Raw genomic sequence first — 218,565 nt, forward strand, 5'->3', positions numbered from 1 at the left:
CGCGTCGACATCGAAGTCATCGGCACCAAGTAATTCGCCGACGCTTCAGCGAAAAGCCCCGCCCAGCGGGGCTTTTTTTTGCCATTCAAGGGGTTTTCATGCGCACCACTTCCTCTCTGCTTCGTTCACTGATGCTGGCCGCACTGGCCATCACCTGTAGTGTTCAGGCGGCCGAGCCACCGGGCCGGCCGCGTATCGGCCTGGTGCTGGGCGGTGGCGGCGCGCGTGGGGCGGCGCATATCGGTGTGCTGGAAGTGCTGGAAAAAATGCGGGTGCCGGTCGATTGCATTGCCGGGACCAGCATGGGCGCCCTGGTCGCCGGTTCCTATGCGGCCGGCCTGTCGCCGGCCGTGATGCGCGAGCAGCTGGCGAAAGCGGACTGGAACGACATGTTCATCGACAATCCGGATTATTCGGAGATGAGCTTTCGCAACAAGACGATGCTGCGCAATTACCTGCCGGGTTCGGAAACCGGCATTACCCCGGAGGGGGCGCGCTATCAGCCGGGTGTCGTCTCCGGCCAGAAGATCAAGCTCTTCTTCAACCAGTTGGTACGCGCCAACCAGGGCGAACGCAATATCGAGGATCTGCCGCTACCGCTGTCGATCATCGCCACCGACATCGGCAACGGCGATCGGGTCGTTTTCCGCGATGGCAGCCTGACCAAGGCGATGCGGGCGAGCATGTCGGTGCCCGGCCTGCTGGCCCCGGTCGATCATCAGGGGCGCAAGCTGGTCGATGGCGGCCTGGTCGATAACGTGCCGATCAGCGAGGTCAAGGAGCGCTGCAAGGCCGATGTGGTGATCGCCGTCAATGTCGGCTCGCCCTTGCTCAAGCCTGAAGAGGTCGGTTCGCTGCTCAGCGTCTCGGCGCAGATGGTCAATATCCTGACCGAGCAGAACGTGACGCGTTCGCTGGCCCAGCTGACGCCGCAAGATGTTTACATCAAGCCGGATCTGAACGGCATCAGCGCCGGCGATTTCCCGCGCCATGCCGAAACCGCTGATCGCGGTCGGGTTGCGGCCGAGGCCATGATTCCCCAACTGCAGAAACTGAGTCAGCCGGAGGCCGTTTATCTGGCCTGGTGGCAGGGCATCGAGGGCAAGTCGGGTGTCTTCCCGGTCATTGACGAGGTCGAGGTGGCTGGACTGAAGCGGGTCAACCCGGCCATGGTCCAGCGCTATCTGACACTCGGCAACGGGACCAAGGTTCAGCCCAGCGAAATCAATCGCGATCTGCTCCGCATGTATGGCGACGGTTACTACGAGGCGGTCGATTACAGCGTATTGACCCAGCGTGACCGCAACATCCTGCGCGTCATGCCACTGGAGAAAAGCTGGGGGCCGGATTATCTGCGTTTTGCGATGCATCTCGAGGCCGATGCGTCGAAGGGTTCTACTTTTGGCCTGCGTGCTGCCTATCACAAGACCCTGATCAACCAGTTGGGTGGCGAACTGATCGCCTCGGTCGATGTCGGTAACGTCAACCGGCTGGCCGGCGACTATTACCAGCCACTCGATGCGGCGCAGCGCTATTTCTTCGAAACTGCGGCCTTTACCGAGCAAACGCGGACCACGGTGTTCCAGAACGACCAGCGGATCGCCCAGTACAACGTCTATCAGTCGGGGCTCGGGGTCTATGGCGGGATCAACGTCGGCCTGCTCGGTCAGATCCGGATGGGCTGGCTGGAACGCAAGCGCCGGGCCGAGCTGGATACCGGTATTCCCTCGCTGCCGAATGGCGATGCCACCTTTGGCGGGGTCCGTCTGGCACTCGATTTCGACCAGATGAACCGGATGTATTTCCCGACCGACGGCTGGTCGGCGCGCTTCATCTACTTCGACTCGCAGCAGTCCGGTTATTCCCGAGTCGATGCTCAATTGCAGGGCGCCATGTCGTGGGGCAACACCGTGTTCAATACACGGCTCGCCTACTCCGGGTCGCCGCGCGGCCAGTTGCCGATCTACGATGCGGCCAGCCTGGGCGGTGTCCAGAACCTGAGTGCTTATGCCCAGGGCCAGATTCTCGGTGACGACATCGCCTATGTCGGCGTGCGCGCCGAGCAGATCATCGGTCGCCTGCCGCTTGGCCTGCGCGGCGACATGCGTCTGGGCATTTCGCTGGAAGCGGCGCGGGCCGGCTATCGCTATACTGAAACGCAGCGTGACGGCCTACTCGACTCGCTGGGCGTCTATCTTGGCGGCGAAACCCCGCTCGGGCCGGTTTATTTGGGCATGGGCTATTCGAGCAGTGGCGTTTCCAACTTCTTCCTGTCGATTGGCGTGAGGTGATTGGCCGTCCGTTTCCGCTCTGTGTATCCGTGGAGAAATCATGAAGAGACTATGCCTCGTCATCGCCGGCTGGTTGCTCGGCATCGGACTGGCCATCGGCCAGGTCAATATCAATACGGCCGGCCAGGATGAGCTGGATGGCTTGAAGGGCATCGGGCCGAGCAAGGCCAAGGCGATTGTCGATTACCGACGCAAGAACGGACCCTTCAAGTCAATCGATGAGTTGGAGAAGGTGCCGGGTATCGGGCCGGCCACGCTGCAGGAATTGCGCGCCGATGTTACGGTCGGCGGCGCCTCGCGTTCCCGGAATGCTGCCTCCACCGGCCCGGTCGAGACGACAGTACCGGCTCGACCTAGCGCCAAGCCAGTGGTCCAGGCACCAGCGTCGGGCGTCCCTGACTCCACAGCGAAACCGGCCGCCCCGGCCCGGCCGGCACTACCGGGTAAACCGCCCGTTGCCGGGCAAGCGGCTGCGCCTGCCGCAGTTCCCGCTGCGCCGGCGGCTCCGGCCCGCCCGGCCATGCCCGCCAAGCCCTCCACGGATGCCAAGCCTGCATCGGCGAAGCCGGCCGCACCGGCGGTGCCATCATCGGCGAGCAAGCCGGCGACCCCGGCTGTGCCAGTCAGCAAGCCTGCCATGCCGGCTGCTCCGGCCAAACCGGCGCAGCCGGCACGTCCGGCTGCGGTCAACTGACTATTTCGGCCATTTTTCCGGAGCTGTTGTGAGCGAGCCTTTGTTTCTTTGCGCCACGACCCGCCTTGCCCAGACCTTGCGTGGCGAGGTGCCGGGCGGGCTGGCGGTGTGGCGGACCCGGCCGGCGTTGACGCTCGGCCAGTGGCTGGCGACGCTGGCCGACGAGGCGCAACTGACCGGCATCGCCGAGTTGCCGGTCGCCCTCGATGCCTTTGCCGAGAAGCTGCTCTGGGAAAAGGTCATTGCCGCTTCGCTGACCGAGGCGGCACCGCTCTTCGATATCCAGGGCATGGCCGCCTCGGCGGCCGAAGCGCACGCCCTGAGCCAGGTCTGGAATATTCAGCCGGCGGAAAGTGCGCTCTCCGATGAAGCCCGGCTTTTCATCGGCTGGCAGGCGGAATTCGATAAGCGCTGCCGGGCCGCCGGCTGGATCGATGCGGCCGGGCTGCAGCGGCGCCTGATCGAACTGATCGAGGCCGGTCATTTCACCTTGCCGGCAGCCATCACCGTGACCGGCTTCGACCGCCATACACCGCTTGAACTACGCCTGCTGGCGGCCTTGCAAGGGCGTGGCGTAAGCCTTGAAAATGGGCAAAAAACGACGGTCAACCGCAGCACTGAGGATGGCGCAGTGGCCGGCCGCCAGCGGCGCAGCCTGGCCTGCGCCGATGTCGATGCCGAGTGCATGGCTGTCGCCGCCTGGGCCGCGGCCCAACTGCGGGCCAAGCCGGCGGCCCGGCTCGGCATCGTCGCGCCCGATCTGGCCGGCGTGCGCGATCGGCTGGAATTCCTGCTCGACGATGCCTTGCATCCGGCGCTGATTCGCCCCGATGCGGCGGAAGTGCAGCGCAGCTTCAATTTCTCGCTCGGTCGGGCGCTGGCCGATCTGCCGCTGATCCGCGTTGCCCTCGACCTGCTGGCCCTCGGCGGCAGTCGGGCCAAGCTTGAGCAGAGCCGCTTTTCCGCCTTGCTGTTGAGCAGCGGCTGGTCGGCGAGCGATGCCGAGGCCGATGGCCGGGCCCGGCTCGACGTCGCCTTGCGCCGCGATTTGCCCTATTTCACCACCTTGCCGGCCCTGATCCGGCTGGCCGGCCGCCTGGCCGACGACGAGCCGCCACTCTGCCCGCAGACGATGGCGGCATTGGAAGGCATGCTCGAAGTCGCCGGCGGCGCACCGCGCAAGTTGTTGCCCGGGCAGTGGGCCGGCGTTTTTCGCCAGTGCCTGAAAGCCGCCGGCTGGCCCGGCGATCGCGAACTGTCCAGCCATGAATTCCAGGCCCGCCTGGCCTTTGCCGAGGTGCTCGACGGCTTTGGCCGTTTCGATGGCCTGCTTGGGGCGCTGGCTTTTACCGAAGCGGTCCACCGCTTGTCGCAACTCTGCCGCCAGCGCATCTTCCAGCCGGAAACGCGCGGCCGGCCGGCGATCCAGGTACTGGGCGTGCTCGAAAGCGCCGGTCTCGAATTCGACGCGCTGTGGGTGATGGGCATGAACGACGACCTCTGGCCGCCGCCGCCGCGCCCCAATCCGCTGTTGCCGGCCGAGGCCCTGCGTGCGGCCGGGGCGGCGCATGCCAGCGCCGAAGTCGAGCTTGATTTTGCCCGGCGCGTTCATGCCCGGCTGTTGCTGGCAGCGCCGACGGTGACCTTTTCCTGGGGGCAGGCCGACGGCAACCGCGTGCTGCGGCCCAGTCCGCTGATTGCCGGTATTCCAGCCAGCAGCGAGCCGGCCGGTGCGTTTAGCAGCCTGGCCCGGCAACTGGCCGCCGTCGCCGGGACGGCCTGCGAACAACTGGCGGACGCTGTGGCCCCGCCGGTGGCTGACGGCGAAAAGGTCTCCGGCGGCAGTTGGCTGCTGCGTGCCCAGGCGATTTGCCCGGCCTGGGCCTATTACCAGTTCCGGCTGGGCGGCGAGGCGATGGACGAGCCGGTCGAAGGGCTCGACCCGGCGGCGCGCGGCACCTTGGTCCATGAAGCGCTGGAAGCCTTCTGGACGGCGGTACGCTCCTCGGCGGCGCTGGCCGGGCTCGGCGAGGCGGGCCGCCGGCAGGCGATCGCCGAGTCTGTCGACCAGGCGCTGCAGAACTTCGAACTGGATCGCCGCCTGACGCTGCCAGCCCGTTTCCGTTTGCTGGAGGCGGCGCGCCTGGCCCGCCTGCTCGATGTCTGGCTGCAGGTCGAAAGCCGACGCGAGCAGCCGTTTGACGTGCTCGCCTGCGAACAGGCGGCCGAGGTCGAGATCGAGGAAATCAAGGTCAAAATGGTCGTCGACCGCATCGATCAGCTGGCCGACGGCCGGCAGGTGATCATCGACTACAAGACCGGCGCCAGCATCGACACCAAGAACTGGGCGGCGCTGCGCATCACCGAGCCGCAGTTGCCGATCTACGCCGCGCTGGTCAATGAGGACGTGGCGGCCGTCGTCTTCGCCAAGGTACTGCTCGACAAGCCGGCTTTTGCCGGCGTCGCCGACGAAAAGGACATCCTGCCCGGCGTCCAGGGCATCGGCGACGACAAGCAGAAAATTTTCGACCCGGCCGAGTTCCCCGACTGGGTCGCCGTCATCACCCACTGGCGCGAACGGCTGCATGCGGTGGCGAAGGAGGTCAGGCAAGGGCAGGCCGGGGTGATGTTCGCCGACGAAAAGGCCTTGCAGTATTGCGAGGTCCTGCCCCTGCTCCGCTTGCCGGAACGCCGACGGCTGCTGGCGATGGCGCTGCAACCGGCGGATGACTGAACTTTTTTCGCGCCGGCCTGCGGATTAGTACCATCGATTTTCACATTGTGTCGCAGTAATGGTACTTTTCGCCTTTCGAACGTCATTAATTAACCGTTTTCCGAGCAACCATCCATCATGTGTTCTCCCGACCATTTTGCCGCCCGCCTACGCGAGCTGGAAGCCGACAAGCAGCGCCTGCAGGCTGAAGTGGACCGACTCACGGCCCTGCTTGAGCCAGCCGAGGGGGGCGGGCCGGTTGCCACGGCGGATCGTCACGGTGCCCAGGCGGCGCATTGCCTGCCGCTGAGCATTCTCGACAACATGCCGGCGATGATCGGTTACTGGGACACAGAGTTGCATAACTGTTTCTGCAACCAGGCCTATTCGACCTGGTTCGGTCTCGAACCGGCCCAGATCACCGGCCGCCATATTCGCGAAGTGATTGGCGAGGAGCGCTACCAGCTCAACCTGCCGTACATCCAGGCTGCTCTGCGCGGCGAAGCGCAGTCCTTTGAGCGGGCCATTCCGTCGCCGGATGGCAAGGTCGTCCGCAATGCGCTGGCGGAATATGTGCCGGATGTGGTGGACGGCTGCGTGCGCGGTTTTTTCGTTCAGGTGTCCGACATCAGTTCGGTCAAGCAGGCCCAGCTCAATCTGCGCGCCAACGAGGAAAAGTTGCGCGGCCTGTTCGAACTGTCGCCGCTCGGTATTGCCTTGACGGATATGAACGGGCGATTTCTCGAATTCAACGAGGCCTTCCGGAAACTTTGCGGTTATGACGCCGATCAGCTCAAGGGGCTCGACTATTGGCAGCTGACCCCGGAGAAATATGCGGCGGAGGAGGCCCGGCAACTCGATGCGCTGGCTCGTAGCGGCCGCTACGGCCCTTACGAGAAGGAATATCGGCGCCACGATGGCAGCCTGGTGCCCGTCCGCCTGAACGGTGTTCAGGTCGTCGGCGCCGATGGCGAGCGCTACATCTGGTCGATCGTCGAAGACATCAGCGAGTCGCGCCGGATCGAGGCGGACCGGCGGGTGGCGGCCAGTGCTTTCGAGGCACAGGTCGGCATCATGGTCACCGATAGCGAGGGGCGGATCGTCAAAGTAAACCGGGCGCTGCTCGAGGCCAGCGGCTATGCCATGGATGAACTGCTCGGCCAGACGCCGCGGCTGTTCAAGTCCGGCCGACACGATGCCGCCTTTTATGTGGCGATGTGGCAGAGTCTGCGCCAAGCCGGGGTCTGGCAGGGAGAACTTTGGGATCGACGCAAGGATGGTGAGGTCTATCCCAAGTGGGTGACCATCACCGCCGTCAAGGGCGAGTCGGGCGAGACGACGCATTTCGTCTCGACCCAGATCGATATCAGCGAACGCAAGGCTGCGGAGCAGGAAATCGAGAATCTGGCCTTCTACGATCCGCTCACCGCCTTGCCCAACCGGCGCCTGCTGCGCGACCGCCTGCAGCATGCGCTGGCGGTCAGCGTCCGTGGTCAGCGCTATGGTGCACTGCTTTTCATCGACCTCGACAATTTCAAGACCCTCAACGACACGCTCGGCCACCCGGCCGGTGATTCTTTGTTGCAGGAAGTCGCCTGCCGTCTGGCCAGTTGCGTGCGCGAAGGGGATACGGTGGCCCGCCTCGGTGGCGATGAATTTGTCGTGATGCTCGAAGGTTTGGCCATGCATCTCGACGAAGCGGCCGATCAGGCGAAAGGGGTTGGCGACAAGATCCTTGCTGCCCTCAAGGAACCCTACCAACTGGGCGAGCACAAGTGCCATAGCACGTCGAGTATCGGCGTTGCACTGTTCGGCAATCAGCGCGACAGCATGGACGAAGTGCTCAAGCAGGCCGATATGGCGATGTACAAGGCCAAGGCAGCGGGGCGCGATGCGCTGTGTTTCTTCGACCCGGCGATGGAGGCCAGCCTGCTCAAGCGGGCGCTGCTTGAAACTGATCTGCGCCGGGCCCTGGAGGAGAAGCAGTTCCTGCTCCACTACCAGGCGCAGATTTCCGGAGCCGACCGATTGACCGGGGCCGAAGTCCTGCTCCGCTGGCAGCACCCCGTGCATGGCATGGTATCGCCGGCCGACTTTATTCCGCTGGCCGAGGAAACGCGCCTGATCGTGCCGCTCGGCCAGTGGGTGCTGGAAACGGCATGCCGGCAGCTGGCCGCCTGGGCGAGTCGGCTCGAGATGGCGCATCTGACGATCGCCGTCAACGTCAGCGCCCATCAATTGCGCCTGCCCGACTTCGTGGCCCGGGTGCTGGCTGTGATCGAGCAGACCGGGGCTAATCCGCTGCGCCTGAAACTGGAACTGACCGAGAGCTTGCTCGTCCATAACGTCGAGGAAGTGATCGGCAAAATGTCCGAACTGAAAGCGGCCGGCGTCGGGTTTTCGCTCGACGATTTCGGCACCGGCTATTCCTCGCTGACCTACCTGAAGCGCCTGCCGCTCGACGAATTGAAGATCGACCAGTCCTTCGTGCGCGATGTGCTGGTCGACCCGAATGACGCCGCGATCGCCCGGACAGTCGTCGCCCTGGCCCGCAGCTTGGGCCTCGGTGTCATCGCCGAAGGGGTGGAAACCGCGGCGCAACGCGATTTTCTCGCCGCTTCCGGCTGCCATGCCTACCAGGGCTATTTCTTCAGCCGGCCGCTGCCGGTCGAGCAGTTCGTCACCTTCGCCGAGAAATTTGCCGCTGAACTTGAGGAGTCCGGCTCCTGATGACTGATTCCGCCACCATGCCGGCGACCATAGAATCAACGGCTGGTCCTAGGGTCGACCGCCTGGAAGAGGACAAAGCCGCCCGCCTGCGGGCGCTCGAAATTGCCTCCTTCATCGTCGAGGCGCCGGCCGGGGCCGGCAAGACCGAACTGCTGACGCAACGCTACCTGCGCCTGCTCGCCGTCGTCGATCACCCGGAAGAAGTGCTGGCCCTGACCTTCACCAACAAGGCGGCGACCGAGATGCGCGACCGCATCCTCGGTAGCTTGGAGCGTGCGGCAAGCGGCGAGCTGCCGGAGCAGGCGCACAAGCAGCTGACCTTCAATCTGGCGCAAAAAGTTCTCGCCCACGATGCCCGGCTCGGCTGGAGCCTGCTCGGCCACCCCGGCCGCCTGCGCATCACGACGCTCGATGCGCTGTGCGCCAGCCTGGCCCGGCAGATGCCTTACCTCAGCCGTTTCGGCAGCCAGCCCGGGGTCAGCGAGGATGTCGCGGCGCATTACGCGACGGCGGCACGGCGCACACTGGAAATGGTCGAGGGCGACGGGGCCGATGCCGAGGTGGTGGCCGAGGCACTGGCTTTCATGGACAACAACGCCGGCCGCCTGGAAAAGCTGCTGGTCAGCATGCTCGGCCGGCGCGACCAGTGGGTGCAGCACGCGACGCGGATCGAAAGCGGCGCCATGCAGGCCGAAGTCGAGGCCGGCTTCGCGGCGCTGATCGAGCGCGATCTGGCGCAGGTCGCGAACTTGCTGGACAGTGGCTGGCAGCAGCGCCTGATGCCGCTGGCCCGCTTCGCCGCCGCCAATGTGCCGGATGTGCTGGAGCCGCTTTTGGACTGGTCGACGCCGTTGACCGCAGCCATCGACGATCTGCCGCGCTGGCAGGGGCTGGCCAGCCTGCTGCTGACCGCGACCGGTACGCTGCGCAAGGCGTTGAACAAAAACATCGGCTTCCCGGCCGGCAAGGAAGCGGCGGCGCAAAAGGAGGCGATGGGCGAACTGCTCGCCGACCTGGCTGGCTTGCCCGGCATCGAAGACAAACTCGGCGTCCTCGGCAAGCTGCCGCAGCCGGAACTGAGCGCCGCCGAATGGGCCACCGTCGAATGCTTCTCGCGCCTGCTCCGGCTCGCTGCTGGCCAGTTGTGGCTGGCCTTTCAGGAAGCCGGCGAGGTCGATTTCATCGAAATCGCCGCCCGCGCTGGCCTGGCCCTCGGCGACGACGAGGCGCCGACCGATCTGGCGCAAGCCCTCGATTACCGCATTCGCCACTTGCTGGTCGACGAATTCCAGGACACCAGCCCGAGCCAGGTCGGCCTGATCGAGAAACTGACCCGCGGCTGGATGCCGGACGATGGCCGGACGCTGTTCGTGGTCGGCGACCCGATGCAGTCGATCTACCGCTTTCGCAAGGCCGACGTCGGCCTCTTCCTGCGCTGCCGCGAGCGCGGCATCGGCGACATCCGGCTCGGCCACCTGCGCTTGTTCCGCAACAACCGCTCCTATCCGGGCATCGTCGATTGGGTGAATACGGCCTTCCCGGGCATCTTCCCGGCCGACGACAGCCCCGAGGCCGGCGCCGTGCGCTATGCCGAATCGGCGGCGACCCGGCCGCCACGGGCCGACAGCGGGGTGATCGTGCATCCGGTGATCGAGCGCGATGGCTCGGATGCCATCGCCGAGGAAGCCCGCCAGGTGCTGGGCATCATCCGGCAGGCGCGGCGCGAGGCGCCGGAGGAACGGATCGCCGTGCTGGTTCGCGCCCGCAGCCACCTCGATGCGCTGGTCGGCGAAATCCGCCGCAGTGCGCCGGAACTGCGCTTCCAGGCGGTCGATATCGAAGGCCTGGACGGTCGCCAGCATGTCCAGGATCTGCTGACCCTGTTCCGCGCCCTGCAGCATCGCGCCGACCGCGTCCATTGGCTGGCCCTGCTGCGCGCCCCGTGGTGCGGCCTGCAACTGGCCGACCTGCACGCGCTGGCCGCCGACGACAAGAAGCGGACGATCTGGCAGCTGATGCAGGACGAATCTCGCCTCGCCCGGCTTTCCGACGACGGTCAACAGCGCCTGCGGCATGTGCGCGCGGTGCTCGATCTGGCTTTTGCCGGCCGTGCCCGGCAGCATCCGCGGCGCTGGCTGGAAGGCGTCTGGCTGATGCTCGGCGGGCCACGCTGCCTGGAGGCACCGGAAGCCTTGAACGATGTGGCCGCTTTCTTCGCACTGCTCGACAAGCTGGTCGCCGCGCGCAATCTGAGCGCCGAAACGCTGGCCGTGCATGCCGCCGAGCTTTATGCCCCGTCCGACCCACTCGGCGATGCGGTGCAGATGATGACGGTGCACAAGTCGAAGGGCCTCGAGTTCGATACCGTGATCCTGCCCGGCCTGCACCGCGAGACCGGCGGCAACGAAAGTAGCCTGCTGCTCTGGGACGAAGTGGCCGGGGCCGACGGCGCCGAGCATCTGCTGGTCGCGCCGATCAAGGCCAAGGGGGCGGGCAGTGAGCCGACGGCCTACGACTACCTGAAGAAACTGGAAGCCGAATGCGCGGCGCACGAAGATGAGCGTTTGCTCTACGTCGCCGCCACCCGCGCCATCCGCCGCCTGCATCTGGTCGGCATCGCAGTTGCCGACGCCAACAAGGACGATGGTCTGAAACCGCCGGCCGCCGGTACGCTGCTCAAGCTGCTGTGGCCGGGTGTCGCCCAGCCGGTCTTCGCCGCGGCACTGGCCGGGCTGGCCACGGCCAGCGAGGCCGCCAGCAGCATCGATCCGGCCAGTTTCGTGCCGCCGCTGGTCCGCCTGCGCGACATCGAGCTGGCCGACGGCCTGCGCCAGATTCCCGGCGGCCTGCGGCCGGCCGGCAACCCGGTCGATCTCGACGCGGCGGAAAGCGGCCTGTCGCTGGAAGCCTCGGTCGGTACGCTGGTGCACCGCTGCCTCGAACTGATCGCGAAAAATGGCCTGGAAAGCTGGTCGACCGCAAGGGTCGCCAGCTTGCAGCCGGCCTACCGGCGCTGGCTAATGGCACAGGGCCACGGCGAGGCCGAGGCGGCAAGCGGGGCGGGGGAGGTGGTCGCCGCGCTGAGCCAGACGCTGGTCGGCAACAGCGGCCGCTGGTTGCTCGCCGACCACCCGCAGGCGGCGGCCGAAGAGGCCTGGAGCAGCAGCGAGGGCGGGGCGCCGGTCAACCACATCATCGACCGTATTTTCGTCGCCGACGGCTGCCGCTGGATCATCGACTACAAGACGGTGCGCCTGCCGGATGACGAACTGGCGCAGCGGGCCGATACTTACCGGCCGCAACTGGCGCGTTATGCCGGCCTGTTTGCCGGCGATACGCTGCCGCTGCGCCTGGCGATCTATTTCCCGTTGCAGGGGCGGTTGATCGAACTGGCCGGCTGAAAATTCTGCAAAATATGAAAAATTGCACGCAATCTGAAAAAATGGCTGCTTATACTTTGCTCATGATCGTAGAGGCTTGACCTGGGCGAACTTGGACAATTCTCCGCTGGCATCCTGTTCCGGGCTGATGGCCGGCCAGTGAAGCCGGCGCGCCGTATCAAACAGCAAGAACAAATTGACGCGGCGCTTGAGCGTATCCGGCGCAATGGGACGTATGATCGTATCCAATCCCAATTTCTGTCTTTTCGAGTGAATTGATGCGGTTTCTGGCGTTTTTCCTGCTCTGCTTCAGTTTTTGCCTGCCGCTCGCCCATGCGTTGGAGTTGCGTGTCGCGCTAGGGGTGCAGGATTTGGTCCCGAACGCCGCCGGGAAACCTGGCGAAACCGGCGGCTTGGTCGCGTTCAACGAAGATCTGGCGCGCGAAATCTGTCGCCGGATGAATGCCCATTGCCGCTTCAGTTACGGCATCTTTGCCAGCATCCTGCCCGACGTCGAGGCGCACCGCGCCGATCTCGGTTTCGGCAATTTCCTGCGTACGCCGGAGCGCGAGCGGCGAGTCGATTTCAGCGACTCGATCTGGCGCTCGTCGTCGCGCCTGCTGGCGACGGCGGCCACCGCCCGCCGTTATGCCGACCACCCCGAGGGCGAAATGACGCTCGACAAATTGCGCGGCGTGCGGGTCGCCGTCATTGCCGACACGCAGCAGGCGATCTATCTGCGTAGCGTTGCCGCCGAGCAGCAACTGAGTTTGGTCGAGGCCAAGACCATGGCCGATACCTTGCGTCTGTTGCGCGACGGCAAGGCCGATTTTTCGCTGCTGACGATGCTCAGTGCCTTCGTCATGTTGAGCCGGGAAACTCCTGGCGCTTTCGAGTTCGTCGGTCCGGCGATTGCCGAACGCGACCTCGGCGGTACGGTGCATATTGCGCTGACCAAGGGCAACGCCGCCTTGCGTCCGGCAGTCAACCGGGCGATTGCGGCGATGCGGGCGGACGGCACCTGGTTGCGCATCGTTCGCCGGCATTTCCCCTTCAATCTGGATTGAGATGGCGCAGCTCAACTTCATCCCTCGCCTTTCCGGTCTGCGCGCCGGTCATGCCTTCGGTTTTCTGGGGGCGGCCTTCATCCTGGCTTTCGGCATCATGGTGGCGCTGGTGGCGCTCGACCAGCAACGGGTGCTCGAAGCGACGGCCCGCCTGCAGGAACAGACAGTGCCGGAAATCATCCGCTACCAGCGTCTGGCACGCAATCTGGAGCAGTTGCGCCAGGAGGGCGAGCGCGTTTTCTCGGCCGGTACGCCGCAGGCCCGGCAACAGGCGATGTTTGTCGTCACCTTGGTCGCCAGCCATCCGAGCGTGCTGGAGCACAAGGAAGCGGCCGACCTGGCGCGGCAGACCGAACGCTTCCTGATCGATGTCGTGCGGCACTCGGCGCGCGATGCGCAAGCCTTTGCCGCCAGCTACGACGAATGGCAGCGTCTGGCCGGCCGCCTCGGTATCCTTGTCGATGACGTATCGATCCAGGGCATCAATCTGGCAACCGCCGACCTGACCGATGTTTCGGGCGCCATGCGCCTGGCGCGCTACAAGCTGACGGCAGCCTTGCTGGTGGTCAGCCTGTTTCTTGTCGTTTTCCTGTTCCTGGTCCGGGTGCACCTGATCCATCCCTTGCAGCGCATCGACCGGGCGCTGTCCAGCCTCAGCGTTGACCGTCCGGCGCCCGAATTCAGGCCGTCGGCGATGGTCGAGATCCAGGTTGTCGAAGAGGCGATCGGCGAACTGCACGCCTCCCTGCTGGAAAACGAGGCAGCGCGCCATGCGCTGGAAAAACTAGCCAACAAGGACGGCCTGACCGGGCTGATGAACCGCCGTCATTTTCTGCAGACGGCCGACACCGAGTTGCAGCGCGCCCAGCGCTACCAACGGCCGGTCACCGTCGGCATGGCCGACCTCGATTTCTTCAAGAAACTCAACGACACCTACGGCCATGCCGCCGGCGATGCCGTCTTGCGCGCCTTTGCAGAATTGGCCAACGAAATGTTGCGTCAGTCCGATTTCGTGTGCCGTTACGGCGGCGAGGAATTCGCCTTCCTCTTTCCGGAAAGCACGCTGGTCGAGGCCGAGAAACTGGCCGAGCGTTTCCGGGCGCGCTGTGCCGACTACGATATCCGCATTCCCGACGGTCGCCTGGTCCGGGTCACCCTGAGCATGGGCCTGGCCGATGCCAGCGCCTGCCCGATCGAGGTCGCGCTACGGCGGGCCGACGAGGCGCTGTACATGGCCAAGCGCCAGGGACGCAACCGGATCGTACTGGCCGACGCCAGCGGTAGCCTTGCCTGATGCACGTCCTGATTGTCGAGGATGACCCGCTGATTGCCGAGAATCTCTATGATTTTCTCGAAGCGCGCGGCCACCAGTGCGATTTCGCGACGACGCTGGCAGCGGCCCGGCAACTGCTGGCCGGGGCGACGATCGATGCGCTGATCCTCGACCGCAACTTGCCGGACGGCGATGGCGCGACGCTGGCCCGCAGCCTGCGCAGCGCCGGCAAAATGCTGCCGATTCTGATGTTGACCGCAAGGGACGGGCTCGACGACAAGCTGGCCGGCTTCGATGCCGGGGCCGACGATTACCTGGCCAAGCCCTTTGCGCTGAAGGAGGTCGAGGTCCGCTTGCTCGCCCTGCAACGCCGTTGCGCTAGCCGGCTCGGCGAGGGGCCGGTGCGGCTCGGCCTGCTCGCCTATGACCCGTCGGCGCAGGAAATTCGTTGCGATGGAGAACTGCTCGTCCTGCCGCCGAAGGCGATCCGCCTGCTGGCTGTGATGCTGCCCCACCCCGGCCGGCTGTTTGCCCGCCGCGAACTGGAAATCGCCATCTGGGGCCACGAGCAGGAGTCGAGCGACAACCTGCGCAGCGTACTGCATACCGTGCGCAAGGCACTGGGTAGCGGTGCCGTCGAAATCCAGAACGTGCATGGTCTCGGCTACAAGCTCGTCGCCGCCTGAACGGGCGCCCAGCATGCGCCTGCGCATCGCGCTGTCGCTGGCGGCGCTGGTCTTCCTGGTCATCCTGACCCTGTCGTTGTCGCTGGTCTTTCTGCTGCACCAGAAGGAAGAAGAGTTCATCGACAACCAGTTGGCCGACCAGATTGAATACAGCATGGCGATCTGGCGCAAGTCGCCCGAGGCGGCCTTTCCGAACACGCCGTCGATGTGGCTGTACCGGGTGGGCAAGGGCGAGACGGCCGGCCAGGCCGGGAGCGATGTGCCACCGGTATTCCGCGAGTTGACTGTGGGCAACCACGAAGCCTACCTCGGCAGCAAGGAATACCACGTCGCGGTGCGCGAGGACGACAGTGGGCGCTACATCCTGGCCTACGATGTCGCAGACCACGAATCGCGCCTGAACAGCCTGGTCTGGATTACCGTCTGCGCTTCGCTGCTGCTCTGCACGTTGACCCTGCTTGCTGGTTACTGGTTGGCCGGGCGCCTGAGTCGGCGGCTGGAGCGACTGGCCGAGCGGGTTGAGCAGGATAGCCCCGGCCCGTTGGCCGAACCCGGCATGGACCACGAACTGCAGGCCGTCGCCGCTGCCCTCGATCATTCCCGGGCCCGGCAGCGCGCCGTTCTCGAACGCGAACGTGCCTTTGCCGCCAACCTGTCGCACGAGTTGCGCACACCGCTGACCGGCATCCGTACCGACGCCGAAATGCTCGCCGCCTTGCCGGATCTGCCCGAAGCCGTGGCCCGGCGGGGAAATCGCATCGTCAGCAGCGTTGACCGCATCAATGGCCTGGCCAGCAGCCTGCTCCTGCTGGCCCGGGAGGCCAAGGTCGGCCAGTTGGAGGAAATCCGCCTGCGCCCGGCCATCGTTGCGGTCTGGGAGTCGCTGCTCCTGGCCACGCCGAAGGCGGTCGGCCTCAGCCTCGATGTCCCGGCCGACTGCACGCTGGTCGCCGATCCTCGGTTGTTCGACCTGGTCATGCGCAATGTCCTCGACAACGCGCTGCGCTACAGCGAAACGGGCGACATCATCTGTTCGCTGAGCGGCCAGCAGCTCAGCGTGCGCGATAGCGGCCCCGGCTTTGCCGAAGAGGATCTGGCGCGGGTCTTCGATCGTTTCTTCATCGGCCCGCGCGGCGCCCACGGGCTTGGCCTGGCCCTCGTCCGCCATGTCTGCGCGGCCAGTGGCTGGCAGGTTAGTGCCCGTAATGCGCCGGCCGGGGGCGGCGAGATCACGCTCGACTTCGGCGGCAGCCGGCTCAGTTGAGCCCCGCGGCTCGGCCGGCCAGGCCGGGTGGTATGCTGGCGCCCTCACTCAACGAGAACGATCGATGGCGACTTTCCTGGCTTTCCTGGCGCTGGCATTGCTGACCGGTGCCTGCTATTTCATTTATCGCCGCTCGATGGCATCGACCGAAGCGACCGATGAAAACGATCTGCAGCGTTTCATGGTGGCCAATCGGGAACTGCACCTGCAACGCATCGATCATGCACTGTGGGATACCGCGATGCAGATCGCCAACGGCGATGAAGGCGTGGCCAGAGCCCGTTATATTGAACTTCGGGTCAAACAGATGAAGAGCGAAGCCGCCGTCGAGGCTGCCCGGTAAACGGCGCTGTCAGGCTAACTGGCTAGCCTCACAATTCCCTCACAACTCGCTCACTAAAGCCTCACGCGCGGTCGACTAAATTCACGAGCACTTTTTGTCTCGTGGTCGACTTATGAAGCGCTTTTCCGGATTGAACGGCAATGCCTTGCGTGTCTGGGGCCTGACGGCTCTGCTGGCGCTTGGCGTCTTTTTCGTGACCCGCCTGGTGCTGCTGGCCCATGCCGTGGTTTTCAGCGAGCAGCCGGCGGGCGGCCTGCTCGGCGCCGTCGCGCTCGGCCTGCTGCGCGACCTGCCGGCGGCGGCGGTGGTCGCTTCGCCCTGGGCGCTCTTCGAATTGCTCGGCAAGCCAAGCTGGCGAGCCCGGCTGCGCTGGCCGCTGTTGGCGATCTATGTCTTCACACTGTGCTTCGTCGCCGTTTCGGAGACCATCTTCTGGGATGAGTTCAGCGTCCGCTTCAACTTCATCGCCCTCGATTACCTGGTGTTCACCACCGAAGTCATCGGCAATATCCGCGAGTCCTACCCGGTCGGCCAGATCGTCGGTGCCCTCGCCCTGCTTAGCGCGTTGCTCGTCTGGCTGCTCAAGCGGCCGCTGCATTCGGCCGTCACCCGCAGCGTGCCGCGCCGCAGCCAGCTCGGCTGGGTGCTCAGCCTCGTCGTGCTGGTCTGGGTCGTCGCCTACAAGATGGCGCCGCCCGAATTTTCCAGCAGCAATTTCGCCAACGAACTGGCCGACAACGGCTGGCGCAGCTTCCTGTGGGCGGCTCGCCAGAACAAGCTGGACTATCGCCAGTTCTACGCTACCCGCCCGGATGCCGAGGTGATCAGCGATCTGCAGCGCCTGTCCGGTCACGCCCGGGTTTCGGCGACGCACGATGCGGTGCAGAAGGTGGCCTACAAGTCGGGCTTCCCCGGTGGCAAGCAGCCGAATGTCGTCGTCGTCATGATGGAAAGCATGTCGGCCGAATACATGGCGACCTTCGGCAATAACGAGAACCTGACGCCGAGCCTGGACAAGCTGGCCGGTGAGGGCATGCTGTTCACCCACCTCTATGCCGCCGGCACGCGTACCGTGCGCGGCCTGGAAGCACTGTCGGCGGCGCTGCCGCCGCTGCCCGGCAAGTCGGTCGTGCGCTGGCCGGACATCACCAACCTGAACACGCTCGGCGCTTCGCTGGCCGAGCGCGGCTGGGCGCCGCATTTCCTCTATGGCGGCTATGGCATGTTCGACAACATGAACGGCTATTTCGGCGCCCAGGGCTACAAGGTCACCGACCGCACCGGCTTCAAGGACGGCCTGGTCGAGTTCGAGAATGTCTGGGGCGTCGCCGACGAGCATCTGTTCGACCAGGTGCTGCTTGAAATCGACCGGGAAACGGCCACCGGCAAGCCCTTCTTCGGCCACGTCATGACCGCCTCCAACCACGTGCCCTTCACTTACCCGTCCGGCCGCATCGACATCCCGTCGCCGGGCAAGCGGGCCGGCGGCGTCAAGTACGCCGACTACGCAGTCGGTCGTTTCATCGAGATGGCCAAGCAGAAGCCGTGGTTCGACAACACCATTTTCGTCTTCGTTGCCGACCACTGCGCGAGCAGCGCCGGCAAGGCCAAGATCCCGGTCCATCGCTATCACATCCCGGCCATCGTCTATGCGCCGAAAATGATCTCGCCGCAGCGCGTCGATACGCTGGCCAGCCAGATCGACCTGGTGCCGACCCTGCTCGCCATGCTCGGTCTGGAAAAAGACGATCATTTCGTCGGCCGCAATATTCTGCAGGTGCGGCCGGAAGAGGGCCGTGCCCTGCTCTCGACCTACCAGAACCTCGGCTATCTGAAGGGCGATGTGATGACGGTACTGCAACCCCGCCGCAAGATCGAGACCTTCCGGATCAGCGCCGACGGCAAGGAGGCGCAGCCGATGGCGACCGATCCGAAACTGGCTGAGGAAGCGATTGCCTACTTCCAGGGAGCGGCACTGCTGATGGAGCAGCACGGCAACGACGGCCGCCACTAGGCCCGGTCGGCCGCTGCCGCACTAGGCGGCAGTGGTCGGGCGCTGGGCGGGAAAGCTGGCCAGCAGGCAGGCACCGCCCAGTTTTTCCGAGGCTTGGGCGATGACGTTGCCGCCATGCTGGCGGGCGATTTCGCGGACGATGGCGAGGCCGAGGCCGTTGCCGTCGCTCAGGCTGCCCGGTGCCTGGTAGAAGCGTTCGAAGACCTTGTCGCGTTCGCCGGCCGCAATCCCCTTGCCGCTATCCTCGACGCTGAGCCAGGCCCGGCCATCTTCTGCGCCGCAACTGACGGTGACTGTGCCGCCTTCCGGGGTGTAGCGCAGCGCGTTGTTGAGCAGGTTGCCGAGCAGCTCCTCCAGCAGCAGGCTATTGCCGTGCATGAAGGCCGGCGCCAGGTCGAAGCCGAGGTCGATCTGCCGGCTGAAGGCCAACGGCAGCCAGCTTTCGGCCACTTTCTGGACCACTGCTGCCAGCGAAACCTCGGGCTGCGTCTGGGCGGGCGAGGGTTCGGCCCGGGCCAGTGACAGCATCTGGGCGACCAGGTGCGACAGACGCTGGGCGGCGGTCAGCACGCCCTCCAGTTTTTGCCGGGTGTCCGGCGCCGACTCGTTGCACGCCGCCTCGACCTGGGCCTGTAGCGCGGCAATCGGGGTCCGCAACTGGTGGGCTGCATCGGAGACGAAATTGCGCTGGCTGGCCAGCGAGCGTTGCAGGCGTTGCAGCAGTTCGTTGATCTCGGTGACGACCGGTTCGATTTCTTCGGGGACGGTGACCTGGACCGGGCTGAGATCGCTCTGCGAGCGTCCGGCCAGTTCCTGACGCAAGGCGGACAGCGGGCGCAGGCCGGAGCGGACGCCGAACCAGACGACGCCGAGGCTGACCAGGATCAGCAGCAACTCCGGAAGCAGCATGCCGAGAATGATTTCGCGGACTAAGGCATTGCGCTTGACCAGTGTTTCGCCGGCCAGGACGGTCACCATCGATCCGGCCAACTCCTTTTGCAGCACGGCAACGCGGATCGGCTGCCCCTTCAGCCAGTCGTCGAAGTAGTAGCGGCCTTCGTTGTTGACGATTCTCGGCTGTGCCGAGGCCGGCATCGACAAGCCGACTTCGCCATCCAGCACTTCGCCGTCCGGGCCGCGCACCGCGTAGAAAATTTCGTCGAACTTGTCGGTTAGCAGTACGGCCCGGGCCTGCGGCGTCAAGGGCAGTTGCGGTTTTTCGTCGACGATGCGCAACTGGTCGGCAATGGCCAGCGTCGTATCGAACAGTGCGCGGTCATAGGCCTTGGTGGCGCTGCGCCAGGCGACCCAGTAAGCGGTGGCGGCGCCGGCCAGCAGCAGTGCCAGCATCGCCGGCAGCAACTGGCGGAGCAGCAGGAAGCGCAGGCTAGCCTGCTTCATGGGCGTCCTGATCCGGTTTTTCCAGGTAGTAGCCGAGGCCGCGCACGGTGCGGATGGTGATGCCGGCCGGTTCGAGTTTGTTGCGCAGGCGGGAGATGAATTTCTCGATGGCGTTGGGGGTGATTTCCTCATCCCAGCGATAGAGCGCCTGCATGATCTGTTCTTTATTGACAATGCGATTGACCCGGCTGGCGAGAAATTCCAGCGCGGCCCATTCGCGGGCGCTCAGCTCCAGTGCCTTGCCGTCCAGCCAGGCCCGCTTGCCGACGGTGTCGAGTTCCAGCCGGCCGAGGCGGATGGTCGGTTCGGCGGCGCCGGCGCCGCGCCGGATCAGGGCACGGACGCGGGCTTCCAGTTCGACCAGGGCGACCGGCTTGACGACGTAATCGTCGGCCCCGAGGTCAAGCAGGCGAACCCGCTCCTCAATCGCCATCCGGGCCGACAGGATCAGTACCGGCGTGCGTTGCTTGCGGGCACGCAGGCGTTGCAGCACCGTGCTGCCATCCAGACCGGGCAGGCCGAGATCGAGAATGGTCAGGTCAAAGCTCTCGTTTTCGAGCCAGCGATCGGCGGTCAGGCCGTCGGCGGCGACTTCAACGAGATAGCCGGATTGACCCAGCGAGCGGGCCAGACCGTCGGCCAGCAGGGCGTCGTCCTCGACAAGAAGTATGCGCATCAGGTGTCAGAAATTGGTCAGCGGAGCGCCATACGATACCACTCCGCTTTCCTTGTCCAAGCAATGAGATCCTTATTGTTTTTCCTGATCTTGCCGGCGCTGGCCATGGCGCAGGGTACTTCTTCTCTGACCCTGCAGGAGGCCGAACGGCTCTGGCAGGAACACAGCCGCGAACTTCGCCTGGGGCAGGCCGCCGTTGCCGGTGCCGCCGCCGATGTGACGGCAGCCGGGCAAATCCCCAATCCCGATGTCTCGCTGAATATGCTGTCGATCAGCCCGTGGTCGGGCTACGGGGCCGGTCCGTGGAAAGACAAGAAAATGGATACCCAGCTCCGCCTCGATCAGCTGATCGAGCGCGGCAGCAAGCGCGAATTGCGGGTCAAGAGCGCCGCAGCCCGCCTCGATGCGGCGCGTTTCGATCTCGATGACGCGGCCCGCCAGCAACTGGGCATGCTGCGCTACGCCTACTACAACCTGCGCCTGGCCCAGGAACGGTTGGTCCTGGCGCAGGAAACCGCGGCGCTTTATGGCAAGAGCGCCGAGGCCGGCAAGTTGCGGAAAAAGGCTGGTGACATCGCGCCGGTCGACCTCTCCCGCCTGCAGATTGACCAGGGGCGGGCCGACAGCGATGCTCGGCAGGCGCTGACCGACCTGCAACAGGCCCGGCAAGCGCTGGCCTACCTGATCGGTCGCGATGCCGAGGCCGAGTCACTGGTCGCCGCCGACAACTGGCCGGTGCTGGAAGCGCTGGCCCTGGCCCAGGCCCCGCTCGAGCAGCGGCCGGATCTGGCGGCGGCCAGCCGCCGCCTGCAGGCGGCCGAGGCCGAGCGCGATCTGGCGCGGGCCAAGAAGAGCCGCGACGTCACCCTTGGCGTCCAGTACGAACACAACATGCAGAACGCGCCGACCAACAGCTACGGCTTCGGGGTCAGCGTGCCGCTCTTCATCTGGCACGAGTACGAAGGCGAAATCGCTCGTTCCGAAGCCGACCTCGATGTTGCCCGCCGGCAACTGGAGCAGTTGCAGGCGCAGGCCACCGGCCAGGTGGCGCAGGCGCGCAATGCGCTGCTTTCGGCACGGGATCGCTACCAGCGGCTTGAAGGCGGCTTGCTGGCCGATGCAGAGCGGGTCGCCAAGGCCGCCGAGTTTGCCTACAGCAAGGGAGCGATGGGGCTGATGGACCTGCTCGACGCCCGCCGTACGTTGCGCCAGATCCAGATCGAAGCGGCTAGCGCGCGCGCCGATTACGCCAAAGCATTATCGGACTGGCAGATCCAGGCCGAATTCAGGAAATCGAAATGAAGTTGACGCCCATCCTCCTCTCACTGTCGCTGGCCCTGGCCGGTTGCTCTGCCGAACCCGAAGCGAAAAAGCAGGCGGCCTTCAAGGTCGACGGCGAGCGCATCACGCTGAGCGAGCCGGACAAGGCGACGTTCCTCAAGCTGGCGACGGTCGAGCGCGACCCGGGCGGCGTGCTGCGCCTGCCCGGCCGATTGGTCTGGAACGAGGAAAAGACGGTGCGCGTTTTCCCGCAACTGGGCGGCCGGGTGCAGAGTCTGGCGGTCGACGTCGGCGATACGGTAAAAACCGGCCAGGCACTGGCCGTGCTCAATTCGCCGGATTATGGCCAGGCCTTGGCCGACGTGCGCAAGGCGAGGGCCGAGGCGCAGGTCGCGGCTCAGGCACTGGACCGCAGCCGCCAGTTGCGTGAAGCTGGCGTCATTGCCGAAAAGGACTGGCAACAGGCCGAGGCGGCCGCCGTCGCGGCCAAGGCCGAAGGCGAACGGGCCGCCCGCCGGCTGGCCGGGCTGGGCGGCGAGGCCGACGGTTCCTACGTGCTGCGCAGCCCGCTGGCCGGCGTCGTCGTCGAGCGTAACCTGAACCCGGGCATGGAGTTCCGCCCCGAGCAGGCGACCACGCCGCTGTTCGTGGTCACCGATCCGGCCAGCCTGTGGATCCAGATCGATGCCGGCGAGGCGGACCTGGCCCATTTGCAGAAGGGCGAGCCGCTGCTCATCGAATCGCGGCAGTATCCCGGCGAACGTTTCAAGGGCGTCATCCGCCACGTCGCCGATTTCGTCGACCCGACGACGCGGACGATCAAGGTGCGCGGCGAGGTGCCGAATGCCGAGCGCCGCCTGAAAGGCGAAATGTTCGTCAATGCGCTGGTCGAACTGCCGGCGATGCAGGCCTTGCGGGCACCGGCAACGGCGGTCTTCCTGTCCGGCGACAAGCGCTATGTCTTCATCGAGGAAGCGGTTGGCAGCTACCGGCGGCAGCCGGTTCGTTGCGGCACCGAACGCGACGGCTGGATCGAGCTCGAGGGCGTCAAACAGGGTGACAAGGTCGTCGTCGAAGGCAACCTGCACCTGCTGAGGTTTTTCAAGCCGCAGGCCGCCGACAAGCAGGCGGCGAAATGATCAAGCGCATCGTTCATTTCGCGCTCAACCAGCCGCTGTTCATCATTCTCGGCCTGGTGCTGTTCATCGGCATCGGGGTGACCGCCTTCAAGAACCTGCCGATCGAGGCTTTTCCCGATGTCACCGATACCCAGGTCACGGTGATTTCCCTTTATCCGGGCCGGGCGCCGGAAGAGGTCGAGAAGCAGGTGACCATTCCGTTGGAGATTGCGCTGTCCGGCGTGCCGAACTCGATCCGCATGTTCTCGCACACGCAGTTCGGCCTCTCCTTCATCGTCGTCACTTTCGACGAAAAGCCCAGCCTGTTCATGGCTCGCCAACTGGTCGAGGAACGCCTGCGTGGCCTCGACCTGCCGGTTGGCGTCGAGCCGGAACTGGCGCCGCCGGCGACGGCGACCGGCGAAATCTTCCGTTACCGACTCGATGCACCCGGCTTGAAACCGAGCGAAGTACGCGCCATCCAGGACTGGACGGTGGCCCGCCAGATCAAGCAGGTGCCCGGCATCGCCGATGTCGTTTCGCTCGGCGGCCCGATCCGCCAGTACGAAGTGCGGCCGAACCTGGCCAAGCTGCGCGACTACAAGATCACCATCGGCCAGTTGTTCAATGCATTGCAGCGGGCCAACGCCAATGCCGGCGGCGGTTCGGTGGCGCAGGGCCGGCAGCAGTTCCTGATCCGTTCGCTTGGTCTGCTCCATTCGTCGGCCGATATCGGCCAGGTGGTGGTCGCCGAAAACAGCGGCACGCCGGTGCTGGTCTGCGACATTGCCGAAGTCGTCGAGTCGCGGGTGCCGGAGCAGGGCATCGTCGGTATCAGCGACGCCAGCGGCGACCAGGATGACGTGGTGTCGGGCATCGTGCTGCTGCGCAAGGACGAAAATCCATCGATGGTGCTCGACGCCCTGAAGGCCAAGGTCGATGCGCTGAATGCCGGCGGCTTGCCGCCCGGCGTGCAGATCGTGCCGTTCTACGACCGTTCCTGGCTGATCAGCAAGACGCTGAAAACCGTTTTCATGAACCTGCTCGAAGGCGCGCTGCTCGTTACGCTGGTTCTCTACCTGTTCCTGGCCGACCTGCGGGCGGCGGCGATCGTCGCCTCGATCATCCCGCTCGCCCTGCTCGGCACCTTCATCGGCCTGTCGGCGGTCGGCATCCCGGCCAACCTGCTGTCGCTGGGGGCGATGGACTTCGGCATCATCGTCGATGGCGCGGTCATCGTCATCGAAAACATCTTCCGCCGCCTCGGCGAAGCCAATCGCGACGACGATCACCGGCCGCATACGCGGACGATCCAGGAGGCGGTGGTCGAAATCGGCCGGCCGACGGTGTTCTCGATGGTCATCATCATGGTCGCCCACCTGCCGATCTTCACGATGCAGCGCCACGAAGGCAAGATTTTCGCGCCGATGGCCTACTCGGTGGTGGCGGCGCTGATCACCTCGCTGATCCTGTCGCTGACGCTGGTGCCGTTCCTGAGCAAGATCGCTTTCCGGAAAAACGTGCCGCACGAAGAAACGAAGCTGATGCACTGGTTCATGAACCGCTACGAACCGGCGCTGCAGTGGGTGCTGGCCAATACCCGGCGGGTCCTGCTCATCGCCCTCGGCGCCCTGGCCATCACGGCGGCGCTGGTACCGCAACTGGGCACCGAGTTCCTGCCCGAATTGAACGAAGGCTCGATCTGGATCAACATCACCTTGCCGACCTCGGTTTCGGTCGACGAGGCGAAGGGCGAGTTGCGCAAGTTGCGCCGGATCATTGCCGACTTCCCCGAGGTCAATGCGGTGATTTCCAAGGGGGGGCGGCCGGAAGACGGCACCGATCCGAAGAACATCAACATGACCGAGATGCTGGTCGACCTGAAGCCGGACAAGCTGTGGCGCAAGGGCATCAGCAAGGACGAACTGGTCCGCGAGATGGAGGACAAGCTGAACGACATGCCGGGCATCGAGCCGACCTTCAGCCAGCCGGTGCGCGACCAGATTCTCGAGTCGATCTCGCAGATCGACGGGCAGATCGTCGTCAAGCTGTTCGGCGACGATACGGCAACCCTGAAGCTGCACGCCAACCAGCTGCTCGAGCGGATCGGCAAGGTGCCGGGCGTCGTCCGCGCCCTCATTGACCGCGACGGCGACCTGCCGCAATACCGGCTGGAGATCGACCGGGCGGCGGCGGCCCGCTACGGACTCAACGTCATGGACGTCCAGGATGTCGTCGAAACGGCGCTGGCCGGCAAGGCGGCGACCGAACTCTGGGAAGGTGATCGCCATTTCAGCGTCGTCGTCCGTCTCGACGAAGCGTCGCGCCAGCTCGACCGCCTGAAAGAGGTACTGGTACCGACCCCGTCCGGGGCGCAGGTGCCGCTGTCGGCGCTGGTCGATTTCAAGATGGGCAGCGGGGCGATGAACATCGCCCGCGAATCCGGCCAGCGCGTCGTCGCCATCGGCGTCTTCATCCGCGACCGCGACATGGGCAGCGTCGTTGCCGACATGCAGACCCAGGCCAAGGACATCAAGCTGCCGCAAGGCTACTCGATCACCTGGTCGGGCGAGTTCGAGAATCAGGAACGGGCGATGAAGCGGCTGATGCTGGTCGTGCCGCTGTCGATTTTGATGATCTTCGTGCTGCTCTTCGACGCCTTCGAATCCTTCAAGGATGCGCTGATCATCATCTGCAACATTCCGTTCGCGTTGATCGGTGGCATTTTCGCCTTGCTCATTTCCGGCATCCCGCTCTCGGTCTCGGCGGCGATCGGCTTCATTGCACTGTTCGGGCAGGCGGTGCTGAACGGGGTGGTGATGGTCAGCTACTTCAACCAGCTGAAGCTGCAGAAGCTCGATACTTATCAGGTGGTTTTCCAGGGCGCGCTGTCCAGGCTGCGCACCGTGCTGATGACCGCCTTGCTGGCCATGCTCGGCCTGCTGCCGATGGCGCTGTCGCACGGCATCGGTTCCGAAACCCAGCGCCCGCTGGCACTGGTCGTCATCGGCGGTCTGATCTCGGCGACCCTGCTTACCCTGTTCGTGCTGCCGGCGCTCTACTACTACGTGGCGACCCATCCCCGGTTGGCCAAGGCGTTGCATTGACCGTGGTAGCGGCCATGCGCGGCATCCTTCTCCCGCTGCTCTGGATATTGTGCCTGGTTGGCGCGGCGGCCGCCGATGGACCGCCGGCGCTCGCCGACGAGGATGTTACGGTCGACTATCGGGCCGGCACCTATTTCGCCAGCCTCAGCCTGCGCGTCGCCGTGACGCCGGCCGTGGCGCTCGAGGTGCTGACCGACTTCGAGCACATGACCGCTTTCATGCCCAACCTGACGAGCAGCCGCCTCGTCTCGCGCAGCGCCAACGTCTATCGGGTCATGCAGCACGGCAAGGCGGATTTCGGGCCATTTTCCTTCCCCTTTGAATCGGAGCGCCGGATCGAGCTGATGCCGGATGGCCGGATTCTGGCTCAGGCCTTGTCTGGCTCGACCAAGTCGATGCGCAGCGAACTGCACTATCAGGCGGCCGGCGGCGGGACGCGCATTGATTACAAGCTTGAAGTGGAGCCCGAGCGCTGGCTACCCTCGGTGTTGGGCGTCAATCTGATGCGCCATGAACTGGCCGAGCAGTTTTCGGCACTGGCCCGCGAGATGCTGCGGCGTCAGGCAAGCCGGCAAAAATAACCCGCCGGGTGGCGGGTCAAGGTATGTCTAGGAGGAGTTGCCGGGCCATCATGCCGGCAAAGCCTGACCGGAATCTGACTGACATAAATTTCGGCTCACGGCCAGAAGAGCACGCAGGCCCAGACTGCGGCGGCGTTGATCAGGCTCAAGAGTACCGCGGCGCTGCCCATGTCCTTGGCGCGCTTGGCCAGTTCGTGCTTTTCCGGCGAGGCCTTGTCGACCACCGCCTCGACCGCCGAATTGAGGATCTCGACGATCAGGACCAGGATGATGCTGCCGACCAGCAAGGCGCGGTCGCCGCCGCTCCGGCCGAGGTAAAGGGCGAGCGGAATGGCGACGATGGCGAGCAGCACTTCCTCGCGAAAGGCGGCTTCGTTTTTCCAGGCGGCGCCGATGCCGTCGCGCGAATAGCCGAGCGCGTTCCACAGCCGAACGAGGCCGCTCTTGCCCTTGAACTCGGCGCTGCTCATGCCTCGTTGGCGAACCAGGCTGTGTTCGGCGGGTAGAGGACGGCGATGCCGAAGCGGGCGCGGGTCATCGCGGCCGGGTTGATCAGGCCGATGCCCGGTTGCAGCGGCCGGTAGGGCACGACCGCCTGCTCGAACAGGTGGGTGGCGCGTGCCTTGCGTTCGGCGGCGCTGCCCGGGTCCTTGTTGTCGAGCCAGACCGGCAGCGTGTCGCCGCCTTCGAAGAAGAAATCGATCCGCATCCGCATCGAGTCCTCATCAACTTGGCCGGCCGGTGTCTCGGCGTCGGCGGCGAGCGCCTGCATGGCATCGGGCTTCCAGCCGGAGGGCAGGTAAGGCGTCAGGTCCATCGCCGTTTCGAACTCGACGCGGGCAATCGACGCCGGGTTGAAGACTTCGGTCGACTCGTGGCCGACGATGATCAGGTTCGATTGCTTGAACCATTGGCCGGCGCGTTTCAGGCTGTCGAGGATGTCGCCGATCTGGGTCGGGTCGGTCTGGACGAAGCGGCGTTTGCGGTTGGCGGTCGTGACGATGGTGATGGCGAGCGACATGGCGGTCTCCCCGGTGGGTTATGACTTCAGCAAGGGTTTCAGGAAGCGTCCAGTATGACTGCTTTTGCACTTGGCGACCATTTCCGGCGTACCGGCGACCAGGATACGGCCTCCGCCGTCGCCGCCTTCCGGGCCGAGGTCGACGATCCAGTCGGCGGTCTTGATGACGTCGAGGTTGTGCTCGATGACGACGATGGTGTTGCCGTTGGCGGCCAGCCGCTGCAGCACGCTGAGCAGCATTTCGATGTCCTGGAAATGCAGGCCGGTGGTCGGTTCGTCGAGGATGTACAGGGTGCGGCCGGTGTCGCGCTTGGAGAGTTCGAGCGCCAGCTTGACGCGTTGCGCCTCGCCACCGGACAGCGTGGTCGCACTCTGGCCGAGGGTGATGTAGCTGAGGCCGACATCGACCAGCGTTTGCAGCTTGCGGGCGACGACCGGCACGGCGTCGTAGAACTCGCGGGCCTGCTCGACGGTCATGCCGAGGATGTCGTGGATGGTCTTGCCCTTGTAGTGGATCTCCAGCGTCTCGCGGTTGTAGCGCTTGCCGTGACAGACGTCGCAGGGGACGTAGATGTCGGGCAGGAAGTGCATTTCGACCTTGATCATGCCGTCGCCCTGGCAGGCTTCGCAGCGACCGCCCTTGACGTTGAAGCTGAAGCGGCCCGGGCCGTAGCCGCGGGCGCGCGATTCCGGCACCTGGGCGAACAGTTCGCGGATCGGCGTCAGCAGACCGGTGTAGGTCGCCGGGTTGGAGCGCGGCGTGCGGCCGATCGGCGCCTGGTCGACGTTGATCACCTTGTCGAACAGGTCGAGGCCGACGATCTCCTTGTGCGGCGCCGGTTCGGTGGTCGAGCCGTAGAGGTGGCGGGCGGCGGCGGCATAGAGCGTGTCGTTGATCAGCGTCGACTTGCCGGAACCGGAGACGCCGGTGATGCAGGTGAGCAGGCCGCCGGGGATTTCGAGCGTGACGTCCTTCAGGTTGTTGCCGTAGGCGCCGACGACTTTGAGCTGTTTGTTGGGGTCCGGCGGTCGACGTTGCTTGGGGGGCAAAATTGCCCGCCGCCCGGACAGGTAATCGCCGGTCATCGACAGCGGGTTGGCCGTCACTTCGGCCGGCGTGCCCTGGGCGACAATCGAGCCGCCATGGACGCCGGCGCCGGGGCCGATGTCGACGACGTAGTCGGCGGCCCGGATGGCGTCTTCGTCATGCTCGACGACCAGCACGGTATTGCCCATGTCGCGCAGGTTCTTCAGGGTTTCGAGGAGGCGGTCGTTGTCACGTTGGTGCAGGCCGATCGACGGTTCGTCCAGCACATACATGACGCCGGTCAGGCCGGAGCCGATCTGCGAGGCCAGTCGGATGCGCTGCGCTTCGCCGCCGGACAGTGTTTCGGCCGAGCGTTCGAGGCACAGGTAGTCGAGGCCGACGTTGATCAGGAAGCTCAGCCGGGCGGTGATTTCCTTCAATATCTTGTCGGCGACCTGCGCCTTGTGGCCGCTCAGGGTCAGGCAGTTGAAATAGTTACGGGCCTCGCCGAGCGGCAGGCGGCTGATTTCGTGCAGCGTCTTGTCGCCGACCCGAACATGCCGGGCCTCGATGCGCAGACGGGTGCCGGCGCAACTCGGGCAAGCCGAACTGCTGACGTATTTCGACAACTCCTCGCGCACGGCATTGGAGTCGCTGCCCCGGTAGCGCCGTTCGAGATTGGGGATGATCCCTTCGAAGGTGTGGCTGCGGTCGAAGCGCGTGCCCTTTTCGTTCAGGTAGCGGAAATTGACTTCGGTGCGCCCTGAGCCGTAGAGAATCAGCTGGCGGATGTCGTCCGGCAACTCGTCCCACGGCGTATCGACCGAGAAATCGTAATGCGCCGCGATCGACTCGATGATCTGGAAATAGAACTGGTTCTTCTTGTCCCAGCCGCGAATGGCGCCGTTGGCCAGCGAGGCGGCCGGGTTGGTGACGACGCGCTTGGGGTCGAAGAACTGGATGACGCCGAGGCCGTCGCACTTCGGGCAGGCGCCCATCGGGTTGTTGAAGGAAAAGAGGCGCGGTTCGAGTTCCTGCAGCGCATAGGAGCAGACCGGGCAGGCGAACTTGGCCGAGAACAGGTGCTCGACGTTGCTGTCCATTTCGAGCGCCATGGCCCGCCCTTCGGCGTGGCGGAGCGCGGTTTCGAAAGATTCGGCCAGGCGCTGGCGCATGTCATCGCGCACCTTCAGGCGGTCGACGACGACATCGACGTTGTGCTTGTGCGTCTTGGCCAGCTTCGGCACCTCGTCGATTTCATAGACGGTGCCATCGACGCGGACGCGGGCGAAGCCCTGGGCGCGCAGTTCGGCAAAGAGGTCGAGCTGTTCGCCCTTGCGGTTGGCCACCACCGGCGCCAAGATCATCAGCTTGGTTTCGGCCGGCAGGGCGAGCACGGTATCGACCATCTGCGACACGGTTTGCGCTTCGAGCGCCTGGTTGTGGTCCGGGCAATAGGGCGTGCCGGCACGGGCGTAGAGCAGGCGCAGGTAGTCGTGGATTTCGGTGACGGTGCCGACGGTGGAGCGCGGGTTGTGCGAGGTCGCCTTCTGCTCGATGGAAATGGCCGGACTCAAGCCTTCGATCAGGTCGACATCCGGCTTTTCCATCAACTGCAGGAACTGCCGGGCATAGGCCGACAGCGATTCGACATAGCGCCGCTGGCCCTCGGCGTACAGCGTGTCGAAAGCCAGCGAGGACTTGCCGGAGCCGGACAGCCCGGTAATCACAATCAGTTGATCGCGCGGCAGATCGAGGTTGATGTTCTTCAGATTGTGCGTGCGCGCGCCACGAATGCGGATGGTTTCCATCGCTGTTCTGCTAGGGATTGGGAGAAGGGAACTATACGCAAAATAGCTGGATTTTGCACTGAAGACTGTATGTCCATACAGTTTTTATGGCGGCGCTCGGCCACGGTCGATTTTTTGCCCGTTCGCCCTGATTGCTGCGGTGAACCCGCGAAAAAAGGCAAAAACCGGAACGGCTAGATTTACCGCTGTATTTGTTCTCTCGCTGCCGGCCGGCGGTTAGCATAGCGCCCTGTTTCTTTTCTACCCCGCCATGCCATCATCCTCATCCTGTCGTACCGAATTCCTCGGTGGCGTTCGCGCCGAATTGCCGCTGCTGCTCGGCGTCGTGCCCTTCGGCCTGATCTTCGGCGTGCTCGGGCTGGCCGCTGGCTTGCCGGGCTGGGCCGTGGTGCTCAGTTCGTCGCTGATTTTCGGCGGCTCATCGCAGATCGTCTTTGCCCAGTTGTTCGGCGCGGCGGCGCCGGGGGCGGTGATCGTGGCCACGGTGGGCGTCGTCAATCTGCGCCATGCCTTGTACAGCGCGGCGATCGCCGCCTATCTGAAGGCGCTGCCCTGGCGCTGGAAGTTGCTGTTGGCTTATCTGTTGACCGATGAGGCTTTTGCCGCGGGGATCGGCCGCCTGCGTGACGGGCCGGCGACAGCACAGCGTCACTGGTTCCTGTTCGGCGCCGGGTTTACGCTGTGGGCAGGCTGGCAATTGTCGACGCTGGCCGGCGTGCTGGTCGGGGCAGCGATACCGGCCGGCTGGTCGCTCGATTTCTCGGTGGCGCTGACCTTCATCGCCCTGTTGGTGTTGGGCGTCCATCGCCGCAGCGATGCCTGGGCGGCATTGGCAGCAGCGGCCACCGCCTTGCTGGCGCTCGGTCTGCCGCACAAGCTGGGGCTGCTGCTGGCGGCGGCGGTGGGCGTCGCCTGCGGCGTCTTGCTGCGCCGTTTCGATAAGGGGGCGGCATGAGTACGGGCGGTTTGTTGCTGACCATGGCGGCCTGCGGCCTGGTCACTTTCCTGATCCGCTTCTCCTTCATCGCGGGCGGCCAGCGCCTGCCGGCCAGTCCGGCTTTTTCGCTATTCCTGCGTTACGTGCCGCCGGCCATTCTCGGGGCCTTGATCGCGCCGGAAATTTTCCCCGGCGGGCCGGTGCTGGTCGAAATCCCGGGCAATCCGCGCTGGTGGGCGACGCTGGTCGCCCTGGCCGTGGCGGCGGCCACGCGCAGCGTGCTGGCGACCATCGCGGCCGGCATGCTGGCGCTGTGGGGCGCCCAGGCCTGGCTGGCTTGAGGGGCGGAGAGGGCGAGGAGGGCGGGGCAAACCTGCTAATATTCTCGCCTTCGCTGCGATGCAACAAACACCAAACATAATGTCTGCCCCAACCGATCGCATGAGTCCCGAGGAACGCCGCGCCGGCGCCTCGCTGGCCTCCATCTTCGCCCTGCGCATGCTCGGGCTGTTCCTGATCCTGCCGGTGTTTTCTGTTTACGCGAAAACCCTGCCCGGAGGCGACAACCTGGCGCTGGTCGGTTTCGCGCTCGGTGCCTACGGCCTGACCCAGGCCGTTTTCCAGATCCCCTACGGCATCGCCTCCGACATCTGGGGGCGCAAGCCGGTCATCGTCATCGGCCTGCTGATCTTTGCCTTCGGCAGCTTTGTCGCCGCCTGGGCGCCGGACATGAACTGGATCATCGTCGGCCGCGTGCTGCAGGGCGCCGGTGCCATTTCCGCCGCGGTCACCGCGCTTGCCGCCGACCTGACGCGCGAGGAACATCGGACCAAGGTGATGGCGATGATCGGTTCCTCGATCGGCCTCGTCTTTGCGCTGTCGCTGGTCGGCGCGCCGCTGCTCTATGGCTGGATCGGCATGGGTGGCCTGTTCTGTCTGACCGGTGGCCTGGCCCTGGCTGCCATCGGGCTGCTGCTCAAGGCCGTGCCGGCGGCGCCGGGGCCGCAGGGCCACGCCAAGCTGCCTTTGCGCCAGGTGCTGTTCGACGCCAACTTGCTACGCCTGAATCTCGGTATCTTCGTGCTGCACATGGTGCAGATGGCGATGTTCGTCGTGCTGCCGCACGCCCTGGTCAGTCATGGCGGGCTGGCCGCGGCGGAGCACTGGAAGGTCTATCTGCCGGCGGTACTCGTCTCCTTCGCAGTGATGGTGCCGGCGATCATCGCCGCCGAGCGCAAGGACAAGATGCGGCCGATCTTCCTCGCCGCCGTCGCCCTGCTGATCGCCGTCCAGGTTGGGCTGTTTTTCTTCAGCGCCAGCTTGTGGACGCTGGCGCTGTGGCTGCTGCTTTTCTTCGTTGCCTTCAACGTGCTCGAAGCGACGCTGCCGTCGCTGGTTTCGCGGACCGCGCCGCCCGCCGCCAAGGGTGCGGCGCTCGGGGTTTACAACACGACGCAGGCAATCGGACTCTTTATTGGTGGTGCGGTCGGTGGCTATGTGGCGCAAAATTTCGGCGATAATGCCGTTTTTGCTGCCTGCGCCGGGCTGGCTTTGCTCTGGCTGGCGGTAGCGAACTCGATGAATTTTCCGCAACGGCGCCAGACCGCCGCTGCGACTCAAACAGCTTAGGAGAGATAGGGTATGGCATCGGTAAACAAGGTGATTCTCGTCGGCAATCTGGGCCGCGACCCGGAAGTGCGCTACACCGCCAGCGGCGATGCGATGTGCAACCTGAGCGTGGCGACGACCGACAACTGGCGCGACAAGGCCAGCGGCGAGCGCAAGGAAGTGACCGAATGGCACCGCGTTTCCTTCTTCGGCAAGACCGCCGAAGTCTGTGGCCAGTACCTGAAGAAAGGCTCGCAGATCTACGTCGAAGGCAGCCTGCGGACCCGCAAATGGACGGACAAGGACGGCGTTGAGAAATACACCACCGAAATCCGCGGCGACGCCATGCAGATGCTGGGCGGCCGTCAGGGCATGGGTGCCCCGGCGGGCGGCGGCGGTGGTGGTGGCGGTTACGACAACGAGCCGACCGATTACGCGCCGGCGCCGGCCAAGAACAAGCCGAAGCCTTCGTTCGACGATCTGGGCGACGATATCCCGTTCTAAGCCGATGCGGCTTGGCCAAGTCTGACAAGAACGCCCTGTAAAACAGGGCGTTTTTCATTGTGCCGGCTGCTTGCCTAGCGGCTCCCGGCGCTGACGGCCAGATAGATCTCGCGGAGCAGTAGCGACAGCGCGGCGATCATCGAGGTCATGGCGAAGATGAAGAAAGTGGCGACCAGGCGAGCCAGGTCCATCGCCATCAGCGCCCCGAGGAAGGCGCCGCCGACCACCAGGCAGACGGCCAGCGCCGCGATTACCGCAAAGAGGATGGCCAGATAGATCAGGTGGCGGCGGCGGGCCAGTTGCTGGAGTTCTTCGAGATCCTCGGCCGCCTTGTTGCCCCGGTTGTTCCGTTCGCCGAGTACGCGCCGCCGGTCGACAATGCGCCCGAGGCGGGCATTCATCGCACCGATCAGCGTCGAGATGGCCGTCAGCAGGAAAACCGGGGCGACGGACAACTGGATGACGTGCGTAATGTCGGTGAGATGGGATTCCATGCGTTGAATTTTCCAGTGCTGAATGGGTGAGGGAGTGGCCGGTCTGGGTCGGACCGGTCGACTCTGCTAAAGTCTTGGCCTCATTTTAGGATTACTCGCGATGAAGCAAGCAAAAAAGAGAACAACTTACCCGAACGCCTCGATGTCTCCGGAAACCGACGCCATCATTGATGCCGAGATCGAGCAGCAGGGTTACAGCAACAACCCGCAGGCGATGAAGGAATTCGGGGACTACCTGACCCGGGCCCTGAACTTCGAGCGCAAGCGTCGGCACGGCAAATAAGCCTTGCCGGCGCGGCCGGGACAACTGCTCGAACCCGGCCGGCATTTGCGTTTATTTACGCCACCCGGGGCAGCTTTCGCTGAGCATCACGCTGAGGTCCGCTTAGAATTCCGCCGATGCCGATTGCTCAAACCTCGCCCGAGCAGCGCGCCCTGAACTGGGCGCTGGCTGCCTCGCTGGCGATCCACCTGCTGATCCTGTTCGTTCCCCGGCACGAGCCGTCCGCCCAGCCGGCGGCAGCGTCGCGTCTGGAAGCGCGCCTCGGGCCGGTGCGCCAGCCAACGGCAGAAACGCCGGCGCCGCCGGTGCCGGCCAACCTCCAGCCGAGGTCGGCGAGCAAGGCCGCCAAGCCGGCTCCGCGGCCACGCATGATGACCGTCGACAAGTCGCGTGGGCCGGCGGTGGCGGCAGCGCCGAAATGGACGGCGGCACAGAAGGCGGAGATGGATGGCTTTCTCAACGAGCTGGCCGGTCAGGCTCAAGCCACCCCGAAGCCGACGCTGGCCCAGCGCTCGCTGGCCATGGCGCGCGAGCAGGGCCGGCAGATGGCGGCACAGGACGAGGCCGGCGAGGCGATGCTGGAGCGGCGTCCGAACGGCCCGCCGCCCGACCCCTTCAGCCTGGAAATGTACATGGACGGCCTGGTCCGCCGCCTCAACCGGAGCGCCGCTTTCGTCAAGAACGATCCGCGCAGCAAGGGCGTTCGCTCGGCGGCGGTGCAGTTCAGGCTCAATCCGGATGGTTCGCTGAAATCCTTCGTCGTGCTGAATGCTGGCGATCAGGCCGAGGAAATCGCTTTCATCAAGTCGGTGATCGAGCGTTCGCTGCCGTTCTCACCCTTCCCGCCGGATATCGACAAGGCCGCCCGCTCGCTGGGGGTGACCATCTGCATCCAGCCGGGCAGCGGCGGTGGCAGCGGCCTCGGCTTTTCCCGGATGAGCGGCAGCCGCTGCCGCTAAGCGGGTCTATTCCTTGAAGGCCTTGTGGCAGGTACGGCAACTGTCATGCACCGCTTCGTAGGCCGCCTTGACCTCCTTCTCGTCGCGGCGCTCGGCGGCTTGCAGCAATTTGTCGGTGGCCTTTAAAAAGGCCTGGCGATCGGCTTCGAAACGTTCCGGCTCGCTCCAGACGCGGGCCGTGGCATGGGTCGGCGGGTAGTTGGTATCGGCGCCGAAATATTGCCAGGGGCCATCCTTGGCCGCGGCCAGCGCCTTGGCATGGGTGAGGAACTTGTCGGCCTCGTAGCGATCGTCGCGCAACTGCTTGCCCATCGGTTCGAAGGCTTTCAGGATGGTCGCAAAGGCGGCGCGCCGATGTTTGACCGGCTGCCCGGGGCGGGTGTCTTCGGGCTCGCCGCAGGCGGCCAGGGCAAGCGGGAGAAGGGCGGCAATCAGCAGGGGCAGGCGGCGCATCGGGCAGTCCGGAAATTCGAGAGCGTCGATTATCGGCCATCTTGGCGGCGGCCGGCAGCTTGTCTGCACGACAGCCGCACGTCCTGGGGCGGGCTGGTTGTAAAATAAGCTCGTTTTGTTTGCGGCGTGCCGTGCCCTGCCCGGTAGACCGCTTTTGCGACGATATTTCCGGCCTTGCTGCACTGCTGCAGCCGACCAAGGATAAAAGCATGTCCAATGCCATCACCTTCAAGATTCTCGAAGACATTGCCAAGGATCTTTCCGGCGACGAGATTACTTTTCCGACCTTCCTCGACATCACCTTCCAGGTGCGTTCGGCGCTCAAGGATCCGAATCTGAGCATCGAGCAACTGGCCAAGCTGGTCGGGGCCGAGCCGCTAATGAGCGCCAAGATCATCCGGATGTCCAATTCGGTGGCGTTGAATCCGTCCGGTCGCGAGATTGCCGACGTCAAGAACGCGATTGTCCGGGTCGGCATGGAAGCGGTACGCACGGTGTCCTTTGCCGTGGCCATGGAACAACTGCTGAAGTCGAAGCAGATGCATGCTTTCGAAGGCATTTCGAAGAAGCTGTGGGAGCACACCTCGCATGTCGCCGCGCTGTGCCGCGTGCTGGCCCGCAAGGTTGCCAAGATCAACGGTGACGAGGCGATGTTCGCCGGCCTGGTGCATGATCTCGGCGTTTTCTACCTGATGTCGCGCGCCGCCAATTTCCCTGAACTGGTCAATGACAAGGTCGAACTGCACGCCTTGCTCGTTGACTGGCACGACAACATCGGCCATGCGCTGCTCTCGGCGCTCGGCCAGCCGGAATCGGTGCTGAAGGCAGTGCAGGAACACGAGACCGACCGCGAGATCGGCGAAATCAAGTCGCTGTCCGACGTCCTTTACGTCGCCAACAAGATTGCCAACCGTTCGGCGAGCTGGCGCGATCCGGAACTCGATGGCGCGGTCGACACCTCGATACTCGATGAAATCTTCGACGCCGAAACGCTGGCCGAGATCATCGAGGAATCCGAAGAAGAAGTGCAGTCGCTGAAGTCAGCGCTGGGTGGCTGATGGCTGGGGGGCCGTCAGCCGATTGGCGGCAGCAGCAGATACGATTTCCAGAGCGGTTTTCAAGCCGCCGGGGTTTCAGGGGTAAGCATGAGTAACAGTCACACAACGGCCGGGGATATCTCCGGCAAGCGTCTTGCCGTCCTGGCGCTGGCCGCCCTCGGGGTGGTCTATGGCGACATCGGGACCAGTCCGCTGTATGCGGTCAAGGAAGTCTTCGCCGGCAACCATCCGATTCCGGTCACCGAGGCCAACATCTTCGGCAGCCTGTCGCTGTTTTTCTGGGCGCTGATTATCATCGTCTCGATCAAATACGTGATCTTCATCATGCGCGCCGACAACCGCGGTGAAGGCGGTGTCATGGCGATGATCGCATTGGCCCTGCATGAGGCGCAGGGCAGCCCGAAGCAGATGAAGGCGATCATGATCGTCGGCATCCTCGGCGCCGCGATGTTCTACGGCGACGGCATGGTGACGCCGGCGATGTCGGTGCTGTCAGCGGTCGAGGGGCTGGAAGTGGCGACGCCGGCCTTCAAGCCCTTCGTCATCCCGATCACGATGCTGGTGCTGTTCGGCCTCTTTTTCGTGCAGCGCAGGGGCACGGCAGTGGTCGGCGCCTTCTTCGGCCCGGTCATGGTCCTCTGGTTCAGTACCCTGGCCCTGCTCGGCATTGCCAGCATCGTCGACCACCCGGCCATCCTGAGCGCGCTCAATCCGGCCTATGGCCTCGACTTTCTGCTGGCCAACAAGGCGATGGCGCTGGTCGCCATGGGTAACGTCGTGCTCGCCGTGACCGGGGCCGAGGCGCTCTATGCCGACATGGGGCATTTCGGCCGCAAGCCCATCCAGCGCGCCTGGTTCTTCTTTGTGCTGCCGGCCCTCGTTCTCAATTACTTCGGCCAGGGCGCGCTGATCCTGGCCGAGCCGGAGGCGGCGGCCAGTCCCTTCTTCCATCTGGCACCGGACTGGGCGCTCTACCCGCTGGTCGGGCTGGCCACGCTGTCGACGGTGATCGCCTGTCAGGCGGTGATTTCCGGCGCCTTCTCGGTGACCCGCCAGGCCATGCAGCTCGGCTTCATGCCGCGCATGGAAGTGCAGCACACCTCGGACAAGGAAGCCGGCCAGATCTACCTGCCGGCGGTGAACTGGGGCCTGATGCTGGCCGTGATGATCCTCGTTCTCGGCTTCAAGTCCTCGAACAACCTGGCCGCCGCCTACGGTATCGCGGTGACCGGCGACATGGTGATCACCTCGCTGCTCGCCACCTTCGTCGTCGCCCGCACCTGGAAATGGGGCTGGACACGGGCCGTGCTGCTCTTCTCCTGCTTCCTCGCCGTCGAACTCGTCTTCCTCGCCGCCAATATCCTGAAAATCCCGGATGGCGGCTGGTTCCCGCTGATCGCCGGGATGGTCGTCTTCATCCTGATGACGACCTGGAAGCGTGGCCGCCAGCTGCTGTCGGAACGCCTGCAGGGCGAGCGCCTGGAGCTGTCGCTGTTCCTCGAGTCGCTGGCCTCGTCGATGCCGACCCGGGTCTCCGGCACTTCAGTCTTCCTGAATGCCGACCCCAAGGGCGTGCCGCATGCACTGCTGCACAACCTGATGCACAACAAGGTGCTGCACGAGCGCGTCGTGCTGGTTTCGGTGCAGTTCTACGACGTGCCCTATGTGCCGGATATCGACCGCGTCGAAGTGCGGCAACTGAAGGAGAATTTCTGGAGCGTCGTCATCCAGTACGGTTTCAAGGACGAGCCGGACATCCCGGCAGCCCTCCAACTGTGCGCCGATTCCGGTCTCGAATTCAGCTCGCTGGAAACCTCCTACTTCATCGGCCGCGAAACGCTGATCCCCCGCCTCAATTCAGACATGGCCTTCTGGCGCGAAAAGATCTTCATTGCCATGTTCCGCAATGCCGGTTCGGCAACGGCCTTCTTCAAGATTCCGAGTAACCGCGTCGTCGAACTGGGCACGCAGGTCGTCTTGTAACGGCCTTCCCCCAAAGAACAAAGGCGCCCGCGGGCGCCTTTTTCATTACAGCTTGCGAATCTTTTCGAGCAGGGCGGTTGTCGATTTCTGGTGAATGAAGGGAATCGAATGTACCGTGCCGCCCCAGCCGCGCACTTCGTTGCAGCCGACGATTTTTTCCACCGGCCAGTCGCCACCCTTGACCAGGATTTCCGGCCGGCAGTCGAGAATGCGCTGCAGCGGCGTGTCTTCGTCGAACCAGGTGACCAGCGCCACGCAGCCGAGCGACGCCATCACGGCCAGCCGGTCTTCCAGTGCGTTGACCGGGCGGTCGTCGCCCTTGCCGAGGCGCTTCACGGAAGCATCGCTATTCAACGCCACGACCATGCTGGCCCCCAGCGCTGCCGCCTGTGCCAGGTAGGTGACGTGGCCGCGATGCAGGATGTCGAAGCAACCATTGGTGAATACCAGCGGTCGGGCGATCTGGGCGGCTCTTGCGGTCAACTGCTCCGGCGGGCAGATTTTCGATTCAAAACTGGGGGCGGCGTAGGTCATGGCTGGCTTCAATGAGGAAACAGGCGCTCATTTTAGTGCGCCCCCGCCAGGAGGGACAGCTTGTTACCTTGCGACCCGGTTTGAGTTGCCTGGCTGACCCCGATCTGCCGTTGCCCCATTACTGGGCGGCTTGTATCAGCAAGTCCAGTGCGCGCTTCACTTCGGCATCGGATAGTTCTGTAGCGCCACATTTGGGCGCCATTGTCGGCGTGCCCTGCAGCAGGTTTTTGTACAGCGTGGCCGGCCCTTGTGCCAAGAGAGGTGCCCAGGCTTCCTTGTCACCGATTTTAGGTGCGCCATTGATACCGGCGCGATGACAGCCGGCACATGCTTCATTCAGCCCCGTTAGTTTTGTTGATGGGGTGTTGGCGGAGGTCGATGTATTTGCCAAATCTGGTTTTTCAGTCCGATTCCCGGTGGTGGCTGCCAGGTGACTCAATTCTGCTGCCTTGGCTTTGTTCTTTGGAACATCCAACCCGCTTGCATGTTTGACGGCCAGCGCATACAGGGCCTCGACATTGCCCTGTTCGGCAGAGAGGGTGTACCACATCAGAGCCTTGTCGTGATCTCGCCGAACTCCATTGCCATGCTCATAAAGATAGGCCAAGTAAAACTGCGCTCGTGCATCGCCCTTCTTTGCAAGGGTTTGCCATTCCCGGAAAGAAGTGGCGAAGTCGCCTCGGTTGTAGGCTTTGATGCCTTCGTTTACCCCGGCAAGACTGCTCAATGAGACGCTGCAGCCGAACAAAATAGCAAACCAGATTTTTCTCACGCGACTCTCTCTAAATTATTCTTATCCAATTGCGGATGAAATTAATATTTATGTCAAAGAGCGAGATTTTTTCATCGGATATATCAAGAGCATAGGAATTAATTCACATAAAGAGGACTTCGCCCCGTAAGAGAGGCTGCCCGGGGCAGCCTGCGGCTCAGTTGGCGACGGTTTCCGATAGCTCCTGGATCACTTCGACGACCCGCGTCGCGCCGTTGCGTATCTGCTGGATCGAGGTTCCGGCCTCGTTCGCCAGATCGACCCCGGAGGCGACCTCGCTCAGGCCGCGGCTCATGCTGTTGCCGACCGATGCGGTTTCCGCCTGGATGCCCTGAATCATCTGGCTGATCTCGCCTGTCGATTTGCCGGTGCGCTCGGCCAGCTTTCTCACTTCGTCGGCGACCACGGCAAAACCCCGGCCGCTTTCGCCGGCCCGGGCGGCTTCGATGGCTGCGTTGAGGGCGAGCAGGTTGGTCTGGTCGGCAATTTCCTTAATGGTATTGACGATGGACGTGATGCGGGTGGTCTGGGCACCGAGCGCATCGACCAGATTGGCGGATTGTTCGACGATTGCGGTGATCGATTGCATCTTGGCAATGGTGGCGAGAATGATGTTTTCACCGTTTTGGGAAATTTGCCGGGTTTCCTGCGCCACCTCATAGGCCGTTCCCACACTCTGTTTTTCAGCCTGATGACGCTGGATCTGGGCGGTGATGTCGGTGGCGAATTTGACGACTTTTGTAACTTTTCCGTCCGGACCGAACACCGGGTTGTAGCTGGCTTCCAGCCAGACTTCCCGGCCCTGGCGGTCGAGTCGGGAAAACTGCCCGGCGTTGATTTCGCCACGCCCGAGTGCGGCCCAGAAATTGGCGTATGCGCTGCTCGCGGCATAGTCGGCTGGGCAAAAAATACGGTGATGCCGACCAATCACTTCCTGCTGCGAATAGCCCATGGTCCGCAGGAAATTGTCGTTGGCACGCAATACCACACCATCCAGGCTGAACTCGATCAGCGCCATCGAACGTTCGATCGCCTGCACCATGGCTTGCATGCGCGAAGCCTCTTCGACCTGCCGGGTGACATCGGTGGCTAATTTGACCACCATCTTCACCTGGCCACGCTCATCGAGGACGGGGTTGTAACTTGCCTCGAGCCAGACCTCCCGGCCGCTCTTGTGGCGACGCTTGATCGTGCCGCGGAAATAATCCCCGGCTCGCAGGCGGGTCCATAGATCGGCATATTCACGGCTGCCGGCAAAGGCCTCGTCACAGAGCATGCGGTGATGCTGGCCGGTGAGTTCGGCCGGCGTATAGCCCATCGTCGAACAGAAATTGTCGTTGGCCCGGATGATGCTGCCATCGAGTGCCAGTTCGATTACGGCCGTCGAGCGATCGAGTGCGTGCTGCTGGGCCTGGGCGTCGCTCAGTTGGCGTTCCAGCTCGGTAATTTTTTGCAGGTGTTTGCGGCAAAACATCGGGCACTCCTGAGGTCATCTCATGAAAAACGGCGTAAAGAAGCTCAAGGCTCGACTTTGCTACAAGGCGCCAAGCCTGTTGCTTTTACTTTGAAGCCAGCGCTCTGCCGCGGGCCAGGAAGGGGGCTATTGCGTCGTCCGGCTGCTTTCAGGGTGGCGCCGCATGCCAGTCGTGCAAGGCCCGCAGGGCGTCGTCCAGCGTGACCAGCAGATGCACACCGTCTGTTTTTGCGACCCGGGCGACGCCGCCGCCGCCGGCCCAGAGCGCGATTTCCGGTGCCAGGACGAGGCGCAATTGCTGCAACAGGCCGGGAATCTGCCGCTGTGGGAAGGCGACCGAAAAGGAGAGGGCGACGATGTCGGCGCGGTGAGCGCTGGCGGCGCGGCCGATTTCGAGCAGCGGCATCTGGGTGCCGAGCGGGATGCACTCGGCGCCTTCCAGCGCGAACAGCGCTTCGACCATCAGCAGGCCGAGGACGTGCTGTTCTTCCGGCACGCTGGTGAGCAGGATGCGCGGCCGGCGCGGGCCGCCGGGCAGGGCGGCGATGGCCTGGCGGAGCAGGCGCTTGGTCAGTTCGGTGAACAGGTGTTCCTCGAACACTTCGAAGCTGCCGTCTTCCCAGGCCTCGCCGACGCGCCGGGTAAGCGGCGCGACGGTGTCCTGGACAAAACGCTGCAAGCCCTGGCGGGCCAGGCGCTGCAGCATGGCCTGCTGGTAGCCGGCGGCATCGTGCTGCTTGATCAGCGCCAGCAGTTCGCCGAGGTCTTCGGCCGTGGCGGCGTCGTGGCTGTCGCGGGGGGCTGAACGACGCGGCGCCAGCGCGGTCAGTTCTTCGGCGGGGGTGGCGATCAGCTTGCCGGGGCGATGTCCCTGATCCATCAGGCGTTTGATCAGGCGCAGGCGTTCGACCTGCTCGGCCGGGTAGCAGCGTTCCCCGTTGGCGTCACGGTCCGGTACGGGAAATCCGTAGCGGCGTTCCCACATGCGCAGGACATCCTTGGAGAGGCCGGTATCCCGTTCGACGGCGGCAATGTTGAAGCTTGGGGTATTCATATTTGTCCTGAACAATTGTTAGACAAACCGTTGACAAACGAATCTTTGCTGACTATCTTACGAACAAACGTCCTGGTTGTCTAGGACAAAACGAACAAGGAGTTGAACATGATTAACAAGCTCAAACGTTGGCTCGGCATTGCCACCTTGCTGTCGGCCGGTGTCGTCCCTGCTGCGGCGGCCGGTGAATGCCCGCCCCTGCTCAATCACACTTTCGCCAGCCTGCAGGACGGCAAGCCGATGCCGCTCTGCCAGTATGCCGGCAAGGTGATCCTGGTCGTCAATACGGCGAGCTACTGCGGTTTCACCTCGCAGTACGACGGGCTGGAAAAGCTCTATGCCCGCCTCAAGGACAAGGGGCTGGTGGTTATCGGCTTTCCGTCCAACGATTTTGGCGAGCAGGAGCCGGGCACGGAAAAGGAAATCGCCGACTTCTGCCGCATGACCTATGGCGTCGAGTTTCCGATGGTCGGCAAGAGCGTGGTCAAGGGCAAGAACGCCAATCCCTTCTACCTGAAGCTGGCCGAGATCACCGACAGCCGTCCGAAGTGGAATTTCCACAAATACCTGATCAACCGCGAGGCGACGCAGGTGCTCTCCTTCAGCAGCCTGACCAAGCCGGACGACAAGGATCTGCTGAAGAAAATCGACGAATTCCTCAAGTAAGCCGCGACCAGGAGCCTTGCCATGAATGCCCCAGAAAACATTTTCCTACCTGACGTGCAGTCCACCGCCGACACCCGTCGCCTGGCGATCCAGAACGTCGGCGTCAAAGGCCTGCGCTATCCCTTGCAACTGGCTGCCGCCAACGGCGAACTGCTCAATACCGTGGCGACGCTGGCGATGACGGTCGGTCTGCCGCCCGAGGTCAAGGGCACGCACATGTCGCGGTTCGTCGAACTGCTCGAAGCCCGGCGCGGCGCACTGAGCCAGGATGGCCTGTTTCGCATGTTCGAGGAAATGCTGTTGCGGCTGGAGGCGCGCAGCGGCCGCATCGAGCTGGCTTTCCCCTATTTCATTCGCAAGGCGGCGCCGGTGTCCGGCGTCGAGAGCCTGCTCGACTACGACGCAACACTGATCATCGACCAGCCGGAAGGCCAGGTCGCCAGCCTGACGCTGCGCGTCGTCGCCGCGGTGACCAGCCTGTGCCCGTGCTCGAAGAAGATTTCCGACTACGGCGCCCACAACCAGCGCTCGCACATCACCCTCGAAGCGAAGTTGCGTACGACGATGAGCATCGAGGAGCTGGTCCGCATCGCCGAGGAGGAGGCTTCCTGCGAAGTGTTCGGCCTGCTCAAGCGGCCGGACGAGAAGTGGGTCACCGAGCGCGCCTACGACAACCCGAAGTTCGTCGAGGATCTGGTCCGCGACATCGCGCTGCGCCTGATGAACGAACCGCGCATCGCCGAGTGGAAGGTGGCTTCGGAGAACTTCGAGTCGATCCACAACCATTCCGCCTTTGCCGAACTGTTCGGCGTCAACGCCTGAGGAGCGCAGCATGCAGAGAAAGCAACGTATCGCCGTCGTCGGTGCCGGCATTTCCGGCCTGGCCAGCGCCTGGCTGCTGAGCCGGACGCATGACGTGACGCTGTTCGAGGCCGGCGCCTACCTCGGCGGCCACACCAATACGGTGGACGTGACGCTGGAGGGCAAAACGCATCCAGTCGATACGGGCTTTCTCGTCTTCAACGAAAAGACCTACCCCAACCTGATCGCCATGTTCGCGCTGCTCGGCGTCGATAGCGTCGAGACTGAAATGTCCTTTGCCGTCAGCCTGGAGCAGCCCGATCTCGAATGGGCTGGCAGCAATCTGGCGACGGTGTTCGGCCAGAAGCGCAACCTGATCCGGCCGCAGTTCTGGTCGATGCTCTCCGACATCCTGCGCTTCAATCGCGAAAGCACGGCCTGGCTGCTCAGCCACCCGGACAACCGGCGCAGCCTGCGCGACTTCCTGGTCGAGGGGCGCTATTCGGCGGCCTTCGCCGACTGGTACCTGCTGCCGATGGCGGCCGCCATCTGGTCCTGCCCGACCGGCCAGATGCTCGACATGCCGCTCGCCACCTTCATCCGCTTCTGCCAGAACCACGGCCTGCTGCAGGTTTTCGACCGGCCCATGTGGCGTACCGTGCGGGGCGGCGGCCGCCAGTACGTGCAGAAGATTGCCGCCCACCTCGACGATATCCGCCTCGCCTGTCCGGTCAAGGCGGTGAGCCGCGAGGCCGATGGCCTGCGCGTCACCCATGCCGAGGGCAGCGAGCATTTCGACCAGGTGGTGATGGCCTGCCACAGCGACCAGACCCTGGCCATCCTCGGCTTTACGGCGAGCGATGCGCAACGCGCCGTTTTGTCGGCCATCCGCTACCAGCCGAACCGCGCCGTGCTGCATACCGACCGCGCCCTGCTGCCGCGCGACGAAAAACTGTGGTCGGCCTGGAACTACTTTGCCGCACAGGGCGCCCCCGGCGCGGAGGCCAATGACCAGCCGGTCGGCGTTTCCTACCTGATCAACAAGCTGCAACCGCTGCCGTTCACGACGCCGGTGGTGGTCACCCTGAACCCGGCTCGCGAACCGGACCCGGCCCAGGTGATTGCCGAGTTCGACTACGCCCATCCGATTTTCGACGGCCCGGCCATCGCCGCCCAGCACAAGCTGGCCGAGATCCAGGGCGAAAACGGCATCTGGCTGGCCGGCGCCTGGGGCAGCTACGGCTTCCACGAGGACGGCCTGAAATCGGCGCTGCGCGTCGTCAACGGCCTGGGCGTCAAGGCGCCGTGGCAGGGTGGCGTTACCGAACCGCAGCCGGCGATGGAAACCGTCTGAGGTCGCCATGAATCCCCGTCCGCAACTCTTCCTCGGCCATGTCATGCACTGGCGCCTGCGCCCGGTGGTCAATGCCTTCGTCTATCCGGTGTTCTACGTGCAACTACCGGTGCGCAATCTGGCGGCGGGAAATTGCGGAATTTTCGGGGTCGACCGCAGCAATCTGCTCAGTTTCCGCAGTCGCGACCACGGCGCCCGCGACGGCAGCCCGTTGCTGCCCTGGATCCAGGCGCTGCTCCGCGAACACGGCCTGGCGGACGACGGCGAGATCATGCTGCAGACCTTCCCGCGCGTCTGCGGCCTGCTCTTCAACCCGGTTAGCTTTTGGTTCTGCCACAACCGGGCCGGTGAACTGATCGCCGTGCTGGCCGAGGTGAACAATACCTTCGGCGGCCACCACAACTACCTGCTGCACCGGGCCGGCGCCGCGCTGCGCGACGGTGAGGAACTGCGCGCCGACAAGCTGTTCCATGTCTCGCCGTTCAACGAGATCGAAGGCGGCTACCGCTTCCGTTTTCACCTGGCGCGGCCGATCCCGCTCGCCCGCATCGACTACGACGATGCCGACGGCGAATTGCTGCTCACCGCCATTTCCGGCAAGGCGCAGGCGTGGACCGCAAGGGCGCTGCTCGGCGCCTTCCTGCGCATGCCGCTGCTCTCCGCCGGCGTGGTTTTCCGCATCCACTGGCAGGCGCTGAAACTCTGGCTGAAAGGGGTGCCCTTCCGTGGCGCCCACGTCTCTCAACCCCTTCGGGAATCGACAAAATGAACAATACCCTGGTCCTGCGCGGCAGCGAGCAAGTCGCCCGTGATACCCGCCTCGTCTTCGAACTGCTTGAAAAACTGCACGGCGGCCTGCTCGAAGTGCGCCTGCCGGGCGGCTTCAGCGCCTTGTTCGGCGACGGCGAGGCGTGCGTCACGCTGCAGGTGCACGACGAGGCGATGTTCGGCATGGTGCTGGCCCGCGGCGATATCGGCCTGGCCGAAGCCTACCTCGACGGTCATTGGGATTCGCCCGACATCAGCGGCCTGCTCGCCCTGCTGGCGCGCAACCGCGCGGTGCTGAAAAAGGCCGTCTATGGTTCCTGGCGCAACCTGCTGGCGGCCCGCGTCCGACATTGGCTGAACCGCAACAGCCGGGCCGGCAGCAAGCGCAACATCATGGCCCACTACGATCTGGGCAACGATTTCTATGAGCAGTGGCTCGACCCGAGCATGAGCTATTCGTCAGCCATCTACCGTGCCGTGGATGACGGTTCGCTGGTCAGCGCCCAGCACGCCAAGTACCGCCGCATCCTGCGCCGCCTGAAGGCCGGGCCGGGGCAGCGGGTGCTCGAAATCGGCTGTGGCTGGGGCGGCTTCGCCGAACTGGCGGTGCAGGATGGCTTGCAGGTGACCGGCCTGACCCTGTCGCCGGCCCAGCTCGCCTGGGCGCAAAAGCGCGTGCCGCAGGCCGACCTGCGCCTGCAGGATTACCGCGATACCGAGGAGCGGTTCGATCACGTCGTTTCCATCGAAATGTTCGAGGCCGTCGGCGAGCGCTTCTGGCCGGACTATTTCAGGACCGTCGCCAAAGCGCTGCAGCCGGGCGGCAAGGCGGTGATCCAGAGCATCACCATTCGCGACGACCTGTTCGCCAGCTATCGCAAGGGCACCGACTTCATCCAGCAGTACGTCTTCCCGGGCGGCATGCTGCCGTCGCGCACCGCCTTCCGCGAAGCCGCCGCCCGCCAGGGGCTGGCCGTGCGCAACGAATACGCCTTCGGCCTCGACTACGCCCGCACGCTGGTCGAATGGCGGCTGGCCTTCGAGCGGCGCTGGCCGGAAATCCAGAAACTCGGTTTCGACGAGCATTTCCGCCGCTTGTGGCGTCTCTATCTTTGCTACTGCGAGGCCGGCTTCCTGGCCGGAAACATCGATGTCGTCCAGTTCGAACTCACCCATGCTTGAGCCGGCACCAGCCGAGTCCGCCGGTCGACGGCCGGAAAAGGGCAAAAAGCCGCTGAGCGCCACCCGGCGCGCCGTGCTGCTGGCGCTGGTGGCGGCACCCTTCGCCGCCTTGGCGAACAGCGACCCGACAGCCAGCCTGCAACGCTGGGGCAGCGGCGAATTCCGCCGCTTCGGCTTCCTCGTGTACGAAGCGACGCTGTGGGCAACCGACGACCCGCAACGACCGCCGCTGGCGCTGAAGCTGACCTACAAGCGCAGCCTTGCCGGGCAGGCGATTGCCGAGGCCAGCGTCAAGGAAATCCGCAATCTGGGGCGAACTGACGAGGCCAGCCTGCAACGCTGGGGGGCGGCGATGGCGCGGCTGTTTCCCGACGTCAAAGCGGGTGATCACATCATCGGCCAATACACCCCCGAGGCGGCTCGCTTCTACTTCAACGGCCGCCTGCTGGGCAGTATCGACGAGCCGGCTTTCGCGCAGGCGTTCTTTGCCATCTGGCTCGACCCGAAGACCAGTGCGCCCGAACTCAGGGCGGCTTTGCTGCAGCGGGTGGGGTGATGCCAGCGCTGCGGCCGGCCGCGCCTGGCGCCACCATGACCACCGCCCGCGTCCTCGCCTACGGCCTGCTCGGCCTGCCGCTCGCCTTCGCCGCCTTGCCGATCTACGTCCATGTGCCGCGCTATTACGCCGAAACGGCGGGCATGGAGCTGGCGCTGCTCGGTTTCATCCTGCTCGGCGCCCGCCTGCTCGATGCCGGCATCGATCCCTGGCTGGGCTGGCTGGCCGACCGGGTCTCGCGGCGGCGCATGGTGGGGCTGGCCTTGCTGCCCTTCGGGCTCGGTTTCGTTGCCTTGCTCAACCCGCCGGCCGGGCAGGCCGGGCCGTGGTTGCTCGCTTCGCTGGCCCTGACTTATCTCGGCTTCTCCGCCGCTACCGTTGCCTATCAGGCCTGGGGGGCGGATGTCGGAGTCGATTCGGCGCTGCGCACCCGCCTGACCGCCGCCCGCGAAGGTTTCGGGCTGCTCGGCGTGGTCCTTGCCGCCGCCTTGCCGACATTGCTGGCCGGTACGTTGAACGAAGGCATTGCCCGGCTCAGCTGGATCTTGCCGCCCCTGTTGCTGATCGCTGCGGCGACCACCTTTTCGCGGGTCGGCGTCGGCCGGCCGCTGGCGGCATCCGGGGAGCGGCTGTTGCCCAGCCTGCGCCGGGTTGTGGCCGATATCGCCTTTCGCCGGCTGTTGCTGGTCTTTGTCGCCAACGGCATCGCCGCGGCGCTGCCGGCCACGCTGTTCCTGTTTTTCGTCGCCGATGTGCTGCAGCTGGAAAAGGCGAGCGGGCCGCTGCTGGCTGTGTATTTCGTCGCCGGCGCCGCCTCCTTGCCGCTCTGGGTCCGGCTGGCCGGGCGTTACGGCCGGGTCGCCGCCTGGTTGGCGGCGATGCTCCTTTCCATCCTGGCCTTTGCCGGTGCCAGCCAGCTCGGCAGCGGCGACCTGTGGCCGTTCGCCGCCATCTGCATCGCTTCCGGCCTGGCGCTGGGGGCGGATCTCGCCTTGCCGGCGGCGATTGCCGCCGATCTCGGCGAGCGGCAGGGGCAGGCGGGCGCCTGCTTCGGGGTCTGGAATTTCATTGCCAAACTCAATCTGGCGCTTGCCGCCGGGCTTGCCCTGCCGCTGCTCGGCGGCCTCGGCTATGTGCCGGGCAGCGGCAGCGGCCTGGGCGCGCTGACTTTCGCCTACGCCTTGCTGCCGCTCGCCTTCAAGGCGCTGGCCGGTGTGCTGCTTTGGCGCTGGCGCCATTCCCTGGAGCTTCAATCATGAAACTGTTCGCTGCTGTGCTGTTTTCCCTCGGCCTGACTGCCTGTGCTTCGACCGGCGTCGAGCAATACCGGGCCGAACAACCGGCCCTCGACCTGAAGACCTACCTGAACGGCCGGCTGGAGGCCTGGGGCATGTTCCAGGGCCGCTCCGGCGAGGTCAAGAAGCGTTTCCATGTCGTGATCGATGCTAAGTGGCAAGGCGATACCGGCGTTCTCGACGAAAACTTCAAGTGGTCGGACGGCTCGACCTCGCGCCGGGTGTGGACCCTGACCAAGCAAGCCGATGGCAGCTTCCGCGGTACGGCCGACGACGTGGTCGGCGAGGCGATCGGCGAAGTCTCCGGCAACGCGCTGCGCTGGCGCTACGTGCTGGCCCTGCCGGTGGACGGCAAGGTCTACAACGTCGATTTCGACGACTGGATGTTCCTGATCGACGACAAGGTGATGCTGAACCGCTCCTACATGTCGAAATGGGGCTTCAGTCTTGGCGAAGTGACGTTGAGCTTCATCAAGCGATGAACCCGACTATCACCGATTGGCGCGGCAAGCGTGTCTGGCTGGTCGGCGCCTCGTCCGGCATCGGCGCCGCCATCGCCCGCGAACTGGCCGGGCGCGGCGCGCGGCTGGCGCTCTCGGCACGTCGGGCCGACAAGCTGCAGGCGCTGGGGCTGGCCGACGCCTTGCTGCTGCCCTGCGACGCCACCGACAGCGCCAGCCTGGCCGCTGCCCGTAAAGGCCTGCTGGCGGCCTGGGGCGGCGTCGATCTGGTGATCTACCTGGCCGGCGACTATGTGCCGATGGGCGCCGACAACTTCGATCTGGCGCTCGCCGAGCAGGTGCTGGCGGTCAATTTCAATGGCGCCTTGCGCCTCGCCGCGACCGTGTTGCCGGATCTCCTGGCTGGTGGCGGCATTGCGTTCGTGGCTAGCGTCGCCGGCTATCGCGGCCTGCCCAAGGCGCTGTGCTACGGGCCGGGCAAGGCGGCGCTGATCCATTTTGCCGAAGTGCTGCACCTCGATCTGGCCCCGAAGGGAATCGGTGTCTGGGTGATCAACCCCGGCTTCGTCGCCACCCAGCTGACGGCGAAGAACGATTTTGCGATGCCGGCGCTGCTGACGCCGGAACAGGCGGCGATTGCTGCGGTCGACGGCTTCAAATCGGCAAATTTCGAAATCCATTTTCCGAAGCGTTTCAGCCGCCTGCTGAAGCTGTTGGCGCTGCTGCCCTACCGCTGGTATTTCCCGCTGATTCGCCGCTTGACCGGAGGCTGAGATGAACCTCGACCCATTGATCCGTTTCTATCACGAGCTTTCCCCGGAAAGTGTCGCCCGTTTTCCCGAGTTCTACAGCGCCAACGCCTACTTCAAGGACCCGTTCAACGAGGTGCGCGGTATCGGTGCCATCCAGGGCATCTTCAGTCACATGTTTCAGCAGGTCGCCGAGCCGCGTTTCGTGGTCGTCGAACGGATGGTCGATGCCAGTGGTGCCATGCTGGTCTGGGAGTTCTTCTATCGGGTCCGGCTGTGGGGCAAGGGCCAGGCCCAGGTCATGCGCGGTGTCTCGCACCTGAAATTCGATGCCGACGGCAAGGTCTGCTACCACCGCGACTACTGGGATACCGCCGAAGAGCTCTATATGAAGCTGCCCGCTCTCGGCATGCTGATGCGCGGTCTGCGCCGGGTGCTGGCGGCCTGAGACTTCGGATTATCCGTATTGCGTTGGCTCGGGCTTGGCCCTACAGTGGCCGTGCCGTCCGGCACAAAAATATAATGCGACGTCTCCTCCACCAGCGAGGGCGCGATCGCTCCAGTGGAGCGCGAGACAATAATGGGTTTTCTGAATTTCGGCAGTTTGAAAGGGCGCCTGACCTTGTCGGTGCTTGTCGCATTAATCGGGTTGATCCTGCTCGGCACTTTCCAGGCCGTGCACCTGCGCAGCCAGTTGCTGACCGACCGCAAGGCGACGCTGCAGGCGGCGGTCGATATTGCGCTGAGTGCGGTCAAGGATTTGCAGGCGCAGGAAGCGAAGGGCGAACTGACCCGGGAGCAGGCCCAGAAGCATGCCAAGGACGTGCTGCGCAGCATGCGCTACGCCGGCAGCGAATATTTCTACGTCTATGACAGCAAGGGCATGGGCGTCATGCACCCGGTGCGCCCCGAGTACGAAGGCAAGAGCCACTGGGACCGCCAGGACAAGAGCGGCGCCTACACGGTACGCAACCTGGTCAAGACGGCACTCGACAAGACGGTGCATGTCCAGACGATGACGGCCAAGCCGGGCAGCGAGGTGCAGGTGCCGAAGCTGCAGAACCTGGTGCATTTCGAACCCTGGGACTGGGTGATCGGGACCGGACTCTATATCGACGACCTCGATGCCATTTTCTACCAGCAGTTGCGCGAAGTGGCGCTGGTCATTGCCCTGCTGCTGCTCTCGGTCGGTGCCGTTGCCTGGTGGATGGCGCGCGCCATCCTGGCCCAGATCGGCGGCGAGCCGGCCGATGCCGTGGCGACCATGAGCAAGGTGGCGGCGGGCGACCTGACGGTGTCGCTGAACACCGCCAACCCGAAGAGCCTGCTCGGTGAACTCGATCACCTGGTGCAGGCCTTGCGCCAGATGATGCAGGAAATCAGCCGCAACGCCGGCCAGGTCACCCGCTCGGCGCAGGAGATTGCCGAGACCTCGGCCAAGGTCGCCGACTCGGCTTCGGCGCAGACCGAAGCGACGCAGACGATGGCGGCGGCGATGGAGGAGCTGACGGTATCGATCAACCACGTCTCGGACAATGCGGGCGAAACCGAACGCTTCGCCAGCAGCGCCGCCGAACTGGCGATTCAGGGCGAGCGCAGCGTCGAGGTGGTGGCCGGTAACATCGCTACGATGGCCGGCCGGGTCGGCGATGCGGCGCAGCAGGTGCGCAGCCTGTCGGCCAACACCCAGGAAGTGGCGCGGATGGCGGCGGTGATCAAGGACATTGCCGGGCAGACCAATCTGTTGGCCCTCAACGCGGCGATCGAAGCGGCGCGGGCCGGCGAGCAGGGCCGCGGCTTTGCCGTGGTGGCCGACGAGGTGCGCGTGCTGGCCGAGCGTACCGAAAAGGCGACGCAGGAAATCGCCGGCGTCGTCGACCGCATCCAGAACGAAACCGTCAATGCCGCCAAGGTCATGGACGACGCGCTGCCGGCTGCCGAAAAGGCCCGGACGACGGCTGGCGAAACCAGCGAACTGCTGCATCGCATCGCCGAGGGCTCGCGCTCGGCGCAGAACCTGGTCCGCGACGTCGCCGCTTCGACGCGCGAACAGAGCGAAGCCAGCACCTCGCTGGCCCAGGAAGTGGAGCATATTGCCAATCAGGTCGAAGCGACCGGGGTCAGCATGAACATCACCGCCGAGGCGGCCCGTTCGCTGCTCGCCACCGCCCAGTCGCTGAAGACGGCGACCGAACGTTTCCGGGTCTAGGCGGCGGCTGCTCCGAACCAAAAGATGGGCGCCGTGGGGCGCCCATCTTTTTCATGACTCACGCATCTGACTTCGCTGGACCACGCCAAGATTCGATACGGCAGGTTTATCAATAGCCGAGGCGCGTTCATCATATTCAAGGAGGTGTGCGCCAAGTTCGTGGGCGACCATTCCAGGGAACGCAACAAGCCCAGCAAGCAGCACTGCTACCAAGCGTGAGCGACCCAACATCGACCCGATCCAGGGGGGATCAAGGTTCAAGACGTGATTTGCCTCGACATCGTGGCGCTGATGAAAAAGCTGATTGTCGGGATCTCGGGCATGACGAAGCGCCGGCATGCACGCAAATAAAGCCAGGTTGCCATACGGAACATGAAAACACCGACTATCGGTTGCGCTGGCAGAAGTTGGAGCAAGAGTGCGGCCCGAGCGATGAACGGTCCGATTGTTCTTGACGCTCCAGAGGCCACATCGTATATTTAAAGGAACGATCATTCCAATTCGATGGGTGCCATGCGTACCAAAACGTTCGAGCCTGACGAGATTGCCGATGCTGCCATGAAGGTCTTCTGGCAGCGTGGCTATGCTGCGACCTCGGTTCAGAATCTTGTAGAAGGCACTGGCCTGTCGCGCAGCAGCCTCTACAGCACCTTTGAGAACAAGCAGGGGCTTTATCAGCAGGCGCTACGCCGCTATCAGGCGGTGACCGCGTCCAATGTGGAGTTGCTGGCTAGCTCGGGTTCCGCCAAGGATCTGATCCGGCGGTTGCTGATGCGTATCGTCGAGGATGAACTGAACGATACGCATCGTCGTGGTTGCCTGGTCGCCAATGCCACACTGGAATTGGCAGGCCAGGATGAAGCGGTAGCCGAACTGGTGGCCCACAACTTCCAGCGCTTGCAAAAGGCATTGGAAAAATTGATTCAGCGGGGGCAGGAATCGGGAGAGGTTGCCGCCAAAAAGAGTCCGCGGGCGCTGGCCCGGTTTTTCGTCAACACCATGCAGGGGCTGCGGGTGTTGGGTAAAGGGAGTCCCCCACAGCAACGTCAACAGTGCCTGACGGAGGTTGTTGACGTGGCGCTCGATACCCTGTAGCCGTTCCTCCGCCCGTCGTCCTGGCACATCGTGCGTCGGGATGCCGGGCTTTTATTTGGCCCAAAACGGAACGATCGTTCCTGTTTTGTTTTTCACCATTAAAGGAGTTCGCATGAGTACAAACCGAAACATCACCATCGCCGTTCTTGGCACTGGCCTGATCGGCGCCCCGGTCGCACGTAATCTTCACAAGCAGGGGTTCAAGGTGCATGCTTGGAATCGCACCGCTGCCAAGGCTCTGGCGCTGGTCGCGGACGGTATCCTGGCATTCGACAATCCAGCCGATGCGGTGGATGGTGCCGACATCATCGTGACCGTGCTCAAGGACGGCCCCAGCGTCGAGCAGGCGATGCGGGCGGCTGCGCCGGCCTTGGGCAAGGGGGCCATCTGGTTGCAATTGAGTACGGTGGGCATCGAGGGCATTGACGCCCTGGCAGCATTGGCCGCAGAGCAAGGGCTGGTGTTCTACGACGCGCCGGTGCAGGGTACCCGCCAACCTGCTGAACTGGCGCAACTTATCATCCTGGCATCTGGACCGGTCGAGCAGCGCGAAGCCGCCCAGGCTGCCTTCGATGCTATTGGCAGGCGGACCTTGTGGGTGTCGGCACAAACAGGCGCCAGCAGTCGCCTCAAGCTCGCACTCAACAACTGGGCCTTTGCGCTGACCCATGGTCTGGCTGAAAGCCTAGTGCTGGCTAAGGGGCTGGGTATCGATCCCGCACTAGTCGTGGATGTAGTCACGGGGGGACCGATGGACAGCGGCTATTTCCAGGTCAAGGCTGCCGCGATCCTGGCCGAGAACTACGCCGCCAGCTTCTCTATCGCCAATGCAGTAAAAGATGCTCGGCTGGTGGTCGATGCCGCCAGCCATGTTGGTGTGCATATGGATGCGGCACAGGCTGGCCTCCGGCGCTTTGAGCGCGCTCTGGAAGCGGGACACGGCGACAAGGACATGGCGGCGTCCTATCTCGCCTGAGCCGATGAACGCAATATGAGCATCCTGAATTCTGAAAAGCCTGTGCAAGCGTCGGTTGCTAGCGCCGAGGGGCTGCCTATTGGAAACCTGCTGGCGTTCACGATGGCGGGTTTTCTCGCCATCATGACCGAGACTATGCCCGCCGGCCTGTTGCCACAGATTGGCCAGGGGCTGGGCGTGTCCGAAGCCTTCGCAGGCCAATTGGTCACACTTTATGCGCTCGGGTCGGTGCTGGCGGCCATCCCGGTTGTTGCCGCCACCCGCAGTTGGAACCGCAGGTCGCTGTTCCTGTTGGCGATCGGCGGCCTGTTGGTGTTCAACACCATCACGGCCTTGTCTACAAGCTACGGTTTGACCTTAGCCGCACGCTTTATCGCGGGCATGGCGGCAGGTGTCGTGTGGGGTTTGCTTGCCGGTTATGTGCGGCGCATGGTGCCGGAGTGTCTACTGGGGCGTGCGTTGGCGGTGGCCGGTGTCGGTCAGCCCATCGCTTTGTCCATCGGCGTACCATTGGGAACGTGGCTGGGCAGTTTGTTCGACTGGCGTAGCGTGTTCTGGATCACCTCGGCGCTGTCGCTGTTGCTGTTCTTCTGGGTCCGGCTGGCGGTGCCGGATTTTGCCGGCCAGTCAGCCAAGCAGAAGATCCCGATCAGGCGCATCTTCCTGATGCCCGGCATTCGTCCTGTACTGCTGGCATTATTCGCCTGGATACTGGCGCACAACATTCTCTACACATATATCGCGCCCTTCCTCGTATCTGTCGGCCTGGGACAACGGGTGGATGCCGTGCTGTTGCTGTTTGGCGTATCGTCCATCGCGGGGATCTGGATCACCGGCCTGCTGGTGGATCGCTGGCTGCGTACGCTGACGCTGTTGAGTCTGGCTGTATTCACCGTGGCTGCACTGGCGCTTGGCTTCTTCGGTGCGGCGCCATGGATCGTGCTTCTTGGGGTGGCGACGTGGGGAGGGACCTTCGGGGGGGCGCCGACCTTGCTACAAACCGCTCTGGCAGATACGGCGGGTGACGATGCCGATGTGGCGCAGTCCATGCTGGTGACGATCTTCAATCTCGCCGTGGCGGGTGGTGGTGTGCTGGGCGGGGTGCTACTGGAGGCCCTGGGCCCGGCGTCATTCCCTTGGACGATGGCTGTGCTGGCACTGTTGGGCTTATCCGTCGTCTGGTCGGCCAATCGGCATGGCTTCAGGCCGGGCCGTCGCGTCGTCGTGTCCTGACCGGGTGAATCGATGACCAGAGCTGCGATGAACACCAGCCGCGATGTGGCATTGACTGCGCTTGCTCCAGTGATCTGGGGATCGACCTATCTGGTGACATCGGAATGGTTGCCTCCAGATCGGCCTTTTACTACGGCATTCTTGCGCGTGCTGCCGGCGGGGGTACTGCTGACTCTTTTTACCAGGCATCTGCCCGCACGAGCTGATCGCTGGCGTTTGGGTGTGCTGGCGGCCTTGAACATCTGGCTGTTTCAGGCATTGCTGTTCGTCGCCGCCTACCGCCTTCCGGGGGGGCTCGCGGCGGTACTGGGTGCCATCCAGCCATTGCTGGTGATGTTGCTGGCGTGGGGCGTCGATCGCCACGCGCCATCACCTTACTCGGTCGGGGCATGCGTGCTTGGCGTGGTAGGCATGGCCGTTTTGCTATTGTCACCGCAAACCGTCTGGGAGCCGTTAGGTATTGCCGCTGCCATTGCTGGTGCCGCTTGCATGGCAGCCGGTACCTATTTCGGGTGCCGGTGGCGGATGGATATGCCGGTGCTGGCGCTCACGGGGTGGCAATTGCTCATCGGCGGGGCCATGCTCGCGCCGGTCGCGTGGCTGGTCGATACCCCGCTTCCGAAGCTGACAGTGTTGCAAGTTTCTGCCTACGCCTACCTGTCACTGGCCGGCGCGCTGCTGGCCTATGCCTCGTGGTTCCGTGGCATTACCCGCCTGCCGCCGGTTGCCGTGGCTTCGCTGGGGCTGCTCAGTCCGCTCACTGCTCTGCTTCTGGGGTGGATTGTGCTCGGCCAATCCATGTCCAGCACGGCAATGGTCGGGCTGGTTCTCGTGCTGGCTAGCATCCTTGCTTTGCAGTTGACGGCGACGAGGGGGCGCTAGCAATAGCCTATTTTCTTTCCCAACTTTTTTCTCATCGGGTAATTACATGATTAGTACAATTCAGCACATCATTGAATCTCGCACTTCCGTTAATCACTTTCAGCCGAATCGACGCTTGGGTGATGAGGTGATTGAATCCTTGGTCAGTCAAGCGACCAAATCCCCATCAGCCTACAATATGCAGAACTGGCGATTCATCGTCGTGCAGTCCGATTCTGCCAAAGGCCGCCTGAAATCAGCAGCCTACGAACAACAGAAGATCGTCGACGCCTCTGTCGCTTTCATCGTCTGCGGCACCCTGGCAGCACATGTGCAGTTGGCCGCAGCTCTGCAGCCCTGTGTGGAAGCGAACATCATGGAGCAGCAAATGGTTGATGGATGGGTTGCGCTGGCAAGCTCATCCCATGTCGGAGATCCTGCCTTGCAACGTGATGAGGCTATCCGCTCGGCATCCCTGGCTGCCATGACGCTGATGTTGGCAGCGCAGGGAATGGGTTTGGGTTCATGTGCTATGAGCGGGTTCGATGCAATGCAGGTTGTTCGGGAGTTTGGACTCTCCGCGACCGAATTGCCGGTGATGATCATCGTGGTGGGTTATCCAGCAGCAGGAAATTGGCCACAGAAGCCACGGAAAGCGCTATCGGAAGTTATTTCCGTAGTTTGAGGGCGCCGCAATCCGCCTGCGCTTGCGGCGTTTTTACCGGATTCTCGGTGGCCCACAACCCGTTGTTAGAAGTGCGGTACGGCGCGCATGAGATGCGCGATGTGCAGAACATCGCCGATATCCTGGTCGATCCGAAGGGCGCTCTGCTCTATCGTCGCAAGCGCACCTGCGCGGAGCCGGCGAATCCGCCGAACTCTACAACGTGGATCGCTTCGTGTTCCCCGAAAGGGCTCGACCAGCTTCCGGCCGACTACCCATCTGCTGGCTTTACCCGGCACCGCCTGAAAAAGCTCGTATTTTGCCGGTCGACCGCCGGACTCCGGAAAGTCGGTTTCAGGCGGCCTTGCCGAGGCGGGCGGTGAACCAGAAGGTGCTGCCGACGCCCGGCTGGCTGTCCAGGCCGACCTCGCCGCCCATCAGGCGGGCGAGCAGGCGGTTGATGCCGAGGCCAAGGCCATTGCCGCCAAAGTTGCGGGTGCTGGAGCCATCGACCTGCTCGAAGGCGAGGAAGATGCGTTGCTGGTTCTCTGCGGCGATGCCGATGCCGGTGTCGCTGACTGCGAAGCGGACGAGAAAATCGTTCTCGCCATCGTCGATGATGCTGGCCGTCAGGCCGATGCCGCCGGCACTGGTGAACTTCAGCGCATTGCCCAGATAGTTGAGCAGCATCTGGCTGAGCCGTTCTAGATCGCCGTGCATGCGCTCGGGCAGCGCCGCCAGTTCGAGTGTTAAGGCTAGTCCCTTGCGGCGAATGCTGTCGGCGATCGCCTCATCGATCCTGGCGGCGAGGTCGGCGCGCGTGAAGTCGGCGGCAACGATGGCGAGGCGATTGGCTTCGAGGCGGGCCAGGGTCAGCAGGTCGCGCAGGATCAGGTGCAAATTGTTGGCGGCGGCCAGGATCTTGCCCAGTTTGTCCTGTTGCTGCGGATCGCTGCTCTTGCGCTGGAGGAGATCGGTGAAGCTGATGATGGCGTTGAGCGGCGTATTGATCTCGTGGCTCATGTTGGCCAGGAAAATGCTCTTCGCCCGGTTCGCCGTTTCGGCCACCTCCTTGGCCAGCGCCAGTTCGCCGGTGCGCAGGGCGACCTCTTCGGCAAGGTGCTGGCGGTGCATCTCCAGTTCCTGCAGCATGTGGGTGCGTTCGCTCTGGTCGAAGAACTGGACCAGCAGATGCGGTTCGTTACGCAGGGTGAGGGGAAGGAGCAGGCAGTCGGCCCAGATTTCCCGGCCGAACAGCGTCACGTAATGCACCGAATGCTTTTTCAGCTCCCCGTCGGCGAGCGCCGCCAGGCATTGGTCGAGCAGGCCGGACTGGCGCCAGGTACTGAGTTCGCGGAAGTTGAAGCCCATCAGTTGCTGAGGCGTGCAACCGATCAGCGCGGCGTAGTTTTCGTTGCCCAGCACGTACTGGCCATCGGCACGATAGACGGCGATGGCGACCGGCGAGGCGAGCAAAATCGATTCGGTGGTTAGCGCCATTTCGCGCAGTTGGGCTTCGGCATGCCCGCGCTCTTCGGCTTCGGCTTGCAGCTGCCGGTTGCTGTCAGCCAGTTCGACAGTGCGGGCGATGACCCGTCGTTCGAGCGTTGCCCGTTCGGCATCCAGCGCCTGCAAGGCCTGGCGCCGCTGGCGGTTGACCCGGAGCAGGGCGAGAATGAGCAGGCTCTCGACGGCGAACAGCAACAGGCTGCCGATAATCTGCCAGCGATAGTCCTGCCACAGGCTGTGCGGCTGGTTGATCAGCTGGCTGCCGGGCGGCAGGTCGCTCCGCTCCAGGCCGAACTGCTGCATCACGGCATAGTCGAAGAGCGGGCTGGTCGGCGAGGTCATCACCACCGGCAAATTGTCGGCCCGCGTCCCGTCGAGAATCCGCAAGGCCTGTTCGGCAGCGGCCAGGCCCTGATCGCGGGCGGTCAGCAACTGGCCGCCGATGATCCCGGTGCCCAGGTGGAAGTCCCAGAAGGAATAGACCGGGAGCGGGCTGATCGCGCTGATCAGGCGGCCATTCTCGACCGGGGTCAGGGCCCGGCCGTTACCGGTATCGCGGGTCTGACCGCTGAGAAAGACCAGGCTGTCCTGGCCCTGCTTGCCGAGTGCGGCCTGGATTTCGGGGAGTGAAGCATCGTGCAGTTCGAGCAGTTTGAACCTGTCACGGTATTTCGGGAAAACCGTGCTTTCGGCGATCTGCCGGATGCGCTGGCTGCTGGCGTCGCCGCTCGAGGTGATGAAAACCAGGGTCCGGGTCTGCGGGAACTGTTGGATCGCCAGTTCGACGGTACCGGTCAGTTCGACCTCTTCATTGACGCCGGTGATGTTGCGGATGCCGTCGAGCAAGGCTGGCCGGAAGCTGTTGTAGCCGCAGAAAACGATGGGAATGTCGGGGAACAGCCGGGCCCGGTGCTTGAGCGCGAAATGGAAGGCATCGTTGTCGGACAGCATCACCAGGTCGGGCTTGTAGGCCGCGTATTTGCCGGCGAGCAGCGTTGCCTGCTGGTCGCGCAGTGCTGCGTCGGGAAAGCGGCGGCTGTCGAGATATTCGGTCGATACTTCGATCGGCCGGCCGGCGGCGGCCAGGCGCTCGCGGATGGCTTGCTCAATGCCGTCGCTCCAGGCGTAGCCCGGATGGTAGGAGTTGATATACAGCACCCGGCTGGTCGTGGTCGCGACCTGTGCCCAACTCAGGCCGCTGAGCAGCGCCAGGCCGAGGCCGAACAGGAGGCTGAACAATTGGCCAGGATGCTTGGCGCAAGCAGACGTTGTCAGGGGCACGAGAAAATTGGTCAAAGTGTTATGCGCCTCAAATCCTACTGCAGAACGCCCGCTGCCTGCCGGAAAATGGCGCTAAGTTGATTTGGTGCCGGACAGCCGTTGCCACAGCCAACTACCGCTGCTTTCCCGGCCGCTCAGCACGTAGTCGAGCTCATTGGCGTTTTGCAGGGTCAATTCAAGGTTGCGGCGGGCATCGAGCGGGCTGGCCAACAGTAGCTGGTCGCCGGCGAGCAGTTTGAACTCGGCGTCGGGCAGCAGGTGACAAGCCTCGTTGCGTTCGATGAGCAGCACCACCGCGGCGAGCGGCCGGCTGCGCTCGGTACCGTCGCGCAGGAGGTCGCCGAGCCGGATCGTCCGCTCGTGCATCAGCGCCTGCCAGGCGGCCGGAGCCTCCGAGGCATTCAGGCGGGAGCCCCAGAGTGTCGGTGTGCGGCCATCGCACAATGCCTGCAGTCGTTCGACCAGGGCCCGGCTCCAGCTTTCGTCCTGGCTGTCCAGGGCGGCCAGAAAGCGGGCGAGCAGCGGTGTGGTCAGGATGGCGATCGCTTCCTGGGCGACGATACGGCTCGGCACCATCGTGAAATCAGCGCCGTAGGCCTGGAACAGCGCGCTGTTGGCGGCGTGGTTCTGGCGCGTGACGACGAACAGCGACGGCTTCAGTTCGCTTGCGGTGACGGCAATCGACAGATTGTTCACGTCGTTGTCGCTGCCGGCGATGATGCCTGAAGCGGTGGCGATGCCGGCCTGGCGCAGGGTGCTCGCCTCGGTGCCATCGCCGACGATGCTGCAGTCGGCATCCGGGGCACCCGGGTCGATGATGGTCAGGCGGATGCCGGTTTGTTGCAGGCGCTCGGCCAGCGCATGGCCGAAGCGGCCGTAGCCGCACAGGATCCAGTGACCGGCCGGTGGCCGGTGCGGTTCGGGAATCGGCGTTTCCGGCAGGCTGGTCAGTAGTTCGATCAGCCGGAAACGTTCCGGTGCGGTCACCGCCAACGCCAGTTGTTCGGCGAAACGTTCATAAGGGCTGATGATGTGATCGGTGCCGAACGAAGCCATATTGGCCTTGACCGAGGGTGTGCGGGCACGGGCGATGACCGGGATGGCCGGGTTGAGCAGGCGGACGGCGATTGCGATGGCGAGATTGGCTTCCTCGTCATTGGTCACGGCCAGTACGCCGCGGCATTTCGGATGCGTCAGCCCGGCCAGCAGCAGGTTGTCCGGTTGGCGGGCGTCGGCGGCGAGGGCCGGGGTGTCGGTCTTGAAATCCTGGAGGTCGAGTTCCTGGACGCGCAGTTCATCCTTTTCGAGGACGACGAAGGCCTGGCCGATATGGTCGAAACTGCGGCAGATCAGGTTGCCGGTCTCGCCGCAGCCGCTGATCAGGTAGAACGGCTCCTTCAGGCGACGGACGCGGCGGGCAAAGCGGTTGGTGGTCAGCGTGTTCTGGAAGCCCTTGTCCTGGAGCAGTGCGATCAGCGTCACCACCGAGTACGACCAGCCGACGACGGTCAGGTAGATGCAGATCGTCACCCATAGCCGCTGGGCATCGGAAAAGGCGTTGGGGATTTCGCCGAAGCCGATGGTGGTCGCCGTGTAGCTGATGAAATAGAAGGCGTGGAAGAAGCTGAGCGGGGCGGCCGGCTTGCCGTCGGCATCGACCCCGGGAACCAGGGTCAGGCCGATGACCGCGATGCCATAGATGACGATGAGCAGGATGATCGGCGCCCGCATGCGCCGGAGGACGAGGAAGAAGGCGCTGTTCACGCGCAGCTCCTAGCGGCGCAGCATCACGGTTTCGACAATGAGGATGATGACCGAGACGACGTTGGCGAAGAGGGCGCCGCCTGACAGCGAAACGACGCTGGAGGTGACATGGGCGGTCATGCCGACGCCGGTGACGTGTTCGGCAATGCCCCAGGTGAGGGCGGCGGCGATCAGTTGCAGGTCGGCGACCAGGCTGGTCGACAGGTGGATGGCGCCGATCTGGGTGCGGTCACCGAACTTGAGGGCAGTGGCGATCAGGCTGACGATCAGCGCGGCGGCCAGTTCGTAAACGTTGTGCAGTTCCGGTCGCTCGATGTCGCCGATGAAGAAGCCGAAATTGAGGGTGGCGGCGAGGACGATGAAAAAACCAAAAATGACCTTTTCCAGATTCATGGTCCTCTCCCCCGGTTACATGGTGTTAGCGGCTCAGCGGTTTTCTACCGGCGCCGTTGCCGGCGGCGGCGTCCGCGCCCCGAGCGCCTGGTTGTCGATGCGGCGGATATCGGCGTCGGGCAGCACTTCCATCACATTGACCACCTTGCGCACGCCGTCGGTGGTACGGGCTACGGCGACGGCGACCTTGGCTTCGCGTTCGCTGACGATGCCCATCAGATGGGTGACGGCCTTTTCGGTGACGACCTTGATGTGGTTGGCCGAAATCTGGTTCGAATCGACCAGGCGTGCCTTGACCTTGGAATCGATGTAGGAGTCGGTGCTGCGCGAGCCGAGCGAGGACAGCGGGCCGATCGTCGTTTCGTTATGGACCAGGCGGACGCCTTCGATCTTGCCGACGGCTTCGCCGATCGCCTGTTTCGCCTCTTCGCTCGGCACTTCGCCGGTAATCAGCACGATGTGGTTGTAGGAGGTGAAGTTGAGGTGCGAAACGTCCTTGTACTGCGCCGGGACGCGCGAGGCGGCCTTCCATTCGGTCGACTCGTCGTCGGTCTGGGTACCGGTCGAGCGGCGGTCGTGGGCGCTCATCACGCCGACTGCCGCACCGCCGACGATGACGGCCGGGACGCAGCCCTGCAGCATGGGCAGGGCGATGACCAGGGCGGCAGCGCCAAGGCTCAGCTTGAATTTGTGCATCATTCGACTCCCAATAAAAGCGCGTCGATGCCATCGCACAGGCAATGGATGACGAGCAGGTGGGTTTCCTGAATTCGCGCCGTCCGGTCGGCCGGCACGCAAAGATGAATGTCGTCGTCGAGCAGCATTTCGCCGATCATGCCGCCACCCTTGCCGGTCAGCGCGACGACGCGCATGTCGGCTTCGTGGGCGGCCTTGATCGCCTCGATGACGTTGGCCGAATTGCCGGAGGTCGAAATGGCCAGCAGTACGTCGCCGGCGTGGCCGAGGCCGCGGACCTGCTTCGAGAAGATCTGGTTGAACGAGTAATCGTTGCCGACCGCGGTCAGGATCGAGCTGTCGGTGGTCAGCGCGATGGCAGCCAGTTCCTGGCGCTCGGCTTCGAAACGGCCGATCAGTTCGGCTGCGAAATGCTGCGAATCGCCGGCCGAGCCGCCATTGCCGCAGGCGAGTACCTTGCCGCCGTTGATCAGGCTGTTGGTCAGGGTTTCGATGGCGGCGGCAATCGGTGCCGCCATCATCTCGACGGCGTTCAGCTTGGTTTGGGCGCTATCTTCGAAATGCTTGGCGACGCGGGCGATCAGATCCATATTTTTCAGCAGGTTGGGGCCAGTAATTAAAGCATTCTACATCACAGCTCGATGAAGACCTCGAACTCCACCCGGCGCCAGGGATTCGGGTGTTCGGTCAGTCTGGCGATGCGGGCGACGGGTCGCTCACCCTGGTCCATGGCGGCGGCAACGCTGCGGTTTTCGCTACGCGGGACGTAGCCCAGCTTATGGCCACGCCACTCGACACGGATGGCATGGCGGTCGTGTCGATTGTCCGGTTCGCGGACCAGCGTCAGTGCGTCGCCGACCTGCAGTTGCCGCCAGAATTCGCCGACCGCGTAATACTGGCTGCCGGCCAGCGGCGAACTCTGCACCAGCAGGCGCACGCTCTCGGCCTGGGCCGCCGTTAGCCACATACCCAGCCACAGGGCGAGGCTAATCGTCAGCAGCAAACGCATCGCGGAGCCATTCCAGTTGGCCGTTGTCGATCAGCACGCAATCGAAACGGCAGTCGCATTCCGGCTTGCCGAGCAGGTAATGGCGGGCGGCGAGGATGATGCGGCGACGCTTGCCGGCGGTGATGCTGGCGCCGGCCCCGCCGAAATCGCTGCGGCTGCGCTGGCGGACTTCGACGAAGACCAGCACCTTGCCGTCGCGGCAGATCAAGTCGATTTCACCGCCGCGCACCCGGAAATTGCGCTCGACGAGGCGTAGACCGCAGCCCTCCAGATGGCGCGCGGCGAGCGCCTCGGCTTCGCGGCCACGGGCGGTGGTGGTATCGTTGGTCTTTGTCTGCATACCCGAAAAAATGACGGAAGAATCCGCTGCATTGTATGTTGTCCCGACGCCGCTCGGGAACATGGCCGACCTGACCCGGCGGGCCGAAGAAATCCTGCGCCGTGTCCCCTGGGTCGCCGCCGAAGATACCCGGCACAGCGGTCCGCTGCTCAAGCAACTCGGCTCGTCGGCGCGGACGCTGCCGGCACACCAGCACAACGAACATGAGGCGGCCGCCCGCATCGTCGAGCGTCTGCGGGCCGGCGAGGCGGTGGCGCTGATTTCCGATGCCGGCACGCCGGGCATTTCCGATCCCGGCGCCCGGGTTGTCGCCGCCGTGCGCGCCGCCGGCTGCAAGGTGGTGCCCTTGCCCGGCCCCTGCGCGGCGACGACGGCACTGTCCGGTTCCGGCCTGCTCGACGAACATTTCCTGTTCTACGGTTTTCTGCCGAGCAAGGGCGGCCAGCGCCGGCAGGTGCTCGAAGGCCTGCGCGAACATCCCTATGCCCTGGTTTTTTACGAGGCACCGCATCGCGTGCTGGAAACGGTGGCCGATCTCGCCACGGTCTTCGGTGAGCGGACACTGGTCATCGGTCGCGAACTGACCAAGATGTTCGAGTCGATCCACAGTTGTCCGCTCGGTGAGGCGCTCGACTGGCTGAAGGGCGATCCGAATCGCCAGCGCGGCGAATTCGTGCTGATGGTGTCCGGGGCGCCGGCCGATGCCGACGATGGCGAAGGCGAGCGCGTCCTGAAGCTGCTGCTGGCCGACGGCCTGCCGGTCAAGCAGGCCGCCAAGCTGGCGGCGGCGATTAGCGGCGCGGCGAAAAATGCGCTCTACGAGCGGGCGCTGGCGCTGAAAAACGAATAATTCAGAGGTCTACCGGGCGAGCGCCAGGCCTGGGACTCACTGGCCTTGTGTTTTGCGCGGTGCTTCGGTGTCGGCAATCGAATGGCCTTCTTCCGAGGCGGCTTGCAGCAGCCAGCACAGGTCACTGCCTTGCACCGGCATCGGGACCATCTGGTTCCAACTCCAGCGAAAGACCGGGCCGTAGGGCACGTAGCGCGCCAGCACGTCGCCTTGCGGGCTGACGCCGAAAAAGGGCCAGGGCGATGTGATCGCGGTTTTCAGTTGGGCTTCGGTCATGGGTAGCCTCCTTGTTGCGGGCAGTGTCGAAATTTCAGTCTGCGCGCGAACGGGTTGCCAAGCAATGACCTGGATCAGGTAGCAGGCAGCCTGGGCTGGGTGCCATTTTTTGCCGCTTTGTCAGGTCGCCGGACGGGCAATCCGCCGAGCTGAATCGGCAGCCTGCTAAAATTGGCGAAATTACCCAGAGAAACAAGCATGCAACTGACCATTACCCGCCCCGATGACTGGCATCTCCATCTGCGCGATGGCGAAGCGCTGGCCGCTGTTGTCGCGCACACTGCCGCCCAGTTCGGTCGTGCCATCGTCATGCCCAACCTGAAGCCGCCGGTGACCACCGTCGACCAGGCCGCCGCCTATCGTGACCGCATCGTTGCAGCGCTGCCGGCCGGCGCCTCGTTCGAGCCGCTGATGACGCTTTACCTGACCGACAACACGCCGGCCAGCGAGGTAGCCAAGGCGGCCGCCTCCGGTTTCGTCAAGGCGGTCAAGCTCTATCCGGCCGGGGCAACGACCAATTCCGATGCCGGCCTGACCGATATCGCCAAGGCTTACGACACGCTGGCTGAAATGGAGCGTGTCGGCCTGCCGCTGCTGGTCCATGGCGAAGTGACCGATCCGGCGGTCGACCTCTTCGATCGCGAAAAAGTCTTCATCGACACCGTGCTGCTGCCGCTGACCCAGCGTTTCCCGAAACTGAAAGTGGTGATGGAGCACATCACGACCAAGGATGCGGCGGAATTTGTCGCTGCGGCGCCGTCGACCGTAGGCGCGACCATCACCGCCCACCATCTGCTCTACAACCGCAACGCCATCTTCCTCGGCGGCGTGCGGCCGCACTGGTATTGCCTGCCGGTGCTGAAGCGCGAGACGCACCGCGAGGCGCTGGTCGCCGCCGCGGTGTCCGGCAATCCGAAGTTCTTCCTCGGCACCGATTCGGCGCCGCATGCCAAGGGCGCCAAGGAAGCAGCCTGCGGCTGCGCCGGCTGCTACACGGCCTATGCCGCGATCGAACTGTACGCCGAAGCCTTCGAACAGGCCGGGGCGCTCGACAAGCTGGAGGCCTTCGCCAGCTTCCATGGTCCGGACTGGTACGGCCTGCCGCGCAACAGCGGTACGCTGACGCTGGTCAAGGAAAACTGGACGGTACCGGCTGATTACCCGTACATCAGCACCGACACCATCGTGCCGCTGCGCGCCGGCGAAACGCTGTCCTGGAAAATGCGTTAAGGAAAAAATCATGCGTCTGCGTCACCTGATCCTGCCGCTGCTGGCTGCGCCGCTGCTCACCGCCTGTATCAACGATGGCGCGACGTATGAAATCGACAATACCCGCGAGCATGTGCTGTCGCTGATCCGTGAACAGCCGTACTTCTGGGACAGCAAGGTCAATCTCTACCTCGTCGTGTCGCGGATGCCGGCCTGCCTGCGCCGGCACAACCTGGGTGTCGGTACCGAAAAGACCAAGGTCGAGATCTACCAGGTGCCGTCCGGTGCTTTCATCGTCAAGAGCGGCAAGCGCATGTTCGCCACCGAAACGCAGACCTGCGAGAGCTTCGCCAAGATGGACGGAGAGCCGGCCGAGGGGATGGGCAAGTTGATGGGCACTTTCCGCGTCAAGAACGGGGAGCTGGTCTTCGTCAGGGAAGAGAGCGAAGAAGCGAAATCGGCTGACAATTGAGCCCGCTTTCGCCTTACGCGCTGCCGCTGTTCGATCCGCTACGGCCGTGGCTGGAACTGTTGCCAAGCTCTCCTGATGCCGCTGCCGTGGCAGCGCTGGCCAGCGAGCAGCCGATTCTGACCGAGAACGGCCAGCGCATCCGCTTCGTGCCGCCGCAGCCTGACGGCCTGGCTTATGAATGTCGAATCTGGGAAAGCGGCGAAGTGGAAACCCGGCCGGGCAACTGGCATGACTTCTTCAACGCGGTGGTCTGGTTTGCCTTTCCGCGCACCAAGGTGGCGGTCAGTGCGCGCCACGTGCGGGCGATGGCGCCGGCCGGCGAACAGCGCGGCACGGTCCGCGATGCGCTGACCCATTTCGACGAATGCGGCATCGCTGTGCTCTCCAGTCAGCCTGAATTGCTGGAAATGCTGCGCAATTTCGAGTGGAAGCGGCTGTTCGTCGAGCATCGTGCCGAAGTCAGGCAAAGCATGCGCTTCCTCGTTTTCGGCCATGCGACCTACGAGGCTTTGCTCAAGCCGTTTCGCGGCCTGACGGCCAAGGCCATCCTTTACGACATCGACTCAGATGGCTTGCAGCAGTCACCGGCGGCACTGCGTGCGGCGGTCGACGCGCGTCTGGCAGCCGATCTGGCCAGCGGCCGGTATGCCCGGCCGCGCGATTTTCAGCCCTTGCCTCTGCTGGGCATTCCGGGGGTGGTCCCGGACAGCGAAGATCCGGCGTATTACGACGATACCTATCAGTTTCGTCCAGGACGCCGGTCGCGCACCTAGAAACAGCGTTTAGAAACGACGACGACGCGGCGGTGCGGAGGTGCCGGTGCGGGTTTCGATGTGACGGAAGGTGATGCGGCCCTTGGACAGATCGTAGGGCGAGAGTTCCAGCGTGACCTTGTCGCCGACCAGGATGCGGATGTGGTTCTTCTTCATCTTGCCGGAGGTGTAGGCGATCAGTTCGTGGCCGTTTTCCAGCGTGACGCGAAAGCGGGTATCGGGGAGGACGTCATTCACGACGCCTTGCATTTCAAGTAGTTCTTCTTTTGCCAAGGGTAATTCTCCTGTAAATGGAATTCGGGGTTCAGGCCTTGTCGACCGTAGCATCGGTCGATAAGGCTTCCGGCCGGTGGCGGGGTGTTTCCCACGGACGGCCGGCTTCGGTAAGGGCGCTGACCGAGATCAGCGGTGGCGGTGAAACAACGCCGCCAAAAATGGTGGCGAAGGAGACATCGGCCGCATCGCGCCCGGTGCCGAGACGGACGAAGCCCATCGGAATGGCGGTGCCCGAAGGGTCGAACAGATACCAGCGCTGGTCGAGATAGACCTCGACATAGGCGTGGAAATCGGTCGGCCCGAGCGCCGGGTCGGCGCCGTAGTCGATGCCGGTGGTGAAGCGGGCCGGAATGCTCAGGGCGCGGCAGATGGCGATCATCAAATGCGCGAAATCGCGGCAGACGCCGACGCGGTCGGTCAGCGTGTCGAGCGCCGAGGTTGTCGAACTGCTGGTCGCACCGCGGAAGGTGACTTGCCGGCGCACCCAGTTCTGGATCGCTTCGACCCGGCGGTAGCCCTTGGGCAGATTGCCGAACTCGGTCATCGCCAGCATGGCGAGGCGGTCGGACTGGCAGTAGCGGCTCGGATAGATGTAGGTCAGCGCCGATAGCGGCAACTGGGCAACCGGGGTTTCGTTGATCGCGTCTGGGTTGCCGATGTGGTGGTCGATATCGACCGTTGCCTGATAGGTGACGTGGAGCGGGCCGGGGGCGGCGGTCAGGCGCAGGTAGCGGGCATGGGTGACCGGGTCGGTCTGGATCGTGCTCGGCACCTGCTGGCTGATCTGCAGGTTTTCGGCAACGATGGACTGGCTGGCGGTCTTCGCGGCGTGGATATTGAAGACGAAATCGGCGCCTGGATAGTTCAGTTCATAATGAAGATCGATTGCGAACTGGATGCGAACCATGAATTCCCTGAGGTAAGGCTACCTGCTGCTCCAGGCAAACCCTGGGCGCGGTCAGGCGACCATTGAAACGGCGTTTGCGACGGGAAATGATTAGTTCAGCGTGCCGGCAGGCCAGAAACGATGGCGCGGCAGAGGGACAGCATTTACGCGGGGCAGAACGGTGAGGCCGGGTACAGTGACCCAAGGCTGGGCTGCATCTTACGCCGGACCACCCAGGCTGGCAAGAAAAAATGCCGAAAATGACAGGATATTCAATCCCTTGCCGTTGTTCCGGCAAGGGATTGTCGGTGTCTTACGCGGCCTGCTGGCGTTCTTCGCGCATCTGCCCGGCGCCGAGGCGATTGACGCCGCTGAGCAAGGCCTTGATCGAGGCGGTGACGATGTTGCTGTCGACGCCGACGCCGTAGCATTCACCGCTCCGGCGGCCGGCGATTTCCATGAAGGCACAGGCCCTGGCGTTACCGTCCTCGCCCATCGGCACCATCGAGCGCTCTTCGTAGCTGCGCACCTGGATCTGGATGCCGGCACTCTGCAGGGCGTGTACCGCGGCGTTGATCGGGCCATTGCCTTCGCCGGTGAGAATGTGCGGCGTGCCGTCGATCTCGATGTTCAGGCGGATGCCCTGGGCGCTGCCGTGTTCGTAGAGATGGTGCTCGCGGTAACGGACCGGCGTTTCGGTATCGAGGTAGGTCTGGGCGAACAGGTTCCAGATGTCGTCGGCGCTGACTTCACCACCGTGGGTGTCGGTGTGCTGCTGGACGACGCCGGAGAATTCGACCTGGAGGCGGCGCGGCATGACGACGCCGTGCTCGGTTTCCATCAGGTAGGCGATGCCGCCCTTGCCCGACTGGCTGTTGACGCGGATCACCGAGTCGTAACTGCGGCCGACGTCGGCCGGGTCAATCGGGAGATAGGGCACCGACCATTGCTCATCCGCCTTTTGAGCGGCAAACCCCTTCTTGATGGCGTCCTGGTGGGAGCCGGAGAAGGCCGTGAAAACGAGATCCCCAACGTATGGGTGGCGCGGGTGGATCGGGAGCTGGGTACAGTGTTCGAAAGTGCGGGCGACGGCGTTGATGTCGGAGAAGTCGAGCTGCGGATCGACGCCTTGCGTGTGCATGTTGAGGGCGAGGGTGACGAGATCGACATTGCCGGTCCGTTCGCCATTGCCGAAAAGGCAACCTTCGACGCGGTCGGCGCCGGCCATCAGGCCGAGTTCGGCGGCAGCGACGGCGGTGCCGCGGTCGTTGTGCGGGTGGAGGCTGATGATGACACTGTCGCGGCGGGCGAGGTGGCGGTGCATCCACTCGATCTGGTCGGCGTAGATGTTCGGCGTCGCGATCTCGACCGTGGTCGGGAGATTGAGGATGACCTTGCGCTCCGGCGTCGCACCCCAGGCAGCGGTGACGGCGTCGCAGACTTCGAGGGCGAAATCGAGTTCGGTGGCGGTAAAGAGTTCCGGGCTGTATTCGAGGGTGATCTTCGTTTCCGGTATTTCCTCGGCGAGCGTGCGGATGAGGCGGACGGCATCGACCGCCATGGCGACGACTTCCGCCTTGCTCATGCCGAAGACGTTGTCGCGGAAAGTCTTGCAGGTGGCGTTATAGACGTGGACGATGGCCTGCTTGGCACCCTTGAGCGATTCGAACGTACGGCGGATGAGGTGTTCGCGGGCCTGGGTGAGGACTTCGATGGTGACATCGTCGGGAATGTGGCCACCCTCGATGAGGCCGCGCACGAAACCGAATTCGGTTTCCGAGGCGGACGGGAAGGCGATTTCGATTTCCTTGAAGCCGATGGCGCAGAGCGTCTTGAACATGCGCATCTTCTTTTCGCCATTCATCGGCTCGAAAAGCGCCTGGTTGCCGTCACGGAGGTCGGTACTCATCCAGATCGGCGCTTTGTCGATGACGTGGTTCGGCCATTGGCGGTCGGCAAGCTGGACCGGCGGAAAGGCTGAGTATTTGGCGGCGGATTTCTTGTTCATGGTGCTGCTCCGGCAATCAATTTCGATGGGCAAATATTATGTGAATTTAGGTGGCAGGTGCTTGCGTATTGGGCTATCAAAAAGCACGAATTTGGCAGAAAATTGCGTTAATAAAATAATTTGAGCAAGCATATGGAAATCGATCGTTACGACCGGCAAATTCTCGCCATCCTGCAGGCCGATGGCCGGATCAGCAACCAGGATCTGGCCGACCGCATCGGCCTGTCGCCCTCACCCTGCCTGCGCCGGGTACGGGCGCTGGAAGAGTCGGGGTTGATTACCGGCTACCGTGCGCTGCTCGATGCCAAGAAACTCGGCCTGAGCCTGATGGCGCTGATCGGTATCTCGATGGATCAGCACACGCCGGAACGCTTTGCCAACCTCGAAGCCGCCATCAACGACATTCCGGAGGTGCTGGAATGTCTGCTGATCACCGGTCAGCAATCCGACTACCAGTTAAAAGTCGTCATCCGCGACATGGATGCCTATCAGGAACTGCTGCTCAACAAGATCACCCGCATCCAGGGCGTGACCGGCGTGCACACCAGTTTTGTGCTCAGAAAAGTGGTTGACCGCAGCAGTCTGCCGTTATGAAACGGCGGCGCGAGTATTTACTTGTATAAACTGTTTATCGCTTACCCATCGTGAAGGTGTTTCCCATGAAAGTCTTTCTTACGCTCTGTGCGACCGTCGTCTTGCTGAGCGGCTGCGCTGTTTACACGCCGGCCGGCAGTGTGGTCGTCGACCCGCATGGTCCGCCGAGTGGCGGGGGCGGCTTCTGTCCGCCGGGACAAGCCAAGAAGGGCAACTGCTAAAACGGTAAAGGCGTCGGCAAAGCCTGGCTGGGGCGTATAATCCGCCCCGGAAAGTCGGCCAGGCAATCGCTGGATACGCAAGTATCGGGAGGAAAGTCCGGGCTCCATTGGGCAGGATGCCAGCTAACGGCTGGGTGCTATACGGTCGCAAGACGAAAGTTGAACGACTCAAGGCAACGGAAAGTGCAACAGAAAATAAACCGCCGATGGCCCCGCAAGGGGATCAGGTAAGGGCGAAACGGCGAGGTAAGAGCTCACCGCGCTGGCGGTAACGTTCAGCGGCATGGCAAACCCCATCCGGAGCAAGACCAAATAGGGAAGCTGAGGCGTGGCCCGCGCTGCTTCCGGGTAGGTTGCTTGAGCCTGTCGGTAACGGCAGGCCTAGAGGAATGATTGCCGAACCTCGCAAGAGGGGAACAGAACCCGGCTTATCGGCCGGCTTTCCACCAGATTCTGTTTATTTCGCCAGGCTGCGCATGGCCCGTTCGAGGCCGTCGATGGTCAGCGGGAACATCCGCTCGCCGAGTAGCTGGCGGATCATCGTGATCGATGGCGTGTAGCCCCAGTGGGCTTCCGGCAATGGGTTGAGCCAGACGGCCCGCGACCAGGTGTTGAGCAGGCGTTCCAGCCAGACGGCGCCGGCTTCCTCGTTCCAGTGTTCGACGCTGCCGCCGGGGCGGGCGACTTCGTAAGGGCTCATGCTGGCATCGCCGACGAAAACCAGCTTGTAGTCCGGGCCGTAGGTGTGGATGACGTCCCAGGTCGACAGCTTTTCGCCATGGCGCCGGCGATTGTCCTTCCACACCCCTTCATAGACACAGTTGTGGAAATAGAAGTGCTCAAGGTGCTTGAGCTCGGCGCGGGCGGCGGAAAACAGCTCCTCGCAGGCCTGGATGTGATCGTCCATCGAGCCGCCGATGTCGAGAAAGAGCAGCACCTTGATCGCATTATGGCGTTCCGGCCGCAACTGCAGGTCGAGCCAGCCGCCGTTGCGGGCCGTGCCGGCGATGGTGCCGTCGAGATCGAGTTCGGTCGCCGCGCCCTGGCGGGCAAAGCGACGCAGCCGACGCAGCGCGACCTTGATGTTGCGCACCCCAAGCTCTAGCGAGTCGTCGAGATTGCGGAATTCGCGCTGCTCCCAGACCTTGATCGCCGTCCGGTTGCCGACCGATTCGCCGCCGATGCGGACACCTTCCGGGTTGTAGCCGCCGTGGCCGAAGGGCGAGGTGCCGGCGGTGCCGATCCACTTGTTGCCGCCGGCATGGCGTTCCTTCTGCTCGGCGAGCCGTTCCTTCAGTTGCTCGAAGACCTTCTCGTAGCCGAGTTTCTGCAGCCGGGCCCGGTCGGCTTCCGACAGATGGCGGCGGGCCGCCAGTTCCAGCCATTCCTCCGGCACCATGGCGTCGAAACCGGGCAGCGCCTCGATACCCTTGAAGTATTCGCCGAAGGCGCGGTCGAAACGGTCGTACAGGGCCTCGTCCTTGACCAGCAGGGCGCGCGCCAGCAGGTAGAAATCGTCGAGGCTGCCACTGACCAGTCGGGCCTGCAGCGCTTCGAGCAGGGCCAGCAGCTCGTTGGTCGACACCGGCAACTGACGCGCCTTCAGGTGCAGGAAGAAATCGACCAGCACTGGTTCAGCTCTTGCGGTGGGCCATGAAGGCGAGGCGTTCGAACAGATGCACGTCCTGCTCGTTCTTGAGCAGCGCCCCGTGCAGTGGTGGAATGGCGTCTTTCGCCTCCTTGGCGCGCAGCGCTTCCGGCGGGATATCCTCGGCCAGCAGCAGCTTCAGCCAGTCGATCAGTTCGCTGGTGGACGGCTTCTTCTTCAGGCCGGGCACTTCGCGCAGGTCGAAGAAGACTTCCAGCGCTTCCTTCAGCAGATCATGCTTGAGGACCGGGAAATGGACGCCGACGATGCGCTGCATCGTTTCCTTGTCGGGGAACTTGATGTAGTGGAAGAAGCAGCGGCGCAGGAAGGCGTCGGGCAGTTCCTTCTCGTTGTTCGAGGTGATGATGATCAGCGGCCGGTGTTTCGCCTTGATCGTCCGGTGCAGCTCGTAGCAGTGGAATTCCATGCGGTCGAGTTCGCGCAGCAGGTCGTTGGGGAACTCGATGTCGGCCTTGTCGATTTCGTCGATCAGTACCACCGACGGTTCGTCGCACTCGAAGGCCTGCCACAGCACGCCATGCCCGATGTAGTGGCTGATGTCCTCGACGCGCGGATCGCCCAGTTGCGAGTCGCGCAGCCGCGACACGGCGTCGTATTCGTAGAGGCCCTGCTGCGCCTTGGTGGTCGATTTGATATGCCACTGGAAGAGCGGCATGTTCAGCGCCCGCGCCACTTCCTCGGCCAACAGCGTCTTGCCGGTGCCGGGTTCGCCTTTGATGAGCAGCGGCCGTTGCAGGGCGATGGCGGCGTTGACCGCCAGGGTCAGGTCGCAGGTGGCGACGTAGCTTTCGGTACCTTCGAATTTCATGGTCTGGATGTCCGGTGGAGGCGTCTCGGTGGGCCGATTGTAAAGGCAAAGCGCCGGCTGAAAACGCCGCCGGCCAGTCTTGGCAGCCGGGCTTCTAGCCTACAATGCCGCATGAACTCGACTGCATCCCCCCTCATTAGCTGGCAGGAAGCTGGCCTCGACCACGCGGCCCGCTGGCGCTCCGAAGCCGGCCTGCCGCCGCCCGCCAATGTCGTTATCGCCGATGACACGCTAAAGGCCGATGCCGCCTACCGCCTGGCGGCGCAAGGCACTGCGCTACTCTGGCGCGGCGACTACCAGAATGCCCGCAATCTGCTGCAGGCCATGGCCCGGCGGGCCGAGCGCAAGCCGCGGGCGGGCGCCGAGCAGAAGCCGGCGACGCCGGCCGAAGCTTTCCAGATGCATCGCGCCGCCCAAGGTCGGCGGGCGGCCATTCTCGGCAGCCTGCTGGTGCCGCTGACCGCCGATTACCGCGTGCCGCTGCGTCGCGGCCAGGACGTGGCCGAGGCCTGCCGGGCGGCGCTGGGGCCGGGTGCAGAGGATTCGGTGATTTCGCTGCGCGGCCTGCTCGCCTTGGTCAGCGCCTACGAATGGCGCAAGAAAGGGGCGCTGGTACCGGCGCTGGGAGCGCGTATCCACCCGCATTTCGGCGTCTTTTCGCCGGTCCGCGGCGAATATGTCGATCTGGTCGCCAAGGCGCCGTTGCCGGCCAACTGCAATCTGGCCTTCGATATCGGCACCGGTTCCGGCGTGCTGGCGGCGGTGCTGGCCAAGCGCGGCATCCCGCGCGTCGTGGCGACCGACATGGACTCGCGTGCCCTGGCCTGTGCCGCGGAAAATGCCCAAAATCTCGGGTTGACCGCCGGCATCGAGGTGGTCCGGGCCGATCTCTTTCCGGAAGGCCGGGCCCCGCTCGTCGTCTGCAATCCGCCGTGGCTGCCGGCGCAGCCGAGTTCGCCGGTCGAATATGCGATCTACGATCCGGATTCGCAGATGCTGCGCGGTTTCCTGAGCGGCCTGGCGGCGCATCTGGCGCCGGGTGGCGAGGGCTGGTTGATCATTTCCGACCTCGCCGAACATCTCGGCCTGCGTTCGCGCGCCGAATTGCTCGGCTGGATCGTGGCGGCTGGTCTGAAAGTGCTCGGCCGGCTCGATACCCGGCCGAAACATCCGAAGGCCCAGGATGCCAGCGACCCGCTGCATGCGGCGCGAGCGGCGGAAGTGACCTCGCTGTGGCGATTGGGGGCGGCCTGATTTTTTTGCCGGACAGGGAATAAAGCAGGGGCGTTTGTCGTTCATCTCGGTGCAGCACCTATAACCTGACGGAGACGACCATGAAAACGAACAAACTGATGCTCACCCTGGCCCTGACGGCCGTACTGGCTGCCTGCTCGACAGCCGAAACCCGGCCGGCCATGACGTCCGGTAGCATGCTGACCGGCAGCAACGGCATGACCCTCTATGTTTTCGATAAGGACGAAGCTGGCAGCGGCCAGAGCTGGTGCACCGGGGCGTGCGCCACCAACTGGCCGCCGCTGTTTGCCCCACATGAGGCCATGGCGAGCGGCGATTACAGCGTCATCAAGCGGGGCGACGGCAACAAGCAATGGGCCTACAAGGGCAAGCCGCTGTATTTCTGGAGCAAGGATCAGAAGGTCGGCGATACCACCGGCGACGGCTTCAACAACCTCTGGCACGTCGCCAAGCCCTGATCGCATCAAGTGGATAGCCGCGCGATCCTCGCCGAAATACCGCGCCTGCGCCGCTACGCGCGGGCGATGCTCGGCGACCGCGCAGCGGCGGACGATCTCGTGCAGGACACGCTCGAACGGGCCTGGTGCCGGCTGGCCCAGTGGCGGGTCGGCAGCGATTTGCGGGCCTGGCTGTTCAGCATCATGCACAACCTGCACGTCGATCAGTTGCGCCGGCCATCGCTGCCGACGCATTCGCTGGACGACGCCGGCGACGATGCACCCATCCGGCCGATGCAGAGCGACCAGTTGGAACTGCTTGATCTCGAAGCCGCGTTGAGCCAGTTGCCGGATGAACAGCGCGCCGTGCTGCTGCTCGTCGCGGTCGAAGAGATGAGTTATGCCGAAGTCGCTGCCGCGCTGGAAATTCCGCTGGGCACCGTGATGTCCCGGCTGTCGCGTGGCCGCGAGCGGCTGCGCCAGATCATGGAAGGTCGCCAGCCGGCCGCCAATTTGCGAGTCGTGCGATGAGTCAAGTGTCCGAAACCGATCTCCAGGCCTGGGTCGATGCCCGGCTGGCGCCGCCCCGGCAGCATGAAATCGATGCCTACCTGGCCGAGCATCCCGACCAGGCCGAACGGCTGCGCGCCTATCAGGCGCAGAAGCGGGCCATTAAGGCACTGTTCGATCCGGTGCTCAACGAGGCGCTTCCGGAAAATCTGCACCGCCTGACCGATGCGCCGGCGAGGCCGGCGGTCGACCGCCCGCCAGCGGCATTTTTCAGCCGCTGGTCGCTGCAGCGTCTGGCAGCCGGCGTGCTGGTCGCCCTGCTTGGCGGGGCCGCCGGCTGGCTCGGCCATGCCCAGTACCAGGCAAGCGACCGGCTGGCCCGGCTGGCGCCGCTGCCGCATCAGGCGGCCGTCGCCCACGTCGTCTACAGTCCGGACGTCCGGCGCCCGGTCGAAGTGACGGCTGATCAGGAGGAGCAACTGGTCAAGTGGCTGTCGAAGCGCCTCGGCACACCGGTCAGTCCGCCCAAGCTGGGCGCCGTCGGCTACGAGCTGGTCGGCGGTCGGCTGCTGCCCGGCAACAGCGGGCCGGTCGCTCAGTTCATGTATCAGGACGCCAGCGGCCAGCGCCTGACGCTCTACCTGAGCACCGAGAACGGCGGCAAGGCGGAAACCGGCTTCCGTTTCGCCCGCGAAGGCCAGATCAATGTCTTCTACTGGGTCGAAGGCAAGTTCGGCTATGCGCTGTCGGCCGGCATCGACAAGAATGAACTGGCCAAGGTCGCCACCGCCGTTTACGATCAGCTGGATCGAGCCAAATAGACCGGCCAGCGCCGGCTGCGAAAGAAATCATCATGCCGGGCCTTGTCCTCAACGAAAACGAAGTCGAATTCATCGCCATCCGCGCTCAGGGCGCCGGCGGGCAGAACATCAACAAGGTCTCGAACGCGGTACATCTGCGTTTCGATGTCGCCGCCTCCAGCCTGCCGGAAGAGATCAAGGGCAAGTTGCTGGCGCTGCGCGACCAGCGCATCAGCAGCGACGGCATCGTCGTCATCAAGGCGCAGAAGCACCGCAGCCTGGAGCGGAATCGCGAAGACGGCCTGGTTCGCCTGCGCGAACTGATTGCCAGCGCCGCCTTCGTGGCGCCGCCGCGCCGGCCGACCAAGCCGACGCGCAACTCGCAGCGCAAGCGCGTCGACAGCAAGATCAAGCGCGGGCAGGTCAAGCTGCAGCGCGGCCGGGTCTGCGAATAGCCGGGGCGGGGCGGTGCTGCCTTACTTGCTGATCGGGGCGTCGCGACCGGAGTACTGGTCGCTCATCCGGTAGGGCGCGTCGATGAAGCGAGCTGTCGGTTTGTCGCGACAGAAACGCTCGATGTAAAGCTCGACCGTGCCGCTCGACAAATCGGTCACCTGCTGGGATTGATTGGCATAGTTGTGGCCGCTGAGAAAGCCGCGCGCCCAGGCAACGTATTGCTTGCGCTGTTCCGGATCGTCCTTCGATTTGAACCAGGCCTGGCATGAACTGTCGTCAAAACCGAGTATTTTGAGTGGTGCACCGGCGGCAACACCGCTAGCCAGCAGGCCCAGCAAGATGGTCGCCCCGGCGGCGAGGCATTTTCGCAACATCTGATTCCCCTGTTTGATGCGGGCAGTGATCGGCGCTACGGAGAACGGGCGCCTTCAGCTGCCTGCTTAAGTATAGCGCCGCAAATGCCCGGCCTTGTCGGGCGTCAGCAGAAGGCGATGGCCAACAGGGCGGGATCGTCGAGCAGGTTGAGCAGGGCGTAGGCGGCCAGCCGATTGCCGACGAACCAGACCTGTTCCGAGAGGCTCGCCAGCCGGTTGAGCAGTGGTAGGGCGATGCTCATCAGGGATCGGGCAAAAGAAAGGGCCCCGAAGGGCCCCTTGACCTAGCTCTTGACGCCTGGCTTGCGGCCTGGCGCGGCAGAAGGCATGTAACCCGCGACGCGGCAGAAGATGCCTTCGATCGGGGTGCCGTTCTTGAAGGTGGTCATGCTGCACATGGAGATGGCCTTTTGCGCGGATAGCTCCTGCAGCGAGGCGCGAACCTCGGTCAGGTCAATGCCGGTGCCCTTGGCGATATCCGCGTCGAGCAATTGACCGTGTTTTTTCAGGTGCGAAAGGATGGAGTCTGTGTGCATGTCGAGAGCCTTTAATAAAGATGCCAAATTAGAACTGTCTACCTCGAGTGGTGAAGAGTGTTTCGAAGTGCTCAGATTAAGAAATAAAGCAAAAGGCCAACCCCGGGGGATTGGCCGCAGTGCTTGATTTACTGGTGGGCCCGCACGGACTTGAACCGTGGACCAAAGGATTATGAGTCCTCTGCTCTAACCAACTGAGCTACAGGCCCGGAAAACTTAATTACCGTTAGTGTCGATGAAACTGCGCAATTTGTCGGAACGACTCGGGTGACGCAGCTTGCGCAGCGCCTTCGCTTCGATCTGACGGATGCGTTCGCGGGTGACGTCGAATTGCTTTCCGACTTCTTCCAGCGTGTGATCGGTGTTCATTTCAATACCAAAACGCATGCGCAGGACCTTGGCTTCCCGCGTCGTCAGCGTGTCGAGGATTTCCTTGGTGACGCCGCGCAGGCTGGAGTACATCGCCGCATCGGCCGGCGCCAGCGTCGAGGAATCCTCGATGAAGTCGCCCAGATGCGAGTCGTCGTCGTCGCCGATCGGGGTTTCCATGGAGATCGGCTCCTTGGAAATCTTCATGATCTTGCGGATCTTCTCTTCCGGCATGTCCATCTTCTTGGCCAGCGTTGCCGGATCCGGTTCGGCACCGGTTTCCTGCAGAATCTGGCGGCTGATCCGGTTCATCTTGTTGATCGTTTCGATCATGTGCACCGGGATGCGGATGGTCCGTGCCTGGTCGGCGATGGAGCGGGTGATGGCCTGACGGATCCACCACGTGGCATAGGTCGAGAATTTGTAGCCGCGACGGTATTCGAACTTGTCCACGGCCTTCATCAGGCCGATGTTGCCTTCCTGGATCAGGTCGAGGAACTGCAGGCCGCGGTTGGTGTATTTCTTGGCGATCGAGATGACCAGGCGCAGGTTGGCTTCGGTCATTTCGCGCTTGGCGCGACGGGCCTTGGCTTCGCCGGTGGACATCTGCTTGTTGATGTCCTTGAGGTCCTTCAGCGAGATGCCGATGCGATCCTGCAGGGCGAGCAGCTTCTTCTGCTCTTCCTTGATAGCCGGGCCGTTGCGGGTCAGGATGGCGACGTAGGTCTTGGGGGCGGCGGCGATTTCGCTGTCGGCCCAGTCGAGATTGACTTCGTTGCCCGGGAAGGACTGGATGAAGTGCGGGCGCGGCATCTTGACGCGGTCGACGCAGATCTGCTGGATCTTGCGTTCACAACCGCGCACCTGATCGACCATGCCGCGCACGCTGTCACACAGGCGCTCGATCGAGCGCGAGGTGAAGCGGATGTTCATCAGTTCGTCGGAAATCTCGGCCTGCATCTTGAGGTAGGCCTTGTCGTGCGGGCCCTTGCTGCCGAGCGCCTTCTGCATTTTGACGTGCAGGGCGCGGATGGTCTTGAAGCGCTCCAGCGCGTCGGCCTTCAGTTGCAGCAGGGAAGCGGAAACGGCGCCGGGGCCGCCTTCCTCTTCTTCGGCTTCGTCGGCTTCTTCGTCTTCGTCGGCTTCTTCCGGCAGTTCGGCGGCCGGCGCCTGTTCAACGGCGTTCGGGTCGATCAGGCCATCGACCAGTTCGTCGATGCGCATTTCCTCGTTTTCGACCTTGGTCGCCATTTCGAGGATGTCGTCGATCGTGGTCGGACAGGCGGAAATCGCCTGGACCATGTGTTTGAGGCCTTCTTCGATACGCTTGGCGATCTCGATTTCGCCTTCGCGGGTCAGCAGTTCAACCGTGCCCATTTCGCGCATGTACATGCGGACCGGGTCGGTGGTGCGGCCGAATTCGGAGTCGACGGTGGACAGCGCCTGTTCGGCCTGCGCTTCGACTTCTTCGTCGTCGGTCGCGGCTGCGGCAGTGTCGGACATCAGCAGATCTTCGGCGGCCGGGGCTTCGTCGAAGACCTGGATGCTCATTTCGCTGAAGGTTGAAATGATCGCTTCGATACTTTCCGCATCGACCACGTCGTCCGGCAGGTGGTCGTTGATTTCGGCGTAGGTCAGGTAACCGCGTTCCTTGCCGAGCTTGATCAGGGCTTTCAGGCGTGTCTTGCGCGCTTCGGCGTCAAGCGGTTCCGGAGTTTCTGCTATTGCGCCTTCGAGCAGCGCCTTTTCGGCAGCCTTCTCCTTGGCTTTGCTGGTGCGAGCCTTGGGGGCTTCCTTAGCAGTATCTTTTGCCTTGGCCATGAACACGATCCCTTGAATTGCGGAAAACCTCAAATTCTACCATAACTTAGCTTCGGTTTCCCCGGTTGGTGAGCAGCTGTATGTAGGCCTGCTTTTCGGCGGCGCTCAGTCCGGCGACGCCAAATTGTTGTGCCTTGGCCTGTAGTTCGGCGAAGGCTCTCTTCTGGCCGCCTTCCTGCAGTTTTTCCAGCGTGTCGCGAAACTCGGCCTCAGCCCCTTCTTCGTCAAACGGCAGGGCGAGAAGTTCCGAGGCGGCGTTTTCGATGATGCCTTCTTCCGGCAGGCCGCGCAGTTGTTCGCGCAGCGCGGCGTAACTGCTGGCTTCCTGGCTGGCGCCGACGACCAGGTCGTGCAGGCGGATCAAGGCCGGGCGTTCCGGCGTGTCGGGCAGCAGGTCGATCGGTAGCTGGGCGGCCAGTTTCGGTTTGTGCAGCACGATGCGCAGCAGGTTGCGGGTCAGCGATGGTGCCGTGCGCTTGGCTTTGGGCGGGGCGGCCGGGGCGTAGGATTTCAGTTCGCACAGGCGTTCGACTTCGCTTTGCACGAAACCGCTGGCTTCGGCCAGGCGCTTGACCAGTTGCAGGCGCAACAGCGGCGTCGGCAGTTTGAGTAGCAGCGGCTTGGCTTCGTAGATCAGTTGCGCCTTGCCTTCCGAGCTGGTCAGGTCGCAGCGCTGGGCCAGTTCGCGCAGCAGGAAATCGGACAGCGGCATGGCCTGGGTGACTTGGCGATCGAACTGTTCCTTGCCGAATTCGCGGATGTAACTGTCGGGGTCGTGTTCCTGTGGCAGGAAGATGAAGGCGAGTCGCTTGTTGTCGGCCAGCGCTTCCAGCGAATTTTCCAGGGCGCGCCAGGCGGCCTTGCGGCCGGCGTTGTCGCCGTCGAAGCAGAAGACGACGCGGTCGACCTGGCGCAGCAGTTTGGTGACGTGGGTCGCCGTGGTCGCCGTGCCGAGCGTCGCGACGGCGTTGCCGACCCCGTTCTGGGCCAGCGCGATGACGTCCATGTAGCCTTCAGTGACGATGGCGGTGTCGGTTTCGCGCAAGGCCTGGCGGGCCTGCGGTAGACCGAACAATTCGCGGCCTTTTTCGAACAGCGGCGTTTCCGGCGAATTCAGGTATTTCGGCTCGCCCTGGTCGATGATCCGGCCGCCGAAGGCGATGATGTCGCCTTTCGGGTTGATGATCGGGATCATCAGCCGGTCGCGGAAGCGGTCGTAGCGGCGGCCGGCCTCGTTTTCGATGACCAGGCCGGCGGCCTTCAGTTCGTCGGCGTTGTAATTCGGAAAGACTTCCTGCAGGTTCTGCCAGCCCTCCGGCGCATAACCCATGCCGTAGCGGGCGGCGATTTCGCCGGAGAGGCCACGCTTCTTGCAATACTCGATGGCCTTCGGTGAACGCTTCAGCTGGTCCTTGTAGTACTGCGCGGCGCGCGCCATGACTTCGATCAGTGTTCGCGTCTGGCCCTGTTTTTCATCGTTGAAGCTGCGCCCTTCGCTTTCCGGCACTTGCATGCCGGCGCGAGTGGCCAAGTCCTTGACGGCATCGACAAAACCCAGGCCCTGATATTCCATGACGAAGCTGATCGCCGTGCCATGGGCGCCGCAGCCGAAGCAGTGGTAGAACTGCTTGGTCGGGCTGACCGTGAAGGACGGCGACTTCTCGTTATGGAAGGGGCAGCAGGCGGCGTAGTTGGCGCCGGCCTTCTTCAGCGGCACGTAGCCGTCCACCAGGTCGACGATATCGACCCGGGCTAGCAAATCCTGGATGAACGAATCCGGAATCATCTGGCCGCCATTGCGATACTTTGTCGACTGCGCCTTGCCGTGCTAACGCACTGTCTGCGGCTTGTCTTCGCGTCTCGCAATGTCTTCATGGGTTAACCGGCAAGCGCTGCCTTGACCAGCTTGGAGACTTCCGCCATGTCGGCCTTGCCGGCCAGCGCCGGCTTGAGGACGGCCATCAGCTTGCCCATGTCGGCAGGGCCCTTGGCGCCGGTTTCGGCGACCGCGGCGGCAACGGCAGCGGCGATTTCGTCATTGCCCATTTTTTCCGGCAGGTAGGCGGCGAGGATGGCGATTTCGGCCTTCTCGACGTCGGCCAGGTCCTGGCGGTTGGCGGCTTCGTATTGGGTGACGCTGTCCTTGCGCTGCTTGACCAGCTTTTCGATGACGGCGCCGACGGCGGCATCGTCGAGTTCGACGCGCTCATCGACTTCCTTCTGCTTGACGGCAGCGAGCAGCAGGCGAATGGCGGCCAGCTTGCCGGCTTCCTTGGCCTTCATGGCCGTTTTCATGTCTTCGGTGATGCGTGCTTTGAGGCTCATGGACGTTCTTTTCGAAAATTCAAAGAAAAAAGCCGCCGGCTGTTGAAGGCTGGCGGCTCTTTTGTGCGGCGAAATGTACTGGATTAGTACAGTTTCGGCGGCAGGGTCAGGCTACGGAGGCGCTTGTGCTGGCGTTTGACGGCAGCGGCAGCCTTGCGCTTGCGTTCGGTCGTGGGCTTTTCGTAAAACTCACGGGCACGCAGCTCGGTCAGGAGACCAGTCTTTTCAACCGTGCGCTTGAAGCGGCGGATAGCAACTTCGAACGGCTCATTTTCCTTGACACGAATGTTCGGCATATAAATCACCCCCTTCCGTAAGGCGCCTGCCAGGTCAAGTAAAAGGCAGTGCGCGCAAAATTTTTGTCCGCATGTTTGCGGAGAGCCGAACAGTATATTGCAAAAAACCTTTTTGCCTCAAGTGTTAAAATGCGATCCATGCTGATCCTTGGTATCGAATCTTCCTGCGACGAAACCGGCATTGCGCTCTACGACAGCGAAGCCGGGCTTTTGTCGCACGCTCTCCACTCCCAGGTCGCGATGCACGCCGAGTACGGCGGCGTCGTCCCGGAACTGGCTTCCCGCGACCATATCCGGCGGGTCGTGCCGCTGTTGCGCGAGGCGCTGGGGCAGTCCGGCAAGTCGCTTGACGACGTCGATGCCGTCGCCTACACGCGCGGTCCGGGTTTGTCCGGCGCGCTGCTGGTCGGCTGTGCCTTTGCCGAGGCGCTAGCCCTGGCCATCGACAAGCCGACCATTCCGGTACACCACCTCGAAGGGCATCTGCTGTCGCCGCTGCTGTCGCGCGACCCGCCGACCTTCCCGTTCGTCGCGCTGCTGGTTTCCGGCGGCCATACGCAATTGATGAAGGTGACCGGCGTCGGCGAATACGAACTGCTCGGCGAAACGCTGGACGACGCGGCCGGCGAGGCGTTCGACAAGAGCGCCAAGCTGCTCGGCCTGCCTTATCCGGGCGGCGCCTTGCTGTCGAAGCTGGCCGAAGCGGGCACCCCTGGGGTGTACGAACTACCGCGGCCGATGCTGCATTCCGGCGACCTCAACTTCAGTTTTTCCGGTCTGAAGACGGCGGTGCTGACGCTGGTCCGCGAGCATGCCGACGCCATGACCGACGAATTCAAGGCCAATGCGGCCCGCGCCTTCCAGGAGGCGATGGTCGATGTCCTGCTGAAAAAGGCGCTGAAGGCGATGAAGCAGACCGGCCTGCAGCAACTGGTGGTGGCCGGCGGGGTGGGCGCCAACAAACAGCTGCGGTCGACCCTCGATCTCGAGGCAAAACGCAAACGTTTCCGCGTTTACTACCCGGAGCTGGAGTTCTGTACCGACAACGGCGCGATGATCGCCCTCGCCGGTTGCCTGCGCTTGCAGGCCGGGACGCCGGCCAAGGAAGCCGGCGTCTTTTCCGTGCAGCCGCGCTGGCCCTTGATGGAAATGTCGGTCAGCGGCACCAAGTAGCCCAGAGCGGTACCGCGTTCGAGCGGGCCGTTCGCCTTCTTGCGGCGTTTCGGACAGTTCTTGCACGGCGGTTTGCTGTGGCAGCATTTCTTGCCCATCGCGACTCCTGGATGATGGTGCCTGAGTTCAGAAGTTGTCCGGCAGCGTAGCCAGGATGTCGACATAAGCTTCCCATGGCGCAAGCTCGTCGAACCAGCGATCTATGAAACGCGAAATCATGGTGGCCTCCTGGTTTAAGGCAGGTCGTCCTGACCTGATGACTGCAGTCTAGAGAGCGGTCGACGATTGTTCAAATTGATTGAACAAATACGGCATATCATTTTTGGCTATCGTTCGCCGCGCCTGTGCTGTCACGTTTTGATGACGATATTTGTTACGCCAAATGGCTTTCTTGTCGCTGGTCAAGTTCGCGCCGACGCCCAAGCCGCCTGGCTTCTCGCTCCTTCTCATGCTTGATTTCGATCAAAGCGCAAATCCCCCCGCTTGCGAAAGTGCGCCGCCGTATCAATTTTCAGAGAGGATAAGGGACTCATGATTTCAAGGAATTTCAAGCGTTACCGCCTGGCGGCGCTACCGGCACTGGCCGTGCTTTGCCAGCTGGCTTTTGCCCAGGCGCCGGCCGCGCACAGCGATGGCACGATGCGCGACTATCAGACGGCCGGCGGTTCACCGCTGGCCAACGTCAAGATGCACCAGGACATCAACCCGCTGGCCCCGAAGATGACCGAGGCCGAGTTCGACAAGGCCAAGCGCATCTTCTTCGAGCGCTGCGCCGGCTGTCACGGCGTGCTGCGCAAGGGGGCGACCGGCAAGGCGCTGACCCCGGACATCACGCTCGACAAGGGCCTCGATTACCTGAAGGTCTTCATCAAGTACGGCTCGGCCGGCGGCATGCCGAACTGGGGTACCTCCGGCGTGCTGAGCGACGATGAAGTCGACCTGATGGCCCGCTACATCCAGCAGACGCCGCCGGCGCCGCCGGAGTACGGCCTGAAGGAAATGGAAGCGTCGTGGAAGGTGATCGTGCCGGTCGACCAGCGTCCGAAGAAGAAAATGAACAATCTCAACCTGGAGAACCTGTTCTCGGTGACGCTGCGCGATGCCGGCGAGATTGCGCTGATCGACGGCGACAGCAAGAAGATCGTCAGCATCCTGAACACCGGTTACGCCGTGCATATTTCGCGGATGTCGGCCTCGGGTCGCTACCTGTTCGTGATCGGCCGCGATGCCAAGATCAACCTGATCGACTTGTGGATGGAAAAGCCGGACACCGTCGCCGAAATCAAGGTCGGCATGGAAGCGCGTTCGGTCGAAAGCTCGAAGGCCAAGGGTTACGAGGACAAGTACGCGATCGCAGGCACCTACTGGCCGCCGCAGTTCGTGATCATGGACGGCGACACGCTGAAGCCGCGCAAGATCGTGTCGACCCGCGGCATGACTGTCGGCACGCAGGATTACCATCCGGAACCGCGCGTCGCGGCCATCGTTTCCTCGCACTTCAACCCGGAATTCTTCGTCAATGTGAAGGAAACCGGCATGGTCTATTCGGTCGACTATCGCGACCTGAGCAACCTGAAGATCAAGATGATCGAGGCGGCCCCCTTCCTGCATGACGGTGGTTTCGAATCGTCGCATCGCTATTTCATGGATGCGGCCAATGCCTCGAACAAGATTGCCGTCATCGACACCAAGGACGGCAAGCTGACCAAGTTGGTCGATGTCGGCAAGACGCCGCACCCGGGGCGTGGCGCCAACTTTGTCGATCCCAAGTTCGGCCCGGTCTGGGCGACCGGCCACCTCGGCGACGAGAGCATTTCGCTGATCGGCACCGATCCGAAGAAGCACCCGGACAATGCCTGGAAGGTTGTGCGCACGCTGAAGGGCCTGGGCGGCGGTTCGCTGTTCCTGAAAACGCATCCGAAGTCGAAGAACCTGTGGGTCGATACGACGCTCAATCCGGAACCGGGTGTCAGCCAATCGGTTGCCGTCTGGGACATCAACAACCTGGAGAAGGGCAGCGAGCTGATCCCGATCGGCGAATGGTCCGGCATCAAGGCCGGGCCGAAACGCGTCGTCCAGCCGGAGTACAACAAGGCCGGTGACGAAGTCTGGTTCTCGGTGTGGAACGGCAAGGACCAGGAGTCGGCCATCGTCGTCGTCGATGACAAGACGCGCAAGCTGAAGGCCGTCATCCGCGATCCGAAGCTGGTCACGCCGACCGGCAAGTTCAACGTTTTCAACACGCAGCACGACGTCTACTAAGCCCCGTCCGGGTGCTTAGGCAAAAAGAAGGGGGTTCTGCCCCCTTCTTTTATTGCTTAGCATGTGGTTTTGCCCGAAGTGTCGCGAGGTTGTGCGAAAGTGAACGTCCCGTTAAGAAAGCCCAACTGGGCGCAGCGCGAGTTGTTGTCGCACAGCCCGCTGTTTGCCGGCCTGGCGCCGAAGCTGCTCGATGAACTGAGCCGCGCCAGCCGCCTGCTGGAAGTACCGGCGCAGAGCGTGCTGTTCGAAGCCGGTGACCCGGTCCGCGAAGCCTACGTATTGGTCAGCGGTACGCTGAAACGGTCGACGATCCTGGCCGGCGAGACCAAGAAGGTCATCGAACTGGCCCAGTCGCAGCAACTGCTCGGCCTCGGGGAGGCCTTCAGCGCCAGCCGCTACGCTTCCTCCGGCAAGACGATCACGCCGTGCATCGTCGTCGCCATCGACATCCACAAGCTGCGCGCCATCGTCCGCCAGGATCTCGACCTGAGTTGGCGAATCATCCAGGCGATGGCCGAGCGGCAATGTGCCGTCGAATTCGATGTCACCGGTTATCACTACGGTTTGACCGGCACCCAGCGCCTGCTCGACTATCTGATCGAACTGGCCGGCGGCCATCCCGGCCTGGCCGGCGAAACCACGGTGACGCTGAAGACCAGCAAGAAAATCATTGCAGCCCGCATCGGCATGACGCCGGAGAGCCTGTCGCGCAGTCTGCGCCTACTGAGCGAGAGCGGCGTCATCGTCGTCGACGGGCGCAACGTCCATATCCAGAATGCCGCGCTGTTGAATACGGAAGTCGGCAATACCAAGCAGCGGGTGAATTTTTCCCGGAAGTCGAAAAAGGCCGCGGCGGGTCTGGCCAAATCCTTGTCACCTGGCGTCCTGATCAATCTCTGCGGTCGGCCGCGCCTGTTGTCGCAGCGCATGGCGGCTGCCTGGGCGTTGATCGGCCAGAACATCAGCCCGGCCAAGGCGGCGGTCAGGCTGCGCCAGCTCCATGCGCAGATGGAGCGGACGCTGGCGCGCCTGGAGAGTCTGGGTTTGCCGGGCGACTTGGCCGAGCAGCTACAGGCGGTGCAGGCGATCTGGCCGCGCTACTGGGCGGCGCTGAGCGAGGTCGAGCCGGCTCTGGAGAATGCGTCGGCAGTGCTTGAACTGAGCGAGGAAATGCTCGAGGCGATCGACCTGTTGGCCCGCCAGGCGGCAGTGCACGTCGCCCTGCCGGCGGCGCACTACGTCAATATTGCCGGCCGCAATCGCATGCTGTCGCAACGAATCGGCAAACTGTTCCTGTTTCGCGAATGGGGGTTGAGCGACGAGGCGACGCTGCAGCGTCTCGGCGCATCCTGCTGCGAATTCGAGAGCAATCTGGCGGAATTGAAGCGGAGCGGTGTCGGTGTGCCGGAACTGGTGGCGCAACTAAGCGAGGTCACCGAGCAGTGGCAAAGGTTTGAAAGCGTGCTGCTACCGAGTCTGCAGCATGCCAGCAAAAGCCGGCATGCGCTGGCCGCGCTGGCCGAAGGCGAACGCCTGCTGCGCCACGTCGATACGACGGTCAAGCTCTACGAGCGACTGGCCAAATAGCTTATTTCTTCTTGCTGCCGATTTTCGATTCCTGACCGGCCATCAGGCGCTGCAGGTTCTGCCAGTGCTTGCCGATCAGGGCGAGGGAGAGCACGCCGACGACCAGCGTCTGGCCATTGGCACCGTGCATCATGACCTGGAAGACCGGGGCGAGGGTAGCGGCGAGGACGGCGGCGAGCGAGGAATAGCGGAAGGCGAAGGCGACGAAGATCCAGGTGCCAAGCACGGCCAGGCCGAGCAGCGGATCGAGCGCGAGCAGCACGCCGGCGGCGGTGGCGACGCCCTTGCCGCCCTTGAATTTGAGGAAGACCGGAAACAGGTGGCCGGCGAAGACGGCGAGCGCGACGAGGCCGACGGCGAGGTCGCTGAAGCCGGCCTGCTGGGCCAGAAAGACGGCGAGCCAGCCCTTCAGCGCATCGCCGAGCAGCGTGAACAGGGCCGCCTTCTTGTTGCCGCTGCGCAGCACGTTGGTCGCCCCCGGGTTGCCCGAGCCGTAAGTGCGCGGATCAGCCAGGCCGAAGACTTTCGAGGAGATCATTGCGAAGGGAACGGAGCCGAGCAGGTAGGCGGCGATCAGGGCCAGGGGGATGGCGAGGGCGGTTTGCATGGGTTGCTTGGGTCGCTGAGGTACAATCGCGGCGAATTTTACACCCCTCACTGCGGTCGACCGCCCTATGGACATCATTTTCATCGAAGAACTGCGCGCCGAAACGTGGATAGGCATCTATCCGCGCGAGAAAGCCATGTCGCAGACGGTCGAGATCTCTCTGCATATCGGAGTGTCGACCGCATCGGCCGGCGCCAGCGATGACATCCGCGACACCGTGGACTACGCGGTGGTCGTCGAGCGTTTGCGCGCCGATCTGTCGGGCAGCCATTTCAACCTGCTGGAAAAGCTGACCGAGCATATCGCCACCTGGCTGCTGGAAAACTTCGCCGCCCAATGGGTGCGGGTGTCAGTCGCCAAGCTGGGCATGATGCCCGGCGTCAAGCGGGTCGGCGTCATCATCGAGCGCTCGGTTTAAGCATCAATCAGGAAAAAGCCCCCGGTCGGCGTCGACCGGGGGCTTTTGCTTTGGTGCTTCAGAAAGCGGTGGCGAGCACCGTCATCACCGCAAAACCGGTGGCCAGGCCGGCCGTGCCGGCGGCCTCGCGACCGGGTTGGTGCGAGGCCGGGATCAACTCGTGGCTGACTGCCCAGAGCATGGCGCCGGCGGCGGCAGCGAGGGCGAGCGGCAAGGCGCTGCCAGCCAGGCTGCTGGCGATGACCCCGAACAAGCCGCCGACCGGTTCGACCAGACCGGTCGCCAGGGCGATCAAGGCGGCGCGCAACGGCGCGGCGCCGAGGGCGATCATCGCGCTGGCGACGATCCAGCCTTCAGGAATATTCTGGATCGCGATGCCGAGCGTCATGCCGTGGTCGGCGCCGGCGGCGGCCGAGATGCCGACGGCAAGGCCTTCCGGCACGTTGTGCAAGGCGATGGCGGCGATCACCAGGCCGACCTGCGGCATCGCCTGGCCGGCTTCGATCGATTCGACATGGGCGTGCGCCGTCCGACTATCCATCTGCTGCATCAGCCCGACGCCGGCCATCAAGGCGGCGGCAGTGACGATGCCGAGCGGCCACGGAGCACCGCTGGCGGCGACGTTCTGCACGGCCGGAACGAGCAGCGAGAAGAGGCTGGCGGCGAGCATCATGCCGCCGGCGAGGCCGAGCATCGGCGCCATCAGGCGTTCCTGCGGTCGACGCATGAAAAGTACCGGAATTGCCCCGAGGCCGGTGGCGAGGCCGGCCAGCAAGCTGGCTTCAAGGCCGCGCGCCGCCATCGGGTGGGCGGCCAGCCAGTGCATGGACTGTTCGGCGGCAAAGGCGAGGGCAACGACGGCCATCGCCAGGCCGGTCCACAAGTGGCGGCGGGCGGTGGGCCGGGTGTAATGCCGGATGACGAGTTGGCTCATGGTGGCGCTCCTTCTTTGATGAGTGCCACTTTACGGAGCGTTCTGCTATAGCTCCAATCGATTGATTAAATACTGTCGATTTGTAATGGCAATCATCCCTTCAGCGCCGCCTCGACCGGCTTCGGATTCAGTGCACGCAGGATGTCGTGTGGATGGACACCGACCAGATAGCCGCGCCGGCCGCCGTTGATGTAGATCAGCGGCAAGTCGAGGATGCTTTTTTCGAGATAGATCGGCATCGCCTTCTTGGTACCGAACGGGCTGGTGCCGCCGACCAGGTAGCCGGTGTGGCGGTTGGCGACTTCCGGCTTGCATGGCTCGACCTTCTTGCAGCCGATCTGGCGGGCCAGTTCCTTGGTCGACACCTTGCAGTCGCCATGCATCAACACGACCAGCGGCTTGGCGTTCTCGTCCTCGAAGATCAGCGTCTTGACCACGGCGTGCTCGTCAACATTCAGTTCGCGGGCAGAGACCTTGGTCCCGCCATGTTCCTCATAGGCGTAGAGGTGGCTGGAGAAGGCGATTTTCTGTGCCTTGAGGAACTTGGTGGCCTGCGTCTCGGGGGCGTGTTCGTGCTTGCTCATGCGTGGCTGTCGGTGGGTGGTCGGCGCCTGATTTTACCGCGTGCCCGGCTCAGAAATAATACTGGACGCCGGCCGCCAAGCCGTTCGCCGTGTCGCCGGGATTGACCGTGTAGTAGCCGTTGGCGGCGGTGCCGGAAGGCGCGAAGGCGACGCCTTCTTCGTTGAGGTGGCGCGACCAGACAAGATAGGCCTTGAACTGCTGGTTGATGCTTTCCATCCAGGCGGCCGAGAAGACGCGGCCGCGGTCCTTGATGGTGGCGCCCGGGGTGTGCCCTTCGCCGTAGTTCAGGCGCAACTGGCCGGTGGCAGTGACGTCGATCCGCGAGCCGAAGAACCAGCTCCGCCACTCGCTGTCGATCCCGCTGTCGTAACGGGTATCGACGCCGGCCAGGCCGCCCATCAGGCGGACGCTGCCGATCTGGTAGCTGGCGCCGGCGAAGGCATGCCGGCTGCTGCGGTCGGTATAGGTATTGTGGTTGTCGTATTGGTAAGCGAGGCCGAGGCCGAGCGGGCCCTTGGCGTAATCGAGGGTGAGGCCGAGGGTGCTTTGTTCGACGCCGCCGTTCTCGCCGCCGAGCGAAGCGAAGGTGCTGCTGGCCAGGCCGTGATAGCGCGGGCTGCTGTAGACGATGGAATTGTCGTAGCGGGTTGGCCCCGGCTTGACGTTGCCGTCGTTGGTCGGCGAGCCGTAGCCGTTGTCGAAGGCGTCGTACACCATCATTTCAAGGAAGAAGGGCGAGTATTGGCGGCCGACGGTCAGCTTGCCGAGGCGGCCTTCGAGGCCGACGTAGAGCTGGCGCCCGAAGATGCGGGTATGCGTGCTGTCGGTCTGGCCCAGCTTGCCGTCGTTGGCGAAGAAACCGGTTTCCAGCTGGTAGATGAAGTTGGTCTCGGGGCTGAGCGCCTTGCCGCCCTTGAGGCCGACCCGGCTGCCGGTCATGCCGCCGGATTCGATGGCCAGCCGGTTGCCGGTCGAGCCGCCCCAGTTCGCTTCGCCGAAGATGTCGAGGCGACCATAGAAGGTGGCGAACGGCATGTCGGGCTGGCTCGGCTCGGTGGCGTTTGGTTGGGTCGATGAAGGAATGCTGTTTGGGCTGCTGCCGGCGGTCGAAGCCATGACGATCCGGGGGGCGGCGTTCGGGCGGGCAGCGGGCAGCGGAGTGCTGGCTGCGGTCGGAGCGGCGCTTTCCGGGGCGCTGCGCGTGGCGGCCTGTTTTTCCAGTTGTTCGATGCGGGCTTGTTGTTGCTGCAGCGTCTTTTGCATCTGGCCGAGCAGGACGCGGATGTCTTCCAGTTCGCCGGCCTGCGAGGGTCCCGAGAAGAGCAGGGCGGTGAGGAAGATGGTCGATAAAGCTAGGCGCATCCTGGGCATGGCGAGTCTCCGGTCTTTCGCTGAAGGCTGGGGCACGGCTGGCTAGCCGCGCGGGTGGTGGGTGGCGTGCAGGCTCTTCAGCCGTTCGCGCGCGACATGGGTGTAAATCTGGGTGGTCGAGATGTCGGCATGGCCGAGCAGCAACTGGACGACGCGCAGGTCGGCGCCGTGGTTGAGCAGGTGCGTCGCAAAAGCGTGGCGCAGTACGTGTGGCGACAGCTTGTCGGGCGCGATGCCGGCCCGCGCCGCATAACGCTTGATCAACTGCCAGAAAGCCTGGCGGGTCATCGCGCCGCCGCGCGCGGTAACGAACAGCGCCTCGCTGAGCTGGCCCTTGAGAATCTCCGGCCGGGCTTCCTGCAGATAACGGCCCAGCCAGTCGATGGCCTGCTCGCCGAGCGGAACCAGGCGTTCCTTGCTGCCCTTGCCGAGAACACGGACGACACCTTCGTTGAAGCCGATTTCATGCAGTTGCAGATTGACCAGTTCGGAGACGCGCAGGCCGCTGGCGTAGAGCGTTTCGAGCATGGCGCGGTCGCGCAGGCCGAGTGGCGTCTCGAGGTCGGGGGCGTTGAGCAGGCCGTCGACCTGCTTTTCCGACATCACTTTCGGCAGCCGCGACGGGCGGCTCGGATTAGCCAGCTTCAGCGTTGGGTCGACGAAGATACGGCCGCGGCCGAGTTGCCAGCGGTAAAAGCGGCGCAGCGTCGACAGGTAGCGTGCCTGCGAGGTGGCGCGGGTCAGGCGCGACAGATGGGCGATGAAGGCGGCGAGGGTCGTTTCGCGCAGGTCGAGCAGCGGTTCGTGGCCGTGTTCGGCCAGCCAGCCGGCCAGCCGGCCGAGGTCGGAGCGGTAGCTGTCGAGCGTCGCCTTGGCCAGTCCGTCTTCCAGCCACAGCGCATCGCAGAAGTTGTCGATCTCGGCGAGATCAGCCGCGCGTGGGGGCGAACTCGCTGTTTTCATGGCGCAGCAGCCAGCGTTTGACATCGAGCAGGAAGCCGCCGCCGTGCCGGTTGAAACCGCCCAGCCCGCCGCCGGCGGCAATCACTCGGTGGCAGGGGACAACCAGCGGGTAGGGGTTAGCACCGCAGGCTTGGCCGACGGCGCGCGGGGCGTTGTTCAGGTTTTTGGCGACCTCGCCGTAGGTCAGCGTCCGGCCGAGCGGAATGGCACTGATCTGCGCCCAGACGCGGCGCTGGAAGTGGGTGCCGGCCGGGCGTAGCGGCAGGCCGAAGACAAAGGCCGGGTCGGCCAGATAGGCTTCGAGCTGGCGCACCGCCTCGGCGGCCAGCGCGGTACGCGGCGGCAGTGCCGGCTGGGGTTCGAGGAATTCGATGGTGGTGATTTCGTCGTCGCTGCATTCGATGCCGAGTGCGAAGCCGGGGGCGGCGACGATGGCCTGGTAAATTGCTTCGCTCATGTGCCCCTCCCAAGGCATTCCTGCGGTCGACGCCCGAAAACGGGCAAAAATCAGAAAGCGGACAGCCCGGTCTGGGCGCGGCCGAGAATCAGCGCATGAACGTCGTGCGTGCCCTCGTAGGTATTGACCACTTCCAGATTGACCAGATGACGGATGACGCCGAACTCGTCCGAAATGCCGTTGCCGCCCAGCATGTCGCGGGCGAGGCGGGCGATGTCGAGGGCTTTGCCGCAACTGTTGCGCTTCATCATCGAGACGATCTCCGGCGTCGCGCTGCCGTCGTCCATCATCCGGCCGAGGCGCAGCACGCCCTGGATGCCAAGCGTGATTTCGGTCTGCATGTCGGCCAGCTTCTTTTGCACCAGCTGGTTGGCGGCCAGCGGGCGATCAAACTGCTGGCGGTCCAGGGTGTATTGGCGGGCCGTGTGCCAGCAGAACTCGGCGGCGCCCAGCGCTCCCCAAGAAATGCCGTAGCGGGCCGAGTTCAGGCAGGTGAACGGGCCTTTCAGGCCGCTGACCTTGGGCAGCAGGTTCTCGGTCGGCACGAAGACTTCGTCCATGACGATCTCGCCGGTGATCGAGGCGCGCAGCCCGACCTTGCCGTGGATGACCGGCGCCGACAGCCCGGCCATGCCCTTGTCGAGGATGAAGCCGCGGATGGCGTCTTCATCGTCCTTGGCCCAAACGATGAAAACATCGGCGATCGGCGCGTTGGAAATCCAGTTCTTGCTGCCCGACAGCTTCCAGCCGCCGGGCACGGCACGGGCACGGGTGGCCAGGCTGCCGGGGTCGGAACCGGAGTTCGGTTCGGTCAGCCCGAAACAGCCGATCAGCTCGCCCTTGCCCAGCTTCGGCAGGTATTTCTCTTTCTGTTCCTCTGAGCCGAACGTGAAGATCGGCAGCATGACCAGCGAGGACTGGACGCTGAGCATGGTCCGGTAGGCCGAATCGACGCGTTCGATTTCGCGGGCGACCAGGCCGTAGGAGACGTAGTTCAGGCCGGCGCCGCCGTATTGCGGCGGCAGGGTGCAGCCGAGCAGGCCCATGTCACCCATCTCGCGGAAGATCGCCGTGTCTACCAACTCGTGCCGGAAGGCGTCGCGGATGCGCGGCTGTAGCGCCTTCTGCGCGAAGCTGCGGGCGGCGTTGCGTACCTGGCGCTCGTCGGCCGCCAACTGGCTGTCGAGCAGGAGTGGGTCTTCCCAGTTGAAAGTGGCCTTGGCCATGGGTCTACTCCAGTGTATTTGTCGTTCCCGCGAAGGCGGGAACCCAGGAAAGTCGCTGGATTCCCGCCTTCGCGGGAATGACGAAAATTATCCGCGCACGTGCCCGTCGCCGAGAACCACCCACTTCTGGCTGGTCAGCCCTTCCAGGCCGACCGGTCCGCGGGCGTGGATCTTGTCGGTCGAGATGCCGATTTCGGCGCCCAGGCCATACTCAAAACCATCGGCGAAGCGCGTCGAGGCATTGATCATGACCGACGCCGAATCGACTTCGCGCAGGAAGCGCATCGCCTTCGGGTGGTTGTCGGTGACGATGGACTCGGTGTGGTGCGAGGAATACTGGTTGATGTGGGCGATCGCCTCGTCGAGGCCACCCACCACTTTGACCGAAATGATCGGCGCCAAGTATTCGGTGTAGTAATCCTCTTCCGTGGCGGCGACGGCGTTCGGCACGATGGCCTGCGTCTCGGCACAGCCGCGGATTTCGACGCCCTTGCCGGTCAGCATGGCGGCGATCGGCGGCAACAGCAGGCCGGCGACGCTGCGGTCGACGAGCAGCGATTCGGCGGTATTGCAGGTGCCGTAGCGCTGGGTCTTCGAATTTTCGACGATCTTCAGCGCCTTGGCCGGGTCGGCTTCTTCTTCGAGATAGACGTGGCAGTTGCCGTCCAGATGCTGGATCATCGGCACGCGCGATTCGGCCAGCAGGCGGGCGATCAGGCCCTTGCCGCCACGCGGCACGATGACGTCGACGAATTCGCGCATGGTGATCAGTTCGCCGACCGCGGCGCGATCGGTGGTGTCGATGACCTGCACCGATTCGGCGGGCAGTCCGGCGGCCTGCAGGCCTTCCTGGACCAGCGCGGCGATGGCGCGGTTGGAGCGGATGGCTTCCGAGCCGCCGCGCAGGATGGCTGCATTGCCGGATTTTAGGCAGAGCGCCGCGGCGTCGGCGGTAACGTTCGGACGAGCTTCGTAAATAATGCCGATGACGCCGAGCGGGACGCGCATCTTGCCGACCTGGATGCCGGACGGGCGGTACTTGATGTCGCTCATCTCGCCGATCGGATCGGCCAGCGTGGCGACCTGTTCGACGCCTTCGGCCATGTTGTCGACGCCTTTGTCGGACAGCGTCAGGCGGTCCAACATGGCGGTTTCCAGGCCGGCCGCGCGGGCGGCGGCGAGGTCTTCGGCATTGGCGGCGAGCAGCGCAGCCTTTTCGCGGCGAATGGCGGCGGCGATGTGGCGCAGGGCGGCGTTCTTCTCGGCAGTCGTCGCTCCGGCCAGCCGGCGAGAGGCGGCCCGCGCCTGGCGGCCGACGGTCTGCATGTATTCCTTGATGTCCATGATGTTCCGGATGCTGGGCAAAGGAACATTATAGCCAGCAAATTTAGGGGGAACTTCCAGAACCGGGTAAACTCTTATCCGCAACGACAACAGGGCTTTCCATCGAGGATAAGATGGCCGAAAAATTGATTTTGCCGACCGAGGTCAAGGTCTGTGCAACGTGCAGCTACTGGGACGGCGAACGCCAGGTAGATGCTGACGTAAAAGTGGTGGTGGTTTCCGGCGAGTGCCATGGCGAATGCCTGGTGCAGGAAGAGCAGAAACACGCCTTACAGGATGTTCGCCAGGAGCGCTCCTGCATCTGGGAAGATCTGGAGCCTGATCAGGCCGCAGACAAAGCGGCCGGCTGATTCACTCCCCCGTTTTAGCCAAGTTTCAGTCGGTGCGCTGCCGCCAGAAGGCACGGTTTCGGCCGTCTGCCTTGGCCGCGTAGAGCGCATCGTCGGCAATCTGGAAGAATAGCGGCGCGACCTGGCCGCCGTTCGGAATCAGTGTCGTGCCGCCCAAGCTGATCGTAATGTAGTTGCTGACCGGCGAATTTGGATGAGCCAGGTGCAGGTTTTCGATGCTGGCGCGGATTTCCTCGCCGATTTCGGCCGCCGCGTGGGCATCGGTCTCGGGAAGGAGCAGGACGAACTCCTCGCCGCCGTAACGGGCGACCAGGTCGCCGGGGCGGCGCACGAAGGCGCTCAGGGCGCGGGCGATCCGGCGCAGTACATGGTCGCCCTCGGCATGGCCGAGGCGGTCGTTGTAAGCCTTGAAGTGATCGACGTCGATGATGGCCAGTGAAAGCGGGCTGCCGTTGCGGGCGCCGCGCCGCCATTCGTGTTCCAGTGCCTCGTCGTAGCGCCGCCGATTGGCGATCTCGGTCAGACTGTCGATCATTGCCAGGTTTTCCAGCAGATGCCGGTGGTGTACCGATTGCAGATGGTTGCGTACCCGCTTGCGGACGATCGACGGATGAAACGGCTTGGTGATGTAGTCGACCGCACCAAGGTCGAGGCCGCGCTCCTCGTCGGCCGGCGAATCGAGCGCCGAGATGAAGATGACCGGAATCTGCCGTGTCGTGTCGTCGTTCTTCAGGGCCTGGATGACCTGGTAGCCGTTCATGTCCGGCATCATCACGTCGAGCAGGATCAGGTCCGGCTGCAATTCGTGCGCCCGGTCCAGCGCCTGATTGCCGTTGCCGGCCAGGGCAACGCGGCAGTCGTCCTTGAGCAGTTCGGCGAGCAGGGTCCGGTTCTGCTTTTCGTCATCGACCACGAGCACGGTTTGCCGTTGGTTCATGCTTTGTCGGCTTTCAGGATGCGTTGCATTTCATGCAGTTTTTCCAGAGCGGCTTCATATTCGACATCGTCAATCAACTCGCCAAGTCTGGCGAGCGTTCTTTCCAGTTCATGATGCAAGGGCGCCGCCTCGGCCAGCGCGGCCTTCAGCCGGTCTAGCTGGGCTTCGCTCTCGGCGTCGGCATCGCGCAGGTTCTGCTCAAGTTGCCCGATGATCGACGCCAGATCGTCGCGCTTGGCTTTGTTTATGCAGTTGGGGTTGGAGCTTAGCGGAGGCAGCGCGGCAAGTCCATCCCTGATGCTGGCTGCCTCATCGTTCAGGCGGTCGACCAGGGGTGTCATTTGGCTGGTCGGCTGTTCGCCGGCCAGTGCCTGCTCTACGGCGCGGGCCGCTTCGCTCAGCGCGCCGGCGCCGAGCGAGCCGGCTACCGACTTCAGCGAGTGGGCCAGGCGACGGGCTTCCAGCGTGTTCGCGGTGTCCAGCTGTTCGCGGATGCGCTGGCCGATATCGGAAAAGTCCTGGCGGAAAGCGTGCAGCGAACGGAGGTAGAGGTCGGGGCGGTGCATGTGCAAGGCCAGGCCATGGTTCTGGTCGATGCCCGGCAAGACGAGGTCGGGCAGTTTCCCGGCTGGTCGTTCGCTCTCGGTCGCTGCGGCCTCCTCGCCGGCGCAGGGCGGCAGCCAGCGGCTGAGCGCCGCGTAGAGCAGTTGCGGCACGATCGGCTTGACCAGGTGTTCGTTCATGCCGGCCTGGCGCGTCTGTTCCTGGTCCTCGCTCGTCGCGTGGGCGGTCATCGCGATCACCGGCAGCGCCTGCAGGTGAGGGTTGGCGCGAATCAGCCGGGTCGCGGTCAGGCCGTCCATCACCGGCATCTGGATATCCATCAGGACCAGGCTGAACGTCTCCCTGGCCAGCAGGTCGAGGGCTTCCTGGCCGTTGCTGGCGACGCCGACGTTGAGACCGACCCGTTGCAGCAGGGCGATGGCGATGGTCCGGTTGATCGCGATGTCTTCGACAAGGAGGATGCGTTCGCCGGCCCAGCGCGGCAAATTTGCCGTTTTTTTGCCGTTGACCGCCGGCATGGTCGTTTTGCTGCTGTCGTCGGCTAGCTTGAGGCTGATCGTGAAGCGGAAGGTGCTGCCCTGGCCGGGCGTACTTTCCAGCGAAATATGGCCGCCCATCAGTTCGACCAGTTGGTGGCAGATGGTCAGGCCGAGGCCGGTGCCGCCGAAGCGCCGGGTGATGCTGCTGTCGGCCTGGGTGAAAGGGGCGAACAGATGCTCGTGCTGGTCGGCCGGGATGCCGATACCGGTGTCGCGCACCGCAAAGGCCAGGCTGATGCCGTGCTCGGGCAGCCGTTTGGCGACCTGGACGCTGACTTCGACGCTGCCTCGGCTGGTGAACTTGACGGCATTGCCGACCAGGTTGATCAGAATCTGGCCGAGGCGCAGCGCGTCGCCGAGTAGCGGGCGGGGCACTTCGCCGGCCCCGACGAAGCTCAGTTTCAGGCCCTGGGCCTGGGCCTGCGCGGCGAACAGGCTGCCGACCGACTGAAAGACCTGTTCGATGTCGAAGGGCATGCTTTCCAGGCGCAGGCCGCCGGCCTCGATCTTCGAGTAGTCGAGAATGTCGTTGATGATGCCGAGCAGGGCGTCGGAGGACTGCAGGACCTGTTCCAGATGTTCGCGTTGTTGCGGGGCGAGCGGTGTTTCGAGCACCATCCGGCAGAGGCCGGTAATCGCATTCATCGGCGTCCGCACTTCGTGGCTCATGCGGGCGAGAAAATCGGACTTGCCGCGGTTGGCCTGCCGTACTTCGGCGATCGCTTCCTGCAGCGCGGCGGTCCGCTCATCGACCATTTGCTCGAGCGACACCCGGTAGGTGTCGAGTTCCTGGTCCCGCGTCTGCAGCGTGTCGAGCATCTGGTTGAAGCCCTGGCCGAGACGGCCGATTTCATCGGCCCGGTTGATGCTGACCCGTTCGTCGAAGCGGGCGCTGGAGGAAATCCGTTTGACCAGGCCGTCCAGCTTTTCCAGCGGCGCGGTCAGGCGGTCGACGATCATTCGGGTGAGCAAGGTCAGGATGCTGAGCGCGACGAAAAGGAGGAGCAGCGTCTCGCCGATCGTCTGGCGCATGCTCTGGTGGTATTGGTCGAGCGAGACCAGCAGTTCGATCCGGCCGGCCGCCTGGGCCTGGTCGGTGAGGTGGATGGGCTGGCGGATGACCAGATGATCGTCGAGAAACCGTGTGCTCTCGTTGCCGGGCGGGATGGTCAGGCCAAGATCGGCGTCGCGCTCGAATTTGGCCAGCACGCTGCCGTCGGTCAGCACCGCATAGCCGACATCGACGGCCGGATTGACGGACAGCGAGGAGAGCAGGCGGTCGGCTTCGCGGCGGTCGAGAAAGGCGATGGCCGCCTGGGTGTTGGTAGCGAGCAGCCGGGCCTGGGCGCTCATCGACTCGGCGAGCTGGGTCTGCAGCAACTGCTTCTGCTGGTGGTACACGAGCAGGAAGACGAGCAGTACGGTGACAAGCAGGAAAGAGACGGAGAGCAGGATCAGCTTGTTGCGGATGCTCGGGTCGGGCAGCAACAGGTGGCGCAGGTGTTTGCTCAGGCGCTTCATGGTTCGATGACCCGGGCCAGGCGCAAAAGCTGGGCATTGAATTCGAAGCCCTTCTTCTGCGCCGTCTTGCGATTGATCACGATGCCGACCCGCTCGCCTTCGAGCGGCAGTTCGATCATGCCGCCAGCGCGGGCGAAGCCGGCGATGTCGGAGACGGTGACGATACGCCGGCCTTCGGTGCGGCTCAGCCAGCTCTCCAGGTTGCCGCTTTCCGAGCGGCTGATGAAGAGCAGGTGGCAGGCATTCGGATCGCTCGGCGCGATGCGCACGTCAATGCCGCTGACCCCCTGGTTCAGTTGTGCGATGCTGGCCCCGAACGGGTTCTTGCCGACGATGCAGAGGATCAGCGGGGTCGGTGTTTTCTCGTCGCTCGGCCAGTAGACGAACTGCGACAGCCGGTAGAAGAGCACCGCCTTCATGCCGTATTCCGAAATCGCCTGGGCATGGGCCTGCGGAGTCAGCGGCAGGCTCAGGCCGAGCCAGCAGGCCAGGGCGAGTGCCAGTCGGCGACGGAGGGTGGAAAAAGTGTGCACGCGGCCGGCTCAGAAGCGGTATTCGAGCGTGCCCATGAACGTTCGGGGCTGCTGTGGCACGGCCTGCAGCACCGAGCTCGAGGACGAGGTGTTGGCCGCGTAGTAGCGCTCGTCGAACAGGTTGTAGATATCGAAATAGAGCGACAGGTGCTCGCCGGCCAGCTTGTGGGCGCCGATGTGCAGGCTGGCCACGGTGTAAGGCTCAGTCAGCTTGACCCGGTCGTTCTGGGTGCGATTGATGGCGCCGGTCGTCGTTTCGTCGATCCATTGCAGGCGCGGCGTAATGGTCAGCCAGTCCTGGTAGCGCAGCGTGACGCCGAACTTGAGCTTGTGGGCAGCGATATTGACTTGCTGCAGTTCGGGGCCGTTGTCGGTTTCGCGAATCCAGCCCTTGACGTAGCTGTAGCTGCCCCAGAAATCGGCATTCCACGGCCCACCCAGATGGACCTGCCATTGCGGGATGAAGTCGATGCCGTGGTATTGATCACGGCCGCTGTTCTGTTTCGACTCGGTCTGGGTCAGTGTGGCGCCCGGAATGTACTGTACCGGCACCGGATCGGCCCGGGTGATGATGATGTGCTCGACCTTGGTCAGGTAGGCATTGGTGATCAGGTTGAATTTGTTGGTCGGTCGCCAGTCCCAGGTCAGCGACAGGGTTTTCGACTTTTCGGGTTCCAGGCTCGAATTGGGGGCGCGGAACAGGCCGCTCGGCTTGCCGCTGGCGTTGAAACTGCCGAAGGCGCTGTAACTTTCTTCCGGCGACGGGGCGCGGAAGGCCTCGCCGTAGAGCAGCTTCAGGTAGTTGCCGGCCGCCGGCTGCCAGACCACGCCGAGCCGCGGATTGAGGCTGGAGCCATAGGTCGAGAACCAGTCCTCGCGGGCGCCGAGCATCGTCGATAGGCTTGGCGTCCATTGTGCCTGCCATTGCATGTAGGCCGACCAGCTATCGTAGCGGCTGTCGAAGACCTGCAGGGGCAGGTTGGTGTTTGGATAGACCATGCCCTGGCCCTGAGCCCCTTTCGATGTGTCGTAGGGGTGGGGCAGGTCGGGGGTCTCGATGGCGTAGTAATCCTTGTAGCCGAGGCCGGCCTGGATCACATGGTCGTCGCTGGCCTGCCAGTTGAAATTTTGCTCGATGCCGCGCCGGCGGGCGTAGGAATAGTCGTAGCCGTGGTTCTGGAAGTTGGTGACCGAGTTGATGTAACGGGAGCGAGGATCGACCTCGTAGGTCGAATGGTCGAGGATCAGTTCGCCTTTCAGGGTTGGCGTCAGATCGAAGCGGTATTTGCCTTGCCAGGTCTCGATCGTCGTGTCCCAGAACGCATCACTCAGATAGAAGACGCTGTTTGGCCGGTCGCCGGTGCTGCTCAGGCTGCGGAAATTGTTGCGGTAGAAGCCGACGGTCAGTGCGTCGCCGGCGTCGAGCCGGAAGTATTGGCTCTGGCTGCTGATGTTGCCGACGTAATCCTCGCGCTGGGCGGCCGGCACGCCGCCGGCCGCGACCTTGCGGTAGGTGTCGGGGTAGTACTTGTCGAGCGGGGCGCGGTCGCTTTCCTGATAGTGGGCGCCGACGGTCAAGGCAATGGTTTCGCCGAGCTTGCCGCCGACCAGGAAATTACCTTCCAGCGAACCGTAGCTGCCGACCCCGGCCGAGACCTTCCCACCCGGCGTATCGCTGGCCTTTTCGGTGATGATGTTGATGACGCCGGCAAAAGCGTCGGCGCCGTAGAGCGCGGCGGCCGGGCCGTAGAGCACTTCGACCTGCTTGGCGAAATAGAGCGAGAAGTTCTCGGCAATCGGAATCTTGCCGCCAGCCGGGTGGTCGATGCGGACGCCGTCGAGCAGGATGAGTAGCTTGTTGTTGCTGACATGGCCCTGGAAGACGAAGTTGTTGTACTGCGTGGACCGGGTGCCGCGCTGGAAATCGACGCCGGGCAAATCCTCCAACAGATCGGCCAGGCTCTTGTAGCGCCGGTCGCGCATCTGTTCGCGGGTGATCACCATGATGTGGGCCGGCGTCTGCTCGCGCCCCTGCTGGCGGCGGGAGGCGGTGACGACCGGGGTGGCGATCAGTTCTTCGAGCGACAGGGGAAGCAGGGCGGCGACGCTGTCGGCTGCGACGGCAGCGAAGGGCGTGGCGCTCAGGCTGAGCGCCAGCAGGCTGCGGCAAACGTTTTTCATCACTCCCCCCCGGGTTGTTTTTGCGCGGCGCGGGCGCCGTGCCCTTCTATTTTTGATTGGTCATGCAGAGACGCAGGCCGAGACGCAGGAACTCTTCCCAGACATTACCCTGGCCGATGCCCTTGACCAGGCGGTCGATCTTGCCGGCATGTTGCAACGCCGCTTCGAGGGCTGCGGTAGACAGTCGCTGCAGGGCCTTTTTCACCGGCGTCGCCCGCGGTCCCCAGACCTTGGCATCCTTGAGCAACTGGTCGAGCGGCCGGCCGGCATCCATGCCGGCGCGAATGACGGTCAGTGCCCGCACTTCCTCGCTCATTGCCCACAGCACCAGCGGCGGGGCTTCGCCTTCCTGCATCAGGCCGTCCAGCGTCCGCGTCAGGCGGGCGATGTCGCCGGCGAGCAGGGCTTCGCGCAGACCGTCGATGTCGTAACGGGCGACGTTGAGCACGGCATCGCGAATCTGTGCTGCGCTCAGTTGGCCGGCCGGGTAGAGCAGGCCGAGCTTCTGGATTTCCTGGTGGGCGGCGAGCAGGTTGCCTTCGACGCGTTCAGCGACGAATTTCAGGCTGTCCAGATCGGCGCTCTGCTGCTGGCGGCGCAGGCGGCCGGCGATCCAGCCTGGCAGTTCGGCCAGTGGCGGGGCCATCAGCTTGATGGCGACGCCGGCATTGACCAGCGCGGTGAACCAGGCGGCCTTTTCCTCGCGCCAGTCGAGTTCGGGCAGCGTGATCAGCAGCAGGTTGTCGGGGGAGAGGTTCTGGCACCACTGCTGCAACGCGGCACTGCCTTCCTTGCCCGGCTTGCCGGTCGGAATGCGCAGGTCGATCAGTTTTTTATCGCCGAACAGGGACATATTGCCGCCGGCGGCGAGCAAGCCGCCCCAGTCGAATTGCGGCAACACGGTCAGTACTTCGCGCTCGCTGTAGCCCTGTTGCCGCGCCTTGGCGCGGATGGCGTCGGCCGCTTCGATGACCAGCAGCGGCTCGTCGCCGTAGAGCACGTAAAGCGGGCGCAGCTCGCGTTCGAGATGCGCCGCCAGCTGTTCGCCCTTGAGCAGCATCAGTCGTCTTCTTGCTGATTGGGGTTTTTCGGCTTGGTCAGGCTCAGCCGGCGCATGATCTGGTTGACCAGGTCGTTGTTCATGTCGCGCCAGAGCAGGCCTTCTTCCAGATCCTTGGCCAGCACGTTGGAATCGTCGAAGGTGATGTCGCGGCTCAGGCTGACCTCATTCGGCGGCACCAGCACCTGCCCCTTCGGGTTGGTGACCTGGAAGCGGTAATTCAGTTGCAGGCGATATTCACGGACCCGACCCTGGGCATTGACGCTGAGAATGGTTTTCTGCCGGCTGTCGCTCAGTTGCTGGAAGATTGCTTCGGCGCCGGTCGGCTCGTCGAGAATCTCGGTGCTGCCGCTGGCCTTGATGTAGCGCTGCAGCCAGATATTGACGTCGGCCGTTTCCGGCAGCGCGATGTACATCGTCTTGTAAGGCAGGTTGCCGCTGAGCGTCCCGCGCAGCTGGAAGCCGCAGCCGGCCACCAGGGCGGCGAAAAGCACGGCGAGCAAAAGCCGGAACGGGACACGCATGGCGAAATTTCCTTAAACGACGATGTTGACCAGACGGCCGGGGACGACGACAACCTTCTTCGGCGCCTTGCCTTCCATGAACTTGACGGCATCCGCGTTGGCCAGCGCGGCCGCTTCGATGCTTGCCTTGTCGGCTGCGGCGGCAACGCGGATGGCGCCGCGCAGCTTGCCGTTCACCTGGATCATCAGTTCGATCTCGTCCTGCTTCAAGGCGGCCGGATCGGCTTTCGGGAAGGCCTGGTTGCCGGCATCCTGGCCCGGCTTCAGCTCGGCGAACAGCGCCTGGCCGATGTGCGGCACGATCGGGAAGAGCAGCAGGGCGATGCTTTCCAGGGTTTCCTGGGCGAGCGCACGGCCAGCGGCATCCTTCAGGTCGCACTTGTCGTAGGCGTTCAACAGTTCCATGACGGCGGCGATCGCCGTGTTGAACTGCTTGCGGCGGCCATAGTCATCGGCGACCTTGCCCATCGTCTGGTGCAGCTTGCGACGGAGGTCGGCCTGGGCGGAGCTCAGGCCGTCGTTACCGGTGCAGGCTTCGACCAATCCGGCCTGGACGTGGTCGTAGGTGGTCTTCCACAGGCGACGCAGGAAGCGGTAGGCGCCTTCGACGCCGGCGTCGGACCATTCCAGGGACTGGTCGGGCGGCGAGGCGAACATGATGAACAGGCGGGCGGTGTCGGCGCCGTACTGGTCGATCAGGGCCTGCGGGTCGACGCCGTTGTTCTTCGACTTCGACATTTTCTCGGTGCCGCCGATCACTACCGGCAGGCCGTCGGCCTTCAGCGTGGCGCCGGTCGGGCGACCCTTTTCGTCGGTGACGACATCGACGTCGGCCGGGTTGAGCCACTGCTTCTTGCCACCGTCGAGCTCGCGGTAGAAAGTCGGGGCAACGACCATGCCCTGGGTCAGCAGGTTGGCGAAGGGTTCGCCAAGATCGCCGATCAGGCCGACATCGCGCATCAGCTTGGTGAAGAAGCGCGAATACAGCAGGTGGAGGATGGCGTGCTCGATGCCGCCGATGTACTGGTCGATGCCGCCCTTGCACCAGTAGGCGACGCGTTCGTCGACCATGGCTGTGGTGTTGTCCGGGCAGGCGTAGCGCAGGAAGTACCAGGACGACTCAAAGAAGGTGTCCATGGTGTCGGTTTCACGCTTCGCGTCGCCGCCGCACTTCGGGCACTTGCACTCGTAGAACTCGGGCATCCTGGCCAGCGGCGAGCCGGCGCCAGTGATCTCGACGTTTTCCGGCAGCACGACCGGCAACTGGTCGTCGGGCACCGGCACGTCGCCGCAAGAGGCGCAGTGGATGATCGGGATCGGGCAGCCCCAGTAGCGCTGGCGGGAAATACCCCAGTCGCGCAGGCGGAACTGCACTTTCTTGTCGCCCAGTTGCTTGGCGGCAAGGTCGGCGGCAATGGCATCGACGGCGGCTTCGTAGCCGAGGCCGTCGTACTTGCCGGAATTGACCAGCTTGCCCTTGACCTTGTCGGCGTAGGACTCGGCCCAGGCCTGGTCGCTGAAGGATTCACCTTCGACAGCGACGACCTGCTTGATCGGCAAGTTGTACTTGAGGGCAAACGCGAAATCGCGTTCGTCGTGTGCCGGCACGGCCATCACGGCACCGTCGCCGTAGCTCATCAGTACGTAGTTGCCGACCCAGACTTCGACCTGTTCGCCGGTCAGCGGGTGGGTGACGTAGATGCCGGTCGGCATCCCCTTCTTTTCCATCGTCGCGATGTCGGCTTCGGCGACGCCACCCTTCTTGCACTCCTCGATGAAAGCGGCGAGTTCCGGGTTGTTGGCGGCGGCGCGGGTAGCCAGCGGGTGCTCGGCGGCGACGGCAACGAAGGTGACGCCCATGATGGTGTCGGCGCGGGTGGTGAATACCCACAGCTTTTCATCGGCATTGTCGGCCAGCGGGAAGGCGAAGCGGACGCCGGTGCTCTTGCCGATCCAGTTTTTCTGCATCAGGCGGACCTGCTCCGGCCAGCCCGGCAGGTTGTCCAGTTCGCTCAACAACTCTTCAGCGTAGGCGGTGATCTTCATGTAGTACATGGGGATCTCGCGCTTCTCGATCAGCGCGCCGGAACGCCAGCCGCGGCCGTCGATGACCTGCTCGTTGGCGAGCACGGTGTGATCGACCGGGTCCCAGTTCACGGTACCGAGCTTCTTGTACACCAGGCCCTTTTCGTAGAGGCGGGTGAACAGCCACTGTTCCCAGCGGTAGTACTCGGGCGTGCAGGTCGCGAATTCGCGTTCCCAGTCGATGGCGAAGCCGAGCGACTTCAACTGCGTCCGCATGTAGTCGATGTTGGAATAGGTCCACCCGGCCGGCGGCACGTTGTTCTGCAGCGCGGCGTTCTCGGCCGGCATGCCGAAGGCGTCCCAGCCCATTGGCTGCAGCACGTTGTAGCCCTGCATCTTGTGGAAGCGGGAGAGCACATCGCCGATGGTGTAGTTTCTGACATGCCCCATGTGCAGCTTGCCCGACGGGTACGGGAACATGGACAGGCAATAGTATTTCGGCTTGGTGGCGTCTTCGACGGCGCGCGCGGCACCGGTCTTGTCCCAGTGGCTCTGGGCGGCGCGTTCGATGTCGGCGGGGGCGTATTTGTCCTGCATGGCTCTCTGCTGAAAAATCGTTGTCAAGCGCGGAATTATACCGGTTGAACCTGATTGGAGAGGCGATGCGGGTGATGCCGGGAAGAGTCGTGGCGGTTTTGGGCCATTTTTGGCCGTTGACCGCCGGTGCCGTGTCGAATGCGCTGGTCGATACGCCAACCAGCGACCTGGTGGCCGCTGGTTTTCCTCGTCTTGATCCGGATGGGGGTTGGCCCTGCACGACCAACCATCTGCTGCCGGCTTGGCCGGTCGAATCAGAGCGATCCGGGTTTTACGAGGTTATCTGTAAGAATAACCGGGGAGCGCGTCCGCTCAGGCGGCGCGTTTTTGCCCGTACATGCCTTCCCAGGTGTTCTGCCAGTAACGGTAGGCATTCTGGGCGGCCATTAGCGAGAGCAGCGACATCCGGCTCTGGTGGTGCCACATCCAGGACAGGCGCGGGGCCGGAGTCAGGGTATATTCCGGCGTGTCGCCGACTTCGTCTTCGACGATGCCGAGGAAACGTTCGACGGCGAGGCCCCAGTACTCGGCACCTTCCGAGTTGCCGGTCAAATATTCGGCCTCGGAAACGGCGCGACGCCACAGCTTGAGCGCCAGTTCGTCACTGATGCCGGCTTTCTTGGCAATCCAGGGCAGGATTTTGGGTGCGTTCATGTTATTCATGCTGTTACTCCTTGTACTGCGTGGTGGTGACCACTTATTTGTATGACGGCCTTGTGGGCTTAAAGTTTTGTGCACTGCAATATATATGTAGGCAAGTATACTTGCCCCGTTTTTGCTGTGTGTAACGAATTGTTGTGAGCTATATGCTGCGTTGCACAATTACAACAGATTGGTAAGACCAATTTTCCGGCGCTGAATTATTGGGCGCATTCTACGCCTTTAGTAATAGTTTGGATTGATCCATGTCAGACCTTCTTGCCAACCTGAATCCTCCGCAACTCCAGGCCGTCACCCTGCCGCCTGTGCACGGGCTGATCCTCGCCGGGGCGGGCAGCGGCAAGACCCGGGTGCTGACGACGCGCATCGCCTGGCTGATGTCGACCGGCCAGGTCGGGCCGCACGGTATCCTGGCTGTGACCTTCACCAACAAGGCGGCCAAGGAAATGACGGCGCGCCTCTCGTCGCTGGTCCCGATCAATACGCGCGGCATGTGGATCGGCACTTTCCACGGCCTGTGCAACCGGCTGTTGCGCGCCCATTACCGCGAGGCCGGCCTGCCGCAGACTTTTCAGATTCTCGATACGGCCGACCAGTTGGCAATGGTCAAGCGCCTGCTGAAGAACCTGAATATCGACGACGAAAAATATCCGCCGCGCGAGTTGTGCCATTTCATCAATGCCCACAAGGAGCAGGGCGTCCGCGCCGCGCAGGCCGAGGCCTACGACCACTACACGCAGAAACGCGTCGACTTCTACGCCGAGTATGAAAACCAGTGCAACCGCGAAGGGGTGGTCGATTTCGCCGAACTGCTGCTCCGTTGTTACGAACTGCTGCAACGTAACGAACCGTTGCGCCGGCATTACCAGGAGCGTTTCCGCTACATCCTGGTCGATGAGTTCCAGGACACCAACAAGCTCCAATACGCCTGGCTGCAACTGCTCGCCGGCGGCGGCGCCAAGGTTTTTGCGGTCGGCGACGACGACCAGAGCATCTATGCCTTCCGCGGTGCCGAAGTCGGCAACATGCGCGACTTCGAGCGCGACTACGCCGGCAACAACATCATCCGGCTGGAACAGAACTACCGCTCGCACGGCAACATCCTGGCTGCCGCCAATGCGCTGATCAAGAATAACCGCGAACGCCTCGGCAAGAATCTGTGGACCGATGCCGGCGAAGGCGAGCCGATCCGCGCCTTCGAGGGCTATTCCGACCTCGACGAGGCGCGCTTCATCGTCGAGGAAATCCGCGAGCTGGTCCGCGAAGGCGTCTCGCCGACGCAGATCGCCTTGCTCTACCGCTCCAATGCCCAGTCGCGCGTGCTGGAAAACGAGTTGTTCACCAAGAACGTGCCGTACAAGGTCTATGGCGGCCTGCGCTTCTTCGAACGCCAGGAAATCAAGCACGCGCTGGCCTACTTGCGTCTGCTCGGCAATCCGGATGACGACACGGCCTTCCTGCGCGTCGTAAATTTCCCGACCCGCGGTATCGGCGCGCGTTCGCTGGAGAACCTGCAGGCGACCGCCCACCAGATGAATTCCAGCCTGTACAACGCCGCCGCCTCGCTGACCGGCAAGGCCGGCCAGACGGTCGGGGCCTTCATCCGGCTGATCGAAAGCCTGCGCCAGGAAACCGAAGGCCTGCCGCTGCCTGAAATGGTCGAGCACATTATCGAAAAGAGTGGCCTGGCCCAGCATTACCGGACCGAGAAGGAAGGCCAGGACCGGCTGGAGAATCTGGACGAACTGATCAACGCCGCCGCCACCTTCATCGACGACGAAGGGGCGATCGGCGAAGGCGGCGCACTGGTTTCCTTCCTCACCCTGGCCTCGCTGGAGGCCGGCGAGCACCAGGCCGGCGAGGGCCAGGAAGCGGTCCAGCTGATGTCGGTCCACGCCGCCAAGGGCCTCGAATTCGACGTCGTCTTCATCACCGGTCTTGAACAGGGGCTGTTCCCGCACGAAAACTCGGTCAACCAGGGCCGCGACGGGCTGGAGGAGGAGCGCCGGCTGATGTACGTCGCCGTCACTCGCGCCCGCCAACGCCTGTATGTGACCTGTGCCCAGACCCGGATGCTGCATGGTCAGACACGCTACTGCGTGCCGTCGAGCTTCCTCGAGGAAATCCCGGAAAACCTGCTGAAGAAACTGAACAAGAAGGCGGAGTCGGCCGTGCCGACTTTCGGTTCGTTCGGCGGCGGCTATGCCGAACCGGTGCAGGGTGGCCTGCGCATCGGCATGACGGTGGAGCACGCCAAGTTCGGAGTCGGGGTCATCGTATCGACCGAAGGGCGCGGCGCCGATGCCCGCGTCCAGGTCAATTTCGGTGGCAGCGGCATGAAGTGGCTGGCGCTCGAATACGCCAAGCTGACGCCGGTTTGAGGCGGTTGTCCGCGATCTGATTAGCTGGTGCTGCGCCGATAGGTGTTCTGCACGAAACCAAAGGCAAATGACCGGCTGGCCTGGAGCCGGAAAGGTATGTCCGTGCTCAGTGGCCCGAACAGCGGGCGCCCGCTGCCGAGCAGGATCGGGATGCTGGTGATGGTCAGTTCATCGACCAGGCCTTCGCGCAGAAAACCTTGAATCGTCAAGCCGCCATCGAGATAGACATGCCGGCAGCCTTCGGCGTGGAGCCGGGCCAGCAGTTGCCGGGGCGACTCGTTTGACGACTCGACGACCTCGGGGTAAGGGGCTGGCCGCACCTGTTTGCGGCTGGACAGCACAATGACGCGCTTGCCGGCATAGGGCCACTCGCCAAAGCTCAAGACTTTCTCGTAGGTGAGCCGGCCCATGACCAGCACGTCTACCGACGCCATGAACGCCTGGTAGCCGCAATCTTCCCCGGGCGGCACGTCGGCATTGGCCCGCTCCAGCCAGTCGAGCCCGCCGTCTGGGCGGGCGATGAAGCCATCCAGGCTGGTGGCGATGAAGACCGATACGTGCGGTTTGCCGGTGGGCATGTCGTTACGCCGGTACCGGTGATGGGGTCTTGGCCTCGACCGAGGCGCGCAGGAAGTAGTGCATCGCCTGTTCGCGCAGTCGGGCCTGCAGTTCGGTTTCGCTGGCTGCTCCGATGCGGGCATGCAGGCTGCCGGCAATGGCGAGGAAATGCTCGACCAAGTACGGATCGAAATGCGTGCCGGCATCCTTCTGAATGATGCCGAGCGCCTCCTCGAGCGGTAGCGGCGCCTTGTAGGGGCGGCGTGAGGTCAGCGCGTCGAAGACGTCGACAATCGAGAAGATCCGCGCATTGAGCGGAATGTCATTGCCGCTCAGGCCGCGTAGATAGCCCGAACCGTCGAACTTTTCGTGATGGCCTTCGATGACAGCACGCGCCCCCTGCAGCCAGTCCGATTGCTCGACGATGTCGACGCCGAGCGCGACATGGGTGCGCATGATGGTGAATTCCTCGTCGCTTAGTTTGCCCGGCTTGAGCAGGATGTTGTCGCTGATGCCGATCTTGCCGACGTCGTGCAGGAAGGCGCCGAGGATCAGTTGGCGCATTTCGCCGGCCGCCAGGCCAACCGCTTCGCCCAGTTCGATGGCGTACAGCGTGACGCGATAATTGTGGTCGCCGGTGTCCGAGTCGCGCTTGGCGATGGCGGCGCCGAGCACCGAGGCCATTTCCAGGTTGCCCTTGAGAACTTCCTGCGAGAAGCGGATGACGTCGCGGTTGAGGGCGATGATCACCGGGTAGAGCAGTACGGTAGTTGCCAGCACGGCGAATAGCACGGTGGCCAGCGTGCGCCACAGGCGGTCGCGAAACTCGCGCAGGGTCGCCCGGTCGACGACGAAAACGCCCTCGAAAAAGCCGGCATTGCCGCCGTTCTTGCTGGGCAGCGGGACCAGGACCTGGACGACCGTGTCGTCGCCGATGACAAACTTCTGGTAATGGCTGTGGGTGTCGTGCGGAAAGCTGTGCTTGAAGCGCTTCAGTTCCGCCTCGATGTGCGCGTACTGTGGATTGACCGCCTCCAGGATGCGTTGCTCCTGGCGGTCGTAGACCTCGATGACGACGAAGTTGCGTTTGACGAACTCGCCGGCCCGCTGTTCCAGGATGCGCAGTTCCTCGGCAGTGTGGGTGCCGGTCTTCAGGCCTTCCGGCGCGAAATGGGTCGATTGGCTGGCGGCGAGAGCGACGACCGCATCGTCGATCTGTTCGAGTTCAAAATAGTAGGTCAGTCCGCCGACCAGCAGCGAGACGGCAACCCAAGCCAGCAGCAGCCGGCGCAGTACGATGCGGTGGATTGAAATCATGCCCTAATGATACGCTCAGCACTTTCCGGAAGATTATTACAGCCTTAACAGGAGACGATGATGACCCACGCCATTCGCATACACCAGACCGGCGGCCCGGACGTGCTGCGCTGGGAAGAAGTCGAGCTGCCCGCCCCGGCTCCGGGCGAGGCAACGGTCCGCCATCACGCGGTCGGCCTCAATTTCATCGATACCTATCATCGAAGCGGCCTCTACCCCTTGCCATTGCCGGCCGGGCTCGGCCTTGAAGGCGCCGGTGTCATCGAAGCGGTTGGCGAGGGCGTCAGCGAGGTTAAGGTCGGCGACCGCGTCGCCTATGCCGGCGGCCCGGTCGGCGCCTATGCCGAGGTGCGCAATATCCCGGCGCATCGCCTGCTCAAGCTGCCGGACAGCATTACCTTCGAGACGGCGGCGGCGATGATGCTGCAGGGCCTGACCGCCGCCTACCTGCTGCGCCGCACCTACCGCGTGCAGGCCGGCGATAGTGTGCTGATCCATGCCGCGGCCGGCGGGGTCGGCCTGATCGCCTGCCAGTGGGCCAAGGCGCTGGGGGCGACGGTGATCGGCACCGTCGGTTCGGCCGCCAAGGGCGAACTGGCCCGGGCGCATGGCTGCGACCATGTGATCAATTATTCGAGCGAGAACTTCACCCAGCGCGTTCGCGAAATTACCGGCGGCGAAGGGGTGCCGGTGGTTTATGACGGCGTCGGCAAGGATACCTTCATGGGGTCGCTCGACTGCCTGCGGCCGCAGGGCATGATGGTCAGCTACGGCAATGCCTCCGGCCCGGTGCCGCCGGTCGACCTGCTGCTGCTGTCGCAAAAGGGTTCGCTGTTCATTACCCGGCCGACCTTGATGAGCTATACCGCCAAGCGTGAGGACTTGCTGGCGCTGGGCGCCGAACTGTTCGCCGTGTTAGCGAGCGGCCAGGTGAAAGTCGAGGTCAATCAGCGCTATGCCCTGAAGGATGCGGCCCAGGCGCAGCGCGATCTGGAAGCACGCAAGACGACCGGTTCGACCATCCTGCTGCCGTGATGGCGAAGATCAAGGCTGGCCTGCTTTCGCTGCGCGACCTGTTCGCCACCGCCTGGTGGATCTTCCTGATCGTCGGCATCGGCTTCGTCGTTGCCTACCAGTTCGTCCAGCCGGCACCGCCGAGCCGCATTGTCATCACCACCGGCGGCGGGAGCGGCGCCTACTACCAGTTCGCCCAGCGTTACGCGGCGATCCTCGCCCGCGACGGCATCACCCTTGAGGTCAAGACCTCGGCCGGTTCGTTGGAAAATATCGAACGCCTGCAAAAGGACGAGGCGCAGATCGGTTTCGTCCAGGGCGGCGTCATTACCCCGCAGGACGACGCGGAGGACGAGGACAGCGGCCTGCGCTCGCTCGGCAGCGTGTTCTACGAGCCGGTCTGGGTCTTTTATCGCGGCGACAAGCCGCTGACCCGGCTGACCGAATTGCGCGGCAAGCGTATCGCCATCGGCCAGGAAGGCTCCGGCGTGCGGCAACTGGCGCAGCAACTGCTGGCCGCCAACGAAATTCCGGCCGGCGAGCGCCTGGTGCCCCTGGCCGGTCTGGCGGCGGCCGAGGAGCTGCAGCAGGGACGGATCGACGCCGCTTTCATCATCGCCGCCGAAAAGGCGCCGGTCGTCCAGGTGCTGCTCCGTTCGCCCGGCATCAAGGTGATGAGCTTCGCCCAGGCCGGCGCCTACCAGCGCCGCTTTCCCTTCCTGACCAAGCTGACCTTTCCGCACGGCGTCGCCGACCTGGTCCGCGATTTTCCGCCGGAGGACATCAAGGTGCTGGCGCCGACCGCCAACCTGATCGTCCGTGACGATCTGCATCCGGCCCTGCAAAGCCTGCTGCTGCAGGCGGCCAGCGAAGTGCATGGCAAGTCCGGCTTTTTCCAGGATGCTGGCGAATTCCCGGCCTACAAGGACCAGATGCTGCCGCTGTCGCCCGATGCGGCGCGCTACTACAAGTCCGGTCCCTCCTTCCTGCAGCGCTACCTGCCATTCTGGCTGGCCGTGCTGGTCGACCGGCTGATCGTGCTGCTGGTACCGATCGTCGCTCTGCTCATTCCGCTGCTCAGGATCGCCCCGGCCATCTACACCTGGCGGGTCCGTTCCAAGGTCTTCCGCTGCTACGGCGAACTGAAATTCCTCGAAGAAGACCTCAAGCATCATTTCGATGCCGCCAAGCTGGCCGAATACCGCAGCCGGCTCGATACGCTCGACGACGAAGCCAGTCAGCTCCACGTGCCACTCGGTTTCACCGATCTCGTCTATACGCTGCGCGAACACGTCAATCTAGTGCGGCACATCCTCGACAAACGGGAGTTGCAGGCATGAAAGCCTTTCTCGTCGCCAATCCCAAGGGCGGCTCCGGCAAAAGCACGCTGGCCACCAACCTGGCCGGCTATTTCGCCTCGAAGCGGCATGAGGTGATGCTCGGCGACATCGACCGCCAGCAATCGTCGCGCGAATGGCTGGCCATCCGGCCTTTCGCGCTGCCCAGCATCGACACCTGGGAAATCGGCGCCGACAACATCTCGCGACCGCCGAAAGGCACCACCCACGTCGTCCTCGACACGCCGGCCGGCCTGCACGGCAAGATGCTCGACAAGGTGCTCAAGTTGTCGACCCGGGTTATCGTGCCGGTCCAGCCGTCGATGTTCGACATGCTGGCGACCCGCCATTTCCTGACCGAACTGCTCTCCGAAAAGGCCGTGCGCAAGGGACGGGCCGATGTCGCGGTGATCGGCATGCGGGTCGATGCGCGGACGCGTGCCGCCGGCGAGCTGGAAAAGTTTTTCGCTACGTTCGACCTGCCGGTGCTCGCCTATCTGCGCGATACCCAGGTCTATGTCCAGGCCACCGGTGCCGGCATGACCATTTTCGACCTGCCGCCGTCCCGCGCCGAGCGCGATCTCGAGCAATGGCGGGCGATCATCGAGTGGGCGGAGGCCGAATAGACCGTTTGCGGCGCCTGGCGGGCGATGCCTGCGGTCGACCTGCCAGTTTGGTCAATTTTCACGCAGCCGCTGCGAGCGGCCGAAAGTCATGGATACCCTTTCCCGATTGCGCGCCGGCCAACTGACCGGCATCCGGCGGCTCGACCTGAGCTGCGGTCTGACTGAATTTCCGGCCGAGATTTTCGAGCTGGCCGATTCGCTGGAGATTCTCAACCTCTCCGGCAACGCGCTGAGCAGCCTGCCCGACGATCTGCCGCGACTGCACAAGCTGCGCATCATTTTCTGCTCCGACAACCACTTCACCCGGCTACCGGAGGTGCTCGGTGCCTGCCCGCAACTGAGCATGATCGGCTTCCGGGCCAACCGGATTGCCGAGGTGCCGGCCGCCGCCCTGCCGCCGAACTTGCGCTGGCTGGTGCTGACCGACAACCGGATCGAAGAACTGCCGGCCGCGATCGGGCGCTGTAAATCGCTGCAGAAACTGATGCTGGCCGGCAACCGGCTGCAGCATTTGCCCGCGGCCTTGGCCGAGTGCCGCAATCTGGAACTGCTGCGGATTGCCGCCAACCGGCTGGAAGCCTTGCCGGACTGGCTGCTGACGCTGCCTCGGCTCGCCTGGCTGGCCTATTCCGGCAACCCGTTCAGCGACCGCTCGGAGGCCGCGGTGCTGGCCCGTCACCCGATTGGCGAGATCGACTGGGCGACGCTGAGCCTGGCCGAGAAACTGGGCGAGGGCGCTTCCGGCGAAATTTTCCGGGCCACCGATGGGGCGGGCGAGGTTGCCGTCAAGCTGTTCAAGGGGGCGCTGACCAGCGATGGCCTACCGCACAGCGAAATGGATGCCTGCATCGCCGCCGGTACCCATCCCAACCTGATTCCGGTGCTCGGCAAAGTGACCGGCCATCCGCAGGCGGCCGATGGCCTGGTGATGGCGCTGATCGCGACCGATTACCTCAATCTGGCCGGCCCGCCCAGCCTCGACTCCTGCACCCGCGACGTCTACCCGGCGGGCGCCGGCTTGCCGCTGCCGACCGTGCTCGGCATTGCCCGCGGCATCGCTTCGGCGGCCCGCCATCTGCACCGCCAGGGCATCCTGCATGGCGATCTCTACGCCCACAACATCCTCTACCACGCGGCCGGCGATTGCCTGCTCGGCGACTTCGGCGCCGCATCCTTCTTCGAGCCGGAGGCGACGGTCCGGGCGCAAGCCCTGCAACGCATCGAGGTGCGCGCCTTCGCCTGCCTGCTCGACGAACTGCTCGATCTTTGCCCGGCCGGCGAGCCGGAAACCGTGAGTGCCCTGCGGGCCTTGGCGGAGCGTTGCCATGACCCGATGGTCGGGCGCCGTCCCTTGTTCACTGAGATTGCCGAGCACCTGGCAAGATTTGGCTAGGCGACCGGCGAGTGCGGTTGACTGCTAAAAAAACTAAAAATACGAAATCTGTCGGCTACCCGGTAGCGGCTAGATGTTGCGGAAGCCCATGACGTTGCTCAGCAGGTGCAGTTTGGGCTGGCTGTCCAGCCAGTCCCGGGCCTCGGTCAGGCTGGGGCAGATCTCGGTCTGGTAGGAGGACATGTTGGAGGCGATGAGAACCTGTCTGACCCGTTCCTTCAGGCTTTCGTCGGTCGTCACATAGACAATCCGGCAGTTCGGATTACTGGCGTGGGCGCCGTAATTGATCGCCGAAATCTGGGTCAAGGTTTCTTCCGACAAGCTGTGGCCGCTGACTTCCGAAAAGTCATTGATGACGTAGTGCGCCTCGTCGAAGCGAGGATCTGCCTGCGTCTGTTCGACTACCTGGATGAACTCCCGGCCACTGACAAAACCGGAAAAACGCTTGAGGAGTCCTTCCGGTTCCCATTCAACTTCGTATGCCATAGGTCACCTTTCTCGACAGGGTTCCGCTGCAACGCTATCCGTCAATGACCAATGCATTCCAGTCTGCGGCGTAAGGCTCAGGCTTGCTTGAAATAATGGTAGCAATTGTAAATTCTAAAAAAATACCTTGTTCCAAGTAAGGGACTTGGTTTTTTGGTAATGGTTCCGGCAACTTGGCAGAATCGGGCGGGAAGCCTTGTCGGGCCGAGTTGTCGGTGATTATGCCGTGGGAATTGACTGGATATGGTGAATGGATGGTAATCCTGAGCCATCAGAGTCCTGCGGTCAACGCCTCGATTTCCTCATTTTTCGCCAGTTCGGCGAGAAACCAGGCCAGAGCCTTGCCTGGCTGCCGGCTGCGCCAGGCCAGGTGCAGCGGCATGGCCGGGCGCGGGTCGCTGACTGCCTTCTCGACCAGGCGGCCAGCGGCGATTTCCGGAGCGGCCAGCCAGCGCGGCAGGTGGCCGATGCCGAGGCCGGCGACCTGGGCGCTGGCCTTGCTGCGGATGTCGGGGACGCGCAAGGCGGGCTGCCCCTCGATCAGGCCGATGCTGCGCGCGTCGAGTTCCTGCGAGGTATCGGCGACGACGATGGCGCGATGGCGCAGCAGTTCGCTGTTCGGGATGACGCCCGGCCAGGCGGCCAGTGGGTGAGTGGGGGCGACGGCAAAGACGAAATCGCTGTGCGCGCACATCAGCCGGGTCGCCATGCCGCTGCGCGCCGGCATGTCGCCGGGGGCGCCGATCACCAGGTCGGCCCGGCCGGTGGCCAGCGCATCCCAGCAGCCGCCGAGCACTTCGTAGGAGAGCCGGATCTGCGTGCCGTGGCCGGCGCCATAGAAGCGTTCGAGCAGCGGATAGAGGCGTTCGAGCGGAATGATGGCGTCGATCGCGATGCGCAATTCGGCCTCCCAGCCGGTGGCGATGCGCTGGACGCGGCGTTCCAGTTCGCCGGCGGCGCGCAGCAGGTGGCGGCCATCGTCGAGCAGGGTGCGGCCGGCTTCGTTCAGCGTCGCCTTGCGGCCGCTGCGGCTGAAGAGCTGGGCGTTCAGTTCGCTTTCCAGCTTGGCGACGGCATGCGACAAGGCCGAGGGGACGCGATGCAGCGCGTTGGCGGCGGCGGTGAAGCTGCCGTGGCGCTCGATGGCATCGAGAATCTGCAACAGGTCGAGGCTGATTTTCATGTGAATTTAATTGAACGATATGCCCGGAATAATTCGCTGGTTAGCGCTGAACTCTACGCCTACCATCGCAACTAAGCTATATCGATAATTCACAAGGAGTTGCCATGATCACCCTTCGCCCTTCGGCTGAACGCGGCCTGGCCGACCATGGCTGGCTGCTGGCCCGGCACAGTTTCTCCTTCGGTGAATATTACGATGCGGCCGAAATGGGCTGGGGCGCGCTGCGCGTCATCAACGAAGACCGCGTCGCACCCGGCACCGGCTTCGGCCGGCACGGCCATCGCGACATGGAAATCGTCACCTACATCCTGTCCGGCGCGCTGGAGCACAAGGACAGCCTGGGCAACGGCGACGTCATCCGGCGTGGCGAAGTGCAGCGGATGAGTGCCGGCACCGGCATCCTGCACAGCGAGTTCAATCCCTCGCCCGACGAGGCCACCCACCTGCTGCAGATCTGGATTGAACCGGCCGTCCACGGCCGGCCGGCCAGCTACGAGCAGCAGGCGCTGGGCATCGGCGAGATGCGCGGTCACTGGCACCTGGTCGCCTCACCAGATGGCGCCGAGGGCAGCACGACCATCGGCCAGGATGCCCGGCTGTGGGCCAGCCTGCTCGGCGCTGGCGAAGCCTTGTCCTACACGCTGGCGGCGGGCCGGTTGGCCTATGTCCATGTCGTCCGCGGTCGACTGGCCCTGAATGGCCAAAACCTGGCGACCGGCGACGGCGCCAAGATTGCCGATGAAAGTGCCCTGCAATTCCTGGCCGGCGAAGAGACGGAATTCCTGCTCTTCGACCTGCCGCCCGTTTGAGTATTCATAAATCAATCCCTTCAGGAGAACTCCATGAGTAAAGTCGTCATCGTCTATCACTCCGGCTACGGCCATACCCAGCGCGTCGCCCAGCATGTCGCCGAAGGCGCCCAGGGCGAACTGCTCGCCATCGACGCCGAAGGCAATCTGCCGGAAAACGCCTGGGACAAGCTGAACGCCGCCGATGCCATCATCTTCGGTACGCCGACCTACATGGGTGGCCCGAGCTGGCAGTTCAAGAAATTCGCCGATGCCTCGTCCAAGGCCTGGTTCACCCGTGCCTGGCAGGACAAGGTCTTTGGCGCCTTCACCAACAGCGCCAGCCCGGTCGGCGACAAGGGCGCGACGCTGATCAGCCTGCAGACGCTGGCCTCGCAGCACGGCGGCATCTGGGTCAGCCTCGGCCTGTTGCCGAGCAACAAGAAGGAATCCACTCGCCAGGACGTCAACAGCCTGGGCGGCTCGGTCGGCCTCCTCGTGCAATCCCCGTCCGATGCCAGCGTGGATGAAATCCCGCAGGGTGACCTCGATACCGCCAAGCGTTACGGCCAGCGCGTCGCCGAAGTCGCCGCCCGCGTCCGCGGCTGATCGTCGCCGGTAGTTCGTCCCAATGCCGTACCGGCCTTGCCCGGTGCGGCATTTTTTTGCCTGCATGCCGGACCTCGTGAAATGGCGCGCACTGCTATAGTGCAGCCATTCCCCCGCTTTCCGGAGTGACTGCATGGCATTGACCACCTCGCTGGCTGACCTGTCCGTTCTACTGGTCGAACCTTCACACATGCAGGCCAATCTGGTGACGCGCATGCTGCAACACCAGGGCGTGCGGCAGATCAAGGTGGTCGATACCGCCGAGGCGGCCCTCGCCGCGCTGACCGAGGGGGCGGCGGCCGGCTGGGTGGTGATCAGCAGCCTCTACCTGCCGGACATGGCGGGCACCGAGCTGGTCATGGCGATGCGCGCCGACGAGGAGCTGGAAAGCATTCCCTTCATCCTGGTCTCCAGCGAAACCCGGCCACAGGTGCTGGAGCCGGTTCGCCAGTCGGGCGCCTGCAGCATTGTCGCCAAGCCGTTCAGCGAGCAGCAGTTGTCGCGGGCGCTGTTCGCCGCCGCCGACTACCTGAACCCGCCGGAAGACCTCGATGTCGCCGAAATCGAAAGCCTGCGCGTCCTGCTCGTTGATGACAGCCTGGCCTCGCGCCGCCATTTGCGCCGCCTGCTTGAGGAGCTCGGCATCGAGCGCATCACCGAGGCAGTCAACGGCAAGGAAGCGGTGGATCTGTTGCAGGAAACGATGGTCGATCTGGTCATCACCGACTACAACATGCCGGAAATGGATGGCCGCGAGTTGACCGAATACATCCGCACGCAAAGCTGGCAGAACTCGGTGCCGGTGCTGATGGTGACCAGCGAGCAGAACATGGGCCGGCTGGCGGCGGTCGAGCGGGCCGGCGTATCGGCGATCTGCGACAAGCCCTTCGAGGCCGGCAATATCCGCAAGCTGATCAGCGAGTCCTTGACGCGATAAGGCGGATGACGCCGCGACGGCCGACGATGACCAGCGCCAGCAGCACCAGCAGCGGGTCGAACAGCACATCCCACAGATTGGCGAAAAGACCGCTGGCGTAGCCGGCGAGGTCGATGGCGAGGATCAGCAGCCAGCTGTCCTGGCGCCGCCACCATAGCGCCGCGGCGACCGGCAGCAAGGCGACGAGTAGTGCCCATGGCTGGTAACCCAGGGCATAGGGGTCGAATGCCCCCCAGCCCAGTGCCGCCGGATAAAACAAGGCAACGAAGCCGAGCAGGCCGAGGGCCGGCGCGAAGCTCAACGGCGACGGCTGGCGGTTGGCCAGGTGCAGGATGGCCAGTTGCAGCAAGGTCAGCGATGGCGTGCCGAAGGTGCCGTGCATGACCGGGGCGATGCCGACCAGCAAGGCGAGCGTCGTCGCCGCCAGCGCGACGCGGGCGCGCAGTTCGCCGAGCGGCAGCAAGGTGGCGAGGGCGCCAAAAATCAGCCCGTGGGCGAGTAGACCGTAGGCGGCCAGTGCATTCATGGTGTTTCCCCGTCCAGCCAGGCTTCGCTGAAGGTGGCGTGCTTGATGCCCTGGCGGCGCCAGGTATATGTCAGGTGGATACGGCTGTCGCGGCCGAGCAGCAAGGCCGGGTAGGAGAATTCGGCGCCGCCGTCGGGAGCGCTCTCGACGGTGCGGCTCGGCTGCCAGGTCTTGCCTTCGTCGGCCGACAGCCACAACAGCATGGCTTCGCGGCTGTCCTGCGGATTGCCGGCTAGCAGCAGGCGGCCGCTCTTCAGGCGGAGCAGGGCGACCGAGGCATTCGGGTTGGGCACCGCCAGCGCGGCGCCTTCTTCCCAGCGCTGGCCGCCGTTTTGCGTCAGCGATAGCTGTACCTTGCCCGGCCCGGGGCCGGCATCGCGCAGCAAGGCGATGGCGCGCTGCTCGTCGAGGGCGACGACTGCCGGTTGCAGCGTGCGCACCGGGTGCGGCATGCGGACCTTGTCGAGAATCTGCCCTGTCGGCGCCAGGCGCAGCCATTCGCCGTGCTTGGCGATGAACTCGTGATAGACCGGCAGGCCGAGGCCGCCATCGGCCAGCGGCAGCGGTGGCGTGCGGACCAGCGTGCTGATGTTGGCGAAGGGCGAGGTCTGCAGCTTGCTTGGCTTGCTCCAGGTCTTGCCGCCATCGGTCGATACGCTGTGATTGATCGAGCTGCCGGCCCAGCCGCCAACGGCGACACTGACGTACCACAGGTGCAACCAGCTGCCTTCGGTGTAGAGCACCGGGTTGCCGAGTTTGCGGACATGGGCGAAGGTGCCGCCCGCCGTGCTTTCCCGGTTGGCGATCGGCTGCGCTTCGTTCCAGCCGTCGCGGCCGAGCACGCTGAACCAGATGGCGACATCGTCGGCTCCGTCTTTCGACCCGGCAAACCAGGCCGCGGCGATGCGACCGTCGGCCAGTTGGGTCAGGCTGGCGGCATGCGCCGAGGCGGCGACCCGGGGTAGCATTTCGGCAGCAAAGACGGCGGGCAGGGGCGACGGGGCGGCGACGGGCGGCGGCACGAAGGCCGCTGCTTCCGGGCTCGGGGCGCGCCAGAAGGCACCGGCCAGGGCGGCGGCAAAGAGCAGCGGGGCCAGCCAGCGCGGCAGTTTTTCGGGCATTTGTATCATTGGGCTTTGATCTCGAACCAGCGCACGGTGGTCAGCAGTGGCGCCAGCGAACGGCTGGCCAATGCCGCCTGCCAGTCGGCCGTTTTTGCGCCGACGCGGGCGAAACGCAGGCCCGAGCCGTGCGAGGCCAGGGTCTGGTAGCTGCCGAGTTCGCTGGCGGTATAGCCGGCGGCGCTCAAGCTCTGCTGGAAGCGGGCAAGGTCTTTGTCTTCAAGGAAAACCGGGGTCCGGCTGGCCGCCAGTTCGCTCAGGTCGAACTGGTCGAGCCCGGCGTAATGGCGTTGGGCCTGGCCGCTCAAGATCGGCAGCATGGCCGGTTGCGGCCCGTCGAACATGGCAACCGGCTGCTGGCGAGCCAGTTCGACAACGCGGTCCGGCACAGCATTGACGCCGATGGCCGGGAAAACGCCCCAGAGCAGCGCACTCCAGAACAGGGCTGGGGCGGCCAGCGTATGGCCGAGGCTGCGTGCTTGCCACCAGGCCCAGCCGAGATAGGCGGCGGGCAGGATCAGCCAGTACCAGCCGCCCAGCCCGAACCAGGCGGTGAAGCCAGCCAGCGCCGCGCCGAGCAGCAGGGCGAGCAGGGCGCCGAGGCGGAACGGCCAGCGCGCCTGAAGCTGGGGCAGGGTCAGTGCCAGAAAGATGGCGAAGGGGACCAGCGAGCCGATCAGGTAGCGGTCGAAGCTCTTGATGAACAGGAAGGGCAGGAAAGTGGCAAGGAACCAGACGAGGGCCAGCCGGGCCGTTGCCGAGGCACGCCGCTGTTGCCAGACGGCGAGCGCGAAGACGAAGACCCAGGGCAGGGCGACGTTGAGCAGGCCGAGCAGGATGCCGGGCGAGAGGTTGAAGAACTGGCGGGATTCCAGTTCGTCGGCCAGCACCAGGTCGACCGCTTCCGGGTAAAGCAGGCGGACGACGAAGAACCAGGGCAGGGCCAGCACCGCCCACAGCACGCCGTGCACCACCAGGCTGCCGAGCTGCGGCCGGAGATTGCCGAAACGCAGGCGGCGACCGAAGAGCAGCGCCAGGCAGCCGCCGCCGAAGACGAGGGCGACGATCGGCCCCTTGGTCAGGAAACCGGCGGCCAGGAGCAGGGTGGCTGCGGTCAACCACCAGAAACGGCGTAAATCCAGCCAGATCAGAAAGGCCCAGAAGGCCGTGGCCGAGAGCGCGGCGACCGGTACGTCGAGCATGAAACGACGACCTTCGCTGGCGATGCCAAGGCAGCCGAGCAGGATGCAGCCGGCCAGCCAGCCGGTTTCGGCCTTGCCGGACAAGCGGCGGGCGATGCCGGCGGTGGCAACAATGAGTAAGGCTGTAAAAAGCACGCCAACGAAGCGAGCGCTCACTAATGAGATGCCGAAGGTTTCGAAACTGACGCGGCCCAGCCAGTAGAGCAGGGGCGGTTTGCGAATGCGCGGTGCGTGGTCGAGGAAAGGCACCAGCCAGTGATTGCCTTCGATCATTTCGATCGGCGTACGCAGGCCGAGGAAGAACTCATCCTTGCCGGTCAGCCCGGTCGCTTCCCAGATGCCGGGCAGCAGCACGGCGAGGGCAAGCAGGAACAGCAGCAGGGTCTGGCGGGTAGGAGAAAGGGCGAACATGGGGCGGGATTTTACCCCGCCTTCCGCCGCGCCGCGGGCTGCGGTTTTCCCGGCTTGCCTGCTGCGGCTTCCTTCGCCGGTGAAATCAGGGATAATCCCGCGCAGGGAGAATTATAAATAATGCGTATAAGATATTTTGTCTTTGGCGCCTCGGCCATTGTCGCCGTGCTTTTCTTTGGCGGCGCCTACTGGTCGCTCGACCGGGTGTTCGATCACGTCGTTCGCGCCAATGCGACGCGGACTTCGGAGGCGACCACCCGCATTGCCTTCGCCTCGATGTACCAGTTGATGAGTCAGGGTTGGCGGCGCAGCCAGGCCGATGCTTTCCTGCGCGCGATGGCCGAATCCGGCAAGGACAGCGGCCTGACGGTACAGATCTATCGCAGCCAGGTGGTCGTCGATCTGTACGACGAAATCGAGCAGCCGCCGCTCGATGACGACTTGAAGAGCGTCATGGCCAGCGGTCAGACGGTCCGCCGCGGCACGCACGACTATGCCCGCCACATCTACCCGCTGATCGCCCAGGAGCGTTGCCTGCGTTGCCACCGCAATGCCGAGGTCGGCGCCGTGCTCGGTGCCGTCGAGGTGCGCCAGGAATACGCCAGCCTGCTGGCCGATGCCCGGCGCGAACTGCTGCTCGCCTTTGCCGTCCTGCTGCCGCTCGCCTTCCTGCTCGCGGCCGGAGCCGTCTGGTGGGTCAGCCGGCGCATCGAAGGTTCGGTCGAGCAATTGCAGGCCGACTTCGACCAGGTCAATGCAGTCGGCGACCTGCGCAATATCACCATCGCCAAGCACGACCTCGGTTTTGTCGAACTGAACCAACTGGTCGGTGCGCTCGGTCGCCTGCTCGACAAGCTGCGGACGATTGCCGTCGACAAGGATATCCTGACCTTCGAAATCGGGCTGCTCGAAAAATTCGTCATTACCTCCGATGTCGTGCGCGACTGGCGCGACTACGTCGGCCGCCTGCTGACCGATATCAACAGCGTGCTGCCGGCCCATACCCTGTTCTCGATTTTCAAGATCGACGACGAACTGTTCGATCTCGAAATCTTCTGGCGCGGCCCGGTCACCGGCCAGACCCGCGCCATGATGGAGCGTTACATCCGCCAGGAACTGAGCGGCTTGGCAGCCTTCTCCGATTTCGGTTCATGCAACATCTACCACCATGTCGCCAACCCGCAGGGCGCCTCGATCGAACTCACCGAAGAGGAGGTCGCGCTGCACGTCAAATCCTTCTTCGTCGACAAGCCGAAGATCGGCGGTATTGTCGGTATCGGCGTCCATGCCGGTGTGCTGGAAGACGAAACCCGCTATCTGGTCATGGAAGGCGTGTTGTCCACGCTGCTCAACGTCGTCGGCTCGGTCAAGGCGATCTACAAGTACACCCGCGACCTCGAGTATTACGCCACCCGCGATCCGTTGACCGATCTCTTCAACCAGCGCGTCTTCTGGGAGCTGAGTTCCTACGAAGTCGGCCGCGCCCAGCGCCACAACTACAGCTTCGGCCTGCTGCTGATCGATCTCGACAACTTCAAGCTGATCAACGACAACTACGGCCACACGGTGGGCGACAGCTACCTGCAGCACTTTGCCCGCCAGGTCCAGAGTGCCCTGCGCGACGGCGATATTCTGGCCCGCTACGGTGGCGACGAATTCGTCGCCCTGCTGCCGGAAGCGCAGGCCGACGCGGTGGCGATGGTTGCCGAGCGGATTCGGCGGGCCATCGAGACGATCGAGATCCAGACGCCGGAGGGGATTACCATCCGCGGCACGGCCTCGATCGGACTCGCTGTTTATCCTGACCATGCCGACAACCCCAAGGATCTGCTGCTCTTTGCCGACAACATGATGTATCGCGCCAAGGCGGCTGGCAAAGACCAGGTCGCGGTACCGACCGAAGAGGACGTGGTGGCGATATTCCGGGACATCTCCCAGAAAAGCGTCATGGTCCTCGAGGCGCTCGAGGCACGGCGCATCGTCCCCTTCTTCCAGCCGATTCTCGATGTCGCCAGCAAGCGCATCGTCGCCTACGAAATCCTGTCGCGCATCGAACTCGACGGCGAGATCATCCGGGCCGACGAATTCGTCGAAATCGCCGAGAAGATGGGGGTCATTCACCGCCTCGACATGCTGGTGCTCGAGCAGGCGCTGGCCATTCTGGCCGCCCAGGGGCACGAGGGTGAAATTTTCGTCAATCTGTCGCCCCGCTCACTGGTCTTCAACGAATTTGCCCGTGATTTGCGTCGCATCGTCGCGCAGAGTGGCATTTCGCCGCAACACATCGTCTTCGAGATCACCGAGCGCGACACGGTGAAGAACCTCGGGCTGCTCGAACGTTTCCTCAACGACCTGAAGGCGGACGGTTTCAAGCTGGCGATCGACGACTTCGGTTCCGGCTTCTCGTCCTTCCACTACCTGCGGCGCTTCCCGATCGACTATCTGAAAATCGAGGGCGATTTCATCGCCAACATGCTCAATAGCGACAAGGACCACACCTTCGTCACCAGCATCCGTTCGCTGGCGCGCGAAATGGGTATCACCGTGGTCGCCGAGTATGTCGAATCGGCCGAAGTCCTCGGCGAACTGGAGCGGCTGGAAGTGCACCGCGCCCAGGGCTATTACATCGGCCGGCCGGCCCGCAATCTGTTGCCGATCGACTGGCAGCCGGCCGAGTAATCAGCAGCCCTTGTAGGCTGGCTGCCGTTTCTGCATGAAAGCGTCGATGCCTTCGCCGGCATCGTCGCTCATCATGTTGCAGGCCATTACTTCACCGGCGTAGTCGTACGCTTCAGCAAGCCCCATTTCGAGCTGCTTGTAGAACATGCCCTTGCCCATGCGGATGGCGACGGCGCTCTTGCCGAGGATGCTGCCGGCCAGCCGTTCGATTTCGGCGTCCAGCGCATCGGCTGGCACGACGCGGTTGACCAGGCCCTTGGCCTTGGCTTCCATGGCATCGATGAATTCGCCGGTGAGCAGCATTTCGAGCGCCGCCTTGCGGCCGAGGTTGCGCGCCAGCCCGACGGCGGGTGTCGAGCAGAAAAGCCCGACGTTGATCCCGGAAACGGCGAACTTGGCGACATCGGCGGCCACCGCCAGGTCGCACATCGACACCAACTGACAGCCGGCGGCGGTGGCGATGCCGTGCACGCGGGCGATCACCGGTTGCGGCATGCGCGTGATGGTGAGCATCAGTTCGCCGCACTGGCGGAACAGCGCCTGCATGAATTCCTTGCTGTGGTTGGCGCGCATTTCCTTGAGGTCGTGGCCGGCACAGAAGGCCTTGCCGGCCCCGGCGATGACGACAACACGAATGGCCGGGTTGCCGGCGATGGCATCGAGTTCGGCCTTGACCGCGGTCAACATCTCCTTGGACAGCGAATTGAACTGGCCCGGACGGTTCAAGGTCAGCGTGCTCAGGCCGTCGGCGCGGTCGTTGCGCAGGACGAGCGGGGCATTTTCGGTGGTGCTGGCTACAGTCATCTTTGGTCTCCGGAAGCGGTCTTATTAGAAGGCGTTAATGTAGCCCGGCCAGCAGCGCGGCGGGAAGCGGCTTCAGCTTTCGCCGATCTTGAACGGCGCATTGAGCGGCAGGCGCAGGGTGTAACGGACGCCCTGGCCGGGCGCGGTGTCGAGTTGCAGCTTGCCGCCCAGCACGTCATTAGCCAGGTTGTGGGTGATGTACAGGCCGAGGCCGCTGCCGCCATTGCCGAGCCGGGTCGTGAAAAACGGATCGAAGGCGCGGGAGGCTTCGGCCGTATCCATGCCACGCCCGTTATCGCGGTACTCGAGTACCGCTTCGTCGCCTTCCCGGTGGGCGCTCAGCGCGATTTCACCGACCATTTCCGCTGTAAAGGCATGGGTCAGCGAATTGAGTACCAGGTTGGCGACGATCTGTTCGAGTGGCCCGGGGTAGCTGTCGAAGACGATACCCGCGGGAATCTCGACTTTTAGCTGGTGGACCGTCCGTTTCAGGCGTGGCCGGAGGGTGGCGAGCATTTCTTCCATGGCCTGGGCGAGATCGAAGCGGCGGCGCCGGATGCTGGTCTGGTCGACTGCGACCTGTTTGAAGCTGCTGATCAGTTCGGCCGCCCGTTCGATGTTGCGCTCGATCAGCGCGCTGGCCTGGCTGATGTCGCTCATGAAGCCGAGCAGGGCGGATTTGCTCAGGGCGCCGGCATCGAGGCTGCCCTTGAGTTCCTTGATCCGGCCGCGCAAGGTGCTGGCCACGGTATTGGCATTGCCAAGCGGCGTGTTCAGCTCGTGGGCGACGCCGGCCACCAGGCTGCCCAGCGCGGCCAGGCGCTCGGCCTGGGCCAGTTGCGTCATCGCCGCCTTGATTTCGGCATTGGCCTTGACCAGCGCCGCGGTCCGTTCGGCGACGCGGTGTTCGAGGTCTTCATTGAGTTGAAGGACGGCTTTTTCGGCGGCGATACGTGCCGAAATGTCCTCGACGATGCCGATGCCGCCGATCAGTTCGCCTTGGGCGCTGATCGCCGGGGCGGTACGGAACGAGACCCAGGTCCGGTGGCCGGACAGCGTGCTCTGGTATTCGCCCTGGAAGTAGCCCGGCGTACCCTCGGTGGCCTGCCGGCAGGCCGGGATCGGCGATTGGTCGCGCAGGCGGGTCAGGTCGATGCCGATCAGTTTGTCGCGCGGCGCCTGCAGGATTTCGGCGAAGCGGTCGTTGGCATAGGTGATCTTCATGTCGAGATCGAAATGCACGATGCCGACTGGCGAGTGGCGGAGCAGCAGGCGGTAGCGTTCTTCGCTGGCGCGCAGGGCCGACTCCGTCTGCTTGCGCTGTTCGATATCGCGGACGGCGGCGACCAGGCGCGGCTGGCCGCCGATTTCGGCCGGGCGCAGCGCCACTTCCACCCAGAACAGTTGGCCGTTCTGGTGCCGGGCATGCCATTCGAAGACCTGGACGCCATCTTGCTGTGCCTGAGTAAGGCGCTGGAGGGCCTCGCTCTGTGTGAATGGCGGCTGGTTGCTGCTCAGTTCGGCGAGGCTGAGGTGGCGCGCGTCAGCGGTCGAATGGCCGTAAAGGCGACTGAAGCTTTCGTTGGCCTCGACGATCTCGCCGCTCGGTGTCTGGATGATGATCGCCTCGTTGGTCGCCGCGAGAATTTCCCGGTAGTTGCGCTCGCTGCTGGCCAGCGTGCGCTGGGCGCGTTGCGAACGGCGCATGAGGACCGCCAGCAGCAGTGCGATGAGGCCGAGACTGCTGATCAGGGCCAGGCTCAGCCAGAATTCACGCGGGTACGTCTGGCGCAGCGATGGCGGGCGGTTGCGGATTTCCGCGTTGGCTGGCAGCAGGTCCGGGTCGATGCCAAAGCGGGCGAGTTGCTGATAGTCGAAGATCGCCTCGCTCCAGCCTCGGCTCAGGGGCATGGTTTCGGGATCTTCGCCGGCCAGGATGCGGCTGGCCAACTGGGCGGCCTGCAGCCCCTGGCGGTGGCTACTGACGACCAGTCCGCCGAGGACGCTGGGGACCAGCATGCCGTCTTCCTTGGCGATCAGCGGTACCTGGGCTGCGGAAGCCCACAGTTGCGAGGCTTCGGCATGCGAAAACTGGCGTCCCTCGCTGTCGCGGTTGAAGGTCAGCATGATGACGGCGCTGTTGGCGTCGAGTTCGGCCAGCCTGGCCTGGATCGTCCTGGCCGGCAGGGCGCTGAGAAACTCGAAGCGCAGTTCCGGATGTTCGGCGCCCAGCGCGGCGGCACCGGCCGCCTGGGCCAGTCCGGTACGGCTCTGGTCGTGGATGAAGAGCAGGCGCTGTAGCGTCGGCCGCAGTTTCTTCAGCAGGATGATGTTGCTGTCGATGTCGGCATCGTCGAAAACGCCGGTCAGGGCAGGCTCGCTTTCCAGTGCCGCGGTGCGCCGGCCGGCTACGCCGCTGAAGACGATCGGGACGGTGCCGGGCAACGCGCCAGTCTGGCGCTGGTGCAGCGCGAAATCGAGCGCATCGTCGTCCTGGGTGATGACCAGGTCGATTTTCTGGGAGCGGTATTTTTCATCCAGCAGGCGAGCGTTGTGCGCGAAATATTCCGGCGTCGGACTGAAACGCTTGGTGTCGAGAAATTCGATATGCAGTTCGACCGGGCGGCCGGCTGCGGCAAAACCTTCCTGCAATCCGGCCAGTTGGCCGTCGGTCCACGGCAGGCCGGCATGGTAGGCGCTGATGACCAGTACGTGCTGACGCTCAACCGGGGTGGCGAGGGCCGGTCGCAGGATGCCGGTCAGGAGCAGCAGCATGGCAAACAGCAGAGTCGGCCAGCCTGCTGTCGCCGGCGCCGAACGATTGCCCGTCATCGCTGCTAGCCTGGCGTGCAGCCGCATTCTTTGCCCCCCCGTTATCGTTTGGCGGCTAGATTAGCGCGCTGGCCGGCCTTTGTCTAAAAGCAGCATGCCCTCTGCCGCTGCCGGCCAAGCGGGGTGGAGTGGCAAGCGGTAAAATTGCGCCCATGAATTCCCCGCGCTACATACACCTCCGTCTCCATTCCGAATATTCCGTGACCGATGGCATCGTCCGCATCGGCGATGCCGTCAAGCGCGCCGCCGGCGATGGCATGCCGGCCATGGCGCTGACCGATCTCGGCAACCTCTTCGGCCTCGTCAAGTTCTACTCCGGGGCGCGCGGCAAGGGCGTCAAGCCGATTGCCGGCGCCGATGTCTGGATCACCAATCCCGAGTCGCCGGACGACGCCTATCGCTTGCTGCTGCTCGCCCGCAACCGGGCCGGTTACCAGCAGTTGTGCGAGTTGCTGTCCAAGGCCTATCTGGTCGAAGGGCGGCGCGACCGGGCCGAGATTCGCCGCGAATGGTTCGGCGAAATCGGCTGCGACGGCCTGATCGCGCTGTCCGGCGCCCATCTCGGCGACGTCGGCGAAGCCCTGATCAACGGCAATTTCGATCTGGCCGGCGAACGGGCCAAGGCCTGGGAGGCGATTTTTTCCGGTGCCTTCTACCTGGAGGTGCAGCGCTACGGTCAACCGCAGCAGGAGGCAATTGTTCAGCAGACGGCCGATCTGGCCGGCGAAACGGGTATTCCGCTGGTCGCGACGCATCCCATCCAGTTCATGAACCGCGACGACTTCCGGGCGCACGAGGCGCGCGTCTGCATCGCCGAAGGTTATGTGCTGGGCGACACCCGGCGGCCGAAAATCTATACCGAGGAACAGTATTTCAAGACGCAGGATGAAATGGCCGAGCTATTCGCCGACCTGCCGGAAGCGCTGGAAAACTCGCTGGAAATCGCCAAGCGCTGCAATATCGAACTGACGCTGGGCAAGAACTTCCTGCCCAATTTCCCGATTCCGGAAGGCATGACCATCGACGAGTTTCTGGTCGATGAAGCGAAGAAGGGCCTGGAGCTGCGTCTGGCACAGCTCTACCCGGACCCGGAAGAGCGCCTGAAACGCCGGCCGGAATACGACGAGCGGCTGGTTTTCGAGTGCAACACCATCGTCCAGATGGGCTTTCCCGGCTACTTCCTGATCGTTGCCGACTTCATCAAGTGGGCCAAGGCGAACGGCGTGCCGGTCGGACCGGGGCGGGGCTCCGGTGCTGGCTCGCTGGTCGCCTACAGCCTGCTGATTACCGATATCGACCCGCTGGCCTATGCCCTGCTGTTCGAGCGCTTCCTGAACCCGGAACGGGTCTCGATGCCCGACTTCGACGTCGACTTCTGCCAGGATAACCGCTGGCGCGTCATCGAATACGTCCGCCAGCACTACGGTGAGGACGCGGTCAGCCAGATCGCCACCTTCGGTACGATGTCCTCGAAGGCGGTGATCCGCGACGTCGGCCGGGTGTTCGGCCTGCCCTACTCGATGTGCGACCGCATTTCCAAGCTGATCCCGATCGTCCAGAACAAGCCGGTATCGCTGGCCGAGGCGCTTGAGCAGGAGCCGCAGCTCAAGGAAATGATGGAAGGCGACGGCGACGGTGAAACCATCCGCGAACTGTTCGACCTGGCCGGCCGTTTGGAAGACTTGACGCGTAACGTCGGCATGCACGCCGGCGGCGTGCTGATCGCGCCCGGCAAGATCACCGAGTTTTGCCCGATCTACCAGGCGACCGGTGCCGATGCATCGTCGGTTTCGCAGTTCGACAAGGACGACGTCGAGAAGGTCGGCCTGGTCAAGTTCGACTTTCTGGGTCTGCGAAATCTGACCATTATCGAGCTGGCCGTCGAGTACATCCGCCGGATGACCGGCGAGAAGCTCGACCTGATGGCGCTCGGCTTCAACGACCCGGGGGCCTACCAGATCCTCAAGGACGCCAATACGACGGCGATCTTCCAGGTCGAATCGGAGGGCATGAAGAAGCTGCTGAAGAAGCTGGCGCCCGACCGTTTCGAAGACATCATCGCTGTGCTGGCGCTTTATCGTCCCGGCCCGCTCGGCTCCGGGATGGTGGATGACTTCATCCTGCGTAAAAAAGGCCAGCAGGCCATCGACTATTTCCACCCCGACTTGACCGCCTGCCTGTCGCCGACCTACGGCGTCATCGTGTACCAGGAACAGGTGATGCAGATTTCGCAGATCATCGGCGGCTACACGCTGGGTGGTGCCGACATGCTGCGCCGGGCGATGGGCAAGAAAAAGCCCGAGGAAATGGCCAAGCACCGCGAGACCATCGCCGAGGGTGCCAAGAAGCTGGGCTACGACCCGGCGCTGGCCGAACAGTTGTTCGACCTGATGACCAAGTTCGCGGAGTACGGCTTCAACAAGTCGCACACCGCCGCCTACGCCGTCGTCACCTACCATACCGCCTGGCTGAAGCGTTACCACTGCGCCGCCTTCATGGCGGCGACCATGTCGTCCGACATGGACAACACCGACTCGGTCAAGATCTTCTATGAAGATGCCGTGGGGCCTGCCAACAAGCTCAAGATGCTCGGGCCGGACATCAACGCTTCAAATTACCGTTTTGAGCCGGTCGACCGCAGCACTATCCGCTACGGCCTGGGCGCGGTGAAGGGTACCGGCGAGCAGGCGGTCAACGACATCCTGCGCGCGCGCGAGGCGGGCGGGCCGTTCAAGGACCTGTTCGATTTCTGCCAGCGCTGCGACAAGCGCATGGTCAACCGTCGCACCACCGAGGCGCTGATCAAGGCCGGCGCCTTCGACAGTATCGACAGCGATCGCTACAAGCTGCTCGCTTCGGTCGGCGTGGCGATGGAGTTTGCCGATCAGGCCGAACGCAATGCGATGCAGACCAGCCTGTTCGACATCGGCAATGTCGCCGAGGAGCATGCGCCGCAATACGTCAACGTCAAGCCGTGGGACGAAAAGGAAAAGCTGATGCAGGAGAAGACCGCGCTCGGCTTCTTCTTCTCCGGCCATCCGTACAACACCTGCAAGAAAGAGCTGTCGCGCTTCATCCGCCGGCCACTCAACAAGCTTGAGCCGTCCAAGGAATTGACCATGCTGGCTGGCGTGGTGGTTGGCGTCCGGACCCAGATGACCCGGCGCGGCAAGATGCTCTTCGTGCAGCTCGACGACGGCACCGGCATGATCGAGGTGACGGTCTTCAACGAACTGTTCGAAGCCGAGCGGGCCAAAATCGTCACCGACGAGGTGCTGATTATCGAAGGCAAGGTCAGGTTCGACGAGTTTTCCGGCAGTAACAGCGTGACCGCCGACAAGCTGATGACCGTCGGCGAAGCGCGCGCCCGCTTTGCCAAGTACCTGCTGTTGCGCATGAACGGCAATACCGATGCGCGCAAGCTGAAAACCCTGCTCATGCCCTTTGCCCCGGGGCCGGCCGCCGTTCGTCTGCGTTATGCCAACGCCGCTGCCGAGTGCGAAATGATCCTCGGCGAGAATGCCCGGGTCCGCCTCGACGACCTGTTGCTCGAAGCGCTGGGCGACTGGCTGAAACCGGAAAACGTCGAGATCGTTTACCAATGAGCACACTGATCGATCAGCAGTTGCTGACGGCGGTCAGCGACGAGGCCCGGCTGGCCTCGCGCCGCCGCAAAAACCGCAATTTCCATCCAGCTGACGATTATCCGGGGCATCGCTTGCTCAACGGCATCGAGCCGGATTCCTACGTGATGCCGCATTGCCATTTCGATCCGCACAAGGATGAAAGCATCCTTTGCCTGCGCGGCCGCTTGGGTGTCGTCCTTTTTTGCCCTTCCGGCGCGGTCGACCGCAGCATTGTGCTGGAGCCGGCCGGCGAGGTGGTCGGTATCGATATTCCGCATGGCGTTTTCCATACGGTGCTGGCCCTGGTCAGCGGCACGGTGTTTTTCGAAGCCAAGGCCGGCCCCTATGTGCCGCTGAGCATTGAGGAAAGGGCGGCGTGGGCCCCGGCCGAGGGCACGCCGGAGGCGGCGGCTTACCTGGCCGTATTGCACCGCCTGTTCGCGTGAACTAGCGCCGCGTTTCCAGCCAGTGCAGCAGTAGTTTGTAGAGTTGCCCCGGGTCGACCGGCTTGCCGATGTGGTCGCTCATGCCGGCCTTCAGGCACAGCTGGCGATCTTCCTCAAAGGCATTGGCCGTCATCGCGATGATCGGCGTCCGGGCATGTGCCGGCAATTGCCGGATCAGCCGGGTGGCTTCAATGCCATCCATGGTCGGCATCTGCATGTCCATCAAGATCAGGTCATAAGCATTGCGAGCGGCCAGGTCGAGGGCTTCCCGGCCGTTGTCGGCGGTATCGATAGCCCAGCCGATGTCATGCAGGATGGCCAGCGCCACTTCCATGTTGATCGGGTTGTCTTCGGCAATCAGCAAGCGGGCGTTGGCAAAGCGCTGGCGCAGGGCCTGCTCGGCGGCTTGCGATCCGGTGCCGGCGGTTTGCCGGGCGTCGGCATCCTTGATCGGCAACAGCGGAATCGCGCACCAGAAGCGGCTGCCCTGGCCCAATTCGCTGTCGACCCCGATCTGGCCGCCCATCAGTTCGCTGAGGCGCCGGCAGATGGCGAGCCCGAGCCCGGTCCCGCCGAACTGGCGTGTCGTCGACATGTCGGCCTGTTCAAAGGCTTGGAACAGGCGAACCCGGCTCTCCGGCGAGATGCCGATGCCGGTGTCGATGACTTCCAGACGCAGCCAGGTAATGGCCGGGCTTTCCTCACTGATTTCGGCGCGGACCGTAATGCTGCCCGACTTGGTGAACTTGATCGCATTGCTCAACAGGTTGAGGGCGATCTGCTTGAGCTGCAAGGGCGCACCGAGGAACAGGTGATCAAGGCCGGGGGCGATTTCGCAGTGTAGCTTGAGCTTTTTGGCCTGCCATTTGTCGGCCAGCGACTGGATGGCATCTTCGAGCAGTCGTTTGGCGTTGAACTCGCGTTGCTCGATCTGCAGCTTGCCGGATTCGATTTTCGAGATGTCGAGAATATTGTTGATGATGTCGAGCAGATGGTCGGCCGAATGCGTGATCTGCGCCAACTGATGCTGCGTCTCGCTGTCGCTGGCGTGTTTGCGGAGCTGATGCGTGAAGCCGATGATGGCATTCATCGGCGTGCGGATTTCGTGGCTCATGTTGGCGACGAAGGCACTCTTCGCCCGACTGGCCTGTTCCGCTTCATTCTTGGCGCTGACCAGCTCCGAGGTGCGCTCGGCCACCCGGCGTTCGAGCAGGGCGCGCTCCGCTTCCAGTTCGGCGGCGTTGCGCTGCAATTCCCTGACCACATCGCTCAGGCTGCGGTCGCGCTCCTCGATGGTCCCGGCCATCTGGTTGAACGATCGGGCCAGCGTGCCTATTTCGTCGCTGGCCTGCTCGTCGCTGCGGGCCTTGAAGTTGCCGGCGGCAAAATCGCCGGCCTTGGCTTCCAGGTTGGCCAGGCGCCGGGCAACCTGGCGGGAGATCAGCCAGCCGAGGGCCAGAAAGACGATGCCGAACCCGAGCATCTGGTTTAACAGGTTGCCGAGCCAGAGTTGCTGCGTGCGTTCCCGGACATCGCGCAAGGGAATCTTGATGCTCATCACGCCGCGCAGGTCGCCCAGCTTGTAGTCATAGGCCTTGTCGTACTGGCGGCGGATCGGTTCCGGGGCGCTCTCGCGGCTGCCGTGGCATTGCAGGCAGTAAGCCTCAACCCAGATCGGGCTGGTGAAGTGGAAGTAGCGCTCGCCCTGGGCGCCGCCGATTTCCTGCTTGAACTCACTGTCCTTGGGATGGCTGCGAAACCATTCGATGGCCCGCATTTCATCGGCATCGGCCTGGTTGGCCGGGTTGCGCGGCGTATCCGAGACATTGTTGAAAATCAGGCCGCCTTTCGACCAGTTGTGCAGATCGGCTGATATGCGCGACATGGCGTGGGCCGGCAGAAAACCGAGCGTCTTGTCGGTCAGCTCGATGCCGCTGTCGATGAACTGATGGTGATAGACGCGGCGCACCGCCATCAGCGTGGCGCGCAGGTTGAGAGCTTCCTGATAGGCACTCTGCTCGACGTAGCGTTCGAGCTTGTAATAGTTGAGGGCGAGGCTCAAGGCCAGCGAGGCAAGCATCAGCCCCCCCATCCAGAGCCAGATTTTGGCCCGGAGCTTCATGCCGTCCTGTGGCAGGGGGAGGGGGGGAGTATTGCTTCTGGCATCAGCGCATTGTCATATGCCAGGAAGTTATGTTGTTTGATTAATATCAAACCCAATGTGGAAGTCGTTGATTTCAAACGACCATGTCGGATTTGAAGCCGATACGGACCGCGCCCCAGTGCCGGCCGTTGATGACAATCGGCATCGAGAGGTCGTTGAGGATTTCGCCGGTGTCGCGGACATAGGTCTGGAACAACGAGGATTTCTGGTTGCGGGCCAGTTTGATGCCGACCGGGTCGTTGAAGATGCGCTTGTGCCGGCATTTGGTCAGGTCGATGGCCGGGTCGCCGCTCGGGGCATTCGAGAAGATGCCGTTGTGGGCCGGGGCGTAGCCGTTGCTGTCGACGGCCAGCGAGTAGGTCAGCCCGGGAATGTCGCGCAGCGTGTCGTCGTACAGACGGGTCAGTTCGCTGTCGCACTGGCCGTCGTATGCCGTCGTGAAGCGTTTTGGGTTGGAGCCGGGGATGTCCTTGTAGGCCTGGTCGAAAACATTGACGCCGCGTTCGGACAGGCGTTGCAGGATGGTGGCCACGTTGTCGCGGAAGGCGGCGCACTTGTCGTGCAGCGTATCGAATTTGCTGTTGCCGGTGCGGAAATCGGCCAGCGTGCATTGCAGGTCTTCGGTCGATTCGCGCAGGGTTTTCGCCGAATCGAGACACTGCTTCATGCGGCCCGAGATATCGAGCGAATGATTGCGGATTTCCTCGACTTCGCCGTGAATCGTCTGGTTGCTTTCGCGCAGGTTGTAAATGGCGGAAGAAATCGTCGACAACTGTTCGGTTGTCCGCCGGAAATCGCCAACCATCGTGGTCAGGTCGCTGGCCGAGGTTTCGATGTATTCGTTGGCGCGGGTGACCTCGCCGACGATGGTCTGCGTCTTGGCCGAAGTGTCGGAAACGAGGTTGATCATCGACTGGGTATTCTGGCCAATGACCTGGGTTGCCGTCTTGACCTTTTCCGCCAGTTTTCGCACTTCGTCGGCGACCACGGCAAAGCCGCGACCGGCTTCTCCGGCCCGGGCCGCCTCGATCGCCGCATTGAGGGCGAGCAGGTTGGTCTGGTCGGAAATATCGTTGATCAGCGAGACGATTTCGTTGATTTTCATCGAACTGGTGTGCAGTTCGCCAACCGTGGACGAGAAGTGCTCGATATGCTGGTTGGTCGAGCGCATCGTGCTTGCCACGGTTTCCATCTGGGTCAGCGAGCGTTGTGCGAGGTCGAGGTTGTTCTTGGTCGAGGCCTGGATTGCATCGGAGTTGCTGGCGACTTCGCCGACCGCCATATTGACCCGGTTGCTCGATTCAAAAACGGCACTGGCCAGCGCTTCCTGGCGCCGTACCGCGTCGTCGGTCAGTTGGACCAGGTGGTTCATGCGGGCGGCGTCGGCGGCAATGCTGACGCTGCGTTCGCGGGCGTGGGAGATCAGGCCGCGGACGCGGCTGAAAAAGCGGTTGATATTGGCCGAAATTCGCCCTTCGGCATCGTGGCCCGTCGTTCCGACGGTCAGCGAGAGATCGGCGCTACCTTCGGCAATGGCGGCCAGGTCACGGTCGATCTTGTTGAGCGAAGCACTTTTTCCAAACAACCCCATGAATGTCTCCTGCGTATATTTTTTTTGAAGCCGGCCCAACTGGCGGCAAAGAGGGGCGGCTGAATGGCAAAACAGCACCTGAATGAGGTGCTGTTCGTTCGATCAGTAGGGGCGCTGGCGGGCGGCCAGTCGGCCGAGCAGGAAGCCCTTGATTTCGTGGAATGGAATCGGTTTGCCGAAGATGGTGACATCGCCTGGCACGCCCTTTTGCAGGATTTCCTCTCGGTCGATGGCGCTGACGACGATGATGTCCATCCTGGCGAGGTCCGGGTTGGCCCTCAGATGGCGGATCATTTCGAAACCGTCCATGCCCGGCATCATCAGGTCGGCAATCAGGATGTCGGGGGCGTTCTGGCCGACCTGCATCAGTCCTTCGAAACCGTTATTGACCAGGCGCAGCTTGATCGGCAGGTTCCAGTGTTCGAAGGTGGCACGGTACAGCGCCTGCAGCGTCGGGTCGTCTTCGGCAATCAGGACGTCCAGTTGTCCGCCGGCTTCCTGGGCGCTCGGGGTCAGTGTCCGGCGTCGAGCCAGCATGGCCTCGACCGAGGCGGTCGGGATACGGCGATGGCCGCCCGCTGTCTTCCAGGCTTCCAGCGCGCCACTCTCCACCATGTTCTGCACAGTGCCCAGAGAAACACCAAGGCGCAGTGCCGCCTGGCGGGTGCTGAGAAATTCCGAGTCGGCCATCATTTTTCCAGAATTGCAAAAGTGCTAAATTCTAGCCCCTTCCGGCTTGTTTTTGTAGCGTAAAAAAACCCCGATCACCAAGCGGTAATCGGGGTTGGCAGAAAGCGTACCGTCCAGCAGTACGTTTTCTGGGTCGCTTACAGTTTGCGAGCGTTCTTCGCCAGGTAGGCGGCGACGCCTTCGGTCGAGGCGACCATGCCGGGTTTGCCCTTGTTCCAGCCGGCCGGGCAGACTTCGCCATGCTCTTCGAAGAATTGCAGGGCATCGACCATGCGCAGCATTTCGTCGATGTTGCGGCCGAGCGGCAGCATGTTGACGACCTGGTGCATGACGACACCATTCTTGTCGATCAGGAAGGAGCCGCGCAGCGCAACGCCGGCTTCTTCGAGTTCGACGTCGTAGGCGCGGCAGATGTCGTGCTTGATGTCGGCGACCAGCGGATAGCCGACCTGGCCGATGCCGCCGTCCTTGACTGCGGTGTTCTTCCAGGCCAGGTGGGTGAACTGGGAATCGATGGAAACGCCGATCACTTCGACGCCGCGCTGCTTGAATTCTTCCAGGCGGTGATCGAAGGCGATCAGTTCGGATGGGCAGACGAAGGTGAAGTCGAGCGGGTAGAAGAACAGGACAACCGGCTTGCCCTTGAAGTGGGAGAGCGTCAGGTCCTTGATTTCATTGTTGCCGTAGACGGCAGTGGCGGTGAAATCGGGGGCTGGCTTGCCAACGAGAACGGCCATGGTGATCTCCTTATGATGATTTGATCTGGGGTTGGGGTAAGCGGCGAATTTAGCGAAGGCCCGTTTTGCTGTCAAACCGGCCGGGCTTGCCAGCAAGCGCGTTGGCACTGGCATAATCACAAAATCAAAATAATGACGGTTGCCAAAACCGGTGGAGGGGTGGGGCGTGTTGAAGGTGCTGGTTTTCATGCCGGTGCTGGGGGCGGCGGCGGTGGCTGTGCTGCCGGCCCGGCGCGCCTTGCCGTTGTGGCAGTTGACGATGCTGTTCGCGCTGGCGGCGCTGGCCTATGTCGGCTGGCTGGCGGCACGCTTCGACCCGGCCGGTGCGGCGATCCAGATGTTCGACAGCCGGGCCTGGAATGCCCGGCTCGGTACCTACTTCGCCCTCGGCGTCGATGGCATTTCGCTGGCCATGCTGCTGTTGACCGCCTTGCTCAGCCTGGTCGCCGTGCTTGTGTCGCGGCGGATGGAGGCGGGGGCGCGGCTCTATTTCGTGCTCGTCCTGCTCCTCGAGTCGGCGATGTTCGGCGTGTTCACCGCTCGCGACTGGTCGCTGTTCTATGTCTTCTGGGAGGCGACGCTGTTGCCGCTGTTCTTCCTGATCGACCGCCTGGGCGGCCCGAACCGGCAGAAGGCGGCGCTCAATTTCTTTCTGTACACGCTGGGCGGTTCGGTCTTCATGCTGGTCGCGCTGCTCTTTCTCTACGACGCAGCGCCCGGCCACAGCTTTGCGATGGCCGACATGGCCGAGGGCGGGCGAGGCCTGCCGCTGCCGACGCAATTGCTGATCTTCGCCGGCCTGTTCATCGGCTTCGGCGTCAAGATGCCGGTTTTTCCGCTGCACGGCTGGTTGCCGCTGGCCCACGTCGAGGCGCCGAGCCCGGTCTCCATCCTGCTCTCCGGCGTGCTGCTGAAAATGGGCGCCTACGGCCTGATCCGCGCCGCGGAAACGCTGCCTGCCGCCTTGCTGGCGACGCAGGACTGGTTGGCCATCCTGGCCTTGATCAGCCTGCTCTACGGTGGCATCCTCGCCTGGCGGCAGCAGGACTTGAAGGCGATGGTCGCCTACTCGTCGATCTCGCATATGGGCGTCGTCCTGCTCGGCATCGCCACGCTGAACGTCACCGGCCTGACCGGCGCGGTGTTCCAGATGGTGGCTCACGGGTTGAGCGCCGGCACCCTGTTCCTGATCGTCGGCCTGCTTTACCAGCGCACGCACAGCCGCGATCTGGCCGACTACAACTCGCTGCTCGGCAGGGCGCCGCGCTTTGCCTTCTTCATCGCTTTTGCGCTGCTCGCCGCGATTGGCCTGCCGGGCAGTGCCGGCTTCATCGCCGAACTGCATGCGCTGCTCGGTGGCTTCGTGCGCTGGGGTGGCTGGGTGCTGCTGCTCGGTCTGGCGATGCTGATCGGTGCCGCTTACAGCCTGCGCGTCATCGGTCGGCTGTGCCTGCCGGGCCCGGCAATGGTGCTGGCCGACATGACGCGGACCGAGACGAGCGCCGCCGCCATTCTCTGCGCCGCGCTGCTGCTGCTCGGCCTGTGGCCGGCGCCGCTGCTCGATCTGGTGGCGGGCAGCGTCGGCCAGCTCAGCCGTTTGTTCGGGAGTTGAGATGGCGGGCGACCTGGACGATCTGCCGATCCGCGAGCGCCTGCAGCACTGGGTTGAGCACCTCTGCCACATCCTGCCGGCGCAAGCGCCGATCCGCGATTTCGTCCATCACAACACGCTGCACGGCTTCCAGCACCTGCCTTTCCCCGAAGCCCTGGCCGCTGCCCGACGCCTGAGCGGCGCCCAGGTCTATTGGTCGGAGGCCAATTTTCAGGCGGCCTATGCCGCCGGCCGGATCGGCCCGGCGGATCTGCAGGCCGCGCTCGACGATGCCGGCCTGGCCGGGCTCGATACGGAAGTGATCCGCGGCCTGCACCGGCGGGACATCCTGGCCGCCAGTCTGCTCGAGCCGCTGACCCCGCCGACGGCGAACCGCGAAGCCTGGGCGGAACGCGAAACGGGCGGCTTGCCCGACCCCATTTTTGCCATTTCCAGCACGTTGACCGCAGGAATTGCCCAGGATGTGCCCACCAGTTGGGAAGTGGCCGCGCTGGCCCGCTGGAATGCGCTCTGCGGGCGAGTCGGCCGGGATTGGACGCTGCGCAGCCTGCTCGAATACCTGAGCGGCGAGGATGTGCTGGAAAAAGTGCGTAGCAGCTTGCAGCGCCATCTCGCCGCCCATCTCGATCTCGGCGTCGCCGCCTGGCGCAACCCGGCTCAAGGGCAGGGCTTCTTCGCCGCCTGGCGGGCCAGCGCCGGGCAAGACCTGGCCTGGGAAATCGACGATCTGCACAGCGTCCGCGAAGAGATCGTCCATCTGCCTGAACAGGCGATCGACGTGTTGGTCGATGAACTGGGCCGCCTGCTGCCCGACCAGCAACTGTGGCCGGGCTACCTCGAACGGCTGGCGCTGGAGCAGCCGGGCTGGGCCGGCATGTTCCTGTGGCGCGACCGCCATCCGGAAGGCGGCGATGGCACCAACGTCGCGATGCTCGACTACCTGGCCGTGCGCGTACTGCTCGAACGCCTGCTCTGCGAAGACCTGATCCGTCGGCTGACTGGGGTAGCGATGGGCTTCGACGAATTGCGCGGCTATTTCACCAGCGAGCTGGCCGAGTTCGCGGTTCGCGACGCGCTGCGCCGGGGCGAGCTGAACGAAGAGTTGCAGCACCGCGCCGCCCGCCTGCTTGAGCCGGACGAACATGCTCCAGTGGACGACGCGGCCTGGGCAGCGCTGGCCGCCAGCATCGCCGCCAGCCGCCAGGCGACGGCGCCGGCCGTGGCGGCCCGTCGGCTGGCCGGCCTGCTCGGGCAACTGGCGCTGACCCCGGCCGAAGCGGCCGGCCTGAGCCCCGACGATGCCGTGGTCTTGCTCGCCGTCGCCGACAGCCTGGACGAACTAGCCCGCGGCCAGGTCTGGCTGTTGGCTTACGAACGCCATTACCGCGAACAGCTGTTCGCCGCGCTGACCGCCAACCAGTCGCGCCAGTACAGCCCGCCGATACCGTCGGCCCAGATCATCATGTGCATGGACGACCGTGAGGAAGGGACGCGCCGGCATATCGAAGAGATCGCGCCGGATATCGCGACTTACGGCGCCGCCGGCTTTTTCGGCGTGCCGATCTACTGGCAGGGGCTGGACGATGCCGACAAGACGGCGCTCTGTCCGGTCGTCGTCCAGCCGACCCATCTGGTCCGCGAAACGGCGGCGCCCGGCGCCGAAGCGGCGCTGGCCAGCCATGCTGCCCGCCGCGAAAAACGGCTGCGCTGGCGCGAGCGGCTCTATCAGTCGACACGCCGCAGCGCGCTCGGCGGGCCGCTGCTGAGCAGTCTGGCTGCCGTGCCGGCGCTGGCTGCGCTGACCGCGACGACGCTCGCCCCCGGCTGGTTCGGCGAGGCACTGCAGCGCTGGCGGCGCGGCTACGAAGGGCCGGTGGCCAGCCGGCTGGCGCTCAATGCGGCAAGCGGCGAAGCCGGCACGCCGAGCGCGCCGCAAGCCGGTTTTAGCGATGCCGAGCAGGTCGACCGGGTCGCCGCCTTCCTGCGCATGATCGGTTTGCGCGGCGGCTTCGCGCCACTCGTTTTGCTGCTCGGCCACGGCTCCGGCAGCCGCAACAATCCGCACCTTTCGGCCTACGATTGCGGTGCCTGTTCCGGCCGGCACGGCGGGCCGAACGCCCGCGTCTTCGCGACGATGGCCAACCGCCCCGAGGTCCGGCGCGGCCTGGCCGAACGCGGCTTGTGCATCCCCGAGAACACCTGGTTTGTCGCCGCCGAACACAATACCTGCGACGACACGATTGCCTGGTACGACCTCGACGGCGTGCCCGAGCCTTTGCAGGCGGCGCTCGACAAACTGCTGCAGCAGTTGAGCGAAGCCTGCCGGGCGCATGCCGCCGAGCGCTGTCGCCGGCTGGCCTCGGCCCCGTTCAAGCCGTCGCCGTGGCAGGCCCGGCAGCATGTCGTCGGGCGCGGCCACGATATTTCGCAGGCCCGGCCCGAACTCGGCCATGCGACCAATGCCGCCGCCTTCATCGGCCGTCGCCAGATGAGCCGCGGCCTCTTTCTCGACCGCCGCGTCTTCCTGATCTCCTATGATCCGACCCGCGACGACGACGGGGGCATCGTCGAAAACATCCTGCTGGCCGCCGGCCCGGTCGGCGCCGGCATTGCCCTCGAATACTATTTCTCGACGGTCGATAACGAGCGTTTCGGCTGCGGTTCGAAAATCACCCACAACATCACCGGCCTGTTCGGTGTCATGGAAGGCGCCGATTCCGATCTGCGTACCGGTCTGCCCTGGCAGATGGTCGAGATTCACGAGCCGATGCGTCTGCTCGTCGTCGTCGAACAGACGCCGGCGGTGCTGACGGCGATTCTCCAGCGCCAGCCGCCGCTGCAGGAGCTGATCGACAACGCCTGGATCGTTTTGGCTTCTAAATGCCCGTTTACCGCAGGCATCGCGCTGTATTGCCCGCGCCGCGGCTGGTTGCCCTGGTCCGGGTCGGCCGTGCTGCCGCAGGTGGCACAGTCGGCCGCCTGGTTTGCCGGCGAATCGGGGCCGCTGCCGCCGGCCGTCATCCTGGGGGCGCACGCATGAATCCGCTGTTGCACAGTCTGTCCGACGCCATCTGGCTGGTCCCGGCCCTGCCGCTGCTCGCCGTCGTCGTCACCGCCGCCCGCGTCCTGCTTGGGCGGGCGGTCGGCGATGCGGCCGAGCCGCTCACCGCCCACCTCGCCTCGCTCGCCGCCTTCGCCGGTCTCGTCTTGCTGCTGGCGATCGATGGCCTGGCGCTGGCGCACGGTGCGCCAGGCCATCGCCGCCTCGGCCACTGGTTCGGCAGTGGCAACTGGGAGGCGACCTTCTCCTTCCTGCTCGACCCGCTGTCGCTGAGCATCAGTACGCTGACGGCGCTGATCGGCTGGCTGGTCATCCGTTTTTCGGCCAATTACCTGCATCGTGAGGCCGGTTTTCACCGTTTCTTCATCGCGCTCTCCTTCTTCCTGGCCGGCATCCAGCTCGTACTGCTCGCCGGCAACGGCTTGCTCGCCTTCGTCGGCTGGGAGATGTGCGGTGTTTCCTCCTTCCTGCTCATCGGCTACGCCTGGCAGCGCCCGGTGGCGACCGGCAATGCGCTGTTCGCCTTCATCACCAATCGCGGTGGCGATGCCGGCTTTTTGCTGGCGCTCGGGCTGGCCGCCGCCTGGTTGGGCGGTTTCGAATGGACGGCGCTGTCCAGGGCTTCGCAGATCAGCGTGGTGAACGACCGTTTGCTGGTCATCGGCTTTGTCATCGCGGCCCTCGCCAAGTCGGCGCAACTGCCGTTCACGCCGTGGATTACCCGGGCGCTGGAAGGGCCGACGCCGTCCTCGGCCATTTTCTACGGCGCGGTGATGGTCCATGCCGGGGTTTATCTGCTGCTCCGCCTGGAGCCGCTGTTGCTGCAGGTGCCCGACGTGATGTTCGGGCTGGTCCTGGCCGGGGCGCTGACCGCGCTCTACGCCTGGCTGTGCGGCCTGGTGCAGAGCGACGTCAAGTCGGCGCTGGTCTTCGCCACAGTGTTCCAGGTGGCGCTGATGTTCGTCGAAATCGGCCTCGGCTGGACGACGCTGGCCCTCGTCCATCTCTGCCTGCATGCCGCCTGGCGGGCCTGGCACTTCCTGCTCGCGCCGTCCTGGCTGGTGCTGACCCGGCAGCGGCCGCCGCCACCGCCGGCCTGGCTGTGCCGCAGCCAGTTGTTGTACACGGCGGCGCTGCAGCGATTCTGGCTCGACAAGCTGAGCGAGATCCTGCTCGTCAAGCCGACCGTCTCCTTCGCCCGCGACGTGCGGGGCCTGGAGGAGCATTTCATCGACCATGCCATCGGCCAGCCGGGGCAGGGCCAGGCGGTCCATGCCGAGCGGCCGCTGGTGCTTGCCGACGGCTTGCCGGGCCGGGCGCTGGCCGCCGTCTCGGACGCCCTGCAGCGGATCGAGAACCGCCTGCTGCTGCGCGGCCGCGGCGGTACGGCGGAAAAGCTGCTGCACCGGCTGGGCAGCTATCTGCGCACGCTGGAAGGCCTGCTCGAACAGCCGCGCTATTTGATGATGGCGGTGATGGCGACTTTTGTGGTGATCCTGTGATGAACGGCACGCTCGGCAGCCTCAGCGAAGTTTTCTGGTACGAACAGGCCGGCCTGCCCTTGCTGCTGCTCCTGCAATTGCTGCCGCTGTTCGGCGCCGCCGTGGTTTTTGCCTTCAAGGAGCGGTCGACCGCAGTCCTCGCCGGCAAGCTCTTCGCGCTGGCCGAACTGCTGCTCGCCATTGTCGTCGTCAGCCGTCTCCAGCCGACCAGTGCCGCCCTGCAACTGGCCGAGCGCTTCGCACCGCTGGCCTACCATGTCGGGGTCGATGGGGTCAGCCTGATCTTCGTGCTGGTTGCCGCCTTGCTGACGTTCCTGATGACGCTGTACGGCATGAGCCGCGGCATGATCTCGCCGGGCCGGCTGTTCGCCGTGCTGCTGCTGGCCGAGGCCGGCCTGGTCGGGATGCTGGTGACGCTCAATGTCGCCTGGTTTGCCGCCTTTTCGGCGCTGGAATTGTGGGCGGTCGTCTATCTGCTCCGGCGCTGGGCCTCGTCGCATGCCGAAACCCAGGCCCTGGCGCGCTTCGTTCAGTACCAGGCTTTCGGCTGGGGGCTGTTTGCCGCCGGCTGCGTCGTGCTCGGCTGGGGGCATGCCGAAGCGCATGCCGGACGCTGGAGTTTCGACCTGTTCGATCTGATCGGCGCGGTGCCGGTCGGCAAGTTCCAGACGGCGGCCTTCTACCTGCTGTTTTACGGGCTGGCCGTGCGCACGCCGCTCTTTCCGCTGCACGGCTGGCTGCCGAACATGGCGCAGCACGGCCTGATCGCCGTCGCCCCGGCGCTGATGGTCGGCGTCAAGGTCGGCATCTACGGCATGTTCCGCTTCGTGCTTCCGCTGACCCCGGTCGCCGTCGAGTACTGGCAGCCTTACGTCGTCGGCTTTGCCGGGGCCGGTGTTTTCTTCACCGCGGCGCTTGCTTTCCAGCAGACCAACCTGCGCCGCCTGCTTGCCTTTGCCGTGGTCAGCCACACCAGCCTGCTGGTGATTGGCGTGTTCAGTCTGCACGAAGCCGGCATTCAGGGGGCGATGTTGCTCGCTGCCAATTTTGGCTTGGCGGCGACCGGCATGTGGTTCATCGTTGGCTTCGTTTTCCGCCGTACCGGGACGACCGAGTTGCACGAACTGTCCGGCCTCTTCGAGCGCATTCCCTTCCTCGCCATCGCCTTTCTCGGCTTTGGCCTGGCCATTGTCGGCATGCCCGGCACGCCGGGTTTCGACGCTGCCCATCTGATCCTTGAGGCGGCCATCGACCAGTTCGGCGCCCTGCTCACGGTGGCGACCGCGCTCGGCAACGTTGCCGCCGCCGGCTTCCTGCTCTGGGCCTTCCAGCGGGCCTTCCTGTCGCAGGCAAAAAGCGGTGCCTACGATGTGGACCGCACGCTGCCCATGGAATATGTCGTCTGCGGTATCGCGCTGGCCGCCATGCTGGCCATCGGCTTCTTCACCGAACCCTGGCTGCATCTGACCGAAAGCGCCAGCCAGGCGGCGGCCGCGAGGTTTGTCCGATGAAACTGCCGCTGCTCTCGCTGCTCGTTTTCCTGCCCCTGTTTGGCGCCGGCCTGCTCTGGTTGCTGCCGGCCCGCGCCGCCCGCTGGCTGACGGCGGCGAGCATGCTGGCGACGCTGGCGCTCGGCGTGGCGGCGCTGGTCGCCTACCAACCGGCCGGGGCGCGCTTCCAGTTGCTCGAACAGGCGAGTTGGATTGCCAGCCTGAACGTGCATTACCGGCTCGGCGTCGATGGCCTGTCCATCCTCTTCCTGCCGGCCACCGCCTTGCTCTTCCTCGGTTCGCTGGTCGCCTGCTGGAATGTCGTGCAGACCTCGGCCCGGCTGCATTACAGCCTGTTGCTGCTGTTGCAGACGGCGATGCTCGGCATCTTTTGCGCCCTCGACACCGTGCTTTTCTTCGTCTTCTGGGAACTGACGCTGGTGCCGCTCTACTTCCTGCTCGGCCGCTGGGGTGTCAGTAGCAGCAGCCCGCAGGCAGCGGCGCGCTATTTCCTGCTCATGCTGGCCGGCGGCATCCCGCTGCTGCTCGCTTTCGTCCTGCTCGCCGCCAGCCAGCCTGTGCCGACCTTCGACCTGACCGTGCTGCTCGACGCCCAGCTGCCGCGCTCCACGCAGACGGCGGTATTCCTGCTCTGCCTGCTCGGTTTCGGCATCAAGGTGCCGCTGGTGCCGATGCATACCTGGTTGCCGCAGTTCGCGCTGGCCGCGCCGGGCTCGCTGACTGCCCTGCTGCTCGGCCTCAAGCTCGGTGCTTTCGGCCTGATCCGCTTTGCCGTGCCACTGGCTCCGGCCGCGGCGCAGGACATGCACTGGCTGCTGGCCGGCCTCGGCACCGTCGCCATCCTCTACGGCGCGGTCGGCATGCTGGCCCAGACCAATCTGCGGGTCGGCCTGGCCTACGCCAGCATCTGCCACGTCGGCCTGGCCGTGCTCGGCCTGGCGTCCTTCACGGCGCAGGGTACGCAGGGCGCGGTGTCGCTGCTGCTCAGTTTTTCGGTGGCGACCGGCGGCGCTTTCCTGCTTCTCGAATTCCTCCGTCAGCGGACCGGTTCGACCGACATCCATGCCCTGGGCGGCGCCGCCAAAACCATGCCGCTGCTTGCCACCGGCTTCCTGATCTGCGGCCTGGCCGGGGTCGGCATGCCGGGGACCAGCAGTTTTCCCGGCGAGTTCCTGTTGATCATCGCCGCGCTGCACAGCCATACCGGGGCCGGCATGGCGGCGCTGTTTGGCCTGTCGATCGCGGCCGGCGGCTTCCTGGCACTTTATCGCAAGGCCTTCTTCGGTCCGGTGACGCGGCCGGAAGTGAGCCAGGCGCAGGATCTGCGGCCGCGCGAATGGGCCGTGCTGGTGGCGCTGATCGTGATGATCGTGGCGATCGGCATTTACCCGGGGCCGTGGATCGAGATCGTCCGCCCGGCCGCCGAGGCCTGGGCGGCCGGGCTGGGGCGTTGAGACGGCGGGGCGTCGCCCGCCGCGGGTTGTTGCTGCTTTAGACCTTCTTGACGAATTCCGTCTTCAACTGCATGGCGCCGATGCCGTCGATCTTGCAGTCGATGTCGTGATCGCCGTCGATCAGGCGGATGTTCTTGACCTTGGTGCCGACCTTGACGACCGACGACGAGCCCTTGATCTTCAGGTCCTTGATCACGGTGACGGTGTCGCCGTCCTGCAGCACATTGCCGTTGGCGTCCTTCCACACCTTGGCCTGCTCGGCGCTCTCGGCGCCGGCTTCCTTGCTCCATTCGTGGGCGCACTCCGGGCAGACGTACATGCTGCCGTCTTCGTAGGTGAATTCAGAACTGCACTGCGGGCATTTCGGCAAATCGCTCATGGTTTTTCCTAGTTAGTAATCTTCTTCGCTGCCGCCCATCAGGTTGGGCAGCAGGATGTAGGCGCGCTGCAGGGCGGCCGCGAGGTCGGTGCAGACGTTGTCGTCGCCGAGGTGGTCGATGAAGCCGGAGCGGTAGAGCAGCGAGCCGGGTTGTGAGTTGAGGCCGCAGACGAGCAGCGTGCAGCCGCGCTTCTTCAATTTGTCGAGCAGGTTTTCCAGGCCTTCGAGGCCGGTGGTGTCGAGCTGGATCAGTTGCGTCATGTCGAGGATGACGACTTCCGGATGGCCGGCCGCCGGGTCGAGCAGCGCTTCCAGCTTATTGACGGCGCCGAAGAACAGCGAGCCGAACAGTTGCCAGGCGGCGACGCGCATCGAGCCGTCTGGGTAGAGGAATTGCGGTTCGCTGGCTTCTTCGCGCAAGTGGCGGCGCTCGACGCGGGTCAGTTCCGACATCCGGTAGATGAAGAACAGGCAGGCCAGCACCATGCCGAGCTCGACGGCGATGGTCAGGTCGAAGACGACGGTGACGAAGAATGTGGCGAGCAGGATGACCCGGTAGTTGTAGGAGTAGCGGCGCAGTTCCTTGAATTCGTGCCATTCGCCCATGTTGACCGCAACCACCATGACAATTGCCGACAAGGTGGCGAGCGGCACGTAGGCAGCAAGCGGCGCGGCGACCAGCACGATGCCGAGCAGGACCAGGGCGTGGATGATGCCGGCAATCGGCGTCCGGCCACCGGTCTTGACGTTGGTCGTGGTGCGGGCAATGGCGCCGGTCGCCGCGAAGCCGCCGAAGAGCGGGGCGACGATGTTGGCCAGGCCCTGGGCGATCAATTCCTGGTTGGGGTCGTGGCGGTCGTCGATCTGGCTGTCGGCGACGCGGGCCGAGAGCAGCGATTCGATGGCACCGAGCAGGGCGATGGTGATGGCCGGCGAAATCAGCTTGCCGAAATCGTGGATCGACAGGCTGGGCAAGCCGATGTCGGGTAGTTCCTGCGGAATGCCATTGAAGCGGCTGCCGATGGTTTCGACCGGCAGATCGAACAGGTAAGCGACCAGCGTGCCGACGACCAGTACGGCGAGCGGCCCCGGGGCTCGGCGCAGCACGCCAACGTACTGGGCCAGCTTGTTGTAGAAAATCAGGAAGACGAAGCAGGCGCTGGCCAGGCCGAGCGTCGGCAGGTCCACGGTATGGGCGTGGGCGGCCAGCGTCTTGATGCGGAGAAAGAACTCGGCCGGCAGGTTGTCGATCTTCAGGCCGAAGAAATCCTTGAGCTGGGCGAGAAAAATGACGACGGCGATGCCGTTGGTGAAGCCGATGACGACGGTGACCGGGATGAAGCGGATCAGCTGCCCCATGCGGGCGAAGCCCATGGCGAGCAGGAAGAGGCCGGCCAGGATGGTCGCCCCCATCAGGTTGGCGAAGCCGTGCATGGCGACGATGCCGTAGATGATGGGAATGAAGGCGCCGGTCGGGCCGCCGATCTGCACCCGCGAGCCGCCGAACAGCGAGGTGATCAGGCCGGCGACGATCGCCGTCCAGATGCCGGCCGTCGGCGAGCAGCCGGAGGCGATGGCGAAGGCCATGGCCAAGGGCAGGGCGAGTACGCCAACCGTGATGCCCGCCGCGAGATCCTTGCCGAACTGCGCGCGGTCGTAGCTTGGCAGGCAATCCAGCAGCTTGGGGCGGAAGGCGATTTTCATGGCGCACGCTCTCGGGAGAAGCGTTGGATTATATGAGCAGGCGATTATTCGTCAATGTTAATCATATGTTAACATGATGCAATCCGACTGATTGGAGGCCGCGATGGAAAAGCGTACCGCCCGCCTGACTCTTTTGATTGACCCGCAGAAAAAACAGATTTTCGAAGAAATTTGCGCGGCGCAGGACCTGACGCCGTCGCAGGTCGTGCGCAAGCTGATTCGTCAGTACATCATCGACAATGCCGGCAGCCGCGAGCTGCCGGAGTGGCTGAAGGCAGCCGGCAAGGCCGGCGACTGACTAGCTTTCGTCCGGCTCGGCCGGGGGCTTGGGGCGCACCTTGTCGGGGTGGTGGATGGCTATGTATTGGTCGTAGCGGGCCTGCATTTCCGGGCCCTGCTTGTGGATCTCGCGCAGGATGCGGGTGACCGCCCAGATCATGACGACGACACCGCCGGCGGTGCAGGCCACGGCTTCGGCGGTCGACGTCGGAAAATTGGCAAAAATGGCGCCTTTCTGGGCGGGGAACCAGCTGGCCCCGACACCGACGCAGGACAGACCGAAGACGTCGGCCATCGCGTAGAGAAATATCGGGCCGGTCAGGCGCGGGCGGGGCGGGCGAATCGGGTTATTGAGCATGGGCGGTGGCTATAATGCGAGAAATTCCTATTTTGCCCGAAGAAGGTGCCGTCGTATGCTGAGGTTTCCCCGTATATCGCTGATTGCCGCTTTGCTGATGGCGAGCGGTCTGGTTCACGCCGACATCAAGGTCGGCATCATTGCCTCCTCGACCGGGCCGACCGCCGTGGTCGGCATTCCGCAAAAGAACACGGCGGCCCTGCTGCCGACCGAAATCGCCGGCCAGAAGGTCGAATACATCGTGCTCGACGATGCCTCCGACCCGACCAATGCGGTGACCGGCGTCAAGAAGCTGATCGGCGAGCAGAAGGTCGATGCACTGATCGGACCGACGACGACACCGGCCGCGCTGGCCATGCTCGATTTCGTTGCCGAATCGAAGACGCCGCTGCTGACCACGGTCGGTTCCTCGGCCGTCGTCCTGCCGATGGATGAGCGCAAGAAATGGGTCTTCAAGACGACGCAGAACGACGACCTGATCGCCGAGGCGGTGCTCGCCCACATGACGGCGAACGGTGTCAAGACGCTCGGTTTCATCGGCTTCAACGATCCCTATGGCGAGAACTGGTACAAGGTATTTGGCGGCATGGCCGACAAGGCTGGTATCCAGATCATCGCCAACGAGCGCTTCAACCGCACCGATCAGTCGGTCACCGGCCAGGTGCTCAAGGTCATGTCGGCCAAGCCGGATGCCGTCTTCATCGCCGCCACCGGCGGCCCGGCCGTGCTGCCGCAGGCCGGCCTGCAGGAAAAGGGCTACAAGGGCCGCATCTACCAGACGCACGGCGTGGCGACCAACGATTTCATCCGCCTCGGTGGCAAGACGGTCGAAGGCACGCTGATGGCCGGCGGCCCGCTGCTCGCCGCCGACGACCTGGCGGCTGCCAACCCGATCAAGGCGGTGGCGCAGGGCTATATCAGGCTGTACGAGGGCAAGCATGGCGCCGGCAGCATGTCCACCTTCGGGGCCAATACCTGGGATGCCGGCCTGCTGCTGCAGAAGGCGATTCCCGAGGCGCTGAAGAAGGCCAAGCCGGGCACGCCGGAGTTTCGCGCCGCGCTGCGTGACGCGCTGGAGCGCTCGAAGGAAGTGGTCGGGGCGCAGGGCGTTTTCAACATGACGGCGCAGAACCATAACGGCATGGATGCCCGGGCCCGGGTCATGATGACGGTCAAGGGTGGTAAATGGGTCTTGCTCAAGGAATGATGATGCTCAAGCGATTATTGGTTGCCGGCTGGCTGGCCCTGGCTGGAATGACGGTGGTGGCGGATGAGGCGACCAAGCCGCTGGTCGAAATCTACATGCCGTCGCCGTGCCTGGCCTGCATTGACTGGGGGGCCTATCTGGCCGACAACGGCTTCAAGGTGAGCTACAAGGAGACGGCCGACATGGCGGCCGTCAAGAAGCGGCTGAAGGTGCCGAAAGAGGTCGAATCGGTGCATACCGCCGTCGTTGGCCGCTATTTTGTCGAAGGCCACGTGTACGCCGAGGATATCCACGAACTGCTGCGGGACAAACCCAAGGCCCGCGGCATCGCGGCGCCCGGGCTGCCGCGCGGCGCGCCGGGCCGGGAGTATTCCAACCCGACCTGCGAAACAGCCTGTACGACGCTCGATCTGACCAGCGGCGAGCGCGAGGTCCAGCGCGACCTGTTCAATACCCTGCTGGTCAAGCCGGATGGCTCGACCAGCATCTGGGCGCGCCACTGAAACGCTGTCTGCGTTCCGGCTGAACCCCGCTGCGGCGGGGTGTCAAAAACCGAGGGCGGCGAACATGCTCGTCGCCCACCGGACATCTTCATTGTCGGGCTGCGGGTTGTAGGTCTGGCGGACGCTCTGCTGGATCAGGCCGTCGCCGCGGAAGCGGTAGGCGGTTTCGAGGCGCGCCATTTCCATCGGCTCGATCCGGTTCAGTACATAGCAGGTGCTGTCCGGCAACAGCTTTTCCGGTACCTTGCCGGCCGCCCGCGCCGCGATCTGCTGCGCCGCGATCTGCCCGAGGCGGGCCGCCATCTGGCCGGTCTTCGGGTAATGGCCGAATAGCGGCGAGGCCTTGTCGATCTGGTCGCCGACCAGGAAAACGCGCTCATCGCCAACGGCATGCAGATGCACCGGGTCGATCGCCGCCCAGCCGCTTGGTTTGCCGTCGCTGCCCTGGCCGATCAGGCCGGCCTGCCAGACGATATCGGCGGCCTGCTGCGGCGGCATCAGGATGGCATCGTCGAAATCGATGGTGTCGAAATCGGTGCTCAGCTGTTTCTTGTAAGGGTCGATCGATTTGACCCGGGCCTGCGGCAGGTAAGTGATCTGGTCGCGGTAGCTGTCGCGAAAGACCCGATCGAAGCTGAGTGCCGGCTGATTCGGATCGAGCACGATCAGCCGACCCTTGATGCCGCGCTGTTTCATCCACCAGGCAATCATCCCGGCACGCTCGTAGGGGGCTGGCGGGCAGCGGTAAGGCATCGGCGGCACCGTCATCACCAGGTCGCCGCCGGTGAATTTTTCCAGTTTTGCCTTCAGGCGCAGGTGGCCATCGCTGTCGGCAAAGGCGCTCGGGAAATTCAGGCGGCTGTGTTCGGCAGCACTGCGGTCGACCCCGTACCACGGCGAAAAATCCTCGCGGATGCCGGCCGCGATGATCAGCCAGTCGTAATCGAGTTCTTCGGTCGGGCAGACGACCTTGCGCCGGGCCCGGTCAATCGCCGTGACTTCGGCCTGCAGGAAACGATAGCCGTGACGCTGGGCCGCCTGCCGGTAGTCGTGCTGCAGCGCCTTGCCATCGGCCAGGCCGACCAGCCAGCGGTTGGAGAGCGGGCGCGACCAGAAGGCGGCATTCTTCTCGACCAGAACGACTTCCAGCGCCGGCGCCAGGCTGCGTAGCTGACGCGCTGCGGCGAGGCCGCCCCATCCCCCGCCGACAATGACGACTCGGCCATTGCTGGCACGGGCGGCAGGCAGAAATGCTGCAGCGGCTAATCCGAAAGTGGCGCTTAGAAGGGTTCGGCGTTTCATGGTTCAATCTTGTTTGATAAAAGCCTTGACAAAGTGATTGTCAATACCTGACTTATGCACAGTGAAGAATCTTTTTTCGTTGGCCGGCAATTAAACAGCGTTTAAAGACTTGACTTGCATCCGTATTTAAAATAATCAATAAAAACAATGACTTGAAACTTCGCCCAAGTTTCGGGCAGGGTAAGAAAAACCCTTGTGGAACGGTGACTTAGCGAATCCGCCCACGATTCATTCACAGACTTATCCACAGATTTTGTGGATAGTTCGAAAAGCCTAAACCCTATACCTAGATTGGCTCCTGAACTTAAAGTACTACATTAGGTTTTGGGCATTGTTTGCTGCGCTGCAATAAGACAACGGCCTGCGAGGCAGGCCGTTGTCGATGCTGCAGATTATTTCACTCGCATGCCGGGTTGGGCGCCGGCATCCGGCGACAGCAGGAAGATTCCCGGCGTTTTGCCGTCGCTGTCCGAGGCGGCCATCACCATGCCTTCCGAGAGCCCGAACTTCATCTTGCGCGGCGCCAGGTTGGCGACCATCACGGTCAGCCGGCCGATCAGTTGCGCCGGATCGTAGGCGGCCTTGATGCCGGCGAAGACGTTGCGCGTCTTTTCCTCGCCGATGTCGAGCGTCAGGCGGACCAGCTTGTCGGCCCCGTCGACGTGTTCGGCGTTGGCGATCAGCGCAATGCGCAGATCCACCTTCATGAAGTCGTCGATGGTGCACAGATTGTCGCTGCCGGCCTCGGCCTTGATTTCCTTCTGCTGATGCTCGGCATGGCGCTGCTGCGATTGCGCTTCCGGCGCTGGAGCCAGCGACTCGCGGTTGGCCTCGACCAGTTTTTCGATCAGCTTGGGATCGACCCGGGTCATCAGGTGCTCGTAGGCATTGATGCCGTGGCCGGCGGCGAGCAGGCTCCCGGTGTCGGTCCAGGCCAGCGGCGCGATGTTGAGGAATTTCTCGACCTTGCCGGCGACGACCGGCAGGATCGGCTTCAACAGTACGGTGAGCAGACGGAACAGGTTCAGCGCGTTGCTGCAGGCGGCGTGTAGTTCGACTTCCTTGCCTTCCTGCTTGGCCAGTTCCCAGGGCTTGACGCTATCGACGTACTGATTGGCGGCATCGGTCAGCGCCATGATCTCGCGCATCGCCTTGCCGAATTCGCGGGCTTCGTAGAGTTCGGCGATGCGGCCGGCCGCTTCCTGGATGGCCTTGATCGCCGGCAGGTCGGCGGCGGCCGGCGCCAGTTGGCCGTTGAAGCGCTTGGTGATGAAGCCGGCCGAGCGGCTGGCGATATTGACGTACTTGCCGACCAGGTCGGAATTGACGCGGGCGCAGAAGTCTTCGAGGTTGAGGTCGATGTCTTCCATGCTCGCCGACAGCTTGGCGGCATAGTAATAGCGCAGCCATTCCGGATTGAGGCCGGTATCGATGAAGCTCTGGGCGGTGATGAAGGTGCCGCGCGATTTCGACATCTTGGCGCCGTCGACCGTCAGGAAGCCGTGCGCGAAGATCTTGGTCGGCGTCCGGTAGCCGGCGTGGGCCAGTTCGGCCGGCCAGAACAGGGCGTGGAAGTAGAGGATGTCCTTGCCGATGAAATGGTAGAGCTCGGTCGTCGAATCCGGCTTGAAGTATTCGTTGAAGTCGAGGCCGTTCTTGCCGCACAGGTTCTTGAAGGAACCCATGTAGCCGATCGGGGCGTCGAGCCAGACGTAGAAATACTTGCCCGGTGCGTCGGGAATCTCGAAGCCGAAGTAGGGCGCATCGCGCGAAATGTCCCAGTCGGTCAGCTTGTTGTCGCCGGGGGCACCCAGCCATTCCTGCATCTTGTTGGCGGCTTCGTTCTGCAGCACGCCGTTGTCGCGGCTGGTGTACTGGCGCAGGAAGGCTTCGCAGCGCGGGTCGGAGAGCTTGAAGAAGTAATGCTCGGAAGTGCGCAGTTCCGGCTTGGCGCCGGAGACGGCGGAGAACGGCTCGATCAGATCGGTCGGCGCATAGGCGGCGCCGCAGACTTCGCAGTTGTCACCGTACTGGTCCTTGGCGTGGCACTTCGGGCACTCGCCCTTGATGAAGCGGTCGGGCAGGAACAATTGCTTGACCGGGTCGTAGTACTGCTCGATGGTTCGCGTCTCGATCAGGCCGGCCGCCTTCAGCTTGCCGTAGATGTCGTTGGCGCATTCCCGGGTCTCGTCGGAGTGGGTGCTGTAATAGTTGTCGAAACCGACGTGAAAACCGGAAAAGTCGCGGTAATGTTCGCCATGAACGCGGGCGATCAGTTGCTCGGGCGTGATGCCTTCCTTCTCGGCGCGCAGCATGATCGGCGTGCCGTGCGTGTCGTCGGCGCAGACATACCAGCATTCGTTGCCGGACATCTTCTGGTAGCGGACCCAGATGTCGGTCTGGATGTATTCAACCAGGTGGCCGAGGTGAATGGCGCCGTTGGCGTAGGGCAGGGCGGAGGTGACGAGGATTTTGCGCGGCATCGGGAGCGTCAGGCAGAAAAATAAAGCGTGATTTTACCGCGAGCGGCTGCGGCGCGCCGTTTATAGCAAGTCCGCTGCCGCGGCTGCCGATTGTTGCAATCGGTAAACGATTGTAATGGCTTGGTAAATTTAGCCGAATGGATTATTGCTGAAGACAGGTGATGGCGGCAGAATTGACATATTAGGGAGATCTCATGAATTTTGCCGTAGTGGAAGACAGCCGCAGCCAGGCTGAAGTGCTCAAGGCCTTGTTGAAGAGCGAAGGCCATCAGGTTGAGGTCTTTGCCGAAGGCAAGGCTTGCCTGGAGGCCCTGAAAACGCGCTCCTTCGATTTTTTTGTCATCGACTGGACGCTGCCGGACATTGGCGGTGACGAGGTGCTCAAGCACATCCGGGAGCAGTGCGGCTGGGAGGTGCCGGTCGTTTTCTGCACGGCACGCACCGAGGAGGAGAGTGCTGCCGATATCCTGCGCCTCGGTGCCGATGACTACATTCCCAAGCCGATCCGTTACATGGAGTTCATGGCGCGCATCCAGTCGCTGCTGCGCCGCCGCCAGCATGTCCGGCCCAGCGCCTTGCGCGTCGGCGGCATCGAAGTCGATCTCGATGGCCGGCGTATTCGTCTGGGCGGCGCCGACGTCGACCTGACGCAGCGCGAATTCGATCTGGCGGTGATCTTCCTGCGCAATATCGGCCGGGTCCTGCCGCGTGAAGAACTGCTGGCCAACGTCTGGGTCAAGGAAAGCGAGGTCGATACGCGGACCGTCGATACCCATGCCAGCCGTTTGCGCAAGAAGCTCGGCTTGGCCGGCGAAAGCGGCCTGATGCTGACCTCGGTCTATGGTCAGGGCTACCGCCTGGATACCGTCCAGCAAGGCTGATTCGACGCTCCGCTTTGCGGTATACTGGACCAAATTGCTCGGGTATTGCCCGGCCGTTAACCCCAACCCGGAGTTTCCATGAGTCTTACAGAACAGCAGATCAAGACCGCCCTGAGTGCTGCGGTCGACCCCAATACCGGCAAGGATTTCGTTGCCGGCAAGGCCGTCAAGAACATCAAGATCGACGGTGACGATGTCGCCTTCGATATCGAGCTCGGGTACCCCGCCAAGACCCAGATCGACCTCGTCCGCAAGCAGGTGATCGCCGCCGTGCGCACTGTGCCCGGGGTCGGCAACATTTCGGCCAACGTCTTCAGCAAGATCGTCGCCCACTCGGTTCAACTGGGCGTCAAGCTGCTGCCGGGCGTCAAGAACATCATTGCCGTCGCCTCCGGCAAGGGCGGCGTCGGCAAGAGCACGACCGCGGTGAACCTGGCCCTGGCCCTGGCCCAGGAAGGCGCCAGCGTCGGTATTCTCGATGCCGACATCTACGGTCCGTCGCAACCGCAGATGCTCGGCCTGGCCGGTCAGCAGCCTGAATCGAAGGACGGCAGCAGCATGGAGCCGCTCGAAGCCTACGGCTTGCAGGCGATGTCGATCGGCTTCATGGTCGATGTCGAAACGCCGATGGTCTGGCGCGGCCCGATGGTTGCGCAAGCGCTCGATCAACTGCTCGGCCAGACCAACTGGCGCGACCTCGACTATCTGATCGTCGATATGCCGCCGGGCACCGGCGACATCCAGCTCTCGCTGACCCAGAAGGTGCCGGTGACCGGTGCGGTGATCGTCACCACGCCGCAGGACATCGCGCTGATCGACGCACGCAAGGGGCTGAAGATGTTCGAGAAGGTGAATGTCCCGATTCTCGGCATCATCGAGAACATGAGCATCCATATCTGCTCGAAGTGCGGCCACGAAGAGCATATCTTCGGTGAAGGCGGCGGCGAGAAGATGTGCCGGGACTACGATGTTGAATTTCTCGGCAGCCTGCCCCTGGAAATGGCGATCCGCGAGATGGCCGATGGCGGCAAGCCGACCGTGGTCGGTGCGCCGGATTCGCGGACGGCCGAGATCTATCGCGGTATTGCCCGCCGGGTTGCGATCAAGATCGCCGAGAAGGCCAAGGACATGACCTCGAAGTTCCCGAATATCGTCGTTCAAAACACTTAATTTGTAGACAATTTGGCCAACAAAGGCGGGTAAAATCCCGCCTTTGTTTTTTGTCGACCGGAACCGAGAAAATGGCCATCAAATCAGACAAATGGATACGCCGCATGGCGGCCGAGCACGGCATGATCGAGCCGTTCGAGCCGGAACTGGTGCGTGAGGCGAATGGCCAGAAGATCGTCTCCTACGGCACCTCCAGCTACGGCTACGATATCCGCTGCGCCCGCGAATTCAAGGTGTTCACCAACATCAATTCGACGGTGGTCGATCCGAAGAACTTCGATCCGAAATCTTTCGTCGAGATCGAATCCGACGTCTGCATCATTCCGCCGAACTCCTTCGCATTGGCCCGGACCATGGAATATTTCCGTATTCCGCGCTCGGTGCTGACCGTCTGCCTCGGCAAATCGACCTATGCCCGCTGCGGCATCATCGTCAATGTCACCCCGTTCGAGCCCGAGTGGGAAGGCTACGTGACGCTGGAGTTCTCCAACACGACGCCGCTGCCGGCCAAGATCTATGCCGGCGAAGGCTGCGCCCAGGTGCTGTTCTTCGAGTCCGACGAAATCTGCGAAACCTCGTACAAGGATAGGGGCGGCAAGTATCAGGGGCAGGTGGGCGTCACGCTGCCCAAGATCTGACCCGGGCCTGTAAAGAAAACGTCTTATTCTGTGACCCGCTGCGGCGGGTCGCCGCTTTTCAAGGATTCAACATGCGCTTCCACTTTCCCGTCATCATCATCGACGAAGACTTTCGCTCCGAGAATACCTCCGGCCTCGGTATTCGCGCCCTGGCCGAAGCGCTTGAAAAGGAAGGGCTGGAAGTGCTGGGCGTCACCAGCTACGGCGACCTGACTTCGTTCGCCCAACAGCAATCGCGGGCCAGTGCCTTCATTCTGTCGATCGATGACGAGGAACTGGCGCTGGAGCCGGAAGAAACCCTGGCCGAACTGCGCGCCTTCGTGACCGAGATTCGCAACCGCAATCTGGAAATTCCGATTTTCCTGCACGGCGAGACGCGTACCTCGCGCCATATTCCGAACGACGTGCTGCGCGAACTGCACGGCTTCATCCACATGTTCGAGGACACGCCGGAGTTCATCGCCCGCAACGTCAAGCGCGAAGCCAAGGCCTACCTGCAGTCGCTGCCGCCGCCGTTCTTCCGCGCCCTGACCCACTATGCCGCCGACGGTTCCTACTCCTGGCACTGCCCCGGTCACTCGGGCGGTGTCGCCTTCCTGAAGTCGCCGGTCGGCCAGATGTTCCACCAGTTCTTCGGCGAGAACATGCTGCGCGCCGACGTCTGCAACGCGGTCGAAGAACTCGGCCAACTGCTCGATCACACTGGCCCGGTCGCCGCTTCCGAGCGCAACGCAGCGCGCATCTTCAATTCCGATCACCTGTACTTCGTGACCAACGGCACGTCCACGTCGAACAAGATCGTCTGGCACTCGACGGTGGCGCCGGGCGACATCGTCGTCGTCGACCGCAACTGCCACAAGTCCATCCTGCATGCCATCATGATGACCGGGGCGATTCCTGTCTTCCTGATGCCGACCCGCAACAACTTCGGCATCATCGGGCCGATCCCGAAGAGCGAATTCGCTTGGGAAAGCATCCAGAAAAAGATCGCCGCCAACCCGTTCATCACCGACAAGACGGCCAAGCCGCGCGTGCTGACCATCACCCAGTCGACCTACGACGGCATCCTCTACAACGTTGAGGACATCAAGGAAGAACTGGACGGCAAGATCGACACCCTGCATTTCGACGAAGCCTGGCTGCCGCATGCCGCTTTCCACGATTTCTACGGCGATTACCATGCCATCGGTGCCGACCGGCCGCGCTGCAAGGAGTCGATGGTCTTCTCGACGCAATCGACGCACAAGCTGCTGGCCGGGCTGAGCCAGGCCTCGCAGATCCTGGTCCAGGATGCCGAGAACAACAAGCTCGACCGCGACATCTTCAACGAGGCCTACCTGATGCATACCTCGACCTCGCCGCAGTACTCGATCATTGCCTCGTGCGATGTAGCGGCGGCGATGATGGAAGCGCCGGGCGGCACGGCACTGGTCGAGGAATCGATCGCCGAAGCCCTCGACTTCCGTCGCGCCATGCGCAAGGTCGATGAGGAGTGGGGCGTCGACTGGTGGTTCAAGGTCTGGGGGCCGGACGATCTGTCGGAAGAGGGCATCGAGGAACGCGACGCCTGGATGCTGAAGCCCGGTGAACGCTGGCACGGTTTCAACAACCTGGCCGACGGCTTCAATATGCTCGACCCGATCAAGGCAACCATCATCACGCCGGGCCTCGACGTCGATGGCGATTTCGCCGACGAGTTCGGCATCCCGGCCGCCATCGTCACCAAGTACTTGGCCGAGCACGGGGTGATCGTCGAGAAGTGCGGCCTGTACAGTTTCTTCATCATGTTCACCATCGGCATTACCAAGGGCCGCTGGAACACGCTGGTGACCGCGCTGCAGCAGTTCAAGGACGACTACGACAAGAACCAGCCGCTATGGCGCGTGCTGCCCGAGTTCGTGCAGAAAAATCCGCGCTACGAGCGGGTTGGGTTGCGCGACTTGTGTACGCAGATTCACAGCGTCTACAAGCACAACGACGTCGCCCGCCTGACCACCGAGATGTATCTGTCGGACATGGTGCCGGCGATGCGTCCGGCCGATGCCTTTGCCAAGATGGCGCACCGCGAGATCGAGCGGGTGCCGGTCGACGAGCTCGAAGGCCGGGTCACCGCCGTGCTGCTGACGCCTTACCCGCCGGGTATTCCGCTCCTGATTCCGGGCGAGCGCTTCAACCGGACGATCTGCAACTACCTGAAATTCGCACGCGAATTCAACGCCGCCTTCCCCGGCTTCGAGACCGACGTGCACGGTCTGGTCAAGGGCGCCGACGGCCGTTACTACGTCGATTGCGTGCGCTGAACCGGTCCTGAAAACCGCCGCTACTTGCGGCGGTAGGTGACAAAGGAAAACCCCGTTCCGCTCTGGCTGGACGGGGTGTTTTTTTGTACTTCCCGCCAGTCGACCGCCGGAATTTCCGGGAACCAGGCATCGCCTTCCGGTTCGAGGGCGACTTCGGTGATTTCCAGGCGGTCGGCGACGGCCATCGCCTGCCGGTAGATCTGTTCGCCGCCGATGACGAAGACGGTGCCGGCGGTCGACGCCAGTTGCAGTCCGTTTTCCAGCGAATCGGCGACTTCGGCACCGGGCGCGGCGTAATTTGCCTGCCGGCTGATCACGATGTTGCGCCGTCCCGGCAGCGGGCGAAAGCGCGGCGGTAGCGATTCCCAGGTCTTGCGCCCCATCAGGACGCAATGGCCGGCGGTCAGCGCCTTGAAGTGCGCCATGTCCTCCGGAATGTTCCAGATCAGTTGATTGTCGCGACCGATGACGCGGTTGCTGGCCACGGCGGCGATGAGGACGATTTCGGACATGGTGGAGCCTTTCATGGACGGCGCAGCGCCGCGATCAGACCGCGGGTCGATGCATCGAAGCCGTGCGCATCGCCATCGCCCTCGAGCAGCGGCGTCAGCTGGCTGGCCAGTTGCTTGCCGAGCTCGACGCCCCACTGATCGAAGGAGTTGATGTTCCACAGCACGCCGAGGCAGAAAACCTTGTGCTCGAACAGGGCGAGCAACTGGCCCAGCGTATAGGGCGTCAGCGCTGGCAGAACGAAGGTGGTAGATGGCTGGTTGCCGGGGAAGATCTTGTACGGCGCGAGTGCTTCCGGCACGCCGGCGGCCCGCACTTCGTCGGCGGTCTGGCCGAAGGCGAGTGCCGCGGATTGGGCGAGGCAGTTGGCGAGCAGCGAGACATGGTGGCCGGGTAGCGGGAAGTCGGAGGTCCGCAAGACGATGAAGTCGCTGGGAATGATCCGGCCGCCTTGGTGGAACAGTTGATAGAACGAGTGCTGGCCATTGGTGCCGGCTTCGCCCCAGAGGATCGGGCTGGTCGCGACGCTGAGTGGCTGGCCGTCGCGATCGGTCTGCTTGCCGTTGCTTTCCATTTCCAGTTGTTGCAGATAGGCCGGCAACAGCGCAAACGATTGGGCGTAGGGCAGGACGGCGGCGGTTGACGCGTCGAGAAAGTCGGTATTCCACAGGCTGAGCAGGGCCAGCGTCAGTGGCAGGTTGTTAGCGGCCGGTGCTTCGATGAAGTGGCGATCCATCGCGTGGGCGCCAGCCAGCAGTTGTTCGAAGGGGCGCCAGCCGATGGCCAGCGCCAGCGACAGGCCAATTGCCGACCACAGCGAAAAGCGGCCGCCGACCCAGTCCCAGAATTCGAAAACGTTCTCGCTGGGAATGCCGAACTGGCGGGTCAGCTCCAGATTGGTAGAGATGGCGACGAAATGGCGGGCGATGGCGCTTTCCTGGCTGGCGGCGGCGAGTAGCCAGTCGCGGGCACTGCGTGCATTGGTCAGCGTTTCCAGTGTCGTAAAGGTCTTGCTGGCGACGATGAACAGCGTCGTGCGCGGATTGAGGCGGGCCAGCAAGGGGGCGATATCGGCGGCATCGATATTGGCGATGTAATGCACGTCGAGGTTCGGGTGATGGCGGGCGATCAGCGCCCGGGTGGCCATCCGCGGCCCGAGATCGGAGCCGCCGATGCCGATGTTGACGACATCGGTAATGCGGTCGCCGGAGAAGCCGCGCCAGGCCCCGCTATGAATCTGCTCGCAGAAAGCCTGCATGCGCTTGAGGACAGCGCGGACTTCGGGCGGTGCCTGCTCGCCGGCGCGCAGGTCCATGTGGCGGACGGCACGCTGTTCGGTATCGTTGATCGGCTCGCCGGCCAGCATTTTCTGCTTCCACTCATCGAGCCTGGCTGTTCGGGCGAGTTCCTGCAGCAGCGTGCGGGTTTCGGCGGTGATCCGCTGCTTCGAGAAATCGAGCAGCAGGCCATCATGCTGCAGCGAGAAGCGCTGGAAACGATCGGGATCGTCGGCGAATAGCTGACGCAGGTGTTGCGGCCGAAGTTTTTCGGCATGGGCGGCGAGTGCCTGCCAGGCAGGGGTTTCAATCAGATTCATAACCAGACCTTGAGGCCCGTTTCAAATTGGTGGATAAGCGAGGGATGCGTCGGGAGAGTACGGATACGGTATTCCGGCAGGTAGGCAGTTCCGGTCATGCGGCGATGGCTTCCATGATCCTGATGCCAAGCATGATTTTCTCAAAGCCGGCCGCCGATTGGGAGACTGTTTGCTGCGGTCGACCTTCAGTTTTTACCGGAATTGACATGCGTAACCTACTACGGCCATCGCGTAGGCCGTCTTCGAGAACCAGGACTTGGCTGTCGCTCAGTGCCTGGGCCCGAGCGAAACCACCGAAAATGTCGCCATCATACAGCAGGTGGCGCCCGAGACGACCGTCGGAGCAAGCTGCTGCGAAGGTAGGGAGGGGCGACAAGCGGCCTTCGGTGAGGCCGTCCTAGTCGAGGTCTCTACGCGGACAGAGAGGGGGCTCCGTGCTTGCTTAGGGCATCCAGAACTTCGAGCTTTCCGTCACCGCCACGGCCGGCTCGGCGACATCGGCAATATTGAAAGTAATCGGCGTCGCCCCGGCTGGCGTCGCGCCCGGCTCGGCCTTGACGATGGCCGTCTGGGTGCCGATCTCGCCGCCGGCGATGGTCATTTCGCTGTCGCCATCAAGGCGCAGGCCGCTGCTGCCGGCAATGGTGATGCGGAAAGTCCGCGTCTGGTCGCCGGTATTCATGATCTGCAGGCGGTAGCTGTTCTCGATCGAGCCGTCGTCCGCTTCCCGGGACAAGACATTGCGGTCCTTCAGGACGTTCACCTTCAGCGGAATGCGGGTGGCCAGCGACCAGGCGGTGGCGGCGGTCAGCAGAATGAGGATGGCCGTATAGGCGATGACCCGCGGGCGGGCCGCCCGGCGGATGATCTCCTTCGGCGTGTAGCGCATGCTGTCGGCGTTTTCGGTCGAGTAGCGGATCAGGCCGCGCGGGTAGTTCATCTTGTCCATCACCTGGTCGCAGGCGTCGATGCAGGCGGCGCAACCGATGCACTCGTTCTGCAGGCCGTTGCGGATGTCGATGCCGGTCGGGCAGACCTGGACGCAGATGCCGCAATCCACGCAGTCGCCGAGGCCCTGGGCGCGATGATCGACACCCTTGGCGCGGGTGCCGCGCGACTCGCCGCGCTTGGCGTCGTAGGCGATGATCAGCGTGTCGGGGTCGAACATCACGAACTGGAAGCGGGCATAGGGGCAGATCTGCCGGCACATCTGGTCGCGCAGGAAGCCGGCGTTGCCATAGGTGGCGAAGGCGTAGAAAACGACCCAGAAGGCCGACCAGGCGCCCGGCGACAGGGTGAGCAGATCGTGCATCAGATCGCGGATCGGCATGAAGTAGCCGACGAAGGTGATACCGGTCCACAGCGAGAAGAGCACCCAGGTCGCATGCTTGGCGCTCTTCAGCGCCAGTTTGCGGGCCGACCACGGCGCGGCATCAAGCTTGATGCGCTGCGGCCGCTCGCCTTCGATGACTTTCTCGAACCACAGGAAGATTTCCGTGTAGACGGTCTGCGGGCAGGTATAACCGCACCATAGTCGACCGGCTACCGCGGTGAATAGGAAGAGGGCGAGGGCGCCGAGGATCATCAGCAAGACGAGGTAGATCGTGTCCTGCGGCCAAAGGACGAGGTCGAAAAAGTAGAACTTGCGGGTGTCGATGTCGAACAGCACCGCCTGCCGGCCGTGCCAGGGCAGCCAGCACAGGCCGTAGAAAACGATCTGGGTCAGCCAGACGAAAACCCAGCGCCAGCGCGTGTAGGGGCCGCTGATCGAACGCGGGTAAACCTTGGCGTCCGGGTCCGAAAGCGGCTTGATCTCAATGACTTTTCTCTGGCTGGGCGGTTTCGACATGGGGTCTCGGTTGGCGAACGGCATGGCGTGGGCTGCCGGTTTGCCATAAGATATAAATAAAATATATCTTGATGCTAACAACCCTCCCCGGCATAAGCAATATTTCCTATAAATCTTATAGCGATCATGCGACTGAGCACCTTTTCCGACTACAGCCTGCGCGTCCTGATGTACCTCGGGGGGCAGCCGGACCGGCTGGCGACGATTGCCGAGATCGCTGCGGTGCACGCCATTTCCGAGGGTCATTTGATGAAAGTGGTGCATCAACTCGGGCGTTGCGGCTATATCGAAACGGTAGGCGGCAAGGGCGGTGGCATGCGGCTGGCCCATCCCCCGCACAAAATCGTGCTGGGCGAGGTCATTCGCCAGACGGAAAGCGATTTCGCGCTGGCCGAATGCTTCACCGACGGCGCCAGTTGCCGCATTCAGGGCGCCTGCGGCCTGCACGCCATTCTCGGCGAGGCCTTGAGCGCGCTGTTTCTGGTGCTTGATGGCTACACGCTGGCCGATTTGCTGGTCAACCGGCAAGGGATGCTGCCGGCGGCATGCCCGATCGCCATCACCCGACCAACGGAGAACCTCAATCATGAATGAGCAGCCACTGGACAAAAGCGAGATCGAACACGCGCTCGAACTGGAACTCTCCGACGAGGACATTCTTGACGCGCTGGCCCACGTTTCCGGCTATATCGACATCAGTACCGAGGACTTCCGCACCGTCTACCATCTCGCCTGGCGCCATGCCCTGGCCCGCTTGCAGGGTTTGTCGGCGAATGATTCGGACCAGGATGCCGCCGAATGATGATCGAGCGCCACTGGCGCGAGTATTTACGGAAAATGCGCGGCACGACGCGCGGCAGTCCGCCGCGGGTCAGCAACGAAGAGATGTTCTGGTCCTGGGTCGGGGCCTTTCTCGGCATCACGGCGCTGGTCTGGAGCGGGCGGCTTTTTTTCGACGGCAGCGACCTGGTGCTGATGATCGGTTCCTTCGGTGCTTCGGCCGTGCTGCTCTACGGCGCGGTGCGCAGCCCGCTGGCCCAGCCGCGCAATGTGCTTGGCGGCCACATGATTTCGGCGCTGATCGGCGTCCTCTGTTGGAAACTGCTGCAGCCTGTACCCTGGCTGGCGCCGGCGGTGGCCGTGGCGACTGCCATCGCCGTCATGCACGCGACGCGCACGCTGCATCCGCCGGGCGGAGCGACGGCGCTGATCGCGGTGATCGGTTCGCCGGAGATCCACCATCTCGGCTTCTGGTACGTGCTGGTGCCGGCGACGCTCGGCCCCTTGATCTTGCTGGTGGTGGCCTTGCTGATCAACAATATCCCCCGCTCGCGGCGCTATCCCGAAATATGGTTCTAGCGCTACCACCAAGGATCTGTCTCGTGTCTCTACCCAACGTTCTGAAACTCAGCCTGTTGCTCGTCCTGGCCGCTGCCATCGCCGGTTGCGCGCTATTCCCGTCATCGCGCTGGGAGAAAAAGGGGGCGAGCGAGGCCGACTACAAGTTCGACGAGACCCAGTGCAAGGCCAAAACCTACGCTGGCAATGACGGCGCGGTAACCAATGCCACCGTGCGTCGCATGCATGCTTGCCTGCAAGAGCGCGGCTGGTCGAGAGTGCCGAACTGAGAATTTGCCGATTCCTGCGGTCGACCGCAGGAATCGGCAAAAATCCGGCCGGGCTTACCTACACTGCGACTTGGGCGGCGATGTGCGGGTGCGGGTCGTAGCCATCGAGACGGAAATCCTCGAAGCGGAAGGCGAACAGATCCTTGACGTCCGGGTTGATCCACATCTTTGGTAGCGGCCGCGGCTGGCGTGACAGTTGCAGGCGGGCCTGCTCGAAATGGTTCGAGTAGATGTGGGCGTCGCCGAAGGTGTGCACGAATTCGCCCGGCTGGTAGCCGCAAACCTGCGCCAGCATCAGGGTCAGCAGCGCATAGGAGGCGATGTTGAAGGGCACGCCGAGGAAAATGTCGGCGCTGCGCTGGTAGAGCTGGCAGGACAGCTTGCCGCCGGCGACATAGAACTGAAACAGGCAGTGGCAGGGCGGCAGCGCCATGTTGTCCACGTCGCCCGGATTCCAGGCCGAGACGATGTGGCGGCGCGAATCCGGATTGTTCTTCAGGCTGTGCACCAGTTGCGAGATCTGGTCGATCAGCCGGCCGTCCGGAGTTTCCCAGCGCCGCCATTGCTTGCCGTACACCGGCCCGAGGTCGCCGTTTTCATCGGCCCATTCGTCCCAGATGCGGACGCCATTCTGCTGCAGGTAGGCAATGTTGGTGTCGCCCTGGATGAACCACAGCAACTCGTGCACGATCGATTTCAGATGCAGCTTCTTGGTGGTCACCATCGGGAAGCCCTGGTTGAGGTCGAAGCGCGTTTGCCAGCCGAAGACGGAACGGGTGCCGGTGCCGGTGCGGTCGGACTTGTCGTGGCCGTTGTCCAGCACATGGCGCATCAGGTCGAGATATTGCTGCATGGGAGTTCAGGGGCTTGGCAAAGTAAGCGGCCGATTTTATCTGAACTGTGCGCGTCCGCCGCAAACCCCGGCAATTGCAGGGCGAGGCCAAATTGTTCACGGCGGAAAACCCGGTCTGCGGCTAAAATTTCGGCTCGCAGCGCGATTTACGGAGACAAAGTTGCTGACAAAGATGCCTGTGCTGGGCGGGCTGTTTGCCCAAAAGGATAGCCACCCGCTGGCCGATGCCCACGAATTGCGGAAAATCCTGGCTGAACTGCCGGGCAACAACGCCTTCAAGTCGCTCGACGAAATCGCCGGCTGGCTCGAATCGCTGCAGGCGGCCGACACGCTCGCCGCCGACCGGATCTACGAAGTGGCCTACCAGCTGGAAGAGGCCGCCTCGCCGCATCTGAAGCGTCTGTCGCGCGAATACCTGCACACGGCACGTCTCAACCGCTCGGACGAAAAGCGCCTGTGGTCGATCAACTACGGTTTCTGGACGCTGCTCGCCGCGGCCTACGAGCGCTGCCTGCTCGCCCTGGCCACCCCCGGCCGCACGGCGGATGCCCTGCGGCCCCTGTTGCCGGCCTTGTGCACCCGTTTGATTGCGGCGCTTGGGGCGGTCCTCAAGTGGGAACAGTTTCACTACGGGCCGTCGCCCGGCGAGATCTGGTTCCGTCTGGGTCGGGCGCTGGCGACGGCGGAAGCGGCGGGCGTGGCGAGCAAGGTGACGCCGATTCGCCCGCTGGCCGGCCTTTCCTGCGCCCAGCAGGAATATCTGAAAGTCCTGGTTTTTCAGGCGGCCTCGATGGACAGCCTGTTGCCGCTCGAAATCGAGTTGGCCGAACGCCTGATCGCCCACTATCTGCCGGCCTTTATTTTTGGCCCGGCGGTACATCAGGACAGCGTGTACTGGGTTGATCTCAGCCAGCCCCAGCCGCCCTTGCGGATGGCCCGGATGCCGGCCCAGGCTGCGCCATCCCAGCGTTTCTTCAAGCCGGGGGCGGCCAACGAGGCGATGCAGGCCTTGCTGCGTACGCTGGAGCGCGGCGGCGACCTACCGCCCGAGATCAATCTCGGCGACCGCTATCACCCGCGCCTGCTGATGCCGGTGCTGCGCCACCTGTCGGCCTATCTGGCGCCGGTGCCGCCGCAACGCCGGCATGACCGGCATCACGTCAAGCACCGGATGTCGGTGCTGAACGGGCTGATCAACGCTTTTGTGGTGTTTTCCGGCGAATTTGGCGGTCGACCGGCCGGCTTGCAGATCGAGAGCTGGGTCGTCGAAAACGTCAGTCGCGGCGGTTTCGGGGCGCAACTGAACAGCATTCCGGCCGAATGGCTGAAGGTTGGCGCGCTGATCGCGATGCAGCCGGAAGGCGGCGACAACTGGCTGCTCGGCATCGTGCGCCGCTATCACCGCGACACCCAGAGCGAGGCCCGGGTCGGTATCGAAACGCTGGCCAGAACGGCCGTTTCGGCCGAGTTGAAGGTGCGTACGGCATCCAGCTATGCCGCCGTGGCCGGCTTGCCGGCGCTGCTCATCAACGAGGCGGCGGAAGCCGGCGAGGTCCGCGTCATTCTGCCGCCGGCCTCGTTCGATTTGCGCGAGAGCCTGGAATACAGCCAGGGCGGGCAGCGTTATCTGCTGGCCCCGGTGGCTCTGGTCGAGCAAACCGCCGATTACGAACTGGCGCGTTACCGCCAGAGCGTCATCAGCTAAGTCGAATTACTTGGCCCGGATCGCCGATTTGGGCCGGAAAGCCTTGATCACGGCCTCGTTCGTTTCGGCGTAGGGGCCGCCGATCAGGTCGATGCAGTAGGGGACGGCGGCAAAGATGCCGACGTGGGCGACGCTGCCGTCGGCAGCGCGGACGCCTTCCAGCGTTTCCTTGATCGACTTCGGCTGGCCGGGCAGGTTGATGATCAGTGCCTGCTTGCGGATGACGGCGACCTGCCGCGACAGGATCGCGGTCGGCACGAAATTCAGACTGATCCGCCGCATTTCCTCACCGAAGCCCGGCATTTCCTTGTCGGCGACGGCCAGCGTCGCTTCCGGCGTCACATCGCGCAAGGCCGGGCCGGTGCCGCCGGTGGTCAGCACCAGATGGCAATGGCTGCGGTCGACCAGTTCAATCAGCGTATTTTCAATGCTTGGCTGATCGTCGGCGATCAAGCGGGTTTCCGCCCGCCACGGAGTGGTCAGTGCACTGGCCAGCCATTCCTGCAGGGCCGGGATACCTTTGTCTTCATAAACGCCGGTCGAGGCGCGGTCGCTGATCGAGACCAGGCCGATGATCAGTTCTTCACTCATCGTCCGTTTCCTGTTCGACGGGAGCCGGGGCGCCATCGAGCTCCTGCAGCAACTGGAAAATGGCGCGGAAGTTCTTCGGCGGCTTCTTGGCTTCCTGCTCCTTCAGCGCATTGCGGCGCAACTGGCGGAGATGTTGCAGGTCGACGCTTGGCCAGAGGGCGGCGATGTCGGCCAGCGTCGACTCGTCTTCGAGCAGGCGCAGGCGCAGTCGCTCCAGGCGATGAATGCGGGCGATTTCGGCCGACGATTCGCCGCGCAGCAGCGCCAGGCCGGCGCGGATCGGTTCGTCGTCGACATTGCGCATCAACTTGCCCAGATAGGCCACCTGGCGGCGGCGGGCGCCGTGGGCGGTGATCTTCTGGCAGGCGCGGACGGCCTCGAAAATCTCCTCCGGCAGCTTGATCTTCTTCAGCTGACCGACGGAAAGTTCGACCAGTTCGGCGCCGAGATCGCGCAATTCATGCATCGCCTCCTTCTGCTTGGTCTTGGAAGGGCGGCTGGTACTCTCGGTGAAATCTTCTTCGTGCATGGGGCGCATTCGCGGGCTGACAATGTCGGGCTGCTATGATAGCGATTTTCCCGTTCGGACGCCCCATCCATGCCTGAAGTCGCCAGCTTTTCCTACGCCTTTTCGACCTTGCAGCAACTGGCCGAGGATGTCCTCAAGCATGCCCGCGATAAGGGCGCCAGCGCTTGCGAGGTGGACGTTTCGGAAGGTTTTGGCCAGTCGGTCGGGGTCCGTTGCGACGAGGTCGAGACCATCGAATTCAACCGCGACAAAGGCATCGGCATCACCATCTATTCCGGCCAGCGCAAGGGTTACGCCAGCACTTCCGACTTTTCGGCACAGGCGCTGCGCGAGACGGTCGAGGCGGCCCTGAACATCGCCCGCTTCACGGCCGAAGACGATTGCGCCGGCTTGGCCGAGGCGGCCTTGATGGCCAAGGATTGCCCGGATCTGGATTTGTACCATCCGTGGGCGTTGACCGTCGAAGATGCGATCGCCACCGCTCGCCGCTGCGAACAGGCGGCGTTCGACGCCAGCCCGCTGGTCAGCAATTCCGAAGGTGCGTCGGTGTCCACGCAGCAGGCGCATTTTGTGTCGGCCAACAGTCTGGGTTTCATGGGCGGCTACCCGACCTCGCGCCATTACATTTCCTGCTCGGTGATTGCCGGCGAGCAGGATGCGATGCAGCGCGACGACTGGTACACGACGCGCCGTTGCGCCGACGAACTCGACGATCCAGCCACCGTCGGCCGTACCGCAGCCGAACGCGCCGTTGCCCGCCTCGGCGGGCGCAAGGTCAAGACCGGGGAGTTTCCCGTCCTGTTCGAAGCGCCGCTGGCCAGCGGCCTGCTCGGCAGCCTGGTCCATGCCGCCAGCGGCGGGGCGCTCTACCGCAAATCCTCCTTCCTGCTCGATCACCTCGGCAAACGCGTGATGCCGGAATTCGTGCAGATCAGCGAGCGGCCGCACATCAAGCGCGGCCTCGGCTCCTCGGCGTTCGACAGCGATGGTGTTGCGACCTATGACCGAGAAGTGGTCACCGATGGCATCCTGCAAGGCTATTTCCTGAGCACCTACACTGCCCGCAAGCTGGGTATGCAGACTACGGCCAATGCCGGCGGCAGCCACAATCTGATCATCAAGCCGGGCGACCTCGATCTGGCCGGCCTGCTCGCTGAGATGGGGCGTGGCCTGCTGGTGACCGAACTGCTCGGCCATGGCGTCAATTATGTGACTGGCGATTACTCGCGCGGGGCGGCCGGCTACTGGGTCGAGAACGGCAAGATCGCCTACCCGGTCGAGGAAATCACCATTGCCGGCAACCTGAAGGCGATGCTGGCCGGCATCGTCGCCGTCGGCAACGATGTCCAGGTCCGCGGTTCGAAGCAAAGCGGCTCCATCCTGCTCGATCGGATGACCGTCGCCGGGGAGTAGTTTTCTAAGGGTTTTCCACCACTCGCCAAAAGTTTCGCTTTGGATAGAATCTGGCTGCTACATCGCTTGACGTTCCCAATAATTCCTGAGGAGACAATATGCAACGTCGTGATTTCCTGAAAAAAGCATCGATCGGTGCTGCCGCGGGTGCTGCCACCACGCTGGCCGCCCCGGCCATCGCCCAATCCGCCCCGACCATCAAATGGCGTCTGACCTCCAGCTTCCCGAAGAGCCTGGACACCATTTACGGCGGTGCCGATGTGCTGGCCAACCGCTTGCGCGCCATGACCGGCGGCAAGTTCGACATCCGCGTCTTCGCCGGCGGTGAAATCGTCCCCGGCCTGCAGGCGCTGGACGCCGTGCAGCAAGGCACCGTCGAAGTCTGCCACACCTGTTCCTACTATTACGTCGGCAAAGACAAGGCCTTCGGTTTCGGCACCTCCATCCCGTTCGGCATGAATGCCCGCCAGATGAATGCCTGGCTGTACTACGGCGGCGGCGACAAGCTGCTCAACGAGTTTTACGCCAACTACAACGTTATCCATTTCCCGGGCGGCAATACCGGTACCCAGATGGGCGGCTGGTTCCGCAAGGAAGTGAAGAGCCTGGCCGACGTCAATGGCCTGAAAATGCGGATCGCCGGTCTGGGCGGCAATGTCTTCGCTGCGCTCGGCGCCGTGCCGCAGCAGATCGCCGGTGGCGATATCTACCCGGCGCTGGAAAAAGGCACCATTGACGCCGCCGAATGGGTCGGCCCGTACGACGACGAGAAGCTGGGCTTCTACAAGGTCGCCAAGAATTACTACTACCCGGGCTGGTGGGAGCCGGGCCCGATGATCAACTTCTTCGTCAACAAGAAGGAATGGGACAAGCTGCCGAAGGAATATCAGGAAGCTTTCCAGGCCGCTGCCTACGAGGCCAACGTGACGATGATGGCGGAATACGATCACAAGAACCCGATCGCGCTCTCCAAGTTGCTGCAAAGCGGCGTCAAGCTGCAGAAGTACCCCGACGAGGTTCTCGAAGCCGCCTACAAGGCCGCCCAGCAGCTCTACGCTGACGAGTCCGCCAAGAATCCGGCCTTCAAGAAGATCTTTACCGAGTACGACAAATATCGCAAGACGCAGAATGCCTGGTTCAGCGTTGCCGAAATGCGCATGGATGCCTTCCTGCAGTCGCACAAGTAAATCGACCCGCTGCGCAGCCCGATCGGGCTGTCGATATCAAAACCCCGCCCTGTTATGCAGCGCGGGGTTTTTTCATGCTGCCTATAAGGGATTTCAGCAGTATTCGGAATGAACGGGATGATTAGAATCAGCAGGTCACAGTCGTGACGTATTTTATTCCCCGGAGACAAGACAGAATGCAACGTCGTGATTTTCTCAAGAAGGCTTCGCTGGGTGCTGCTGCCGGCACCGCCGCAACCGTGGCTGCCCCGGCCTTCGCCCAGTCGGCGCCGACTATCAAGTGGCGTTTGACCTCCAGCTTCCCGAAGAGCCTGGATACCGTTTATGGTGGTGCCGAAGTGCTGGCCAATCGCCTGCGTGCGATGACCAACGGCAAGTTCGACATTCGCGTTTTCGCCGGCGGTGAAATCGTTCCCGGCCTGCAGGCGCTGGACGCTGTGCAGCAAGGTACCGTCGAAGTCTGCCATACCTGCTCCTACTACTACGTCGGCAAGGACAAGACCTTTGGTTTTGGCACGGCTGTGCCGTTCGGCATGAATGCCCGCCAGATGAATGCCTGGATCTACTACGGCGGCGGTCAGAAGCTGCTCGACGAGTTCTATGCCAACTACAACGTCGTCTCCTTCCTCGGCGGCAATACCGGTACCCAGATGGGCGGCTGGTGGCGCAAGGAAGTGAAGACCGTGGCTGACCTCAAGGGCATCAAGATGCGCATCGCCGGCCTCGGTGGTACCGTCTTCTCGCAACTCGGCGTCGTGCCGCAGCAGATCGCCGGTGGCGACATCTACCCGGCGCTGGAAAAAGGCACCATCGATGCCGCCGAGTGGATCGGTCCCTACGACGACGAAAAGCTTGGCTTCTACAAGGTCGCCAAGAACTACTACTACCCGGGCTGGTGGGAGCCGAGCACCTGTTTCCACTTCTTCGTCAATAAGAAGGAATGGGACAAGCTGCCGAAGGACTATCAGGAAGCCTTCCAGGCCGCTGCCTACGAGGCCAATGTGACGGTGATGGCCGAGTACGATCACAAGAACCCGATCGCGCTCTCCAAGCTGTTGCAGAACGGCGTCAAGCTGCAGAAGTTCTCTGACGAGATTCTTGCTGCCGCCTACAAGGCTGCCCAGGAGCTCTACGCTGACGAGTCCAGCAAGAACCCGGCTTTCAAGAAGATCTATACCGAGTTCGACAAGTACCGCAAGAGCCAGAATGCCTGGTTCAGTATTGCTGAAATGCGCATGGACTCCTTCCTGCAGTCGCACCGCTAAGCAAGCCTACCGACCAAGAAAAACCCGCCTTCCGGCGGGTTTTTTATTGCCTGGCTTATACGGCGGCGCGCTTTAGTCTTCGAGCAGGCTGCGCAGCATCCAGGCATTCTTTTCGTGAATCTGCATGCGCTGGGTCAGCAGGTCGGCGGTCGGTTCGTCGCCCGCCTTGTCGACCAGCGGGAAGATGCCGCGGGCGGTCTTGGTGACTGCCTCCTGGCCGGCGACCAGTTGCTTGATCATCTCGGTTGCGGTCGGCACGCCTTCGCTTTCCTGGATAACGGTCAGCTTGGCGAATTCGCGGTAGGTGCCGGGGGCAGCCACGCCGAGAGCGCGGATGCGCTCGGCGATCAGGTCCAGAGCATTCCACAGTTCGGTGTATTGGTCCATGAACATCACGTGCAGCGTGTTGAACATGGGCCCTTTGACGTTCCAGTGGAAGTTGTGGGTCTTCAGGTAAAGCGTGAACGAGTCGGCAAGCAGGTGGGAAAGGCCTTCGGCAATTTTTTCACGATCTTTTTTGCTGATTCCGATATCCATGATGTACTCCCTTCAGAGGCTGGTGGTGGGGGATTCCGGCGGTCAACCGCTGGAAATGCCTATATTTCAATTCTGCCCGGCCTTCTGTGTTCATGCCAATGTTTTGTGTTGATGGGCGATATAGACGGCGCCTATGAAATAAAAAAGGCGGGGTCGAAACCCCGCCTTTGTTCGTTGCCGGTATGGCTACGGCTTATTTGTCGCCTTGCAGGTTCTTCAGCAGGTCGGTGCTCGGGTCCTGGCTCTTGGCGCCTTCGTTCTGGTCGCCTTGCATCAGGGTGTCGAGGTCGACCGGGGCCGGGCCTTCGCCAGCCTTCTCCAGGCGTGCTGCTTCGCGTTGCGCATCGTCGCCGTAGCTGACGATGTTCGGGAAGATGATGATCAGCGCGACCATGATGATCTGGATGCAGACAAAGGGAATGGCGCCCCAGTAGATGTCTGTCGTCTTGATCGAGGCCGGCGCCACCGAGCGCAGGTAGAACAGCGCGAAGCCGAACGGCGGGTGCATGAAGGAGGTCTGCATGTTCACCCCGAGCAGCACGCCGAACCAGATCAGGTCGATGCCCAGCTTGTCGGCCACCGGCCCGAGCAGCGGCACGATGATGAAGGACAGTTCGAAGAAGTCGAGGAAGAAGGCGAGCAGGAAGACCAGGACGTTGACCACGATCAGGAAGCCCAACTGGCCGCCGGGCAGGGAGAGCAGCAGGTGCTCGACCCAGAGGTCGCCGTTCACCGCCCGGAAGACCAGGCCGAAGACCGTCGAGCCGACCAGGATGAAGACGACGAAGGAGGACAGCTTGCCGGTGGTTTCCATGGCCTGCTTGAGCAGCTTCCAGGACAGGCGCTTGCGGGCAACGGCCAGGATCAGCGCGCCGGCTGCGCCCATGGCGCCGCCTTCGGTCGGCGTCGCGATGCCGAGGAAGATGGTGCCGAGGACCAGGAAGATCAGGACCAGCGGCGGCACCATCGTCGTCAGAACACGCACCGCCAGCTTGAAGCCGCGCAGGCTGCGGGCTTCCGGCGGCAGGGCCGGGGCGGCGTTCGGTTTGATGATGGTGAGCAGGACGACGTAGCCGACGTAGAGGCCGGTCAGGATCAGACCCGGGATCATTGCGCCTTCGTACATGTCGCCGACCGACTTGCCGAGCTGGTCGGCCATGATGATCAGAACCAGTGACGGCGGGATGATCTGGGCCAGCGTGCCGGAAGCGGCGATGACGCCGGAGGCGAGACGCTTGTCGTAGCCGTAGCGCAGCATGATGGGCAGCGAGATCAGACCCATCGAGATCACCGAAGCAGCGACCACGCCGGTCGTTGCGGCGAGCAGGGCGCCGACGAAGATGACGGCGTAGGCCAGACCGCCACGCAGCGGGCCGAACAGTTGGCCGATGGTGTCGAGCAGGTCTTCCGCCATGCCGGATCGCTCAAGTACCAGCCCCATGAACGTGAAGAAGGGGATGGCGAGCAGCGTGTCGTTGGCCATGATGCCGAAGATGCGCTCCGGCAATGCCTGGAAGAGGGCCGGCTGGAGCAGGCCGAGTTCGATGCCGAGCAGGCCGAAGACGATACCGTTGGCAGCCAGCGCGAAGGCGACCGGGTAGCCGAACAGCAGGAAGAGAACCAGGGCGCCGAACATCAGCGGCGCCATGTTGCCGATAATCCATTCCATTATTTGGCCTCCTTGGCTTTGGCGGCGGCAATGGCGGCAGCCAGTTCTTCTTCGGGTGTCGGGCCGGCGGCCTTGCTGTTCGGGTCGGCGATCAGGCCGGCCAGGAAGGCGACGCGCTTGATCAGTTCGGAAATGCCCTGCAGGGCGAGCAGCGTGAAGCCGATCGGCAAGAGGATTTTGACCGGCCAGCGAATCAGGCCGCCGGCGTTGGCCGACATCTCATTGATCTTGATCGAATCGGCGACCAGCGGCAGCGACAGCCAGAGGACGGCGATGACCATAGGCAGAAGGAAGAACAGCGTCCCAATGATGTCGATGACGGCCTGGCTTCGGGGTGACAGCTTGCCGGACACGACGTCGATGCGGACGTGCTCGTTTTTCTGCAGCGTGTAGGGCGAGCAGAGGATGAAGACAGCGGCGAACAGGTACCACTGAATTTCCAGCAGGCCGTTCGAACTGTAGTTGAAGATGAAACGCACGGTGGCGTTGCCTGCACTGATGACAGTCATCAGCAGCACCAGCCAGAACGCACCTTTGCCGACGCGCTCATTGAGCCAGTCGATCAGCTGCGAGAGCTTGAGCAGAAGGGTCACGGAAAGTCCTCCTCGATTGGTAAAATTCCCGGCTTCTAGATGGTCCGGGGTTAATGGAAAATCCCACTGATCGAAATTTACCGCGAAGGTCATAGAGCGAACATGGTGGAAATCCCTACAAGCCAGCCAACCCGTATCTGTTTGGTGCGTCACGGCGAGACGGAATGGAATGCTGCCCGTCGAATTCAGGGGCAGATCGACATCGGTTTGAACGAGATCGGCATGCGCCAGGCCGAGGCGGCCGGGCGCTGGCTGCGGGGGGCCGGCATTGCGGCCGTCTATGGCAGCGATCTCAAGCGTGCCTGGGCGACGGCGCAGGCCATCGGTCGGGCACTCGGGTTGGTTCCGGTCGCCGTGCCCGAGATGCGCGAGCGCCGCTACGGCGTCTTCGAAGGCCTGACCTACGACGAAGCGAAAGCAAAATATCCTGCCGGCTATGCCGCCTTCGAAGGGCGCAACGCCAACTACGACTTCGAGAATGGCGAGAGCCTGCTGGCGATGTTCGAGCGCGTGACCGGCAAGCTGCAGGAAATTGCCGCCGGCCATCCGGGGCAGAATGTCGTTGTCGTGCTGCACGGCGGGGTGCTCGACATCATCAACCGCTTCGTACGTGGCAATAGCCTGGAAACGCCGCGCGACTTCCTGATTCCGAATGCCGGCCTGAACTGGATTGCCGCGGTCGACGGTCGCTGGCACATCGAAACCTGGGCTGAAACCGAGCATCTGGAGGCGGGGGCGCTCGACGAGCTTCCCTCGTGATAAAATTCCTGCCCTTTTCAATGGCTTGAGGCATTCCCCATGTTTTCCGCGAAAGACACCCTGGCAAAAGTTGACCCTGAACTCTGGCAGGCCATGCAGGCCGAAGTCCAGCGTCAGGAAGACCACATCGAACTGATCGCGTCCGAAAACTACGTGAGCAACGCAGTCATGGAAGCCCAAGGCTCCCAGCTCACCAACAAGTACGCCGAAGGCTATCCGGGCAAGCGCTACTACGGTGGCTGCGAATACGTCGATATCGCCGAGCAGATCGCGATCGATCGCCTGAAGAAGCTGTTCGGCGCCGAAGCTGCCAACGTCCAGCCGAATTCCGGTTCGCAGGCCAACCAGGCCGTGCTGATGGCCTTTGCCAAGCCGGGCGACACCATCATGGGCATGAGCCTGGCCGAAGGCGGTCACCTGACCCACGGCATGGCGCTCAACATGTCCGGCAAGTGGTTCAACGTCGTCTCCTACGGCCTGAACGAAAAGGAAGAGATCGACTACGACAAGATGGAGGCGCTGGCCCGCGAGCACAAGCCGAAGATCATCGTCGCCGGTGCCTCGGCCTACGCCCTGCGCATCGACTGGGAACGCTTCGCCAAGATCGCCAAGGAAATCGGCGCCATTTTCTGGGTGGACATGGCCCACTACGCCGGCCTGATCGCCGCTGGTTTCTACCCGAATCCGGTGCCCTTCGCCGATGTCGTCACCTCGACCACCCACAAGACCCTGCGCGGCCCGCGCGGTGGCGTCATCCTGATGAAGGCCGAGCACGAAAAGGCCCTCAATTCCGCCATCTTCCCGGGCCTGCAAGGCGGTCCGCTGGAGCACGTCATCGCCGCCAAGGCAGTTGCCTTCAAGGAAGCCGCGACGCCGGAATTCCGCAACTACCAGGAACAGGTCATCGCCAACGCCCGCGTCATGGCCCGTGTGCTGGGTGAGGAGCGCGGTCTGCGCATCGTTTCCGGCCGCACCGAAAGCCACGTCTTCCTGCTCGACCTGCGTGCCAAGAACATCACCGGCAAGGATGCCGAAGCCGCCCTCGGCCGTGCCCACATCACGGTCAACAAGAACGGCATCCCGAACGACCCGCAGAAGCCGTTCGTCACCTCCGGCATCCGCATCGGTTCGCCGGCCATGACGACCCGCGGCTTCACCGAAATCGAAGCCGAAACGGTCGCCCATCTGGTTGCCGACGTGCTTGATGCGCCGAGCGACGAGGCAGTGGCCGCCAAGGTGCGCGCCAAAGTCGCCGAACTGTGCGCGAAGTTCCCGGTGTACGGAGCCTAAGCGCCAGTGAAATGCCCTTTCTGCGGTGCGGATGAAACGGCGGTTGCCGATACCCGTCTGAATGACGAAGGTGACGTCGTTCGTCGCCGCAGGAAGTGCAATGCCTGCGACAAGCGTTTTACCACCTACGAGCGGGCGGAAATCCGCCTGCCGCAGGTGGTCAAGAAGAACGGTCTACGCACCGAGTTCAATCGCGACAAGTTGCGGGCCAGCCTGGAGCTGGCCTTGCGCAAGCGGCCGGTCTCGATCGAGTCGCTCGATGCCGCGGTGGCCGATATCGAAGAAATGCTGCTCACCGCCGGCGAGCGCGAAGTCAGCACGCAACAGCTCGGTGAGCTGGTCATGCGTGAGTTGAAGAAGCTCGACAAGGTGGCCTATATCCGCTTTGCCTCGGTTTATCGCAATTTTGAAGACGTGGATGCCTTTTCCCGGGCGATCCGCGAAGTTTCACCGACCCCCAAGAAAAAATGAGTTTCAGCGCCGTCGACCACGGCATGATGGCGCGCGCCCTGCAGCTGGCCGAGCGCGGGTTATGGACGACTTCGCCCAACCCGCGGGTCGGTTGTGTGCTGGTGCGCGATGGCCGGGTGGTCGGCGAGGGCTGGCACGAGAAAGCCGGCGAACCGCATGCCGAAGTCCATGCCTTGCGTGCAGCCGGCGAGCAGGCGCGCGGCGCTACCGCCTATGTCACGCTCGAACCATGCAGCCATCACGGTCGCACACCGCCGTGTGCCGAAGCCCTGATTGCTGCGGGGGTAGCCCGCGTCGTCGCGGCAATGACCGATCCCAATCCGCTGGTCGCCGGCCAGGGCCTGGCCATGTTGCAGGCTGCCGGCATCGAGACGGCCTCTGGTCTGCTGGAAAACGAAGCGCGCGAACTGAATATCGGTTTCGTTTCGCGGATGACCCGTGGTCGCCCTTGGTTGCGCCTGAAGACGGCGGCCAGCCTGGATGGCAAGACGGCCCTCAACAACGGCGTCAGCCAGTGGATAACCGGCCCGGATGCCCGGCGCGACGGGCATGCCTGGCGAGCCCGGGCTTGTGCGATTCTGACCGGCATCGGGACGGTACGCGACGATGATCCGCAACTACTGGTCCGTGACGTCGAGACGACCCGCCAACCACTGCGCGTGGTAGTCGATAGCCGGCTGGAAACGCCACTGACCGCCAGGGTTCTGCAGGGTGGCCCGGTGCTGATTGCCGGTGCGGTCGATAATGCTGAAAAAGCCGCATTGCTGCGGTCGACCGGTGCCGAAGTGCTAATTCTGCCCAATGCCGCCGGCAAGGTGGAGCTCAAGGCGCTACTGGAAGCATTGGCGCGGCGCGGCATCAACGAAGTACATGCCGAGGCCGGCTTCAAGCTCAACGGTTCGCTGCTCCGTGAAGGGCTGGTCGATGAGTTGCTGCTCTATCTGGCGCCCTGCCTGATCGGCCACGAAGCCAGCGGGTTGTTCAACCTGCCGGCGCTGACTACGCTAGATGGCAAGCACCCGTTGCAGATTCGCGATCTGCGTCAGGTCGGGGCAGATATCCGGGTAATTGCCCGGCCGCAGTAGGGCCGCAGACGGCGCAGCCGCCGTCCTTCTTGAAGCGGACGGTGCGCCACTCCATATCGAGCGCATCGAGCAGCAGCAGGCGGCCGCTCAGGCTTTCGCCGACACCGGCCGCCAGTTTCAGCGCCTCTGCCGCCTGCATGGTACCGATGATGCCGGTCAGCGGGGAAAAAACACCCATCACGGCACAGCGGACTTCCTCGACGTCCTCCCCTTCCGGGAAAAGGCAGTGGTAGCACGGCGAATCGTCGCGACGTAGATCGTAGACACTGATCTGGCCATCGAAGCGAATGGCGGCGCCGGAGACCAGCGGCTTTTTGTGATGGACGCAGGCGCGGTTGATGGCATGCCGGGTCGCAAAATTGTCGGTGCAATCGAGAACAAGGTCGGCGCTTGCTACCAAGGCGTCCAATGCCGCGCCCGAGAGGCGGGCCTGCAAGGGCATGATCTCGATGTCGGGATTGATCGCGGCCAGCGCCTGCCGGCCTGATTCGGCCTTGGCCATGCCGATGCGGGCCTGGGTGTGCAGGATCTGACGCTGCAGGTTGGTGAAATCGACGCTGTCGTCGTCGACCAGCGTGATCTTGCCGATGCCGGCCGAGGCCAGGTAGAGCGCGGCCGGCGAACCGAGGCCGCCGGCACCGATGATCAAGGCGTGGGTTGCCAGGATGCGCTCCTGACCTTCGATCCCCAGTGCATCCAGCAGAATGTGTCGGCTATAGCGGAGAAGCTGCTCGTCCGTCACTTGTATTCGCGCCACTCCGGCGGGGTGTCGTCGTGGTCGCCATGCGGGCGGTGTTCCCAGGCGTGCACGTAGGCTTCCTGCGACGAGCGCTTGAGGCGCTTTTCCGGGGCGCCCAGGTTATGCAACTGGGTGTCCTCGACGTAATGAATCAAGGCCCGGGTCAGTTTGCTCATCAGCGTGTTATCGAGATGGTAGCCCTTGTCTTCGAGATGCGCCTCGAGTTCCTGCAGCGTGTGTTGCTGCAACTCGTAAGCCACGGCCACCGCACGTTTCTCGATCTTTGGCGCTGCCTCCACCTCGTCCAGGTGGCCGAGGTCATCTGCTGCCTCGGGCACCTGGCCGGGGGGGAATTTGGCGAACAATATCTCGCGTTGCTTTTTCAGGTCAGACGAACTCATCGCACCTCCCCCTTGAGCTCTAGTCCTTTGCTTTGCCCTGCATGATCTGCAAGCCCTTGAGCAGATTCAGCGCCTGCTGGAACTGATAGTCGCCCTTGCTTGCATATTCCATGCGTGCCGGCACTTCATCCTCGGCGTCGTCCTTGCTGCCCTTGTCCTTGCCGGACTTGCTCTGGGGCTTCGCCTGCGGTTTGGCTTCCGGCTTGCTTTCGGGTTTGGCCGCGTCCTTGCCGGCTTCCTTCTCGCGGTCGTTGATCAGGTGACGATCAAGGTCCGCTTCGCGGATACGCATGCCGCCTGCGCTGCCGTTTGCCGTTTCTTCGACGATGATGTCGGGCACGATTCCCTTGGCCTGAATCGAGCGGCCATCCGGCGTGTAGTAACGGGCCGTGGTCAGTTTGATCGCCGTGTTGCCGGGCAGGGGCAGGACGGACTGCACCGAGCCCTTGCCGAAGGTTTGCGTACCGACAATGATGGCTCGCTTGTGGTCCTGCAGGGCGCCGGCGACAATTTCGGAGGCCGAGGCCGAGCCGCCATTGACCAGCACGACCATCGGCACCTTCTTGATGTCGATCGGCATGCTCTTCAGGGGGTCTTCCTTGGAGCCGCGCAGGTAATCCTGGGCGCGTGCCTTGAATTCCTGCTTGGCATCCTCGGTACGACCGTCGGTCGAAACGACCTTGACATCCGGCGGCAGGAAGGCCGCCGAGACGCCGATGGCGCCGTTGAGCAGGCCGCCCGGGTCGTTGCGCAGGTCGAGGACCAGGCCTTGCAGCTTGTTGCCGTCCTTGTACAGGCCGCTGACCGCCTTGGCCAGTTCGCCAATGGTGTTTTCCTGGAACTGGGTGATGCGCACCCAGCCGTAGCCGGGTTCGACCAGCTTCGACTTGACGCTCTGGACCTTGATCACTTCGCGAACCAGCGTGATTTCGATCGGCTTGCTTTCACCCTTGCGGATGATGGAAATCTTGATCGGCGTCTTCGGCTTGCCGCGCATCTTCTTGACGGCGTCGCTCAGGGTCAGGCCTTTGACCGGCGTGTCGTCGAGCTTGAAAATGAGATCGCCGGCCTTGACGCCGGCACGGTAGGCCGGGGTGTCCTCGATTGGCGAGACGACCTTGACCAGGCCGTCTTCCATGCCGACTTCGATGCCGAGGCCGCCAAACTCACCCTGGGTGCCAACCTGCAGATCCTTGAAGGCGTCGGCGTCGAGGTAGGCGGAATGCGGGTCGAGATTGGACAGCATGCCGGAAATGGCATTGGTGATCATCTTCTTGTCTTCGACCGGTTCGACGTAGCCCTGCTTGATCGCGCTGTAGACCTCGGCAAAGGTACGCAACTCGTCGATCGGCAAGCCGGGTTTCACTTCCTTGTCGGCCAGGGCCGGGATGTGCAGGCTGATAAGGGCGCCGGCGACAAAGCCGCCTAATGCCAAACTGATGGTTTTCGCTTTGCTCATTTCAAACTGGCCCATTTCATCGGGTCGATCGGTTGCCCTTGGTGGCGGAGTTCAAAGTATAAACCGGAATCCGGGTTGCCCCCGCTGTTGCCGACAGTGGCTACCGTTTCCCCGCCTTTGACGGCTTGCCCGACGTGCTTGAGCAGCGAGTCGTTATTGCCGTAGATCGAGAGATAGGCATTGCCGTGGTCGACGATCAGCAGATTGCCAAAACCGCGCATCCATTCGGAAAAAACGACCCTGCCACCGGCGATGGCCTTGACTTCGCTGCCGCTGCCGGCCTTGATGAAAAGTCCGCGCCAGGTGCCGCCGCCATCACGCGGTGTACCGAAACGTCCGGAGACGACGCCGCGCACCGGCAGGCGCAGGTTGCCTTGCTGGCGGGCAAAACTACCATCGTTGGCGACAGGTTCGTAGCGGTTCTCGGCTTCGATTGTTTTGGGACGGCTGGCTTCGGTGGCTGGCGCCGGGCGGCTCGGCTCCTTCTCTTCCTGCTGCGGGCGAGGTTTTGCTTTCTGCTTGGCGACTTCGGCCAGGCGGGCAGCTTCCGCGGCCTTGGCTGCTTCCGCCGCGCGCGCCGCTTGGGCGGCCTGGGCGGCAAGGATTTTCGACAGGCGGTCGATGAGCTGGGTCAGTCGTTTTTCGTTTTGTTGCAGGTTGCCGATTTCCTTGCGCTGGCTGTTCACCTTGTCGGAAATCTGCGCGTAGAGCGCTTTCCGCTCGGCCCGTTGCTTCTCCAGCTCGGCGTGGCGTTGCTGCTGCCGAGCCTCGACATCCTGCAGTTCTTCAGCCCGCTCCTTGGCATTGGCGGCCAGTGCTTTCTTGCGGTCGAGCGTGGCGTTGATCTCGCCCATCAGTTCGGCCCGGGTCAGGGCGATGGCCGACAGGTAATGCAGGTCGCGCGCCATCTGGTTGGGGTCGTTGCCGTTCAGCAAAAGTTGCAGCGAATCCGGCGTGCCGCGCAGGTATTGCTTGTAGAGCAGTTTTTCCAGTTGCGCTTGCTGCAGGCCTAGCGTGCTGCTCAGTTCGTGTGACTGGAACTCCAGGTCTTTCAGTTTTTTTTGCAGTTGACCGCGCTGCTCGGTGAGTTCCAGTAGTTCGCGTTGCAGGCGGGAGATCTGGCGTTCCGACTCACGCAGCCGGTCTGCTGCGTCGGCCTTGTTTTCCTCGCTGGCGTTCAGTTCCTTGCGCAAACCTTCGATGCGGCTGCGGAGTTCCCCGAGGTCGGCCTGCTTTTCGGCTATTTCAGGTGTTGCGTTGGCGCTGGCGGGCTTGGCCGAGATTGCTGGCTGCTTGGCCGCGCCAGCTGGGGGCGAGGCAAAAACTGCGGTCAGCAGCAAGGCGAGCGCGGGAATTTGCATCGACCGGAGATTTTTCGGAAAAGGTGTTCGCAAGGGCTTGTGCTGCCATTCTGGTCGCCTGGGCCCGGGATTCTGGCTGGAGCCCGCAGTGCTGTTTTGTCGGCGCACGATTACGGATTGATGTTAATTAAGGTCTGTGAAATGCAAATCGTTATTTTATAATGATCCATTAACCGATAACGGGGTTTTATTATCTTGGAAAAGCCTTCCTTCAACCTGATCGAGAAGCAGGAACACATCGAGATGGCCGCCCGTGCGCTCAAGGCCATCGCGCATCCGCTGCGCCTCAAGATCCTTTGTGTGCTTGGCGATCAGGAGGCGTGTGTGCAGGAGATCGTCGATGCGGTCGGCACTTCGCAGAGCAATATTTCCCAGCATCTGGCCATCTTGCGCGAGAAGGGCGTCTTGCTGACGCGCAAGGATGCCAATCGTGTTTTTTATCGGGTGGGTGATCAACGTACGTTGCAGCTGGTCGGCATGATGCGTGAAGTTTTTTGTGGTGTGGAGAGTTAAGTAATGCCGATGGAGTTTATCAATCAGAATATCCTGCTGATTTCGATTGTCGTGATCAGTGGCCTTGGCCTGCTTTGGCCGATGTTTGCGCGGTCAGGCAAAAACGAGGTCAATCCGGCCGAGGCGACGCTGCTGATCAATCGCGAAGACGCCCATATCGTCGACGTGCGTGAAGCGGACGAGTTTGCGGCCGGGCATTTGCCGGAGGCCCGTAATATCCCGCTCGCCAAGTTGGCAGACCGGGTCAATGAAATCGAGAAATTCAAGGACAAGCCGGTGATCGTTTGCTGCGCAGCCGGTATGCGCTCGGCCAAGGGTTGCGGCGAACTGGGCAAGCTCGGCTTCAGCCGTGTTTACAGTCTGGCCGGCGGGGTCGATGCCTGGGTCGGTGCCGGTTACCCGGTCAAGAAGGGAACCCGCAACAAATGAGCGCTCATGTCCTGATGTATACAACGGCAGTTTGCCCTTATTGCATTCGGGCCAAACAGTTGCTGAGCAATCGTGGCGTGACCGAGATCGAGGAAGTGCGTGTCGATCTTGATCCGGAGCGGCGCGATGAAATGATGCAGAAAACCAAGCGGCGTACCGTGCCGCAGATCTTCATCGGCGAAACCCATGTCGGGGGCTGTGATGATCTTTATGCGCTTGATGCGGCGGGCGAACTGAAGCCGCTGCTTGAAGCCGCTGCCTGAAAACCGATTAATTCACTGAAAGATGACCATGGAACAAAATCAGCAACCCGTTTTTGCCATCGAAAAACTCTACGTCAAGGATCTCTCCGTCGAAGTGCCGAATGCGCCGGAAATCTTCCTTGAGCGTGAAGCCCCGCAGGTCGAAATTCAGCTGAATACCGGCGCCCGTGGCGTTGGCGAAGGCGTCTTCGAAGTTATCCTGACGGTGACCGTGACTGCCAAGTTCGCCGAGAAGACGGTTTTCCTGGTCGAAGTCGGTCAGGCCGGCATTTTCCGCATCATGAATGTGCCGGATGAACAGATCGAGCCGCTGGTTGCCGTTGCCTGCCCGAACATTCTGTTCCCGTATGCCCGCGAGGCGGTTTCCGACGCAGTGACCCGGGCCGGTTTCCAGGCCATCGTGCTGCAACCGGTCAATTTCGAAGCCATGTACATGCAGCGCATGCAGGAACAGGCTTCGGAGCCGACCGAAGTCACCATTCAGTAAATCATGCAGATCCGGCGCCGGACCATCGCTGCCCTGGCGTTGCTCTGCCTTGGCGGAGCAGCGCAGGCCATTGACTACCGTTCGGTCGACGTTCCGGCGGCAGTACTCTATGACGCCCCCTCGCAGAAGGGCAAAAAACTCTATCTGATCAAGGCGCAGACGCCGGTCGAGGTGGTGGTCCGTCTGGAGGGGTGGTGCAAGGTCCGCGATGCCGAGGGAACGCTGGCCTGGATCGAGGCGCGCAACCTCGGCGAACGCCGGATGCTGGTGGTGACCGCGGCCAAGGCGGAAATCCGCCAGTCCGACAAGATCGAGGCGCCGCTGGTCGTTGAAATCGACAAGGGTGTCGGCCTGGAGTTCATCGAGCCGGCGTCGCCCGGTTGGGCCAAGGTGCGCCACCGCGACGGGGCGACCGGCTACGTTCGTTCATTGCAGGTCTGGGGTTTATGAAGATTACCTTGCTCGGCGCTGGCGCCTGGGGAACGGCGCTGTCCATTGCTTTTGCCGGCAAACATCAGGTTACCTTGTGGTCGCGGGAAGAGGACGTTGCGGTCGACCTGCGCGAAACGCGGGAAAACCATCGTTTCTTCCCGGGTTACCGGCTGCCGGAAGCGGTGCAGGTGTCGACCGATTTTGCTGCCGCCGTAGCAGATGCCGAGTTGCTGGTCGTGGCGACGCCGATTGCCGGCCTGCGTCCGACGGTCGAACGCTTGCAGGCGCTCGGCTGTACCTTGCCGATCTTGTGGGTGTGCAAGGGTTTCGAGGCCGGTAGTGGCAAATTGCCGCACCAGGTCGTCACCGAGGTGCTGGGGCCGCAGGCCGTTTGCGGTGCGCTGTCGGGTCCCAGTTTTGCCGAGGAAGTGGCAGCCGGGCAGCCGACCGCGGTCGCGCTGGCGGCCAATGATCCGGCCTTTGCCCGGGAAGCGGCCCGCCAACTACACACGACGCGTCTACGCATCTACGCCAATGACGATCTGGTCGGTGTCGAGGTCGGTGGGGCGATCAAGAATGTACTGGCCATTGCGACCGGCACCTGCGATGGTTTGGGGCTCGGCCTGAACTCGCGTGCCGCGCTGATGACGCGGGGCCTGGCGGAAATCGCCCGGCTTGGTCTGGCCCTCGGCGCGCAGCGCGAAACCTTCATGGGTCTGGCCGGCATGGGGGACCTGATTTTGACCTGTACCGGCGATCTGTCGCGTAACCGACGCGTGGGTCTGGCGCTGGCCGAAAACAAGTCCTTGCCGCAAATTCTCGAAGAGCTGGGTCATGTTGCCGAAGGCGTTTACACGGCCCGTGAGGTCGATCAACTGGCCCGCAAACTCGGTGTTGATATGCCGATCAGTGCCGCCGTGGCCGCGGTGCTCGACGGTCGCCTGACTGCCGCGCAGGCGGTCGAGCAGCTGATGGCGCGCGACCCGAAGGAAGAGCTGGCCTAGACTGAGCCAGTGAAGCCGGCCTGGCGCCAGGCTTCGAAGACCGTGACGGCCGCAGCGTTGGAGAGATTCAGGCTGCGTTGGCCGGCCTGCATCGGCAGGCGCAGGCGATGCGCTTCCGGAAACTCGGCAAATATTTCCGGCGGTAGACCGCTGGTTTCGCGGCCAAAGACAAATACATCGTTTTCCTGCAAGGTGGTCGTGTACGGGCTGGCCTGACCCTTGGTGGTCATCGCGAATAGCCGGCGACCAACCAGGGCGACCTTGCAGGCTGCCCAGTCGGCGTGACGAACGACCCGGGCGTACTCGTGGTAATCGAGGCCGGCCCGGCGCAGCGATTTGTCGGTGATATCGAAGCCGAGCGGTTCGACGAGATGCAGTTCGGCGCCGGTATTGGCGCAGAGTCGAATGATGTTGCCCGTGTTGGGTGGAATTTCCGGCTGATAGAGAACGACGGCGAACACGTTTCAGGCTTCCGTGAGTGGCAAGGTTGCGGATTAGAACATGCTTTTCCGGCTAGTGTTTAAGGGCGCGCGCAGCGACGACGACGTGAACCGTGCTGGCGCCATGCAGCTTCAAGACCCGGGCGCACTCGTTCAGGGTGGCGCCGGTGGTCATCACGTCATCGACCAGCAGGATACGGCGGCCGCTGAAGTCGCCGCGACATTCAAAGGCGCCGCGCACATTCTTGTGGCGCTCCTTGAGCGGCAATTCGGCCTGCGGTGGCGTGGCGCGGGTGCGCAGCAGTGTGCTGCGGTCGACCGGCAATTTGAGGCATTTTCCAAGGCGGCCAGCAATTTCGGCCGACTGGTTGAAGCCGCGTTCGCGCAGGCGCTCACTGTGCAGCGGCAGTGGAATGATCAGGTCGACATTAGGTGTGTCTGGGGTCCCCAGCATTTGCCCGGCGAGCCAGTCGGCGACAGCCAGCTGGTGGCCGTACTTGAGGGCGTGAATGATGCGGTCCACCGGAAAATCGTAGCGGAAACGGGCAGTGGTCCGATCGAAATGCGGCGCCTCTTTCAAGCAGGCGCCGCAGCGTTCGCCGTGCGTTGTCTGTTCGTTGCAGAGCGGGCAAAGAGCGCCGGGCAGCGCCGGCAAATCAGCCTCGCAGTCAGGACAGATCAGGCTTGGCGCGCTATCGCCGCCACACAGCAGGCAACTGCCGGGCAGGGCGCCGGCGAGGAGTCGCCGACCGAACCGCCGGAAGGGATGGGCCTGGGGTAAAATTGACATCTGTCAGCAGTGTCCTCGATAATTCATAATTATCGATACGCTTCGTATCTGATTTTTATCGTATTTTTCAAGCAAGGCCATCTCCATGCAAGCAAGCACTCTCGCCGCCGTTTCTTCCAATCCGCAGTCTGCAACCGCTCCGCGCTGGACCGTTGCCGAGGTGCTCGAATTGTACGAATTGCCGTTGATGGATCTGATCTGGCGGGCGCAAGGCGTGCACCGCGCCAACTTCGATCCAAATGCCATTCAACGCTCGACGCTGCTCTCGGTCAAGACCGGCGGTTGCTCGGAAGATTGCAGCTACTGTTCACAGTCGGCCCGCTACGATACCGATACCCAGCGCGAACGTCTGATGCCGCTCGATGAGGTGGTTGCCGCCGCCAAGGCTGCCAAGGACAAGGGCGCTTCCCGGTTCTGCATGGGCGCCGCCTGGAAGGGACCGAAAGACAACGATCTCGACCGCGTTCTCGACATGGTGCGCGAGGTCAAGGCGCTCGGCATGCAGACTTGCGTCACGCTTGGCATGCTCAAGGACGGTCAGGCTGAAAAGCTGAAGGATGCCGGTCTCGACTACTACAACCACAATCTCGACACCGACAAGGAATTCTACGGTCAGGTGATCAAGACCCATACGCACGATGATCGCCTCGATACGCTGGATCAGGTGCGCGATGCCGGCATCAACGTCTGTTCGGGCGGCATCATCGGCATGGGCGAGTCACGCAAGAACCGCGCGGCGCTGATCGTCCAGTTGGCTAACCTGCCGCAGCCGCCGGAATCTGTGCCGATCAACAATCTGGTGCCGATTCCGGGCACTCCGCTGGCCGACAACCCGCGTCTCGATCCTTTTGAGTTCGTCCGCACGATCGCTGCGGCCCGCATCACCATGCCGAAATCCTGGGTTCGCCTGTCGGCCGGCCGTCAGGAAATGAGTGACGAACTGCAGGCGCTGTGCTTCCTGGCTGGTGCCAATTCGATGTTCTACGGCGATCATCTGCTGACTACCGGCAATCCGGAAGTGGACCGCGACGACGCGCTGTTTGCCCGCCTCGGCGTCAAGGCAGTTTGAACGCAGGCTTTGTCGACCGGCAGCAAGTCGGTCGACGTTTCTCCAAGGCGGCCGCCAGCTATTCAGACGGGGATTTCTTCGCCCGCGAAGTGGATCGTCGGATGCAGGAACGGCTCGACTACGTCAAGGTCGAGCCGAAGCGTATTCTCGACCTCGGTTGTAGCCGGGGGGCGAGTTTGGTCAGCCTGGCGGAACGTTATCCCGAAGCACAACTGATCGGTCTGGATGTGGTGCCGGCCATGCTCAGTGAGGCTCGTCCGCAACGGGCGGCCTGGCAGCGCTGGCTGGGGCTGGGCAAGTCGGCCGAACCGGTACGCCTGGCTGCCGATGCCGCGAAATTACCCCTGAAATCGAGGTCGACCGCAGTAATCTGGTCGAACCTGCTGCTGCACTGGCTGGACGACCCGCTGCCGGCCCTGGCGGAGGCGCATCGGGTGCTCGAAGTCGGCGGACTGCTCATGTTCTCGACCCTGGGGCCGGATTCGCTGCGTGAGCTGCGCCTGGCCTTTGCTGATGGCTACGCCCACACCCAGCGCTTCATCGACATGCACGACCTGGGCGACATGCTGGTCGGCTGCGGCTTTGCCGATCCGGTGATGGACATGGAAGTCATTACGCTGACCTACGACGATCTTGATGCCATGTTTGCCGACCTGCGCGCTGCCGGTTCTTCCTGTGCGATGAAGGCCAGGCGTCATGGCCTGACCGGCCGCAATTCATGGGCGGCGGCCCGTGCCGCTTACGAAGGCATGCGCCGGGACGGCAAGTTGCCTGCTACCTTCGAGGTAGTTTATGGTCATGCCTGGAAGGCCGAAGCGAAACAGACCGCGGACGGGCGGGCCATCGTTCGGCTCGATGGTCTGCGCAAGAAGTAACTATTCCGGTTTCTGCTTGAAAAACTTGAGAGGCTTGGCGGTCGGGAACTGCGGCACCGGAATTGCCTTGCGCCGCCATTCGCGGACTCGCCAGCCGAGCAGCAGGGCCAGCGCGGCCGAGTAAGCCAGGGGCCAGAGCAGGGCGGTGACCTTGACCAGCCAGAAGTAATGCACTGCCGCCAGCAGACTGATCAGGTAAATCGTACGATGCAGTTCCTGCCACTTGCGGCCGCCCAGTTTGCGGATCGCCCATTGGTTTGAGGTGGCGGCCAGCGGAATCAGCAGCACGAAAGCGGCAAAGCCCACCGTGACGAATGGCCGCTTCAGGACATCCCGGGCGATATCGCTGACAACAAAATCGTGATCGAAACCGATAAACGACAAAAAATGCAGGGTGGCGTAGAAGAAGCAAAACAAACCGAGCATCCGGCGCAGGCGGAGCAGCCAGTGCAGTTTCGTCAGGACGCGTAGCGGTGTGACGCAAAGAGTGAGCAGCAGCAGGTTGAAGGTCCAGGTGCCGGTCCAGCGTTGCACGAATTCGACCGGATTGGCCCCGAAGTCATTGCTGTAGGCGGCCCACAGCAGGCGGCCAAGCGGCAGCAGGCAGAGCAGGAAAACGGCGCTCTTGATCAGTTGCAGTTGTCGTTGGTCCGGTATCGATGCCATTTTCAGAAATGCTTCCGTAAATCCATACCGCTGTACAGGTTGGCAACTTGCTCGCCATAGCCATTGAAGGGCAGGGTCTTGCGTTTGAAAAACTCGCCAAGACGGCGTTCCTGGCTCTGGCTCCAGCGTTTGTGCGGAACGTCCGGGTTGACGTTGGAATAGAAGCCGTATTCATCGGGTGCCGCCTTGATCCAGGCCGTTTGTGGTTGCTTTTCGACAAAGCGGATGCGGACGATTGATTTCGCCCCCTTGAAGCCATACTTCCAGGGCACGATCAGCCGAATCGGAGCACCATTTTGCTTGGGCATCACTTCGCCATACATGCCGACCGCAAACAGGGTTAGCGGATGCATGGCTTCGTCGAGGCGCAATCCTTCGACGTAGGGCCAGTCAAGCAGCGGCAGGCGAATGTACGGCATCTGTTCGCGATCGGCCAGGCTCCAAAACTCGACGAATTTTGCATTGCCGGTTATTTCCACTCTCTTGAGCAATTCGGCGAAAGGAAAACCGATCCACGGGACAACCGCGCTCCAGCCTTCTACGCAACGCAAGCGATAGGTTCGTTCTTCGAGTGGCGCCCAATTGAGTATGTCTTCGATGGCGAAGGTCTTGGCCTGCTTTACTTCACCATCCACGGTTACCGTCCACGGCCGGGTGCGCAGGCGGTGAGCATTTTTGGCCGGACTGTCCTTGTCGGGGCCAAACTCGTAAAAATTCCCGTAGCTGGTCATCGATTCGAAACTGGTCGGCTTTTCGTCGCTAGAGAATGGCCCTGGCCGGGTTTTGCCCAGCTTTTCGCCGGTGCTTGCTGCAGTGGCCAGCGATGTGCCTGAGGCACCCAATAGCAAGGCGCTGCCCCCCAGAATGAGTTGGCGCCGTTTTTCAAAAAGTGCTTGCGGGGTGATTTCAGATGGCAGATGGTCAGCGGGGGGGCGTATCAGCATGTCAGTTCCTTGGCGGTTACATGCTCATTAGTCGCTGGCGGCAGCGAATTCCTTACACGCGTCGGGGAGCTTGGTGCGAGGTCAGACCGGCTGCTACACAGATGGTTCAGGCGGCGAGCGCCGAACGCAGTTCCTGAATGTCTTCCTCGGCCTCTTCCAGCAAGTCGGCGTAGCGTGCCTGGTCGGCATTGCGCGCTTCGATTTCTGCCGGGCTGAATTGCCCAGGTTGCCATTCCTGTGGGCCGCCCGCCAGCAATTTAGCAAAGTACAGTACGTCGCGCACGGTGCATGGCGTTTCGACGTTGCGTGTCTCGCCTTGATCGCGAACGGCGTCGGTAATGCTTTCCGGGAGTCCGAGGATGTGCAGCAGGCTTTCGCCGATGCTGGCCTCCCAGCCGTGTAGCAGAGCAAGCATGGCCGGTTTGTCGGTGCGGTATTCTGGGTACTCAGCGGCGCGGTAGAGCAGGTAAAAAACCCCGATGTTATGGACGAGGCCGGCCAGCATCGCTTCATCCGGATTGACCCGGCCAAGCCGGCGGGCCAGAACGCGGGCGATGGCGGCCACCTGAATCGAAAATTCCCAGGCCTGCCGGGCGATTTCGTCGTAGCCCGCAAGGTTGCGGGACTTCAGCATCTGGTCCATGGCTACGGCCAGCGAGGTGGTGCGCACTGCCTCGAAGCCCAGGCGCCCGATAGCACTGGACAATTCGCGGATGGCGACGCCCGACGGGTTGTAGCTCACCGAGTTGGCTAGGCGTAGCAGCTTGCTTGAGATCAAGGGCTCGACGCCGATGGCCAGGGCAACACGGTCCAGATTGACGCAGGGGTCTTTCAGGGTGTTCCTGACCATGATGGCCGCATCCATGCAGGTCGGAAAATTGATATCCCCCGAGAGGTCGCGGGCGATGTCCTCAAGAATACGGAAGTGCAGTGTCGATTCCGCGCTCTTTTCAGCCGGCAATGTAGCGCTCCAGTTGGGTAATCAGGAATTGCTGGGAGCTGATGGTTTCCTTGACCAGGTCACCGATCGATATCATGCCGGCGATGCTGTTGTCTTCATTGAGGACGGGGAGGTGGCGGAAGCGCTTCTCGGTCATCAGTGCCATGCACTCGTCGAGCGTTGCCGACGGCGTGACATAGGCGACGCGGTCGCTCATGATTTCGCGAACCAGGGTTTCCTTCGAGGATTTGCCTTGCAAAATGATTTTTCGGGCATAGTCCCGTTCCGAAAAAATGCCGACCAGTTGCTCGCCGTCGAGTACGAGCAGGGCGCCAACGTCATTCTGGGCCATCACGGTCAGGGCGTGAAAAACGGAGTCGCTTGGTGCAACAGCGGCCAGGGGGCGGTGTTTTCCGGCCAGCATCTGCTTGAGCGTTTTCATCGGAGTCTCCTCTTTTTGTGGGGGCATTTCGTGGAACGAGTCTATCCCCGAGTGATCCTGCTGCCAAGCATTTTGCTGACAATAAAAAAGGCAGCCGTAGCTGCCTTTGTCATGGAGCGATTTGATGCTTAACGCAAGCCGGCGGCAAATTCTGCAACGGCCTTGATTTCGACATCCGACAGCTTGGCGGCAATCATGCGCATCATCTTTTCCGGGTCGTTGGCGCGCTCTTCGAGGCGGAATGCCTTCAGTTGGGCTTCGGTGTATTCCGGGAACTGGCCAGCCAGTTTCGGATACTGCGCCGGCAGGCCGGCACCGGCCGGGCCGTGGCAGCCGGCGCAGGCGGGAACGCCCTTCTTGAAGTCACCTTGACGCCACAATTTCTGACCCAGGGCGATCTTGGTTTCGTCCTTGGCGGCGGCCGGCTTGGCCTTTTGGCTGGCAAACCAGGCGGCAACATTCTTCATGTCGTCATCAGACAGCGGGGCGGCCATGCCGCCCATGATGGCGTTATTACGAGCAGCAGGCTTGCCGTCGACTGATTTGAAATTCTGCAGTTGCTTGTAGATGTATTGTTCGACTTGGCCAGCCAGGTGCGGGTTGGCGGAGGCGGGGCTGTTACCGTCGGCGCCATGGCAGGCGACACAGACGGTTTCTGCGATGATTTTGCCCTTGGCAGGATCGGCCTTGCCCTTGGCTTCTTCGGATGCATGAGCGATGAAACTGGTGGCAAGAAGAATTGCCATTGCCGCGGTGCGAATCATTATCGAGCTCCTTGTACGCGTTTGTGGGCGCTTTGGCCGGAACGGAAGGTTACAAACCTGCTATTCTATATCAGTTCCCCGCCCCCTTGGCGGGTCTTCCGAGTTTTTTATGCCTCTGTTCCAGCAGGCGGTTTTTCTTACAACCGTCGCCAATCTCCGTGATTTACCCCTTGATTCTGTCCGTGAAGTGGCCTTTGCCGGTCGCTCCAATGCCGGGAAATCTTCCGCTATCAATACCCTTGCCGGTCGTGTCCGGCTTGCCTATGTCAGCAAGACGCCGGGGCGAACCCAGCATCTGAATTATTTCACCTTGGCCGAAGGCAAGTACTTCGTCGACTTGCCGGGTTACGGCTATGCCAAGGCGCCGGAGGCTATTCGTTCGCAGTGGGAAGGCCTGATCGGGCCTTACCTGAGCAAGCGCGATCAGTTGGCCGGCCTGGTCGTCATCATGGATATCCGTCGCCCGATGACCGATCTCGATCTGAAGCTGATCGACTGGTTCCGGCCGACCGGTCGGCCGATCCACATCCTGCTCTCCAAGGCCGACAAGCTGAGCCGCCAGGAGCAGACCAAGGCGCTGCGCTCGGTCAAGGCCGAAGTGGAAACTTGGGGGGATGCCGAACTTTATTCCGTCCAGCTTTTCTCCAGTCTGAAAAAGACTGGTGTCGAGGACGCCGAGGCCGTGCTGGCCGGCTGGCTGGATATCGAAATCAAGAAGAAAGAAAACAAAGGGCCCCCGGATAAGGGGGGTCCGGGGGCCAAAATGCCTTAACGTGGTCAAGGCACCCGCTCAGGGAGGTGAAGCGGGAGATAGCGCGTGCCATCTGCAGACTCTGACGTGGGTCAATGCGAAAAGTTCCACGCTGTTTGAGAATTTATTTTTCGAATTAATCGAGGTTGAAGCATGAGTGCTACCGGACGTTTTCCTGGAACCCGCATGCGCCGGATGCGGCGCGATGATTTTTCGCGTCGCCTGATGCGGGAGTCGGTGCTGACGGTCGACGACTTTATTTACCCTGTTTTCGTGCTCGAAGGCGAGGGGCGGGTCGAGAAGGTCTCTTCAATGCCGGGCGTCGAGCGACAGTCGCTGGATGTGCTGCTGAAGACGGCGGAGCGGGCGGCCAAGCTGGGTATTCCGGCATTGGCTTTGTTCCCGGTGGTCGATGCCTCGCTGAAGTCGCTGGGGGCCGAAGAGGCTTTCAACGAGCATGGCTTGGTGCCGCGCGTGGTGCGGGCGCTGAAGCGCGAATTTCCGGAGTTGGGGGTGATTACCGATGGCGCCCTCGATCCCTACACGACACACGGTCAGGACGGCCTGATCGACGATACCGGCTATGTCCTCAATGACGAAACGGTGGATGTGCTGGTCAAGCAGGCGCTCTGCCATGCCGCGGCCGGCGTCGATGTGGTGGCGCCGTCCGACATGATGGACGGACGGATCGGCAGCATTCGCGGCGGGCTGGATGGTGCCGGCTTTATCCACACGCGAATCCTGGCCTATTCGGCCAAGTACGCCTCGGCTTTCTACGGGCCTTTCCGCGATGCCGTCGGTTCGGCGGCGAATCTGGGCAAAAGCAACAAGTACTCCTACCAGATGGACCCGGCCAATAGCGATGAGGCGCTGAAGGAAGTGGCGCTCGATCTGCAGGAGGGCGCCGACATGGTGATGGTCAAGCCCGGCATGCCTTATCTGGACATCGTGCGTCGCGTCAAGGAAGAGTTTGGTGTGCCGACCTATGCCTATCAGGTCAGTGGCGAATACGCGATGTTGAAAGCTGCCGCCCAGAATGGCTGGCTGAATGAAGAGGCCTGTGTGCTGGAAAGCCTGCTCGCCTTCAAGCGAGCCGGGGCCGATGGCATCCTGACCTACTTCGCGCTCGATGCGGCGGAGTATCTGAAGCGCTAACCGGTTCGTTTTGCTGTACGGATGAAGGGCGGCTGCGGCCGCCCTTTGCTTTTTAGTCGCTGCCTGGCGTGCCGGATTGCGATAGGCAGGCGAAGTAGAGCATCGGCCACTGTTGCGGCCATTGGGCCAAGGGCTCGCGGCTGAAGCCGCTGCGCGCGTATTGCTCCCAGCGGCCGACGGCGTAGCAGCGGAGCAGGTTGGCGAGGGCGCCGAAATCGGCATCATGCTTCAGATTTTCCTGGGTGGCGGCGATGCGCAGCGCCTGCTTGAGCGAGGCTTCGACCTTGTCGAGCAAGGCGTTGATCCGCAATTGCAGGCGTTCGTTCTCATTGACCAGCGTATCGCCGATCAGGACCCGGGTCATGCCGCGGTTTTTCTGGGCAAAGCGCAGCAACAGGGCGATGATTTGCTCGACCTGATTCAGCCCTTGCTCTTCGTCGGTGGTGATCTGGTTGATGACGCTGAACAGGCTTTGTTCGATGAATTCGATCAGGCCGTCGTACATTTGCGCCTTGCTGGCGAAATGACGATAGAGGGCAGCTTCCGAGCATTCGAGTTTGGCCGCCAGGGCGGCGGTCGTGATTTTTTCCCCTTTTGGGGTCTCCAGCATCCCGGCCAGGGTTTGCAGAATCTGCAGGCGACGTTCGCCCGGTTTTGTCGCCATTGTTGCCCCCTTAGCTATTGGTTTTTGCCCAAAAATTATAGTCGACCGCAGCGCTGTGGTAGTTCCAGAACAGATTTGATTTTCACGTCTACGTAGGGCGAGTTCTGTGAGCCAGCGCTTACCCACACGGTTTTCATCCCCAGTTTTTTAGCTGTGATCAGGTTTTGAAGGCTGTCCTCGACCATGACGCAGCGCCGCGCATCAAGGCGTTCGGCCTTGAGCAGGGCACGATAGCCGGCGGCCATCGGTTTGGGGCGAAAGCGCGTGCTCTCGACCGAATAGGCGGTATCGATATGGCGCCATAAGCCGGTGATGTCGAGGACGGCATCGAGGTAGTGGCGCGGGGCATTGGAGAAGATGATTTTCCGCCCCGGCAGGCGACGCAGGGCATGTAGGGTCGGGTGGGGAAAAACCACCATCCGACGCAGGTCGGGAAACTGGTGGGTTTCCTTCAGGAAATGCGCCGGGTCGGTGTCGTGGTGGCGCATCAGGCCGAGCAGTGTGGCACCGTAGCGTTGCCAGTAGCTTTGGCGGATGCGGTTGGCCTCGGCCTCATCGACCCCCAGGTGCCGCTCGATGTACTCGCGCATCGAGCGGTTGATGTGGGGGAAAATATGCGGGCTGGCGTTGTGCAGCGTGTTGTCGAGATCGAACAGCCAGACGCAGCCAGCGTTCAGCATCAGTGCGACTTGATCATCGTGCCGACGCCGTGGTCGGTCAGGATTTCCAGAAGCAGGGCATGTTCGACGCGACCGTCGATGATATGCACGCCCTTGACCCCGTTACGGGCCGCATCGAGCGCCGAGCCGATCTTGGGCAGCATGCCGCCGGAAAGGGTGCCATCCTCGACCATTTCGTCGATCTGCTTCGGGGTGATGCCGGTAATCAATTTGCCGTCCTTGTCGAGTACGCCGGGCGTATTGGTCAGCAGGACCAGTTTCTCGGCCTTCAGCACTTCGGCGATCTTGCCGGCGACGACGTCGGCGTTGATGTTGTAGGTCTCGCCGTTCTCGCCGACGCCGATCGGGGCGATGACCGGAATGAAGGCGCCCTTGTCGAGGTGGTCGATCAGCGATGGGTCGATCTGGGTGATTTCGCCGACCTGGCCAACGTCGATCAGATCACCCGGATTGTCCTTGTTCTCCAGCATCAGCTTCTTGGCGCGGATGCAGTTGCCGTCCTTGCCGGTCAGGCCGACGGCCTTGCCACCGTGCTGGTTGATCAAGTTGACGATGTCCTTGTTGACCTGGCCGCCGAGGACCATTTCGACGACTTCCATGGTTTCGGCGTCGGTGACGCGCATGCCTTGGATGAATTCGCCCTTCTTGCCGACGCGGGTCAGCAGGTTCTCGATCTGCGGCCCGCCGCCATGAACGACGACGATGTTGAAGCCGATCAGCTCAAGCAGTACGACGTCGCGGGCGAAGCAGCTTTTCAGGTGTTCGTCGGTCATCGCGTTACCGCCATATTTGACGACGATGGTCTTGCCGTGGAAGCGCTTGATGTAGGGCAGGGCTTCGGCCAGAACGGCGGCCTTGATGCCGGGGGTGAGGTTGTCGAGACTCATGGCGTGCTCCGTGTGGAATCGCCGCGGATTGTACAAAGAAAAAGGCCGGAACGGGGCCGGCCTTGTTCCCGGGGCGATGGTGGCTTATTCGATGCTCAGCCGCTTGTTCGGACTGGCGGTCCGCTTGGGCAAGGTCAGTTCGAGAACGCCATCGTTGAATTTCGCCACAGCCTGGGCTTCATCGATTTCCTGGGCTAGTTGGAAGGAGCGGGAAACCTTGCCGAAATAGCGTTCCGAGCGGAGCAGGCGCTCACCTTCACGGGTTTCCTTTTCCTGCTTGATCTCGGCGCTGATGGACACTTGATTGCCATCGACAATGACATGAATGTCCGGCTTTTTGACACCGGGCAGTTCGGCGTGTACGAGGTAATTGTTGCCCTGTTCCGTGACGTCCATCTTGATTGACGGCTGCTGTTGCGGCGAACCGTTGATATCAACCGGGCGAACGAAGAAGCCGCGGAAAAGATCATCAAGCGGGTCGAGACGGGTGATGTTTGCCATGATTGCTCTCCTTCAGGTTGGTGGGTGATGCGTGTACCAAATATAGGGTGAGCGCGGCGGCTTTCAAGGCCTGTCGTCGCGTGTTTGCGAAATGCTTGTGAGTGCCACCGTCCAGGTGATTGCTGGTCAGCGCTGGCGGCTGGGTAGCGCGAGAATTGCCTCGCGGTTGCTGGCGGAAAAACAACGCTCGGCGGCTTCCCGCCAGGGATGCCAGGCATAAGCCAGGTGCTCGCCGGGGGCGATGCGCACCGGTTGAATCGCCGGTAGCTCCAGCGAAAAAACATGCTCGGTATTCTGGGTTACCCCGGGGGCGTAGCGATGCCGCCACTCCGGGAATATTTCGTAAGTATTGGTCTGTTGCCAGTCGCTGAGTCGGAAGTGGTGGCTGTCGAGGCCGGTTTCCTCCAGAACTTCGCGATGGGCGGTCTCGATCAGGGCTTCGTCCGCTTCCCGGCTGCCGGTGACCGATTGCCAATAGCCGGCGTGCGCGGCGCGTTCGAGCAGGAGTACTTCCAGTGCCGGGGTGTGGATGACGACCAGAACTGAAACGGGTTGTTTGTACTGGCTCATGCGTCCGGCAAATTGGCGATGCCGCGAGCTGGACTGGTCAGCAGAATCCACGTCGGGTACTTTGCGGCTGAGCGGATTCGTGCTGCCGAGCGCAGTACCTCGATCAGGGTGGAGAATGCCTCGGGGTCGTTGTGGCGCAGTGTCTCCAGGCCCGACACCAGTAGAAGCAGGCCTTTGCGCGCTTGCCAGTCGGGGTCGGTCAGGCAATCGTGCAGGGCGTCGAAATTGGCCCCGTACCAGATCGGGAATCCGAAAGCCCGACCTAGCTCGCGCAGGATTTCACCGGCCTCGCCAGAGGCGCTGAGGTCGGCGCTGAGTTGTACCAGGTGGGCTTGCCTGGCCTGGGCCTGCACTTCGCTATGGCGGGCTGCCGGCAAATGGTAGAGCCCGGCCTGGGAGGCGTCCTGCAAGAGGCTGTGTTTCATTCCGGCTACTCCTGGATTCGCCGAAAACTCTGGTAATGGTCGTCGGTGTAGTAATACTCGCCGCGCTCGCCGGCGATGATGCGCCGGGGCCCGCGATCCCGTCGGCCCGGTGTCTTGACCGTGTATTCCAGGTAATAACCGCGAGGATGGAGTGGCAGGCGTTTTTCGTAGTTCCCGAACACAATGCCGTCGCGGGCGTAGGGGAAAGGGCCGCCGGTTTTGATCAGGGTTAGCGTTTGCCGCGCTTCATGGGGCAAATTTGCCGCCAGGACGACGTCGACCGCAGCACTGTCGCGGGTGAAACTAAAACCGAATGCGCTTCCGATCGCCAGCCAGGTGACGATCAGGAAGCGCAGCCAGGTTTTCATGCCGGATTTCAGCCCTGGGTGACTTCGAGCTGGGTTTCCACCTTCTGGCGCAGGCGGATATGCAGTTCGCGCAGTTGCTTCTCGTCGACGCCGGACGGGGCATCGGTCAGCAGGCACTGGGCGCGCTGGGTTTTCGGGAAGGCAATGACGTCACGGATGGATTCGGCGCCGGTCATCATGGTGACGATGCGATCCAGGCCGAACGCCAGGCCGCCGTGCGGCGGGGCGCCGTACTTCAGGGCGTCGAGCAGGAAGCCGAACTTGGCCTGCTGTTCTTCCGGGCCGATGTTGAGCGCCTGGAAGACGGTTTCCTGAACTTCCGACTTGTGAATACGGACCGATCCGCCGCCGATTTCCCAGCCATTCAGCGCCAGATCATAGGCCTTGGCCAGGCACTTGCCCGGATCGCTTTGCAGCAGGGCGACATGCTCGTCCTTCGGGCTGGTGAAGGGGTGGTGGCAGGCTGTCCAGCGCTTGTCTTCCTCGTCATACTCGAACATCGGGAAGTCGACGACCCACAGCGGTTCCCAGGCTTTGCCATTGAGGAAGCCCTTTTCGTGGCCAATCTTGACCCGCAGGGCGCCGAGCGCATCGTTGACCACCTTGGTCTTGTCGGCACCGAAGAAGATCAGGTCGCCGGATTGGGCACCCGTGCGGTCGACGATGGCTTTCAGGGCATTTTCATGCAGGTTCTTGACGATCGGGCTCTGCAGGCCAGTTTCATTGAGTTGCGTGACGTCGTTGACCTTGATGTAAGCCAGGCCCTTGGCGCCGTAGATGCCGACAAACTTGGTGTATTCGTCGATCTCGCCGCGGGTCAGGCTGGCGCCACCGGGGATGCGCATCGCGGCAACGCGACCGTTCTCGCTGTTGGCGACACCGGCGAAGACCTTGAAGGAGACGTCCTTGACGGCGTCGGTAACTTCGGTCAGTTCGAGCGTGACGCGCAAGTCCGGCTTGTCGGAACCAAAGCGGCTCATCGCTTCGCTGTAGGCCATGCGCGGGAAGGGTGCCGGCAGGTCGACGTCGATCGCATCCTTGAAGACGTAGCGAATCAGTTTTTCGATCAGTGCGGTGATGTCGTCCTCGGTCATGAACGAGGTTTCGATATCGACCTGGGTGAATTCAGGCTGGCGGTCGGCGCGCAGGTCTTCGTCGCGGAAGCATTTGACGATCTGGTAGTAACGGTCGTAACCGGCCACCATCAGCAATTGCTTGAACAATTGCGGCGACTGCGGCAGCGCGAAGAACTGGCCGGAGTGAACGCGTGATGGCACGAGGTAGTCGCGCGCACCTTCCGGGGTCGACTTGGTCAGCATGGGCGTTTCGATGTCGATGAAGCCGTTGTCGTCGAGGAAGCGGCGGAAGGCACGGGCCGTCTTGTAGCGCAGCATCATGTTGTGCTGCATCTGCGGGCGGCGCAGGTCGATGACGCGGTGAGTCAGGCGGACGTTCTCGGAGAGGTTTTCTTCGTCGAGCTGGAACGGCGGCGTGACCGAGGCGTTCAGGACTTCGATCTCGTGGCAGAGAATTTCGATTTCGCCGGATGCCAGATTGGCGTTGGTCGTGCCGGCCGGGCGCGGACGCACCTTGCCGGTGATCTTCAGGCAAAACTCGTTACGGACAGATTCGGCGATCTTGAAGGTGTCGGCACGGTCCGGATCGCAAACGATCTGAGCCAGGCCATCCCGGTCACGCAGGTCGATGAAGATGACGCCGCCGTGGTCGCGCCGGCGATGCGCCCAGCCGCACAGGGTAACAATTTGCCCGTCGAGGGCGGCGTTGAGTTGTCCGCAATAATGGGTGCGCATGAAGCTTTCCGATGGTTCTTTAGATGTTGGTAATGGCGCGAGGGTGCGGCGGCGGAGCCACGACACCCATCGATATGATGTATTTGAGCGCTTCATCGACAGTCATGTCGAGTTCAACGACGTCTTCGGCCGGCATCATCAGAAAGAAGCCGGAGGTCGGATTGGGGGTGGTCGGCACGTAGACACTGACATATTCACCTTCGAGGTGATTGACCAAGTCGCCCCCGGGCTGCCCGGTTTGGAATGCGATGGTCCAGCTATCCAGTCGGGGATACTGCACCAGCAAGGCTTTCCGAAAGGCATTGCCGTTCGGGGCAAACAGCGTGTCAGAAACCTGCTTGACGCTTTTATATACCGAGTTGACGACCGGGATGCGCGAGAGCAGCTTGTCCCACCAGCCGACCAGCTTTTGCCCGATGAAATTTGCGGCGAGCAGACCTGTTAACAGAATCATGGCCAGGGTCAGCAGCGCGCCAACGCCGGGTATCGCGAAACCGAAAAGATGCTGCGGGTGTACCGTTTCCGGCAATAAGCGCAAGGACTGATCAAGCGTGCTGATAATCAGCGAGAGTACCCAGCCGGTAATAACCAGGGGCACCCAAATTAGGAGCCCGGTAATGAAATAACGTTTTATCAATTGGCCGCGCACGGAGTACATGCCCCTGAACCGCCCTGGCAGGGGGGCGTGCTGTCAGCCTTGGGCGCAGTTTTGCCGCCGCCCTTGAAGTCGGTGGCGTACCAGCCATTTCCCTTTAGCTGGAAGCCAGCAGCAGAGAGCAACTTGTTATAGGTTTCCTGGCCACAGGCCGGGCAGGTAGTGAGCTGCGGGTCGCTCATCTTTTGCAGATGCTCTTTCTGGGAACCGCAGGAGTCGCAGCGATATTCGTAAATCGGCATGGGAATCCTCCAAAACCTTGAATTATAACTGAGTGTCCGTGATGCTTATATATTGGTGTCGGGCGCGAAATTTCAAGCGATCAGACCAATATAGCGGTTGGTCAGTTGCGGTCCCCAGAATAGGGCGATTACACCAGCCGCGGCAAGGTAAGGGCCGAATGGAATCGGCACGTTGCGGCCATGGCGAGCTGCAACGATCAGGCTAATGCCGACAATTGCCCCGACAACCGAGGAGAGCAGAATTATGGCAGGCAGCATTTGCCAGCCAAGCCAGGCGCCGAGTGCGGCCAGCAGCTTGAAATCGCCATAGCCCATGCCTTCCTTGCCGGTCGTCAGCTTGAACAGCCAGTACACGGTCCACAGGGCGAGGTAGCCGGCCATGGCGCCAATAATCGAAGTTGGCAGGTCGACGAAAGCGCCGGCTAGATTGAAGGCAATGCCCAGCCATAACAAGGGCAGGGTAATCGAGTCTGGCAAAAGTTGCGTATCAAGATCGATAGCGGCCAGTGCGATTAGCGACCAGACCAGCAACAATGCGCCAACCATGGCGAGCGTGGGCCCGAAGTGCCATGCTGTATAGGCCGAGAGCAATCCAGTGGCCGCTTCAACAATCGGATAGCGTGGCGAAATACCCGTCCCACAGCTGGCACACTTGCCTTTCAGAATCAGCAGGTAGCTGATCAAAGGTATGTTTTCGAGGACCGAAATTTGATGGCCGCATGCCGGGCAGCGTGAGCGAGGGGTGGATAGTGTCAATGCATCGCTTGCGAGGGGGGGGGGGTCGCCCCGCAACTCCGCGCATTGTGTTTGCCACTCCTGCTCCATCATTTTGGGTAGGCGGTGAATAACGACGTTAAGGAAGCTACCGATACACAGGCCGAGCAGCCCGACTATGGCAGCCAGGCCACCCATTGACTCAGGAAGCATCAGACCACCGATCCCAGCTTGAAGATTGGCAGGTACATGGCGACGACCATGCCGCCAATCAGCGTGCCGAGAACAACCATGATCATCGGCTCCATCAGGCTGGACATTGCTTCGACAGCATCATCCACTTCCTGCTCGAAAAAGTCGGCAACCTTGGAAAGCATGGAGTCGAGTGCGCCAGACTCTTCACCAATGGCGACCATCTGCGTCACCATGTTGGGGAAAATATTGGCATTTTGCATGGCATTGGTCAGGCTTGTGCCGGTTGAGACCTCGCTCTGAATTTGTTTGGTTGCTAACTTGTACACATAGTTGCCGGCAGCGCCTCCAACAGAGTCCAGGGATTCAACTAGTGGAACACCAGCGGCAAACATGGTGGCCAAGGTTCGTGTCCAGCGGGCGATGACTGACTTACGTACAATCTCGCCAAAGATCGGCATGCGGAGCAGTAGTCGATCCATCGCCATCTGGACCTTTTCCGAACGTTTCCAGCTTTCAAGGAATGAATATAGTGCGGCGCCGATGGAACCGAAAATTGCCCACCAATACGCAACAAAAAAATCTGAAATGGCAATTACAACGAGCGTTGGTGCTGGTAGGTCGGCCCCGAAGCTCTTGAAAACATCCTTGAATGCTGGAATCACGAAGATCATGATGACCGCTGTAATGACAAAGGCAACAACGATGACAGCAATCGGGTAGAAAAGTGCTGATTTGATCTTGCTCTTGATTGCAAGGATCTTTTCCTTGTAGGTGGCAAGTCGATCGAGCAAGGTATCAAGAATGCCGGCCTGTTCGCCAGCGGCAACTAGGTTGCAATATAAAACGTCAAATTGAAGCGGGTATTTTCTGAAGGCCTGAGAAAGCGAGCTGCCTGTCTCCACATCGGCCTTGATGTCCAGCAATAGCTTGCCGACTGCAGGGTTTGAATGGCCTCTGCCGACAATATCAAAGGCTTGCAGCAAAGGAACACCAGACTTCATCATCGTTGCCAGTTGGCGTGTGAATAGTGCAATGTCCTTGTCGGTGATTTTCCCGCCGCTTTTGAAGCGAACTTTCTTGACCTTGGCGTTGATGACGCCCTGGCGGCGCAGGGTGGATTGAACAACGGATTCGCTGGCGGCGCGCATTTCTCCGCGTACGGTCTTGCCGTCCTTGTTGCGCCCCTCCCAGAGAAAGGCGCTTTCCTTGATTCTGGCCTTTGATTTGGCGGCTGTGGCCATTGTTATTCCTTCCCGTTAAGCATTGGTAGTGCTTAGAACTTCATCAAGGGATGTCACGCCCTGTTTTACTTTTATCAAACCGGATTCGCGTAGGTCACGTACACCTTCGGCTTTTGATTGCATGGCCAGGTCAAGTGCGGTAGCTCCACTCATGATCAAGCGCTGCATGGCTTCCGAGACCGGCATAACTTGGTAAATGCCGACGCGTCCCTTATAGCCGCTCCCTTTGCAGCGATCGCAGCCGCCAGGGCCGTACAGCGTCCATGAGCCGTCGAGGTCGGCTTCTTTGTAACCGGCATCAAGCAACGTTTGGTCGGGAACGGTTATGGCCTTCTTGCAGTTGCAGAGGCGGCGGGCCAGGCGTTGGGCGGTAATCAGCAGGATGCTGGAGGCGATATTGAAGGTAGGGACGCCCATGTTCATCAGGCGGGTCAGCGTTTGCGGTGCGTCGTTGGTGTGTAGCGTCGATAGAACCATATGGCCTGTCTGAGCAGCCTTGATCGCGATCTCGGCGGTCTCCAGGTCGCGAATTTCGCCGACCATGATGATGTCCGGATCTTGGCGCAGGAAGGCTTTCAGAGCGACAGGGAAGGTCAGGCCGGCACGGTCGTCGACGTTTACTTGATTGACGCCGGGTAGGTTGATTTCCGCCGGGTCTTCCGCCGTTGATATGTTGACGCCATCCTTGTTCAGGATGTTCAGGCATGTGTAAAGCGAAACGGTTTTGCCGGAACCCGTCGGGCCGGTGACCAGAACCATGCCATAAGGACGGTTTACCGCATCAAGTAAGGCTGCCTTCTGGTCGGGTTCGTAACCGAGTGCCTCGATGCCCAGGGTGGCCGAAGTGGGATCGAGAATACGCAGGACGATTTTTTCGCCCTGCAGGGTGGGCAAGGTGCTGACGCGGAAGTCGATGGCGCGATTTTTTGAGAGCACCAGTTTCATTCGGCCATCCTGCGGTACACGCTTTTCAGCGATATTGAGCCTGGAAATAACCTTGATCCGGGAGGCTATCTTTTCCTTGATGGCGAGCGGTGGGGTCGCTATTTCGCGCAGTATGCCATCAACCCGGAAGCGTATCCGGTAGTACTTTTCGTAGGGTTCGAAGTGGATATCGGAGGCGCCATCATTGATCGCGTCAAGCAGCATTTTCTGTATGAACTTGACGACTGGAGCGTCGTCAATGTCCTGGCCGTTGGCTTCATCGGCTTTGGCGGCGGCTTCCTCGTCGAGAAAGTCGAGATTGATGTCGTCACTGGCTAGATTTCTGAGGGTGTCCTCGGCCGTTTCCGAGTACTTGCTGACGAGCGGAATAAGCTTCGGGTGTTCGACGACAATCGGGTCGACGGCCAAACCGGTCTGAAAACGAATTTCGTCGAGTGCGCGAAGGTTGGTTGGATCGGCGATGGCTACCGACAGACGATTGCCGCGCTTGTTGAGTGGGATGACCTTATGGGTGGCGATCAGTTTGCGGTCAATTGCCGTTGCCGGGATGTGGGTTTCATCGAAGGCGGCCAGATCAAGCAAGGGGTAGCCAAAGGTATCGGCGACAAAGCGGGCGATATCAATGGCTGAGGCTTTCTGGCTGGCGATGATCTGTTCGATCAGTGGGATTTTGGCTGAATTTGCCTGTGAAATCAGTTGTTCCGCCTCTGCCTCCTTGAGTCGCCCAGCCTGAACCAGTGCTCGCGCCAAGCCGCTAAGAGGAGATGTTTGAGGGGTAGCTGCCATTAATTACAGTCAAATGCCGTCTAGATCGTTTGATGATGCTACGTAGGCGCCTGTTTGTAAAGGCGGGCGCCCTTGTCAGCGCGGCTTGTCGGGCTGATAGATGCGGACAGTGACGACGCTGCGGTCCTGTGTCTGAAGAATTTCCACAGGAATGCCTGCCAATTTGATGCTGACATCTGCTTCGGGAATGTCCTGGAGGTAGTCGAGAATCAGTCCGTTCAGCGTCTTCGGGCCGTCGAGCGGGAAATCCAGGCCGAGCATGCGGTTAATATCCCGCAGAGGGCGGGATCCCTCGACGATGGCGTAGCCTTCTGGATGCCAGGTCAACGAGTTTCCGAGGCCGGGAAGAGATGTGGTGAAATCTCCAACAAACTCTTCAATAATGTCTTCCAGGGTCAGAAGTCCCAGGATTTCACCGTATTCATCGACCACAAAACCTATGCGTTGCCGGTTTTCCTGGAAAAAAGCCAGCTGGGAGAAGACTGCCGTGCCAGCCGGAATGTAGTAGGGCGCCTGCAATTGCTGGAGAAGCGCTGCTTCATCAAACTCCGGGTCGCCCAAGCTGGCGAGCAGGCGGCGGACAGGCAGGATGCCGACCAGTTGATCAAGCGATTCCCGGCATACGGGAAGGCGGCTGTGGTGACTGGTCGCCAGTTGCGTCCTGACCTCCTCCCATGGGCGGTCAAGATCAAGTATTTCAATGCTGCCTCGCGGCGTCATCACGTCTTCGACCGTAATGTTGTTCAGTTCGAAGAGGCTGGAAAGGATGGCTCGATGTTTTTGTGGAATCAGGTGTGACGACTCCAGGACCAGACTGTGGAGTTCTTCGGGTGAGAGTTTGGTGTTCTCGCCAGAAGGATTGCGTGACAGTTTAAGGAGTCGTAGCAGTCCGCCAGCCATCAAATTGATCAGCCAGACGGCCGGGTAGAAAAGGCGCAACAGCGGGGTCAGGATGTAGCCAAGGATGAGCGCCAGACGATCGGCGTAGGTGGCGCCTATGATTTTTGGGGTGATTTCGGAAAAAACGAGGATGGCCAGGGTGACGGCCAGTGTTCCAGCCCCGAGCGCCCATTTTCCGTCGCCGAACAACTCGATGGTAATGACGCCAACCAGGGTGGCGGCGGCTGAATTGATCAGGTTGTTGCCAAGCAGGATGACGCCCAGCATCTTGTCTGTCTGATCAAGTAAAGCGATGGCTTTTTGGGCGCCATGGTGGCCGGACTGGGCGAGATGGCGCAGGCGAAAGCGATTGGAAGCCATCATTGCCGTTTCGCTCAACGAGAAAAAGGCGGAGAGCGCCAACAGCAAAACCAGCGTTGCCGCCAGGGCCGACAAGGGAATGTCGTTCACGACCTAGAGGCGGCCGAGGATGACCTCGGCGACGAAACGACTGCCGACGTAAGCCAGTATCAACAGGGCAAAACCAGCAAGCGTCCAGCGCAGGGCGCGTTTGCCACGCCACCCCCAGGCATGGCGTCCGACCAGCAATGTGGCGAAGATGCCCCAGGAGGCAAAAGCGAACAGCGTCTTGTGGTCAAGCGACATCGGCTTTCCGAACAGTGCTTCGGAGAAAAAGACGCCGCTGCCCACGGTTAGGGAGAGCAGGATGAAGCCGAGCAGGAGCATCCGGAAAAGCAGTGATTCCATGGTTAGCAGTGGCGGCAGGCTAGCCAGGCTGCGTTTCATCGAGCGTTTGTGCAGGGCGTTTTCGGTGAAGCCCATGAAAATCGCGTGCAGCGCCGACAGGGTCAGCAGGCTGTAGGCCAGCATGGCGGCCAGGAAATGGAGCTTGAAGCCAGTGGCGCTGGCGTGGGCAACCAGATGAACGTTGGGGAAGGCTACCGGCAGTGCCGTGCAGGCAGCAGCCAATGGTAGAACCATGGGCTGCATGCCTTCCATTCGAGCCATGAAGCTTTCCAGCCAATAGATCAGCACGGCCAGCCACATCATCAGCGACAAGGCAAAACTGAACGAGAAGCGCATGCCGGTTTCGCCAAATAGCGCGCTATACAGCCCATAGGCGTGAATAAACAGGGCGGCGGCAATGGCCGCGCGCTCCCAGGTTTGCATGGGGCAGGCAACGCACTGGTTTTCGCCTTCGCGCCAGCGGGTGTTCCAAAAGTGGAACCCGAGCGCGCCATATATCAGGGCGGCGAGAATGTGCGGCAGAAGCTGAATTACAATATCGGCCATCCGCAGATTCTACTAGAAGCCTACCTGACATGCTCGATAACCTGACCAATCGCCTTGCTCGCGTCATGAAGACGCTGAAGGGCGAAGCTCGCCTGACTGAATCCAATATTGCCGATGCGCTTCGGGAAGTGCGTATGGCCTTGCTTGAGGCCGACGTGGCGCTGCCCGTGGTCAAGGACTTCATTGCCGCAGTCAAGGAGAAGGCGGTCGGTGAAGAAGTCATCGGCTCGCTGAGCCCGGGGCAGGCCCTAGTCGGTGTCGTGCATGCCGAACTGGCGAAAATCATGGGCGATGCCCACGAAGGCATCAACTTCAATACCCAGCCGCCGGCAATTGTCTTGATGGCGGGTTTGCAGGGCGCCGGCAAGACGACCACGGTCGGCAAGTTGGCCAAGTTCCTCAAGGAAAACAACAAGAAAAAAGTGCTGGTGGTCTCTTGTGACGTCTATCGTCCGGCGGCCATCGAGCAGTTGAAGTCGGTGGCCGGGCAGGCCGGCGTCGATTTCTTCCCGTCCACGACGGGTGAAAAACCCGAAGCGATCGCACTGGCGGCGCTGGATTGGGCGAAGCGTCATTACCATGAGGTTCTGCTGGTCGATACGGCGGGTCGTCTTGCGGTCGACGAAGAAATGATGGCCGAAATCAAGCGCTTGCATGCCGCCATCAATCCGATTGAGACCCTGTTCGTGGTTGATGCCATGTTGGGTCAGGACGCCGTCAATACGGCCAAGGCCTTTAACGAGGCCTTGCCGTTGACTGGCGTGGTGCTGACCAAGCTCGATGGCGATGCACGGGGTGGTGCCGCGCTGTCGGTGCGCCATGTTACGGGCAAGCCGATCAAGTTTGCCGGTGTGGGTGAAAAGCTTAGCGGACTGGAGGCGTTTCATCCGGAGCGCATGGCTTCGCGGATTCTCGGGATGGGCGACGTACTGTCGCTGATCGAAGAAGCCAAGAAGGGGTTGGATGAGGAGAAGGCGGTTGCCTTCGCCAAGAAGCTCAAGTCTGGCAAGGGCTTCGATCTCAATGATTTCAAGGAGCAGATCGGCCAGATGCGCAATATGGGTGGCTTGTCGGCGCTGATGGACAAGATGCCGGCGCAGATTGCCCAGATGGCCGGTCAGTTGCCTGCCGGGGCGGAAAACAAGATGGTTGGTCGCGTCGAAGGGATCATCAACTCAATGACTCCTGCCGAGCGTGCCAAGCCGGAACTGATCAAGGCCAGCCGCAAGCGTCGCATTGCGATGGGGGCCGGGGTTCAGGTACAGGAGGTCAATCGATTGCTCAACCAGTTCGAGCAGTCGCAGAAGATGATGAAGATGATGACCAAAGGTGGCATCGGCAAGCTGATGCGCGGCATGAAGGGCATGCTGCCCGGGATGGGGCGCTGATTAGCTGAGTTACTGGCCGGCCTGCACCAAGCGGGCCGGTTTTTCATAGCCCCATTGGTTTTGCCAGGCAGCGCGAACCATATTCGGGTATTCCGGTTTGCCCAAGCTGCCGTTGTAGCGTCCTAGGGCGCGGAAAAGATCGCCGCGCTCAATGTCGAGATAGTGGCGCAGGATGGTGCAGCCGTAGCGCAGGTTGGTGCGCAGGTCGAACAGGCTATCCTCCGGTCGACCGATCAATTTCAGCCAAAATGGCATGACCTGCATGTAGCCGCGGGCGCCGGCCGAAGAAACGGCATATTTGCGAAAGCCCGATTCGACCTGCATCAGGCCGAGCACCAGTTGAGGGTCCAGCCCGGCCCGGGTGGCTTCGTAATGAACGCTACGCAGCAGGTCGATCCGATATTCGCGATTCGGTATGCGCTTTTCCAGGCGGCGGGACATTTCGCCCAGCCAGTCCACTGCATCCATCGAATTCTTGAACGAAGTCACCGTCGGCCGCGAGTCGGAGACTGCCTTGTGCAAGGCGCCCTGGACGCTGGCTGATAAGGGTTCGTACTTCTGCGCGCCGGCGAATGCCGCCGACGCGCTGCACAGGGCGATGGCCGCAATCAGGCGGCGCACAGCTTCTCTTTGAGCGTGGAGAGGATGTCGGATTGGCCGATCATCGTTGCCTCGGCATCCTGGCGCCCCTTGTACTCAAGTTGCCCTTCCTTCAGGCCGCGCTCGCCGATGACGACCCGGTGAGGAATGCCAATCAGCTCCATATCGGCGAACATCACCCCGGGGCGTTCGTTGCGGTCATCCAGAATGACGTCGATGCCGGCAGCCTTTAGTTGCGCATACAGTTCGTCGGCCGCCGCCTTGACTGCCTCGTTCTTGTGATAGCCCATCGGCACGATGCAGACCTCGAACGGGGCGATTGCCGTGGGCAGAACGATGCCGCGTTCGTCGTTGCCCTGTTCTATCGCCGAGCCAACGATGCGCGACACGCCAATCCCGTAGCAGCCCATTTCCATGATCTGGCTCTTGCCGTTTTCATCGAGGTAGGCGCAGTTCAGTGCGGCTGCATACTTCTGGCGCAACTGGAAAATGTGGCCGACTTCGATGCCGCGGCAGATTTCCAGCTTGCCCTTGCCGTCCGGGGAGGGGTCGCCAGCGACCACGTTGCGGATATCGAAGACTTCCGGTTCCGGCAGGTCGCGGCCGAAATTGACGCCGTTCAGGTGGAAGCCGGCCTCGTTGGCGCCGCAGACGAAGTCGCTCATTGCGGCGACGGTGCGGTCGGCGAAAACTGCCACTTTTTCGCCGTCGACCGCAACCGGGCCGATATAGCCCGGCTTGCAACCAAGGTATTCCTCGACTTCACTCTCCAGCGCGAGGCGGAGGTTGGCGAGGCCGGCGATCTTGCTGGCCTTAATCTCGTTCAACTCATGATCGCCGCGCAACAGCAGCAAGGCAAAGGTCTTGCTGCCGTCATCCGGTTCGCCGACCACGGCAATCGCTTTGACGATGCGCTCCAGCGAAACGTTCAGGTATTCGGCGACGTCGCAGCAGGCCATCTTGCCCGGGGTGGCAACCTTCTCCATGGTTTGGGTTGCGGCCGCACGCGGGGTCGATGGCGCCAGTGCTTCCGCCAATTCGACGTTGGCGGCGTAATCGGAAGCAGGGCAGAAAGCGATGTCATCTTCGCCGGAGTCGGCTAGAACATGAAACTCGTGCGAACCGGTGCCGCCAATTGAGCCGGTGTCGGCAGCAACGGCGCGGAAGCGCAGGCCGAGTCGGCTGAAAATGCGGCTGTAGGTTGCGTACATGTTGCCGTATTCGCGTTTCAGGTCTTCAAATGAAGTGTGGAACGAGTAGCCGTCTTTCATCAAGAATTCGCGGCCGCGCATCACGCCGAAGCGGGGGCGGATTTCATCACGGAATTTGGTCTGAATTTGATAGAGGTGAATCGGTAACTGGCGATAGCTTTTGACGTCGCGCCGCACGGCATCGGTAATGACTTCCTCGTGGGTCGGTCCGATCACGAATTCACGCTGATGGCGATCCTTGAAGCGCAGCAGTTCAGGTCCGTATTGCTCCCAGCGGCCGGACTCCTGCCATAGTTCGGCTGGTTGTACAGCGGGCATCAGCAATTCCAGGGCGCCGGCGTTGTTCATTTCTTCCCGGACAATGTTTTCCACCTTGCGCAAAACACGCAGGCCGAGTGGCATCCACGTGTAAATACCGGCTGCGGCGCGCTTGATATAGCCAGCGCGAAGCATCATCTTTTGACTAACGACCTCGGCATCGGCCGGGGCTTCCTTAAGCGTGGTAAAAAAGAACTGCGAAGTGCGCATGGGATGCTCTTGAATTCGTTGCGAAAAGCGCATTTTACACGCAGGCTGTGCTTTGCACCCGGGCAGCCTTTGTGAAAGAATTGGGGCAACTTTTAATTTTTGCAGGATTTTTATGCTCGACCGTGAAGGCTACCGCCCGAACGTCGGCATTATTCTTTGTAACGCCAAGAACGAGGTTTTCTGGGGTAAGCGCATACGGGAGCATTCCTGGCAGTTTCCACAAGGTGGCATCAAGCGCGGCGAAACGCCGGAAGAAGCCATGTATCGTGAACTGTATGAAGAGGTCGGGCTTTTGCCCGAGCATGTGCGCATCCTCGGAAGAACCAAGGGCTGGTTGCGTTATGAGGTGCCGACACATTGGATCAAGCGCGAGTGGCGTGGATCCTACAAGGGCCAGAAGCAAATCTGGTTTCTGTTACGCCTCGTTGGGCGTGATAACGATGTAAGTTTGCGGGCGACCAACAAACCGGAATTTGATGCCTGGCGCTGGAACGATTACTGGGTGCCTCTTGATGCCGTTATAGAGTTCAAGCGGGGGGTTTACGAGCAGGCGTTGAACGAACTCGTCCGTTTTCTTGATCTCGATCGGCGTGCTCGTCTTCGTCGAGGGGCGGTGCTTGATGATTCGGCGATTGCCGGTGAGGAGTCTTAGTGCCTTCGTTCCTTCGTTCGGTCTGTCTTTTGCTTGCTTTCGTTTTGCCTGGCTGTGGATTTGCAGCCTCGGACGAAGAGGATGAAGTCAAGCAGTGGCAAGAAGAAAAAATTGTGCTGCCGGCGTCGCCTACTGAGGCTTCGCTATTGCCGTTTTACGTGAGTGCGGCCTCGGAAAATCGCTTTTTTATTGATGTTTCCACGTTGAGCGTAGGTGACGATGGTGTGGTTCGTTACACCCTCGTGGTTGTTTCTCCCGAAGGAGGGCGCAATGTCAGTTTTGAAGGCATGCGCTGTGAAACCAAGGAGCGCCGTATCTATGCCTCCGGGCGTGCTGACGGCTCCTGGTCGGAGTCTCGGGTAAAACAATGGGCGAAAATTCGGGATGCTTATGGAAATCGCCAGCACGCTGCCCTTTTCCTTGAGTATTTTTGTCCGGGTGGTGTCATCGTCCGTGATGCGGCAGAAGCGCGAGAAGCTCTGCGGCTGGGCGGGCATCCCGAGACTCGGCGTAGGTGAGAGCGATGGCAATTGATCGGGTTATCTGTGAGGTTGATCGTGTATTGCGCACGCTCTGGGCGCCAGCTTCCAGCGTTAGGCCAATACCTGGAGCAGAGTTGCCAGATGCTGATCTGAGTGCCGTCGAGCGAAGTCATGTGGTTGGCTTGATGCGAGTCAATCACTGTGGTGAGGTTTGTGCCCAGGCACTATATCAGGGGCAGGCGCTGACTTCGCGCGATTTCGCTGTTCGCGAAGCGCTATGTGTCGCTGCCAATGAAGAAACCGAGCACCTTGCCTGGACCGAGCGACGTATTGGTGAGTTGGGAGGGCAAAAAAGCCTCCTGAATCCCATGCTTTATGCTGGTGCCTTATCGATGGGGGTTGCGGCCGGATTACTTGGCGATAAATGGAATCTTGGCTTCCTGGCAGAGACCGAGCGGCAGGTCGAGGCTCATCTTGATGCCCATCTGCTTAGTTTGCCTGCTGGTGACGAGCGTTCGCGGGCAATCGTCGAACAAATGCGGCTTGATGAAATTCGACATGCAGATATGGCGATCATTCACGGAGCGGCAGAACTGCCGTCGTCGATAAAATTCACCATGAAGGTAGCAGCCAAGATCATGACCAAGGCTGCCTATTACCTATAGGGGGCTTATCTTAGGCCTCGTCTATGATTTCAAAGTCATGCGTGATCGTTGCAGTTTTTCCGATCATGATCGAGGCGGAGCAGTATTTGTCTTTGGATAGCTCAATGGCGCGCGCAACCGCTTCCGATTTGAGCTGCTTTCCCTTTACGCGATAGTGAAAGTGAATATTGGTAAAGATTTTCGGATCGGTCTCGGCACGCTCCGCTGTTAGGGTAACGTCACATCCGCTTACTGCATGTCTGCCCTTCTTTAGAATAAGCACCACGTCAAACGCGGTACAGCCGCCGGTCCCCGCTAAGACCATCTCCATTGGGCGTAGGCCTAGGTTTCTCCCGCCTGCTTCGGGGGCTCCATCCATAACGACAGCATGGCCGCTTCCTGTCTCTGCGACAAAAGACATGCCGGCATCGTTGCCCATCCACCTAACAGTGCATTCCATCTACGTCTCCTTGAAAGAATCTGGATTTTAGCGGATATCAATGTGTCGGGTGGCCGTTTGATGCCTTGTTGCGCTGCACAATGAGAGGGGGCTGAGTGGTGGTGGTGATGGTGGAGCGCTTTGGTTAAATATTCCGATACTGATTAAACTTTCGTTTTGTTATTTGTTTAATAATAAGTACTTATATTTAATTGTTTTTCCATATTTTTTTATAACCAAATATATTGTGCGGCGCACAATATGCCCTTGCTTCAATGTGTGTTGTGGTGCAGAATGCGAAGCGTACGAACCAAAGGTGGTTGTTAAAGATCATTCTGCGGTTCAGGATTGTCTCCTCCACCCTCCTCCTTTGGTGTGGATTTAACGCGGCTCAGCGAGCCGCGTTTTTTTTAATTGCTCCAAGTCTATATAGCTCTTGACATCGGTTGTCGGAGTCAACTAGAATCCGCGCCTTTCTCCAATCTGCGCCCAATTTTTCAGGACGGCACACACATGAAAACGTTTTCCGCCAAGCCACATGAGGTGAAGCGCGAGTGGTTTGTGGTAGACGCCACAGACAAGGTGCTCGGCCGCCTCGCCACCGAAATTGCTCGTCGCCTCCGTGGCAAGCACAAAGCTATCTATACTCCGCACGTTGATACCGGTGATTTCATCGTTGTTACCAATGTCGAGAAGCTCGTTGTAACCGGTAACAAGGCCGAAGGTAAGAAGTACTTCCGTCACTCCGGTTATCCGGGCGGTATCTACGAAACCAACTTCAAGAAGATGCAGCAGCGTTTTCCGGGGCGTGCTCTGGAAACTGCCGTTAAGGGTATGCTGCCGAAGGGTCCGCTGGGCTATGCCATGCTGAAGAAGCTGAAGTGCTATGCCGGTGAACAGCATCCTCACACTGCCCAGCAGCCCAAGGCTCTGGAAATCTAAGGGGTCAACATGGCTGAAAGTTATTTCTACGGTACCGGTCGTCGCAAAAGCGCCGTTGCTCGTGTTTTTATGAAGCGTGGTTCTGGCGCTATTGTTGTAAATGGCAAGCCGGTGGATCAGTTCTTCTCTCGTGAAACGGGGCGAATGATCGTTCGTCAGCCGCTTGAGTTGGTTGAGCAGCTTCAGGGTTTTGATATCAAGGTTAATGTAACCGGTGGTGGTGAGTCTGGTCAGGCTGGCGCGGTGCGCCACGGCATTACCCGTGCTCTGATCGAGTACGATGCTGGGCTCAAGCCAGTTCTTTCCAAGGCTGGGTTTGTTACCCGTGATGCTCGTGAAGTCGAACGTAAAAAAGTCGGCTTCCACAAAGCGCGCCGCCGTAAGCAGTTCTCCAAGCGCTAACGCGTGCGCAGTTGAAAAAAAGCCGCCTTTGGGCGGCTTTTTGTTTTTCTCTGCCCTGCTCCTGGTCTCATCTGTCCTGCCGAAATTTGGTGAAAGACAAGGGGGGGGCCAACCCAATCATTAGTGAGTTGGCTCTCTTGTCTGTCACGGTGGGTGTTAGTCAAATTCTGGGTGGGGTGCTTCGGCTTGGTCGTGTGTTGCTGTATCAAAGAAAATGCGTGGAACTAAAGCTGCTGGCCCTAAACTAACTGCATTGACCGAGGTGGTGCGGAATCGCATAATCTTGCATGATTTTTTAAGGAGTTTTTCTGATGAACGCTGTTGCCGAAATGACCTCTCCGTTGCTATTTACCGATAATGCGGCCAACAAGGTCAAAGAGTTGATTGAGGAGGAGGGGAATCCGAGCTTGAAGTTGCGTGTTTTTGTCACGGGCGGAGGTTGCTCTGGGTTTCAGTATGGTTTTACCTTCGATGAGGAGGTGAATGAGGACGATACGACCATGGAGAAAAATGGTGTGACATTGTTGATCGATCCGATGAGTTATCAATATTTGCTCGGTGCTGAGATTGACTATTCAGAGGGCTTGGAGGGGTCTCAGTTTGTTATTAGGAATCCTAATGCCACTTCAACTTGCGGATGTGGTTCGTCGTTCTCCGCGTGATCTGGAATTTCTTTGTTGAAAAGGCGGCGTAGCCGCCTTTTGTTTTTTACTTGTGCTGGTGTTTCGATTGGTTGACGAGTTTTCTGGTGCGAGGTCGGGCAAGATTGATCAAAAGATTGGTTGACGAGAGTTTTGGCGTGTATATAATGCGCACCTCTTCAGCGGCGCCGGGGCTTCCCGGGGTGGTTGAAGGGTGAAGTGGAAGTAAAGGGCGGTGAAAAAGATTTGAAGAAAAGCTTGACGGTTTGTAAGAAGTTCTTCATAATCTCGCCTCTCTGCTGCAGACGAAGTGAAAACGACGGCGCGGCGGAATTGATCTTTAACAACTTGAACAACCGATAGGTGTGGGTGCCTTGATGCTAGCAACGCAAGTTGCACAAAAGTATTAAA

213 protein-coding genes, 1 tRNA gene and 1 other RNA gene are annotated in these 218,565 nt (G+C 62.8%); 108 read left to right on the forward strand and 107 right to left on the reverse strand.

Annotated features, from left to right (window positions below; all coding sequences use genetic code 11):
- The first annotated feature begins 98 nt into the window (after positions 1 to 98).
- The 5 genes from GH663_RS12180 (at position 99) to GH663_RS12200 (ending at position 11,829) form a co-directional block, all read left to right on the forward strand.
- Positions 99 to 2,291: a patatin-like phospholipase family protein gene (locus GH663_RS12180; protein WP_153132021.1), complete on the forward strand. Its 2,193-nt coding sequence runs from the start codon at positions 99 to 101 to the stop codon at positions 2,289 to 2,291.
- Positions 2,292 to 2,331: 40 nt separating this feature from the next.
- Positions 2,332 to 2,985 carry a ComEA family DNA-binding protein gene (locus GH663_RS12185; protein ID WP_153132022.1) on the forward strand — a complete coding sequence of 218 codons (654 nt, stop codon included), beginning with the start codon at positions 2,332 to 2,334 and terminating at the stop codon, positions 2,983 to 2,985.
- Positions 2,986 to 3,013: 28 nt separating this feature from the next.
- Complete coding sequence (locus GH663_RS12190) at positions 3,014 to 5,719, forward strand: PD-(D/E)XK nuclease family protein (RefSeq protein WP_170291414.1); 2,706 nt, start codon at positions 3,014 to 3,016, stop codon at positions 5,717 to 5,719.
- Positions 5,720 to 5,836: 117 nt separating this feature from the next.
- Entirely contained in the window at positions 5,837 to 8,428 is a 2,592-nt protein-coding gene (locus GH663_RS12195; RefSeq protein ID WP_153132024.1) for a sensor domain-containing protein, read from the forward strand.
- The gene (locus tag GH663_RS12200) at positions 8,428 to 11,829 is read left to right on the forward strand and encodes a UvrD-helicase domain-containing protein (RefSeq protein WP_211371139.1); all 3,402 of its coding nucleotides are present in this window, start codon (positions 8,428 to 8,430) and stop codon (positions 11,827 to 11,829) included. Before GH663_RS12195 ends, GH663_RS12200 begins: the two co-directional genes overlap by 1 nt.
- Positions 11,830 to 11,889: 60 nt before the next feature.
- On the opposite strand, the gene GH663_RS12205 is transcribed toward GH663_RS12200, so the two are convergent.
- Positions 11,890 to 12,057 (reverse strand): hypothetical protein, encoded by a 168-nt coding sequence (locus GH663_RS12205; RefSeq protein WP_153132025.1) that lies wholly within the window; start codon positions 12,055 to 12,057, stop codon positions 11,890 to 11,892.
- A gap of 29 nt (positions 12,058 to 12,086) precedes the next feature.
- On the opposite strand from GH663_RS12205, the gene GH663_RS12210 reads away from it, so the two are divergent.
- The 6 genes from GH663_RS12210 (at position 12,087) to GH663_RS12235 (ending at position 18,455) form a co-directional block, all read left to right on the forward strand.
- Complete coding sequence (locus GH663_RS12210; RefSeq protein ID WP_153132026.1) at positions 12,087 to 12,875, forward strand: substrate-binding periplasmic protein; 789 nt, start codon at positions 12,087 to 12,089, stop codon at positions 12,873 to 12,875.
- 1 nt (position 12,876) lies between these two features.
- Positions 12,877 to 14,169, forward strand: a complete 1,293-nt coding sequence (locus GH663_RS12215; protein ID WP_153132027.1) for a GGDEF domain-containing protein — start codon at positions 12,877 to 12,879, stop codon at positions 14,167 to 14,169.
- Positions 14,169 to 14,834, forward strand: coding sequence for a response regulator transcription factor (locus GH663_RS12220; protein ID WP_153132028.1), 666 nt, complete (start codon positions 14,169 to 14,171; stop codon positions 14,832 to 14,834). Before GH663_RS12215 ends, GH663_RS12220 begins: the two co-directional genes overlap by 1 nt.
- Positions 14,835 to 14,847: 13 nt before the next feature.
- Positions 14,848 to 16,098 carry a sensor histidine kinase gene (locus GH663_RS12225; RefSeq protein WP_170291415.1) on the forward strand — a complete coding sequence of 417 codons (1,251 nt, stop codon included), beginning with the start codon at positions 14,848 to 14,850 and terminating at the stop codon, positions 16,096 to 16,098.
- Positions 16,099 to 16,162: 64 nt separating this feature from the next.
- Positions 16,163 to 16,441: a hypothetical protein gene (locus GH663_RS12230; RefSeq protein WP_153132030.1), complete on the forward strand. Its 279-nt coding sequence runs from the start codon at positions 16,163 to 16,165 to the stop codon at positions 16,439 to 16,441.
- 112 nt (positions 16,442 to 16,553) lie between these two features.
- Positions 16,554 to 18,455 (forward strand): LTA synthase family protein, encoded by a 1,902-nt coding sequence (locus GH663_RS12235; RefSeq protein ID WP_153132031.1) that lies wholly within the window; start codon positions 16,554 to 16,556, stop codon positions 18,453 to 18,455.
- A gap of 21 nt (positions 18,456 to 18,476) precedes the next feature.
- Here GH663_RS12235 and GH663_RS12240 read toward each other — a convergent pair whose 3' ends face one another.
- Together GH663_RS12240 and GH663_RS12245 are read right to left on the reverse strand one after the other, a co-directional pair.
- Complete coding sequence (locus GH663_RS12240) at positions 18,477 to 19,856, reverse strand: sensor histidine kinase (protein ID WP_153132032.1); 1,380 nt, start codon at positions 19,854 to 19,856, stop codon at positions 18,477 to 18,479.
- Complete coding sequence (locus GH663_RS12245; protein ID WP_153132033.1) at positions 19,843 to 20,532, reverse strand: response regulator; 690 nt, start codon at positions 20,530 to 20,532, stop codon at positions 19,843 to 19,845. Before GH663_RS12245 ends, GH663_RS12240 begins: the two co-directional genes overlap by 14 nt.
- A gap of 75 nt (positions 20,533 to 20,607) precedes the next feature.
- On the opposite strand from GH663_RS12245, the gene GH663_RS12250 reads away from it, so the two are divergent.
- Genes GH663_RS12250 through GH663_RS12265 form a run of 4 tightly spaced genes read left to right on the forward strand, consistent with a single transcriptional unit; the run spans position 20,608 to position 26,619 of the window.
- The gene (locus GH663_RS12250; protein ID WP_246181582.1) at positions 20,608 to 21,834 is read left to right on the forward strand and encodes a TolC family protein; all 1,227 of its coding nucleotides are present in this window, start codon (positions 20,608 to 20,610) and stop codon (positions 21,832 to 21,834) included.
- Entirely contained in the window at positions 21,831 to 22,952 is a 1,122-nt protein-coding gene (locus GH663_RS12255) for an efflux RND transporter periplasmic adaptor subunit (protein WP_153132035.1), read from the forward strand. Before GH663_RS12250 ends, GH663_RS12255 begins: the two co-directional genes overlap by 4 nt.
- Positions 22,949 to 26,038 carry an efflux RND transporter permease subunit gene (locus tag GH663_RS12260; RefSeq protein ID WP_153132036.1) on the forward strand — a complete coding sequence of 1,030 codons (3,090 nt, stop codon included), beginning with the start codon at positions 22,949 to 22,951 and terminating at the stop codon, positions 26,036 to 26,038. Before GH663_RS12255 ends, GH663_RS12260 begins: the two co-directional genes overlap by 4 nt.
- 14 nt (positions 26,039 to 26,052) lie before the next feature.
- Positions 26,053 to 26,619 (forward strand): SRPBCC family protein, encoded by a 567-nt coding sequence (locus tag GH663_RS12265; protein WP_153132037.1) that lies wholly within the window; start codon positions 26,053 to 26,055, stop codon positions 26,617 to 26,619.
- Positions 26,620 to 26,714: 95 nt separating this feature from the next.
- Here the strand turns inward: GH663_RS12265 and GH663_RS12270 are convergent, their stop codons facing one another.
- From GH663_RS12270 to uvrA, 3 genes are read right to left on the reverse strand one after another with little or no spacing between them, the layout of a single operon-like run.
- Positions 26,715 to 27,089: a diacylglycerol kinase gene (locus GH663_RS12270; RefSeq protein WP_153132038.1), complete on the reverse strand. Its 375-nt coding sequence runs from the start codon at positions 27,087 to 27,089 to the stop codon at positions 26,715 to 26,717.
- The gene (locus GH663_RS12275; protein WP_153132039.1) at positions 27,086 to 27,640 is read right to left on the reverse strand and encodes a hypothetical protein; all 555 of its coding nucleotides are present in this window, start codon (positions 27,638 to 27,640) and stop codon (positions 27,086 to 27,088) included. The genes GH663_RS12270 and GH663_RS12275 overlap by 4 nt, the downstream gene beginning before the upstream one ends.
- A gap of 18 nt (positions 27,641 to 27,658) precedes the next feature.
- Entirely contained in the window at positions 27,659 to 30,478 is a 2,820-nt protein-coding gene (gene uvrA / locus GH663_RS12280; protein ID WP_153132040.1) for an excinuclease ABC subunit UvrA, read from the reverse strand.
- Between the two features lie 250 nt (positions 30,479 to 30,728).
- Here uvrA and GH663_RS12285 point away from each other — a divergent pair, with 250 nt between their 5' ends.
- The 4 genes from GH663_RS12285 to ssb all read left to right on the forward strand — a co-directional run bounded on the left by GH663_RS12285 (position 30,729) and on the right by ssb (position 33,527).
- Positions 30,729 to 31,433 carry an AzlC family ABC transporter permease gene (locus GH663_RS12285; RefSeq protein ID WP_153132041.1) on the forward strand — a complete coding sequence of 235 codons (705 nt, stop codon included), beginning with the start codon at positions 30,729 to 30,731 and terminating at the stop codon, positions 31,431 to 31,433.
- A complete protein-coding gene (locus tag GH663_RS12290) occupies positions 31,430 to 31,756 on the forward strand; it encodes an AzlD domain-containing protein (protein WP_153132042.1) in 327 nt (108 codons plus the stop codon). The genes GH663_RS12285 and GH663_RS12290 overlap by 4 nt, the downstream gene beginning before the upstream one ends.
- A 79-nt stretch (positions 31,757 to 31,835) precedes the next feature.
- Entirely contained in the window at positions 31,836 to 33,044 is a 1,209-nt protein-coding gene (locus GH663_RS12295; RefSeq protein ID WP_246181583.1) for an MFS transporter, read from the forward strand.
- A 12-nt stretch (positions 33,045 to 33,056) separates the two neighbouring features.
- The gene (gene ssb / locus GH663_RS12300) at positions 33,057 to 33,527 is read left to right on the forward strand and encodes a single-stranded DNA-binding protein (protein ID WP_153132043.1); all 471 of its coding nucleotides are present in this window, start codon (positions 33,057 to 33,059) and stop codon (positions 33,525 to 33,527) included.
- A gap of 74 nt (positions 33,528 to 33,601) precedes the next feature.
- Here the strand turns inward: ssb and GH663_RS12305 are convergent, their stop codons facing one another.
- A complete protein-coding gene (locus tag GH663_RS12305; protein WP_153132044.1) occupies positions 33,602 to 34,021 on the reverse strand; it encodes a DUF2721 domain-containing protein in 420 nt (139 codons plus the stop codon).
- 100 nt (positions 34,022 to 34,121) lie between these two features.
- On the opposite strand from GH663_RS12305, the gene GH663_RS12310 reads away from it, so the two are divergent.
- Together GH663_RS12310 and GH663_RS12315 are read left to right on the forward strand one after the other, a co-directional pair.
- Positions 34,122 to 34,304 (forward strand): hypothetical protein, encoded by a 183-nt coding sequence (locus GH663_RS12310; RefSeq protein WP_153132045.1) that lies wholly within the window; start codon positions 34,122 to 34,124, stop codon positions 34,302 to 34,304.
- Between the two features lie 116 nt (positions 34,305 to 34,420).
- Complete coding sequence (locus GH663_RS12315) at positions 34,421 to 35,263, forward strand: hypothetical protein (RefSeq protein WP_153132046.1); 843 nt, start codon at positions 34,421 to 34,423, stop codon at positions 35,261 to 35,263.
- A gap of 6 nt (positions 35,264 to 35,269) precedes the next feature.
- Here GH663_RS12315 and GH663_RS12320 read toward each other — a convergent pair whose 3' ends face one another.
- Entirely contained in the window at positions 35,270 to 35,716 is a 447-nt protein-coding gene (locus GH663_RS12320; RefSeq protein ID WP_153132047.1) for a c-type cytochrome, read from the reverse strand.
- A 209-nt stretch (positions 35,717 to 35,925) separates the two neighbouring features.
- Here GH663_RS12320 and GH663_RS12325 point away from each other — a divergent pair, with 209 nt between their 5' ends.
- Together GH663_RS12325 and GH663_RS12330 are read left to right on the forward strand one after the other, a co-directional pair.
- A complete protein-coding gene (locus GH663_RS12325; protein WP_153132048.1) occupies positions 35,926 to 36,774 on the forward strand; it encodes an HDOD domain-containing protein in 849 nt (282 codons plus the stop codon).
- An 87-nt stretch (positions 36,775 to 36,861) separates the two neighbouring features.
- The gene (locus GH663_RS12330; RefSeq protein ID WP_153132049.1) at positions 36,862 to 38,757 is read left to right on the forward strand and encodes a potassium transporter Kup; all 1,896 of its coding nucleotides are present in this window, start codon (positions 36,862 to 36,864) and stop codon (positions 38,755 to 38,757) included.
- 45 nt (positions 38,758 to 38,802) lie between these two features.
- On the opposite strand, the gene rfaE2 is transcribed toward GH663_RS12330, so the two are convergent.
- The 4 genes from rfaE2 to GH663_RS12350 form a co-directional block, all read right to left on the reverse strand.
- Positions 38,803 to 39,291 carry a D-glycero-beta-D-manno-heptose 1-phosphate adenylyltransferase gene (gene rfaE2, locus GH663_RS12335; RefSeq protein WP_153132050.1) on the reverse strand — a complete coding sequence of 163 codons (489 nt, stop codon included), beginning with the start codon at positions 39,289 to 39,291 and terminating at the stop codon, positions 38,803 to 38,805.
- Positions 39,292 to 39,409: 118 nt separating this feature from the next.
- Entirely contained in the window at positions 39,410 to 40,063 is a 654-nt protein-coding gene (locus GH663_RS12340) for a c-type cytochrome (RefSeq protein ID WP_153132051.1), read from the reverse strand.
- A gap of 157 nt (positions 40,064 to 40,220) precedes the next feature.
- Positions 40,221 to 41,537, reverse strand: a complete 1,317-nt coding sequence (locus tag GH663_RS21365) for a methyl-accepting chemotaxis protein (protein ID WP_153132052.1) — start codon at positions 41,535 to 41,537, stop codon at positions 40,221 to 40,223.
- Positions 41,538 to 41,685: 148 nt separating this feature from the next.
- The gene (locus tag GH663_RS12350) at positions 41,686 to 42,591 is read right to left on the reverse strand and encodes a MerR family transcriptional regulator (RefSeq protein ID WP_153132053.1); all 906 of its coding nucleotides are present in this window, start codon (positions 42,589 to 42,591) and stop codon (positions 41,686 to 41,688) included.
- Positions 42,592 to 42,699: 108 nt separating this feature from the next.
- On the opposite strand from GH663_RS12350, the gene GH663_RS12355 reads away from it, so the two are divergent.
- From GH663_RS12355 to GH663_RS12430, 16 genes are all read left to right on the forward strand, one after another.
- Positions 42,700 to 43,257: a glutathione peroxidase gene (locus GH663_RS12355; RefSeq protein WP_153132054.1), complete on the forward strand. Its 558-nt coding sequence runs from the start codon at positions 42,700 to 42,702 to the stop codon at positions 43,255 to 43,257.
- Between the two features lie 21 nt (positions 43,258 to 43,278).
- Entirely contained in the window at positions 43,279 to 44,079 is an 801-nt protein-coding gene (gene folE2 / locus GH663_RS12360) for a GTP cyclohydrolase FolE2 (protein ID WP_153132055.1), read from the forward strand.
- Between the two features lie 10 nt (positions 44,080 to 44,089).
- Entirely contained in the window at positions 44,090 to 45,412 is a 1,323-nt protein-coding gene (locus tag GH663_RS12365) for an NAD(P)/FAD-dependent oxidoreductase (RefSeq protein WP_153132056.1), read from the forward strand.
- A 7-nt stretch (positions 45,413 to 45,419) separates the two neighbouring features.
- On the forward strand, positions 45,420 to 46,181 hold the full coding sequence (locus GH663_RS12370) for a DUF1365 domain-containing protein (RefSeq protein ID WP_153132057.1): 762 nt from the start codon (positions 45,420 to 45,422) through the stop codon (positions 46,179 to 46,181).
- Positions 46,178 to 47,362, forward strand: a complete 1,185-nt coding sequence (locus tag GH663_RS12375) for an SAM-dependent methyltransferase (RefSeq protein WP_153132058.1) — start codon at positions 46,178 to 46,180, stop codon at positions 47,360 to 47,362. Before GH663_RS12370 ends, GH663_RS12375 begins: the two co-directional genes overlap by 4 nt.
- Positions 47,331 to 47,918, forward strand: a complete 588-nt coding sequence (locus GH663_RS12380; RefSeq protein ID WP_153132059.1) for a chalcone isomerase family protein — start codon at positions 47,331 to 47,333, stop codon at positions 47,916 to 47,918. The genes GH663_RS12375 and GH663_RS12380 overlap by 32 nt, the downstream gene beginning before the upstream one ends.
- Before the next feature lie 35 nt (positions 47,919 to 47,953).
- Positions 47,954 to 49,177 carry an MFS transporter gene (locus GH663_RS12385; protein ID WP_153132060.1) on the forward strand — a complete coding sequence of 408 codons (1,224 nt, stop codon included), beginning with the start codon at positions 47,954 to 47,956 and terminating at the stop codon, positions 49,175 to 49,177.
- Positions 49,174 to 49,695, forward strand: coding sequence for a DUF3833 domain-containing protein (locus GH663_RS12390; RefSeq protein ID WP_153132061.1), 522 nt, complete (start codon positions 49,174 to 49,176; stop codon positions 49,693 to 49,695). Before GH663_RS12385 ends, GH663_RS12390 begins: the two co-directional genes overlap by 4 nt.
- Positions 49,692 to 50,447, forward strand: coding sequence for an SDR family NAD(P)-dependent oxidoreductase (locus GH663_RS12395; RefSeq protein WP_153132062.1), 756 nt, complete (start codon positions 49,692 to 49,694; stop codon positions 50,445 to 50,447). Before GH663_RS12390 ends, GH663_RS12395 begins: the two co-directional genes overlap by 4 nt.
- A gap of 1 nt (position 50,448) precedes the next feature.
- Entirely contained in the window at positions 50,449 to 50,871 is a 423-nt protein-coding gene (locus GH663_RS12400) for a nuclear transport factor 2 family protein (RefSeq protein ID WP_153132063.1), read from the forward strand.
- 132 nt (positions 50,872 to 51,003) lie between these two features.
- Entirely contained in the window at positions 51,004 to 52,632 is a 1,629-nt protein-coding gene (locus tag GH663_RS12405) for a methyl-accepting chemotaxis protein (RefSeq protein WP_153132064.1), read from the forward strand.
- Between the two features lie 513 nt (positions 52,633 to 53,145).
- Positions 53,146 to 53,727, forward strand: coding sequence for a TetR/AcrR family transcriptional regulator (locus tag GH663_RS12410; RefSeq protein ID WP_153132065.1), 582 nt, complete (start codon positions 53,146 to 53,148; stop codon positions 53,725 to 53,727).
- 112 nt (positions 53,728 to 53,839) lie between these two features.
- Entirely contained in the window at positions 53,840 to 54,703 is an 864-nt protein-coding gene (locus tag GH663_RS12415; RefSeq protein WP_153132066.1) for an NAD(P)-dependent oxidoreductase, read from the forward strand.
- A 15-nt stretch (positions 54,704 to 54,718) separates the two neighbouring features.
- On the forward strand, positions 54,719 to 55,936 hold the full coding sequence (locus tag GH663_RS12420) for an MFS transporter (protein WP_153132067.1): 1,218 nt from the start codon (positions 54,719 to 54,721) through the stop codon (positions 55,934 to 55,936).
- Positions 55,937 to 55,963: 27 nt separating this feature from the next.
- The gene (locus GH663_RS12425) at positions 55,964 to 56,818 is read left to right on the forward strand and encodes an EamA family transporter (protein ID WP_153132068.1); all 855 of its coding nucleotides are present in this window, start codon (positions 55,964 to 55,966) and stop codon (positions 56,816 to 56,818) included.
- 46 nt (positions 56,819 to 56,864) lie between these two features.
- A complete protein-coding gene (locus tag GH663_RS12430; RefSeq protein WP_153132069.1) occupies positions 56,865 to 57,482 on the forward strand; it encodes a nitroreductase family protein in 618 nt (205 codons plus the stop codon).
- Between the two features lie 333 nt (positions 57,483 to 57,815).
- Here the strand turns inward: GH663_RS12430 and GH663_RS12440 are convergent, their stop codons facing one another.
- The 7 genes from GH663_RS12440 to GH663_RS12470 form a co-directional block, all read right to left on the reverse strand.
- The gene (locus GH663_RS12440; protein WP_153132071.1) at positions 57,816 to 60,209 is read right to left on the reverse strand and encodes a sensor histidine kinase; all 2,394 of its coding nucleotides are present in this window, start codon (positions 60,207 to 60,209) and stop codon (positions 57,816 to 57,818) included.
- 114 nt (positions 60,210 to 60,323) lie between these two features.
- Positions 60,324 to 62,015, reverse strand: coding sequence for a potassium channel family protein (locus GH663_RS12445; RefSeq protein ID WP_153132072.1), 1,692 nt, complete (start codon positions 62,013 to 62,015; stop codon positions 60,324 to 60,326).
- A gap of 9 nt (positions 62,016 to 62,024) precedes the next feature.
- The gene (locus GH663_RS12450) at positions 62,025 to 62,408 is read right to left on the reverse strand and encodes a DUF6394 family protein (RefSeq protein WP_066880963.1); all 384 of its coding nucleotides are present in this window, start codon (positions 62,406 to 62,408) and stop codon (positions 62,025 to 62,027) included.
- Between the two features lie 33 nt (positions 62,409 to 62,441).
- Positions 62,442 to 63,107 (reverse strand): BON domain-containing protein, encoded by a 666-nt coding sequence (locus GH663_RS12455; protein ID WP_153132073.1) that lies wholly within the window; start codon positions 63,105 to 63,107, stop codon positions 62,442 to 62,444.
- Positions 63,104 to 63,694, reverse strand: a complete 591-nt coding sequence (locus GH663_RS12460) for a phosphoheptose isomerase (protein ID WP_153132074.1) — start codon at positions 63,692 to 63,694, stop codon at positions 63,104 to 63,106. Before GH663_RS12460 ends, GH663_RS12455 begins: the two co-directional genes overlap by 4 nt.
- A gap of 41 nt (positions 63,695 to 63,735) precedes the next feature.
- Positions 63,736 to 64,113 carry an HIRAN domain-containing protein gene (locus GH663_RS12465; RefSeq protein WP_153132075.1) on the reverse strand — a complete coding sequence of 126 codons (378 nt, stop codon included), beginning with the start codon at positions 64,111 to 64,113 and terminating at the stop codon, positions 63,736 to 63,738.
- Entirely contained in the window at positions 64,091 to 64,453 is a 363-nt protein-coding gene (locus tag GH663_RS12470; protein ID WP_153132076.1) for a YraN family protein, read from the reverse strand. The genes GH663_RS12465 and GH663_RS12470 overlap by 23 nt, the downstream gene beginning before the upstream one ends.
- Before the next feature lie 10 nt (positions 64,454 to 64,463).
- On the opposite strand from GH663_RS12470, the gene rsmI reads away from it, so the two are divergent.
- Positions 64,464 to 65,303: a 16S rRNA (cytidine(1402)-2'-O)-methyltransferase gene (gene rsmI / locus GH663_RS12475; protein WP_153132077.1), complete on the forward strand. Its 840-nt coding sequence runs from the start codon at positions 64,464 to 64,466 to the stop codon at positions 65,301 to 65,303.
- 36 nt (positions 65,304 to 65,339) lie between these two features.
- On the opposite strand, the gene GH663_RS12480 is transcribed toward rsmI, so the two are convergent.
- Positions 65,340 to 65,579 carry a hypothetical protein gene (locus tag GH663_RS12480; RefSeq protein WP_153132078.1) on the reverse strand — a complete coding sequence of 80 codons (240 nt, stop codon included), beginning with the start codon at positions 65,577 to 65,579 and terminating at the stop codon, positions 65,340 to 65,342.
- A 198-nt stretch (positions 65,580 to 65,777) separates the two neighbouring features.
- Here GH663_RS12480 and pyrC point away from each other — a divergent pair, with 198 nt between their 5' ends.
- Genes pyrC through GH663_RS12495 form a run of 3 tightly spaced genes read left to right on the forward strand, consistent with a single transcriptional unit; the run spans position 65,778 to position 68,033 of the window.
- A complete protein-coding gene (gene pyrC, locus GH663_RS12485) occupies positions 65,778 to 66,809 on the forward strand; it encodes a dihydroorotase (RefSeq protein ID WP_153132079.1) in 1,032 nt (343 codons plus the stop codon).
- Positions 66,810 to 66,819: 10 nt separating this feature from the next.
- Positions 66,820 to 67,260, forward strand: coding sequence for a hypothetical protein (locus GH663_RS12490; protein WP_153132080.1), 441 nt, complete (start codon positions 66,820 to 66,822; stop codon positions 67,258 to 67,260).
- Complete coding sequence (locus GH663_RS12495) at positions 67,257 to 68,033, forward strand: DUF3025 domain-containing protein (protein WP_153132081.1); 777 nt, start codon at positions 67,257 to 67,259, stop codon at positions 68,031 to 68,033. The genes GH663_RS12490 and GH663_RS12495 overlap by 4 nt, the downstream gene beginning before the upstream one ends.
- 9 nt (positions 68,034 to 68,042) lie before the next feature.
- Here the strand turns inward: GH663_RS12495 and infA are convergent, their stop codons facing one another.
- The 3 genes from infA to leuA all read right to left on the reverse strand — a co-directional run bounded on the left by infA (position 68,043) and on the right by leuA (position 71,203).
- Complete coding sequence (gene infA, locus GH663_RS12500; RefSeq protein ID WP_066880983.1) at positions 68,043 to 68,306, reverse strand: translation initiation factor IF-1; 264 nt, start codon at positions 68,304 to 68,306, stop codon at positions 68,043 to 68,045.
- A gap of 31 nt (positions 68,307 to 68,337) precedes the next feature.
- On the reverse strand, positions 68,338 to 69,216 hold the full coding sequence (locus GH663_RS12505) for a transglutaminase-like domain-containing protein (protein WP_153132082.1): 879 nt from the start codon (positions 69,214 to 69,216) through the stop codon (positions 68,338 to 68,340).
- Between the two features lie 292 nt (positions 69,217 to 69,508).
- Positions 69,509 to 71,203 (reverse strand): 2-isopropylmalate synthase, encoded by a 1,695-nt coding sequence (gene leuA / locus GH663_RS12510; protein WP_153132083.1) that lies wholly within the window; start codon positions 71,201 to 71,203, stop codon positions 69,509 to 69,511.
- 132 nt (positions 71,204 to 71,335) lie between these two features.
- Between leuA and GH663_RS12515 the strand changes: the two genes are divergently transcribed.
- From GH663_RS12515 to rnpB, 3 genes are all read left to right on the forward strand, one after another.
- Positions 71,336 to 71,797, forward strand: a complete 462-nt coding sequence (locus tag GH663_RS12515; RefSeq protein ID WP_153132084.1) for an Lrp/AsnC family transcriptional regulator — start codon at positions 71,336 to 71,338, stop codon at positions 71,795 to 71,797.
- A gap of 65 nt (positions 71,798 to 71,862) precedes the next feature.
- The gene (locus GH663_RS21000; protein WP_170291416.1) at positions 71,863 to 72,018 is read left to right on the forward strand and encodes a hypothetical protein; all 156 of its coding nucleotides are present in this window, start codon (positions 71,863 to 71,865) and stop codon (positions 72,016 to 72,018) included.
- 50 nt (positions 72,019 to 72,068) lie between these two features.
- Positions 72,069 to 72,465: RNase P RNA component class A (rnpB, locus tag GH663_RS12520), an RNA gene on the forward strand.
- Positions 72,466 to 72,475: 10 nt separating this feature from the next.
- Here rnpB and GH663_RS12525 read toward each other — a convergent pair.
- The gene (locus GH663_RS12525; RefSeq protein ID WP_153132085.1) at positions 72,476 to 73,648 is read right to left on the reverse strand and encodes a vWA domain-containing protein; all 1,173 of its coding nucleotides are present in this window, start codon (positions 73,646 to 73,648) and stop codon (positions 72,476 to 72,478) included.
- 4 nt (positions 73,649 to 73,652) lie between these two features.
- On the reverse strand, positions 73,653 to 74,495 hold the full coding sequence (locus GH663_RS12530) for an AAA family ATPase (RefSeq protein ID WP_153132086.1): 843 nt from the start codon (positions 74,493 to 74,495) through the stop codon (positions 73,653 to 73,655).
- Positions 74,496 to 74,606: 111 nt separating this feature from the next.
- On the opposite strand from GH663_RS12530, the gene GH663_RS12535 reads away from it, so the two are divergent.
- The 5 genes from GH663_RS12535 (at position 74,607) to arfB (ending at position 77,951) form a co-directional block, all read left to right on the forward strand.
- Positions 74,607 to 75,749 (forward strand): methyltransferase, encoded by a 1,143-nt coding sequence (locus tag GH663_RS12535; RefSeq protein WP_153132087.1) that lies wholly within the window; start codon positions 74,607 to 74,609, stop codon positions 75,747 to 75,749.
- Between the two features lie 80 nt (positions 75,750 to 75,829).
- Positions 75,830 to 76,207: a COG4315 family predicted lipoprotein gene (locus tag GH663_RS12540; RefSeq protein WP_153132088.1), complete on the forward strand. Its 378-nt coding sequence runs from the start codon at positions 75,830 to 75,832 to the stop codon at positions 76,205 to 76,207.
- A 9-nt stretch (positions 76,208 to 76,216) separates the two neighbouring features.
- Positions 76,217 to 76,717 (forward strand): RNA polymerase sigma factor, encoded by a 501-nt coding sequence (locus GH663_RS12545; protein ID WP_153132089.1) that lies wholly within the window; start codon positions 76,217 to 76,219, stop codon positions 76,715 to 76,717.
- Positions 76,714 to 77,517, forward strand: a complete 804-nt coding sequence (locus GH663_RS12550) for an anti-sigma factor family protein (protein WP_153132090.1) — start codon at positions 76,714 to 76,716, stop codon at positions 77,515 to 77,517. The genes GH663_RS12545 and GH663_RS12550 overlap by 4 nt, the downstream gene beginning before the upstream one ends.
- Before the next feature lie 32 nt (positions 77,518 to 77,549).
- Positions 77,550 to 77,951, forward strand: a complete 402-nt coding sequence (gene arfB, locus GH663_RS12555; RefSeq protein ID WP_153132091.1) for an alternative ribosome rescue aminoacyl-tRNA hydrolase ArfB — start codon at positions 77,550 to 77,552, stop codon at positions 77,949 to 77,951.
- A gap of 21 nt (positions 77,952 to 77,972) precedes the next feature.
- Here arfB and GH663_RS12560 read toward each other — a convergent pair whose 3' ends face one another.
- The 8 genes from GH663_RS12560 to rpsU all read right to left on the reverse strand — a co-directional run bounded on the left by GH663_RS12560 (position 77,973) and on the right by rpsU (position 83,673).
- Positions 77,973 to 78,326: a hypothetical protein gene (locus GH663_RS12560; RefSeq protein WP_153132092.1), complete on the reverse strand. Its 354-nt coding sequence runs from the start codon at positions 78,324 to 78,326 to the stop codon at positions 77,973 to 77,975.
- A 104-nt stretch (positions 78,327 to 78,430) separates the two neighbouring features.
- Positions 78,431 to 78,568, reverse strand: coding sequence for a hypothetical protein (locus GH663_RS12565; protein WP_153132093.1), 138 nt, complete (start codon positions 78,566 to 78,568; stop codon positions 78,431 to 78,433).
- Between the two features lie 42 nt (positions 78,569 to 78,610).
- Positions 78,611 to 78,862, reverse strand: coding sequence for a transcription initiation factor IIE subunit alpha family protein (locus GH663_RS12570; RefSeq protein WP_066881002.1), 252 nt, complete (start codon positions 78,860 to 78,862; stop codon positions 78,611 to 78,613).
- A gap of 132 nt (positions 78,863 to 78,994) precedes the next feature.
- Positions 78,995 to 79,071 (reverse strand) — tRNA-Ile (locus GH663_RS12575).
- Positions 79,072 to 79,078: 7 nt separating this feature from the next.
- The gene (gene rpoD, locus GH663_RS12580) at positions 79,079 to 81,052 is read right to left on the reverse strand and encodes an RNA polymerase sigma factor RpoD (protein ID WP_439329174.1); all 1,974 of its coding nucleotides are present in this window, start codon (positions 81,050 to 81,052) and stop codon (positions 79,079 to 79,081) included.
- Between the two features lie 46 nt (positions 81,053 to 81,098).
- Complete coding sequence (gene dnaG, locus GH663_RS12585) at positions 81,099 to 82,838, reverse strand: DNA primase (RefSeq protein WP_153132095.1); 1,740 nt, start codon at positions 82,836 to 82,838, stop codon at positions 81,099 to 81,101.
- A gap of 92 nt (positions 82,839 to 82,930) precedes the next feature.
- Entirely contained in the window at positions 82,931 to 83,377 is a 447-nt protein-coding gene (locus GH663_RS12590; protein WP_153132096.1) for a GatB/YqeY domain-containing protein, read from the reverse strand.
- 83 nt (positions 83,378 to 83,460) lie between these two features.
- Complete coding sequence (rpsU, locus tag GH663_RS12595) at positions 83,461 to 83,673, reverse strand: 30S ribosomal protein S21 (protein ID WP_011286295.1); 213 nt, start codon at positions 83,671 to 83,673, stop codon at positions 83,461 to 83,463.
- A 138-nt stretch (positions 83,674 to 83,811) separates the two neighbouring features.
- Here rpsU and tsaD point away from each other — a divergent pair, with 138 nt between their 5' ends.
- The 3 genes from tsaD to GH663_RS12610 all read left to right on the forward strand — a co-directional run bounded on the left by tsaD (position 83,812) and on the right by GH663_RS12610 (position 88,695).
- On the forward strand, positions 83,812 to 84,846 hold the full coding sequence (gene tsaD, locus GH663_RS12600) for a tRNA (adenosine(37)-N6)-threonylcarbamoyltransferase complex transferase subunit TsaD (protein ID WP_153132097.1): 1,035 nt from the start codon (positions 83,812 to 83,814) through the stop codon (positions 84,844 to 84,846).
- 531 nt (positions 84,847 to 85,377) lie between these two features.
- Positions 85,378 to 87,108: a nitrite reductase gene (locus GH663_RS12605; protein WP_153132098.1), complete on the forward strand. Its 1,731-nt coding sequence runs from the start codon at positions 85,378 to 85,380 to the stop codon at positions 87,106 to 87,108.
- 99 nt (positions 87,109 to 87,207) lie between these two features.
- Positions 87,208 to 88,695 carry a type IV pili methyl-accepting chemotaxis transducer N-terminal domain-containing protein gene (locus GH663_RS12610; RefSeq protein ID WP_153132099.1) on the forward strand — a complete coding sequence of 496 codons (1,488 nt, stop codon included), beginning with the start codon at positions 87,208 to 87,210 and terminating at the stop codon, positions 88,693 to 88,695.
- 1 nt (position 88,696) lies between these two features.
- On the opposite strand, the gene plsY is transcribed toward GH663_RS12610, so the two are convergent.
- Complete coding sequence (gene plsY / locus GH663_RS12615; RefSeq protein ID WP_153132100.1) at positions 88,697 to 89,302, reverse strand: glycerol-3-phosphate 1-O-acyltransferase PlsY; 606 nt, start codon at positions 89,300 to 89,302, stop codon at positions 88,697 to 88,699.
- A 67-nt stretch (positions 89,303 to 89,369) separates the two neighbouring features.
- Here plsY and GH663_RS12620 point away from each other — a divergent pair, with 67 nt between their 5' ends.
- Positions 89,370 to 89,720, forward strand: coding sequence for a dihydroneopterin aldolase (locus tag GH663_RS12620; RefSeq protein ID WP_066881018.1), 351 nt, complete (start codon positions 89,370 to 89,372; stop codon positions 89,718 to 89,720).
- A 58-nt stretch (positions 89,721 to 89,778) separates the two neighbouring features.
- Here the strand turns inward: GH663_RS12620 and GH663_RS12625 are convergent, their stop codons facing one another.
- The 7 genes from GH663_RS12625 to GH663_RS12655 all read right to left on the reverse strand — a co-directional run bounded on the left by GH663_RS12625 (position 89,779) and on the right by GH663_RS12655 (position 96,600).
- Positions 89,779 to 90,654 carry a ZIP family metal transporter gene (locus GH663_RS12625; protein WP_153132101.1) on the reverse strand — a complete coding sequence of 292 codons (876 nt, stop codon included), beginning with the start codon at positions 90,652 to 90,654 and terminating at the stop codon, positions 89,779 to 89,781.
- A gap of 92 nt (positions 90,655 to 90,746) precedes the next feature.
- Complete coding sequence (ybaK, locus tag GH663_RS12630; RefSeq protein ID WP_153132102.1) at positions 90,747 to 91,238, reverse strand: Cys-tRNA(Pro) deacylase; 492 nt, start codon at positions 91,236 to 91,238, stop codon at positions 90,747 to 90,749.
- A 49-nt stretch (positions 91,239 to 91,287) separates the two neighbouring features.
- Positions 91,288 to 92,610, reverse strand: a complete 1,323-nt coding sequence (locus GH663_RS12635) for a porin (RefSeq protein ID WP_153132103.1) — start codon at positions 92,608 to 92,610, stop codon at positions 91,288 to 91,290.
- 42 nt (positions 92,611 to 92,652) lie between these two features.
- Positions 92,653 to 93,573: a site-specific tyrosine recombinase XerD gene (xerD, locus tag GH663_RS12640; RefSeq protein ID WP_153132104.1), complete on the reverse strand. Its 921-nt coding sequence runs from the start codon at positions 93,571 to 93,573 to the stop codon at positions 92,653 to 92,655.
- Complete coding sequence (locus tag GH663_RS12645; RefSeq protein WP_246181584.1) at positions 93,539 to 94,030, reverse strand: methylated-DNA--[protein]-cysteine S-methyltransferase; 492 nt, start codon at positions 94,028 to 94,030, stop codon at positions 93,539 to 93,541. Before GH663_RS12645 ends, xerD begins: the two co-directional genes overlap by 35 nt.
- A gap of 50 nt (positions 94,031 to 94,080) precedes the next feature.
- The gene (locus tag GH663_RS12650) at positions 94,081 to 95,256 is read right to left on the reverse strand and encodes an acyl-CoA dehydrogenase (RefSeq protein WP_153132106.1); all 1,176 of its coding nucleotides are present in this window, start codon (positions 95,254 to 95,256) and stop codon (positions 94,081 to 94,083) included.
- Between the two features lie 87 nt (positions 95,257 to 95,343).
- Positions 95,344 to 96,600 (reverse strand): glutamate-5-semialdehyde dehydrogenase, encoded by a 1,257-nt coding sequence (locus GH663_RS12655; protein ID WP_153132107.1) that lies wholly within the window; start codon positions 96,598 to 96,600, stop codon positions 95,344 to 95,346.
- A 113-nt stretch (positions 96,601 to 96,713) separates the two neighbouring features.
- Here GH663_RS12655 and GH663_RS12660 point away from each other — a divergent pair, with 113 nt between their 5' ends.
- Positions 96,714 to 96,950 (forward strand): hypothetical protein, encoded by a 237-nt coding sequence (locus GH663_RS12660; RefSeq protein WP_066881035.1) that lies wholly within the window; start codon positions 96,714 to 96,716, stop codon positions 96,948 to 96,950.
- 25 nt (positions 96,951 to 96,975) lie between these two features.
- Here the strand turns inward: GH663_RS12660 and GH663_RS12665 are convergent, their stop codons facing one another.
- The 8 genes from GH663_RS12665 to GH663_RS12700 all read right to left on the reverse strand — a co-directional run bounded on the left by GH663_RS12665 (position 96,976) and on the right by GH663_RS12700 (position 108,094).
- A complete protein-coding gene (locus GH663_RS12665) occupies positions 96,976 to 97,887 on the reverse strand; it encodes a diguanylate cyclase domain-containing protein (protein WP_153132108.1) in 912 nt (303 codons plus the stop codon).
- Positions 97,884 to 100,511 carry an ATP-binding protein gene (locus tag GH663_RS12670; protein ID WP_153132109.1) on the reverse strand — a complete coding sequence of 876 codons (2,628 nt, stop codon included), beginning with the start codon at positions 100,509 to 100,511 and terminating at the stop codon, positions 97,884 to 97,886. Before GH663_RS12670 ends, GH663_RS12665 begins: the two co-directional genes overlap by 4 nt.
- On the reverse strand, positions 100,508 to 101,044 hold the full coding sequence (locus GH663_RS12675; protein ID WP_153132110.1) for a YfiR family protein: 537 nt from the start codon (positions 101,042 to 101,044) through the stop codon (positions 100,508 to 100,510). Before GH663_RS12675 ends, GH663_RS12670 begins: the two co-directional genes overlap by 4 nt.
- Positions 101,045 to 101,053: 9 nt before the next feature.
- Positions 101,054 to 103,225: a TonB-dependent receptor plug domain-containing protein gene (locus GH663_RS12680; RefSeq protein ID WP_153132111.1), complete on the reverse strand. Its 2,172-nt coding sequence runs from the start codon at positions 103,223 to 103,225 to the stop codon at positions 101,054 to 101,056.
- A 46-nt stretch (positions 103,226 to 103,271) separates the two neighbouring features.
- Complete coding sequence (gene holA, locus GH663_RS12685) at positions 103,272 to 104,285, reverse strand: DNA polymerase III subunit delta (RefSeq protein ID WP_153132112.1); 1,014 nt, start codon at positions 104,283 to 104,285, stop codon at positions 103,272 to 103,274.
- Entirely contained in the window at positions 104,285 to 104,809 is a 525-nt protein-coding gene (locus GH663_RS12690) for an LPS-assembly lipoprotein LptE (RefSeq protein WP_153132113.1), read from the reverse strand. The genes holA and GH663_RS12690 overlap by 1 nt, the downstream gene beginning before the upstream one ends.
- 12 nt (positions 104,810 to 104,821) lie before the next feature.
- The gene (gene leuS, locus GH663_RS12695) at positions 104,822 to 107,431 is read right to left on the reverse strand and encodes a leucine--tRNA ligase (RefSeq protein WP_153132114.1); all 2,610 of its coding nucleotides are present in this window, start codon (positions 107,429 to 107,431) and stop codon (positions 104,822 to 104,824) included.
- 312 nt (positions 107,432 to 107,743) lie between these two features.
- Entirely contained in the window at positions 107,744 to 108,094 is a 351-nt protein-coding gene (locus GH663_RS12700; protein ID WP_153132115.1) for a hypothetical protein, read from the reverse strand.
- A 242-nt stretch (positions 108,095 to 108,336) separates the two neighbouring features.
- Here GH663_RS12700 and GH663_RS12705 point away from each other — a divergent pair, with 242 nt between their 5' ends.
- Complete coding sequence (locus GH663_RS12705) at positions 108,337 to 110,472, forward strand: UvrD-helicase domain-containing protein (protein ID WP_153132116.1); 2,136 nt, start codon at positions 108,337 to 108,339, stop codon at positions 110,470 to 110,472.
- Positions 110,473 to 110,492: 20 nt separating this feature from the next.
- Here the strand turns inward: GH663_RS12705 and GH663_RS12710 are convergent, their stop codons facing one another.
- Together GH663_RS12710 and GH663_RS12715 are read right to left on the reverse strand one after the other, a co-directional pair.
- Positions 110,493 to 111,050, reverse strand: coding sequence for a dihydrofolate reductase family protein (locus tag GH663_RS12710; protein WP_153132117.1), 558 nt, complete (start codon positions 111,048 to 111,050; stop codon positions 110,493 to 110,495).
- A 4-nt stretch (positions 111,051 to 111,054) separates the two neighbouring features.
- Positions 111,055 to 112,347, reverse strand: coding sequence for an HD-GYP domain-containing protein (locus tag GH663_RS12715; protein WP_153132118.1), 1,293 nt, complete (start codon positions 112,345 to 112,347; stop codon positions 111,055 to 111,057).
- A gap of 60 nt (positions 112,348 to 112,407) precedes the next feature.
- On the opposite strand from GH663_RS12715, the gene GH663_RS12720 reads away from it, so the two are divergent.
- The 4 genes from GH663_RS12720 to GH663_RS12735 all read left to right on the forward strand — a co-directional run bounded on the left by GH663_RS12720 (position 112,408) and on the right by GH663_RS12735 (position 116,717).
- Positions 112,408 to 113,382: a quinone oxidoreductase family protein gene (locus GH663_RS12720; protein ID WP_153132119.1), complete on the forward strand. Its 975-nt coding sequence runs from the start codon at positions 112,408 to 112,410 to the stop codon at positions 113,380 to 113,382.
- Positions 113,382 to 114,701: a TAXI family TRAP transporter solute-binding subunit gene (locus GH663_RS12725; RefSeq protein ID WP_246181585.1), complete on the forward strand. Its 1,320-nt coding sequence runs from the start codon at positions 113,382 to 113,384 to the stop codon at positions 114,699 to 114,701. Before GH663_RS12720 ends, GH663_RS12725 begins: the two co-directional genes overlap by 1 nt.
- Positions 114,698 to 115,324 (forward strand): nucleotide-binding protein, encoded by a 627-nt coding sequence (locus tag GH663_RS12730; RefSeq protein ID WP_153132121.1) that lies wholly within the window; start codon positions 114,698 to 114,700, stop codon positions 115,322 to 115,324. Before GH663_RS12725 ends, GH663_RS12730 begins: the two co-directional genes overlap by 4 nt.
- Positions 115,325 to 115,412: 88 nt before the next feature.
- A complete protein-coding gene (locus tag GH663_RS12735; protein ID WP_153132122.1) occupies positions 115,413 to 116,717 on the forward strand; it encodes a leucine-rich repeat-containing protein kinase family protein in 1,305 nt (434 codons plus the stop codon).
- Between the two features lie 69 nt (positions 116,718 to 116,786).
- On the opposite strand, the gene GH663_RS12740 is transcribed toward GH663_RS12735, so the two are convergent.
- Positions 116,787 to 117,203 (reverse strand): nitroreductase family protein, encoded by a 417-nt coding sequence (locus tag GH663_RS12740; protein ID WP_153132123.1) that lies wholly within the window; start codon positions 117,201 to 117,203, stop codon positions 116,787 to 116,789.
- A 271-nt stretch (positions 117,204 to 117,474) separates the two neighbouring features.
- Positions 117,475 to 118,386, reverse strand: a complete 912-nt coding sequence (locus tag GH663_RS12745; RefSeq protein ID WP_153132124.1) for a LysR family transcriptional regulator — start codon at positions 118,384 to 118,386, stop codon at positions 117,475 to 117,477.
- Between the two features lie 104 nt (positions 118,387 to 118,490).
- Between GH663_RS12745 and GH663_RS12750 the strand changes: the two genes are divergently transcribed.
- The 3 genes from GH663_RS12750 (at position 118,491) to GH663_RS12760 (ending at position 120,720) form a co-directional block, all read left to right on the forward strand.
- A complete protein-coding gene (locus GH663_RS12750; RefSeq protein WP_153132125.1) occupies positions 118,491 to 119,195 on the forward strand; it encodes a pirin family protein in 705 nt (234 codons plus the stop codon).
- Positions 119,196 to 119,228: 33 nt separating this feature from the next.
- The gene (locus GH663_RS12755; RefSeq protein ID WP_153132126.1) at positions 119,229 to 119,783 is read left to right on the forward strand and encodes a flavodoxin family protein; all 555 of its coding nucleotides are present in this window, start codon (positions 119,229 to 119,231) and stop codon (positions 119,781 to 119,783) included.
- A 133-nt stretch (positions 119,784 to 119,916) separates the two neighbouring features.
- A complete protein-coding gene (locus tag GH663_RS12760; protein WP_211371140.1) occupies positions 119,917 to 120,720 on the forward strand; it encodes a response regulator in 804 nt (267 codons plus the stop codon).
- Here the strand turns inward: GH663_RS12760 and GH663_RS12765 are convergent.
- Genes GH663_RS12765 through GH663_RS12775 form a run of 3 tightly spaced genes read right to left on the reverse strand, consistent with a single transcriptional unit; the run spans position 120,698 to position 123,980 of the window.
- On the reverse strand, positions 120,698 to 121,246 hold the full coding sequence (locus tag GH663_RS12765; RefSeq protein WP_153132127.1) for a hypothetical protein: 549 nt from the start codon (positions 121,244 to 121,246) through the stop codon (positions 120,698 to 120,700). The genes GH663_RS12760 and GH663_RS12765 overlap by 23 nt on opposite strands.
- Positions 121,243 to 122,367: a sialidase family protein gene (locus GH663_RS12770; RefSeq protein ID WP_170291417.1), complete on the reverse strand. Its 1,125-nt coding sequence runs from the start codon at positions 122,365 to 122,367 to the stop codon at positions 121,243 to 121,245. The genes GH663_RS12765 and GH663_RS12770 overlap by 4 nt, the downstream gene beginning before the upstream one ends.
- Positions 122,368 to 122,372: 5 nt before the next feature.
- Positions 122,373 to 123,980: a glycosyltransferase family 39 protein gene (locus GH663_RS12775; RefSeq protein WP_153132129.1), complete on the reverse strand. Its 1,608-nt coding sequence runs from the start codon at positions 123,978 to 123,980 to the stop codon at positions 122,373 to 122,375.
- A 120-nt stretch (positions 123,981 to 124,100) separates the two neighbouring features.
- Here GH663_RS12775 and GH663_RS12780 point away from each other — a divergent pair, with 120 nt between their 5' ends.
- Positions 124,101 to 126,659, forward strand: a complete 2,559-nt coding sequence (locus tag GH663_RS12780; protein WP_153132130.1) for a GGDEF domain-containing phosphodiesterase — start codon at positions 124,101 to 124,103, stop codon at positions 126,657 to 126,659.
- Here the strand turns inward: GH663_RS12780 and GH663_RS12785 are convergent, their stop codons facing one another.
- Both GH663_RS12785 and GH663_RS12790 read right to left on the reverse strand, forming a co-directional pair.
- On the reverse strand, positions 126,660 to 127,463 hold the full coding sequence (locus tag GH663_RS12785; protein WP_153132131.1) for an enoyl-CoA hydratase: 804 nt from the start codon (positions 127,461 to 127,463) through the stop codon (positions 126,660 to 126,662). It abuts the gene before it with no gap.
- A gap of 72 nt (positions 127,464 to 127,535) precedes the next feature.
- Positions 127,536 to 130,295: a sensor histidine kinase gene (locus GH663_RS12790; protein ID WP_170291418.1), complete on the reverse strand. Its 2,760-nt coding sequence runs from the start codon at positions 130,293 to 130,295 to the stop codon at positions 127,536 to 127,538.
- A gap of 152 nt (positions 130,296 to 130,447) precedes the next feature.
- Here GH663_RS12790 and dnaE point away from each other — a divergent pair, with 152 nt between their 5' ends.
- Both dnaE and GH663_RS12800 read left to right on the forward strand, forming a co-directional pair.
- Positions 130,448 to 133,900: a DNA polymerase III subunit alpha gene (gene dnaE, locus GH663_RS12795; RefSeq protein WP_211371141.1), complete on the forward strand. Its 3,453-nt coding sequence runs from the start codon at positions 130,448 to 130,450 to the stop codon at positions 133,898 to 133,900.
- Positions 133,897 to 134,367, forward strand: a complete 471-nt coding sequence (locus tag GH663_RS12800) for a WbuC family cupin fold metalloprotein (protein WP_153132133.1) — start codon at positions 133,897 to 133,899, stop codon at positions 134,365 to 134,367. The genes dnaE and GH663_RS12800 overlap by 4 nt, the downstream gene beginning before the upstream one ends.
- Position 134,368: 1 nt before the next feature.
- Here GH663_RS12800 and GH663_RS12805 read toward each other — a convergent pair whose 3' ends face one another.
- The 4 genes from GH663_RS12805 to GH663_RS12820 all read right to left on the reverse strand — a co-directional run bounded on the left by GH663_RS12805 (position 134,369) and on the right by GH663_RS12820 (position 139,549).
- Entirely contained in the window at positions 134,369 to 136,489 is a 2,121-nt protein-coding gene (locus GH663_RS12805; RefSeq protein WP_153132134.1) for a c-type heme family protein, read from the reverse strand.
- Between the two features lie 115 nt (positions 136,490 to 136,604).
- A complete protein-coding gene (locus GH663_RS12810) occupies positions 136,605 to 138,122 on the reverse strand; it encodes a methyl-accepting chemotaxis protein (protein WP_153132135.1) in 1,518 nt (505 codons plus the stop codon).
- Between the two features lie 102 nt (positions 138,123 to 138,224).
- The gene (locus GH663_RS12815; protein WP_343029831.1) at positions 138,225 to 138,815 is read right to left on the reverse strand and encodes a response regulator; all 591 of its coding nucleotides are present in this window, start codon (positions 138,813 to 138,815) and stop codon (positions 138,225 to 138,227) included.
- A 134-nt stretch (positions 138,816 to 138,949) separates the two neighbouring features.
- Complete coding sequence (locus tag GH663_RS12820) at positions 138,950 to 139,549, reverse strand: peroxiredoxin (protein WP_153132136.1); 600 nt, start codon at positions 139,547 to 139,549, stop codon at positions 138,950 to 138,952.
- A gap of 166 nt (positions 139,550 to 139,715) precedes the next feature.
- On the opposite strand from GH663_RS12820, the gene GH663_RS12825 reads away from it, so the two are divergent.
- Genes GH663_RS12825 through GH663_RS12845 form a run of 5 tightly spaced genes read left to right on the forward strand, consistent with a single transcriptional unit; the run spans position 139,716 to position 148,689 of the window.
- Positions 139,716 to 141,161 carry a complex I subunit 4 family protein gene (locus GH663_RS12825; protein WP_153132137.1) on the forward strand — a complete coding sequence of 482 codons (1,446 nt, stop codon included), beginning with the start codon at positions 139,716 to 139,718 and terminating at the stop codon, positions 141,159 to 141,161.
- A 1-nt stretch (position 141,162) separates the two neighbouring features.
- On the forward strand, positions 141,163 to 144,201 hold the full coding sequence (locus tag GH663_RS12830; protein ID WP_153132138.1) for a DUF2309 domain-containing protein: 3,039 nt from the start codon (positions 141,163 to 141,165) through the stop codon (positions 144,199 to 144,201).
- The gene (locus GH663_RS12835; RefSeq protein WP_153132139.1) at positions 144,198 to 145,724 is read left to right on the forward strand and encodes a proton-conducting transporter transmembrane domain-containing protein; all 1,527 of its coding nucleotides are present in this window, start codon (positions 144,198 to 144,200) and stop codon (positions 145,722 to 145,724) included. Before GH663_RS12830 ends, GH663_RS12835 begins: the two co-directional genes overlap by 4 nt.
- A complete protein-coding gene (locus tag GH663_RS12840) occupies positions 145,724 to 147,235 on the forward strand; it encodes a complex I subunit 4 family protein (RefSeq protein ID WP_153132140.1) in 1,512 nt (503 codons plus the stop codon). The genes GH663_RS12835 and GH663_RS12840 overlap by 1 nt, the downstream gene beginning before the upstream one ends.
- Positions 147,232 to 148,689, forward strand: coding sequence for a complex I subunit 4 family protein (locus GH663_RS12845; RefSeq protein ID WP_153132141.1), 1,458 nt, complete (start codon positions 147,232 to 147,234; stop codon positions 148,687 to 148,689). Before GH663_RS12840 ends, GH663_RS12845 begins: the two co-directional genes overlap by 4 nt.
- Positions 148,690 to 148,726: 37 nt before the next feature.
- Here the strand turns inward: GH663_RS12845 and GH663_RS12850 are convergent, their stop codons facing one another.
- Both GH663_RS12850 and GH663_RS12855 read right to left on the reverse strand, forming a co-directional pair.
- On the reverse strand, positions 148,727 to 149,068 hold the full coding sequence (locus GH663_RS12850; protein ID WP_066881105.1) for a zinc ribbon domain-containing protein YjdM: 342 nt from the start codon (positions 149,066 to 149,068) through the stop codon (positions 148,727 to 148,729).
- Between the two features lie 12 nt (positions 149,069 to 149,080).
- A complete protein-coding gene (locus GH663_RS12855) occupies positions 149,081 to 150,772 on the reverse strand; it encodes a SulP family inorganic anion transporter (RefSeq protein WP_153132142.1) in 1,692 nt (563 codons plus the stop codon).
- Positions 150,773 to 150,875: 103 nt separating this feature from the next.
- On the opposite strand from GH663_RS12855, the gene GH663_RS12860 reads away from it, so the two are divergent.
- Complete coding sequence (locus tag GH663_RS12860; RefSeq protein WP_066881110.1) at positions 150,876 to 151,070, forward strand: ribbon-helix-helix protein; 195 nt, start codon at positions 150,876 to 150,878, stop codon at positions 151,068 to 151,070.
- On the opposite strand, the gene GH663_RS12865 is transcribed toward GH663_RS12860, so the two are convergent.
- Complete coding sequence (locus GH663_RS12865) at positions 151,071 to 151,409, reverse strand: hypothetical protein (protein ID WP_153132143.1); 339 nt, start codon at positions 151,407 to 151,409, stop codon at positions 151,071 to 151,073. It lies immediately after the preceding gene.
- Positions 151,410 to 151,464: 55 nt separating this feature from the next.
- On the opposite strand from GH663_RS12865, the gene GH663_RS12870 reads away from it, so the two are divergent.
- Both GH663_RS12870 and GH663_RS12875 read left to right on the forward strand, forming a co-directional pair.
- The gene (locus tag GH663_RS12870) at positions 151,465 to 152,616 is read left to right on the forward strand and encodes an ABC transporter substrate-binding protein (protein WP_153132144.1); all 1,152 of its coding nucleotides are present in this window, start codon (positions 151,465 to 151,467) and stop codon (positions 152,614 to 152,616) included.
- A gap of 2 nt (positions 152,617 to 152,618) precedes the next feature.
- Complete coding sequence (locus tag GH663_RS12875) at positions 152,619 to 153,119, forward strand: DUF411 domain-containing protein (RefSeq protein ID WP_153132145.1); 501 nt, start codon at positions 152,619 to 152,621, stop codon at positions 153,117 to 153,119.
- A gap of 42 nt (positions 153,120 to 153,161) precedes the next feature.
- On the opposite strand, the gene GH663_RS12880 is transcribed toward GH663_RS12875, so the two are convergent.
- Together GH663_RS12880 and metG are read right to left on the reverse strand one after the other, a co-directional pair.
- Positions 153,162 to 154,421, reverse strand: a complete 1,260-nt coding sequence (locus GH663_RS12880; protein WP_153132146.1) for an FAD-dependent oxidoreductase — start codon at positions 154,419 to 154,421, stop codon at positions 153,162 to 153,164.
- 392 nt (positions 154,422 to 154,813) lie between these two features.
- The gene (gene metG / locus GH663_RS12885) at positions 154,814 to 156,904 is read right to left on the reverse strand and encodes a methionine--tRNA ligase (RefSeq protein WP_153132147.1); all 2,091 of its coding nucleotides are present in this window, start codon (positions 156,902 to 156,904) and stop codon (positions 154,814 to 154,816) included.
- A 194-nt stretch (positions 156,905 to 157,098) separates the two neighbouring features.
- Between metG and GH663_RS12890 the strand changes: the two genes are divergently transcribed.
- The 4 genes from GH663_RS12890 (at position 157,099) to GH663_RS12905 (ending at position 161,893) form a co-directional block, all read left to right on the forward strand.
- Positions 157,099 to 157,785, forward strand: a complete 687-nt coding sequence (locus GH663_RS12890) for a response regulator transcription factor (RefSeq protein ID WP_066881120.1) — start codon at positions 157,099 to 157,101, stop codon at positions 157,783 to 157,785.
- A 78-nt stretch (positions 157,786 to 157,863) separates the two neighbouring features.
- Positions 157,864 to 158,955, forward strand: a complete 1,092-nt coding sequence (gene apbC, locus GH663_RS12895; protein WP_153132148.1) for an iron-sulfur cluster carrier protein ApbC — start codon at positions 157,864 to 157,866, stop codon at positions 158,953 to 158,955.
- A gap of 71 nt (positions 158,956 to 159,026) precedes the next feature.
- The gene (gene dcd / locus GH663_RS12900; RefSeq protein WP_153132149.1) at positions 159,027 to 159,593 is read left to right on the forward strand and encodes a dCTP deaminase; all 567 of its coding nucleotides are present in this window, start codon (positions 159,027 to 159,029) and stop codon (positions 159,591 to 159,593) included.
- A gap of 71 nt (positions 159,594 to 159,664) precedes the next feature.
- On the forward strand, positions 159,665 to 161,893 hold the full coding sequence (locus GH663_RS12905; RefSeq protein ID WP_066881126.1) for an arginine/lysine/ornithine decarboxylase: 2,229 nt from the start codon (positions 159,665 to 159,667) through the stop codon (positions 161,891 to 161,893).
- A 20-nt stretch (positions 161,894 to 161,913) separates the two neighbouring features.
- Here the strand turns inward: GH663_RS12905 and GH663_RS12910 are convergent, their stop codons facing one another.
- The 4 genes from GH663_RS12910 to ccoG form a co-directional block, all read right to left on the reverse strand.
- Positions 161,914 to 162,405, reverse strand: a complete 492-nt coding sequence (locus tag GH663_RS12910) for a dihydrofolate reductase (RefSeq protein WP_153132150.1) — start codon at positions 162,403 to 162,405, stop codon at positions 161,914 to 161,916.
- A gap of 11 nt (positions 162,406 to 162,416) precedes the next feature.
- A complete protein-coding gene (gene pgi / locus GH663_RS12915; protein WP_153132151.1) occupies positions 162,417 to 164,000 on the reverse strand; it encodes a glucose-6-phosphate isomerase in 1,584 nt (527 codons plus the stop codon).
- Between the two features lie 94 nt (positions 164,001 to 164,094).
- On the reverse strand, positions 164,095 to 164,376 hold the full coding sequence (locus GH663_RS21450) for an alpha-amylase/4-alpha-glucanotransferase domain-containing protein (protein ID WP_153132152.1): 282 nt from the start codon (positions 164,374 to 164,376) through the stop codon (positions 164,095 to 164,097).
- A 66-nt stretch (positions 164,377 to 164,442) separates the two neighbouring features.
- Positions 164,443 to 165,849 (reverse strand): cytochrome c oxidase accessory protein CcoG, encoded by a 1,407-nt coding sequence (ccoG, locus tag GH663_RS12925; RefSeq protein WP_153132153.1) that lies wholly within the window; start codon positions 165,847 to 165,849, stop codon positions 164,443 to 164,445.
- A 126-nt stretch (positions 165,850 to 165,975) separates the two neighbouring features.
- On the opposite strand from ccoG, the gene GH663_RS12930 reads away from it, so the two are divergent.
- Genes GH663_RS12930 through GH663_RS12945 form a run of 4 tightly spaced genes read left to right on the forward strand, consistent with a single transcriptional unit; the run spans position 165,976 to position 167,477 of the window.
- Positions 165,976 to 166,443, forward strand: coding sequence for an RrF2 family transcriptional regulator (locus GH663_RS12930; RefSeq protein ID WP_153132154.1), 468 nt, complete (start codon positions 165,976 to 165,978; stop codon positions 166,441 to 166,443).
- On the forward strand, positions 166,436 to 166,651 hold the full coding sequence (locus tag GH663_RS12935; protein ID WP_211371142.1) for a hypothetical protein: 216 nt from the start codon (positions 166,436 to 166,438) through the stop codon (positions 166,649 to 166,651). Before GH663_RS12930 ends, GH663_RS12935 begins: the two co-directional genes overlap by 8 nt.
- Positions 166,648 to 167,208 carry an HPP family protein gene (locus tag GH663_RS12940; protein WP_211371143.1) on the forward strand — a complete coding sequence of 187 codons (561 nt, stop codon included), beginning with the start codon at positions 166,648 to 166,650 and terminating at the stop codon, positions 167,206 to 167,208. Before GH663_RS12935 ends, GH663_RS12940 begins: the two co-directional genes overlap by 4 nt.
- A 23-nt stretch (positions 167,209 to 167,231) precedes the next feature.
- Entirely contained in the window at positions 167,232 to 167,477 is a 246-nt protein-coding gene (locus GH663_RS12945) for a hypothetical protein (RefSeq protein WP_153132155.1), read from the forward strand.
- Positions 167,478 to 167,535: 58 nt separating this feature from the next.
- Here the strand turns inward: GH663_RS12945 and GH663_RS12950 are convergent, their stop codons facing one another.
- On the reverse strand, positions 167,536 to 168,330 hold the full coding sequence (locus GH663_RS12950; RefSeq protein ID WP_153132156.1) for a thymidylate synthase: 795 nt from the start codon (positions 168,328 to 168,330) through the stop codon (positions 167,536 to 167,538).
- 160 nt (positions 168,331 to 168,490) lie between these two features.
- Here GH663_RS12950 and GH663_RS12955 point away from each other — a divergent pair, with 160 nt between their 5' ends.
- Positions 168,491 to 170,035, forward strand: coding sequence for a cyclic-di-GMP receptor FimW-related protein (locus GH663_RS12955; RefSeq protein WP_153132157.1), 1,545 nt, complete (start codon positions 168,491 to 168,493; stop codon positions 170,033 to 170,035).
- Between the two features lie 6 nt (positions 170,036 to 170,041).
- Here the strand turns inward: GH663_RS12955 and mog are convergent, their stop codons facing one another.
- A complete protein-coding gene (mog, locus tag GH663_RS12960; RefSeq protein WP_066881146.1) occupies positions 170,042 to 170,626 on the reverse strand; it encodes a molybdopterin adenylyltransferase in 585 nt (194 codons plus the stop codon).
- Positions 170,619 to 171,155, reverse strand: a complete 537-nt coding sequence (yjgA, locus tag GH663_RS12965; protein ID WP_066881718.1) for a ribosome biogenesis factor YjgA — start codon at positions 171,153 to 171,155, stop codon at positions 170,619 to 170,621. The genes mog and yjgA overlap by 8 nt, the downstream gene beginning before the upstream one ends.
- 69 nt (positions 171,156 to 171,224) lie before the next feature.
- On the opposite strand from yjgA, the gene pmbA reads away from it, so the two are divergent.
- The 3 genes from pmbA (at position 171,225) to GH663_RS12980 (ending at position 175,020) form a co-directional block, all read left to right on the forward strand.
- Complete coding sequence (gene pmbA, locus GH663_RS12970) at positions 171,225 to 172,568, forward strand: metalloprotease PmbA (protein ID WP_153132158.1); 1,344 nt, start codon at positions 171,225 to 171,227, stop codon at positions 172,566 to 172,568.
- A gap of 98 nt (positions 172,569 to 172,666) precedes the next feature.
- Entirely contained in the window at positions 172,667 to 173,755 is a 1,089-nt protein-coding gene (locus GH663_RS12975) for a TRAP transporter substrate-binding protein (RefSeq protein ID WP_066881150.1), read from the forward strand.
- 176 nt (positions 173,756 to 173,931) lie between these two features.
- Entirely contained in the window at positions 173,932 to 175,020 is a 1,089-nt protein-coding gene (locus tag GH663_RS12980; protein WP_066881152.1) for a TRAP transporter substrate-binding protein, read from the forward strand.
- Between the two features lie 72 nt (positions 175,021 to 175,092).
- On the opposite strand, the gene GH663_RS12985 is transcribed toward GH663_RS12980, so the two are convergent.
- The 3 genes from GH663_RS12985 to GH663_RS12995 all read right to left on the reverse strand — a co-directional run bounded on the left by GH663_RS12985 (position 175,093) and on the right by GH663_RS12995 (position 177,819).
- Positions 175,093 to 175,557: a Dps family protein gene (locus GH663_RS12985; protein ID WP_066881153.1), complete on the reverse strand. Its 465-nt coding sequence runs from the start codon at positions 175,555 to 175,557 to the stop codon at positions 175,093 to 175,095.
- A gap of 193 nt (positions 175,558 to 175,750) precedes the next feature.
- On the reverse strand, positions 175,751 to 177,226 hold the full coding sequence (locus tag GH663_RS12990; RefSeq protein ID WP_066881155.1) for a TRAP transporter large permease: 1,476 nt from the start codon (positions 177,224 to 177,226) through the stop codon (positions 175,751 to 175,753).
- Complete coding sequence (locus GH663_RS12995; RefSeq protein WP_066881158.1) at positions 177,226 to 177,819, reverse strand: TRAP transporter small permease subunit; 594 nt, start codon at positions 177,817 to 177,819, stop codon at positions 177,226 to 177,228. The genes GH663_RS12990 and GH663_RS12995 overlap by 1 nt, the downstream gene beginning before the upstream one ends.
- 102 nt (positions 177,820 to 177,921) lie before the next feature.
- On the opposite strand from GH663_RS12995, the gene GH663_RS13000 reads away from it, so the two are divergent.
- Genes GH663_RS13000 through ribD form a run of 4 tightly spaced genes read left to right on the forward strand, consistent with a single transcriptional unit; the run spans position 177,922 to position 181,424 of the window.
- A complete protein-coding gene (locus GH663_RS13000; protein WP_153132159.1) occupies positions 177,922 to 178,578 on the forward strand; it encodes a histidine phosphatase family protein in 657 nt (218 codons plus the stop codon).
- A gap of 39 nt (positions 178,579 to 178,617) precedes the next feature.
- Positions 178,618 to 179,868 carry a serine hydroxymethyltransferase gene (glyA, locus tag GH663_RS13005; RefSeq protein WP_153132160.1) on the forward strand — a complete coding sequence of 417 codons (1,251 nt, stop codon included), beginning with the start codon at positions 178,618 to 178,620 and terminating at the stop codon, positions 179,866 to 179,868.
- Between the two features lie 6 nt (positions 179,869 to 179,874).
- Positions 179,875 to 180,339 (forward strand): transcriptional regulator NrdR, encoded by a 465-nt coding sequence (gene nrdR, locus GH663_RS13010; protein ID WP_066881163.1) that lies wholly within the window; start codon positions 179,875 to 179,877, stop codon positions 180,337 to 180,339.
- Positions 180,336 to 181,424 (forward strand): bifunctional diaminohydroxyphosphoribosylaminopyrimidine deaminase/5-amino-6-(5-phosphoribosylamino)uracil reductase RibD, encoded by a 1,089-nt coding sequence (ribD, locus tag GH663_RS13015; protein ID WP_153132161.1) that lies wholly within the window; start codon positions 180,336 to 180,338, stop codon positions 181,422 to 181,424. Before nrdR ends, ribD begins: the two co-directional genes overlap by 4 nt.
- On the opposite strand, the gene GH663_RS13020 is transcribed toward ribD, so the two are convergent.
- From GH663_RS13020 to GH663_RS13035, 4 genes are read right to left on the reverse strand one after another with little or no spacing between them, the layout of a single operon-like run.
- Entirely contained in the window at positions 181,339 to 182,166 is an 828-nt protein-coding gene (locus tag GH663_RS13020; RefSeq protein ID WP_153132162.1) for a HesA/MoeB/ThiF family protein, read from the reverse strand. The two genes, ribD and GH663_RS13020, sit on opposite strands and share 86 nt — an antisense overlap.
- Complete coding sequence (locus GH663_RS13025; protein WP_066881166.1) at positions 182,163 to 182,564, reverse strand: hypothetical protein; 402 nt, start codon at positions 182,562 to 182,564, stop codon at positions 182,163 to 182,165. Before GH663_RS13025 ends, GH663_RS13020 begins: the two co-directional genes overlap by 4 nt.
- Positions 182,565 to 182,583: 19 nt before the next feature.
- Positions 182,584 to 184,023: a S41 family peptidase gene (locus tag GH663_RS13030; protein WP_066881720.1), complete on the reverse strand. Its 1,440-nt coding sequence runs from the start codon at positions 184,021 to 184,023 to the stop codon at positions 182,584 to 182,586.
- A complete protein-coding gene (locus GH663_RS13035; RefSeq protein ID WP_153132163.1) occupies positions 184,020 to 185,384 on the reverse strand; it encodes a murein hydrolase activator EnvC family protein in 1,365 nt (454 codons plus the stop codon). The genes GH663_RS13030 and GH663_RS13035 overlap by 4 nt, the downstream gene beginning before the upstream one ends.
- Before the next feature lie 243 nt (positions 185,385 to 185,627).
- On the opposite strand from GH663_RS13035, the gene GH663_RS13040 reads away from it, so the two are divergent.
- Genes GH663_RS13040 through GH663_RS13065 form a run of 6 tightly spaced genes read left to right on the forward strand, consistent with a single transcriptional unit; the run spans position 185,628 to position 188,512 of the window.
- A complete protein-coding gene (locus GH663_RS13040) occupies positions 185,628 to 185,897 on the forward strand; it encodes an ArsR/SmtB family transcription factor (RefSeq protein WP_066881722.1) in 270 nt (89 codons plus the stop codon).
- A 3-nt stretch (positions 185,898 to 185,900) separates the two neighbouring features.
- Complete coding sequence (locus GH663_RS13045) at positions 185,901 to 186,326, forward strand: rhodanese-like domain-containing protein (RefSeq protein ID WP_211371144.1); 426 nt, start codon at positions 185,901 to 185,903, stop codon at positions 186,324 to 186,326.
- Complete coding sequence (grxC, locus tag GH663_RS13050; protein ID WP_153132164.1) at positions 186,323 to 186,589, forward strand: glutaredoxin 3; 267 nt, start codon at positions 186,323 to 186,325, stop codon at positions 186,587 to 186,589. Before GH663_RS13045 ends, grxC begins: the two co-directional genes overlap by 4 nt.
- 28 nt (positions 186,590 to 186,617) lie before the next feature.
- Positions 186,618 to 187,076 (forward strand): protein-export chaperone SecB, encoded by a 459-nt coding sequence (gene secB, locus GH663_RS13055; protein WP_153132165.1) that lies wholly within the window; start codon positions 186,618 to 186,620, stop codon positions 187,074 to 187,076.
- 3 nt (positions 187,077 to 187,079) lie between these two features.
- The gene (locus tag GH663_RS13060; protein WP_066881173.1) at positions 187,080 to 187,526 is read left to right on the forward strand and encodes an SH3 domain-containing protein; all 447 of its coding nucleotides are present in this window, start codon (positions 187,080 to 187,082) and stop codon (positions 187,524 to 187,526) included.
- Positions 187,523 to 188,512, forward strand: a complete 990-nt coding sequence (locus tag GH663_RS13065) for an NAD(P)H-dependent glycerol-3-phosphate dehydrogenase (protein ID WP_153132166.1) — start codon at positions 187,523 to 187,525, stop codon at positions 188,510 to 188,512. The genes GH663_RS13060 and GH663_RS13065 overlap by 4 nt, the downstream gene beginning before the upstream one ends.
- Here GH663_RS13065 and GH663_RS13070 read toward each other — a convergent pair.
- Both GH663_RS13070 and GH663_RS13075 read right to left on the reverse strand, forming a co-directional pair.
- Positions 188,509 to 188,973, reverse strand: coding sequence for a tRNA (cytidine(34)-2'-O)-methyltransferase (locus GH663_RS13070; RefSeq protein WP_153132167.1), 465 nt, complete (start codon positions 188,971 to 188,973; stop codon positions 188,509 to 188,511). The genes GH663_RS13065 and GH663_RS13070 overlap by 4 nt on opposite strands.
- Before the next feature lie 52 nt (positions 188,974 to 189,025).
- On the reverse strand, positions 189,026 to 189,742 hold the full coding sequence (locus tag GH663_RS13075; RefSeq protein ID WP_153132168.1) for a ComF family protein: 717 nt from the start codon (positions 189,740 to 189,742) through the stop codon (positions 189,026 to 189,028).
- 85 nt (positions 189,743 to 189,827) lie between these two features.
- Between GH663_RS13075 and bioB the strand changes: the two genes are divergently transcribed.
- A complete protein-coding gene (gene bioB / locus GH663_RS13080) occupies positions 189,828 to 190,811 on the forward strand; it encodes a biotin synthase BioB (protein ID WP_153132169.1) in 984 nt (327 codons plus the stop codon).
- Positions 190,808 to 191,686, forward strand: coding sequence for a methyltransferase domain-containing protein (locus GH663_RS13085; RefSeq protein ID WP_153132170.1), 879 nt, complete (start codon positions 190,808 to 190,810; stop codon positions 191,684 to 191,686). Before bioB ends, GH663_RS13085 begins: the two co-directional genes overlap by 4 nt.
- On the opposite strand, the gene msrQ is transcribed toward GH663_RS13085, so the two are convergent.
- The 5 genes from msrQ to GH663_RS13110 all read right to left on the reverse strand — a co-directional run bounded on the left by msrQ (position 191,687) and on the right by GH663_RS13110 (position 195,442).
- Positions 191,687 to 192,352, reverse strand: coding sequence for a protein-methionine-sulfoxide reductase heme-binding subunit MsrQ (msrQ, locus tag GH663_RS13090; RefSeq protein WP_153132171.1), 666 nt, complete (start codon positions 192,350 to 192,352; stop codon positions 191,687 to 191,689). It abuts the gene before it with no gap.
- A 2-nt stretch (positions 192,353 to 192,354) separates the two neighbouring features.
- Entirely contained in the window at positions 192,355 to 193,296 is a 942-nt protein-coding gene (msrP, locus tag GH663_RS13095; RefSeq protein WP_153132172.1) for a protein-methionine-sulfoxide reductase catalytic subunit MsrP, read from the reverse strand.
- Between the two features lie 106 nt (positions 193,297 to 193,402).
- Positions 193,403 to 194,257 carry an HDOD domain-containing protein gene (locus GH663_RS13100; RefSeq protein ID WP_153132173.1) on the reverse strand — a complete coding sequence of 285 codons (855 nt, stop codon included), beginning with the start codon at positions 194,255 to 194,257 and terminating at the stop codon, positions 193,403 to 193,405.
- Positions 194,247 to 194,678 carry a CBS domain-containing protein gene (locus tag GH663_RS13105; RefSeq protein ID WP_153132174.1) on the reverse strand — a complete coding sequence of 144 codons (432 nt, stop codon included), beginning with the start codon at positions 194,676 to 194,678 and terminating at the stop codon, positions 194,247 to 194,249. The genes GH663_RS13100 and GH663_RS13105 overlap by 11 nt, the downstream gene beginning before the upstream one ends.
- 128 nt (positions 194,679 to 194,806) lie before the next feature.
- Positions 194,807 to 195,442, reverse strand: coding sequence for a c-type cytochrome (locus GH663_RS13110; protein WP_153132175.1), 636 nt, complete (start codon positions 195,440 to 195,442; stop codon positions 194,807 to 194,809).
- A gap of 109 nt (positions 195,443 to 195,551) precedes the next feature.
- Here GH663_RS13110 and yihA point away from each other — a divergent pair, with 109 nt between their 5' ends.
- Both yihA and hemB read left to right on the forward strand, forming a co-directional pair.
- Positions 195,552 to 196,214 (forward strand): ribosome biogenesis GTP-binding protein YihA/YsxC, encoded by a 663-nt coding sequence (gene yihA, locus GH663_RS13115; protein WP_153132176.1) that lies wholly within the window; start codon positions 195,552 to 195,554, stop codon positions 196,212 to 196,214.
- 132 nt (positions 196,215 to 196,346) lie between these two features.
- Positions 196,347 to 197,348 (forward strand): porphobilinogen synthase, encoded by a 1,002-nt coding sequence (hemB, locus tag GH663_RS13120; protein WP_153132177.1) that lies wholly within the window; start codon positions 196,347 to 196,349, stop codon positions 197,346 to 197,348.
- 52 nt (positions 197,349 to 197,400) lie between these two features.
- Here hemB and slmA read toward each other — a convergent pair whose 3' ends face one another.
- The 15 genes from slmA to GH663_RS13195 all read right to left on the reverse strand — a co-directional run bounded on the left by slmA (position 197,401) and on the right by GH663_RS13195 (position 210,225).
- Positions 197,401 to 198,012 carry a nucleoid occlusion factor SlmA gene (gene slmA / locus GH663_RS13125; RefSeq protein WP_066881202.1) on the reverse strand — a complete coding sequence of 204 codons (612 nt, stop codon included), beginning with the start codon at positions 198,010 to 198,012 and terminating at the stop codon, positions 197,401 to 197,403.
- A gap of 35 nt (positions 198,013 to 198,047) precedes the next feature.
- The gene (locus GH663_RS13130) at positions 198,048 to 198,692 is read right to left on the reverse strand and encodes a pyrimidine 5'-nucleotidase (protein WP_066881204.1); all 645 of its coding nucleotides are present in this window, start codon (positions 198,690 to 198,692) and stop codon (positions 198,048 to 198,050) included.
- On the reverse strand, positions 198,692 to 199,579 hold the full coding sequence (gene argB, locus GH663_RS13135; RefSeq protein WP_153132178.1) for an acetylglutamate kinase: 888 nt from the start codon (positions 199,577 to 199,579) through the stop codon (positions 198,692 to 198,694). Before argB ends, GH663_RS13130 begins: the two co-directional genes overlap by 1 nt.
- A gap of 84 nt (positions 199,580 to 199,663) precedes the next feature.
- Positions 199,664 to 200,080 carry an Hsp20/alpha crystallin family protein gene (locus GH663_RS13140; RefSeq protein ID WP_211371145.1) on the reverse strand — a complete coding sequence of 139 codons (417 nt, stop codon included), beginning with the start codon at positions 200,078 to 200,080 and terminating at the stop codon, positions 199,664 to 199,666.
- Between the two features lie 126 nt (positions 200,081 to 200,206).
- Complete coding sequence (gene nudB / locus GH663_RS13145) at positions 200,207 to 200,650, reverse strand: dihydroneopterin triphosphate diphosphatase (RefSeq protein ID WP_153132180.1); 444 nt, start codon at positions 200,648 to 200,650, stop codon at positions 200,207 to 200,209.
- Positions 200,647 to 201,075: a barstar family protein gene (locus GH663_RS13150; protein ID WP_153132181.1), complete on the reverse strand. Its 429-nt coding sequence runs from the start codon at positions 201,073 to 201,075 to the stop codon at positions 200,647 to 200,649. Before GH663_RS13150 ends, nudB begins: the two co-directional genes overlap by 4 nt.
- A 5-nt stretch (positions 201,076 to 201,080) precedes the next feature.
- Positions 201,081 to 201,443: a guanyl-specific ribonuclease gene (locus tag GH663_RS13155; RefSeq protein ID WP_153132182.1), complete on the reverse strand. Its 363-nt coding sequence runs from the start codon at positions 201,441 to 201,443 to the stop codon at positions 201,081 to 201,083.
- Positions 201,444 to 201,451: 8 nt separating this feature from the next.
- Positions 201,452 to 203,254, reverse strand: a complete 1,803-nt coding sequence (gene aspS / locus GH663_RS13160; protein ID WP_153132183.1) for an aspartate--tRNA ligase — start codon at positions 203,252 to 203,254, stop codon at positions 201,452 to 201,454.
- A gap of 19 nt (positions 203,255 to 203,273) precedes the next feature.
- Positions 203,274 to 203,888 (reverse strand): DUF502 domain-containing protein, encoded by a 615-nt coding sequence (locus tag GH663_RS13165; RefSeq protein ID WP_211371148.1) that lies wholly within the window; start codon positions 203,886 to 203,888, stop codon positions 203,274 to 203,276.
- Positions 203,888 to 204,151 carry an FmdB family zinc ribbon protein gene (locus GH663_RS13170; protein ID WP_153132185.1) on the reverse strand — a complete coding sequence of 88 codons (264 nt, stop codon included), beginning with the start codon at positions 204,149 to 204,151 and terminating at the stop codon, positions 203,888 to 203,890. The genes GH663_RS13165 and GH663_RS13170 overlap by 1 nt, the downstream gene beginning before the upstream one ends.
- Positions 204,152 to 204,223: 72 nt before the next feature.
- Positions 204,224 to 205,078 (reverse strand): prepilin peptidase, encoded by an 855-nt coding sequence (locus GH663_RS13175; protein WP_153132186.1) that lies wholly within the window; start codon positions 205,076 to 205,078, stop codon positions 204,224 to 204,226.
- On the reverse strand, positions 205,078 to 206,301 hold the full coding sequence (locus GH663_RS13180; protein WP_153132187.1) for a type II secretion system F family protein: 1,224 nt from the start codon (positions 206,299 to 206,301) through the stop codon (positions 205,078 to 205,080). The genes GH663_RS13175 and GH663_RS13180 overlap by 1 nt, the downstream gene beginning before the upstream one ends.
- A 15-nt stretch (positions 206,302 to 206,316) precedes the next feature.
- Positions 206,317 to 208,032: a type IV-A pilus assembly ATPase PilB gene (pilB, locus tag GH663_RS13185; protein WP_153132188.1), complete on the reverse strand. Its 1,716-nt coding sequence runs from the start codon at positions 208,030 to 208,032 to the stop codon at positions 206,317 to 206,319.
- Positions 208,033 to 208,107: 75 nt separating this feature from the next.
- Positions 208,108 to 209,382, reverse strand: coding sequence for an HlyC/CorC family transporter (locus GH663_RS13190; protein WP_153132189.1), 1,275 nt, complete (start codon positions 209,380 to 209,382; stop codon positions 208,108 to 208,110).
- Positions 209,383 to 209,385: 3 nt separating this feature from the next.
- Positions 209,386 to 210,225 (reverse strand): cytochrome C assembly family protein, encoded by an 840-nt coding sequence (locus GH663_RS13195; protein WP_153132190.1) that lies wholly within the window; start codon positions 210,223 to 210,225, stop codon positions 209,386 to 209,388.
- Between the two features lie 29 nt (positions 210,226 to 210,254).
- Between GH663_RS13195 and ffh the strand changes: the two genes are divergently transcribed.
- The gene (ffh, locus tag GH663_RS13200) at positions 210,255 to 211,613 is read left to right on the forward strand and encodes a signal recognition particle protein (RefSeq protein WP_066881233.1); all 1,359 of its coding nucleotides are present in this window, start codon (positions 210,255 to 210,257) and stop codon (positions 211,611 to 211,613) included.
- A 9-nt stretch (positions 211,614 to 211,622) separates the two neighbouring features.
- On the opposite strand, the gene GH663_RS13205 is transcribed toward ffh, so the two are convergent.
- The gene (locus GH663_RS13205) at positions 211,623 to 212,234 is read right to left on the reverse strand and encodes a lytic transglycosylase domain-containing protein (protein ID WP_153132191.1); all 612 of its coding nucleotides are present in this window, start codon (positions 212,232 to 212,234) and stop codon (positions 211,623 to 211,625) included.
- Entirely contained in the window at positions 212,222 to 213,952 is a 1,731-nt protein-coding gene (locus GH663_RS13210) for a proline--tRNA ligase (RefSeq protein WP_153132192.1), read from the reverse strand. The genes GH663_RS13205 and GH663_RS13210 overlap by 13 nt, the downstream gene beginning before the upstream one ends.
- A gap of 112 nt (positions 213,953 to 214,064) precedes the next feature.
- Here GH663_RS13210 and GH663_RS13215 point away from each other — a divergent pair, with 112 nt between their 5' ends.
- From GH663_RS13215 to coq7, 3 genes are read left to right on the forward strand one after another with little or no spacing between them, the layout of a single operon-like run.
- Complete coding sequence (locus GH663_RS13215; RefSeq protein ID WP_066881239.1) at positions 214,065 to 214,604, forward strand: RNA pyrophosphohydrolase; 540 nt, start codon at positions 214,065 to 214,067, stop codon at positions 214,602 to 214,604.
- Positions 214,604 to 215,122, forward strand: coding sequence for a CNP1-like family protein (locus tag GH663_RS13220; protein ID WP_153132193.1), 519 nt, complete (start codon positions 214,604 to 214,606; stop codon positions 215,120 to 215,122). The genes GH663_RS13215 and GH663_RS13220 overlap by 1 nt, the downstream gene beginning before the upstream one ends.
- Before the next feature lie 5 nt (positions 215,123 to 215,127).
- Positions 215,128 to 215,751, forward strand: coding sequence for a 2-polyprenyl-3-methyl-6-methoxy-1,4-benzoquinone monooxygenase (coq7, locus tag GH663_RS13225; RefSeq protein WP_153132194.1), 624 nt, complete (start codon positions 215,128 to 215,130; stop codon positions 215,749 to 215,751).
- Between the two features lie 10 nt (positions 215,752 to 215,761).
- Here coq7 and GH663_RS13230 read toward each other — a convergent pair whose 3' ends face one another.
- Complete coding sequence (locus GH663_RS13230; RefSeq protein WP_153132195.1) at positions 215,762 to 216,190, reverse strand: OsmC family protein; 429 nt, start codon at positions 216,188 to 216,190, stop codon at positions 215,762 to 215,764.
- Between the two features lie 492 nt (positions 216,191 to 216,682).
- Between GH663_RS13230 and rplM the strand changes: the two genes are divergently transcribed.
- The 3 genes from rplM (at position 216,683) to erpA (ending at position 218,175) form a co-directional block, all read left to right on the forward strand.
- Positions 216,683 to 217,111, forward strand: a complete 429-nt coding sequence (gene rplM / locus GH663_RS13235; protein ID WP_066881245.1) for a 50S ribosomal protein L13 — start codon at positions 216,683 to 216,685, stop codon at positions 217,109 to 217,111.
- Between the two features lie 9 nt (positions 217,112 to 217,120).
- A complete protein-coding gene (rpsI, locus tag GH663_RS13240) occupies positions 217,121 to 217,513 on the forward strand; it encodes a 30S ribosomal protein S9 (protein WP_153132196.1) in 393 nt (130 codons plus the stop codon).
- Between the two features lie 311 nt (positions 217,514 to 217,824).
- On the forward strand, positions 217,825 to 218,175 hold the full coding sequence (gene erpA / locus GH663_RS13245) for an iron-sulfur cluster insertion protein ErpA (RefSeq protein ID WP_153132197.1): 351 nt from the start codon (positions 217,825 to 217,827) through the stop codon (positions 218,173 to 218,175).
- 108 nt (positions 218,176 to 218,283) lie between these two features.
- On the opposite strand, the gene GH663_RS21080 is transcribed toward erpA, so the two are convergent.
- A partial coding sequence (locus tag GH663_RS21080; protein ID WP_211371146.1) for a hypothetical protein occupies positions 218,284 to 218,565 on the reverse strand: 282 nt, incomplete at its 5' end.

This window comes from Dechloromonas hortensis, assembly GCF_009469765.1.
GTDB classification, from domain to species: Bacteria; Pseudomonadota; Gammaproteobacteria; order Burkholderiales; family Rhodocyclaceae; genus Azonexus; species Azonexus hortensis.

What these genes read in the sequence shown, in the direction of transcription:
- pmbA (WP_153132158.1), top strand. Translation starts at nt 171,225, where the DNA reads ATGCCTGAAGTCGCCAGCTTTTCCTACGCCTTTTCGACCTTGCAGCAA.
- GH663_RS12415 (WP_153132066.1), top strand. Translation starts at nt 53,840, where the DNA reads ATGAGTACAAACCGAAACATCACCATCGCCGTTCTTGGCACTGGCCTG.
- GH663_RS12390 (WP_153132061.1), top strand. Translation starts at nt 49,174, where the DNA reads ATGAAACTGTTCGCTGCTGTGCTGTTTTCCCTCGGCCTGACTGCCTGT.
- GH663_RS12565 (WP_153132093.1), bottom strand. Translation starts at nt 78,568, where the DNA reads ATGAGCATCGCCCTACCACTGCTCAACCGGCTGGCGAGCCTCTCGGAA.
- GH663_RS12880 (WP_153132146.1), bottom strand. Translation starts at nt 154,421, where the DNA reads ATGAAACGCCGAACCCTTCTAAGCGCCACTTTCGGATTAGCCGCTGCA.
- GH663_RS12690 (WP_153132113.1), bottom strand. Translation starts at nt 104,809, where the DNA reads ATGCGTGTCCCGTTCCGGCTTTTGCTCGCCGTGCTTTTCGCCGCCCTG.
- GH663_RS12755 (WP_153132126.1), top strand. Translation starts at nt 119,229, where the DNA reads ATGAGTAAAGTCGTCATCGTCTATCACTCCGGCTACGGCCATACCCAG.
- GH663_RS12210 (WP_153132026.1), top strand. Translation starts at nt 12,087, where the DNA reads ATGCGGTTTCTGGCGTTTTTCCTGCTCTGCTTCAGTTTTTGCCTGCCG.
- aspS (WP_153132183.1), bottom strand. Translation starts at nt 203,254, where the DNA reads ATGCGCACCCATTATTGCGGACAACTCAACGCCGCCCTCGACGGGCAA.
- ffh (WP_066881233.1), top strand. Translation starts at nt 210,255, where the DNA reads ATGCTCGATAACCTGACCAATCGCCTTGCTCGCGTCATGAAGACGCTG.
- GH663_RS12365 (WP_153132056.1), top strand. Translation starts at nt 44,090, where the DNA reads ATGCAGAGAAAGCAACGTATCGCCGTCGTCGGTGCCGGCATTTCCGGC.
- GH663_RS12275 (WP_153132039.1), bottom strand. Translation starts at nt 27,640, where the DNA reads ATGTCGCTCGCCATCACCATCGTCACGACCGCCAACCGCAAACGCCGC.
- argB (WP_153132178.1), bottom strand. Translation starts at nt 199,579, where the DNA reads ATGAGTCTCGACAACCTCACCCCCGGCATCAAGGCCGCCGTTCTGGCC.
- GH663_RS13025 (WP_066881166.1), bottom strand. Translation starts at nt 182,564, where the DNA reads ATGAGTTCGTCTGACCTGAAAAAGCAACGCGAGATATTGTTCGCCAAA.
- GH663_RS12730 (WP_153132121.1), top strand. Translation starts at nt 114,698, where the DNA reads ATGAAAGCCTTTCTCGTCGCCAATCCCAAGGGCGGCTCCGGCAAAAGC.
- GH663_RS12760 (WP_211371140.1), top strand. Translation starts at nt 119,917, where the DNA reads ATGGCATTGACCACCTCGCTGGCTGACCTGTCCGTTCTACTGGTCGAA.
- secB (WP_153132165.1), top strand. Translation starts at nt 186,618, where the DNA reads ATGGAACAAAATCAGCAACCCGTTTTTGCCATCGAAAAACTCTACGTC.
- mog (WP_066881146.1), bottom strand. Translation starts at nt 170,626, where the DNA reads ATGAGTGAAGAACTGATCATCGGCCTGGTCTCGATCAGCGACCGCGCC.
- coq7 (WP_153132194.1), top strand. Translation starts at nt 215,128, where the DNA reads ATGGCAATTGATCGGGTTATCTGTGAGGTTGATCGTGTATTGCGCACG.
- GH663_RS12625 (WP_153132101.1), bottom strand. Translation starts at nt 90,654, where the DNA reads ATGAGCCAACTCGTCATCCGGCATTACACCCGGCCCACCGCCCGCCGC.
- bioB (WP_153132169.1), top strand. Translation starts at nt 189,828, where the DNA reads ATGCAAGCAAGCACTCTCGCCGCCGTTTCTTCCAATCCGCAGTCTGCA.
- GH663_RS13130 (WP_066881204.1), bottom strand. Translation starts at nt 198,692, where the DNA reads ATGCTGAACGCTGGCTGCGTCTGGCTGTTCGATCTCGACAACACGCTG.
- GH663_RS12180 (WP_153132021.1), top strand. Translation starts at nt 99, where the DNA reads ATGCGCACCACTTCCTCTCTGCTTCGTTCACTGATGCTGGCCGCACTG.
- GH663_RS12720 (WP_153132119.1), top strand. Translation starts at nt 112,408, where the DNA reads ATGACCCACGCCATTCGCATACACCAGACCGGCGGCCCGGACGTGCTG.
- GH663_RS12230 (WP_153132030.1), top strand. Translation starts at nt 16,163, where the DNA reads ATGGCGACTTTCCTGGCTTTCCTGGCGCTGGCATTGCTGACCGGTGCC.
- GH663_RS12290 (WP_153132042.1), top strand. Translation starts at nt 31,430, where the DNA reads ATGAGTACGGGCGGTTTGTTGCTGACCATGGCGGCCTGCGGCCTGGTC.
- GH663_RS13045 (WP_211371144.1), top strand. Translation starts at nt 185,901, where the DNA reads ATGCCGATGGAGTTTATCAATCAGAATATCCTGCTGATTTCGATTGTC.
- GH663_RS12860 (WP_066881110.1), top strand. Translation starts at nt 150,876, where the DNA reads ATGGAAAAGCGTACCGCCCGCCTGACTCTTTTGATTGACCCGCAGAAA.
- tsaD (WP_153132097.1), top strand. Translation starts at nt 83,812, where the DNA reads ATGCTGATCCTTGGTATCGAATCTTCCTGCGACGAAACCGGCATTGCG.
- GH663_RS13000 (WP_153132159.1), top strand. Translation starts at nt 177,922, where the DNA reads ATGGTGGAAATCCCTACAAGCCAGCCAACCCGTATCTGTTTGGTGCGT.
- GH663_RS12770 (WP_170291417.1), bottom strand. Translation starts at nt 122,367, where the DNA reads ATGCCCGAAAAACTGCCGCGCTGGCTGGCCCCGCTGCTCTTTGCCGCC.
- GH663_RS12405 (WP_153132064.1), top strand. Translation starts at nt 51,004, where the DNA reads ATGGGTTTTCTGAATTTCGGCAGTTTGAAAGGGCGCCTGACCTTGTCG.
- GH663_RS13140 (WP_211371145.1), bottom strand. Translation starts at nt 200,080, where the DNA reads ATGGCAAACATCACCCGTCTCGACCCGCTTGATGATCTTTTCCGCGGC.
- GH663_RS12905 (WP_066881126.1), top strand. Translation starts at nt 159,665, where the DNA reads ATGCGCTTCCACTTTCCCGTCATCATCATCGACGAAGACTTTCGCTCC.
- GH663_RS12385 (WP_153132060.1), top strand. Translation starts at nt 47,954, where the DNA reads ATGACCACCGCCCGCGTCCTCGCCTACGGCCTGCTCGGCCTGCCGCTC.
- pyrC (WP_153132079.1), top strand. Translation starts at nt 65,778, where the DNA reads ATGCAACTGACCATTACCCGCCCCGATGACTGGCATCTCCATCTGCGC.
- GH663_RS12645 (WP_246181584.1), bottom strand. Translation starts at nt 94,030, where the DNA reads ATGAGCGAAGCAATTTACCAGGCCATCGTCGCCGCCCCCGGCTTCGCA.
- msrP (WP_153132172.1), bottom strand. Translation starts at nt 193,296, where the DNA reads ATGCTGATACGCCCCCCCGCTGACCATCTGCCATCTGAAATCACCCCG.
- GH663_RS12305 (WP_153132044.1), bottom strand. Translation starts at nt 34,021, where the DNA reads ATGGAATCCCATCTCACCGACATTACGCACGTCATCCAGTTGTCCGTC.
- rpsU (WP_011286295.1), bottom strand. Translation starts at nt 83,673, where the DNA reads ATGCCGAACATTCGTGTCAAGGAAAATGAGCCGTTCGAAGTTGCTATC.
- arfB (WP_153132091.1), top strand. Translation starts at nt 77,550, where the DNA reads ATGCCGGGCCTTGTCCTCAACGAAAACGAAGTCGAATTCATCGCCATC.
- GH663_RS12765 (WP_153132127.1), bottom strand. Translation starts at nt 121,246, where the DNA reads ATGAATGCACTGGCCGCCTACGGTCTACTCGCCCACGGGCTGATTTTT.
- GH663_RS12745 (WP_153132124.1), bottom strand. Translation starts at nt 118,386, where the DNA reads ATGAAAATCAGCCTCGACCTGTTGCAGATTCTCGATGCCATCGAGCGC.
- GH663_RS12530 (WP_153132086.1), bottom strand. Translation starts at nt 74,495, where the DNA reads ATGAAATTCGAAGGTACCGAAAGCTACGTCGCCACCTGCGACCTGACC.
- GH663_RS12570 (WP_066881002.1), bottom strand. Translation starts at nt 78,862, where the DNA reads ATGCACACAGACTCCATCCTTTCGCACCTGAAAAAACACGGTCAATTG.
- GH663_RS12590 (WP_153132096.1), bottom strand. Translation starts at nt 83,377, where the DNA reads ATGAGCCTCAAAGCACGCATCACCGAAGACATGAAAACGGCCATGAAG.
- GH663_RS12355 (WP_153132054.1), top strand. Translation starts at nt 42,700, where the DNA reads ATGATTAACAAGCTCAAACGTTGGCTCGGCATTGCCACCTTGCTGTCG.
- rpoD (WP_439329174.1), bottom strand. Translation starts at nt 81,052, where the DNA reads ATGGCCAAGGCAAAAGATACTGCTAAGGAAGCCCCCAAGGCTCGCACC.
- leuS (WP_153132114.1), bottom strand. Translation starts at nt 107,431, where the DNA reads ATGCAGGACAAATACGCCCCCGCCGACATCGAACGCGCCGCCCAGAGC.
- pilB (WP_153132188.1), bottom strand. Translation starts at nt 208,032, where the DNA reads ATGGCAGCTACCCCTCAAACATCTCCTCTTAGCGGCTTGGCGCGAGCA.
- GH663_RS12950 (WP_153132156.1), bottom strand. Translation starts at nt 168,330, where the DNA reads ATGCAGCAATATCTCGACCTGATGCGCCATGTGCTGGACAACGGCCAC.
- GH663_RS12890 (WP_066881120.1), top strand. Translation starts at nt 157,099, where the DNA reads ATGAATTTTGCCGTAGTGGAAGACAGCCGCAGCCAGGCTGAAGTGCTC.
- rfaE2 (WP_153132050.1), bottom strand. Translation starts at nt 39,291, where the DNA reads ATGACCTACGCCGCCCCCAGTTTTGAATCGAAAATCTGCCCGCCGGAG.
- GH663_RS13065 (WP_153132166.1), top strand. Translation starts at nt 187,523, where the DNA reads ATGAAGATTACCTTGCTCGGCGCTGGCGCCTGGGGAACGGCGCTGTCC.
- GH663_RS12910 (WP_153132150.1), bottom strand. Translation starts at nt 162,405, where the DNA reads ATGTCCGAAATCGTCCTCATCGCCGCCGTGGCCAGCAACCGCGTCATC.
- GH663_RS13230 (WP_153132195.1), bottom strand. Translation starts at nt 216,190, where the DNA reads ATGGAATGCACTGTTAGGTGGATGGGCAACGATGCCGGCATGTCTTTT.
- GH663_RS12670 (WP_153132109.1), bottom strand. Translation starts at nt 100,511, where the DNA reads ATGAAGCGCCTGAGCAAACACCTGCGCCACCTGTTGCTGCCCGACCCG.
- GH663_RS12780 (WP_153132130.1), top strand. Translation starts at nt 124,101, where the DNA reads ATGCGTATAAGATATTTTGTCTTTGGCGCCTCGGCCATTGTCGCCGTG.
- GH663_RS12535 (WP_153132087.1), top strand. Translation starts at nt 74,607, where the DNA reads ATGAACTCGACTGCATCCCCCCTCATTAGCTGGCAGGAAGCTGGCCTC.
- msrQ (WP_153132171.1), bottom strand. Translation starts at nt 192,352, where the DNA reads ATGGCATCGATACCGGACCAACGACAACTGCAACTGATCAAGAGCGCC.
- GH663_RS12700 (WP_153132115.1), bottom strand. Translation starts at nt 108,094, where the DNA reads ATGAATAACATGAACGCACCCAAAATCCTGCCCTGGATTGCCAAGAAA.
- hemB (WP_153132177.1), top strand. Translation starts at nt 196,347, where the DNA reads ATGAGTGCTACCGGACGTTTTCCTGGAACCCGCATGCGCCGGATGCGG.
- GH663_RS12375 (WP_153132058.1), top strand. Translation starts at nt 46,178, where the DNA reads ATGAACAATACCCTGGTCCTGCGCGGCAGCGAGCAAGTCGCCCGTGAT.
- uvrA (WP_153132040.1), bottom strand. Translation starts at nt 30,478, where the DNA reads ATGGAAACCATCCGCATTCGTGGCGCGCGCACGCACAATCTGAAGAAC.
- GH663_RS12460 (WP_153132074.1), bottom strand. Translation starts at nt 63,694, where the DNA reads ATGGATCTGATCGCCCGCGTCGCCAAGCATTTCGAAGATAGCGCCCAA.
- yjgA (WP_066881718.1), bottom strand. Translation starts at nt 171,155, where the DNA reads ATGCACGAAGAAGATTTCACCGAGAGTACCAGCCGCCCTTCCAAGACC.
- dnaG (WP_153132095.1), bottom strand. Translation starts at nt 82,838, where the DNA reads ATGATTCCGGATTCGTTCATCCAGGATTTGCTAGCCCGGGTCGATATC.
- GH663_RS13075 (WP_153132168.1), bottom strand. Translation starts at nt 189,742, where the DNA reads ATGTCAATTTTACCCCAGGCCCATCCCTTCCGGCGGTTCGGTCGGCGA.
- GH663_RS12245 (WP_153132033.1), bottom strand. Translation starts at nt 20,532, where the DNA reads ATGCGCATACTTCTTGTCGAGGACGACGCCCTGCTGGCCGACGGTCTG.
- GH663_RS12185 (WP_153132022.1), top strand. Translation starts at nt 2,332, where the DNA reads ATGAAGAGACTATGCCTCGTCATCGCCGGCTGGTTGCTCGGCATCGGA.
- GH663_RS12805 (WP_153132134.1), bottom strand. Translation starts at nt 136,489, where the DNA reads ATGAAGCTCCGGGCCAAAATCTGGCTCTGGATGGGGGGGCTGATGCTT.
- GH663_RS12220 (WP_153132028.1), top strand. Translation starts at nt 14,169, where the DNA reads ATGCACGTCCTGATTGTCGAGGATGACCCGCTGATTGCCGAGAATCTC.
- GH663_RS12810 (WP_153132135.1), bottom strand. Translation starts at nt 138,122, where the DNA reads ATGGGGTTGTTTGGAAAAAGTGCTTCGCTCAACAAGATCGACCGTGAC.
- ccoG (WP_153132153.1), bottom strand. Translation starts at nt 165,849, where the DNA reads ATGTCGAAACCGCCCAGCCAGAGAAAAGTCATTGAGATCAAGCCGCTT.
- GH663_RS12620 (WP_066881018.1), top strand. Translation starts at nt 89,370, where the DNA reads ATGGACATCATTTTCATCGAAGAACTGCGCGCCGAAACGTGGATAGGC.
- GH663_RS12295 (WP_246181583.1), top strand. Translation starts at nt 31,836, where the DNA reads ATGTCTGCCCCAACCGATCGCATGAGTCCCGAGGAACGCCGCGCCGGC.
- rsmI (WP_153132077.1), top strand. Translation starts at nt 64,464, where the DNA reads ATGACGGAAGAATCCGCTGCATTGTATGTTGTCCCGACGCCGCTCGGG.
- pgi (WP_153132151.1), bottom strand. Translation starts at nt 164,000, where the DNA reads ATGAATCTGATTGAAACCCCTGCCTGGCAGGCACTCGCCGCCCATGCC.
- GH663_RS12255 (WP_153132035.1), top strand. Translation starts at nt 21,831, where the DNA reads ATGAAGTTGACGCCCATCCTCCTCTCACTGTCGCTGGCCCTGGCCGGT.
- GH663_RS12850 (WP_066881105.1), bottom strand. Translation starts at nt 149,068, where the DNA reads ATGAGCGATTTGCCGAAATGCCCGCAGTGCAGTTCTGAATTCACCTAC.
- GH663_RS12985 (WP_066881153.1), bottom strand. Translation starts at nt 175,557, where the DNA reads ATGGATATCGGAATCAGCAAAAAAGATCGTGAAAAAATTGCCGAAGGC.
- GH663_RS12840 (WP_153132140.1), top strand. Translation starts at nt 145,724, where the DNA reads ATGAACGGCACGCTCGGCAGCCTCAGCGAAGTTTTCTGGTACGAACAG.
- GH663_RS12800 (WP_153132133.1), top strand. Translation starts at nt 133,897, where the DNA reads ATGAGCACACTGATCGATCAGCAGTTGCTGACGGCGGTCAGCGACGAG.
- GH663_RS12465 (WP_153132075.1), bottom strand. Translation starts at nt 64,113, where the DNA reads ATGCGTTTGCTGCTGACGATTAGCCTCGCCCTGTGGCTGGGTATGTGG.
- GH663_RS12430 (WP_153132069.1), top strand. Translation starts at nt 56,865, where the DNA reads ATGATTAGTACAATTCAGCACATCATTGAATCTCGCACTTCCGTTAAT.
- GH663_RS12410 (WP_153132065.1), top strand. Translation starts at nt 53,146, where the DNA reads ATGCGTACCAAAACGTTCGAGCCTGACGAGATTGCCGATGCTGCCATG.
- GH663_RS12195 (WP_153132024.1), top strand. Translation starts at nt 5,837, where the DNA reads ATGTGTTCTCCCGACCATTTTGCCGCCCGCCTACGCGAGCTGGAAGCC.
- plsY (WP_153132100.1), bottom strand. Translation starts at nt 89,302, where the DNA reads ATGCAAACCGCCCTCGCCATCCCCCTGGCCCTGATCGCCGCCTACCTG.
- nudB (WP_153132180.1), bottom strand. Translation starts at nt 200,650, where the DNA reads ATGAGCCAGTACAAACAACCCGTTTCAGTTCTGGTCGTCATCCACACC.
- GH663_RS12820 (WP_153132136.1), bottom strand. Translation starts at nt 139,549, where the DNA reads ATGGCCGTTCTCGTTGGCAAGCCAGCCCCCGATTTCACCGCCACTGCC.
- GH663_RS12930 (WP_153132154.1), top strand. Translation starts at nt 165,976, where the DNA reads ATGCGACTGAGCACCTTTTCCGACTACAGCCTGCGCGTCCTGATGTAC.
- GH663_RS12750 (WP_153132125.1), top strand. Translation starts at nt 118,491, where the DNA reads ATGATCACCCTTCGCCCTTCGGCTGAACGCGGCCTGGCCGACCATGGC.
- GH663_RS12990 (WP_066881155.1), bottom strand. Translation starts at nt 177,226, where the DNA reads ATGGAATGGATTATCGGCAACATGGCGCCGCTGATGTTCGGCGCCCTG.
- GH663_RS13195 (WP_153132190.1), bottom strand. Translation starts at nt 210,225, where the DNA reads ATGGCCGATATTGTAATTCAGCTTCTGCCGCACATTCTCGCCGCCCTG.
- GH663_RS13170 (WP_153132185.1), bottom strand. Translation starts at nt 204,151, where the DNA reads ATGCCGATTTACGAATATCGCTGCGACTCCTGCGGTTCCCAGAAAGAG.
- GH663_RS12980 (WP_066881152.1), top strand. Translation starts at nt 173,932, where the DNA reads ATGCAACGTCGTGATTTTCTCAAGAAGGCTTCGCTGGGTGCTGCTGCC.
- GH663_RS12660 (WP_066881035.1), top strand. Translation starts at nt 96,714, where the DNA reads ATGGCCGAAAAATTGATTTTGCCGACCGAGGTCAAGGTCTGTGCAACG.
- GH663_RS13030 (WP_066881720.1), bottom strand. Translation starts at nt 184,023, where the DNA reads ATGAGCAAAGCGAAAACCATCAGTTTGGCATTAGGCGGCTTTGTCGCC.
- GH663_RS12330 (WP_153132049.1), top strand. Translation starts at nt 36,862, where the DNA reads ATGAGTAACAGTCACACAACGGCCGGGGATATCTCCGGCAAGCGTCTT.
- ssb (WP_153132043.1), top strand. Translation starts at nt 33,057, where the DNA reads ATGGCATCGGTAAACAAGGTGATTCTCGTCGGCAATCTGGGCCGCGAC.
- GH663_RS12650 (WP_153132106.1), bottom strand. Translation starts at nt 95,256, where the DNA reads ATGGCCAAGGCCACTTTCAACTGGGAAGACCCACTCCTGCTCGACAGC.
- GH663_RS13060 (WP_066881173.1), top strand. Translation starts at nt 187,080, where the DNA reads ATGCAGATCCGGCGCCGGACCATCGCTGCCCTGGCGTTGCTCTGCCTT.
- GH663_RS12310 (WP_153132045.1), top strand. Translation starts at nt 34,122, where the DNA reads ATGAAGCAAGCAAAAAAGAGAACAACTTACCCGAACGCCTCGATGTCT.
- GH663_RS12425 (WP_153132068.1), top strand. Translation starts at nt 55,964, where the DNA reads ATGAACACCAGCCGCGATGTGGCATTGACTGCGCTTGCTCCAGTGATC.
- GH663_RS12265 (WP_153132037.1), top strand. Translation starts at nt 26,053, where the DNA reads ATGCGCGGCATCCTTCTCCCGCTGCTCTGGATATTGTGCCTGGTTGGC.
- metG (WP_153132147.1), bottom strand. Translation starts at nt 156,904, where the DNA reads ATGCCGCGCAAAATCCTCGTCACCTCCGCCCTGCCCTACGCCAACGGC.
- rplM (WP_066881245.1), top strand. Translation starts at nt 216,683, where the DNA reads ATGAAAACGTTTTCCGCCAAGCCACATGAGGTGAAGCGCGAGTGGTTT.
- GH663_RS12785 (WP_153132131.1), bottom strand. Translation starts at nt 127,463, where the DNA reads ATGACTGTAGCCAGCACCACCGAAAATGCCCCGCTCGTCCTGCGCAAC.
- GH663_RS12215 (WP_153132027.1), top strand. Translation starts at nt 12,877, where the DNA reads ATGGCGCAGCTCAACTTCATCCCTCGCCTTTCCGGTCTGCGCGCCGGT.
- GH663_RS12540 (WP_153132088.1), top strand. Translation starts at nt 75,830, where the DNA reads ATGAAAACGAACAAACTGATGCTCACCCTGGCCCTGACGGCCGTACTG.
- GH663_RS12560 (WP_153132092.1), bottom strand. Translation starts at nt 78,326, where the DNA reads ATGTTGCGAAAATGCCTCGCCGCCGGGGCGACCATCTTGCTGGGCCTG.
- GH663_RS12605 (WP_153132098.1), top strand. Translation starts at nt 85,378, where the DNA reads ATGATTTCAAGGAATTTCAAGCGTTACCGCCTGGCGGCGCTACCGGCA.
- GH663_RS13040 (WP_066881722.1), top strand. Translation starts at nt 185,628, where the DNA reads ATGGCCGCCCGTGCGCTCAAGGCCATCGCGCATCCGCTGCGCCTCAAG.
- holA (WP_153132112.1), bottom strand. Translation starts at nt 104,285, where the DNA reads ATGCTGCTCAAGGGCGAACAGCTGGCGGCGCATCTCGAACGCGAGCTG.
- ribD (WP_153132161.1), top strand. Translation starts at nt 180,336, where the DNA reads ATGAGTTTCAGCGCCGTCGACCACGGCATGATGGCGCGCGCCCTGCAG.
- GH663_RS13105 (WP_153132174.1), bottom strand. Translation starts at nt 194,678, where the DNA reads ATGAAAACGCTCAAGCAGATGCTGGCCGGAAAACACCGCCCCCTGGCC.
- GH663_RS12380 (WP_153132059.1), top strand. Translation starts at nt 47,331, where the DNA reads ATGTCGTCCAGTTCGAACTCACCCATGCTTGAGCCGGCACCAGCCGAG.
- slmA (WP_066881202.1), bottom strand. Translation starts at nt 198,012, where the DNA reads ATGGCGACAAAACCGGGCGAACGTCGCCTGCAGATTCTGCAAACCCTG.
- GH663_RS12400 (WP_153132063.1), top strand. Translation starts at nt 50,449, where the DNA reads ATGAACCTCGACCCATTGATCCGTTTCTATCACGAGCTTTCCCCGGAA.
- GH663_RS12875 (WP_153132145.1), top strand. Translation starts at nt 152,619, where the DNA reads ATGCTCAAGCGATTATTGGTTGCCGGCTGGCTGGCCCTGGCTGGAATG.
- GH663_RS12665 (WP_153132108.1), bottom strand. Translation starts at nt 97,887, where the DNA reads ATGAACCAACGGCAAACCGTGCTCGTGGTCGATGACGAAAAGCAGAAC.
- GH663_RS13175 (WP_153132186.1), bottom strand. Translation starts at nt 205,078, where the DNA reads ATGCTTCCTGAGTCAATGGGTGGCCTGGCTGCCATAGTCGGGCTGCTC.
- GH663_RS12420 (WP_153132067.1), top strand. Translation starts at nt 54,719, where the DNA reads ATGAGCATCCTGAATTCTGAAAAGCCTGTGCAAGCGTCGGTTGCTAGC.
- GH663_RS12735 (WP_153132122.1), top strand. Translation starts at nt 115,413, where the DNA reads ATGGATACCCTTTCCCGATTGCGCGCCGGCCAACTGACCGGCATCCGG.
- GH663_RS12455 (WP_153132073.1), bottom strand. Translation starts at nt 63,107, where the DNA reads ATGATGCACAAATTCAAGCTGAGCCTTGGCGCTGCCGCCCTGGTCATC.
- GH663_RS12725 (WP_246181585.1), top strand. Translation starts at nt 113,382, where the DNA reads ATGGCGAAGATCAAGGCTGGCCTGCTTTCGCTGCGCGACCTGTTCGCC.
- GH663_RS12775 (WP_153132129.1), bottom strand. Translation starts at nt 123,980, where the DNA reads ATGTTCGCCCTTTCTCCTACCCGCCAGACCCTGCTGCTGTTCCTGCTT.
- dcd (WP_153132149.1), top strand. Translation starts at nt 159,027, where the DNA reads ATGGCCATCAAATCAGACAAATGGATACGCCGCATGGCGGCCGAGCAC.
- GH663_RS12235 (WP_153132031.1), top strand. Translation starts at nt 16,554, where the DNA reads ATGAAGCGCTTTTCCGGATTGAACGGCAATGCCTTGCGTGTCTGGGGC.
- GH663_RS12200 (WP_211371139.1), top strand. Translation starts at nt 8,428, where the DNA reads ATGACTGATTCCGCCACCATGCCGGCGACCATAGAATCAACGGCTGGT.
- folE2 (WP_153132055.1), top strand. Translation starts at nt 43,279, where the DNA reads ATGAATGCCCCAGAAAACATTTTCCTACCTGACGTGCAGTCCACCGCC.
- GH663_RS12715 (WP_153132118.1), bottom strand. Translation starts at nt 112,347, where the DNA reads ATGATTTCAATCCACCGCATCGTACTGCGCCGGCTGCTGCTGGCTTGG.
- GH663_RS13215 (WP_066881239.1), top strand. Translation starts at nt 214,065, where the DNA reads ATGCTCGACCGTGAAGGCTACCGCCCGAACGTCGGCATTATTCTTTGT.
- GH663_RS12270 (WP_153132038.1), bottom strand. Translation starts at nt 27,089, where the DNA reads ATGAGCAGCGCCGAGTTCAAGGGCAAGAGCGGCCTCGTTCGGCTGTGG.
- GH663_RS12680 (WP_153132111.1), bottom strand. Translation starts at nt 103,225, where the DNA reads ATGAAAAACGTTTGCCGCAGCCTGCTGGCGCTCAGCCTGAGCGCCACG.
- GH663_RS12935 (WP_211371142.1), top strand. Translation starts at nt 166,436, where the DNA reads ATGAATGAGCAGCCACTGGACAAAAGCGAGATCGAACACGCGCTCGAA.
- GH663_RS12450 (WP_066880963.1), bottom strand. Translation starts at nt 62,408, where the DNA reads ATGAATCTGGAAAAGGTCATTTTTGGTTTTTTCATCGTCCTCGCCGCC.
- leuA (WP_153132083.1), bottom strand. Translation starts at nt 71,203, where the DNA reads ATGAACAAGAAATCCGCCGCCAAATACTCAGCCTTTCCGCCGGTCCAG.
- GH663_RS21365 (WP_153132052.1), bottom strand. Translation starts at nt 41,537, where the DNA reads ATGTTTTGCCGCAAACACCTGCAAAAAATTACCGAGCTGGAACGCCAA.
- GH663_RS12835 (WP_153132139.1), top strand. Translation starts at nt 144,198, where the DNA reads ATGAATCCGCTGTTGCACAGTCTGTCCGACGCCATCTGGCTGGTCCCG.
- GH663_RS12830 (WP_153132138.1), top strand. Translation starts at nt 141,163, where the DNA reads ATGGCGGGCGACCTGGACGATCTGCCGATCCGCGAGCGCCTGCAGCAC.
- GH663_RS12790 (WP_170291418.1), bottom strand. Translation starts at nt 130,295, where the DNA reads ATGACGGGCAATCGTTCGGCGCCGGCGACAGCAGGCTGGCCGACTCTG.
- grxC (WP_153132164.1), top strand. Translation starts at nt 186,323, where the DNA reads ATGAGCGCTCATGTCCTGATGTATACAACGGCAGTTTGCCCTTATTGC.
- GH663_RS12470 (WP_153132076.1), bottom strand. Translation starts at nt 64,453, where the DNA reads ATGCAGACAAAGACCAACGATACCACCACCGCCCGTGGCCGCGAAGCC.
- GH663_RS12815 (WP_343029831.1), bottom strand. Translation starts at nt 138,815, where the DNA reads ATGATGGCCGACTCGGAATTTCTCAGCACCCGCCAGGCGGCACTGCGC.
- GH663_RS12315 (WP_153132046.1), top strand. Translation starts at nt 34,421, where the DNA reads ATGCCGATTGCTCAAACCTCGCCCGAGCAGCGCGCCCTGAACTGGGCG.
- GH663_RS12705 (WP_153132116.1), top strand. Translation starts at nt 108,337, where the DNA reads ATGTCAGACCTTCTTGCCAACCTGAATCCTCCGCAACTCCAGGCCGTC.
- GH663_RS12505 (WP_153132082.1), bottom strand. Translation starts at nt 69,216, where the DNA reads ATGGTTCGCATCCAGTTCGCAATCGATCTTCATTATGAACTGAACTAT.
- GH663_RS12285 (WP_153132041.1), top strand. Translation starts at nt 30,729, where the DNA reads ATGCCATCATCCTCATCCTGTCGTACCGAATTCCTCGGTGGCGTTCGC.
- rpsI (WP_153132196.1), top strand. Translation starts at nt 217,121, where the DNA reads ATGGCTGAAAGTTATTTCTACGGTACCGGTCGTCGCAAAAGCGCCGTT.
- GH663_RS12225 (WP_170291415.1), top strand. Translation starts at nt 14,848, where the DNA reads ATGCGCCTGCGCATCGCGCTGTCGCTGGCGGCGCTGGTCTTCCTGGTC.
- GH663_RS12350 (WP_153132053.1), bottom strand. Translation starts at nt 42,591, where the DNA reads ATGAATACCCCAAGCTTCAACATTGCCGCCGTCGAACGGGATACCGGC.
- GH663_RS21000 (WP_170291416.1), top strand. Translation starts at nt 71,863, where the DNA reads ATGAAAGTCTTTCTTACGCTCTGTGCGACCGTCGTCTTGCTGAGCGGC.
- dnaE (WP_211371141.1), top strand. Translation starts at nt 130,448, where the DNA reads ATGAATTCCCCGCGCTACATACACCTCCGTCTCCATTCCGAATATTCC.
- GH663_RS12480 (WP_153132078.1), bottom strand. Translation starts at nt 65,579, where the DNA reads ATGACCGAAGCCCAACTGAAAACCGCGATCACATCGCCCTGGCCCTTT.
- GH663_RS12240 (WP_153132032.1), bottom strand. Translation starts at nt 19,856, where the DNA reads ATGAAGCAGGCTAGCCTGCGCTTCCTGCTGCTCCGCCAGTTGCTGCCG.
- GH663_RS12975 (WP_066881150.1), top strand. Translation starts at nt 172,667, where the DNA reads ATGCAACGTCGTGATTTCCTGAAAAAAGCATCGATCGGTGCTGCCGCG.
- ybaK (WP_153132102.1), bottom strand. Translation starts at nt 91,238, where the DNA reads ATGAGCAAGCACGAACACGCCCCCGAGACGCAGGCCACCAAGTTCCTC.
- glyA (WP_153132160.1), top strand. Translation starts at nt 178,618, where the DNA reads ATGTTTTCCGCGAAAGACACCCTGGCAAAAGTTGACCCTGAACTCTGG.
- GH663_RS13210 (WP_153132192.1), bottom strand. Translation starts at nt 213,952, where the DNA reads ATGCGCACTTCGCAGTTCTTTTTTACCACGCTTAAGGAAGCCCCGGCC.
- GH663_RS12325 (WP_153132048.1), top strand. Translation starts at nt 35,926, where the DNA reads ATGTCCAATGCCATCACCTTCAAGATTCTCGAAGACATTGCCAAGGAT.
- GH663_RS13155 (WP_153132182.1), bottom strand. Translation starts at nt 201,443, where the DNA reads ATGAAAACCTGGCTGCGCTTCCTGATCGTCACCTGGCTGGCGATCGGA.
- GH663_RS12655 (WP_153132107.1), bottom strand. Translation starts at nt 96,600, where the DNA reads ATGGACATCAAGGAATACATGCAGACCGTCGGCCGCCAGGCGCGGGCC.
- GH663_RS13035 (WP_153132163.1), bottom strand. Translation starts at nt 185,384, where the DNA reads ATGCAAATTCCCGCGCTCGCCTTGCTGCTGACCGCAGTTTTTGCCTCG.
- GH663_RS12370 (WP_153132057.1), top strand. Translation starts at nt 45,420, where the DNA reads ATGAATCCCCGTCCGCAACTCTTCCTCGGCCATGTCATGCACTGGCGC.
- GH663_RS12490 (WP_153132080.1), top strand. Translation starts at nt 66,820, where the DNA reads ATGCGTCTGCGTCACCTGATCCTGCCGCTGCTGGCTGCGCCGCTGCTC.
- apbC (WP_153132148.1), top strand. Translation starts at nt 157,864, where the DNA reads ATGAGTCTTACAGAACAGCAGATCAAGACCGCCCTGAGTGCTGCGGTC.
- GH663_RS12740 (WP_153132123.1), bottom strand. Translation starts at nt 117,203, where the DNA reads ATGGCATACGAAGTTGAATGGGAACCGGAAGGACTCCTCAAGCGTTTT.
- GH663_RS12845 (WP_153132141.1), top strand. Translation starts at nt 147,232, where the DNA reads ATGAAACTGCCGCTGCTCTCGCTGCTCGTTTTCCTGCCCCTGTTTGGC.
- GH663_RS12855 (WP_153132142.1), bottom strand. Translation starts at nt 150,772, where the DNA reads ATGAAAATCGCCTTCCGCCCCAAGCTGCTGGATTGCCTGCCAAGCTAC.
- erpA (WP_153132197.1), top strand. Translation starts at nt 217,825, where the DNA reads ATGAACGCTGTTGCCGAAATGACCTCTCCGTTGCTATTTACCGATAAT.
- GH663_RS12870 (WP_153132144.1), top strand. Translation starts at nt 151,465, where the DNA reads ATGCTGAGGTTTCCCCGTATATCGCTGATTGCCGCTTTGCTGATGGCG.
- GH663_RS13180 (WP_153132187.1), bottom strand. Translation starts at nt 206,301, where the DNA reads ATGGCCACAGCCGCCAAATCAAAGGCCAGAATCAAGGAAAGCGCCTTT.
- GH663_RS12515 (WP_153132084.1), top strand. Translation starts at nt 71,336, where the DNA reads ATGGAAATCGATCGTTACGACCGGCAAATTCTCGCCATCCTGCAGGCC.
- GH663_RS12550 (WP_153132090.1), top strand. Translation starts at nt 76,714, where the DNA reads ATGAGTCAAGTGTCCGAAACCGATCTCCAGGCCTGGGTCGATGCCCGG.
- GH663_RS12710 (WP_153132117.1), bottom strand. Translation starts at nt 111,050, where the DNA reads ATGCCCACCGGCAAACCGCACGTATCGGTCTTCATCGCCACCAGCCTG.
- GH663_RS12320 (WP_153132047.1), bottom strand. Translation starts at nt 35,716, where the DNA reads ATGCGCCGCCTGCCCCTGCTGATTGCCGCCCTTCTCCCGCTTGCCCTG.
- GH663_RS13150 (WP_153132181.1), bottom strand. Translation starts at nt 201,075, where the DNA reads ATGAAACACAGCCTCTTGCAGGACGCCTCCCAGGCCGGGCTCTACCAT.
- GH663_RS12940 (WP_211371143.1), top strand. Translation starts at nt 166,648, where the DNA reads ATGATGATCGAGCGCCACTGGCGCGAGTATTTACGGAAAATGCGCGGC.
- GH663_RS12635 (WP_153132103.1), bottom strand. Translation starts at nt 92,610, where the DNA reads ATGCCCAGGATGCGCCTAGCTTTATCGACCATCTTCCTCACCGCCCTG.
- GH663_RS12395 (WP_153132062.1), top strand. Translation starts at nt 49,692, where the DNA reads ATGAACCCGACTATCACCGATTGGCGCGGCAAGCGTGTCTGGCTGGTC.
- yihA (WP_153132176.1), top strand. Translation starts at nt 195,552, where the DNA reads ATGCCTCTGTTCCAGCAGGCGGTTTTTCTTACAACCGTCGCCAATCTC.
- GH663_RS12260 (WP_153132036.1), top strand. Translation starts at nt 22,949, where the DNA reads ATGATCAAGCGCATCGTTCATTTCGCGCTCAACCAGCCGCTGTTCATC.
- GH663_RS12865 (WP_153132143.1), bottom strand. Translation starts at nt 151,409, where the DNA reads ATGCTCAATAACCCGATTCGCCCGCCCCGCCCGCGCCTGACCGGCCCG.
- GH663_RS13110 (WP_153132175.1), bottom strand. Translation starts at nt 195,442, where the DNA reads ATGATTCGCACCGCGGCAATGGCAATTCTTCTTGCCACCAGTTTCATC.
- xerD (WP_153132104.1), bottom strand. Translation starts at nt 93,573, where the DNA reads ATGAAAACAGCGAGTTCGCCCCCACGCGCGGCTGATCTCGCCGAGATC.